At 41.8% G+C, this 223,456-nt stretch carries 213 protein-coding genes, 9 tRNA genes and 3 pseudogenes; 176 read left to right on the forward strand and 49 right to left on the reverse strand.

The window, feature by feature from the left end; all coding sequences use genetic code 11:
- Positions 1-51 precede the first annotated feature (51 nt).
- The 8 genes from ACVR1I_RS06710 (at position 52) to ACVR1I_RS06745 (ending at position 1,470) form a co-directional block, all read left to right on the forward strand.
- Positions 52-125: transfer RNA gene (locus ACVR1I_RS06710), tRNA-Met, on the forward strand.
- Between the two features lie 8 nt (positions 126-133).
- Positions 134-206 (forward strand) — tRNA-Phe (locus ACVR1I_RS06715).
- Positions 207-223: 17 nt separating this feature from the next.
- A tRNA-Tyr gene (locus tag ACVR1I_RS06720) sits at positions 224-304 on the forward strand.
- 7 nt (positions 305-311) lie between these two features.
- A tRNA-Trp gene (locus ACVR1I_RS06725) sits at positions 312-382 on the forward strand.
- 11 nt (positions 383-393) lie between these two features.
- Positions 394-466 (forward strand) — tRNA-His (locus ACVR1I_RS06730).
- Positions 467-477: 11 nt separating this feature from the next.
- A tRNA-Gln gene (locus ACVR1I_RS06735) sits at positions 478-549 on the forward strand.
- Between the two features lie 11 nt (positions 550-560).
- Positions 561-644, forward strand: a tRNA-Leu gene (locus ACVR1I_RS06740).
- A 199-nt stretch (positions 645-843) separates the two neighbouring features.
- The gene (locus tag ACVR1I_RS06745) at positions 844-1,470 is read left to right on the forward strand and encodes a hypothetical protein (protein WP_447443267.1); all 627 of its coding nucleotides are present in this window, start codon (positions 844-846) and stop codon (positions 1,468-1,470) included.
- Between the two features lie 40 nt (positions 1,471-1,510).
- Here ACVR1I_RS06745 and ACVR1I_RS06750 read toward each other — a convergent pair whose 3' ends face one another.
- The 10 genes from ACVR1I_RS06750 to ACVR1I_RS06795 form a co-directional block, all read right to left on the reverse strand.
- Positions 1,511-2,647: a site-specific integrase gene (locus tag ACVR1I_RS06750; RefSeq protein ID WP_447443268.1), complete on the reverse strand. Its 1,137-nt coding sequence runs from the start codon at positions 2,645-2,647 to the stop codon at positions 1,511-1,513.
- The gene (locus ACVR1I_RS06755; protein WP_024403297.1) at positions 2,634-2,852 is read right to left on the reverse strand and encodes a DUF3173 domain-containing protein; all 219 of its coding nucleotides are present in this window, start codon (positions 2,850-2,852) and stop codon (positions 2,634-2,636) included. The genes ACVR1I_RS06750 and ACVR1I_RS06755 overlap by 14 nt, the downstream gene beginning before the upstream one ends.
- Positions 2,853-2,857: 5 nt before the next feature.
- Positions 2,858-3,646 carry a rolling circle replication-associated protein gene (locus ACVR1I_RS06760; protein WP_336371117.1) on the reverse strand — a complete coding sequence of 263 codons (789 nt, stop codon included), beginning with the start codon at positions 3,644-3,646 and terminating at the stop codon, positions 2,858-2,860.
- 256 nt (positions 3,647-3,902) lie between these two features.
- The gene (locus ACVR1I_RS06765; RefSeq protein WP_447443269.1) at positions 3,903-4,664 is read right to left on the reverse strand and encodes a metallophosphoesterase; all 762 of its coding nucleotides are present in this window, start codon (positions 4,662-4,664) and stop codon (positions 3,903-3,905) included.
- Between the two features lie 9 nt (positions 4,665-4,673).
- Positions 4,674-5,453 carry a metallophosphoesterase family protein gene (locus ACVR1I_RS06770; protein WP_000854575.1) on the reverse strand — a complete coding sequence of 260 codons (780 nt, stop codon included), beginning with the start codon at positions 5,451-5,453 and terminating at the stop codon, positions 4,674-4,676.
- Positions 5,454-5,461: 8 nt separating this feature from the next.
- Entirely contained in the window at positions 5,462-5,851 is a 390-nt protein-coding gene (locus tag ACVR1I_RS06775) for a hypothetical protein (RefSeq protein WP_024403293.1), read from the reverse strand.
- Positions 5,852-5,891: 40 nt separating this feature from the next.
- A complete protein-coding gene (locus ACVR1I_RS06780) occupies positions 5,892-6,206 on the reverse strand; it encodes a hypothetical protein (RefSeq protein ID WP_447443270.1) in 315 nt (104 codons plus the stop codon).
- 89 nt (positions 6,207-6,295) lie between these two features.
- Positions 6,296-7,615, reverse strand: coding sequence for an FtsK/SpoIIIE domain-containing protein (locus ACVR1I_RS06785; protein WP_447443271.1), 1,320 nt, complete (start codon positions 7,613-7,615; stop codon positions 6,296-6,298).
- A gap of 20 nt (positions 7,616-7,635) precedes the next feature.
- A complete protein-coding gene (locus ACVR1I_RS06790) occupies positions 7,636-8,394 on the reverse strand; it encodes an endonuclease/exonuclease/phosphatase family protein (RefSeq protein WP_041790302.1) in 759 nt (252 codons plus the stop codon).
- A gap of 256 nt (positions 8,395-8,650) precedes the next feature.
- Positions 8,651-9,157, reverse strand: a complete 507-nt coding sequence (locus ACVR1I_RS06795; RefSeq protein WP_114866104.1) for a hypothetical protein — start codon at positions 9,155-9,157, stop codon at positions 8,651-8,653.
- A gap of 610 nt (positions 9,158-9,767) precedes the next feature.
- On the opposite strand from ACVR1I_RS06795, the gene ACVR1I_RS06800 reads away from it, so the two are divergent.
- The 6 genes from ACVR1I_RS06800 to ACVR1I_RS06825 all read left to right on the forward strand — a co-directional run bounded on the left by ACVR1I_RS06800 (position 9,768) and on the right by ACVR1I_RS06825 (position 15,086).
- Entirely contained in the window at positions 9,768-10,832 is a 1,065-nt protein-coding gene (locus ACVR1I_RS06800) for a beta-N-acetylhexosaminidase (RefSeq protein ID WP_447443272.1), read from the forward strand.
- Between the two features lie 260 nt (positions 10,833-11,092).
- A complete protein-coding gene (locus tag ACVR1I_RS06805; RefSeq protein ID WP_447443273.1) occupies positions 11,093-11,536 on the forward strand; it encodes a zinc-dependent MarR family transcriptional regulator in 444 nt (147 codons plus the stop codon).
- Position 11,537: 1 nt separating this feature from the next.
- Positions 11,538-12,242, forward strand: a complete 705-nt coding sequence (locus ACVR1I_RS06810) for a metal ABC transporter ATP-binding protein (RefSeq protein WP_447443274.1) — start codon at positions 11,538-11,540, stop codon at positions 12,240-12,242.
- Positions 12,235-13,047, forward strand: coding sequence for a metal ABC transporter permease (locus ACVR1I_RS06815; protein ID WP_447443275.1), 813 nt, complete (start codon positions 12,235-12,237; stop codon positions 13,045-13,047). Before ACVR1I_RS06810 ends, ACVR1I_RS06815 begins: the two co-directional genes overlap by 8 nt.
- Positions 13,048-13,056: 9 nt before the next feature.
- The gene (locus ACVR1I_RS06820; RefSeq protein ID WP_447443276.1) at positions 13,057-14,574 is read left to right on the forward strand and encodes a metal ABC transporter solute-binding protein, Zn/Mn family; all 1,518 of its coding nucleotides are present in this window, start codon (positions 13,057-13,059) and stop codon (positions 14,572-14,574) included.
- A gap of 89 nt (positions 14,575-14,663) precedes the next feature.
- Entirely contained in the window at positions 14,664-15,086 is a 423-nt protein-coding gene (locus tag ACVR1I_RS06825) for a BlaI/MecI/CopY family transcriptional regulator (protein ID WP_447443277.1), read from the forward strand.
- Positions 15,087-15,134: 48 nt separating this feature from the next.
- On the opposite strand, the gene ACVR1I_RS06830 is transcribed toward ACVR1I_RS06825, so the two are convergent.
- Positions 15,135-15,566: an HIT family protein gene (locus ACVR1I_RS06830; protein ID WP_447443465.1), complete on the reverse strand. Its 432-nt coding sequence runs from the start codon at positions 15,564-15,566 to the stop codon at positions 15,135-15,137.
- Between the two features lie 91 nt (positions 15,567-15,657).
- A complete protein-coding gene (gene tyrS / locus ACVR1I_RS06835) occupies positions 15,658-16,914 on the reverse strand; it encodes a tyrosine--tRNA ligase (protein ID WP_447443278.1) in 1,257 nt (418 codons plus the stop codon).
- A 103-nt stretch (positions 16,915-17,017) separates the two neighbouring features.
- Here tyrS and pbp1b point away from each other — a divergent pair, with 103 nt between their 5' ends.
- From pbp1b to ACVR1I_RS06855, 4 genes are all read left to right on the forward strand, one after another.
- The gene (gene pbp1b, locus ACVR1I_RS06840) at positions 17,018-19,405 is read left to right on the forward strand and encodes a penicillin-binding protein PBP1B (RefSeq protein ID WP_447443279.1); all 2,388 of its coding nucleotides are present in this window, start codon (positions 17,018-17,020) and stop codon (positions 19,403-19,405) included.
- A 351-nt stretch (positions 19,406-19,756) separates the two neighbouring features.
- Positions 19,757-23,317 carry a DNA-directed RNA polymerase subunit beta gene (gene rpoB / locus ACVR1I_RS06845; protein ID WP_447443280.1) on the forward strand — a complete coding sequence of 1,187 codons (3,561 nt, stop codon included), beginning with the start codon at positions 19,757-19,759 and terminating at the stop codon, positions 23,315-23,317.
- Between the two features lie 106 nt (positions 23,318-23,423).
- Complete coding sequence (gene rpoC / locus ACVR1I_RS06850; RefSeq protein ID WP_447443281.1) at positions 23,424-27,059, forward strand: DNA-directed RNA polymerase subunit beta'; 3,636 nt, start codon at positions 23,424-23,426, stop codon at positions 27,057-27,059.
- Positions 27,060-27,175: 116 nt separating this feature from the next.
- On the forward strand, positions 27,176-27,508 hold the full coding sequence (locus tag ACVR1I_RS06855; protein ID WP_447443282.1) for a DUF1033 family protein: 333 nt from the start codon (positions 27,176-27,178) through the stop codon (positions 27,506-27,508).
- Between the two features lie 33 nt (positions 27,509-27,541).
- Here ACVR1I_RS06855 and ACVR1I_RS06860 read toward each other — a convergent pair whose 3' ends face one another.
- Positions 27,542-28,495, reverse strand: coding sequence for a S66 family peptidase (locus tag ACVR1I_RS06860; RefSeq protein WP_447443283.1), 954 nt, complete (start codon positions 28,493-28,495; stop codon positions 27,542-27,544).
- Between the two features lie 87 nt (positions 28,496-28,582).
- On the opposite strand from ACVR1I_RS06860, the gene comGA reads away from it, so the two are divergent.
- Genes comGA through ACVR1I_RS06905 form a run of 9 tightly spaced genes read left to right on the forward strand, consistent with a single transcriptional unit; the run spans position 28,583 to position 34,463 of the window.
- A complete protein-coding gene (gene comGA / locus ACVR1I_RS06865; RefSeq protein WP_447443284.1) occupies positions 28,583-29,533 on the forward strand; it encodes a competence type IV pilus ATPase ComGA in 951 nt (316 codons plus the stop codon).
- Entirely contained in the window at positions 29,454-30,482 is a 1,029-nt protein-coding gene (comGB, locus tag ACVR1I_RS06870; protein ID WP_447443466.1) for a competence type IV pilus assembly protein ComGB, read from the forward strand. The genes comGA and comGB overlap by 80 nt, the downstream gene beginning before the upstream one ends.
- Before the next feature lies 1 nt (position 30,483).
- Positions 30,484-30,798 (forward strand): competence type IV pilus major pilin ComGC, encoded by a 315-nt coding sequence (gene comGC, locus ACVR1I_RS06875; RefSeq protein WP_447443285.1) that lies wholly within the window; start codon positions 30,484-30,486, stop codon positions 30,796-30,798.
- On the forward strand, positions 30,758-31,186 hold the full coding sequence (comGD, locus tag ACVR1I_RS06880; RefSeq protein ID WP_447443286.1) for a competence type IV pilus minor pilin ComGD: 429 nt from the start codon (positions 30,758-30,760) through the stop codon (positions 31,184-31,186). The genes comGC and comGD overlap by 41 nt, the downstream gene beginning before the upstream one ends.
- Positions 31,158-31,451, forward strand: a complete 294-nt coding sequence (comGE, locus tag ACVR1I_RS06885; RefSeq protein ID WP_447443287.1) for a competence type IV pilus minor pilin ComGE — start codon at positions 31,158-31,160, stop codon at positions 31,449-31,451. Before comGD ends, comGE begins: the two co-directional genes overlap by 29 nt.
- The gene (gene comGF / locus ACVR1I_RS06890; RefSeq protein WP_447443288.1) at positions 31,435-31,875 is read left to right on the forward strand and encodes a competence type IV pilus minor pilin ComGF; all 441 of its coding nucleotides are present in this window, start codon (positions 31,435-31,437) and stop codon (positions 31,873-31,875) included. Before comGE ends, comGF begins: the two co-directional genes overlap by 17 nt.
- On the forward strand, positions 31,853-32,251 hold the full coding sequence (gene comGG, locus ACVR1I_RS06895; RefSeq protein ID WP_447443289.1) for a competence type IV pilus minor pilin ComGG: 399 nt from the start codon (positions 31,853-31,855) through the stop codon (positions 32,249-32,251). Before comGF ends, comGG begins: the two co-directional genes overlap by 23 nt.
- Before the next feature lie 19 nt (positions 32,252-32,270).
- Positions 32,271-33,221, forward strand: coding sequence for a class I SAM-dependent methyltransferase (locus ACVR1I_RS06900; RefSeq protein WP_447443290.1), 951 nt, complete (start codon positions 32,271-32,273; stop codon positions 33,219-33,221).
- Positions 33,222-33,275: 54 nt separating this feature from the next.
- Positions 33,276-34,463, forward strand: coding sequence for an acetate kinase (locus ACVR1I_RS06905; protein ID WP_447443291.1), 1,188 nt, complete (start codon positions 33,276-33,278; stop codon positions 34,461-34,463).
- Positions 34,464-34,549: 86 nt separating this feature from the next.
- Here ACVR1I_RS06905 and pepA read toward each other — a convergent pair whose 3' ends face one another.
- Positions 34,550-35,623 carry a glutamyl aminopeptidase gene (pepA, locus tag ACVR1I_RS06910; RefSeq protein ID WP_447443292.1) on the reverse strand — a complete coding sequence of 358 codons (1,074 nt, stop codon included), beginning with the start codon at positions 35,621-35,623 and terminating at the stop codon, positions 34,550-34,552.
- Between the two features lie 54 nt (positions 35,624-35,677).
- Between pepA and ACVR1I_RS06915 the strand changes: the two genes are divergently transcribed.
- The 5 genes from ACVR1I_RS06915 (at position 35,678) to ACVR1I_RS06935 (ending at position 38,777) form a co-directional block, all read left to right on the forward strand.
- Positions 35,678-35,962, forward strand: coding sequence for a DUF4651 domain-containing protein (locus ACVR1I_RS06915; RefSeq protein WP_447443293.1), 285 nt, complete (start codon positions 35,678-35,680; stop codon positions 35,960-35,962).
- A complete protein-coding gene (locus ACVR1I_RS06920; RefSeq protein WP_447443294.1) occupies positions 35,959-36,285 on the forward strand; it encodes a thioredoxin family protein in 327 nt (108 codons plus the stop codon). The genes ACVR1I_RS06915 and ACVR1I_RS06920 overlap by 4 nt, the downstream gene beginning before the upstream one ends.
- Complete coding sequence (ytpR, locus tag ACVR1I_RS06925; RefSeq protein WP_447443295.1) at positions 36,286-36,909, forward strand: YtpR family tRNA-binding protein; 624 nt, start codon at positions 36,286-36,288, stop codon at positions 36,907-36,909. It abuts the gene before it with no gap.
- 89 nt (positions 36,910-36,998) lie between these two features.
- Entirely contained in the window at positions 36,999-37,301 is a 303-nt protein-coding gene (locus ACVR1I_RS06930; RefSeq protein WP_447443296.1) for an NUDIX domain-containing protein, read from the forward strand.
- A 48-nt stretch (positions 37,302-37,349) separates the two neighbouring features.
- Positions 37,350-38,777, forward strand: a complete 1,428-nt coding sequence (locus ACVR1I_RS06935) for an aminoacyl-histidine dipeptidase (RefSeq protein WP_447443297.1) — start codon at positions 37,350-37,352, stop codon at positions 38,775-38,777.
- Between the two features lie 226 nt (positions 38,778-39,003).
- On the opposite strand, the gene ACVR1I_RS06940 is transcribed toward ACVR1I_RS06935, so the two are convergent.
- Both ACVR1I_RS06940 and ACVR1I_RS06945 read right to left on the reverse strand, forming a co-directional pair.
- Complete coding sequence (locus ACVR1I_RS06940; protein WP_447443298.1) at positions 39,004-39,477, reverse strand: LURP-one-related/scramblase family protein; 474 nt, start codon at positions 39,475-39,477, stop codon at positions 39,004-39,006.
- A 91-nt stretch (positions 39,478-39,568) separates the two neighbouring features.
- On the reverse strand, positions 39,569-40,366 hold the full coding sequence (locus tag ACVR1I_RS06945) for a DUF2785 domain-containing protein (RefSeq protein ID WP_447443299.1): 798 nt from the start codon (positions 40,364-40,366) through the stop codon (positions 39,569-39,571).
- A gap of 173 nt (positions 40,367-40,539) precedes the next feature.
- Here ACVR1I_RS06945 and ACVR1I_RS06950 point away from each other — a divergent pair, with 173 nt between their 5' ends.
- The 6 genes from ACVR1I_RS06950 (at position 40,540) to fusA (ending at position 46,708) form a co-directional block, all read left to right on the forward strand.
- Positions 40,540-40,932 (forward strand): single-stranded DNA-binding protein, encoded by a 393-nt coding sequence (locus ACVR1I_RS06950; RefSeq protein WP_447443300.1) that lies wholly within the window; start codon positions 40,540-40,542, stop codon positions 40,930-40,932.
- Between the two features lie 211 nt (positions 40,933-41,143).
- The gene (gene groES, locus ACVR1I_RS06955; RefSeq protein ID WP_447443301.1) at positions 41,144-41,428 is read left to right on the forward strand and encodes a co-chaperone GroES; all 285 of its coding nucleotides are present in this window, start codon (positions 41,144-41,146) and stop codon (positions 41,426-41,428) included.
- A gap of 12 nt (positions 41,429-41,440) precedes the next feature.
- Positions 41,441-43,066: a chaperonin GroEL gene (gene groL, locus ACVR1I_RS06960; RefSeq protein WP_447443302.1), complete on the forward strand. Its 1,626-nt coding sequence runs from the start codon at positions 41,441-41,443 to the stop codon at positions 43,064-43,066.
- Positions 43,067-43,395: 329 nt separating this feature from the next.
- Positions 43,396-43,809, forward strand: coding sequence for a 30S ribosomal protein S12 (gene rpsL / locus ACVR1I_RS06965; RefSeq protein ID WP_018379166.1), 414 nt, complete (start codon positions 43,396-43,398; stop codon positions 43,807-43,809).
- Positions 43,810-43,827: 18 nt separating this feature from the next.
- Positions 43,828-44,298 carry a 30S ribosomal protein S7 gene (rpsG, locus tag ACVR1I_RS06970; protein ID WP_447443303.1) on the forward strand — a complete coding sequence of 157 codons (471 nt, stop codon included), beginning with the start codon at positions 43,828-43,830 and terminating at the stop codon, positions 44,296-44,298.
- Positions 44,299-44,626: 328 nt separating this feature from the next.
- The gene (gene fusA / locus ACVR1I_RS06975) at positions 44,627-46,708 is read left to right on the forward strand and encodes an elongation factor G (RefSeq protein ID WP_447443304.1); all 2,082 of its coding nucleotides are present in this window, start codon (positions 44,627-44,629) and stop codon (positions 46,706-46,708) included.
- Between the two features lie 103 nt (positions 46,709-46,811).
- On the opposite strand, the gene ACVR1I_RS06980 is transcribed toward fusA, so the two are convergent.
- Together ACVR1I_RS06980 and ACVR1I_RS06985 are read right to left on the reverse strand one after the other, a co-directional pair.
- Complete coding sequence (locus ACVR1I_RS06980; RefSeq protein ID WP_447443305.1) at positions 46,812-47,579, reverse strand: aspartate/glutamate racemase family protein; 768 nt, start codon at positions 47,577-47,579, stop codon at positions 46,812-46,814.
- Entirely contained in the window at positions 47,576-48,805 is a 1,230-nt protein-coding gene (locus ACVR1I_RS06985; protein WP_447443306.1) for an NAD/NADP octopine/nopaline dehydrogenase family protein, read from the reverse strand. Before ACVR1I_RS06985 ends, ACVR1I_RS06980 begins: the two co-directional genes overlap by 4 nt.
- Positions 48,806-49,068: 263 nt before the next feature.
- Here ACVR1I_RS06985 and gap point away from each other — a divergent pair, with 263 nt between their 5' ends.
- The 5 genes from gap to ACVR1I_RS07010 all read left to right on the forward strand — a co-directional run bounded on the left by gap (position 49,069) and on the right by ACVR1I_RS07010 (position 54,011).
- Positions 49,069-50,079, forward strand: coding sequence for a type I glyceraldehyde-3-phosphate dehydrogenase (gene gap, locus ACVR1I_RS06990; protein WP_447443307.1), 1,011 nt, complete (start codon positions 49,069-49,071; stop codon positions 50,077-50,079).
- Positions 50,080-50,250: 171 nt separating this feature from the next.
- The gene (locus tag ACVR1I_RS06995) at positions 50,251-50,943 is read left to right on the forward strand and encodes a GntR family transcriptional regulator (protein ID WP_447443308.1); all 693 of its coding nucleotides are present in this window, start codon (positions 50,251-50,253) and stop codon (positions 50,941-50,943) included.
- Positions 50,944-50,962: 19 nt separating this feature from the next.
- On the forward strand, positions 50,963-52,159 hold the full coding sequence (locus ACVR1I_RS07000; RefSeq protein ID WP_447443309.1) for an iron-containing alcohol dehydrogenase: 1,197 nt from the start codon (positions 50,963-50,965) through the stop codon (positions 52,157-52,159).
- 16 nt (positions 52,160-52,175) lie between these two features.
- Entirely contained in the window at positions 52,176-53,018 is an 843-nt protein-coding gene (locus ACVR1I_RS07005; protein WP_447443310.1) for an aldo/keto reductase, read from the forward strand.
- 9 nt (positions 53,019-53,027) lie between these two features.
- Entirely contained in the window at positions 53,028-54,011 is a 984-nt protein-coding gene (locus ACVR1I_RS07010) for an aldo/keto reductase (RefSeq protein WP_447443311.1), read from the forward strand.
- A 61-nt stretch (positions 54,012-54,072) separates the two neighbouring features.
- Here the strand turns inward: ACVR1I_RS07010 and ACVR1I_RS07015 are convergent, their stop codons facing one another.
- Complete coding sequence (locus ACVR1I_RS07015; protein ID WP_447443312.1) at positions 54,073-54,786, reverse strand: SDR family oxidoreductase; 714 nt, start codon at positions 54,784-54,786, stop codon at positions 54,073-54,075.
- Positions 54,787-54,999: 213 nt separating this feature from the next.
- Between ACVR1I_RS07015 and ACVR1I_RS07020 the strand changes: the two genes are divergently transcribed.
- From ACVR1I_RS07020 to ACVR1I_RS07065, 10 genes are all read left to right on the forward strand, one after another.
- Entirely contained in the window at positions 55,000-56,196 is a 1,197-nt protein-coding gene (locus tag ACVR1I_RS07020; RefSeq protein WP_447443313.1) for a phosphoglycerate kinase, read from the forward strand.
- A 302-nt stretch (positions 56,197-56,498) separates the two neighbouring features.
- Positions 56,499-58,148 carry a sensor histidine kinase gene (locus ACVR1I_RS07025; RefSeq protein WP_447443314.1) on the forward strand — a complete coding sequence of 550 codons (1,650 nt, stop codon included), beginning with the start codon at positions 56,499-56,501 and terminating at the stop codon, positions 58,146-58,148.
- Positions 58,141-58,932, forward strand: a complete 792-nt coding sequence (locus ACVR1I_RS07030) for a response regulator transcription factor (protein ID WP_447443315.1) — start codon at positions 58,141-58,143, stop codon at positions 58,930-58,932. The genes ACVR1I_RS07025 and ACVR1I_RS07030 overlap by 8 nt, the downstream gene beginning before the upstream one ends.
- Positions 58,933-59,027: 95 nt before the next feature.
- On the forward strand, positions 59,028-60,065 hold the full coding sequence (locus ACVR1I_RS07035) for an ABC transporter substrate-binding protein (RefSeq protein ID WP_447443316.1): 1,038 nt from the start codon (positions 59,028-59,030) through the stop codon (positions 60,063-60,065).
- 12 nt (positions 60,066-60,077) lie between these two features.
- Entirely contained in the window at positions 60,078-61,157 is a 1,080-nt protein-coding gene (locus ACVR1I_RS07040) for an ABC transporter ATP-binding protein (protein ID WP_447443317.1), read from the forward strand.
- A gap of 1 nt (position 61,158) precedes the next feature.
- Complete coding sequence (locus tag ACVR1I_RS07045; protein WP_447443318.1) at positions 61,159-62,817, forward strand: ABC transporter permease; 1,659 nt, start codon at positions 61,159-61,161, stop codon at positions 62,815-62,817.
- A gap of 101 nt (positions 62,818-62,918) precedes the next feature.
- Positions 62,919-63,617: a 2,3,4,5-tetrahydropyridine-2,6-dicarboxylate N-acetyltransferase gene (dapD, locus tag ACVR1I_RS07050; protein ID WP_447443319.1), complete on the forward strand. Its 699-nt coding sequence runs from the start codon at positions 62,919-62,921 to the stop codon at positions 63,615-63,617.
- A gap of 52 nt (positions 63,618-63,669) precedes the next feature.
- The gene (locus ACVR1I_RS07055; protein WP_447443320.1) at positions 63,670-64,797 is read left to right on the forward strand and encodes an N-acetyldiaminopimelate deacetylase; all 1,128 of its coding nucleotides are present in this window, start codon (positions 63,670-63,672) and stop codon (positions 64,795-64,797) included.
- Positions 64,798-64,899: 102 nt separating this feature from the next.
- Positions 64,900-65,424 carry a 5-formyltetrahydrofolate cyclo-ligase gene (locus tag ACVR1I_RS07060; RefSeq protein WP_447443321.1) on the forward strand — a complete coding sequence of 175 codons (525 nt, stop codon included), beginning with the start codon at positions 64,900-64,902 and terminating at the stop codon, positions 65,422-65,424.
- Positions 65,417-66,091 carry a rhomboid family intramembrane serine protease gene (locus ACVR1I_RS07065; protein WP_447443322.1) on the forward strand — a complete coding sequence of 225 codons (675 nt, stop codon included), beginning with the start codon at positions 65,417-65,419 and terminating at the stop codon, positions 66,089-66,091. Before ACVR1I_RS07060 ends, ACVR1I_RS07065 begins: the two co-directional genes overlap by 8 nt.
- Positions 66,092-66,125: 34 nt before the next feature.
- On the opposite strand, the gene galU is transcribed toward ACVR1I_RS07065, so the two are convergent.
- On the reverse strand, positions 66,126-67,034 hold the full coding sequence (gene galU / locus ACVR1I_RS07070; protein ID WP_447443323.1) for a UTP--glucose-1-phosphate uridylyltransferase GalU: 909 nt from the start codon (positions 67,032-67,034) through the stop codon (positions 66,126-66,128).
- 24 nt (positions 67,035-67,058) lie between these two features.
- On the reverse strand, positions 67,059-68,075 hold the full coding sequence (locus tag ACVR1I_RS07075) for an NAD(P)H-dependent glycerol-3-phosphate dehydrogenase (protein ID WP_447443324.1): 1,017 nt from the start codon (positions 68,073-68,075) through the stop codon (positions 67,059-67,061).
- 181 nt (positions 68,076-68,256) lie between these two features.
- Between ACVR1I_RS07075 and ACVR1I_RS07080 the strand changes: the two genes are divergently transcribed.
- The 9 genes from ACVR1I_RS07080 (at position 68,257) to ACVR1I_RS07120 (ending at position 77,060) form a co-directional block, all read left to right on the forward strand.
- On the forward strand, positions 68,257-68,706 hold the full coding sequence (locus ACVR1I_RS07080) for a MarR family winged helix-turn-helix transcriptional regulator (RefSeq protein WP_447443325.1): 450 nt from the start codon (positions 68,257-68,259) through the stop codon (positions 68,704-68,706).
- On the forward strand, positions 68,699-70,405 hold the full coding sequence (locus tag ACVR1I_RS07085) for an ABC transporter ATP-binding protein (RefSeq protein ID WP_447443326.1): 1,707 nt from the start codon (positions 68,699-68,701) through the stop codon (positions 70,403-70,405). The genes ACVR1I_RS07080 and ACVR1I_RS07085 overlap by 8 nt, the downstream gene beginning before the upstream one ends.
- A 1-nt stretch (position 70,406) precedes the next feature.
- Entirely contained in the window at positions 70,407-72,191 is a 1,785-nt protein-coding gene (locus ACVR1I_RS07090; RefSeq protein ID WP_447443327.1) for an ABC transporter ATP-binding protein, read from the forward strand.
- Between the two features lie 74 nt (positions 72,192-72,265).
- Entirely contained in the window at positions 72,266-73,288 is a 1,023-nt protein-coding gene (locus tag ACVR1I_RS07095) for a DNA glycosylase AlkZ-like family protein (RefSeq protein ID WP_447443328.1), read from the forward strand.
- Between the two features lie 56 nt (positions 73,289-73,344).
- Positions 73,345-73,788 (forward strand): dUTP diphosphatase, encoded by a 444-nt coding sequence (locus ACVR1I_RS07100; protein ID WP_447443329.1) that lies wholly within the window; start codon positions 73,345-73,347, stop codon positions 73,786-73,788.
- Positions 73,789-73,794: 6 nt separating this feature from the next.
- Positions 73,795-74,367, forward strand: a complete 573-nt coding sequence (locus ACVR1I_RS07105) for a histidine phosphatase family protein (RefSeq protein ID WP_447443330.1) — start codon at positions 73,795-73,797, stop codon at positions 74,365-74,367.
- Positions 74,360-75,721: a DNA repair protein RadA gene (radA, locus tag ACVR1I_RS07110; protein ID WP_447443467.1), complete on the forward strand. Its 1,362-nt coding sequence runs from the start codon at positions 74,360-74,362 to the stop codon at positions 75,719-75,721. The genes ACVR1I_RS07105 and radA overlap by 8 nt, the downstream gene beginning before the upstream one ends.
- 21 nt (positions 75,722-75,742) lie before the next feature.
- The gene (locus ACVR1I_RS07115) at positions 75,743-76,438 is read left to right on the forward strand and encodes a TMEM164-related integral membrane acyltransferase (protein WP_447443331.1); all 696 of its coding nucleotides are present in this window, start codon (positions 75,743-75,745) and stop codon (positions 76,436-76,438) included.
- A 142-nt stretch (positions 76,439-76,580) separates the two neighbouring features.
- Entirely contained in the window at positions 76,581-77,060 is a 480-nt protein-coding gene (locus ACVR1I_RS07120; RefSeq protein ID WP_447443332.1) for a hypothetical protein, read from the forward strand.
- A 38-nt stretch (positions 77,061-77,098) separates the two neighbouring features.
- Here ACVR1I_RS07120 and ACVR1I_RS07125 read toward each other — a convergent pair whose 3' ends face one another.
- A complete protein-coding gene (locus ACVR1I_RS07125; RefSeq protein WP_447443333.1) occupies positions 77,099-77,923 on the reverse strand; it encodes a formate/nitrite transporter family protein in 825 nt (274 codons plus the stop codon).
- Between the two features lie 225 nt (positions 77,924-78,148).
- Between ACVR1I_RS07125 and ACVR1I_RS07130 the strand changes: the two genes are divergently transcribed.
- The 17 genes from ACVR1I_RS07130 (at position 78,149) to ACVR1I_RS07210 (ending at position 91,408) form a co-directional block, all read left to right on the forward strand.
- Positions 78,149-78,655, forward strand: coding sequence for a beta-class carbonic anhydrase (locus tag ACVR1I_RS07130; protein ID WP_447443334.1), 507 nt, complete (start codon positions 78,149-78,151; stop codon positions 78,653-78,655).
- Between the two features lie 92 nt (positions 78,656-78,747).
- The gene (locus tag ACVR1I_RS07135) at positions 78,748-79,461 is read left to right on the forward strand and encodes a TIGR00266 family protein (RefSeq protein WP_447443335.1); all 714 of its coding nucleotides are present in this window, start codon (positions 78,748-78,750) and stop codon (positions 79,459-79,461) included.
- Between the two features lie 12 nt (positions 79,462-79,473).
- Positions 79,474-79,803 (forward strand): bacteriocin immunity protein, encoded by a 330-nt coding sequence (locus ACVR1I_RS07140; RefSeq protein WP_447443336.1) that lies wholly within the window; start codon positions 79,474-79,476, stop codon positions 79,801-79,803.
- Positions 79,804-79,925: 122 nt separating this feature from the next.
- On the forward strand, positions 79,926-81,380 hold the full coding sequence (gene gltX, locus ACVR1I_RS07145) for a glutamate--tRNA ligase (protein WP_447443337.1): 1,455 nt from the start codon (positions 79,926-79,928) through the stop codon (positions 81,378-81,380).
- Positions 81,381-81,507: 127 nt separating this feature from the next.
- Positions 81,508-82,704 (forward strand): argininosuccinate synthase, encoded by a 1,197-nt coding sequence (locus ACVR1I_RS07150; RefSeq protein WP_447443338.1) that lies wholly within the window; start codon positions 81,508-81,510, stop codon positions 82,702-82,704.
- 74 nt (positions 82,705-82,778) lie between these two features.
- Positions 82,779-84,185: an argininosuccinate lyase gene (gene argH / locus ACVR1I_RS07155; RefSeq protein ID WP_447443339.1), complete on the forward strand. Its 1,407-nt coding sequence runs from the start codon at positions 82,779-82,781 to the stop codon at positions 84,183-84,185.
- A 63-nt stretch (positions 84,186-84,248) separates the two neighbouring features.
- Positions 84,249-84,608, forward strand: coding sequence for a ribonuclease P protein component (gene rnpA, locus ACVR1I_RS07160; RefSeq protein WP_447443340.1), 360 nt, complete (start codon positions 84,249-84,251; stop codon positions 84,606-84,608).
- Complete coding sequence (locus ACVR1I_RS07165; RefSeq protein WP_447443341.1) at positions 84,592-85,404, forward strand: YidC/Oxa1 family membrane protein insertase; 813 nt, start codon at positions 84,592-84,594, stop codon at positions 85,402-85,404. Before rnpA ends, ACVR1I_RS07165 begins: the two co-directional genes overlap by 17 nt.
- Positions 85,405-85,415: 11 nt before the next feature.
- A complete protein-coding gene (gene jag, locus ACVR1I_RS07170) occupies positions 85,416-86,363 on the forward strand; it encodes an RNA-binding cell elongation regulator Jag/EloR (RefSeq protein WP_447443342.1) in 948 nt (315 codons plus the stop codon).
- Between the two features lie 196 nt (positions 86,364-86,559).
- A complete protein-coding gene (locus tag ACVR1I_RS07175) occupies positions 86,560-86,808 on the forward strand; it encodes a GlsB/YeaQ/YmgE family stress response membrane protein (protein ID WP_447443343.1) in 249 nt (82 codons plus the stop codon).
- 239 nt (positions 86,809-87,047) lie between these two features.
- Positions 87,048-87,380, forward strand: a complete 333-nt coding sequence (locus tag ACVR1I_RS07180; protein WP_447443344.1) for a hypothetical protein — start codon at positions 87,048-87,050, stop codon at positions 87,378-87,380.
- Between the two features lie 198 nt (positions 87,381-87,578).
- Positions 87,579-87,716 (forward strand): 50S ribosomal protein L34, encoded by a 138-nt coding sequence (rpmH, locus tag ACVR1I_RS07185; protein WP_018368178.1) that lies wholly within the window; start codon positions 87,579-87,581, stop codon positions 87,714-87,716.
- Between the two features lie 112 nt (positions 87,717-87,828).
- Complete coding sequence (locus ACVR1I_RS07190) at positions 87,829-88,599, forward strand: TatD family hydrolase (protein WP_447443468.1); 771 nt, start codon at positions 87,829-87,831, stop codon at positions 88,597-88,599.
- The gene (rnmV, locus tag ACVR1I_RS07195) at positions 88,571-89,161 is read left to right on the forward strand and encodes a ribonuclease M5 (RefSeq protein WP_447443345.1); all 591 of its coding nucleotides are present in this window, start codon (positions 88,571-88,573) and stop codon (positions 89,159-89,161) included. Before ACVR1I_RS07190 ends, rnmV begins: the two co-directional genes overlap by 29 nt.
- 384 nt (positions 89,162-89,545) lie before the next feature.
- Positions 89,546-89,932: a hypothetical protein gene (locus tag ACVR1I_RS07200; RefSeq protein WP_447443346.1), complete on the forward strand. Its 387-nt coding sequence runs from the start codon at positions 89,546-89,548 to the stop codon at positions 89,930-89,932.
- A 44-nt stretch (positions 89,933-89,976) separates the two neighbouring features.
- On the forward strand, positions 89,977-90,849 hold the full coding sequence (gene rsmA, locus ACVR1I_RS07205; RefSeq protein ID WP_447443347.1) for a 16S rRNA (adenine(1518)-N(6)/adenine(1519)-N(6))-dimethyltransferase RsmA: 873 nt from the start codon (positions 89,977-89,979) through the stop codon (positions 90,847-90,849).
- Position 90,850: 1 nt separating this feature from the next.
- Positions 90,851-91,408: a GNAT family N-acetyltransferase gene (locus ACVR1I_RS07210; RefSeq protein WP_447443348.1), complete on the forward strand. Its 558-nt coding sequence runs from the start codon at positions 90,851-90,853 to the stop codon at positions 91,406-91,408.
- 103 nt (positions 91,409-91,511) lie between these two features.
- On the opposite strand, the gene ACVR1I_RS07215 is transcribed toward ACVR1I_RS07210, so the two are convergent.
- On the reverse strand, positions 91,512-92,027 hold the full coding sequence (locus ACVR1I_RS07215; RefSeq protein WP_447443349.1) for a VIT1/CCC1 transporter family protein: 516 nt from the start codon (positions 92,025-92,027) through the stop codon (positions 91,512-91,514).
- Positions 92,028-92,161: 134 nt separating this feature from the next.
- Here ACVR1I_RS07215 and ACVR1I_RS07220 point away from each other — a divergent pair, with 134 nt between their 5' ends.
- Entirely contained in the window at positions 92,162-92,713 is a 552-nt protein-coding gene (locus tag ACVR1I_RS07220) for a TetR/AcrR family transcriptional regulator (protein ID WP_447443350.1), read from the forward strand.
- Positions 92,714-92,786: 73 nt separating this feature from the next.
- On the opposite strand, the gene ACVR1I_RS07225 is transcribed toward ACVR1I_RS07220, so the two are convergent.
- Positions 92,787-92,868, reverse strand: a tRNA-Leu gene (locus tag ACVR1I_RS07225).
- 177 nt (positions 92,869-93,045) lie between these two features.
- On the opposite strand from ACVR1I_RS07225, the gene rsgA reads away from it, so the two are divergent.
- The 8 genes from rsgA to ACVR1I_RS07265 all read left to right on the forward strand — a co-directional run bounded on the left by rsgA (position 93,046) and on the right by ACVR1I_RS07265 (position 100,160).
- On the forward strand, positions 93,046-93,921 hold the full coding sequence (gene rsgA, locus ACVR1I_RS07230; RefSeq protein WP_447443351.1) for a ribosome small subunit-dependent GTPase A: 876 nt from the start codon (positions 93,046-93,048) through the stop codon (positions 93,919-93,921).
- Between the two features lie 18 nt (positions 93,922-93,939).
- Entirely contained in the window at positions 93,940-94,599 is a 660-nt protein-coding gene (rpe, locus tag ACVR1I_RS07235; RefSeq protein ID WP_447443352.1) for a ribulose-phosphate 3-epimerase, read from the forward strand.
- Entirely contained in the window at positions 94,592-95,224 is a 633-nt protein-coding gene (locus ACVR1I_RS07240; RefSeq protein ID WP_447443353.1) for a thiamine diphosphokinase, read from the forward strand. The genes rpe and ACVR1I_RS07240 overlap by 8 nt, the downstream gene beginning before the upstream one ends.
- A gap of 1 nt (position 95,225) precedes the next feature.
- Entirely contained in the window at positions 95,226-96,473 is a 1,248-nt protein-coding gene (locus tag ACVR1I_RS07245; RefSeq protein WP_447443354.1) for a DNA recombination protein RmuC, read from the forward strand.
- On the forward strand, positions 96,463-97,407 hold the full coding sequence (locus ACVR1I_RS07250) for a 3'-5' exoribonuclease YhaM family protein (RefSeq protein WP_447443355.1): 945 nt from the start codon (positions 96,463-96,465) through the stop codon (positions 97,405-97,407). Before ACVR1I_RS07245 ends, ACVR1I_RS07250 begins: the two co-directional genes overlap by 11 nt.
- Before the next feature lie 88 nt (positions 97,408-97,495).
- Positions 97,496-98,311 carry a pur operon repressor gene (purR, locus tag ACVR1I_RS07255; protein ID WP_447443356.1) on the forward strand — a complete coding sequence of 272 codons (816 nt, stop codon included), beginning with the start codon at positions 97,496-97,498 and terminating at the stop codon, positions 98,309-98,311.
- Between the two features lie 58 nt (positions 98,312-98,369).
- On the forward strand, positions 98,370-98,639 hold the full coding sequence (locus ACVR1I_RS07260) for a chorismate mutase (protein ID WP_447443357.1): 270 nt from the start codon (positions 98,370-98,372) through the stop codon (positions 98,637-98,639).
- A 195-nt stretch (positions 98,640-98,834) separates the two neighbouring features.
- The gene (locus tag ACVR1I_RS07265; RefSeq protein ID WP_447443358.1) at positions 98,835-100,160 is read left to right on the forward strand and encodes a DUF2254 domain-containing protein; all 1,326 of its coding nucleotides are present in this window, start codon (positions 98,835-98,837) and stop codon (positions 100,158-100,160) included.
- 75 nt (positions 100,161-100,235) lie between these two features.
- Here ACVR1I_RS07265 and ACVR1I_RS07270 read toward each other — a convergent pair whose 3' ends face one another.
- On the reverse strand, positions 100,236-101,093 hold the full coding sequence (locus ACVR1I_RS07270; protein ID WP_447443359.1) for an RluA family pseudouridine synthase: 858 nt from the start codon (positions 101,091-101,093) through the stop codon (positions 100,236-100,238).
- 2 nt (positions 101,094-101,095) lie between these two features.
- Positions 101,096-102,067: an NAD(P)/FAD-dependent oxidoreductase gene (locus tag ACVR1I_RS07275; protein ID WP_447443360.1), complete on the reverse strand. Its 972-nt coding sequence runs from the start codon at positions 102,065-102,067 to the stop codon at positions 101,096-101,098.
- Positions 102,068-102,245: 178 nt separating this feature from the next.
- Here ACVR1I_RS07275 and pbp2a point away from each other — a divergent pair, with 178 nt between their 5' ends.
- The 4 genes from pbp2a (at position 102,246) to nusG (ending at position 105,439) form a co-directional block, all read left to right on the forward strand.
- Positions 102,246-104,426 carry a penicillin-binding protein PBP2A gene (gene pbp2a / locus ACVR1I_RS07280; RefSeq protein ID WP_447443361.1) on the forward strand — a complete coding sequence of 727 codons (2,181 nt, stop codon included), beginning with the start codon at positions 102,246-102,248 and terminating at the stop codon, positions 104,424-104,426.
- 47 nt (positions 104,427-104,473) lie between these two features.
- Positions 104,474-104,626, forward strand: coding sequence for a 50S ribosomal protein L33 (rpmG, locus tag ACVR1I_RS07285; protein WP_447443362.1), 153 nt, complete (start codon positions 104,474-104,476; stop codon positions 104,624-104,626).
- Positions 104,627-104,635: 9 nt separating this feature from the next.
- Positions 104,636-104,812 carry a preprotein translocase subunit SecE gene (secE, locus tag ACVR1I_RS07290; RefSeq protein WP_447443363.1) on the forward strand — a complete coding sequence of 59 codons (177 nt, stop codon included), beginning with the start codon at positions 104,636-104,638 and terminating at the stop codon, positions 104,810-104,812.
- An 87-nt stretch (positions 104,813-104,899) separates the two neighbouring features.
- A complete protein-coding gene (gene nusG / locus ACVR1I_RS07295; RefSeq protein WP_447443364.1) occupies positions 104,900-105,439 on the forward strand; it encodes a transcription termination/antitermination protein NusG in 540 nt (179 codons plus the stop codon).
- A 201-nt stretch (positions 105,440-105,640) separates the two neighbouring features.
- Here the strand turns inward: nusG and ACVR1I_RS07300 are convergent.
- A tRNA-Cys gene (locus ACVR1I_RS07300) sits at positions 105,641-105,711 on the reverse strand.
- 263 nt (positions 105,712-105,974) lie between these two features.
- Between ACVR1I_RS07300 and ACVR1I_RS07305 the strand changes: the two genes are divergently transcribed.
- From ACVR1I_RS07305 to ACVR1I_RS07330, 6 genes and pseudogenes are all read left to right on the forward strand, one after another.
- The gene (locus ACVR1I_RS07305; RefSeq protein WP_447443365.1) at positions 105,975-106,574 is read left to right on the forward strand and encodes a hypothetical protein; all 600 of its coding nucleotides are present in this window, start codon (positions 105,975-105,977) and stop codon (positions 106,572-106,574) included.
- Between the two features lie 193 nt (positions 106,575-106,767).
- Positions 106,768-107,496 carry a hypothetical protein gene (locus ACVR1I_RS07310; RefSeq protein WP_447443366.1) on the forward strand — a complete coding sequence of 243 codons (729 nt, stop codon included), beginning with the start codon at positions 106,768-106,770 and terminating at the stop codon, positions 107,494-107,496.
- Positions 107,497-107,761: 265 nt separating this feature from the next.
- Positions 107,762-107,923 (forward strand): annotated as a pseudogene (locus ACVR1I_RS07315) (YiaA/YiaB family inner membrane protein); the annotation flags it as partial.
- A 171-nt stretch (positions 107,924-108,094) separates the two neighbouring features.
- Complete coding sequence (gene rpsB, locus ACVR1I_RS07320; RefSeq protein ID WP_447443367.1) at positions 108,095-108,880, forward strand: 30S ribosomal protein S2; 786 nt, start codon at positions 108,095-108,097, stop codon at positions 108,878-108,880.
- Positions 108,881-108,952: 72 nt separating this feature from the next.
- The gene (gene tsf, locus ACVR1I_RS07325; RefSeq protein ID WP_447443368.1) at positions 108,953-109,993 is read left to right on the forward strand and encodes a translation elongation factor Ts; all 1,041 of its coding nucleotides are present in this window, start codon (positions 108,953-108,955) and stop codon (positions 109,991-109,993) included.
- A gap of 188 nt (positions 109,994-110,181) precedes the next feature.
- Positions 110,182-111,645, forward strand: a complete 1,464-nt coding sequence (locus ACVR1I_RS07330) for an FAD/NAD(P)-binding protein (RefSeq protein WP_447443369.1) — start codon at positions 110,182-110,184, stop codon at positions 111,643-111,645.
- An 88-nt stretch (positions 111,646-111,733) separates the two neighbouring features.
- Here ACVR1I_RS07330 and ACVR1I_RS07335 read toward each other — a convergent pair whose 3' ends face one another.
- Positions 111,734-112,087 (reverse strand): thioredoxin family protein, encoded by a 354-nt coding sequence (locus ACVR1I_RS07335; RefSeq protein ID WP_447443370.1) that lies wholly within the window; start codon positions 112,085-112,087, stop codon positions 111,734-111,736.
- Between the two features lie 166 nt (positions 112,088-112,253).
- Here ACVR1I_RS07335 and ACVR1I_RS07340 point away from each other — a divergent pair, with 166 nt between their 5' ends.
- The 3 genes from ACVR1I_RS07340 to ACVR1I_RS07350 are packed head-to-tail and all read left to right on the forward strand — an operon-like array spanning position 112,254 to position 116,222.
- Complete coding sequence (locus tag ACVR1I_RS07340) at positions 112,254-112,706, forward strand: CtsR family transcriptional regulator (RefSeq protein WP_447443371.1); 453 nt, start codon at positions 112,254-112,256, stop codon at positions 112,704-112,706.
- A gap of 1 nt (position 112,707) precedes the next feature.
- Positions 112,708-115,155 carry an ATP-dependent Clp protease ATP-binding subunit gene (locus ACVR1I_RS07345; protein ID WP_447443372.1) on the forward strand — a complete coding sequence of 816 codons (2,448 nt, stop codon included), beginning with the start codon at positions 112,708-112,710 and terminating at the stop codon, positions 115,153-115,155.
- A gap of 17 nt (positions 115,156-115,172) precedes the next feature.
- Complete coding sequence (locus ACVR1I_RS07350) at positions 115,173-116,222, forward strand: AAA family ATPase (protein WP_447443373.1); 1,050 nt, start codon at positions 115,173-115,175, stop codon at positions 116,220-116,222.
- Positions 116,223-116,244: 22 nt separating this feature from the next.
- Here ACVR1I_RS07350 and dusB read toward each other — a convergent pair whose 3' ends face one another.
- The 4 genes from dusB to gshAB all read right to left on the reverse strand — a co-directional run bounded on the left by dusB (position 116,245) and on the right by gshAB (position 121,386).
- Positions 116,245-117,231 carry a tRNA dihydrouridine synthase DusB gene (gene dusB, locus ACVR1I_RS07355; RefSeq protein WP_447443374.1) on the reverse strand — a complete coding sequence of 329 codons (987 nt, stop codon included), beginning with the start codon at positions 117,229-117,231 and terminating at the stop codon, positions 116,245-116,247.
- Positions 117,218-118,090 carry an Hsp33 family molecular chaperone HslO gene (gene hslO / locus ACVR1I_RS07360; protein ID WP_447443375.1) on the reverse strand — a complete coding sequence of 291 codons (873 nt, stop codon included), beginning with the start codon at positions 118,088-118,090 and terminating at the stop codon, positions 117,218-117,220. The genes dusB and hslO overlap by 14 nt, the downstream gene beginning before the upstream one ends.
- Positions 118,091-118,198: 108 nt before the next feature.
- On the reverse strand, positions 118,199-119,008 hold the full coding sequence (locus ACVR1I_RS07365; protein WP_447443376.1) for a hypothetical protein: 810 nt from the start codon (positions 119,006-119,008) through the stop codon (positions 118,199-118,201).
- 116 nt (positions 119,009-119,124) lie between these two features.
- Positions 119,125-121,386 carry a bifunctional glutamate--cysteine ligase GshA/glutathione synthetase GshB gene (gshAB, locus tag ACVR1I_RS07370; protein ID WP_447443377.1) on the reverse strand — a complete coding sequence of 754 codons (2,262 nt, stop codon included), beginning with the start codon at positions 121,384-121,386 and terminating at the stop codon, positions 119,125-119,127.
- A 280-nt stretch (positions 121,387-121,666) separates the two neighbouring features.
- Here gshAB and ACVR1I_RS07375 point away from each other — a divergent pair, with 280 nt between their 5' ends.
- The 14 genes from ACVR1I_RS07375 to ACVR1I_RS07440 all read left to right on the forward strand — a co-directional run bounded on the left by ACVR1I_RS07375 (position 121,667) and on the right by ACVR1I_RS07440 (position 139,934).
- Positions 121,667-122,959, forward strand: coding sequence for an adenylosuccinate synthase (locus tag ACVR1I_RS07375; RefSeq protein WP_447443378.1), 1,293 nt, complete (start codon positions 121,667-121,669; stop codon positions 122,957-122,959).
- A gap of 110 nt (positions 122,960-123,069) precedes the next feature.
- Positions 123,070-123,390, forward strand: coding sequence for a preprotein translocase subunit YajC (gene yajC / locus ACVR1I_RS07380; protein WP_447443379.1), 321 nt, complete (start codon positions 123,070-123,072; stop codon positions 123,388-123,390).
- Positions 123,391-123,423: 33 nt separating this feature from the next.
- A complete protein-coding gene (locus ACVR1I_RS07385; RefSeq protein ID WP_447443380.1) occupies positions 123,424-124,182 on the forward strand; it encodes a GNAT family N-acetyltransferase in 759 nt (252 codons plus the stop codon).
- 81 nt (positions 124,183-124,263) lie between these two features.
- A complete protein-coding gene (uppS, locus tag ACVR1I_RS07390) occupies positions 124,264-125,013 on the forward strand; it encodes an undecaprenyl pyrophosphate synthase (protein ID WP_447443381.1) in 750 nt (249 codons plus the stop codon).
- A 23-nt stretch (positions 125,014-125,036) separates the two neighbouring features.
- Positions 125,037-125,831, forward strand: coding sequence for a phosphatidate cytidylyltransferase (locus ACVR1I_RS07395; RefSeq protein WP_447443469.1), 795 nt, complete (start codon positions 125,037-125,039; stop codon positions 125,829-125,831).
- 9 nt (positions 125,832-125,840) lie between these two features.
- On the forward strand, positions 125,841-127,097 hold the full coding sequence (rseP, locus tag ACVR1I_RS07400) for an RIP metalloprotease RseP (protein ID WP_447443382.1): 1,257 nt from the start codon (positions 125,841-125,843) through the stop codon (positions 127,095-127,097).
- 120 nt (positions 127,098-127,217) lie between these two features.
- Positions 127,218-129,074, forward strand: coding sequence for a proline--tRNA ligase (locus tag ACVR1I_RS07405; protein WP_447443383.1), 1,857 nt, complete (start codon positions 127,218-127,220; stop codon positions 129,072-129,074).
- A gap of 118 nt (positions 129,075-129,192) precedes the next feature.
- A complete protein-coding gene (locus ACVR1I_RS07410) occupies positions 129,193-133,590 on the forward strand; it encodes a PolC-type DNA polymerase III (protein ID WP_447443384.1) in 4,398 nt (1,465 codons plus the stop codon).
- A gap of 163 nt (positions 133,591-133,753) precedes the next feature.
- The gene (locus tag ACVR1I_RS07415; protein ID WP_447443385.1) at positions 133,754-134,089 is read left to right on the forward strand and encodes a PadR family transcriptional regulator; all 336 of its coding nucleotides are present in this window, start codon (positions 133,754-133,756) and stop codon (positions 134,087-134,089) included.
- On the forward strand, positions 134,086-135,147 hold the full coding sequence (locus ACVR1I_RS07420) for a hypothetical protein (RefSeq protein ID WP_447443386.1): 1,062 nt from the start codon (positions 134,086-134,088) through the stop codon (positions 135,145-135,147). Before ACVR1I_RS07415 ends, ACVR1I_RS07420 begins: the two co-directional genes overlap by 4 nt.
- Positions 135,148-135,226: 79 nt before the next feature.
- Entirely contained in the window at positions 135,227-136,462 is a 1,236-nt protein-coding gene (locus tag ACVR1I_RS07425; RefSeq protein WP_447443387.1) for a DUF4767 domain-containing protein, read from the forward strand.
- Between the two features lie 98 nt (positions 136,463-136,560).
- Positions 136,561-137,802, forward strand: coding sequence for an aminopeptidase (locus tag ACVR1I_RS07430; protein WP_447443388.1), 1,242 nt, complete (start codon positions 136,561-136,563; stop codon positions 137,800-137,802).
- 161 nt (positions 137,803-137,963) lie between these two features.
- Positions 137,964-138,941, forward strand: coding sequence for a Gfo/Idh/MocA family protein (locus tag ACVR1I_RS07435; RefSeq protein ID WP_447443389.1), 978 nt, complete (start codon positions 137,964-137,966; stop codon positions 138,939-138,941).
- A gap of 240 nt (positions 138,942-139,181) precedes the next feature.
- Positions 139,182-139,934: a CPBP family intramembrane glutamic endopeptidase gene (locus ACVR1I_RS07440; protein ID WP_447443390.1), complete on the forward strand. Its 753-nt coding sequence runs from the start codon at positions 139,182-139,184 to the stop codon at positions 139,932-139,934.
- 77 nt (positions 139,935-140,011) lie between these two features.
- Here ACVR1I_RS07440 and def read toward each other — a convergent pair whose 3' ends face one another.
- The gene (gene def / locus ACVR1I_RS07445; RefSeq protein ID WP_447443391.1) at positions 140,012-140,626 is read right to left on the reverse strand and encodes a peptide deformylase; all 615 of its coding nucleotides are present in this window, start codon (positions 140,624-140,626) and stop codon (positions 140,012-140,014) included.
- 148 nt (positions 140,627-140,774) lie between these two features.
- Between def and ACVR1I_RS07450 the strand changes: the two genes are divergently transcribed.
- From ACVR1I_RS07450 to rpsO, 6 genes are all read left to right on the forward strand, one after another.
- Entirely contained in the window at positions 140,775-141,935 is a 1,161-nt protein-coding gene (locus ACVR1I_RS07450; protein WP_447443392.1) for an MFS transporter, read from the forward strand.
- A 71-nt stretch (positions 141,936-142,006) separates the two neighbouring features.
- A complete protein-coding gene (locus ACVR1I_RS07455; protein WP_447443393.1) occupies positions 142,007-142,729 on the forward strand; it encodes a pseudouridine synthase in 723 nt (240 codons plus the stop codon).
- 99 nt (positions 142,730-142,828) lie between these two features.
- Positions 142,829-143,479 carry a nitroreductase family protein gene (locus ACVR1I_RS07460; protein ID WP_447443394.1) on the forward strand — a complete coding sequence of 217 codons (651 nt, stop codon included), beginning with the start codon at positions 142,829-142,831 and terminating at the stop codon, positions 143,477-143,479.
- Between the two features lie 105 nt (positions 143,480-143,584).
- Positions 143,585-144,877 (forward strand): nucleobase:cation symporter-2 family protein, encoded by a 1,293-nt coding sequence (locus ACVR1I_RS07465; protein ID WP_447443395.1) that lies wholly within the window; start codon positions 143,585-143,587, stop codon positions 144,875-144,877.
- Between the two features lie 203 nt (positions 144,878-145,080).
- On the forward strand, positions 145,081-146,376 hold the full coding sequence (locus tag ACVR1I_RS07470; protein ID WP_447443396.1) for a uracil-xanthine permease family protein: 1,296 nt from the start codon (positions 145,081-145,083) through the stop codon (positions 146,374-146,376).
- Between the two features lie 171 nt (positions 146,377-146,547).
- Positions 146,548-146,817, forward strand: coding sequence for a 30S ribosomal protein S15 (gene rpsO / locus ACVR1I_RS07475; RefSeq protein WP_447443397.1), 270 nt, complete (start codon positions 146,548-146,550; stop codon positions 146,815-146,817).
- 553 nt (positions 146,818-147,370) lie between these two features.
- Here rpsO and ACVR1I_RS07480 read toward each other — a convergent pair.
- Positions 147,371-148,039 carry an MIP/aquaporin family protein gene (locus tag ACVR1I_RS07480; protein WP_447443398.1) on the reverse strand — a complete coding sequence of 223 codons (669 nt, stop codon included), beginning with the start codon at positions 148,037-148,039 and terminating at the stop codon, positions 147,371-147,373.
- Between the two features lie 99 nt (positions 148,040-148,138).
- Complete coding sequence (locus ACVR1I_RS07485) at positions 148,139-148,666, reverse strand: GNAT family N-acetyltransferase (RefSeq protein ID WP_447443399.1); 528 nt, start codon at positions 148,664-148,666, stop codon at positions 148,139-148,141.
- Positions 148,667-148,953: 287 nt separating this feature from the next.
- Between ACVR1I_RS07485 and pnp the strand changes: the two genes are divergently transcribed.
- From pnp to ACVR1I_RS07515, 6 genes are all read left to right on the forward strand, one after another.
- Positions 148,954-151,179, forward strand: a complete 2,226-nt coding sequence (gene pnp, locus ACVR1I_RS07490; protein WP_447443400.1) for a polyribonucleotide nucleotidyltransferase — start codon at positions 148,954-148,956, stop codon at positions 151,177-151,179.
- A gap of 216 nt (positions 151,180-151,395) precedes the next feature.
- On the forward strand, positions 151,396-152,019 hold the full coding sequence (gene cysE / locus ACVR1I_RS07495) for a serine O-acetyltransferase (RefSeq protein ID WP_447443401.1): 624 nt from the start codon (positions 151,396-151,398) through the stop codon (positions 152,017-152,019).
- Positions 152,020-152,030: 11 nt separating this feature from the next.
- Positions 152,031-152,792: a nucleoside phosphorylase gene (locus ACVR1I_RS07500; protein ID WP_447443402.1), complete on the forward strand. Its 762-nt coding sequence runs from the start codon at positions 152,031-152,033 to the stop codon at positions 152,790-152,792.
- Between the two features lies 1 nt (position 152,793).
- A complete protein-coding gene (locus ACVR1I_RS07505) occupies positions 152,794-152,982 on the forward strand; it encodes a hypothetical protein (RefSeq protein ID WP_447443403.1) in 189 nt (62 codons plus the stop codon).
- Complete coding sequence (gene cysS, locus ACVR1I_RS07510) at positions 152,979-154,322, forward strand: cysteine--tRNA ligase (RefSeq protein WP_447443404.1); 1,344 nt, start codon at positions 152,979-152,981, stop codon at positions 154,320-154,322. The genes ACVR1I_RS07505 and cysS overlap by 4 nt, the downstream gene beginning before the upstream one ends.
- The gene (locus ACVR1I_RS07515) at positions 154,315-154,722 is read left to right on the forward strand and encodes a Mini-ribonuclease 3 (RefSeq protein ID WP_447443405.1); all 408 of its coding nucleotides are present in this window, start codon (positions 154,315-154,317) and stop codon (positions 154,720-154,722) included. The genes cysS and ACVR1I_RS07515 overlap by 8 nt, the downstream gene beginning before the upstream one ends.
- A 96-nt stretch (positions 154,723-154,818) precedes the next feature.
- Here the strand turns inward: ACVR1I_RS07515 and ACVR1I_RS07520 are convergent, their stop codons facing one another.
- Positions 154,819-155,772 carry an aromatic acid exporter family protein gene (locus ACVR1I_RS07520; RefSeq protein ID WP_447443406.1) on the reverse strand — a complete coding sequence of 318 codons (954 nt, stop codon included), beginning with the start codon at positions 155,770-155,772 and terminating at the stop codon, positions 154,819-154,821.
- 72 nt (positions 155,773-155,844) lie between these two features.
- On the opposite strand from ACVR1I_RS07520, the gene rlmB reads away from it, so the two are divergent.
- The 3 genes from rlmB to ACVR1I_RS07535 are packed head-to-tail and all read left to right on the forward strand — an operon-like array spanning position 155,845 to position 157,974.
- Complete coding sequence (gene rlmB / locus ACVR1I_RS07525) at positions 155,845-156,573, forward strand: 23S rRNA (guanosine(2251)-2'-O)-methyltransferase RlmB (protein ID WP_447443407.1); 729 nt, start codon at positions 155,845-155,847, stop codon at positions 156,571-156,573.
- A 28-nt stretch (positions 156,574-156,601) separates the two neighbouring features.
- On the forward strand, positions 156,602-157,117 hold the full coding sequence (locus tag ACVR1I_RS07530; protein WP_447443408.1) for an NYN domain-containing protein: 516 nt from the start codon (positions 156,602-156,604) through the stop codon (positions 157,115-157,117).
- The gene (locus tag ACVR1I_RS07535; protein ID WP_447443409.1) at positions 157,114-157,974 is read left to right on the forward strand and encodes a DegV family protein; all 861 of its coding nucleotides are present in this window, start codon (positions 157,114-157,116) and stop codon (positions 157,972-157,974) included. Before ACVR1I_RS07530 ends, ACVR1I_RS07535 begins: the two co-directional genes overlap by 4 nt.
- Positions 157,975-157,987: 13 nt before the next feature.
- Here ACVR1I_RS07535 and ACVR1I_RS07540 read toward each other — a convergent pair whose 3' ends face one another.
- The gene (locus ACVR1I_RS07540; protein WP_447443410.1) at positions 157,988-158,635 is read right to left on the reverse strand and encodes an ATP-binding protein; all 648 of its coding nucleotides are present in this window, start codon (positions 158,633-158,635) and stop codon (positions 157,988-157,990) included.
- Here ACVR1I_RS07540 and ACVR1I_RS07545 point away from each other — a divergent pair.
- The 6 genes from ACVR1I_RS07545 to rpsI all read left to right on the forward strand — a co-directional run bounded on the left by ACVR1I_RS07545 (position 158,610) and on the right by rpsI (position 161,965).
- On the forward strand, positions 158,610-159,242 hold the full coding sequence (locus ACVR1I_RS07545; RefSeq protein WP_447443411.1) for a glycoside hydrolase family 3 N-terminal domain-containing protein: 633 nt from the start codon (positions 158,610-158,612) through the stop codon (positions 159,240-159,242). The two genes, ACVR1I_RS07540 and ACVR1I_RS07545, sit on opposite strands and share 26 nt — an antisense overlap.
- Before the next feature lie 143 nt (positions 159,243-159,385).
- Entirely contained in the window at positions 159,386-160,078 is a 693-nt protein-coding gene (locus ACVR1I_RS07550; protein WP_447443412.1) for a hypothetical protein, read from the forward strand.
- Positions 160,075-160,617, forward strand: coding sequence for a hypothetical protein (locus ACVR1I_RS07555; RefSeq protein WP_447443413.1), 543 nt, complete (start codon positions 160,075-160,077; stop codon positions 160,615-160,617). Before ACVR1I_RS07550 ends, ACVR1I_RS07555 begins: the two co-directional genes overlap by 4 nt.
- The gene (locus ACVR1I_RS07560; protein WP_447443414.1) at positions 160,614-160,808 is read left to right on the forward strand and encodes a helix-turn-helix transcriptional regulator; all 195 of its coding nucleotides are present in this window, start codon (positions 160,614-160,616) and stop codon (positions 160,806-160,808) included. Before ACVR1I_RS07555 ends, ACVR1I_RS07560 begins: the two co-directional genes overlap by 4 nt.
- Before the next feature lie 297 nt (positions 160,809-161,105).
- Positions 161,106-161,552, forward strand: coding sequence for a 50S ribosomal protein L13 (gene rplM / locus ACVR1I_RS07565; protein ID WP_307122738.1), 447 nt, complete (start codon positions 161,106-161,108; stop codon positions 161,550-161,552).
- 20 nt (positions 161,553-161,572) lie between these two features.
- Positions 161,573-161,965: a 30S ribosomal protein S9 gene (gene rpsI, locus ACVR1I_RS07570; RefSeq protein WP_447443415.1), complete on the forward strand. Its 393-nt coding sequence runs from the start codon at positions 161,573-161,575 to the stop codon at positions 161,963-161,965.
- A gap of 56 nt (positions 161,966-162,021) precedes the next feature.
- On the opposite strand, the gene ACVR1I_RS07575 is transcribed toward rpsI, so the two are convergent.
- Together ACVR1I_RS07575 and ACVR1I_RS07580 are read right to left on the reverse strand one after the other, a co-directional pair.
- The gene (locus ACVR1I_RS07575) at positions 162,022-163,068 is read right to left on the reverse strand and encodes a tyrosine-type recombinase/integrase (protein ID WP_447443416.1); all 1,047 of its coding nucleotides are present in this window, start codon (positions 163,066-163,068) and stop codon (positions 162,022-162,024) included.
- A 90-nt stretch (positions 163,069-163,158) separates the two neighbouring features.
- Entirely contained in the window at positions 163,159-163,338 is a 180-nt protein-coding gene (locus ACVR1I_RS07580; RefSeq protein ID WP_447443417.1) for a helix-turn-helix domain-containing protein, read from the reverse strand.
- Positions 163,339-163,818: 480 nt separating this feature from the next.
- Here ACVR1I_RS07580 and ACVR1I_RS07585 point away from each other — a divergent pair, with 480 nt between their 5' ends.
- The 15 genes from ACVR1I_RS07585 to ACVR1I_RS07655 all read left to right on the forward strand — a co-directional run bounded on the left by ACVR1I_RS07585 (position 163,819) and on the right by ACVR1I_RS07655 (position 185,420).
- Positions 163,819-164,517: a class B sortase gene (locus tag ACVR1I_RS07585; protein WP_447443418.1), complete on the forward strand. Its 699-nt coding sequence runs from the start codon at positions 163,819-163,821 to the stop codon at positions 164,515-164,517.
- Positions 164,514-165,143 (forward strand): hypothetical protein, encoded by a 630-nt coding sequence (locus ACVR1I_RS07590; protein ID WP_447443419.1) that lies wholly within the window; start codon positions 164,514-164,516, stop codon positions 165,141-165,143. The genes ACVR1I_RS07585 and ACVR1I_RS07590 overlap by 4 nt, the downstream gene beginning before the upstream one ends.
- The gene (locus ACVR1I_RS07595) at positions 165,127-174,561 is read left to right on the forward strand and encodes a DNRLRE domain-containing protein (protein WP_447443420.1); all 9,435 of its coding nucleotides are present in this window, start codon (positions 165,127-165,129) and stop codon (positions 174,559-174,561) included. Before ACVR1I_RS07590 ends, ACVR1I_RS07595 begins: the two co-directional genes overlap by 17 nt.
- Positions 174,562-174,573: 12 nt before the next feature.
- Positions 174,574-174,936, forward strand: a complete 363-nt coding sequence (locus ACVR1I_RS07600) for a hypothetical protein (protein ID WP_447443421.1) — start codon at positions 174,574-174,576, stop codon at positions 174,934-174,936.
- 164 nt (positions 174,937-175,100) lie between these two features.
- Positions 175,101-176,105 carry a hypothetical protein gene (locus ACVR1I_RS07605; RefSeq protein WP_447443422.1) on the forward strand — a complete coding sequence of 335 codons (1,005 nt, stop codon included), beginning with the start codon at positions 175,101-175,103 and terminating at the stop codon, positions 176,103-176,105.
- Between the two features lie 9 nt (positions 176,106-176,114).
- The gene (locus tag ACVR1I_RS07610) at positions 176,115-176,720 is read left to right on the forward strand and encodes an immunity 26/phosphotriesterase HocA family protein (RefSeq protein ID WP_447443423.1); all 606 of its coding nucleotides are present in this window, start codon (positions 176,115-176,117) and stop codon (positions 176,718-176,720) included.
- A 168-nt stretch (positions 176,721-176,888) separates the two neighbouring features.
- A complete protein-coding gene (locus ACVR1I_RS07615) occupies positions 176,889-177,224 on the forward strand; it encodes a hypothetical protein (protein WP_447443424.1) in 336 nt (111 codons plus the stop codon).
- Between the two features lie 13 nt (positions 177,225-177,237).
- Positions 177,238-177,942, forward strand: a complete 705-nt coding sequence (locus tag ACVR1I_RS07620; RefSeq protein WP_447443425.1) for a TipC family immunity protein — start codon at positions 177,238-177,240, stop codon at positions 177,940-177,942.
- Between the two features lie 317 nt (positions 177,943-178,259).
- On the forward strand, positions 178,260-180,059 hold the full coding sequence (locus ACVR1I_RS07625) for an RHS repeat-associated core domain-containing protein (RefSeq protein ID WP_447443426.1): 1,800 nt from the start codon (positions 178,260-178,262) through the stop codon (positions 180,057-180,059).
- Between the two features lie 12 nt (positions 180,060-180,071).
- A complete protein-coding gene (locus ACVR1I_RS07630; protein WP_447443427.1) occupies positions 180,072-180,554 on the forward strand; it encodes a hypothetical protein in 483 nt (160 codons plus the stop codon).
- A gap of 197 nt (positions 180,555-180,751) precedes the next feature.
- Positions 180,752-181,042, forward strand: coding sequence for a hypothetical protein (locus ACVR1I_RS07635; protein ID WP_447443428.1), 291 nt, complete (start codon positions 180,752-180,754; stop codon positions 181,040-181,042).
- 9 nt (positions 181,043-181,051) lie between these two features.
- Positions 181,052-181,432, forward strand: a complete 381-nt coding sequence (locus tag ACVR1I_RS07640) for a YxiG family protein (RefSeq protein WP_447443429.1) — start codon at positions 181,052-181,054, stop codon at positions 181,430-181,432.
- Positions 181,433-182,637: 1,205 nt separating this feature from the next.
- Positions 182,638-183,870: an AAA family ATPase gene (locus ACVR1I_RS07645; RefSeq protein ID WP_447443430.1), complete on the forward strand. Its 1,233-nt coding sequence runs from the start codon at positions 182,638-182,640 to the stop codon at positions 183,868-183,870.
- 2 nt (positions 183,871-183,872) lie between these two features.
- Positions 183,873-184,430 carry a hypothetical protein gene (locus ACVR1I_RS07650; RefSeq protein ID WP_447443431.1) on the forward strand — a complete coding sequence of 186 codons (558 nt, stop codon included), beginning with the start codon at positions 183,873-183,875 and terminating at the stop codon, positions 184,428-184,430.
- Between the two features lie 534 nt (positions 184,431-184,964).
- Complete coding sequence (locus tag ACVR1I_RS07655) at positions 184,965-185,420, forward strand: hypothetical protein (RefSeq protein ID WP_447443432.1); 456 nt, start codon at positions 184,965-184,967, stop codon at positions 185,418-185,420.
- A 63-nt stretch (positions 185,421-185,483) separates the two neighbouring features.
- Here the strand turns inward: ACVR1I_RS07655 and relB are convergent, their stop codons facing one another.
- Together relB and ACVR1I_RS07665 are read right to left on the reverse strand one after the other, a co-directional pair.
- Positions 185,484-185,759, reverse strand: coding sequence for a type II toxin-antitoxin system RelB family anti-toxin (relB, locus tag ACVR1I_RS07660; RefSeq protein WP_447443433.1), 276 nt, complete (start codon positions 185,757-185,759; stop codon positions 185,484-185,486).
- Positions 185,746-186,112 (reverse strand): annotated as a pseudogene (locus tag ACVR1I_RS07665) (type II toxin-antitoxin system RelE/ParE family toxin). Before ACVR1I_RS07665 ends, relB begins: the two are co-directional and overlap by 14 nt.
- 708 nt (positions 186,113-186,820) lie before the next feature.
- Here ACVR1I_RS07665 and ACVR1I_RS07670 point away from each other — a divergent pair.
- The 4 genes from ACVR1I_RS07670 to ACVR1I_RS07685 all read left to right on the forward strand — a co-directional run bounded on the left by ACVR1I_RS07670 (position 186,821) and on the right by ACVR1I_RS07685 (position 192,217).
- Positions 186,821-187,408 carry a TetR/AcrR family transcriptional regulator gene (locus ACVR1I_RS07670; RefSeq protein ID WP_447443434.1) on the forward strand — a complete coding sequence of 196 codons (588 nt, stop codon included), beginning with the start codon at positions 186,821-186,823 and terminating at the stop codon, positions 187,406-187,408.
- Positions 187,409-187,478: 70 nt separating this feature from the next.
- Positions 187,479-189,215 carry an ABC transporter ATP-binding protein gene (locus ACVR1I_RS07675; RefSeq protein WP_447443435.1) on the forward strand — a complete coding sequence of 579 codons (1,737 nt, stop codon included), beginning with the start codon at positions 187,479-187,481 and terminating at the stop codon, positions 189,213-189,215.
- A complete protein-coding gene (locus ACVR1I_RS07680) occupies positions 189,187-190,941 on the forward strand; it encodes an ABC transporter ATP-binding protein (protein ID WP_447443436.1) in 1,755 nt (584 codons plus the stop codon). Before ACVR1I_RS07675 ends, ACVR1I_RS07680 begins: the two co-directional genes overlap by 29 nt.
- Before the next feature lie 226 nt (positions 190,942-191,167).
- Complete coding sequence (locus ACVR1I_RS07685) at positions 191,168-192,217, forward strand: glycerate kinase family protein (protein ID WP_447443437.1); 1,050 nt, start codon at positions 191,168-191,170, stop codon at positions 192,215-192,217.
- Between the two features lie 24 nt (positions 192,218-192,241).
- On the opposite strand, the gene ACVR1I_RS07690 is transcribed toward ACVR1I_RS07685, so the two are convergent.
- Positions 192,242-192,970 carry a DUF554 domain-containing protein gene (locus ACVR1I_RS07690; RefSeq protein ID WP_447443438.1) on the reverse strand — a complete coding sequence of 243 codons (729 nt, stop codon included), beginning with the start codon at positions 192,968-192,970 and terminating at the stop codon, positions 192,242-192,244.
- A 132-nt stretch (positions 192,971-193,102) separates the two neighbouring features.
- Between ACVR1I_RS07690 and ACVR1I_RS07695 the strand changes: the two genes are divergently transcribed.
- Complete coding sequence (locus ACVR1I_RS07695) at positions 193,103-193,222, forward strand: putative metal homeostasis protein (protein WP_447443439.1); 120 nt, start codon at positions 193,103-193,105, stop codon at positions 193,220-193,222.
- A 122-nt stretch (positions 193,223-193,344) separates the two neighbouring features.
- Complete coding sequence (locus ACVR1I_RS07700; RefSeq protein ID WP_447443440.1) at positions 193,345-193,686, forward strand: metal-sulfur cluster assembly factor; 342 nt, start codon at positions 193,345-193,347, stop codon at positions 193,684-193,686.
- A 58-nt stretch (positions 193,687-193,744) separates the two neighbouring features.
- On the opposite strand, the gene ilvD is transcribed toward ACVR1I_RS07700, so the two are convergent.
- The 4 genes from ilvD to ACVR1I_RS07720 form a co-directional block, all read right to left on the reverse strand.
- Positions 193,745-195,463, reverse strand: coding sequence for a dihydroxy-acid dehydratase (gene ilvD / locus ACVR1I_RS07705; protein WP_447443441.1), 1,719 nt, complete (start codon positions 195,461-195,463; stop codon positions 193,745-193,747).
- A 143-nt stretch (positions 195,464-195,606) separates the two neighbouring features.
- Positions 195,607-196,014, reverse strand: coding sequence for a hypothetical protein (locus tag ACVR1I_RS07710; protein WP_447443442.1), 408 nt, complete (start codon positions 196,012-196,014; stop codon positions 195,607-195,609).
- Positions 195,995-196,921, reverse strand: coding sequence for a phosphodiester glycosidase family protein (locus tag ACVR1I_RS07715; RefSeq protein ID WP_447443443.1), 927 nt, complete (start codon positions 196,919-196,921; stop codon positions 195,995-195,997). The genes ACVR1I_RS07710 and ACVR1I_RS07715 overlap by 20 nt, the downstream gene beginning before the upstream one ends.
- The gene (locus ACVR1I_RS07720; RefSeq protein ID WP_447443444.1) at positions 196,905-197,960 is read right to left on the reverse strand and encodes a glycosyltransferase; all 1,056 of its coding nucleotides are present in this window, start codon (positions 197,958-197,960) and stop codon (positions 196,905-196,907) included. Before ACVR1I_RS07720 ends, ACVR1I_RS07715 begins: the two co-directional genes overlap by 17 nt.
- Before the next feature lie 231 nt (positions 197,961-198,191).
- On the opposite strand from ACVR1I_RS07720, the gene ACVR1I_RS07725 reads away from it, so the two are divergent.
- The 6 genes and pseudogenes from ACVR1I_RS07725 (at position 198,192) to ACVR1I_RS07750 (ending at position 204,166) form a co-directional block, all read left to right on the forward strand.
- Positions 198,192-199,895, forward strand: a complete 1,704-nt coding sequence (locus ACVR1I_RS07725; RefSeq protein WP_447443445.1) for an acetolactate synthase large subunit — start codon at positions 198,192-198,194, stop codon at positions 199,893-199,895.
- Complete coding sequence (gene ilvN / locus ACVR1I_RS07730; protein ID WP_447443446.1) at positions 199,888-200,364, forward strand: acetolactate synthase small subunit; 477 nt, start codon at positions 199,888-199,890, stop codon at positions 200,362-200,364. Before ACVR1I_RS07725 ends, ilvN begins: the two co-directional genes overlap by 8 nt.
- An 8-nt stretch (positions 200,365-200,372) precedes the next feature.
- Positions 200,373-201,416 (forward strand): annotated as a pseudogene (gene ilvC, locus ACVR1I_RS07735) (ketol-acid reductoisomerase); the annotation flags it as partial.
- A gap of 255 nt (positions 201,417-201,671) precedes the next feature.
- A complete protein-coding gene (gene ilvA, locus ACVR1I_RS07740) occupies positions 201,672-202,922 on the forward strand; it encodes a threonine ammonia-lyase IlvA (RefSeq protein WP_447443447.1) in 1,251 nt (416 codons plus the stop codon).
- Positions 202,923-202,949: 27 nt separating this feature from the next.
- Positions 202,950-203,837, forward strand: a complete 888-nt coding sequence (locus ACVR1I_RS07745; protein WP_447443448.1) for an SPFH domain-containing protein — start codon at positions 202,950-202,952, stop codon at positions 203,835-203,837.
- 119 nt (positions 203,838-203,956) lie between these two features.
- Positions 203,957-204,166, forward strand: a complete 210-nt coding sequence (locus ACVR1I_RS07750) for a capsule biosynthesis transcriptional regulator (RefSeq protein ID WP_018166113.1) — start codon at positions 203,957-203,959, stop codon at positions 204,164-204,166.
- A 363-nt stretch (positions 204,167-204,529) separates the two neighbouring features.
- Here the strand turns inward: ACVR1I_RS07750 and ACVR1I_RS07755 are convergent, their stop codons facing one another.
- Entirely contained in the window at positions 204,530-205,270 is a 741-nt protein-coding gene (locus ACVR1I_RS07755) for an amino acid ABC transporter ATP-binding protein (RefSeq protein WP_447443449.1), read from the reverse strand.
- Positions 205,263-206,834, reverse strand: a complete 1,572-nt coding sequence (locus tag ACVR1I_RS07760) for an ABC transporter substrate-binding protein/permease (RefSeq protein ID WP_447443450.1) — start codon at positions 206,832-206,834, stop codon at positions 205,263-205,265. Before ACVR1I_RS07760 ends, ACVR1I_RS07755 begins: the two co-directional genes overlap by 8 nt.
- A gap of 140 nt (positions 206,835-206,974) precedes the next feature.
- On the opposite strand from ACVR1I_RS07760, the gene ACVR1I_RS07765 reads away from it, so the two are divergent.
- The 8 genes from ACVR1I_RS07765 to sufB all read left to right on the forward strand — a co-directional run bounded on the left by ACVR1I_RS07765 (position 206,975) and on the right by sufB (position 215,070).
- Positions 206,975-207,814 (forward strand): undecaprenyl-diphosphate phosphatase, encoded by an 840-nt coding sequence (locus ACVR1I_RS07765; protein WP_447443451.1) that lies wholly within the window; start codon positions 206,975-206,977, stop codon positions 207,812-207,814.
- A gap of 81 nt (positions 207,815-207,895) precedes the next feature.
- Positions 207,896-208,627: an adaptor protein MecA gene (mecA, locus tag ACVR1I_RS07770; RefSeq protein ID WP_447443452.1), complete on the forward strand. Its 732-nt coding sequence runs from the start codon at positions 207,896-207,898 to the stop codon at positions 208,625-208,627.
- Positions 208,624-209,787, forward strand: coding sequence for a glycosyltransferase family 4 protein (locus tag ACVR1I_RS07775; RefSeq protein ID WP_447443453.1), 1,164 nt, complete (start codon positions 208,624-208,626; stop codon positions 209,785-209,787). Before mecA ends, ACVR1I_RS07775 begins: the two co-directional genes overlap by 4 nt.
- A gap of 74 nt (positions 209,788-209,861) precedes the next feature.
- A complete protein-coding gene (sufC, locus tag ACVR1I_RS07780) occupies positions 209,862-210,638 on the forward strand; it encodes a Fe-S cluster assembly ATPase SufC (protein ID WP_447443454.1) in 777 nt (258 codons plus the stop codon).
- A gap of 79 nt (positions 210,639-210,717) precedes the next feature.
- Positions 210,718-211,986, forward strand: a complete 1,269-nt coding sequence (sufD, locus tag ACVR1I_RS07785; protein ID WP_447443455.1) for a Fe-S cluster assembly protein SufD — start codon at positions 210,718-210,720, stop codon at positions 211,984-211,986.
- An 11-nt stretch (positions 211,987-211,997) separates the two neighbouring features.
- Complete coding sequence (locus ACVR1I_RS07790; protein ID WP_447443456.1) at positions 211,998-213,215, forward strand: cysteine desulfurase; 1,218 nt, start codon at positions 211,998-212,000, stop codon at positions 213,213-213,215.
- Positions 213,202-213,642, forward strand: a complete 441-nt coding sequence (sufU, locus tag ACVR1I_RS07795; RefSeq protein WP_447443457.1) for a Fe-S cluster assembly sulfur transfer protein SufU — start codon at positions 213,202-213,204, stop codon at positions 213,640-213,642. Before ACVR1I_RS07790 ends, sufU begins: the two co-directional genes overlap by 14 nt.
- Before the next feature lie 15 nt (positions 213,643-213,657).
- Positions 213,658-215,070 carry a Fe-S cluster assembly protein SufB gene (sufB, locus tag ACVR1I_RS07800; RefSeq protein ID WP_447443458.1) on the forward strand — a complete coding sequence of 471 codons (1,413 nt, stop codon included), beginning with the start codon at positions 213,658-213,660 and terminating at the stop codon, positions 215,068-215,070.
- A 325-nt stretch (positions 215,071-215,395) separates the two neighbouring features.
- Here the strand turns inward: sufB and pbp3 are convergent, their stop codons facing one another.
- Positions 215,396-216,646, reverse strand: a complete 1,251-nt coding sequence (gene pbp3, locus ACVR1I_RS07805; RefSeq protein WP_447443459.1) for a D-alanyl-D-alanine carboxypeptidase PBP3 — start codon at positions 216,644-216,646, stop codon at positions 215,396-215,398.
- Between the two features lie 199 nt (positions 216,647-216,845).
- On the opposite strand from pbp3, the gene ACVR1I_RS07810 reads away from it, so the two are divergent.
- From ACVR1I_RS07810 to ACVR1I_RS07830, 5 genes are all read left to right on the forward strand, one after another.
- Positions 216,846-218,813, forward strand: a complete 1,968-nt coding sequence (locus tag ACVR1I_RS07810) for a peptide ABC transporter substrate-binding protein (protein WP_447443460.1) — start codon at positions 216,846-216,848, stop codon at positions 218,811-218,813.
- 74 nt (positions 218,814-218,887) lie between these two features.
- Entirely contained in the window at positions 218,888-220,390 is a 1,503-nt protein-coding gene (locus tag ACVR1I_RS07815) for an ABC transporter permease (RefSeq protein ID WP_447443461.1), read from the forward strand.
- On the forward strand, positions 220,390-221,316 hold the full coding sequence (gene oppC / locus ACVR1I_RS07820) for an oligopeptide ABC transporter permease OppC (RefSeq protein ID WP_447443462.1): 927 nt from the start codon (positions 220,390-220,392) through the stop codon (positions 221,314-221,316). Before ACVR1I_RS07815 ends, oppC begins: the two co-directional genes overlap by 1 nt.
- 9 nt (positions 221,317-221,325) lie before the next feature.
- Positions 221,326-222,390 carry an ABC transporter ATP-binding protein gene (locus ACVR1I_RS07825; protein WP_447443463.1) on the forward strand — a complete coding sequence of 355 codons (1,065 nt, stop codon included), beginning with the start codon at positions 221,326-221,328 and terminating at the stop codon, positions 222,388-222,390.
- A gap of 9 nt (positions 222,391-222,399) precedes the next feature.
- Positions 222,400-223,320, forward strand: a complete 921-nt coding sequence (locus ACVR1I_RS07830) for an ATP-binding cassette domain-containing protein (protein WP_447443464.1) — start codon at positions 222,400-222,402, stop codon at positions 223,318-223,320.
- Positions 223,321-223,456: the final 136 nt, after the last annotated feature.

The following is a 223,456-nucleotide window of genomic DNA, read 5'->3' on the forward strand; positions in this document are numbered from 1 at the left end:
TGTAAAAGCGTGCGTGGGTTCGAATCCCACATCCTCCTTTCATATTGTTAACGCGGGATGGAGCAGCTAGGTAGCTCGTCGGGCTCATAACCCGAAGGTCGTAGGTTCAAATCCTGCTCCCGCAATATATTTTGGCTCGGTAGCTCAGTTGGTAGAGCAATGGATTGAAGCTCCATGTGTCGGCGGTTCGATTCCGTCTCGCGCCATTATAATTTAATAATCTGGAGAGATAGCGAAGAGGCTAAACGCGGCGGACTGTAAATCCGCTCCTTCGGGTTCGGGGGTTCGAATCCCTCTCTCTCCATACCTTTACGGGCATAGTTTAAAGGTAGAACTAAGGTCTCCAAAACCTTCAGTGTGGGTTCAATTCCTACTGCCCGTGTTTATATTATGGCGGGTGTGGTGAAGTGGTTAACACATCAGATTGTGGCTCTGACATTCGTGGGTTCGATTCCCATCACTCGCCTATTTTATTATTGGGGTATAGCCAAGCGGTAAGGCAAGGGACTTTGACTCCCTCATGCGTTGGTTCGAATCCAGCTACCCCAGTTATACATTGTGCCGGCGTGGCGGAATTGGCAGACGCGCTGGACTCAAAATCCAGTGTCCTCACGGACGTGCCGGTTCGACCCCGGCCGCCGGTATTGCATAATGTAGTTGAAAAGACAAGGTTTCTAAGCCTTGTCTTTTTGTTTTTTCTTTATTTGCTGTTTGTGTGAATTGCTAAAAATTACTAAATTCCTTGACATAAAATTTATTCCAGTGTATAATGTAAGTATATAGTCCATGGACATAAAAAGAAACATCACTCTAAAATATAGAGGACGTAGAAAGAGGTGTGCTATGCTAACAATAAATGCTAAGGAAATTTGTGACGCTGTTGTTCATGATTGGGTTTCTGATTTTAATGAATTGGATAACCAATTTAAGATTAATCTTTCTAGGAGAGATTTTTATCATAAAACTTATCCTATTTTAGGGAATAAAACATTTGATAATTACCTTAAGGATGCGGTTGAGGAATTAACTGGTCAATGTTCACGATATACATATCCAACTTTTAAAAGGAGAGCTGAGATACTAATTTATAATTGTAAGATTCCCAATCTATGTTTTAATAAACTTGACCATACTACAATTATAAATGCGTTGTCACAGATTAATAGTGATATCCAAAAGTCTGTAACTGATTTTATTGATAAAGATAATACATTCGATGGCATTGCTTGGGGGGATTACTTGCTAAGCAACGGTCAGGTTTTAGGAGCAATGGAGGCTGATGTGATTATGTTGTTTGCTTCTTTGTCATATTTGCGTAACATTATAAGTTTTTATGGAGTTCTTCCGTTTCTAATTGAACTATCACATGAGGATGATTGCATTTCCTTCCATTGTGTTGATTTCAATAATTGCTTGAGTATATACTTCGTGAACCTGACTAACCCTCTTGCCTCGCATTTTATTGAATAAGCATTTAATAATTAAAAAGGATACTTATGAGGTATCCTTTTTATATTAGTTCATCAAGTTTATCAGCTAAATCCTTTTGCTTACTAGGATATAAATGTGAATAGGTATCGATTGTAGTGGTTATAGAAGCGTGTCCTAGACGTTCTTTTACAACGAGGTAATCTTCTCCTTGGTTTATTAGTAACGAAGCATGTGAGTGCCTAAAATCGTGTATTCGTATCTTTTTAAGTGTCTCATCACGTTCAAGGATTTTCTTATAATGTTTTTCGATGGAATTCTTTGTGATTATAACAGGGCTGTTCTGAAACACTTGCAAGCTTTGTGTGTCATCGGTATATTCGGCTAATAATTCTGACTGTTGCCTTTGCCAAGTCGATAATTGATTGCTTAGTTTACGATTTATGATAATTCTTCTAGTACCTGCTTTGGTTTTTGTTGTACTGATATGACTAATCCCTTTGTTAACATAAATTGATTTTGTAACGTGAATTGTATTACAGGAAAAGTCTATATCTTTCCATGTCAATGCCAAGGCTTCGCCTAGTCGTAAGCCAGTAAAGAAAAGGACAGTAAACAGTAACTTGATGTTATATTCTTCGACTTCAAATAAAGTTAGAAAGTGTTGAAACTCTGTTACTGTCCAAAACTGCATTTTAGTTTTTTCAATTGGCAATTTTTTTAGTAACTTTACTGGATTTGTATTGTAATAACCTTTTCGCAAACCGACATCAAATATTTTTTTGAGCAATATTATTATTTTATTGATTGTATTTGTGCTTAATGCTTTATCTGAATTTTGTGCTACTTTTTGCCTAAGATGTTCTCTGAATTGGTATATATCCTCATAAGTCAATTTTCCTACATTATCGACGTTTAAAAAGTAATCTTTAATGTGTCGGTTGTAGTTATTCTCTTGCGTGTTGATATAACTAACTTTTCGATGATTTATTATATCTTCTTCTTTAAGTAACTCATAGAGAATAGAAACGCTTATTTTAGCCCCAAAGTAGCGTTCCTTTAGTTCTACACTACGTAGATAGTTTTCTGCCTCAGTTGCTTCTTTTTTGGTTTTATAGCCCTTTCTGATTATTCTACGTTGCTTTAACGTTATCGGGTCAAAACCGTTACTAATATCGACAATCCAACCACTACCGTTTTTATCTTTACGTATTGCCATTTTTACCCCCTAGTGGGCTATTTTGGACATCAAAGCCTAATAATTCAGTTGCCACCGTTGCTGGTATAGTTCCAATACGCTTGTTTTGGTAGACATTGAACCCTCTTGCTATTAAAAGCTCTTTTCCTTGTCGGATAATGCGTTTGGAAGTTCCCTCAGAGAAACCAAGGGCAACTAGGTCATTTTTATTTATAGTTGCTATCATGTGACTTACTCCTTTGTATCTAACCTTATCTTTTTGTAGGTAACGTGATTATCGAAATACTGACCGTCTTTATAGACCTTACTGGTGTATTCCGTTTCATATAGGACGGTTGAGTTATTATAATCAAAAGTTTCATAGGTATAGAACTTATCTTCATCAGGCTTTTTCAGATTACGTGATGATAGATAAGCTTGTTTACCAAAGTTTTCTAATAACTCCTGTCCGATACCTTTTTCAAAGTATTTGGTAACATATCGACCGCGGTTTTCTTTACTGTCGACATCAACTTTATTTATCCGTACTGCTCCATGCCCCCAGAGTTCCAAAAGTTGACGATGTGGGATATAGGGAACGCTGAAAAGTAGAATATGAGCGTGCCATGCTCCACGTTTCTGTTTTTCTAATACTGCAATGTATTTTAACTGGCTTTTCTTTGTTTGGAATATGTGATAATTAAAGCGTTTGATAAATGTTTTAAGTAAGTCTTTGAAATGATTTCTATCGCTGATATTTTCCTTAGTGGTCAATGTTAAAAAAGAAGTCCTATCATCAAAATTACAATCAACTAAACGGAGTAAATTCCACTTTGCTTCTAAGCGAGTTTTCTTCATGCGTTCAAGACGTTGTTCTTGTTCTTCAGGTGTGAGTTCATCAAAGGTTCTGCGTTTTAATTTTTCCTTACTCTCAGTATTAGCTTCTAAATTAGATTTTCCTTTTGAAAATATTGCCTTATCATATTCCCAAATTTCAATATAGGAAGAAGTGCGGACTATTTTTTTATTATACGAAGTCATAAAAAATAGTTCCTTTTAGATTGGCTTTCGCCAAAAGATTGTCTATATAATAAATAAACTAGGAGGAGCAAAGCTCCTCCCTACTTCTATCATGTGATCCTAAGCACCGCTCTGCTAAACACGCTTCCAGCTTGCCGACCTCCAGTCGGTAGTTTTGCCTAGGTACATGATTAGAAGTAGTTATGTATTATTGTTTAATGTTTCGGTTAAACTTATTGGACAAAAATCATTTACATCAACCCCTACGGTAACCCTTCTAGTAGTTATATGATTGAGTGATGGTATTATAACAAAGAACGGGTATGATATGACTTTTACCAACACAACCATCAATAAAATAATGACTTTTTTGGTCATGGTAGATTTTTCCAATATAGCTTGGGTCATTTGCGACCTCTGAAGAAGCAATATGTCCTGAAATAATATCCTTATAAAAATATCCGATACTTGCTGGAAATTTATTAGTAAAAATATCAGGATTAGAATACAATTTCCAATTTTCTCCTAACTCTTCATCAACTCCAGCATGGACAAATATTTGATTATCAGTCTCATAAAAACGTTCTGAATTATAATATTTATTTCTAAACCAATCTACTATTGCAGGATATTCAGAAGTAACACAGTCTCTTATTTTCTTGTTAATTTGAACTAGGCATTCTTCATCAGATATAGAAAAATCTGATACAACTGTATCAATGATATTTTTTTGCTTATTCTGACCAATGAAACTAATTATAGTATCATAGGAAGTGTATTTAGAATCTCCGTCTTCCTCAAAGAGCCACTCAGAAAAATATTCTTCATGATTTCCTAATAAGGTGATAACCTGGTCAGGAAACTTCTTTTCTAGTTCAATGATTTTTGAGATAACTTGAAAAGATTGTGAACCGCCATCTATATAATCGCCAAGCAATATAAGTCGATTGTCCGCATCAGATAAATCCACTTTTGATAGGCTTTCAATAAATTCATCATAATGTCCATGAATATCGGACATGGCATAAATTTTAGACATAAAAAATTCCTATTGAATTAACTTTTTTAATGTTTCGTATGTTTCTAAATTTCCCCAATTTGTCGAGATGACTGTTAATTCATTGTGTTTGTCATCATGGATAATCAAATCACCATTTCCGATAACTTGATATTCATGATGGTTATTAAGGTATAATGAAAATGTATCAATTCCAATAATATTATTAGAAGCATCAATATTTTTTTGGGGAGTATGACCTACAATCTGTTTGGGATGTTTCAAGTTTGTTTTTTCTTTTAGCTCGCTTAAATCTGCCCACAGAGGAGAACCAGTTTCAAATAGTCCTCCTCGTTTTGTTCCAATGCTATCAGCCAACTCTTCTAGTTTGTGAAGATGTCTTGAGGTGATTTTTTCAAAGTGCCAAGGTTCAGGGTTGAAAAGAGTGGTATATCCTGCGTGACTGATAAGAAAATCATTCAATTGATACGCTACTTGTAATCCTAGTTCTTTTAATTGTTCTTTAATAGCAAAAAACACTTCTATATTTTCAACAGAATACTGACTGACGAAATTTATAAGATAATCTGCATCGTGGTTACCGATGATATTGATAACCTCCAAACCATTGGCTTCCATATTCTTTTTCCAACTAAATAAAAATGTGAGGTCACGTGCATAGAGATTTATATTATTTGTTTGACCAGGAAAATCAACATAATCTCCGAGTAAAATAACTCTTTTGACATTATTATCCTTGATAACATTGTCAACTATTGGCAAAATTAGTTGAGATTTCAGATGTAAATCTCCGACTAGTAATGTTTTCATTTGAGCTCCTATCTTGCATTTACTGCGTAGACATAATTTAAGTAATTAGCAAAATCCCCCATTCGTTTTCTATCGTCATGAAACTTATCAAACCAAGAGGTATCATTTCCAATTTTTTCAGCGTATCGTTTAATAATTTTGAGTTGAATAATAATTGAATCATGAATCCGCGTCCTTGATTTATTAGCAGAATCCTTCTCGGCTAATGGTATAGTTAAGAACTTCCCACGTGCCTCGGCATATTGAGCACATAGCTCAATTAGTCTTTGCCAGTATTCAAGGAATTCTGAATCATGGATATTTACCGAGCTGATTAAATCTTCATAAATCTTTTCAGCTTGTTCAAAAGTAATTATTCCTTTGTCTTTTAGAAAATCGTTATAAGTAAAAACTTGCATTGTAAAACTCCTTTATATGTTTTGTTATATTTTAACATAACTATTTTGTTACAGGTAAGACATCAGAGCAAGCAAACCAAAGATTGCCATTGAATTGTCCAACGTTCAAATCTTTAAGCGCAACAGGACAAGTCTTGTTGTTTGCCATTTCTTGAACAGAAGCAGTAGGGGTTAAAGTGTTGACTTTGACTTGTATCATCTCCATAAAGAAATCTGAATTTTCGTCTTGAATTGATACGTTAAGTCGTAAAGCTACGGGTTTATTTGTTTCTCTGTCTAACACTTCTGTATAACCTTTTACAGCAAAGAAACGATTACCCAATAGTTCGGGTTTCAAAAAGTCATTTAATTTCATGTATACCTCATTTCTATCATCGCAGAGCGATGAGGAACAGATATTGTTGCTGAAAATCTAGCGAATTTAAGCAACAACATCCGTTGGAATTAGTTTGTTTCTGTTAAATAAAGTTGTAATTCTTTGATAAAGTCAAATTGAGTGGTATCAAGATAAGGACTTTCCCAGTATTGTGCTGTCTCCTTGCCTGAACCTTGCATATAAAGATAACCTGCACCTTTTTCTTCGATAGGTTTCAACTTATCAGGAGTAGCCGAACCAAAGACCATACGGTAGCCCTCAGTAGAATTAGCACCAAGAGCAATTCTCAACCCCAAGTTATCTCTAAGGTCGGTATTTAGGGTTTCGGCTCTCATTTGTTGAGCTGACACAAGGATAAATATGCCTGCTTGTCTTCCTAGTAGAATAATTTGTTTAATGCTATCCATAACTTCAACAATAATTTCTTTTGATTTTTTATCTGTTCCTGAAGCTTGAAATGCTCCCATTTCATCGAAGATAAGCCATATTGGTTTAAAATCATGGTTGGTAAAATTTGAGCCGTATTGAAAGTTATCCCGCATATATTGATATCGTTCTTGCATTTCTTCAACTACTAAACGGACAATACGAGCGATATTATTCGGAGTTGTTGCTACATACTTTTCTCCGAAATAATATGATAAGCTACCTAGGTCAGAATTTTTAGGGTCTGCTATATAGACAGTTGATTGTCGTTTGAGAAGTTCTAAAATCAAGAAAGATATGAAAACAGATTTTCCACTTCCAGTACCACCAGCAACTAGAATATGAGGGCACTTGACAGGATTATAATTTACACCATATCCTAACTCTATATTAAGGTTATCAATTTCTTGCTTCTGGTTGTGAGATTGAAGAACTAACCTATCAGGTTTTTTGTAATAGAAATGGTATTCCACAAAACTAGGACGGATAATTTTTTCTTCTAGTTCCAGTTCGAGTACTCCAGCAAGAATATCATCAAGTGATTGTACCTTTTTGCTAAATTCATCACCAGTAATCAGAGCTTTGATAAGAATATGCCCTTTTTGTTTGTCTAGCTCGTATTGTAAGATTACACTTCTAGAGATTCTTTCATATCCTGAGCTATCTTTATATGTTGTATAAAGGTGGTTTGTATGTAATACATACAATAAGCTTTCTCTGATAATCAGGTAATAATCTAAATGATATCTAAAATATTTTAATTGACGATGAAATTTGTATATGATAAATCCTGCTAGAATAAATAAAGGGATTTTAATAAGGTCAGGGGCTCTCATATTTGCAATAATAGTAAGCATAATGCAGATAGAAAGGCTTAATATTGACCAATGAGCTATCTTTAATTTGCTAGTTGAAATAATATAATTTCTTTTTAAGTCAGCGACTTGCTTTGGTTTGAACATAATCAGCACCTCATGGAGAATTATAAAGAAATAGTTGCTGATAAAATCGCATGGTCTGGGTAGCCTACTTGGCTTTTATAATCAGGATTTTTTAAGAATTCCCAAGAATAATTTTCATTTACTATAGGGATATTTGCAAAAATATGGTCTAACTTACAATACTTCCAAGAGTTTAAATCTGATGGAGTATATACAGTTAAGCCTGCCTTGCTCATTATCGACTTAAGTAATGGATAAGAGTAAAACTCTCTAGCTTTTCCTTGATAGGAATGAATATCATCATTCTGTTTGAAAAAACCATTATTAAAGTCACCTAGAATGATGGTATTTTCATGACTTGCAGGCAAATTTGAAATTAGATTATCTAGTTGTATTTTGCGCTCTTTAAAATCTTCAATGATATCTTTCCCACCAGTTTTTATACGAGTACCGACAATATTTAATTCCTTACCAAATATATTTACTGTAACTCGTAAAAAGTTTGGATTACTATCATCATTATCAATGGTAGTGAATTTACTATCAGAAATTAAGGAACTTTTGATAGCTACTAAGATTTCGTTTCCGAATTCAAGAGAACGGTCATCTTCAAAAACCTCATAGCCAATATCCTGCAATCTAGCACAGAATAAATTATGGGATTCTGTCTTGACATATTCTGTCAGACATATAATATCTGCGTTCAATTGTCTTAGTTCAGTTACAACCATATCAGGAATTTGTCTGCCAAGTCCTGAACGCTGATTGATATTCCAAGTAGAAACTGTAAGTTGTGTCATAAAACTGTCCTCCAAAAAATTTAGCAAGAGGAGGAATTCCTCCTGCTAGTCGTCTACTCCGTCAAAGATTTCTCCTTGTTCGTCCTCATCATAATAACTTTCCAATTCTTCATAGAAGTAATCTAAAGCTTCTTGGTCGGTAGTATTCATAGTATTCTCCTTTTTGTTTTTTGTCCGTATCGAAAATAGGACATATTAGTTATAACAAAGTTAAAAAGATTTGTCAACAAAAAATGTCCAAAATATTATTTGGACACTATTTTCTTATTGATTCGGTTTTTAGTTCCGTAAATAACTGAATGAACTGACTGTGATTTGCGGGAGCGATGTAATCTAAAATTTTTTGTTCATATATTTCAAAAATCTCTTCAATATTCTGAGAAGTAGAATTCAAAAAGTCAGGATTTTTCCTTAATAATATTACAGCTTTAAGTATAAATTTTAACGTAACACCCAACGTAATACTTCTTGTTCCAATAAATTGAGGAAGATATGATTTATAGTACTTTATCGTTTCTTCAAGTTGAGGTGTAATCTGTATTCTAAGTCGTAAATCTTTTTCTTCAAAATTGGTATTTTCGATTTTTATAGAATTATCAGAAATTATTTTTTCCCAACTATTTATACCAGATATTTCATCGATTGCTTTAGCGATGACAAATGCTTGAGTTATATAGTCAGAGGTTTCATCTTGATAAATCTTTTTCAAATAATTAAAATAATATGCTGTTTCTATAGATATTCTAGCTTGAAAATAGTTCATTAAGTTCTCCTACCCAATTTTTTTCTTGGTATCATTATAACATGGACATAAAAAAAATCAAATTAAGAATAATATTGATACTTATATATTGAAGAAAAGTAAATCCTAAAAAGTTACTAAAAATAAAAAAATCTACCATTTTTTTGATAGAAGTAGTTACTTATAATGCCGATTTTATCGGTTTTCATCCTATTAAAACTTCGAGTGCCAAACTCAAAATCCAGTGTCCTCACGGACGTGCCGGTTCGACCCCGGCCGCCGGTATTGCATAATGTAGTTGAAAAGATAAGGTTTCTCCACCTTGTCTTTTTTGTTTTTTATCAACTAAAGATAAATTTTTTATCATCCATGGTGTTAAAAATCTTCTGTTCAATTTGTTTGAAAATAGTGTTGAAATTTCGTATGTTTAACATTGATGTATTGACGGATGGTTTAGTCTATGTTATATTGTTGAAGATTGAAACTAGAGAGCTTATGAACTTTATTTTCCGAAATTTTAATATGCTTTTATTATTGGTATTTAGAAGTAACGTTTGATGGGTTCTTGGCTATAAGGTTTTAAGTCTCCAGTCTTTATTGGAGTACTAAGTCTTATCATAGGTGGTGGCTAATGGCAATTTTAAAAGTTTTCTCTTTGGATGCAGGTCGGAAATATTTCACTGTCGACCAGCTTAAAGAAATCATAGACCATGTGAGTAAGGAGGGGTATTCTGATTTTCACTTGCTATTAGGAAATGATGGCATGCGTTTCCTTTTAGATGACATGAGTTTGTCTGTCGATGGTATAGAGTATGAAAGTGAAGCTGTTAAAGAGGCTATAAAGGCTGGTAACAGAGCCTATTATGATGATCCTAATGGGAATGCTTTAACCGAATCTGAAATGGATGATCTCATCAATTACGCTAAGAGCAAATATATTAATATTATTCCTGCTGTAAATAGTCCGGGACATATGGATGCTATTTTAGATGCTATGGAAAGTTTGGGAATAGAGAATCCTCATTTTACTTATAATCATAAAAAATCTGACCGGACAATTGATCTGGATAACACATCAGCCGTTCACTTTACAAAAGCTTTCATTGGCAAATATGTCTCCTATTTTTCAGGGAAAGCTGATTATTTTAATATTGGTTTAGATGAATATGCTAATGATGCAACAGATGCCAAAGGTTGGGCTGTGCTTCAAACTACTGGGAAATATGGTAAATTTGTTCAATACGCCAATGATTTAACAGCTATTGTTAAAGCTGGTAAGTTAACACCGATTGCCTTTAATGATGGTGTTTACTATAACAATGTGGATGACGATGCTTTCGATAAGGAGCTCGTTATTTCTTATTGGACTGCAGGTTGGACTGGCTATGATGTTGCAAAAGCAAAATTTATTTCTGACAAAGGTCATGCTATCTTAAATACAAACGATGCTTGGTATTACGTTATTGGTCGAGAAAATAGCGCTTCGGGCCACTATCATGTAGAGCAAGGGAAAAGTGGTATAAAAAATGTGCCATTTAGTCAGGTTCCGGGTGCTAATCCTGATGAGATTCCGATTATGGGAAGTATGGTTGCAACATGGGCTGATGATCCATCAGGTCTATTTGTCATGGAAACTTATAAGAATTATTTGACCTTATTCTCAAATAAAAACAGAGATTATTTCTTTATTGATTAGTGAGCAGTATTCGGAGGTGTTTCATTTGTTCCTAAGAATGATAGCCAACGAATCAGCATAAGAACCACTTGATTTGCTAGAAGTCAGTTTTAATAGTCTGTTTAGCTACATAATCGGAAAGACTGAGCGCACCTGTTGGTTATCAACCGTAGTGGACAAGTAGATAGTCTACCCTTTGTTTTTTCATTTTTTGCTATCTTAAAGCTTGCTTCTCTAGCTTTATTGTGTTATAATTAACCGGTTAACAAAGGAGAACGTTCATGTCTAATTTAGCTAAATTAATCGATAAGAGTTTACATGAGATTGTCTTGTCTTCTGAAAATCAATTGGAAATTCTAGTTGGTCATTGTCAGAGTGATATCACATTAACGAATACACAAGAACATATTTTAATGTTGATTGAGAATAATGAGTTTACGAGTTCTGAAATTGCTAAGCAATTAAATGTTAGTCAGGCAGCTATTACAAAGGCTGTTAAATCTCTGATGGCAAAGGAAATGCTGATTGCGGTTAGGGATTCTCAAGATGCTCGTGTTGTTCGTTATACTTTAACTGAACTGGCAAAGCCTATTGCTGCGGAACATACCCACCACCATGCGCATACGCTTGAAGTTTATGAGGAATTAGCTTCGTCTTATTCTGAATCTGAACAAAAAGTAATTAGCCGGTTCTTAGAAGACTTAGTAGGAAAGATTAAAAAATAGAATGAGATACATTACAGTAGAGAATCTTTCTTTTTATTATGACAATGAGCCAGTTTTGGAGAATATCAATTACCATTTGGATAGTGGTGAATTTGTTACCTTAACAGGTGAGAATGGTGCTGCTAAAACTACGCTTATCAAGGCGACTTTAGGTATCTTGAAACCAAAAAAGGGGACAGTTCACATTTCTGAAATGAGTATCCGAGGAAAAAAACTTCGAATGGCTTATTTACCTCAACAAATTTCTTCTTTTAATGCCGGTTTTCCAAGTACGGTTTATGAATTTGTGACATCTGGTCGTTATCCAAGAAGGGGCTGGTTTCGTCGTTTGACGGATCATGACGAGGAGCACATTCGCATTAGTTTGGAATCTGTTGGAATGTGGGAACACCGTGATAAGCGATTGGGGTCTTTAAGTGGAGGCCAAAAACAACGTGCAGTTATTGCCCGTATGTTTGCTTCGGATCCGGATATTTTTATTTTGGATGAGCCGACTACTGGGATGGACAGTGGTACGAAGACAGCTTTTTATGAGTTGATGCACCATGCTGCTAAAAAACATGGGAAATCGGTTTTAATGATCACCCATGACCCAGATGAATTAACGGATTACGCAGATCGGAATATTTACTTGGTACGTAACCAAGACTCACCTTGGCGTTGTTTCAATGTTCATGAAGTAGACGAGGAGGTGCAGGATGTTTGATACTAGTCTGTTTCAGTATGAATTCATGCAGCGGGCCTTTCAGGCTGTCCTTGCTATGAGTTTGTTTTCGCCTGTTCTTGGAATTTTTTTGATACTACGCCGGCAGAGTTTGATGAGTGATACCTTGAGTCACGTTTCGTTAGCTGGTGTTGCCTTTGGTGTGGTATTAGGAATTTCTCCAACATTTTCAACAGTAGCGATTGTTATTGTAGCAGCTGTTTTTCTTGAATACTTACGAACAATCTATAAGCATTTTATGGAAATAGGAACAGCTATTTTGATGTCTACGGGGCTAGCGGTTTCTTTGGTCGTCATGAGTAAATCTGGTGGCCGCAGTAGTGTGAGCTTAGAGCAGTATTTATTTGGATCCATTGTTACGATTAGCAAAGAGCAGGTTATTGCTTTGTTTGTGATCGCAGCAATTGTACTTTTGCTGGCTGTTCTTTTCTTGCGGCCTATGTACATATTAACATTTGATGAAGATACGGCATACGTGGACGGACTTCCTGTTCGAGCGATGTCGATTGCCTTTAATATTGTGACAGGTGTTGCGATTGCTTTGATGATTCCGGCAGCTGGCGCTCTCTTGGTTTCAACCATTATGGTTTTACCAGCATCTATTGCCTTAAAGCTTGGAAAAAGTTTTAAAACGGTTATTGTGATTGGTATGCTTGTCGGATTTATTGGTATGATGTCTGGTTTGTTTGTCTCTTACCATATGGAAACGCCGGCTAGTGCCAGTATTACTTTAATTTTTATCAGTATTTTTTTACTGGTTAATCTTGTCTATAAAATAAAAAAATAGGAGGAACTTATGAAAAAGTTAGCGAAATTTGGTTTAGCCTTATCGATTTTGGCTTTGGCTGCGTGCTCCAATACAAACGGTGGCTCTTCAAAAGAGGATGAAATCGATATTGTTGCAACCTTTTATCCTGTCTATGAATTTACAAAACAGGTTGTTGGGGATGAAGCCAATGTTGATTTGTTGATTGAAGCTGGAACAGAGGTTCATGGGTTTGAGCCGTCTGCTAAAGACATTGCCATTATCCAAGAAGCAGATACATTTGTCTATGAAGATGAAAACATGGAAACATGGGTCCCAAAAGTATTGGAATCAGTGGATACAGAGAAGGTGGATGTCATCAAGGCAACAGAGGGAATGTTGTTGATGCCTGGTGGTGAGGAACACGATCACGATCATGCCCACGGAGAAGAGGGGCACCATCATGAGTTTGATCCGCATGTTTGGTTATCGCCAGAGCGTTCGATCACTTTGGTAGAAACCATTCGTGATCAGTTAGTGGAACAGTATCCAGATAAGAAAAAAGTATTTGAAAAAAATGCGGATGCCTATATTGAAAAATTGGAAGCCTTGCATGATAAATACTCAGATACATTATCTCAGGCTAAGCAAAAATACTTTGTGACCCAACATACAGCTTTTGCTTATTTGGCTTTGGACTATGGGTTGAAACAAGTATCGATTACGGGAGTATCTGCCGATGAGGATCCAACTCCAACCCGCTTGGCAGAATTGACAGAATATGTAAAAAATTATGGCATTAAATACATCTACTTTGAGGAAAATGCTTCTAAATCAGTCGCTGAAACATTAGCAAAAGAAGCAGGTGTCGAGTTGGAAGTATTGAACCCGCTTGAAAGTCTAACCAATGAAGCCATGGAAGCTGGTGAAGACTACATTTCTGTCATGGAAGATAACCTAGCTGCTTTGGAAAAAACAACCAGCCAAGAAGGAAAAGAGATTCTTCCTGAGGATGGAGCAGAAAATACAAAAACAGTCTACAATGGCTACTTTGAAGATAGCGCTGTTGCGGATCGTGCATTGTCTGACTACGAAGGAAACTGGCAATCGGTTTACCCATACTTATTAGATGGGACCTTTGATCAAGTTTGGGATTACAAAGCTAAGAAATCTGGTAGCATGACGGCTGAGGAATACAAAGAATACTATGATATTGGCTACAAGACTGATGTTGAACAAATCAATATTAAGGGTGATACCATGGAATTTGTCGTCGATGGTAAGGGTCAAAAATATACCTACAAGTATGTTGGTTATAAAATTTTGACCTACAAGAAAGGTAACCGTGGGGTTCGTTTCTTGTTTGAAGCAACAGATGCAGATGCTGGAAATTACAAATATGTTCAGTTTAGTGACCACAACATCGCTCCTGTTAAGACAGGTCACTTCCATATCTACTTCGGTGGTGAAAGCCAAGAAAAACTCTTAGAAGAAATGGAAAATTGGCCAACGTACTATCCAGTTGGTATGACAGCTATGGAAATTGCGCAGGAAATGTTAGCACACTAATTGCAAAGCGAAAAGCGTTGAGTCTTCAACGCTTTTTCTTGACAAGAAAGGATTACAACTGTAAACTTTATAGAAAAGGAGGTGCGGTCATGGATACTGCAATTTCAGGTGCAGAATGGCAAGTCATGCGGGTCTTGTGGGCCAATCCAGGTGCAACGTCAACAGATGTCGTTCAGGCATTAGAAGCTGGGTTTGATTGGCAACCGGTCACGATCAAAACGCTTTTAGGACGTTTGCGAAAAAAAGGCTATTTGAAAATGGAAAAAATCGAAAAGAAGTACCGTTATTGGCCTTGTGTTAATGAAGAGCATCATTTACATGCTCAATTAACAATTTTGTTGGAGAATTCCTGTTCGACTAAAAATGCTGACTTGGTATTTCAGTTATTAAAGCAGGGCAGCTTTTCAAGAAAAGACTTAGAGAAGATTGCTAGAGAGGTTGAAGTTTTGTTGCCGAAAGCACCAGAAACGATTCCCTGTCACTGCTTACCGGGTCAATGTACTTGTCATTAAAAAAGAGGCTGGGACAAATGTTCTAGCCTTCTAATCATTTATCATCAATCAAACAAGACGTAGTGGTTGAGTGGGATCTAATTCGCTGATTTCCTCAACTTTTACTATTTTTAGAAAAGTATCTAGGGAGAATTGCAATGGTGAAAGCTCAATTTGTTCCCAAAAACCATCCTCTTTTACCCGTGGTATTAGGTGGACGTGAAAGTGTGTTCCTGCATCAAGAAGATCTTTGTCGTTGCTTGCCATGGTGACGCCGTCGATAGGGAGTTCGGTTTCCAAAATCTGGATGAGTTTGACTTCCAGCTCGATCAGCTCTTGCAATTGTTCTGGAGGGAGCTGAGTGATACTAGTGACATGTTTGTTGCTGATAATGAGCAGATGTCCTGTTTGAATAGGATCAATGTCCAATACGACCTTAAAGGATGTAGTTTGGCATAAAATCTGTTCTGGTGAGATATGGTTGCAAAAGATACAGTTCATAGTCATGTTCTCCTATTTTTAATTGTAGACTAAAAAGGGAAAGAGAGTCAGAAATTTGCAGATAAGAGAAAAAACGAGCTCAGCTCGTTTTTTAATAGGTCAAGACAAAATATTTTTTCTTTCCACGGCGGATAACGGTGAGTTCACCATCAATCTTGTCGCTATCGGACAAGTTATAGTCGAGGTCTTGTACACGATCACCGTTGACATAGATGGCACCGTTTTGGACATCTTCACGGGCTTGGCGCTTGGAGTTGACAACGCCAGCTGTTACCAAGATTTCAACGATGTTTAAATCGTCCTCTGTTTGGACAGCGTAGTTGGGAACGTTGCTGAGACCTGCTTTGAGTTCGTCAGCTGAAAGCCCCTTGATGTTTCCTGCAAAGAGTTGCTCTGTGATGTTCAAGGCTTGCTGATATGCAGCTTCACCGTGAACAAGAGTTACAACTTCTTTAGCTAAGATTTTTTGGGCCAAGCGTTCGTGTGGTGCAGCTTCAAACTGAACACGGATGTCTTCGATTTCATCTAAGCTCAAGAAAGTAAAGATTTTTAAGAAACGAACGGCATCTGCGTCCATAACATTAAGCCAGAATTGGTACATTTCATAAGGACTGGTTTTGGAAGCGTCTAACCATACGGCGTTTCCTTCTGATTTTCCGAATTTTTTACCAGTTGAGTCGGTAATGAGTGGAACGGTAATCACGTGGCCGGTCTTGTCAGCCTTGCGGCGAAGCAATTCAGTACCTGCAGTCATATTACCCCATTGATCAGAGCCACCGATTTGGAGGGTAACGTTGTGTGTGCGGTTGAGTTCAAAGAAATCATAGCCTTGCATGATTTGGTAGGCAAACTCGGTGTAGGAAATACCTGTCTCAATCCGTTTTTTTACGGATTCCTTGCTCATCATGTAATTGACAGTGAAGTATTTGCCGACATCGCGTAAGAAGTCAATGAAGCTAACAGAAGCAAACCAGTCGTAGTTGTTGACCATTTCAGCCTTGTTCTCTCCGTTTTCAAAATCAAGGAAGCGAGAGAGTTGGCCTTGGATTTTTTCAACCCAGCCATCAACAGTTTCCTTGGTTTGAAGGCTACGTTCTGCGTCTTTAAAGGATGGGTCGCCGATCAGTCCAGTTGCTCCTCCGACAAGAGCAAACGGCTTATGGCCTGCTAATTGGAGACGGCGATTGGTTAAGATAGCTACCAAGTGTCCCAGGTGTAAACTATCTGCTGTTGGATCATAGCCTGTATAAAATGATACTTTTCCTTCTGTCAAAGCTTTTTCAAGCGCTTCTTCGTCAGTGGTTTGGAAGACCAAGCCACGAGCTTTTAATTCTTCAAAAATATTCATATTTCGACTCTTTTCTAGTTTCTTATCTTACTATTATATCAGATAGGATTTTTTCGTCAAATACAAGAAAATATGGTAAAATAGGGAAGATAAGGAGTTGTATATGACGACGAAACATGTGAAGAAAAAAGAATCTCAAAAATCAAAAGAAAGTCTAAGTCTACAAGATATTTTTGGGATTATTTTAAGTACCTTGCGTTATTTAACCAATTTTATTACACTACTGTTTTTGTTGTTGGGTTTATTTGGAGCAGGTGTAGGATTTGGGTATATTGCAAGTCTATTTGACCGTGTAGAAGTTCCAGAAAAAGAGTCTCTTGTAACGCAAGTAACGGACTTAACCCGTATTTCAAAAGTAGTTTATTCTGACAATAGCTTGATTTCAGAGGTAAACTCAGATTTACTTCGTATTCCAGTTGAAGGAGATGCCATATCAGAGACGGTTAAACAGGCTGTTATTGCAACTGAAGATGCAACTTTTGAAAATCATAATGGCGTTGTTCCAAAAGCGGTCATTCGTGCGGCTCTGGGTTCAGCAGGATTTGGGTCTTCAAGTGGTGGTTCAACTTTAACTCAGCAGTTAATTAAGCAACAAATTGTTGGAGATGCACCGACCTTTAGTCGAAAAGCAAATGAGATTATCTCAGCTCTTGCTCTTGAACGGGTAATGACCAAGGAGGATATCTTAACAACTTACTTAAATGTTTCGCCGTTTGGTCGAAATAACCAAGGAAAAAACATTGCTGGTGTTGAGGAAGCGGCGCGTGGTATTTTTGGAAAATCTGCGGCCGAGTTGACGGTTCCGCAAGCAGCCTTTATTGCAGGTTTGCCACAGAGTCCAATTGTGTATTCTCCTTATTCTTCGGACGGTGCTTTTAAATCAGAAGAGAACATGTCTTATGGCTTGAATCGTCAAAAAGATGTATTATACAACATGTACCGAGCAGGATATTTATCTAAGGCGGATTATGAGACATATTTAGCGTACGATATTAAAAAAGATTTTATCGCACCTAATCCTATCGTAGAAGATACCAAAGATTATCTCTATTATGCGGTTATGGACGAAGCCAAGGATGTAATGTATGATTATTTGATAAAACGCGATCAAGTTTCTGAAAATGATTTAAAAAATGACGAAACGATTCAATCCTATCGCGCTTTAGCGGAACAAGAATTGAGTCTGGGTGGCTATACAATCACGAGTACCGTCGATAAGAATATCTATGCGGCTATGCAGGATGTTGTGGCCAACTATGGTCATGTGTTAGACAGCGGTGGTGGTCTAGTTGAAACAGGAAGTGTGTTACTAGATAACCAAACTGGAGCAATTTTAGGATTTGTTGGTGGTCGGAATTACAAAACAAACCAAAATAATCACGCATTGGACACACAACGTTCGCCAGGCTCAACAGTAAAACCGTATTTGGTTTATGGAATTGCCATTGATCAGGGATTGATGGGATCAGCAAGTATTTTATCGAATTATCCAACAACATTTTCAGATGGTACTCGGATTATGCATGGTAGCAGCCGTGGAACAGGAATGACAAACTTACAAAACGCTATGAATGTTTCTTCTAACATTCCTGCTTTTTGGACCTATAAGTTGCTACAAGAAAAAGGTGTGGACGTCAAATCTTATATGGATAAAATGAATTACCATATTCCAATGTATGACATTGAAAGTCTTCCCTTAGCTGGTGGTATTGAAACAACTGTTGCAGAAAACACCAATGCTTATCAAACCTTAGCAAATGGTGGTGTCTACCATAAGAATTATATTGTTGAAAAGATTACTGCTCACGATGGCACGGTTGTCTATCAACATGAAAGCAAACCAGTCCAAGTTTATTCTCCTGCAGCAGCGAGTATTATGACTCACTTGATGAGAGGTGTGATTTCTTCTGGGGCGACAACTAGCTTCAAAGGTAGATTAGCAGCTATCAATCCAGCAGCAGCAAGTACTGATATTGTTGGTAAAACAGGAACAAGTAATGATACAGCAGATGTCTGGTTAATGCTATCAACACCTCGGGTAACCATTGGTACCTGGGCTGGTCATGATGACAATACTGGGATGCATTATTTAACAGGCTACAACAATAACTCTGCCTATGTTTCTTATTTGACAAATGCGATTTACAATACAAATCCGTCCTTATTTGAAGGCCGCTTTGAATTGGACCAAAGTGTGATAGCCTCAAGTGTATTGCGCACTACGGGACAGAGACCAGGAAGTACGCAGCATAACGGACGAACGTATAGTATTTCAGGAGCTCAAACGACGAGTTATTGGGCTAAAGACGGTGCACCAGTATCCAATTACTATTTTATGGTTGGTGGAACAGATAGCGATCGGGTGAGAGCGTGGAATAGCTTGTTTGGATCTCCGACAAAGAGTAGCTCATCGAGCAAAAAATCCTCTGCTTCTTCACGATCTTCGACACAACCATCAAGTAGCACAACAGCAGGCGCCAGTGAAGAGTAAAAACTCTTGCGAAGTACCGTAAAGTATGGTATAATTGTTTAAATTATTTGTCGTGTGTCTTGTTTGAAATATTGTCCAAACAAGACTTACAGCAGTTAAATCAAACTTATCAAAAGGAAGATTTAGCTGCTCTTTTTGTGCTTATTTTTAGAAAAAGATGACTTTGTTACATAAACTTAATCTTTCTCAAAATTCAGAAAAAGACGGCTGAGATTCTAGAAACACTCGTGTGGTTAAAGCCGCAGGTGTCTCTGAAAAATGTTTATTGAACCCGGGTTCTTGTGCTGTTCGCAACACTAGTGTTTTGAATGGACGAGAGAACCCTCGTATCTTTTTAAAAGGAGTTATCACTTGGCAGGACATGACGTTCAATACGGGAAACATCGTACCCGTCGTAGTTTTTCAAGAATCAAAGAAGTTCTTGATTTACCAAATTTGATTGAAATCCAAACAGACTCGTTCCAAGACTTTTTGGACCATGGATTAAAAGAAGTCTTTCAAGATGTATTACCTGTTTCCAATTTTACTGAAACAATGGAATTGGAATTTGTTGGTTATGAATTGAAAGAACCAAAGTATACGTTGGAAGAAGCGCGTGCGCATGATGCCAACTATTCAGCACCTATTTTTGTGACTTTCCGTTTGATCAACAAAGAAACTGGTGAAATCAAGACCCAGGAAGTTTTCTTTGGTGAATTCCCAATCATGACAGAAATGGGAACCTTTATCATCAATGGTGCAGAGCGGATTATCGTATCTCAGCTTGTACGCTCACCAGGTGTTTACTTCAATGACAAAGTGGACAAAAATGGTAAGGTTGGCTATGGCTCAACCGTTATCCCTAACCGTGGTGCATGGTTGGAGTTGGAAACAGACGCAAAAGATATTGCTTACACTCGGATTGACCGGACCCGTAAGATTCCATTTACAACCTTGGTACGTGCCCTTGGTTTCTCTGGAGATGATGAAATCTTTGACATCTTTGGTGATAGCGAATTGGTTCGCAATACCATTGAAAAAGATATCCACAAGAATCCAGCAGATTCACGGATTGACGAGGCTTTGAAAGAAATTTACGAACGCCTTCGTCCAGGTGAGCCAAAGACTGCTGAAAGCTCACGTAGTCTCTTGACAGCTCGTTTCTTTGACCCACGTCGTTATGACTTGGCTCCGGTAGGTCGTTACAAGATCAACAAGAAACTCAACTTGCGGACACGTCTCTTAAACCAAACCTTGGCAGAGCATGTCATCAACGGTGAAACTGGTGAAATCGTTTTGGAAGCTGGTACAGTCTTAACCCGCGACGTTTTGGAATCTGTTGAGGCACAATTCGATGAATTGAACTTGGTGGAATACAATCCAAATGATGCGGCTGTTATTGTTGAGCCAGTTCTCTTGCAGAAATTCAAGGTGGTTGCACCGACTGACCCAGACCGTGTTGTCACTGTTATTGGTAATGCCAATCCAGCTGAATCCATTCGCACCATTACACCAGCAGATATCTTGGCTGAAATGTCCTACTTCTTGAACTTGGCAGAAGGCCTTGGTAAGGTAGATGACATCGACCACTTAGGAAACCGTCGTATTCGTGCGGTTGGCGAACTTTTGGCCAACCAAGTCCGCATCGGTTTGACCCGTATGGAGCGGAACTTGCGCGAGCGGATGTCTGTTCAAGACAATGAAGTTCTTACACCACAACAAATTATCAATATCCGTCCTGTGACTGCTGCCATCAAAGAATTCTTTGGGTCTTCTCAGTTGTCTCAGTTCATGGACCAGCACAACCCGCTTTCTGAGTTGTCTCACAAACGCCGTTTGTCAGCCTTGGGACCTGGTGGTTTGACACGTGACCGTGCTGGATATGAAGTACGGGACGTACACTACACTCACTATGGCCGTATGTGTCCGATCGAGACTCCAGAAGGACCAAACATCGGTTTGATCAACAACTTGTCTTCTTATGGACATTTGAACAAGTATGGCTTTATCCAAACGCCATACCGTAAGATTGACCGCAGCACTGGTACGGTAACCAACGAAATCGTTTGGTTAACAGCAGATGAAGAAGATGCCTTTATCGTTGCCCAATCAACTTCTCCACTTGACGAGAACAATCGTTTTGTCGATGAGATTGTCATGGGGCGTCATCAAGGTAACAACCAAGAATTCCCAGCAGCTTCTGCGGACTTCATGGACGTTTCTCCAAAACAGGTAGTTGCTGTTGCGACAGCATGTATTCCGTTCTTGGAAAACGATGACTCCAACCGTGCCCTCATGGGTGCCAACATGCAACGTCAGGCTGTGCCATTGATTGATCCAAAAGCTCCTTATGTTGGTACTGGTATGGAATACCAAGCTGCCCACGATTCAGGTGCGGCCATCATCGCACAACACGATGGTAAAGTCACCTACTCTGATGCAGATAAGGTTGAAGTTCGTCGTGAAGATGGCTCACTCGATGTTTACCATGTTTCAAAATTCCGTCGTTCCAACTCAGGTACGGCCTACAACCAACGCACCCTTGTAAAAGTAGGTGACACGGTTGAAAAAGGCGACTTCATCGCAGATGGTCCGTCTATGGAAAACGGGGAAATGGCCCTTGGTCAAAACCCTATTGTTGCCTACATGACATGGGAAGGTTACAACTTTGAGGATGCGGTTATCATGAGTGAACGCCTGGTGAAAGATGATGTCTACACATCTGTTCACTTGGAAGAATACGAATCAGAAACCCGCGATACGAAGTTAGGCCCTGAAGAAATTACACGCGAAATTCCAAACGTTGGGGAAGAAGCCCTTCGCCAATTGGATGAAATGGGGATTATCCGAATTGGTGCGGAAGTAAAAGAAGGGGACATCTTGGTTGGTAAGGTTACTCCTAAGGGAGAAAAAGACCTTTCTGCTGAGGAACGCCTTCTCCATGCCATCTTTGGTGATAAGTCTCGTGAAGTGCGTGACACCTCTCTTCGTGTACCACACGGTGCCGATGGTGTTGTCCGTGATGTGAAAATCTTTACCCGTGCTAACGGAGATGAATTGCAATCTGGCGTGAACATGTTGGTGCGTGTCTACATCGCTCAAAAACGGAAAATCAAGGTCGGAGATAAAATGGCCGGTCGTCACGGAAACAAGGGTGTCGTATCCCGTATTGTTCCTGTTGAAGACATGCCATATCTTCCAGACGGAACACCAGTGGACATCATGTTGAACCCACTTGGGGTACCATCTCGTATGAATATCGGACAGGTTATGGAGCTCCACCTTGGTATGGCAGCCCGTAACTTGGGTATCCACATTGCAACTCCAGTCTTTGATGGTGCTTCTTCTGAAGACCTTTGGGAAACGGTTAAAGAAGCTGGAATGGACTCAGATGCCAAAACCATCTTGTATGATGGCCGTACCGGTGAACCATTTGACAACCGTGTATCAGTTGGTGTCATGTACATGATCAAACTTCACCACATGGTTGACGACAAGCTCCATGCGCGTTCTGTTGGGCCATACTCACTCGTTACCCAACAACCACTTGGAGGTAAAGCCCAGTTTGGTGGACAACGTTTTGGTGAGATGGAGGTTTGGGCCCTTGAAGCTTATGGTGCATCCAATGTTCTTCAAGAGATCTTGACCTACAAGTCAGATGATGTAACAGGACGTTTGAAAGCCTATGAAGCCATTACAAAAGGCAAACCAATTCCAAAACCAGGTGTTCCAGAATCCTTCCGCGTTCTTGTGAAAGAATTGCAATCATTGGGTCTTGACATGCGTGTCCTTGACGAAGATGACAATGAAGTAGAATTGCGTGATTTGGACGAAGGGGATGACGATGACATCATCCACGTAGATGATCTTGAAAAAGCACGTGCGAAAGTCGCAGCAGATGCCGCGGCAGCCTTTGCTCAATCTGAAGAATAAAACGAAAAAAGTACAGTGCTAGACAGATGGATAAGCCATCGGCTAGCAACCCCTGTGCTGGCCTGTTGTTCAGGTTGGCAAAACAAGAAGAAGAAAGGGAATATTAGTGGTTGACGTAAATCGATTTAAAAGTATGCAAATCACGTTAGCTTCACCCAACAAAGTCCGTTCATGGTCTTATGGTGAGGTTAAAAAACCTGAAACAATCAACTACCGTACACTCAAACCAGAGCGTGATGGACTCTTTGACGAAGTCATCTTTGGCCCAACAAAAGATTGGGAGTGTTCGTGTGGAAAATACAAACGAATCCGTTACAAAGGGATTGTTTGTGACCGATGTGGTGTAGAAGTTACCCGTGCAAAAGTTCGTCGTGAACGCATGGGACACATCGAATTAAAAGCCCCAATTTCGCACATCTGGTACTTTAAAGGGATCCCATCTCGTATGGGCTTGACCCTTGACATGAGTCCACGTGCATTGGAGGAAGTCATTTATTTTGCGGCCTACGTGGTGATTGATCCAAAAGAGACACCACTTGAGCACAAATCTATCATGACCGAACGCGAATACCGTGAGCGCTTGCGTGAATACGGACATGGTTCATTTGTTGCGAAGATGGGTGCTGAGGCGATTCAAGACCTCTTGAAACAAGTAGACCTTCCAGCAGAAATTGCTGCCTTAAAAGAAGAATTAAAAACAGCAACCGGGCAAAAACGCATTAAGGCTGTTCGCCGTTTGGATGTATTGGACGCTTTCCAAAAATCTGGAAACAAACCAGAATGGATGATTCTCAACATCTTGCCAGTTATTCCACCGGATTTGCGTCCGATGGTCCAATTGGATGGTGGTCGTTTTGCAGCTTCTGACTTGAACGAATTGTACCGTCGTGTGATTAACCGGAACAACCGTTTGGCCCGTCTCTTGGAATTAAACGCTCCAGGGATCATCGTACAAAACGAAAAACGGATGTTGCAAGAAGCGGTTGATGCCTTGATTGACAATGGCCGTCGTGGTCGTCCGATTACAGGACCTGGTAGCCGTCCGTTGAAATCATTGAGCCACATGCTTAAGGGTAAACAAGGTCGTTTCCGTCAAAACTTGCTTGGTAAACGGGTTGACTTCTCTGGGCGTTCGGTTATCGCAGTTGGTCCAACTCTTAAAATGTACCAATGTGGTGTGCCACGTGAAATGGCGATTGAGCTCTTCAAGCCATTTGTGATGCGCGAAATTGTTGCCCGTGAAATCGCAGGAAACGTAAAAGCTGCCAAACGCTTGATCGAGCGAGGAGATGACCGCATTTGGGATATCTTGGAAGAAGTAATCAAAGAACACCCAGTTCTATTGAACCGCGCACCGACCCTTCACCGTTTGGGTATCCAGGCTTTTGAACCAGTCTTGATCGATGGTAAAGCTCTTCGCTTGCACCCACTTGTTTGTGAAGCCTACAATGCCGACTTTGACGGTGACCAAATGGCGATTCACGTGCCCCTTTCAGAAGAGGCCCAAGCAGAAGCTCGTATCTTGATGCTTGCGGCAGAGCACATCTTGAATCCAAAAGATGGTAAACCAGTTGTAACCCCATCACAGGATATGGTCTTGGGGAACTACTACCTCACGATGGAAGAAGCAGGCCGTGAAGGCGAAGGTATGGTCTTCAAGGATGCTGATGAAGCTGTAATGGCTTACCGTAACGGTGTTGTGCATTTGCATACCCGTGTTGGTATTGCGACAGACAGCTTGGACAAACCATGGACTGATGCACAAAAACACAAGGTCATGATGACAACCGTTGGTAAGATTTTGTTTAATGCAATCATGCCTGCAGGTTTGCCATACTTGCAAGAACCAAACAACGCTAATCTAACAGATGGGACTCCAGATAAATACTTCTTGGAACCGGGTAGCGATATCAAGGCAGCTATTGAAGCCCTTGACATCAACCCACCATTCAAGAAGAAAAATCTTGGAAATATCATTGCAGAAATTTTCAAACGTTTCCGTACGACAGAAACATCTGCCCTCTTGGACCGTTTGAAAGACCTTGGTTACTACCATTCAACTCTTGCTGGTTTGACAGTGGGTATTGCCGATATTCCTGTTATTGACAACAAGGCTGAAATCATTGAAGCGTCCCACGAACGTGTTGAACAAATCAAGAAACAATTCCGTCGTGGTATGATTACCGAAGATGAGCGTTATGCAGCGGTTACCGATGAATGGCGTTCTGCTAAGGAAAAACTTGAGAAACGCTTGACAGAATCACAAGATCCGAAGAACCCAATCGTTATGATGATGGACTCTGGAGCCCGTGGTAACATCTCCAACTTCTCGCAGCTTGCGGGTATGCGTGGTTTGATGTCTGCACCGAATGGTCGTATCATGGAATTGCCGATCCTATCAAACTTCCGTGAAGGTCTCTCTGTACTTGAGATGTTCTTCTCCACTCACGGTGCCCGTAAAGGTATGACCGATACGGCCTTGAAGACAGCCGATTCTGGTTACTTGACCCGTCGTTTGGTTGACGTAGCTCAAGATGTTATTATCCGTGAAGATGACTGTGGAACAGACCGTGGCTTGGATATTACCTCTATCACAGATGGCAAAGAAATGATCGAGCCATTGGAAGAGCGTCTACAAGGACGTTATACCAAGAAAACTGTTAAACACCCTGAAACCGGTGAAGTGATTATTGGTCCAGATAAATTGATCACCGAAGACATTGCCCGTCAAATCGTGGACGCTGGTGTAGAGCAAGTTACGATTCGTTCTGTCTTTACATGTAACACTCGTCATGGTGTCTGCCGTCACTGTTATGGTATCAACTTGGCAACAGGTGATGCGGTTGAAGTCGGTGAAGCAGTTGGTACAATTGCTGCCCAATCTATCGGTGAGCCTGGTACTCAGTTGACCATGCGTACCTTCCATACGGGGGGTGTTGCCTCTAACAGCGATATCACACAAGGTCTTCCTCGTGTCCAAGAAATCTTTGAAGCCCGCAATCCGAAAGGGGAAGCAGTTATCACAGAGGTTAAGGGTGAAGTTACTGCTATTGAAGAAGACGCAGCAACCCGGACTAAGAAAGTCTTTGTGAAGGGACAAACTGGTGAAGGCGAATACGTGGTACCATTTACTGCTCGTATGAAAGTGGAAGTGGGTGACCAAGTAGCACGTGGTGCAGCCTTGACAGAAGGTTCCATCCAACCAAAACGTTTGTTGGAAGTACGTGACGTCTTGTCTGTTGAAACCTACCTCCTTGCGGAAGTACAAAAAGTATACCGCAGCCAAGGGGTAGAAATCGGAGACAAGCATATCGAGGTAATGGTTCGCCAAATGCTTCGTAAAGTGCGTGTTATGGATCCAGGTGACACTGATCTTCTCATGGGTACCCTCATGGACATTACAGACTTCACAGATGCCAATGCAGAAACAGTTATTTCGGGTGGCATTCCAGCAACTGCTCGTCCAGTTCTTATGGGGATTACCAAAGCGTCTCTTGAGACCAACTCATTCTTGTCAGCGGCTTCCTTCCAGGAAACAACGCGTGTCCTTACAGACGCAGCGATTCGTGGTAAACGTGACAACCTTCTCGGACTCAAAGAGAATGTTATCATCGGTAAGATCATCCCAGCAGGTACTGGTATGGCCCGTTACCGTAATTTGGAACCACAAGCTGTCAACGAAGTTGAAATCATTGACGAAGTACCACTTGAAGATATGGTTGAAGAACCAGTCGTTGAATAAAGCAATCAAAACCATCTCATTTGAGGTGGTTTTTTGTCGGAATTTTCACAAGCCAAACAGTGTCTTATTTTCTGAAAATTCGCTATAATATGTTCTAAGAAAAGGAAGTAAGAGTTATGTACCAAGTTGTAAGAATGTATGGCGATGCAGAACCCTGGTGGTTTTTAGAGGGCTGGGAAGAAGATATTGTAACAAGTAGAGAGTTTTCGACTTATCCAGAAGCCTATTTGTATTATAAAATGGAATGCATCCGTTTGGAGCTGGCTTATCCAAAACAAGAGATAAAAGCAGAATGTATGGCGGCTTTTTGGGATCCCACTGAGCAAGTTTGGTGTGAAGAATGTGAAGAATACTTGCAGCAGTTCCATTCTGTTATGATTATAAAATCATATGAAAATTTACGAACTGGAGCTAAGGGTGTGAGACGACCTCATTGCCAATTGAAATAAAAAGAAAAACGCCAGATGGTGTTTTTCTTTTTATTATTTTTCGATTTGAATGGTAAAATCCTGGGTGTTCAGAGTGGCTTTTGCGCCAATTGTAACGGTAAAGAGTGGCTGGGTGTGGGCAAAATCCAAGTCATAAAGGACTGGAATGGTTTTTAGAAGGGGATGTTTGTCCAAGATGGCCAACAGAATCTCTTCAGTCATTTCAGATTCTTTTGGAAAACGACCGATCACTAGTGCTTTACTATGGGGATAGACTTGTAGCAAGGCAGCCAATTGACGGGTAAAATCGATAAAATGACAAGACTCAGATGCTTCTAAAAAGAGGATTGGGTCCGCTACTTGAGGGGCGTAGGGTGTGCCACTAATCAGAGGGAAAGTGGAGACGTTTCCGCCAATAATCGTCCCGCTTGCTTGGCCATGCTGGTAAACTTTCCATTCAGTCGGCTTGAAATGGCGAGGGGAGCCAGGGATAAACCATTCGTCACTAGACCATTGCTTGCTAGGGGTTAGTTTATAGGTGTCTTGGCTGACGGCTTGAAGCCACATCTGAGTCTGGTAGTCTTGCCCCTCTTTCATTTTAAAACTCGAATAGGAAGGCCCCATATAGGTTTGCAGGCCAGTTTTCGCATAGATCGCGTTGAGAAAAGCTGTGGAATCCGAATAACCGCAGATGATCTTTGGGTGGCGAGCGATCAGGTCATAGTCTAGGTAGGGGAGGAGCTCGTTTGAATTGAAGCCACCAATCGTTGCTAGAATCGCATCCACGGAGTCATCTTGAAAGGCTTCGTGCAAGTCCGCAACTCGGCTCTCGATGGAGGCAGAATCAAAGATGTCGTGTTCCAGGTAGTTGCTGGAGAAGGAGACAGAAAATCCCAGTTCTTCTAACTTTTCTTTGGCAGAGAGGTTGGCGTCAAAGCCACCGATGTGTACAATAGAAGATGAGGGACTGACGACTCGGATATGGTCGCCTTTTTTTAATGCTTTCATCAGGTTCTCCTTTAAACTTTTTCTTATTGTAACAAAATTTTGAGCAAAAGCAAGGGCTTTTTCGAATAAGAGAGATAAGGAGGCTTTATGATTCAAGAATTAGCCAAAAAAATGATTGGAGAAGCAGTTGCCCGCTCTGCTAGTGATTTGTATCTGGTGCCCAGAAAAGACACCTATCACTTCTTCGAACGCTACAGTGATGAACGGGTTTTTATAGCCGAATACAATGAAGAAGACTGCAATGCCCTCATCAGCCATTTTAAGTTTATGGCAGGGATGAATGTGGGAGAAAAACGCCGCAGCCAACAAGGATCCTGTGATTATGATTATGGGGATGGGCTGGTTTCGATCCGCCTGTCAACAGTTGGTGATTACCGCCATAAGGAAAGTTTGGTTATTCGCCTCATGTATGAAGGGGTACACGACTTGTCCTATTGGTTTGAGGGAGCGCAGACCGTCTCTGAAGCTATCAAGGGGCGGGGGCTCTATCTTTTTTCGGGGCCGGTTGGTTCTGGCAAAACCACGCTCATGTACCACTTAGCCAAGCTGAAATTTCCAGACAAGCAGGTTTTAACGATTGAAGATCCTGTGGAGCTAAAGCAGGACAATATGCTGCAGTTGCAACTCAATGAAGCCATTGGGGCGACCTATGATAACTTGATCAAGCTGTCCTTGCGGCACCGCCCTGATTTGTTGATTATCGGGGAGATACGAGATACCGAAACGGCTCGGGCTGTGATTCGAGCCAGTTTAACTGGGGCAACGGTCTTTTCAACTGTTCATGCCAATAGTATTGCGGGTGTTTATGCCCGGCTCTTGGAACTGGGAGTGAGCGAGGAAGAATTAAAAAATGGGCTCAAGGGCATTGCCTACCAACGTCTGATAAATGGAAAGGGAATTGTAGATTATGCAGAACGAGATTTCACAAACCACCGACCGACGCAGTGGAATCAGCGCATTGATCAGCTTCTTGCAGCAGGACATCTCACTCCTCGGCAGGCGGAAACTGAAAAAATTACCGATTGCCCGGCAGCGTAAGGTCATCGAATTGTTCAACAATCTTTTCTCTAGTGGCTTTCACTTGGTCGAAATTGTTGACTTTTTAAAGCGGAGCCAGCTCTTAGCAGACTCCTATACTAGTCTTTTGCAGGAGGGACTGGAAGCAGGAAAATCCTTTTCCCAACTGTTGGGTGATTTGCAGTTTTCGGATGCGGTGGTGACCCAAGTCTCCTTGGCAGAAGTGCATGGCAATACCAGTTTGAGCCTGCAACACATTCAAGCTTATCTAACCAACTTGAGCCAGGTTCGTAAGAAATTAGCTGAGGTCGCCACTTATCCAATGGTGCTGGTGGGTTTTCTAGTTCTCATTATGTTGGGACTCAAAAATTACTTGATTCCACAACTAGAAGACGGAAATGTTGCGACTCGTCTCATCCAGGCCTTTCCTTTGATTTTCTTAGGATTTTTCCTTATGGGAATCCTAATGGTATTCTTGTTTGTTCTCTGGTACAAAAACACCCCTAAAATAACTGTGGCAAGAATCACCTCGAAGCTACCGATTGTCGGGGATTTTGTCCGAACTTATTTGACGGCTTATTATGCGAGAGAATGGGGAAATTTGATTGGGCAGGGCTTGGAGATGAACCAGATTGTTCAGTTGATGCAGCATCAAACATCCAATCTATTTCAGGAAATTGGCCGGGATTTGCAAACCAGTTTTGGGGCAGGAGAGGATTTTCACCAGCACATTCGACAATACCCCTTCTTTCGGAAAGAGTTAAGCTTGATGATTGAATACGGTCAGGCCAAGTCTAAATTAGGAACGGAGTTGTCACTGTATGCTAAGGAATGCTGGGACATGTTTTTCCGCAAGGTCAACCAGGCCATGCAATGGATTCAACCCTTGGTTTTTCTCTTTGTGGCCCTTGTCATCGTCTTGATTTATGCAGCCATGTTGCTGCCGATTTACCAAAATATGGAGATATAATATGAAAAAATTGTTACAACTAAAGGCACAAGCATTTACTTTAATTGAAATGTTAGTTGTCCTAGTCATCATCAGTATTTTACTCTTGCTTTTTGTGCCAAATTTGAGCAAGCAAAAGGATGCGATTCAGGACACGGGTAGCGCTGCGGTGGTCAAGGTAGTGGAAAGCCAGGCAGAGCTCTTTGAACTCAACAATGTTGGGGAAGTTAGTCTGAGTCGTTTGGTTGAATCCGGCAACATTACAACAGAACAGTCCCAATCATACAAGGAGTATTATGCTAAACACACAGACAAAACTCCTGCGGTTGCACCTTAAAGCCTTTACGCTTCTGGAAGCTCTCATTACGCTCAGTGTTTTGAGTTTTTTAACCTTGAGCCTCTCAGGTGGTGTGAAGACTGCCTTTCGCCAAGCAGAAGAAGCCATCTTTTTTATGAGTTTTGAGCAGGTCTATAAGGACAGCCAGCAACTGGCTGTGGCCTCGCATCAGCCGGTAACCCTGACCATTTCTGAACAAGCGGTGGACAATGGCTACCTGTCCATCGCTGTGCCCTCTTCTATTCTGGTTGAGACGCCTGTTCAGTTGCATTTTGCGGCCGATGGGGGCAATTCGTCCTTGGCCAAGTTGCGTTTTCAAACGGAGACCCAGGAGGTTTCCTATCAATTGTATTTGGGGAGTGGTCGTTATAAAAAAAGCAATCGTTAAAGCCTATATTTTACTAGAGAGTTTGGTCACACTCTCTATTTTTGCGCTCATTACTAGCCTCTTACTGAGCACGATTAACCAGGCTAGACAGGCAGAACAACAAAGTTTTCAAGAACAGGAGGTGCTGAATGTGGCCAAGATGGCGATCCAAACCAATCAAAACCAGCTTTCTTTAAATGGTGTCAGGGTAGAAGTCGTTTCTGAAGCCCAGCATATTCGTATTTTTCACGAGGGACAGGAGGTTTTGCATGTGGAAAAACAGTAAGCGGGTAGCCGCCTTTACACTGATAGAGTGCTTGGTGGCCTTGGTTGTTTTGTCGGGAGGGCTCTTGGTGTTTACTGGTTTGACAAAACTGATTTCTCAGGAAATCCACTACGAGGCTCAGCAGACAGAAACAGACTGGCTCTTGTTTTCAGAACAATTTCGACTGGAATTGGAAGAAACTCAGTTTGTCAAGGTGGAGCAGAACCGTCTCTATGTTGACAAAAAGGGACAGGCCTTAGCCTTTGGACAATCCAAGTCAGATGATTTTCGAAAAACCAATGACCAAGGCAGGGGCTACCAGCCTATGTTGTATCGTCTCAAGTCTACTAGGGTAACAGAGACAGCAGGCCTAGTCTCCATCACTTTCTCATTTCAAGATGGCTTAGAAAGGACATTTCTTTATGTTTTTGACCAAAACCGTTAAGGCAGGGACCTTACTCTATGCCCTCTTGATGCTAGCGATTTTTAGCCTCTTAGTGCAGTTCTACCTACAAACACAACTCGCAGTAGCCCATGGGAATTTAGCCCGTCAAGAAGAAGCCAAGGCTTACTTGATGGCTGACTGGGTTTATGATGAGTGGAAAAAAGAGCGCGCGAAGACTACCAAACCTCATCAATCTTCCGGTGATAAAAAGGAAGAAGCAAGTCCCGCAACAACTCCAACTTTATCAGGGACTGTCACTTTCACACAAGGGAAAGCTCGTTACCAAAAAACGGGAACTACCTTGTCGGTCCTCGTCCAATTGGATTCCGGAAAGGACTATTCTTATTCCTTCTCAATAGCTAGCGAAAACAAGTGAAATTTGATATGATAGGGATATGAATTTTGAAAAGATCGAACAGGTATATGACCTTTTATTAGAAAATATCCAAACCCTCCAAAATCAACTTGGTACCAATTTTTATGATGCCATGATTGAACAAAATGCCGCTTATTTGGGCGGGAGCGAAGATCCGCTTTTGGCTGCCAATAACCAAAAGGTAACCGACTTGGCTTTGACACCAGAAGAGTGGCGACGGGTTTTTCAGTTCTTGTTTATCAAGGGCAATCAGACAGAACCAATGCAATACAACCACCAGTTTACACCGGATAGTATCGGCTTGTTAATGACCTTTCTCTTGGATGAATTGGTGACAGAAGAGACTGTGACCGTTCTGGAAATCGGTTCAGGAACCGGGAATTTAGCCCAAACCATCTTAAACCATAGCCAAAAAAAATTGGACTACCTCGGTATCGAAGTGGATGACCTCTTGATTGATTTGTCGGCCAGCATCGCAGAAGTGGTGCAATCAGATATTAGTTTTGCCCAAGGTGATGCTGTTCGTCCACAGATTTTAAAAGAAAGTCAAGTGATTATCAGTGATTTGCCAATTGGCTTTTATCCTGACGATACCATCGCCAAACGCTACAAGGTAGTAAGTGCGGATGAGCATACCTATGCCCACCACCTCTTGATGGAACAATCCCTCAAATATTTGTCACAAGATGGGATTGCCCTTTTCTTGGCACCAAATGATTTGCTGACAAGCCCGCAAAGTCATTTGTTGAAGACCTGGTTAACCGCGCAGGCGAGTATCCTTGCCATGGTTTCCCTGCCAGAGTCTTTATTTGGAGCCAAGCACATGGCCAAATCGATTTTTGTCTTGCAAAAGCAGGCTGGAACCAAGCAGGAAGCCTTTGTTACCTTGTTACAAGACCTCCAAAATCCACAAGATATGCAGGAGTTTGTTACGGATTTTAAAAATTGGAAAGCAATCCATGCAATTTAACTAAAAGTTTGGTATACTAATATAGAAAACGCTTAATTTTAAAAGAGGTAAATTATGTCAAAAACAATTGCAATCAATGCAGGTAGTTCAAGCTTAAAATGGCAATTATATCAAATGCCAGAAGAGACTGTTTTAGCAAAAGGTGTCATCGAACGGATTGGTTTGGACGATGCCATTTCAACGGTTAAATTTGATGGCCGTGCTGAAACACAAACTTTGCCAATCAAAGACCACAGTGTGGCTGTAAAGATTTTATTAGACGATTTGAAACGCTTTGAAATCATTGCTGATTTCGCGGAAATCACTGGTGTCGGACACCGTGTTGTGGCTGGTGGTGAAATCTTCAAATCATCTGTTTTGATTGATGATGAAGCTTTGAAACAAATCGAAGAACTTTCTAGCCTTGCTCCACTTCACAATCCTGCTAATGCCGCAGGTATCAAGGCTTTCAAAGAAATCTTGCCAGATATTACTAGTGCAGCTATTTTTGATACAGCCTTCCATACTACGATGCCAGAAGTAGCGTACCGCTACCCATTGGCAGACAAGTACTATACAGATTACCAAGTTCGCAAGTACGGTGCTCATGGAACCAGTCATTACTATGTATCTCAACAAGCAGCTGATATTCTTGGTAAACCAATCGAAGAGTTGAAGTTGATTACTGCTCATATCGGTAATGGTGTTTCCTTGACAGCGATTGATGGTGGAAAATCAGTGGATACTTCAATGGGCTTCACACCGCTTGCTGGTCCAATGATGGGAACTCGTTCAGGTGATATCGATCCAGCTATCATTCCTTACTTGGTAGAACATGTACCAGGCTTGGAAGACGCGGCAGCTGTTGTTAACGTCTTGAACAAAGAGTCCGGTATTCTTGGCGTATCTGGTTTGACAAACGACATGCGTGATTTGGAAGCTGGTATGGCAGAAGGCAATGAGCAATGCAAATTGGCCTTTGACATGTTTGCGGATCGCTTGAAGAAATACATCGGTCAATACTTTGCTGTTTTGAATGGTGCAGATGCGCTTATCTTTACGGCTGGTATTGGTGAAAATGACACTCAATTACGTGCAAAAATCGTTGAAGGCTTGTCTTGGTTTGGTATGGACATCGACCCAGAGAAAAATGTTTTCGGTAACAGCGGTGTGATTTCAACAGATGCAGCGAAAGTGAAAGTCATTGTTGTTCCAACTGACGAAGAACTTGTGATTGCGCGTGAAGTCGAGCGTTTAAAATAACATAATACACAAAAAAACGAGCGGTTAGCTCGTTTTTTGTATGTTGTTTTAGATAAGAAAAGTCAGTCCATAGGGACTGACTTTTCTTAATAGTTCTTAATCAAATCAACAGTTGAGCGGTCCAACTTCTTCACAATGGCTTGAAGGAAGGCTTGGGCCTGAAGGAAATCGTCCATGCTGTAAAGTGTTTGGTGCGAATGGATGTAGCGGGCACATACACCGATAGTGGTAGATGGTGTACCGTGGTTTTTCAAGTGGGCAGCGCCAGCGTCTGTACCACCTTTGGCACAGTAGTATTGGAATTTCACACCGGCTTCTTCAGCAGTTGTGAGCAAGAAGTCCCGCATATTTGGCAATAGGATGTGGCCTGGATCGTAGAAACGCAAGAGGGTTCCGTCTCCGATCGCTCCTTGGTCACCGAAAATATCAGCGGCTGGGGAACAGTCAACAGCCAGGAAGATGTCTGGATTGAATTTGGTGGTGGCTCCGTGTGAGCCACGAAGACCGACTTCTTCTTGGACATTGGCCCCGGCAATCAATTGGTTACCCAGTTGCTGGCCAGAAAGACTTTCCACTAATTCAGAAACCATGAGGACACCAAAACGGTTGTCCCAAGCCTTGGAAATCACATTTTTTCCATTGGCTGTCAAGGTTGCTTCGTTTTTAGGGACAATCACATTTCCAGGACGGACACCAAATTCCCAGGCTTCCTCTTTTGAAGCAAAACCTGCATCAAAAATGACATCTCCGATCGATGGCAAACCTGAATTGCCATTGTTACCACGCGAAAGGTGTGGAGGCATGGATCCTGAAATCACGGGGATTTCTCGGCCATCATCTAAATGCAATTGGAAACGTTGGCTAGAGACCACTAGTGGGTTCCAACCACCCAACTCGACCACGCGGAAGGTTCCGTCGTTTTTGATGGAGCTGATCATGAAGCCGACTTCGTCCATATGGGCAGCAACCATCACACGTGGGGCATCCGTTTCTTGGCTATCTTTGATTCCAAAAATCCCACCGAGCCCATCTGTTTCAACACGGTCCACGTGTTGTGTCAATTTAGTGCGTAAGTAGTCACGGACAGGAGCTTCAAATCCAGGAACACCCTGTAATTCCGTCACTTCTTTGATTTTGTCAAATAAAATAGAATTTGTCATTGTTACTCTCCTTGTGACTACTATTTTACCATGTTTTGTGATAAAATGTTGGATATGAATAAGAAAAAGACAGCCTTGCTAGCAGGCTTGTTGGGGGCAGGAGTGCTCGCAGCTAGTGCTAAATTTTACCATGATAGTCTGGTGGCCACACAAAAAAGCCGTGCCCTAAAAGAGGTTCGTCAATTTTTTGCAGCCTATGGAGAGATTGCGACGGTTTTTGTGGATGAGAGCCAGTCTACTGCGACTCGCCTGATTGGCGGAGTGGTGATGGAAGCGGGCCCTGTCTATCTCTTTAAGTATGAAAACGGTGAAATCCAGTATGAGGAGGAAAAACAATGATTGTTCCAAATAGTTATGAAGAATTGGCAAATGCAATCGAAGAGCATGCACAACTAGTGCTATTTTTTACAGCAGACTGGTGCCCAGACTGTCAGTTTATCTACCCAGCCATGCCTGAAATTGAAGCAGCCCATGCAGACTATACCTTTGTGCGTGTCAATCGGGACGATTTTATGGAAGTGGCGCAAAAATGGGATATTTTCGGAATTCCAAGTTTTGTAGTCCTGAAAGACGGCCAAGAAATTGGACGTTTTGTGGACAAAAACCGCAAAACTAAAAGCGAAATCCATCAATTTTTAGAAAAAGTAACAAAGGGTGAGTAAATGATTTTTTCATATAATAAAGAACAAGTCGGTGATGTGCTTTTGGTCATCTTAGAAGATACCAAGAACACCAAACGCAATGTGGAGAGAAAGGGCAAGGTTGCCCGTGTTTTTGCAGAAGAGACAGGAGAGACACTTGCTTGGAACATTTTTGAAGCGTCTAGTCTCATTGAGCTGGATGGAAATGGGCAAGTCTTCTTGTCAGAGCAAGACGTGACCGTTTTAAATGCAGAGCTCGAAAAAGAAGGCTTTGAAGCTGTTTTAGAAGCCAGCAAGACACCGGTATTTGTAGTCGGTGAAATCGTGGAAATGGTGGCTCATCCAGATAGTGACCACCTCAACATCTGCCAAGTTAACCTTGGAGGTGAAACTGTTCAAATCGTTGCTGGCGCTCCAAATGCAGCAGTCGGTCTCAAGACCATTGTTGCCCTGCCAGGAGCTATGATGCCAAGTGGTAGCTTGATTTTTCCCGGAAAACTCCGTGGGGAAGAAAGTTTCGGTATGATGTGTGCCCCGCGTGAATTGGCCCTGCCCAACTCCCCTCAAAAACGCGGTATTATTGAATTAGATGACACCGCTATTGTCGGCGAAGCCTTTGACCCTGCAAAGCATTGGAAGGGGTAATGATGAGACTTGATTTTGGAATAAAAGCATTGATTTAGAATAACGATGGCCACTTTTTAGCGATGCATAAGGCGGGGTAAGTTTCTCCATTGTTGGAATTGCCAGGAGGCCGCATTCAATTTGGAGAAACAATAGAGGAAGCCCTTATTCGAGAAATCAAAGAGGAGACAAATTTGGAAGTCATTCCTCAGAAAGTTCTTTCTACATGGGATTATAGAAAGAAAACAGGAGATTTCCAAGTTGTTGGATTGGTCTTTGATGTATATGTTAAGGATTTGACTCAGTTAACCTTATCAGAAGAGCACGATGCATACCAATGGTTGTCGCTTGACCAAGTCGACCAATTGGTTCCACATTTTAAAAAATGTTTAGAACAGATAAATATAAAGTAAAAGACAAACATGCTTGGGACAGTCCAAGCTTTTTTGAAAGGAGGAGACATGTTTCCAATAGAAGCCAAAGACGTATTTGACTGGTTTGAGCGCTTGAACCAGATTCCTCGTGAATCCGGTAATGAGCGATCGGTTTCGGATTTTTTGGTGGCCTTTGCCAAAGAACGCCAACTCGAAGTAGAGCAAGACCAGGAGTGGAATGTCATTATTCGTAAGCCTGCAACAAGTGGTTATGAGGCTGCAGAACCAGTGATTGTACAAGGACACATGGATATGGTCTGTGTGAAGACAGAGCAATCCACCCACGATTTTACAAAAGACCCGATTGAGTTGGTCCTAGAGGGCAATATTTTGCGGGCCAACCAGACCAGCTTGGGAGCCGATGATGGGATTGCGGTAGCCATGCAGCTGGCTCTCTTGGATGGGGATTACCAGCATCCGGCTTTAGAAATCCTCATCACTACCAATGAAGAAACCACCATGGCAGGCGCAGCAGCCATTCAAGCAGGCCAACTTAAAGGAACCCGTCTCTTGAACATTGACGGAGAAGAAGAAGGGCTCTTTTTAACCAGCTGTGCAGGTGGAACCGTCATCACCAGTCGTTTTGGTTTTTCAAAAGAAAGTGTGCAGCAATCAGGATTGGAAATCACGGTAGAAGGATTAAAAGGCGGTCATTCTGGAATGGAGATTGACCAAGGTCGAGGCAATGCTAACCTCCTTCTCTTTCGTTTCTTGCGTGCAGCAGCCAAGGTTACTTCGGTTCGTTTGGCTACTGTTTCAGGCGGAAGCCGAGATAATGTGATTCCGAGCAAAGCTCGTGCCAGTTTTGCGGTAACTGATGCAGCAACCGCTAAAGCAGCCCTTATGGAAGAGCTGGTTGCAGTCAAAAAAGAGTTGGCGATTGCAGACCCTGATTTATCTCTATCCCTAAAAGAGGTTGAGATTGACCGAGCCTATTCGGAAGCTGAGACGATACAATTGCTTTCCTTCTTTGCAGTTTTACCAAATGCAGTGCAAGAGATGTCGCAAGCCATTCCTGGTTTGGTCCAAACCTCCCTAAATCAGGCGGTCCTCTACCAAGAAGAAGAGCAAATTGTGCTCCATACCTCGCTTCGATCTTCTGTGGCGACGCAATTAGAAAGCTTAGTCGAGAAATTGACGATTTTAGGACAGACATTCGGAGCTCATATTAGCCGCAACCATGACTACCCTAGTTGGGATTTCGAGCCAAATAGTCCTTTGCGAGACCAATGTTTAGCTGTTTACAAAGAAGTTTATGGGACAGAAGCGACCTATTCGGCTATCCATGCAGGTTTGGAATGTGGTTTTCTAAAAAAAGCCCTACCAAACTGCGATATGATTAGTTTTGGCCCAAATATCTATGATGTCCACTCCACCAATGAACACTTAGAAATAGATTCTGTGGCCCGCGTCTGGGAATTTACCAAGGCTTTGTTGGCGAGTTTGACAGCGTAAGAAAAAACCTCGTGTAAAACGAGGTTTTCAGAACGTAGACAAACCCTTTAAACGCTTGAAAATAGCAAATTCAAAGCCTCCGCCAACTTTTGACTAACTCTTTAAAATGCTAAATTATCAGCGTTTCTAAAGATTTTGATGTTTACTAACCAAAGAAAAAAAGATTGAAGAAAATGATCCAAAATGGACTTTTTCTTCAATCTGAAACCTCGTGTAAAACGAGGTTTTATTTTTGCATCAAAGCCGTGTCAATAGCTGTTAAAACCGCTAAGACAAGCAGGGGATCTGTTGTAGCCTCGGTAACTTCAAAAGCATAAGCTCCATCTTCCAAGAGACCTTGGCGGTTGATGGTTGCGATCACTTCTCTTTGCTTGTTGTAGAGGGTGTATTCACGTGACAGGAATTGCCCTTCAACAGACCAGTCAAGACCAGAAATGATAAATTTCGGTTTTAAAGAAGCGATTTTTTTGGTCACATTGGCTACTTGCTGACCACCGATTAAAACATTGTAAGAATAGTGGGTTAGGGAGAATTTTTGCTTGAGCAAGGCCGCTTCTTGGTCGTTTGTATCCGTGATACTCGTGTTGGCCAGCCACATCAAATTTTTCCCGCGGATACTGTAGAGCTTGTTGCCTGTCTCATCCTTTACTTCAAAAGCTTGTTGGAATAAATTCCCTGCATAATGAACAATATATCTCATAAAAATCTCCTTATGTATCTGTAATATACTTAGTATATCCTAGGAGATACAGGAATGCAATTGATTTGATTATCAAAGGAATCCCTTGCAATTAGGCCAAACCTGTCCAGCTCTCCTCAATGGCATGAGCTAATTCTGCCTGTAATTGCCCTTCTTTTTTCAAGAAAAAATAGAGAGAAGTCAAGAAATGATCCTTGTTTAATGCAGCGAAATAATCTTGGACAGACTGGTCGTTGCTTGGCCAGTTTGTGATGTGGTGAGCTGCCTCTTTCTGGCTAAGGCGACCGGATAGGATTTCTTGGGCAGCAACCAAGGCCAGGCGTTTTTCTTCGCCAGCCTGAAAAGCAGTCTCCTGTCTATTGATACAAGAGCTGAGAACTCCCCAAACTTTTTGATGAGTGCTAGCGGGAAAATCAGGGTGCATACTCGCATAGAGCAATAATTCGGCACCGTGAGCAATCGCATGTACCCAACCCACTGTTTCGTCCCAGCCCCGTGTATCTGTCTCTTTGTCCAGATAAAGCATGCTTCCTTCAAAGATCCTTTGGCGGGTGGTTGGCGACAAGAGTTGGAAATAGTCACTTTCCTTCCTTGCGTCAACGTCGAGGATAAGGGCCAAAAGCAGAGCGGTAAAAGAACGGACGAGAGTGGCCTTTCCTTGTTCTGGTAGCCTGTAAAATAAGTAGTCCTTGTCCACTAGGAAATGGGCTAGATAAAGAAAGTCATCCTGTGTGAGCCGATTTCCTAAGAGAGCATGGGCAAAGCTAGCGTAGACCAAGTCGTCTCGAATGCTAGCGGCCTCATCGCCAATATGGGGCAATAACCAATCCAACTCCTGACGAGAGTAGGGACTTGTTTCTTGTAATTTCTGTTGTAGTTTTTCTTTCATGATTTGTCCTTTCTATTTGCATGATGATTTAAGGACAAATATTTCTTAGCAACCTCTTTTGTGTATTTCTCATCAAAAACATGCCGTTCTCCTTTCTCCTTTCTCTCTAAAATGGTTCAGAGTTTTTTATATTTTACCATTTTTTATCGAATAAAGAGGTAGGAGGATAGAAAATGAACAAAACCTTATTGATTGGTCGCTTGGTAGCGACTCCAGAAGTGACACAAACTGCAACAGGAAAAGCTGTTTCCCGTGTGACAGTGGCTGTTAACCGCAAGTTTAAAAACAGCAATGGCGAACGAGAGGCTGATTTTATCAGTGTCGTTCTCTGGGGCAAATTGGCTGAAAGTTTGGCCTCTTATGCCGGCAAGGGCAGTCAGATTTCCATTGAAGGAGAATTGCGGACCCGTTCTTACGAAAAAGATGGCCATACCCATTATGTGACAGAAGTACTGGCTCAGAGCTTTGAACTGTTGGAAACCCGTGCCCAACGGGCCATGCGTGAAAACAATGTGACGGACGAATTGGCAGATGTCATTTTAGAAGCAGAAGAGTTGCCCTTTTAAGCAAAAGAAGATTGGAATTTTCCAGTCTTTTTTCTTATCCGTCTGTAGTCTGATTTTTTCCAAAAATGAACGACTTTTTCTTGACTATTTTTGACCAAGTGATAGAATAGAAGAGTAAAATTAGCACTCGCATATAAAGAGTGCTAAAAATAGAAAGGATTTCACTTAGAGAGGACATAGCCCTTATTCTGGATAGGGCTTGGTATATCATATGTTAAAACCATTAGGCGACCGTGTGGTCGTAAGATTTGAAGAAGTTGAAGAACAAACTGTAGGTGGTTTTGTTCTAGCAGGAGGCGCAAAAGAAGCCGCTAAAACAGCTATTGTTGTCGCAATTGGTGACGGCATCCGCACCTTGACAGGGGACTTGGTCGCGCCAAGTGTTACAGTGGGGGATACCGTTCTGGTCGAGCAAGGAGCAGGATTGGAAGTCAAAGATGGCGAAGAAAAGGTCACGCTTGTGCGTGAGAGTGACATCTTGGCAATCGTGAAATAGGAGGTTTATTAAATGAGTAAAGAAATCAAATTTTCAGCTGATGCGCGTGAAAGCATGGTTCGTGGCGTTGATATTTTGGCAGACACCGTTAAGGTCACGCTTGGACCTAAGGGACGCAATGTGGTTTTGGAAAAAGCCTACGGCTCACCTTTGATCACCAACGATGGTGTGACCATCGCCAAAGAAATCGAATTAGAAGACCATTTTGAAAACATGGGTGCTAAATTGGTGTCAGAAGTTGCTTCAAAAACCAATGACGTGGCAGGAGACGGAACGACAACCGCAACTGTTTTGACCCAAGCCATTGTTCGTGAAGGATTGAAGAACGTGACAGCAGGTGCCAATCCAATCGGTATTCGCCGCGGGATTGAAACAGCTGTTTCAACTGCTGTTCAAGAATTGCAAGCCATTGCCCAGCCTGTTGCTAACAAAGAGGCTATTGCGCAAGTTGCTGCCGTATCTTCTCGTTCTGAAAAAGTCGGTGAGTACATCTCTGAGGCCATGGAACGAGTTGGGAAAGACGGAGTGATCACCATTGAAGAGTCTCGTGGTATGGAAACAGAACTCGAAGTCGTAGAAGGCATGCAGTTTGACCGTGGCTATCTCTCTCAATACATGGTCACAGACAACGAGAAAATGGTGGCAGACTTAGAAAATCCATTTATCTTGATCACTGACAAGAAAGTGTCCAATATCCAAGATATCTTGCCTCTTTTAGAAGAAGTATTGAAAACTAGCCGTCCGCTCTTGATTATCGCAGACGATGTGGATGGCGAAGCCTTGCCAACGCTTGTTTTGAACAAGATCCGTGGGACCTTTAACGTCGTGGCTGTGAAAGCACCAGGGTTTGGAGATCGCCGCAAGGCCATGTTAGAAGACATTGCCATCTTGACTGGCGCAACAGTTATTACGGAAGATTTGGGACTTGACTTGAAAGATGCGACCATGGCTGCACTTGGTCAAGCCGCTAAAGTATCCGTTGACAAGGACAGCACCGTCATTGTAGAAGGTGCTGGTGCAGCAGATGCGATTGCCAACCGTGTGAACCTTATCAAGTCGCAATTGGAAACAACGACTTCTGAATTTGATCGTGAAAAATTGCAAGAACGCCTAGCGAAATTAGCTGGCGGGGTTGCGGTGATCAAGGTCGGTGCAGCAACAGAAACTGAATTAAAAGAAATGAAACTCCGCATTGAAGATGCTTTGAATGCTACTCGTGCGGCAGTAGAAGAAGGAATCGTTTCTGGTGGTGGAACTGCCCTTGTCAATGTGATTGAAAAAGTAGCCAGTCTTGATTTAGAAGGAGATGCTGCAACAGGACGCAACATTGTTCTTCGGGCCTTGGAAGAGCCTGTTCGCCAGATTGCCTATAATGCTGGCTATGAAGGTTCTGTTGTCATCGACAAATTGAAGAACAGCCCAGTTGGTACCGGCTTTAACGCTGCAACTGGAGAGTGGGTAGACATGATTGAAACAGGAATCATTGACCCTGTTAAGGTGACGCGTTCTGCCCTTCAAAATGCGTCAAGTGTAGCCAGCCTCATCTTGACAACAGAAGCAGTCGTTGCCAATAAACCAGAAGCAGCCGCTCCCGCAGCACCAGCCGGCATGGACCCAATGGGTGGCATGGGATACTAGACACAAACAAAGATAGCTTACGGGCTATCTTTTTTAGTTCCTATACAGTCACATATTTTATAAAATTGTTGAGAACAAATGCAGGAGATGTTATTTTCATAGTAATAGTCTCACAATGGTTCGATTATTAGGAAGAGTTACTAAAAAACAAAGGAATATTCATTGACAAGAGCACTGTTCTATGGTATGATGATAGACGGTACTTTTTACTTTTGGTCTCTCAAAAGTGTACAGAGACGTGCTGACAAATGTTGCAAAAGTACACCGGGATGGGGGTTGTCACCAAACGCTCCATCAACCAAAAATAAAAATTTTACAGGAGAATGTAGATGCCTACAATTAACCAATTGGTTCGCAAACCGCGTAAATCAAAAGTAGAAAAATCTAAATCACCAGCTTTGAACGTTGGTTACAACAGCCGTAAAAAAGTTCAAACAAACGTTTCATCACCACAAAAACGTGGGGTTGCAACTCGTGTTGGAACAATGACGCCTAAGAAACCTAACTCAGCCCTTCGTAAATTTGCTCGTGTACGTTTGAGCAACTTGATCGAGGTTACTGCTTATATCCCAGGTATCGGACACAACTTGCAAGAACACAGTGTGGTATTGCTTCGTGGTGGACGTGTAAAAGACCTTCCAGGGGTACGTTACCATATCGTTCGTGGTGCACTTGATACTGCGGGTGTAACAGACCGTAAACAAGGCCGTTCGAAATACGGTACAAAACGTCCAAAAGGATAAGAAGGGAGATTAGGATAAATGAGTCGTAAAAATCAAGCGCCTAAGCGCGAAGTATTACCAGATCCATTGTACAATTCAAAATTGGTAACTCGTTTGATCAACCGCCTTATGTTGGATGGTAAACGTGGTACTGCAGCAAGCATCGTTTATGGTGCATTTGACCAAATCAAAGAAGCAACTGGCAATGAGCCGCTTGAAGTCTTTGAAGCAGCAATGGAAAACATCATGCCTGTACTTGAAGTACGTGCACGTCGTGTCGGTGGTTCTAACTACCAAGTCCCAGTTGAAGTTCGTCCAGAACGTCGTACAACTTTAGGTCTTCGTTGGTTGGTAACAATCGCTCGTAACCGTGGTGAGCACACAATGGTTGATCGTCTTGCCAAAGAAATCTTGGATGCATCAAACAACACTGGTGCAGCTGTTAAGAAACGAGAAGATACTCACCGTATGGCTGAAGCCAACCGTGCATTCGCACACTTCCGTTGGTAAGATTAAGATGCTGAGGGTGTTAAAAACGCCAAGTGAAAATAGGGAAGTGACACAGTGTCTGAAAGACATAAGGAACTTCATCATTTTCACACAGCGTTTAGCCCGAGCTCAATTCTAAGATACGAGAGCGTTAAACAAGTCCTATGCAAAATAGGAAAAGCGACGACGAAGCTTAGGCTTCTAGGAGATTTTATCTTTTTGCCAGCGACTTGTAGCTCGAGTTCATTTTAAACCATAACCATTTGAGAACGGGTAGGTCCTGCCTATCCGTTCTTTCTAAAAATGGTATAATAGACTAGAAATAAAAAATAATAGGAGAAACAACCTCATGGCACGCGAATTTTCTTTAGAAAAAACTCGTAATATCGGTATCATGGCTCACGTCGATGCTGGTAAAACAACTACAACTGAGCGTATCCTTTACTACACAGGTAAAATCCATAAGATCGGTGAAACTCACGAAGGAGCTTCACAAATGGACTGGATGGAGCAAGAGCAAGAACGTGGTATCACCATCACATCTGCTGCTACAACAGCTCAATGGAAAGACACTCGTGTTAACATCATCGATACCCCAGGACACGTGGACTTCACAATCGAAGTACAACGTTCACTCCGTGTATTGGATGGTGCCGTAACCGTTCTTGACTCACAATCAGGTGTTGAACCTCAAACTGAAACAGTTTGGCGCCAAGCGACTGACTACCGTGTACCACGTATTGTATTTGCTAACAAAATGGACAAAATCGGTGCGGACTTCTTGTACTCAGTATCAACACTTCATGAGCGTCTTCAAGCAAATGCTCACCCAATTCAATTGCCAATCGGTTCAGAAGATGATTTCCGTGGAATCATTGACTTGATCAAGATGAAAGCTGAAATCTACACCAACGACCTTGGTACAGATATTCTTGAAGAAGATATCCCAGCTGAATACCTTGAGCAAGCAGAAGAATACCGTGAAAAATTGATCGAAGCAGTTGCTGAAACTGACGAAGATTTGATGATGAAATACCTTGAAGGTGAAGAAATCACAAACGAAGAATTGAAAGCGGGTATCCGTAAAGCAACGATCAACGTTGAATTCTTCCCAGTATTGTGTGGTTCAGCCTTCAAAAACAAGGGTGTTCAATTGATGTTGGATGCAGTCCTTGACTACCTTCCAAGCCCACTTGATATCCCTGCAATCAAAGGTATTAACCCAGATACAGACGCTGAAGAAACTCGTCCAGCATCTGATGAAGAGCCATTTGCAGCGCTTGCCTTCAAGATCATGACTGACCCATTCGTAGGTCGTTTGACTTTCTTCCGTGTGTACTCAGGTATCTTGAACTCAGGTTCATACGTATTGAACACTTCTAAAGGCAAACGTGAGCGTATCGGACGTATCCTCCAAATGCACGCGAACACTCGTAAAGAAATCGAAGTGGTTTATTCTGGTGATATCGCAGCTGCTGTTGGTTTGAAAGATACAACAACTGGTGACTCATTGACAGACGAGAAAGCAAAAGTTATTCTTGAGTCAATCGAAGTTCCAGAACCAGTTATCCAATTGATGGTTGAGCCTAAATCGAAAGCAGACCAAGACAAGATGGGTGTTGCCCTTTCTAAATTGGCTGAAGAAGATCCAACATTCCGCGTTGAAACAAACCCAGAAACTGGTGAAACAGTTATCTCTGGTATGGGTGAGTTGCACTTGGATGTCCTTGTTGACCGTATGCGTCGTGAATTCAAGGTTGAAGCAAACGTTGGTGCGCCTCAAGTATCTTACCGTGAAACATTCCGTGCTTCTACTCAAGCTCGTGGTTTCTTCAAACGCCAATCTGGTGGTAAAGGTCAGTTCGGTGATGTTTGGATTGAATTCACTCCAAATGAAGAAGGAAAAGGTTTCGAGTTCGAAAACGCAATCGTCGGTGGTGTGGTTCCTCGTGAATTTGTACCAGCCGTTGAAAAAGGTTTGGTTGAGTCTATGGCGAACGGTGTTCTTGCAGGATACCCAATCGTTGACGTAAAAGCAAAACTTTACGATGGTTCTTACCATGATGTCGATTCATCTGAGACAGCCTTTAAAGTTGCAGCATCTCTTGCCCTTAAAGAAGCTGCGAAAACAGCACAACCTGCTATCCTTGAGCCAATGATGCTTGTAACCATTACAGCACCAGAAGACAATCTTGGTGATGTTATGGGACACGTAACTGCTCGTCGTGGACGTGTTGACGGTATGGAAGCTCGTGGTAACACACAAATCGTTCGTGCTTATGTACCACTTGCAGAAATGTTCGGTTATGCAACAGTTCTACGTTCTGCTACACAAGGTCGCGGTACTTTCATGATGGTATTTGACCACTACGAAGATGTACCAAAATCTGTACAAGATGAAATTATCAAGAAAAATGGTGGACAAGCTTAATTGTCCTCAGACACCTACCAATGGTAGGTGTCTTTTTCTATTCTAAAATAAAGGTAAACAAAAAATCGTCAATAAGGGGATTGACGATATAGTAGGAACAATATTAAAGAAAACCGTAGTAAGGTCTTTGGACCAAGCTATGGTGAAGCCAGTTGATGAGCGTGATAAAGTCAAATACTGGCAAGCCAACTCGAGACTGAATCTGAGCGGCATAAGGCGGTAAATCACTACATTCTAGAAGAATAGCTCCAATGTCAGGATGGTCTTTGACTAAGCGTTCCGCAACATCAGCCAAGTCATTTCCTAGTTTTTCATGGTCTAGGTAGGTTTTGATGTAGCGAATCGGTGCAAAACTATCTAAGCTACCGATTTCCTCAACGATACAATCATCGATGGAAGCGTTAGCCTTGGCAAAGAAGGAGCGGTCAGCTCCTTTCCCATCAGCAACGAGAACAGCAATTTTTTGCTCTGCTTTTAGTCCCATCTTAATAATAGGAAGTTGAAGCACACTCGAGAGATAGACAGGAATAGTGACTGCGTTTTTTATTTCTTCTTGGAAATTGTTAAAATAGCCACATGCACCGACAATAGCACGAACTCCTTTTTTCTCAAGGTTTTGAGCAGCTTCAATAATCATAGGAAGAAGATCAGGATTGCCTTCGAATAAATCTTCGATTTCGAATTTGACGATTTCGTAGATGACAGGAAAGTTGAAGGTGCTTGCATTGGCAACATTACCAGGCATTTTAACATAATCAAAATCAATGGTAATAATCCCGATGGCTACTCCAGAGATGGGAGTTGAGCCAACTTGATGGTATTGATTGAGTTTGTTTTGGTTGTCCATATAGGTACGCCAGTGTTGTGTCATTGCTGGTCCTTTCTAAATTCACCCATTTCGAGGTAGGCTAAGATTTCGTCAGATGATAAATGAGCCAAATCCAAATCTGCTAGGGTTAAGCCTTTTTCATAGAAATTGTGGCCTGTCATGACAGAACCCAATGTAATCATACTATCGATAACCGGGGTTGCGACTCCGTATTTTTTTCCTAGCTCATGATATAGGTGGCAGCCGACTGGAATATCCTCAGTGATGTAACGGTCTTGGATACTAAATGGACCTGTTCCGTAGGCCATTGGGAATTGTTCCTCAAATGGCACGATGCAGTCATCGCCCATGTATTCAGGTCCTAAAATGCTCGTTCGTGATAGGAAATTCTTTTTAGGGTAGCGTTGCAAGTCGACTCCGATTTTCTCTGCCAACTCCACTTGTTCCAAGTAAAAGGCATACTGGACCTCTGCAACTGATTCACTATAAGCGTGTGAATAAATAGAATAAGAATATTTGTCGTTTCCACCAAAGATACGCCCCCAGTTTTCCATGACGCTAGCTCCTAAAATGGTTCCAGGTACATGAAGGACAGGATTGACATTGCTAAATCCGATATCAAGAACGGTTTTACCGCCGGTCGCACCTTGGCCTTGGGTGATGGCATCAAAAGCACCGATTGCTTTCGAACTTTCCAAAAACGCTTCTTGATCGGTAGAAGGTAGGCTGGCACCCCGAAGAGTGATGGCCCGGTATTTGAGTTCCAATTTTGGAGTAAGGACGCCGCCTTCTTTTATGATACGAGATCCATATGGAGCACTTGACCAGCCACCAACGATGACATCTTTGGTACAGTCTAACTCCCGCATCTTTTTACGAAGTTTGAGGCTGCCAAAATTATCTGGAATAATATGAACAATCATACCATCTTCTAAAACGGGCACTAATTGTTCAAAAAAAGTATCATGAGCGATAGATGGGACAGTGACTAAGATGAGTCTTGCCTCTTTTACAGCCTCTTTTATATCTGTTGTGACAAGATCCATGTAGGCTTTTCCACTGCGTTCAAAAGCAAAGAGATTGTTTTGTCCAGTGGCCGCGATGGTGATACCTGTTTTTTCGATTCCAGCAAGAGTGATATGGGAAAATTCAGGTATTTCAAAAAGGTGTACCTTATTTCCGGCTAAAACAGAATCAGCAGCTATGGCTTTACCAACAGCGCCTGCTCCCAAAACAGCAATTGGTTTTTCATTTAGCATTGACATCATAAAACTCCTCCATTTATGAATCTTTGTTCATATTTTAACATAATTTCATCGATCTCAAAATTTGTATTTTTTATCACAGATATAGTTTTTATCTATGTGTTGATTTTCAGAAAAAAGAAAATTGGTTGCAATTTTATGACAGAAAGTATATAATGGTAATGTTGAAATGTATCTTGCATATTTTCAAGTTACAAATTTCACAAATGGTTAAAAGGCTTGCCTTTTAAAATAAATACTCGATTTTCATAAGGAGGAAATCATTAATGGTAGTTAAAGTTGGTATTAACGGTTTCGGTCGTATCGGCCGTCTTGCATTCCGCCGTATCCAAAACGTAGAAGGTGTTGAAGTAACACGCATCAACGACCTTACAGATCCTAACATGCTTGCACACTTGTTGAAATACGACACAACTCAAGGTCGTTTCGACGGTACTGTTGAAGTAAAAGAAGGTGGATTCGAAGTTAACGGTAAATTCGTTAAAGTTTCTGCTGAGCGTGAGCCAGGAAACATTGACTGGGCAACTGATGGCGTTGACATCGTTCTTGAAGCAACAGGTTTCTTTGCTTCTAAAGAAAAAGCAGAGCAACACATCCACGCTAACGGTGCGAAAAAAGTTGTGATCACTGCACCTGGTGGAAATGACGTTAAAACAGTTGTATTTAACACAAACCATGATATCCTTGACGGTACTGAAACAGTTATCTCAGGTGCTTCATGTACTACAAACTGTTTGGCTCCAATGGCAAAAGCACTTCAAGACAACTTCGGTGTTGTTGAAGGATTGATGACAACTATCCACGGTTACACTGGTGACCAAATGGTTCTTGATGGACCACACCGTGGTGGAGACCTTCGTCGTGCACGTGCTGCTGCTGCAAATATCGTTCCTAACTCAACTGGTGCTGCTAAAGCGATTGGTTTGGTTATCCCAGAATTGAACGGTAAATTGGACGGTGCTGCACAACGTGTTCCAGTTCCAACAGGATCTGTAACTGAATTGGTTGCTGTATTGGACAAAAACGTTACTGTTGATGAAGTAAACGCAGCTATGAAAGCAGCTTCTAACGAGTCTTATGGTTACACTGAAGATCAAATCGTATCTTCTGATATCGTAGGTATCTCATACGGATCATTGTTCGACGCAACTCAAACAAAAGTTCTTGATGTTGACGGCAAACAATTGGTGAAAGTTGTTTCTTGGTATGACAACGAAATGTCTTATACTGCGCAATTGGTTCGTACACTTGAGTACTTTGCAAAAATTGCAAAATAATGACTGAATAAGAGAGAGGGAAACCTCTCTCTTTTTTTGCTAGAAATAAAAATAAATCTAGTTCTTTATTTTAAAAATCTAGACTTATTGTATTTTTAATGCTATACTATTGATAAATAATACATAAAAAAGGGAGGTGATGGTATCGGAAAGAAAGAACCCAAGTATCTGTTGATAGCTCGGGATCTCCGTCAAGAGATTGAAAAGGAGGTTTACCCTATCAATAGCAGACTTCCAGATGGGAAATCATTTTCAAAGCAATACGGGGTTAGTTTGATGACCATCAATCGTGCATTTGATTTGCTGGTTGCTGAAGGTTATATCATCCGTCGTAGGGGAGATGGGAGTTTTGTGCGGGATTGGAAAAATTGTGCTAGTCCCAATCCACATCTTTATTCATTAGAAGGAACGTCTCAAAAATACCCAGGGAAACTCCGTTCTAAGGTAATTATTTTTGATATCGTTCGGCCATCGCAGGAAGTGGCAGAGAAGTTATCCATTTCGACGGATGATTTTACCTACCATATTGTTCGCTTGAGAATTTTGGAAGAACGCCCTGTTATTATGGAGTACATCTATATGCCAGTTGATGCGGTTCCTGGCTTGAAGCGGGAGCATGTGGAGCAATCAATTTATTCCTATATCTCAGAAGGCTTGAAACGGAAAGTTCACAGTGCCTTTGTGAAAATAGGAGGAAAACGGCCTACAACTCTGGAATGTCAGGAGATGAGCCTGAAGCCGACTGATTTCTTAATGGAAATTGAGCAAGTGGGTTGTTTGGATAATTGTCGTGTGTTTGAATATTCTGTTTCGCATCATCTGCCAGAAGTATTTGATTTTGAAACAGTCATGTTTCATTCGTAAGCAACATAAAGGAGAAAAAATGGAAAACTTTCGTTTGCAAATTCCGACGGATATTCGGTTTGGGAAAGATCGCTTAGGGGAATTACCAGAGGCTTTAGCCCCGTTTGGAAAACGTGTCTTGTTGGCATATGGTGGTGGTTCGATCAAACAATCAGGATTGTATGATAAGGTCACTGCTCTGTTACAAGAGAATGGTTTCGAAGTTGTCGAATTGGCAGGTATTGAACCCAATCCTCGGATTGAATCTGTCCGTGAAGGAGTTCGCTTGATCCGTGACAATCAGCTAGAGGTCATCTTGGCTGTCGGTGGTGGATCGGTTGTGGATGCTTCTAAAGTTATTGCGGCAGGTGTCTACTACGATGGAGATGCTTGGGATCTGATTGAAGACCGTAGCCGTGTTGGTAAGGCAGTCCCAATTGTGGATATTTTGACCTTGGCGGCAACCGGAACAGAGATGAACCGCAATGCGGTTATTTCAAACCTTGCTATCAATGAGAAGCGTGGAACCAGCGGTTGGGAACTGATCCCAAGAGTATCTTTCCTAGATCCAACCCTGACGTATACGGTTTCCAAGTGGCAAACAGCAGCAGGAACAGCTGATATGATGAGCCACCTTTTTGAACAGTATTTTGATCGCTCTGAGGCAGTTGATGTTCAAGATACCATGGCAGAAGGACTCTTGAAAACAGCAATTAAGTATGGTCCTGTGGCTATTGCTGATCCTGAAAACTATGATGCCCGTTCTAATCTCTTATGGACATCTACGATGGCATTGAATGGTTTGGTTGGTGCTGGTCGGGTTGGCTTGTGGTCTTGTCATGCGATTGAACATGAATTGTCAGCCTATTATGATATCACACACGGGGTTGGCTTGGCAATTATCACCCCACGCTGGATGACTTTTTGTATGGACAAAGATCCAAGTACACACGCCAAGTTTGCGGCCTATGCTCGTAATGTATGGGGCTTGCAAGAAGGGACAGATGAAGAGTTAGGTCGTCAAGCTATTGAGAAGACGTATCAATTCTTTAAGGAAGACTTGGAAATCCCCATGACCCTACCAGAAGTCGGCATCGAGACACAAGATTTGGTTCGCGAAATGAGCGAAAAAGCGATCGAGCATGGGAAACTCACGTCCAATCGCTTTGTAGACCTTGATGTAGCAGATGTTGAGCAGATTTTGACAGCGTCTTTTGAAGAAATGACAAGATTTTAATTAAAAGGAGAAATAAATGGAAACTTATATTTTACATAACGGTGTTACGATTCCGAAAGTGGGCTTTGGTACGTGGCAAATTCCTGATGGGGAGGAAGCCTTTAACAGTGTGAAACATGCTTTGGAAGTTGGCTACCGTCATATCGATACCGCTCAAATCTACGGTAACGAAGTGAGTGTCGGAAAAGCAATTGCTGAGAGTGATGTAGCGCGGAAAGATATTTTCTTGACGACCAAGGTTTGGAATGACAAACACGACTATGATTTGGCAAAAGCATCAATCGATGAGTCACTTAAGAAATTAGGGGTTGACTATGTTGACTTGCTCTTAATCCATTGGCCAAACCCAGTAGCTCTTCGTGAAAATGATGCTTGGAAAGCTGGAAATGCTGGTGCATGGAAGGCTATGGAAGAAGCATACAATGAAGGAAAAGTTCGTGCCATCGGTGTGTCGAACTTTATGATTCACCACTTGGAAGCACTTTTGGAGACAGCTGAAATTGTACCACATGTCAACCAAGTTCTTTTGGCACCGGGTTGTCCTCAGGCAGAATTGGATGCTTTCTGCCAAAAACACAACATTTTGCTAGAAGCCTATAGTCCACTTGGTACAGGCTCTATCTTTAAGAACGAAGAAGTTGCTAAGTTAGCTGAAAAATACAACAAATCAGTTGCACAAGTCGCTCTTCGCTGGTCACTTGAAAAAGGCTTCTTGCCACTTCCAAAATCAGTAACACCTGCCAATATCACATCAAACTTAGATATCTTTGATTTCACTTTGGAAGCTCAAGATATCGAAATCTTGGACACAGTACAAGGTGTTAGCCAACAAAAAGACCCTGACCAAACCAATTTCTAAGGAGTGCCTATGAAATACAATCAACTGGGCAACACAGACATGGAGGTCAGCGAGGTGAGTTTTGGGACCTGGGCGATCGGTGGGGATTGGGGTGATGTCTCTACAGACGATGCGATTCAATCGCTTCACCATGCCATTGACCAAGGCGTTAATTTCTTTGATACCGCCGACGTTTATGGTGCGGGTCGCAGTGAAACTTTGATTGGACAGGTTCTCAAAGAGCGTTCGGAAGAGGTTTATGTGGCGACCAAGTTTGGGAGACGCGATAACTTTGCGGATCTTTCTAACTATACTTATGATAAGGTCAAGGCTTACTGTGAGCAAAGTCTTCGCAACTTGGGGACTGAGGCCATTGACCTCTATCAAATTCACTGTCCGAGCACCGAAGTCCTGACGGATCAAGGCGTCTTTGAAGTGCTTGACACCCTGAAACAAGAAGGTAAAATCCGTTACTACGGTGTCAGTGTAGAAACCGATGACCAAGGAAAGTTTGTGCTTGATAACACCAAGGCTAGTAGCCTCCAAGTGATTGTCAACCTGTTGCGTCAGAAACCGGTCAAGGAGATGATTGCACAAGCGGCCAAGCAAAATGTAGGGATTTTGGCGCGTGTACCCCTTGCCAGCGGTCTCTTGACGGGTAAATACACTAAGGATAGCCAGTTCCCTGAAAATGACCACCGCAATTATAACCGTGACGGCGCAGCCTTTAATGTCGGGGAAACCTTCGGTGGCCTTCCCTTTGAAAAGGCGATTGACTTAGTGGACCAACTCAAGTGGATTGCGGATGACAGAGGAAGCATGGCTGATGCGGCCCTTAAGTGGCTTCTCCAACAAGAAGGGGTGACGACCGTCATTCCTGGCTTTAAGTCCATTGCCCAGATTGATGCCAATCTCAAGGCGGCAGACACCAAGCCTTTCACTGAAAAAGAACTTGTGACCCTGTCAGAATTCTACTGGAGTCAGGTACACGAGCATATTCGTGGGGATTATTAGAATATAAAAAAGAAACCAGAATTCGACTTGAAATTCTGGTTTTTTCTGTGTGATAAAGCGGTTAGTCTTTATGGAAAGTCCACCCTTGGTCATCATGGTAAATCATAAGCTTGGTCATGCCACCATCAACGGTAATATTCTCACCAGTGATAAAGCCAGCCTGCTCAGAACTCAGAAAGAGGGCCAGGTTAGCGATATCCTCAGGTCGTCCAATGCGACCGGCAGGGTGCTGGATGTGGTCTGTCAGACTGTGCTCCTCCCCTGCTGTGTTGATCCAGCCGGGGGAGATACTATTGACCCGGGCTTTGCCAGCCAGGCTAACCGCCAAGGCATGGGTGAGGGCGGCAATCCCGCCTTTAGCAGCGGTATAGGTCTCGGTTTCAGGCTGGCTCATACGGTCACGGCTAGAAGAGAGCATGAGGACGCTGGCGCCGGGATTGAGATGGTCTTTTAAGAGTTTGGTTAGGTAAAAGGGGGCGGTCACACCAACTTGCATAGCATAGGTAAAATCCTCATAGCTAGCGCTTGAAATGCCCTTCATAAGAGGGGCAGCATTGTGGATGAGGACATCAATGCCAGGATGTTGTTTAAGGACAAAGTCAGCAAAGTCTTCGAGGTCTGCTTGCTTGGCCAAATCGCCAATAAAGTCTGCGGGAGCTGTCAAGTCCATAGTGTAGACCTGGGCTCCAGCCTCCCGAAAAGTAGCTGCCATCTGAGCACCGATACCTCTGGCCCCGCCAGTAATAAGGACAATTTTATCCTGAAATGCAGTCATGTCTACCTCCAAAAATAATCTTTTTTTCATTATAACAAAGAAGGAGAGAATTTTCTGAAATGAGCGAATGGGTTATAACATGAATAAACGAACATCAATTCTTTCTTACAAGAGTTTACTAGGAAAATTTTCTGAAATCCATCGCTTTTTAGAAAAATCTTAGAAAATGTGATATAATGAGCTTGTATTAAAAATTTTAAGGAGACAATCCAAATGGCAAAATTGACTGTTAAAGACGTTGATTTGAAAGGTAAAAAAGTTCTCGTTCGTGTGGACTTCAACGTGCCTTTGAAAGATGGCGTGATCACTAACGACAACCGTATTTCCGCGGCCCTTCCAACCATCAAGTACATCATCGAGCAAGGTGGTCGTGCGATTCTTTTCTCTCACCTTGGCCGTGTGAAAGAAGAAGCAGACAAAGAAGGCAAATCATTGGCACCAGTTGCCAAAGACTTGGCGGCTAAATTGGGTCAAGATGTTGTTTTCCCAGGTGCTACCCGTGGTGCTGAGTTGGAAGAAGCCATCAACGCTTTGGAAGATGGACAAGTTCTCTTGGTTGAAAACACACGTTTTGAAGATGTTGATGGCAAGAAAGAATCTAAAAACGATGCTGAACTTGGTCAATACTGGGCGTCACTTGGCGATGGTATCTTTGTAAACGATGCCTTTGGTACAGCTCACCGTGCCCATGCTTCAAACGTTGGTATCTCAGCGAACGTTGAAAAAGCAGTTGCAGGTTTCCTTTTGGAAAACGAAATTGCATACATCCAAGAAGCTGTTGAAACACCTGAACGCCCATTTGTAGCGATCCTTGGTGGTTCAAAAGTATCTGATAAGATTGGTGTTATCGAAAACTTGCTTGAAAAGGCTGATAAAGTCCTTATCGGTGGTGGGATGACTTATACTTTCTACAAAGCACAAGGTATCGAAATCGGGAACTCTTTGGTAGAAGAAGACAAGCTTGATGTTGCCAAAGCGCTTCTTGAAAAAGCAGAAGGTAAATTGATCTTGCCAGTTGACTCAAAAGAAGCGAATGCTTTTGCGGGTTATGACGTGGTTCGTGACACTGAAGGCGAAGCTGTTTCAGAAGGCTTCCTTGGTCTTGACATCGGTCCAAAATCAATCGCGAAATTTGAAGAAGCTCTTGAAGGTGCGAAAACAGTTGTTTGGAACGGTCCTATGGGTGTCTTTGAAAACCCTGACTTCCAAGCAGGTACAATCGGTGTGATGGACGCTATCGTGAAACAACCAGGCGTGAAATCAATCATCGGTGGTGGTGACTCAGCAGCCGCAGCCATCAACCTTGGCCGTGCAGACAAATTCTCATGGATCTCAACAGGTGGCGGTGCATCTATGGAGTTGTTGGAAGGTAAAGTACTTCCAGGTTTGGATGCATTAACTGAAAAGTAAAACTGATGATAAAAAGAGTTGCGAAAGTAACTCTTTTTCTGTGCATCTTGTAGAATTTCTACGAAATGATGCCAGTTAGAAAAACCTTTGATGTCCCGATAGAGGCGTAATATGTTAATGTAAAAAAAGGCTAGAAAAGGTTTCTAGAAGACATCTTTTTTGATTATGTAGATTTCTGTCAGTCTATCATCTTGCGTTTTCTAAATGCTTGGGTATAGAAAGATTCTTTTGATTCATTTTGGGCATATTTCAAAAATCTGTTATAATAAAGAATATCAAGCGTTTTCATAGGGGGGATTCTGATGAGAGGGTCGTTTCGACAGGCACTTCAAAAAGAAATTATTCGGAAAAGTAGTTTATCTGCAATTTATGTCACGATGATTTTATTGCTACTGCTTGTATTGTTCTCATTCTTTTTACAGTACTCTCAATTAATAAAAGATACCCAACAAATCGCAATACAGACGCAAGAGAGTGTTCAAGACAATAAACAATTGCTTACCACCTTAAACCAAAAGATGGCAAAAGAATTTTTATTAGGAAAACGGACAGATAGGGAAATGTTTCGTTATTTTTATGAAAAAAGAGCGGAGACAGATTTCGAATCAGATTTATTAATTTTTGATTCATTAGGAGAGATTCGTTTAACTACAAATACCTTTCTTGAAAAAAATTTGGTTTCCGATTTTTATTTTCATATTTTATTGGAAAAATCCTCTGTTGAGTTTGTAGAACCGAAGGTTCTTATTACTGCTAATCGAAGACATTATTTAATTTTTATTCAACCAATGATTGATGCGACAGAAAAAATTGGTTATAGCGCCCTTGTTGTAAGTGATACTGACTTTATTGCAAATGATGCGTCATTTTCTGCAAAATATATCTTGACCGATCAATTTGGAAATATTTTTGCTAAAAATTCCAGTTATTTTACGACATCTTCTTTAGAGAAATTAGACAATCGCCGTTTCGCAGAACAGAGTATCTTTAGTTTAAAAAATCCATTGATTACTTACTACATGCCAGTGGGGAGAAATCTTTCTATTTATACATTTCAGCCATTTGTTTCGATTGGTTTTTTAGCTATTTTTGCAGTCTCTGCCACAGTCATACTACTCTGTATCTATCTGTTTCAGATGCGTAGCTTGACTCGAAAAATTATTTCTTACAATATCGCTCCGATTGATTCTTTGGTAAGACAAATAAAGCAAATTTCTAGAAATGAAATCACCGAAGTTGCATTAAAAACGGGTGATGAATTTGAGTTTATGGCGGAGCAGATTAATTTAATGGTGAAAGAATTAGATGATCTGCATACTCAAAAATTGATTCTTGAAAGAGAGAGAGTATTTTTTGAAAGGAAGATGTTAGAAGCCCAATTCAATCCACATTTTTTATATAACACATTGGAAACGATTAAAATTACACATGAATTGGATGGTGCATTAACGAACCGGCTTATTCAAAACCTTACTTCGATACTTCGATACAGTATTTCTCAAGTTGAGGAAAGAACTTGTCTAGGGAAAGATTTGTCAATAGTTGAATCTTATTTGGAAATTCATGCTATCCGTTTTGATGGTTTGAGTTATCGCATTGAGTGTTCGGATGGTCTTATACAAGAAAGTATTCCTAAATTGTTTCTATTACCTTTAGTTGAAAACGCTATAAAGTATGGGGGGCAGTACCGAATTGATTTGCATATAGCAATAACGATTCGAAAGGAAAATGATATTCTCGTATTTACAGTCACAGATAATGCAGGAGCTTTAACGAAAGTCGCAAGGCAAAAAATCATATCTTCTTTGAATAGCCACCATACCCAACACGGGATTGTGAATAGCTATAGGCGTTTAAAAGAATATTTTGAATTAGTTGAGCTGGATTTAGGGGTCAGTCGATTAGGTGAAACTTGGCTGGAGTTCAAAGTATCAGGAGTAAAAGATGTATAAGTTAATAATTGTAGAAGATGAACATCTTATTCGAAAATGGCTTTCGATAGCAGTTGATTATTCTTTATTGGGAATAGAAGTTATTGCTCTTGCTAGTCATGGCCAAGAAGGGATGGCTCAAATACAACAGCACCAACCAGATATTGTATTGACAGATATTACCATGCCGATTATGGATGCTTTTATGATGTTTGAGGCAACTAAAGATGTAGTATATGAAAAAATTATTTTATCTGGATACAATGATTTTGACAACGCCAAAAGAGCAATGCAATATGGAGCTTGTGATTTTATTAGTAAACCGATTGATGCAGAAGAGTTGCGGGAATGTCTTTTAACAGTTGTTGAAAGATTAAAAATCAATTCTTTGAAGCAGAGTGTATCACAAAATACGTATCGAGAATTCTTTCACAATGTAATCTTGTCTGATATTCAAAATCCGATTGCTCAAGATTTGCTGGCATGGGTACATGCTCATTATCAAGAACATTTTACAATATCCGACATTGCGACTGAACTTAAGTATAGTGAAAGTTATCTATATAAGATTATTAAGGAACATTTACCGATTACTTTAAATGAGTATATTTTACAGTATCGTCTCAAACAAGCTATTGAGAAAATGTATCAATGTCCAAACTTGAAAATTTATGAAATTGCTCATCAGGTTGGATTTTCGGATTATAAGTATTTTGGGAAATTATTTAAACAACAATTTGGGGTGACACCAACAGAATTTAGGGATTCTAATGTTTTATGGATATCATATGGTATAGGGGAGTAGATAATATTCCCCTATTTATGATAGAATTGACTGTATTAAAAACGCTTACATTACATTATAATGAAAGCAGAAATGACAAGGAGGTGTCCATTGATATGACAAAATGGATGAAATTTTTAGCAGGAAGTTTGGTAGCAACTAGTGTAGTAGCTTTAGCAGCTTGTTCTACTGGAGAAACAAAAAAGAGTGGTGAAAGTGATACATTGGTTATTTATTCTCCCAACTCTGAAGGGTTGATTAATGCAACCATTCCAGCATTTGAAGAAAAATATGGTGTAAAGGTAGAATTGATTCAAGCTGGTACAGGTGAGCTGTTTAAGAAGCTGGAATCTGAAAAAGAGGCTCCAGTAGCGGATATTATATTTGGTGGCTCTTATACTCAATATGCTACAAACGGGGAGTTGTTTGAAGAGTACACAGCCAAAGAAAATGATCAAGTTATAGAAGAGTATCGGAATACAACTGGCTATTCAACTCCATATACACTAGATGGCAGTGTGTTGGTAGTAAATCCTGACTTGACAAAGGGAATGAAGATAGAGGGTTACGCAGATTTGCTGAATCCGGAGTTAAAAGGTAAAATTGCTACAGCTGATCCAGCAAATTCTTCGAGCGCATTCGCTCAGCTGACTAATATCCTAGCAGCTCAAGGAGGATATGAAGAAGAGGTAGCTTGGACCTATGTTAAGGATCTTTTCACTTTAATTGATGGTAAGATTGGTTCGAGTTCTTCTGGTGTATATAAAGCAGTTTCAGATGGAGAGATGGCAGTTGGTTTGTCTTATGAAGACCCAGCAGTAAAATTATTGAACGACGGTGCGAATATTAAAGTAATCTATCCAAAAGAAGGAACAGTCTTTTTGCCAGCGAGTGCAGCGATTGTAAAAAATGCACAAAATATGGATAATGCAAAAAAATTCATTGATTTCCTAGTGTCTCAAGAAGTTCAAGACACACTTGGGACAACTACTACAAATCGTCCTGTTCGTAAAGATGCAAAAACAAGCGAAAACATGAAGTCAATTGAAGATATTAATACCATTACAGAAGATTATGATTATGTCATAAAAAATAAAGAGACAATTGTTCAAAAATACAATGAGATTTTCACTGATATTCAATCAAAAAAATAATAGGGAGAAAAAATGAGTGAAATTAGGATTTTAAACGCAAAAAAAATCTACAATGATATACCAGTAATTGAGGATTTAAATGTGACCATTCCAAAGGGGAGCTTATTTACTCTCCTTGGTCCATCTGGTTGTGGAAAAACAACCTTATTAAGAATGATTGCTGGTTTTAATTCCATTGAAGGTGGAGAGTTTTATTTTGGGGATCAAAAAATCAATAATATGGAGCCTAGCAAGCGAAATATTGGTATGGTGTTCCAAAATTATGCTATTTTTCCTCACTTAACGGTTCGTGAAAATGTTGCTTTTGGTTTAAGACAAAAGAAGGTTTCAAAAGAAGAATTGGAGAAGGAGACAGATAAGTATCTTAAGTTAATGCAAATTGACCAGTATGCTGATCGTAAACCTGATAAATTGAGTGGAGGTCAACAACAACGTGTTGCATTAGCAAGAGCTTTGGCTGTTAATCCAAGTGTGCTATTAATGGATGAGCCGTTGAGTAACTTAGATGCGAAATTGCGATTAGATATGCGTCAAGCAATTCGTGAAATTCAACATGAGGTTGGAATTACGACTGTTTATGTAACGCATGATCAGGAAGAAGCGATGGCTATTTCAGATCGAATTGCGGTTATGAAAGATGGTGTCATCCAACAAATCGGGCGACCAAAAGAATTGTATCACCGACCAGCAAATGAATTTGTGGCAACCTTTATTGGGCGTACCAATATTATTGAAGCACGGTTAGAAAAACAAAATGGCTTAGCCTACATTACTTTTGCAGATTCGTATAGTATTCGGATTTCCGCTTTAGATGATGAGATGGAACAAACTGTCCGAGTTAGTATTCGTCCAGAAGAATTTCAACGTTGTATAGACGGAGAGATTGCTGGTGAAATTATTGACAGTGTCTATCTAGGATTAAATACAGAATACTTTATTCGCACAGGTTTTGCATCGAAAATTCAGGTCAGTGAAGAATCAACTTTTGAAGAAGATTTGAAACCTGGCGATCAGATTCGATTACAAATCAATGTTCAAAAACTGAATGTCTTTACTGCGGATGGATCTAGAAATTTAATGAGAGGTGAGTGATATGGAACGAAAAAAAGTCACGATTTGGACCAGTTCATCATTCTTGATTTTTATCACTTATTTAATCTTTTTGGTTTATCCCATTGTTACAGTCTTAAAACAAGCGGTAGAGACAGATGGTCGCTTTTCGTTTGAGCATTTTTCGACTTTCTTTGAAAAATCCTATTATTTAGATACTCTTATCAATAGTTTCAAAGTTTCCTTAACTGCAACTGTTACTTCTTTGATTGTTGGGACTGTGTTGGCTTACTTATTTTCGATGTACGAATTTAAGGGGAAAAAACTCTTGCAAATATTGGTCATCATTGCTTCTATGTCAGCTCCTTTTGTTGGTGCCTATTCTTGGATTCTCTTATTGGGAAGAAATGGGGTCATAACTAAATTTTTAACGTCTGTTTTGCATTTGCCACAAATCGATATTTATGGTTTTAAGGGAATTGTACTAGTCTTTACTTTGCAACTATTTCCGCTGGTTTTTCTGTATGTAGCTGGAACGATGAAAAGTATAGATAACTCTGTTTTAGAAGCAGCTGAGAGCATGGGAGCTGTTGGTCTAAGCCGTATTTTCAAAGTAGTTTTGCCTTTGCTAGTGCCAACTTTATTAGCTGCAGGATTGTTAGTGTTTATGCGAGCTTTCTCAGATTTTGGAACGCCTATGCTGATTGGTGAAGGCTATCGCACCTTTCCTGTCTTAATCTATACGGAATTTATCAGTGAAGTTGGTGGCAATGCGGCCTTTGCTTCTGCTCTTGCTATTATGGCTATTACGATTGCATTATCGATTTTCTTGATTCAAAAATATATTGCCAATCGTTTTAGTTTTAGTATGAATTCACTCCATCCTATTCAACCGAAGCAAGCTACTCCGATGAAAACGGCAGTAATTTGTACAGTTGTTTATAGTACTATTTTTCTAGCCATTCTTCCCCAACTCTATTTGATTTATACTTCATTTTTAAATACATCAGGTATGGTTTTTGTCAAAGGCTATTCATTAAATAGTTACAGAACAGCTTTTGATCGAATGGGTAGCGCTATTTTCAATACAATTCGAATTCCGTTGCTCGCATTGGTTTTAGTTGTTGTATTTGCAACCTTTATCTCCTATTTAGCAGTTCGGAAACGCAATATTTTTACTAATTTGATTGATAGTTTGAGTATGGTTCCTTACATTGTTCCTGGAACGGTAATGGGGATTGCGTTTATATCTTCTTTTAATACAGGTTTGTTTGGCTCTGGATTTCTCATGATTACTGGTACAGCGTTCATCATGATTATGTCATTGGCTGTTCGTCGCTTACCATATACCATTCGTTCATCTGTCGCTAGTTTGCAACAAATAGCGCCAAGTATCGAAGAGGCCGCAGAAAGTCTAGGCAGCAGTCGTTTCAATACGTTTGTTAAAATTACTACACCTATGATGTTGTCTGGGATTATATCTGGTGCTATCTTGTCATGGGTGACAATGATCTCGGAATTGTCAACTTCGATTTTATTGTATAATGTAAAAACGCGAACTATGACAGTAGCAATTTACACAGAGGTTCTCCGAGGAAATTACGGTGTAGCCGCCGCCTTGTCAACCATTTTAACAATTATAACGGTCCTTTCTCTTTTGACCTTTATGAAGATTTCTAAAAACAATAGTATTACATTGTAACTTAAAAACAGCTAATTACTTAGCTGTTTTTTAAATCCTAGCACTAGAACTTTCTGAAAATTCTGCTATAATAGTAAAAAAGGATTTGAATGGAGAGTAACATGACTGCACAAAAAATGTCAGCGCAAGAAATTATTGCTTTTATCGGCAATGCGGTAAAGAAAACCAATGTTAAAGTGACTTTTGAGGGAGAATTGGCTGGTGCTGTTCCTGCTGAAGTGACCAAATTAGGCAATGTCTTATTTGGTGATTGGAAAGACATCGAGCCCTTGCTTGCCAACCTAACAGAAAACAAGGACTATGTTGTCGAGCAAGACGGCCGCAATTCAGCTGTTCCTTTGTTGGACAAACGCCACCTCAATGCTCGGATTGAACCAGGAGCGATCATCCGTGATCAAGTGACCATTGAAGACAATGCGGTTGTCATGATGGGTGCTGTGATCAATATTGGTGCGGAAATCGGAAGTGGCACCATGATTGATATGGGAGCAATTTTAGGTGGCCGTGCAACGGTTGGTAAAAATAGCCATGTCGGAGCGGGTGCTGTTTTGGCAGGTGTGATTGAGCCAGCTAGTGCTGAGCCTGTACGGGTTGGCGACAATGTTTTGATTGGTGCCAATGCGGTGGTGATTGAAGGGGTGCAAATCGGGAATGGTTCTGTGGTAGCAGCTGGTGCCATCGTGACCCAAGATGTTCCTGAAAATGTAGTGGTTGCGGGTGTTCCAGCTCGCATCATCAAGGAAATCGATGCCCAAACCCAACAAAAAACAGCTCTTGAAGAAGCCCTTCGGAACTTATAAGACAAAAAGGTTGAGAATGCTCGACCTTTTCTTCTAAAAGAAAAGAGAAAACATGTTTGATAGTATTCAAATTCGCCGTGACCTGCACCAGATTCCTGAAATTGGATTAGAGGAGTACAAGACACAGGCTTACTTATTGGAAAAGATTGCGGAAATCACACTTGGAAAAGACTTTGTTCAGCAACGAATCTGGAAGACAGGGATTCTAGTTTTTGTGCAAGGAAGTCATCCAACCAAAACAATTGGTTGGCGGACTGATATAGATGGTCTGCCAATTGTGGAAGAAACTAGACTGGACTTTGTCAGCCAGCACGAGGGCCGGATGCACGCCTGCGGCCACGATTTTCATATGACCATTGCCTTGGGCCTTTTGGAAAAGTTAACTCTGGTCCAGCCAAAGGAAAACCTCTTGTTCTTGTTCCAGCCTGCCGAGGAAAATCTAGCAGGTGGCATGCTCATGTATGAGGACGGGGCTTTCGGAGATTGGAAGCCAGATGAATTCTATGCCCTACACGTCCGTCCAGATTTACCAGTTGGAGCGATTGCGACCAATACCAGTACCCTCTTTGCAGGGACCTGTGAAGTCTGGGTGACCTTTAAAGGCCAGGGTGGGCATGCTGCTTTTCCCCATGAGGCCAATGATGCCTTGGTAGCTGCTTCTTATTTTGTGACCCAGGTCCAGACCATCGTCAGCCGCAATGTGGATCCTATTCAAGGAGGGGTGGTGACTTTTGGGTCCCTGCATGCAGGGACCACCAATAATGTCATTGCTGATAAGGCTGTGCTTCATGGGACCATCCGTAGCTTGACTCAGGACATGAGCTTGCACATTCAAAAGCGGCTGCGAGAGATTGCAGAGGGTGTGGCAGCCAGCTTTGGAATGGAAGTAGAAGTCGTTCTCAATCAAGGCGGTTATTTGCCAGTTGAAAACCATCCTAAATTGGCACAAGACCTCATGGATTTTTTTAGAGATTGCCCTTCTGTCCAACTGATCGATTGCCTACCAGCTATGACGGGTGAAGATTTTGGCTACCTCTTGCAGCAGATTCCTGGTGTGATGTTTTGGCTGGGAGTGGATTCACCTTATGCGCTGCATCACCCGATGATGAATCCCAAGGAAGAAGCGCTGCCTTTTGCCATAGAAGAAATTAGCCATTTCTTGGTTCATAAAACCCACTAAAAATAGAAAACCAACAGCCTTTCTAGCGGTTGGTTTTTTCTTGTGAAAAGGCTGGGAACATGGTACAATATAGCAATTCAACTGAAGGAGACTAGTGAGTCGATGAAGAAAGAGCTGCGCAAGAAGATGCTGGTTTGCTTGAAAGAGCAAGATAGATGTGTCAAAAATGAAAAGGATCGCCTCTTGATGGAGCAACTGTTAGCTAGTGCTGCCTACCAAGAAGCCCAGACCATTGCGACCTATCTGTCCATGGGCATGGAAGTGGATACGAGCTTATTGCTGGAACAAGCACAGAAAGACGGCAAGCGATTGCTTGTGCCTAAGGTTCTTCCAGACCATCAGATGGCCTTTTATCTCTATGAAGAAGCTCAACTGCAAAAAAGTTCTTTTGGGATCTTGGAGCCAGTAGCAGGACGGGAAATCAAAAAAGAAACCATTGATCTCATCCATGTGCCTGGTCTTGCTTGGAACGAATCGGGTTACCGGATTGGTTTTGGCGGAGGATATTACGACCGTTATCTAGCTGATTACACAGGTCGGACCATCAGTACGATTTATGAGTTTCAACGGCAGGAGTTTGAAGCAGATGCTTTTGATATAGCGGTTGAGGAGGTATTGTATGTTTAAAAATGAAATGAAACGATTGCCAGTCACTTATGGCATACTGATTGTGACCGTCCTGTCTTTTCTTGTGATGCAAGTGCGGTATGTTGGGATGGCCACAACCAGTCAAGCGGTGTTTGATTTTGGTGGTCTGTTTGGGCGGGCTGTCCAAGTCGATTCCGGCCAACTCTGGCGCTTGGTAACCCCAATCTTTGTACATATTGGCTGGGACCATGCGGTTATGAATATTTTATCGATTTACATTGTGGGGCAATTTGCGGAGAATATTTGGGGGTCAAAACGCTTTCTTTTTCTTTATCTTTTATCTGGTGTCATGGGCAATATTTTTACCCTTTTTTTCACACCAGACGTTGTAGCAGCGGGTGCCTCAACGGCTTTGTTTGGTAGTTTTGCGGCCATTGTGATAGTTGGTAAAATGGGAAAGAATGTATTTTTAAAAGGTTTGGGGAGGTCCTATACGGCTTTGATTGTCGTGAATCTTATTTTTAATCTCTTTTCTCCAAATGTTAGTCTGGTCGGGCATATTGGTGGATTGGTTGGTGGATTTTTAACCGCTATTTTTGCACCAAACCTTGTAGAATCGGATCTTTTTAGCAAGAAACAGCGGTATTTGGCTCTTGTTTTCTATCTGCTGTTGGCATATGTGCTACTGTTTCTTTCTTTGTCATAAAAAAGCTAGAAATCACATGATTTCTAGCTTTTGTTTATTCTGCCTCTTTTTTTGTTTTTGTATCCAATTTTTTGCCTAGCTCAATGATGTATTTTTTCAAGTCTTCTTTGGTTTGAGAGTGGTTGAGGCCGTATTCAATAGAGGTCTTCATGTAGCCGAATTTATCCCCCACATCATAACGGTTACCCTTGAATTCCCGTGCAAAGACACGTTGGGTTTTGTTGAGGGTATCGATGGCGTCTGTTAATTGGATTTCATTTCCAGCACCTGGTTCTTGATTTTCTAGGATATCAAAGATTTCAGGTGTTAGTAGGTAACGCCCGATGATGGCTAAATCAGATGGAGCCTCTTCTGGTTTTGGTTTTTCAACGAAGGTTTCAACGCTGTATAAACCGTTCACACCTTCTCCTTGTGGGGCAATAACCCCATAAGCTGAAACTTCTTCATGTGGTACAGGCATGACCGCAATAGTGGATGCGTGTGTTTGTTCGTAGTCGTTAATGAGTTGCTGAGTCAACGGTAGGTCTGTGCCGTTGATATCCATTAAATCATCTCCAAGAAGGACAACAAAGGGCTCATTTCCAACGAAGGCTTTGGCTTGTAAAACAGCGTCTCCTAATCCACGTGGGTGACTTTGGCGAATGAAGTGAAGGTTGATACCTGTTGTTTCGTCAACCAGTTTTAATAAATCGTCTTTGCCTTTTTCTTTGAGGTTGTATTCTAATTCAAAGTTTGAATCAAAGTGGTCTTCGATGGATCGTTTGGATTTACCTGTGACAACCAAGATGTCTTCGATGCCAGATTTGAGTGCTTCTTCAACGATAAATTGAATGGTTGGTTTGTCTACAATTGGCAGCATTTCCTTAGCGAGTGCTTTGGTGGCAGGTAGGAAGCGAGTTCCGAGTCCTGCTGCAGGAATAACGGCTTTTCTTACTTTTTTCATTTTTAGATTCTCCTTAGTTAAATGTTAAATCCATTCATTTTCTTGACGGAATTCACCAGCCATGATGGACTTGATGGCATCGTCAATGCTGGCACCTTCATAAATAACACTGTAAATAGCTTTTGTAATCGGCATGTAAACACCTAGTTCTTGGGCTAGTTCGTAGGCCGCCTTGGTTGTTGAGATGCCTTCGATGACCATACCCATATTTTTTTCAATATCTTCTAGTTTTTCACCACGTCCAAGAGCATCACCTGCTCGCCAGTTGCGGGAGTGAACAGATGTTCCAGTTACAATTAAGTCACCAACACCAGATAGGCCGCTATAAGTTAGTGGATTGGCCCCCATTTTCACACCGAGTCGGGTGATTTCAGTCAAGCCTCGTGCAATAATAGCCGCTTTGGCATTGTCACCATATCCAAGACCATGAAGGGCGCCAGCACCAACGGCGATGATGTTTTTAAGTGCGCCTGCTGTTTCTACACCAATCACATCTGTATTGGTGTAGAGTCGGAAGTAGTGGTTGCTAAAGAGTTGTTGAACGTAGTTGGCAGTGTCCAAATCTTTTGAAGCGGCAGAAATCAAGGTAATGTCTCTAACGATGGTTTCTTCCGCGTGACTCGGTCCAGAGACGACCACGATTTCTGAGCGTAAGTCAGCTGGGATTTCTTCTTCCAAAATGGTGGACAGGCGCTCATGGGTATTTGGCTCTAATCCTTTTGAGGCATGCATGATTACGACTTTGTGTTTCAAGGTCTCTGCTACTTGTTTGGCTACTAGTCTCGTTACTTTTGTGGGGACCACAAAGAGAACGGCATCGACACCGTCTAGTGTCTTCGCTAAATCTTTGTATCCTTTGATTTTTTCGTCTAATACAATGTCTTTAAAATAGCGGGTATTGGTGTGTTTTTCGTTGATTTCATCGATCTGTTCTGAGATATTTCCCCAGATACGAACCTCGTGACCATTGTCGTTGAGGACTTGCGAAAGGGCAGTTCCCCAGGATCCAGGTCCCAATACGGCAATTTTTTGTTTTTCCATGTTGCCTCCTTATAAAGCTATTTTTTCTATTATAACATAAGAAGATTTTTTTTCCTATTGCCTTTCTATTTTGTTCTTGAAAGAAACAAGTATGAAAATTTCAAGAAAACAACTCTTTTTCTTGACAATGGTTCTCATAAGAACTAAAATAGTTCTCATGAAAACTAAATGGAGGTAACAAATGGGTCATCCTTTATCTGATATCCGTGCAGTATTAAACCAACTGGAGTTGATTTGTGAAGATATTGCCAAGAAAAATGATGTGCAGCATTTATCAGGGCCACAAGGTCATGTCTTGCTGTATCTCAGCAAGCACCGTGGGGAAGTAATCTTTGTCAAAGATATTGAAAAACAACTCAAAATTTCCAAATCAGTTGCCAGCAATTTGGTCAAGCGGATGGAAAAGAATGGCTTTATCCAGATTGTTTCTTCTGAGGCAGATCGTCGGTGCAAACAGCTTGTCCTGACCGATTTGGGGGAAGAAAAAATCACTCCATTAAAAGAATTTCATGAAGAAATGGTGGAACAAATTTTCCAAGGAATCTCATGGGAAGACATGGCTGTTGTCCAAGGAGTTGTGAGCCAGTTACAAGAAAATATTACCAACTATACAGGAGGAGAAGATGCTTAAACAAGCGATTTTACGCTACAAGTGGTATGCCTTGGGGTCAGTCCTTATGGTGTCCACTGTGGTGATTAGTAGTCTGTTGCAGCCCAGCTATCTACAAGATGTTTTGCAGGCTGTCATGATGAATGACCAAGAGACGATTTCAGAAGTTGGGGTTTGGCTCTTGGTGATTGCAGGAGTTGGTTTGGTAGCAGGGGCCATCAACACGGCTCTGGCGTCCAAGATTGCCCAAGGCGTATCGGCTGATATCAGGGAGAAAACCTTCCGAAAGATTCAGAGTTTTTCCTATGCCAATATCGAGCAATTTAATGCGGGGAACTTGGTTGTGCGCATGACCAATGACATCACCCAAATTCAAAACCTGGTCATGATGAGTTTTACCATTCTCATGCGGGTGCCCTTGCTCTTTATCGGGGCCTTCTTTATGGCCATTAAAACCCTGCCAGAATTGTGGTGGATAATTGTTTTGATGGTTGTCTTAATCGGTGGTGTCATGGCGGTTGTCATGAGCAAGATGGGGCCACGGTTTGGGAAATTCCAAATTCTGATGGACAAGATCAATAGCATCGCCAAGGAAAATTTGCGGGGCGTGCGGGTTGTTAAATCCTTTGTCCAAGAAAAAAACCAGTACAAGAAATTCAAGGAAGCCTCAAATGATTTCCTTGAACTCAATCTTTTTGTCGGCTACGGATTTTCCGTTATGCAGCCGCTCTTAATGTTCGTGTCTTACATGGCCGTCTTTGTATCCATCTACTTGGTGTCCACCATGGTTAAGTCCAATCCAGAAGCTATCGGTGGCATTGCCTCCTTTATGAGCTACCTGATGCAAATCATGTTTTCGATTGTCATGGTCAGCTTTATGGGGATGCAGGCCAGCCGGGCGGCTGTTTCTTTGAAACGGATTCAGGAGATTTTAGAGACGGAACCTGCCATGACCTTTGCGGATGTAGCTGACGAAGACTTAGAAGCTAGCATCGTCTTTGACAAGGTCAGTTTTACCTATCCCAATGACACGGAGCCAACCCTTAAGGACATCTCCTTTGAGATTACGCCTGGTCAAATGGTGGGTGTGGTCGGGGCGACTGGATCAGGGAAATCAACACTGGCCCAGCTGATTCCACGCCTCTTTGACCCACAAGAAGGAAGGGTTTCGATTGGTGGGCGTGACTTGAAAGCAGTTAGCCAAAAGACCCTTCGCCAGACAGTCTCCATCGTCCTTCAAAAAGCCATCCTCTTTTCTGGGACCATTGCGGATAATTTGCGTCAAGGGAAAGCGGATGCCAGTCTTGAAACCTTAGAGCGCGCCGCAGGTATTGCCCAAGCTAAGGAATTTATCGACCGGATGGACAAGACTTATGAGAGTGAAGTGGAAGAGCGGGGGAATAACTTCTCCGGTGGTCAAAAGCAGCGGATGTCCATTGCCCGTGGGGTTATTGGCAATCCCAAGGTCTTAGTCTTGGACGATTCGACATCGGCCCTAGACGCCAAGTCAGAGAAATTAGTCCAAGAAGCTCTCAACCGTGACCTCAAGGGAACCACCACAGTCATCATTGCTCAGAAGATTTCATCCGTCGTGAAGGCAGATAAAATTCTGGTTTTAGACGATGGTCGTTTGATTGGGGAAGGTACCCATGCCGAACTGGTCAAAACCAATGCCGTTTACCGTGAAATTTACGAAACCCAGAAAGGAAAGGAGGAGTAAGATGAAGACAGCACGATTCTTTTGGTTTTATTTTAAACGTTACAAGCTCTCCTTTGCCGTGATTTTTGTAGCGGTTATCGCCGCGACCTACTTGCAGGTCAAAACGCCTGTGCTCATCGGGCAATCCTTGACAGAGATGGGGAAAATCGGTCAGCAACTTATGGTGGCCAATCAAGCTGGGGAAACTGGATTTAAGCCAGACCTGGCAGATTTCAACGCGGTCATGTTGCGCTTGTTCTTGGCCTATCTCTGTACCGTGGTGGCCAACTTGATTTACAGCCTCCTCTTTACACGCATCGTGGCCCATTCGACCAACCGGATGCGCAAGGGTCTCTTTGGGAAATTGGAACGCTTGACGGTCCAATTCTTTGACCGCCATAAGGACGGAGATATCCTGTCTCGCTTTACCAGTGATTTGGACAATATTCAAAATGCCTTTAACCAATCCTTGACCCAGGTCGTTTCTAATATCGCCCTTTACGTTGGGATGATTTGGATGATGTTCCGTCAGGACACGCGTCTGGCATGGTTGACCATTGCTTCGACCCCTGTTGCTCTCATCTTCTTGGTGGTCATTGTGCGTTTAGCCCGTAAATACAGCAATCGCCAGCAGGCTGCTGTCGGGAAGCTCAATGCCTATATGGATGAAAAGATTTCAGGGCAAAAAGCTATTATCGTTCAAGGTATTCAAGAAGAGACTATCGATGGTTTCTTGGAGCTCAATGACGAAGTACGGGTCGCTACCTTCAAGGGCCGTCTCTTTGGTGGCCTGCTCTTTCCAGTTATGAATGGGATGAGCCTAGTCAATACGGCGATTGTCATCTTTGTCGGCTCCTCCATTCTCTTAAATGATAGCAGCATGTCAACAGCTGTTGCACTTGGTTTGGTCGTGACCTTTGTTCAGTATTCACAGCAGTATTACCAACCCTTGATGAATATTGCCTCCAGCTGGGCTGAATTGCAGTTGGCCTTTACAGGGGCTCACCGGATTCAGGAAATGTTTGATGAACCTGAGGAAGTGAGACCAACTGATGCACCGCTCTTTACCGAGTTAAGAGAAGGGGTTGAGATCGACAGCATTGACTTTGGCTACTTGCCGGGTCAAAAAGTGCTAGACAATGTCAGCATCTCAGCACCTAAGGGCAAAATGGTGGCAGTGGTTGGACCGACAGGTTCAGGAAAAACAACCATCATGAACCTGATCAACCGTTTCTATGATGTGGATGCAGGAGCGATTCGTTTTGATGGGCGAGACATCCGAGAGTATGACTTGGACAGCTTGCGCCAAGGTGTCGGGATTGTGCTCCAGGAGTCAGTGCTTTTTTCAGGAACCATCGCAGAAAACATTCGCTTTGGTCTTGAAAATGTCGACCAACACATGATTGAAACAGCAGCGCGTGCGACCCATATCCATGACTTTATCATGAGCTTGCCAGAAGGCTATGAGACCTATGTGACCGATGATGAAAATATCTTCTCAACTGGTCAAAAGCAGTTGATTTCAATTGCTCGGACACTACTGACAGACCCACAAGTGCTCATCCTAGATGAGGCGACGTCAAACGTAGACACGGTTACGGAAAGCAAGATTCAAAAAGCCATGGAAGCCGTTGTGGCTGGACGGACCAGCTTTGTCATTGCTCACCGCCTCAAGACCATTCTCAATGCGGACGAAATCATTGTCCTCAAAGATGGCAAGGTCTTGGAGCAGGGAGATCACCATGAGCTCCTCAGACAAAATGGCTTTTATGCCGAACTCTACCACAACCAATTTGTCTTTGAATAAGGACCACCTTCGGGTGGTTTTTTGTTTGCTTCGAATAAGACTCCTTGTCTCAAGGACTATGGTATAATGAAGGTATGATCAGTAAAGAACAACTCTTAGCCCAGCGATTTTGGAACCAGGGACTTATTGAACCTTATAGGGATATCAACCAACTTCTCAAGGATTCTTTGGGTATTCAGTCCCAATATGTGAATCATGGTCTCTTTAATATTTTGACACGGCTAATGGTTAAAAAGTCGGTAGGAGAGACTATGGAAGATACTATTTTAGCGTGGGGACAACGGCAGACCTACCATTTTTATGACCATGATATTTGGCTTACCATGACAGCTTATCTTGCGGACACTCCTCGGTGGCCAGATGCTTACTTTGCTGAGAAAGGAATTGATGGAGAGAAGGAAAGTAAGCGGTTATGCCAGCTGATTGCTGAAAATCCTTCACGTAACCAACTTCCAGATTCTTATGGGGATGCTTGGTCAGACTTATTTCGTTGGTCTGCACTTTTTATCTACAATTCCAAACGAGGGCGTCTCTACCAGAAGTGGTTGACAGATGACCGTCTCGTGATTTGGGAGGACAATGGTCTTCCTACCTCCCAATTGGTTTCTAGAGAGCTGGTAACGGCTTATTTTTCCTTCTATGGTCCTGCGACTTTGGCAGATGCTGCTCATTTCTTTGGGGTTAAACAGTCTAAAATTGCTGAAACTGATTTATCTCACCTGAACCAGCTAACTTTTGAAGGCCGTCGTTACTATTTTAAAACGTGGAAAGAAGAGCTTACCGTTCCTGACGTTTTGGTCTTAGGGAAATTTGATCCTCTATTGGTTTCCTATAAGTATAAGGATTTGTTGATTGACCCTGTAGACCAGTCTAGTGTCTGGAAGAAGGCTGGGCAGATTTCAGCACTGATTCTCATCAAAGGTTGCCTTAGAGCGACGTGGACGTTTCAAATGAGAGGAAACACTATTGCCTTTAAGGTCCAAGGCAAGCAAAAGATATCCCAGAAGCATCAAGCGACCATTAGGCGACGGTTTCGGGATTATGCCAAATGGATGGAAAAATCTATCTCATCAATCACATTTAGCTTCGATGATTAGCCGATATTTCCGAATAATATAGTATAATAGAACAAGAAAAATCAAGGAGTGCCATCATGAAAATCAGAGGATTTGAACTCGTATCGACCTATACCGACGAAAACCTTTTGCCAAAACGAGAGACTGCCCATGCTGCGGGGTACGATTTGAGCGCTGCAGAGACTACTGTTTTAGCGCCTGGAGAAATCAAGCTTGTACCAACAGGGGTCAAAGCCTACATGCAAGACCGCGAGGTGCTCTACCTTTTTGATCGCTCATCTAATCCTCGTAAAAAAGGCTTGGTGTTGATTAACTCAGTAGGCGTCATTGACGGGGATTACTATGGTAATGAAAACAACGAAGGCCATATCTTTGCCCAAATGAAAAACATTACAGATGAGACGGTGACGGTTGAGGCAGGCGAGCGCATTGTTCAAGGCGTCTTTATGCCCTTTTTAGTGGTTGATGGCGACGATGCGACTGGTGAGCGCACGGGTGGCTTTGGCAGTACCGGAGATTAACCCCGTATGGAGATTTTATTTATTCGCCACAGTGAGCCGGATTACAGCATGTTGGACAAGGCCACTCATCCAGAGGCCTACGCTGGTTTTGGCCGGGATTTAGCCCCCTTAACGGCACGAGGGCGGGACTTGGCCCAGCAGGTAGCCCAAAGCCCTTTGCTAGATGATGTTGATATCGTGATTTCGTCTTCCATCACGCGGGCCCTTGAGACAGCGACCTATCTGGTTCGTGACCGTCAGCTGGTGCTCTTGGTCGAGCCCTTCTTTCATGAATGGCGCCCAGACCTCGATGGCCTCAATTACACGGAGGTTGAGCTAGGGCTAGCCTATCGGCTGTTTATGGACAATGGCGGCGCTTTGATTGAAAATAGCCCTGTCCGATACGAGACAGGGCAGGAAATCAAGACACGTTTTCTAAAGGCCTTGCAAAAATACAAGGCCTATGACAAGGTCGCCATTGTGGCACACGGCATGTTGATTCGCCAGTTTGTCCCTATGGAAACCATCGACTATTGCCAAATAATCCCTTACACCATTGACCTAGAAACCATAGAAATCGAGGACGAGAACCATCGCTAAGAAAAAAACAACCTTTGTCTGTCAAAATTGCGACTACCATTCGCCCAAATATTTGGGACGCTGTCCCAACTGTGGGGCTTGGTCTTCCTTTGTCGAAGAAGTCGAAGTGGCAGAAGTCAAAAACGCCCGCGTCAGCCTAACAGGCGAGCAGGCCAAACCCGTCAAACTTAACGAAGTCCAATCCAGCTCTGTGGCAAGGACCCAGACTGATATGGACGAGTTCAACCGTGTGCTCGGTGGAGGTGTGGTGCCAGGTAGCCTGGTCCTCATCGGGGGAGACCCTGGGATTGGGAAGTCGACCTTACTCCTTCAGGTATCGACCCAGCTGGCCAATCTTGGCACAGTCCTTTATGTCAGCGGAGAGGAATCCGCCGAGCAGATCAAGCTGAGGGCAGAACGCCTGGGTGACATCAACAATGAATTTTACCTCTTTGCCGAGACCAATATGCAGCGGATTCGGGCAGAGATTGAAAAATTGCAACCCGATTTTCTGATTGTCGACTCAATCCAGACGGTGATGTCCCCAGACATCACCAGTGTCCAAGGCTCTGTCAGCCAGGTTCGCGAAGTAACGGGCGAGCTCATGCAGCTGGCTAAGACCAACAATATGGCCACCTTTATCGTTGGCCATGTGACCAAGGAAGGAACATTAGCTGGTCCTCGCATGTTGGAACACATGGTGGACACGGTTCTCTACTTTGAAGGGGAGCGCCAGCATACTTTTCGTATCTTGAGGGCGGTCAAAAACCGCTTTGGCTCGACCAATGAAATCGGGATTTTTGAAATGCAGTCCCAAGGACTAGTCGAAGTCCTCAACCCGAGTCAAGTCTTCTTGGAAGAACGCTTGGACGGGGCAACAGGCTCTGCCATTGTGGTGACCATGGAAGGGACCAGGCCAATTCTAGCAGAAGTGCAGGCCTTGGTGACACCGACCGTCTTTGGCAATGCCAAGCGGACCACAACTGGCCTTGATTTTAACCGAGCTAGTCTGATTATGGCAGTCTTGGAAAAACGGGCGGGCTTGCTCCTGCAAAACCAAGACGCCTACCTCAAGTCGGCAGGCGGGGTCAAGCTGGATGAGCCAGCCATTGATTTGGCTGTCGCGGTAGCCATTGCATCGAGCTACAAGGACAAGCCGACCAATCCGCAAGATTGTTTTGTCGGTGAAATCGGCCTGACCGGTGAAATCCGCCGGGTTAACCGCATCGAGCAACGGATCAATGAAGCTGCAAAACTAGGTTTCACCAAGATCTATGCCCCTAAAAACTCCCTAACTGGCCTCAACGTTCCAAAAGGCATTGAAGTTATCGGGGTCATGACCCTGGGGGAGGTCCTGAAAAAAGTATTTGGGTAAGCAGAATGGAAAGGAGCTCTCGTGTTTTTTAGTACAGAACAGACGGGTTACCCTGTCATACCCCTATGGTGGTATGTGACAAGTCTTTTGATCTTAGTCTTTCTTATTTTCTTAACGGAGAAGTATCGTGAGAATCGCTGGTACGGTCTCTTTTTTAAAGGCTTGCAACTGGTACAGGTTTTATTGATGTATGCTTGGTATGCCCATATAGGCTTTCCCCTTCATCAATCCTTGCCCTTTTATCACTGCCGAATGGCCATACTAATGGTCTTTGTAGCCTTACCACACTCTCCTATCAAACGATTTTTCATGTTATTAGGATTTGCAGGGGCTATTCTAGCAACGGTTTCACCTGATTTTGATCCGTATCCACTGACCCATGTCATCAATGCCCAGCTTTACATTGGGCATTATGCTCTTTTGGTGAATGCCATGATTTACCTTAGGAGTCAAACCTACAATGGGCAGTCGTATCTGTTTCAATATATAAGATATGTTGTCGTGCTGAATCTATTTTTGCTACTGGTCAATCTTTTGACGGGTGGCAATTACGGCTTCTTAATGAAGACGCCACTGATTGGTCTGGAAAATCCGGTGATTAACTTTGTACTGGTTAGTTTTGTCCTTGTTCTGGTGGTTGAAGTCGTGAATGTTATAATGGAGAAGTTGTGTTTGAAATCTGGAAAAAGCTCTGAAATGACTTCAATTTCGGTATAATGTAATAGCGTCACCTATAAAAGTGTGGCGTTTTTTGGTATTCAGAAACAACTACTTAGCTCTGTTTTTTAACCAGTTGCTGAAAAGCCTTTGTATCTTTGAAAAAGTCTGATGCAATAAATAACAAAGAAAGGAGGCGCTGATGACGGTTAAGATTGAACTAGACAGTCAATGCGATGACATCGAAATCGTGATACGGACACCCGAACTATCTGCTCAGGTAGAAGATATTCAAAAGGCGCTTTCACAAGTTACTAAGCCTCCATTGGTCTTCTACAAAGGAACGAGTGATTTTTTCTTAGATGTCGCAGTAAGCGATGAGTATGGCTATACAACGATTGATATAACGGATGCTGATGAGAAATATACTAGCGGGAAGTCAAAAGATACCAATACCGTTTTTGGAACATCGACACGATATGTTCATGATGCTGAGTTTGTATCCATTGATGGAGATGTAGCTTTTTCGAGGTTAAAATTATTTGTGCCGTCAGATTGGAAGGTAACTATCAATGGAGATCGGGTATTTAGTATTGTTCATAATTACCCTAAAAATAGTGAGAAAACATTGCTAGTAACCGGTGATTTAGCTTTTAGTATGATGGAAATTATTTATATCTAATAAAAAATCCTCTGAAAATTTTCAGAGGATTTTTTGGTTTAGTCGACGTAGACGTCAGATTTTTTATTGAGCCATGAGTAGAGCAATCCGATGATGAGTCCACCACCGACATAGTTTCCAAGTCCGGCAAAGAAGAAGTTGGATAAGACACTAAAGATTGTCATGTTTTCCACAGGGCCACCATTGACAAAGAAAGCAAGAGGGAAGGAGACGAAGTTAGCAATCACGTGTTCAAACCCTAGAAAGGCGAAAATATAGATGATGAAAATCATGGACCAAACTTTGGCAGCATCATCTTTCATTCGAAGAGTTGTAAAGACAGCTGTGTTGACAACGATGTTGGCGAAAATCCCCTCAATGAATTGGGTCATTGGTGTTTTGGCTAACTTAGTAGAAATAGCCTCAAATAGATAATGATCCGGTTCGAGATGGCTAAATGCATAGGTTTTTGAAATCAAAAATGAAAAGATAAGGGCTCCTACGAAGTTAAAGAAAATACAAGTTGCTAAAATTTTAATTGCTGTTAGTACCCGAAGTTTTCTATTGTAGACAGCACTGGTCATATACATCATGTTGGACGTTCCAAGTTCTGCATTCATATACACAATCATGATCAAAGACCAGCTGAACATAAAAGCGTAAAAGAATTTACCAGAATGAGGTACGATATCGTCAGCATAGCCTGAGATATAAAAAGCGACAGCCGTTCCTAAAGATAAAAAGAGAGTGGCAAGCATGGAACGAACAGCGTATTTGACAAAGCTGTGTCGGGAAAGATTATCTTTTTTCTCAATCGATTTTGCTAAATTACTGATGAGTTCCGAGTTGGTTTCGGAATGAGAGTGTGCATCTAAAGTTGGCATAATAACCTCCTATTGTTTTCAATTCATAGACGATTATAGCACAATTTGAAAAAATTACTAGACAAATCCTGTAAAACAAATGGGGAAAAACGCTTTATTGAAGAAGAAAACGTTTTAATTTAAATGAGCAGTAGTCTAACTGTTTCAGCCGAGCGGTCTCTGCTTGAAAAAAATACTGGAAACCTTTATACTATTTCTAATCAAGTGAAAAGTAAGGAGAGCTAGATGACACGATTTGATGAATTTATGGAATCCAATCACCAGTTTGCAGCTCATTTTCCAAATGGGCATATTCCAACTCCGCCAGGAAAAGAGGTTGCCATCGTTTCTTGTATGGATGCCCGCATTCACGTGGCGCAAATTTTTGGACTTTCGCTTGGAGATGCCCACATTATTCGAAATGCTGGTGGTCGAGTAACCGAGGACATTATCCGTTCTTTAGTGGTTTCAGAGCAATTATTGGGGACGAAAGAAGTGATTGTGATGCACCATACGGATTGTGGTCTTCACCAGAAGACCAATGAAGAACTCTCAGAACAATTGTGTCCAATCCTAGGGAAAAAGGTACAGGAAATGGATTTTTATCCCTTTAGAGATTTGGCAGAAAGTGTCCGAGACGATGTCAGACGATTGAAGGACAGTCCCTTGATACCAGAGGAGATTGTGATTCGGGGAGCGGTCTATGATGTGGACAATGGCCGAGTAACTGAAATTAGCTGTGATGAATTATAATCCTATTTCTTCTGAAATAGGATTTTTATTGACAAAAACGAAAAAATATTGTTTAATTGTATTAAACAAACAACACAAAAAGGAGTCCTCTTATGTCAGACAATCGAATGAAATACACTATTGATGCCAATATGCAGTTTCCTCTAGTTGAAATTGCCTTGGAGGCTGGCGAAATGGCCTATATCCAACAAGGGAGCATGGTTTACCATACACCAAGCGTCAGTCTCAATACCCGCCTAAATGGTAAAGGATCTGGACTAGGGAAGTTGGTAGGCGCTATCGGTCGTTCTCTGGTCTCTGGTGAATCCATGTTTATTACTCAAGCTGTTTCAAATGGAGATGATGGTGTTTTGGCGCTTGCGCCCAATACACCAGGAGAAGTGATTGCCTTGGAATTAGGCGAAAAGCAATACCGGCTCAATGATGGTGCTTTCTTAGCCCTTGATGGGTCAGCCCAATACAGCATGGAGCGTCAGTCTGTTGGCAGGGCCCTATTTGGCGGCCAAGGTGGTCTCTTTGTTATGACAACAGAAGGGCAAGGGACCTTGTTGGCCAATAGTTTTGGCTCCATTAAAAAGATTGAGTTGAACAATAGCACCATGACTATTGACAATGCCCATGTAGTCGCTTGGAGTAGAGATTTGGACTACGATATCCACTTGGAAAATGGTTTTATGCAGTCGATTGGGACAGGAGAAGGGATTGTGAATACCTTCCGTGGAACCGGTGAAATCTATGTGCAAAGTTTGAACATTGAAAGCTTTGCAGGTGTCTTAGGTCGCTATATTGTCACTAATAGTAATTAGTGTAGGTGGTTTATGCGTCACATTAGTAGAAAATCAAGAACAAAAGATGACCAAATCGCAAAAGAGCAACTATTCAATGCTCTGCTGGATCCGCAAGTAGCACAGGATGCTGACTTGTACAAAATGTGTTTGGCAGCAAAGAAAGAGTTGGAAAATGGAGATCCTGAGAATCTTGTCTATGCCAGGTTGAACAAGTCCTTGTCTTTTTATCTGCTCTCCCATGAATATACAGCGCCACAGTCAGTATTGGACTTGTTGCAGACAATCGGGAAATCAGAACAAGTTTATCGTAGCCAGGCTGGACTTGCCAACCTATTGGGAAATCTATTTAGGGGCCATTAAGAAAGAAAAACCTTGATTCAATCAAGGTTTTTCTATTGATTCTTGCTTCGGATTAGTCGCTAAAATGGTGTAAATATGGTATAATGAAACGATTGAATTTTGAACAAGAATGAGGAGAAACTATGTCACAACCGATTCGTGTGCGCTATGCACCAAGTCCAACTGGCCTCTTGCATATTGGAAATGCTCGTACAGCCCTTTTTAACTACCTCTATGCCCGTCACCATGGCGGCACTTTCTTAATCCGTATCGAGGATACTGACCGCAAGCGTCATGTGGAAGACGGCGAACGTAGCCAGCTTGAAAACTTGCGTTGGTTGGGAATTGATTGGGATGAAAGCCCAGAAACCCACGAAAACTACCGCCAATCTGAGCGTCTCGACTTGTACCAACAGGTCATTGACCAGCTTCTGGCTGAAGGTAAGGCCTATAAGTCTTACGTCACAGAAGAAGAATTGGCTGCAGAACGTGAACGCCAAGAAGCAGCAGGTGAGACACCGCGCTACATCAATGAGTTTCTTGGCATGTCTGAAGCTGAAAAAGCTGCTTATATCGCTGAACGAGAAGCTGCGGGCATCGTGCCAACGGTCCGTTTAGCGGTCAATGAAGCTGGTATCTACAAGTGGGATGATATGGTCAAGGGTGAAATCACCTTTGAAGGTGGCAATATCGGTGGTGACTGGGTTATCCAGAAAAAAGACGGATACCCAACTTATAACTTTGCCGTAGTAGTCGATGACCATGACATGCAAATTTCCCACGTTATTCGTGGGGATGACCACATTGCCAATACCCCAAAACAACTCATGGTCTATGAAGCTATGGGCTGGGAAGCGCCAGCCTTTGGTCACATGACCCTCATCATCAACTCTGAAACAGGGAAAAAATTGTCCAAGCGCGATACCAATACCCTGCAATTTATCGAAGATTACCGTAAAAAAGGCTATTTGCCAGAAGCGGTCTTCAACTTTATTGCCCTCTTGGGTTGGAATCCTGGTGGTGAAGAAGAAATCTTCTCACGTGAGCAGTTGATTGCACTCTTTGACGAAAATCGCCTCAGCAAGTCGCCAGCTGCTTTTGACCAGAAGAAATTGGACTGGATGAGCAACGACTACATCAAGAATGCTGATTTGGAAACGGTCTTTGCTCTTTGCAAACCTTATCTTGAAGAAGCAGGGCGTTTGAACGATAAGGCTGAAAAATTGGTGGAGCTCTATAAACCACAAATGACTTCTGCTGATGAAATCATTGGCTTAACCGATTTGTTCTTCTCTGATTTCCCAGAACTGGGTGACGCCGAAAAAGAAGTCATGTCTGCTGAAACTGTTCCAACAGTCCTGACAGCCTTCAAAGCCAATTTGGAAGCTATGGCAGATGCCGATTTCTTGCCTGAGAATATTTCTCCTCAAATCAAGGCTGTCCAAAAAGAAACAGGCATCAAAGGAAAAAACCTCTTTATGCCAATCCGAATTGCCGTATCAGGTGAAATGCATGGCCCAGAATTACCAAATACCATTTACCTGCTTGGCAAGGAAAAATCCATTGCCCACATTGAACAAACGCTTTCTCGTATTTAAACAACAGGTCGGACGTCCGACCTGTTTTATTTTTGAAATATTTATACAAAAAATCTTGACTTATGAATAAATATGCAATATAATACTGTTTACATTCTGAAAATGAATAGTTGTAGGAGAGAGAAAAATGAGCAAAGAAAAAATTATTTTGGCCTATTCTGGCGGTTTAGATACATCGGTTGCTATTGCTTGGCTGAAAAAAGACTATGATGTGATTGCAGTGTGTATGGATGTTGGAGAAGGGAAAGATTTAGAATTTATACATGATAAAGCACTTAGTATCGGAGCGATTGAGTCACATGTTTTGGATGTGAAAGATGAATTTGCTGAAGAATACGTATTACCCGCTCTACAAGCCCATGCCTTTTACGAACAAAAATATCCCTTGGTATCTGCTTTGAGTCGTCCTTTGATTTCCAAAAAATTAGTTGAGATGGCGCACAAGGCTGGAGCGACAGCGATTGCGCACGGTTGTACGGGAAAAGGAAATGATCAAGTTCGGTTTGAGGTCGCTGTTGCAGCCTTGGATCCATCCTTGAAAGTCGTAGCACCTGTCCGTGAGTGGAAATGGTCAAGGGAAGAAGAGATTCTGTTTGCCAAGGAAAATGGGGTCCCTGTTCCTGCAGATTTAGATAGTCCTTATTCTATTGACCAAAACCTATGGGGGCGTGCCAATGAGTGTGGTGTGCTAGAAAATCCATGGAATGAAGCGCCAGAAGATGCCTTTGGCATTACCTCTTCTGTTGAAGAAGCTCCAGATACTCCTGAGTTTGTGGAGATTACCTTTGAAGCAGGAAAACCAACCGCTCTCGACGGCAATCCGATGAAGTTGGCAGACTTGATTCAGGCCTTAAATGTGTTAGCTGGTAAGCATGGCGTAGGGCGGATTGACCATGTTGAAAATCGCTTGGTCGGTATCAAGTCCAGAGAAATATATGAATGCCCAGGAGCGGTGACCTTACTAGCTGCGCACAAAGAGATTGAAGATATTACACTGGTACGGGAAGTCTCTCATTTCAAACCAATTCTAGAAAATGAATTTGCTAACCTGGTCTACAATGCTATGTGGTTTAACCCAGCTACAAAAGCCTTACAAGCTTATATTGCTGAAACCCAAAAAGTGGTCAACGGAGTAGCCAAGGTGAAATTGTTCAAAGGTGTCGCAAAGGTAGTAGCTAGAAAATCACCAAATTCCTTATATGATGAAAACCTAGCAACCTACACTTCGGCAGATAGTTTTGACCAAGATGCAGCTATCGGATTTATTAAATTGTGGGGATTACCAACAACTGTCAATGCGCAGGTGCATCAATTAAAAGATTAGAAAAAAAGAAGGTGTCAGATAAAAGCTTACAGGGAGAAGCATCTGGCATTCTTTTGTATAGAAAAGAGAGAAAAATGGCAAAAGACAATCAAAAACTATGGGGTGGTCGTTTCGAAGCCAGCCTTGAGAAGTGGGTTGAGGAGTTTGGTGCTTCCATTTTATTTGATCAAAAAATGGCAGAACAGGATATCCAGGGTTCTCTTGCTCATGTGACCATGTTGGGACAAACAGGGATTTTGTCAAAGGAAGAAGCGAACACGATTCAAGCAGGTTTAGAGGAATTATTGGCGGAATTTCAGGCCGGTCTCCTCGAGTTTTCGGTAGACAATGAAGACATTCATATGAACATCGAGCAGTTGTTGACAGAAAAGATAGGTCCAGTAGCTGGCAAATTGCATACGGCCCGCTCCAGAAATGACCAAGTGGCAACGGATATGCACCTCTACTTGAAAGCCAAATTGCAGGAAATCGATGCCAAACTCAGTCACCTGAGACAGGTTTTAGTGGGAAAAGCGGAAGAACATGTCGAAACCATCATGCCTGGCTATACCCATCTCCAGCATGCCCAACCAGTATCTTTTGGGCACCATCTGATGGCCTATTACCAAATGTTTTCAAGAGACAGCCAGCGTTTTCAGTGGAACCAATGCCATACAGATATCTCGCCACTTGGAGCAGCAGCCCTGGCTGGGACGACCTTCCCAATTGACCGACAGTTGACTGCTGGCTTACTCGGCTTTTCAAAGCCCTATGCCAATTCTTTAGACGCTGTGAGTGACCGTGATTTTATCCTTGAATTTTTGTCCAACGCTAGCATTCTCATGATGCATATGAGCCGTTTGTGCGAGGAAATCATCAATTGGTGTTCATATGAGTATCAATTTGTTACCTTATCGGATACATTTTCAACAGGATCTTCCATCATGCCACAAAAGAAAAATCCGGATATGGCTGAGCTAATCCGTGGAAAAACCGGTCGAGTGTATGGGAATTTAATCGGTTTGTTAACCGTGATGAAATCACTACCTTTGGCCTATAACAAGGACCTTCAAGAAGACAAGGAAGGCCTGTTTGATACGGTCGAAACTGTAACAGTTTCGCTAGATATTCTGGCAGGCATGTTGTCTAGTATGACAGTCCATAAAGAACAGATGTTGAAATCAACAGAAAAAGATTTTTCAAATGCAACAGAACTAGCAGATTATCTAGCCACTAAAGGACTTCCGTTTAGAGAAGCTCATGAGATTGTTGGGAAGTTGGTTTTGGAGTGCAGTAAGGCTGGAATCTATTTACAAGATGTCTCCCTTACTCATTACCAAAAACTGTCTCCTCTAATAGAAGACGATATTTATTTCGCGCTCTCTTCTAAGACAGCAGTAGAGCGGAGAAATTCAGTTGGCGGAACAGGATTTGAACAAGTCAAAAAACAAATTCAAGAAGCCAAAGAGCAATTACGAACAGGAAAAGCCGATAAACTCTGAGTTTATTGGCTTTTTTGAAATTTATGGTATAATATAGTTAATTTTGAAAGTTGGAGTAACATTTTGAAGAAAACCTATCGCGTCAAGCGTGAGAAGGATTTTGATCAGATTTTTTCACAGGGGAAAAATGTGGCCAATCGGAAGTTCGTGGTCTACCATATACCAAATGGCCAAGAACATTTTCGGGTTGGTTTATCTGTGAGTAAGAAGCTGGGCAATGCCGTCACACGAAACACTATCAAACGAAAATTACGGCACATCATACAGGAGTGTCGTCCTTATTTAAACTCGGAAGATTTGGTAGTGATTGCACGCAAGGGAGTAGAGGAATTAGACTACCACGAGTTAAAGAAAAACTTACTCCATGTTTTAAAATTAGCAAATATTTACCAGGAAGGTGCCTCTCTTGAAAAAGAAACGTAAATGGGCAGGGTTACTAACTTTATCCTTACTTGTTCTAACCGCTTGTGGAACAAGTCCAGTCACAAGCCAATCAACGGACCTATGGGAACAGATTATTTTTGGTTTTGCGAAAATCATTCAGTTCCTTTCGATCAATGGTCATATCGGAATCGGGATTATTCTCTTTACCATTGTCATTCGGACAGTCTTATTGCCTCTCTTTCAAATTCAGATGAAATCAACACGGAAAATGCAAGAATTGCAGCCGCAGTTGAAAGAATTACAGGAACGCTACGCGGGATCTGATTTGGAAAGCCAACAACAATTAACAGAAGCGACTCGGCAACTCTACAAAGAAAATGGTGTTAGTATGTCAGCTTCTATGTGGCCGGTTTTTATCCAGTTACCAATCTTGATGGCCTTGTTCCAAGCCCTGACACGGGTTGAATTTTTGAAGGTTGGTCAATTTTTATGGATGAATTTAGGACAACCGGATCCTCACTACGTACTGCCAGTTTTGGCGGCAGGTTTTACCTTCTTTAGTATGTGGCTCAGCAACAAGGCTGCACTGGAGAAGAATGTGATGATGACAATAATGTCCTATCTTATGACAGCTATGATTTTCTGGTTTGCCTTAACCTCTGCCAGTGGGGTAGCGCTGTATTGGACGGTCTCCAACGCCTACCAAGTATTCCAAACCTTGTTATTCAACAATCCCTTTAAAATTGTAGCGGAACGCCAAGCAAAGATAGTTGCTGAAAAAGAATTACAATCAAAAATTCGCAAGGCTCAGAAAAAAGCTCGCAAGAAAAAATAGGAGAAGAAAACATGAAATTTACAGGATCAACCGTAGAAGAAGCCATTCAAAATGGTTTAAACGAACTCAATATCCCTCGCAAAAAAGCGCATATTACAGTTTTATCTCGTGAGAAAAAAGGCTTTCTTGGATTTGGTAAAAAGCCAGCTCAAGTAGACATTGATGTCATCAATGAGACAACTGTGGTCAAGGCTAATCAAAAAGCTGTTCGTGGCGTACCAAGTGAAGTAAATGAAAAAAATGAGCGTGTTAAAAGCGTTTCAGAAGCGACCATTGACCTTGGGAAAGTCGTTGCGGCTGTAAAAGAATTTGAAAAATCAGGCCAAGTACTTGATGATGAAATCAAGGCAGAAATCCTAAAAAATGACAAAGAAGCCGCGACTATTTTAGAACAAACTGGTCGTATTGAAATCATCAAACCAGAAGAAGTCTCAGAAGAAAAGTCAGCAACTGATGAATTTTCTGACTTGGATATTAAGGTTGAGCCAAGTTACGATATTGAAGCGGTTGTTGCAGAAGTTTCGGCCTATGTACAAGAAATTTTGGATGACATGGATGTAGAAGCGCGTATCGAAAGTTCGCACAACAGACGTACCATCAATATTCAAGTGGATACAAATGAGCCCGGACGTGTGATTGGTTACCACGGGAAGGTCTTGAAAGCCTTGCAATTATTGGCGCAAAACTTCTTGTATAATCGGTACGAACGCAATTTCTACATCACCATCAATGTGAATGATTATGTTGAGCACCGTGCAGAAGTACTCCAAGGCTATGCACAAAAATTAGCAGAACGTGTTTTAGAAGACCAAGAAGCTTACCATACAGATCCAATGTCGAGCAGCGAACGCAAGATTATTCACCGAATTATTTCCAAAATGGATGGCTTAACCAGCTATTCCGAAGGAAATGAGCCAAATCGCTACGTTGTTGTGGATATCGAAGGAAATAGAGATTAATAAAAAGAGGCAGGGGCCTCTTTTTTTTTGAAAAAATGAAAGCATTTTACTTGCTATTTTTCAAAAAATAACATAAAATGACAATATAGAAATAAAATATTGTTGTCACGTGGTGTAGGTCATGGACACAATTCACTGTCTCTATCATTATTATAGAAAGACGGTGCAAGTCGCCGTAAAGTAAGAGGTACTCGTTATGGGTTGGTTATGGACATTGATTGTCGGTGGATTTATTGGTTTGGTAGCAGGGGCTATCACGAAAAAAGGAAGTTCAATGGGCTGGATTGCCAATATTATCGCAGGTTTAGTTGGTTCATCAGTTGGACAAAGCTTGTTTGGTCACCGGGGACCATCACTTGCAGGTATGGCCTTGGTTCCATCTATCATTGGTGCTGTTTTAGTTGTAGCAGTTGTTTCTTTCTTCTTGTCGCGTAACAAGGCTTAAGAAAACTAATTTTTAAAGTAGGTAGTGAATCTTGCGATTGCCCTACTTTTTCAAAAAACAAAAATGAAAACGCTTCAAAAAATAAGGAGGATTTCAATGAGCAAACGAAAATCAAAATGGATGAATATCGTGAAATTAGTGGGATTGGCTATTCCGGTCATTCAGCTCTTGCGTGAAATGACCAAAAAAGAAGAAGAGCCAACTCAAAAATAGGATTTGAGATTAGAAAGAAGAAAACCATGGCAAAACAAAAACATCGTAAAACATTATTTGGGTTAGGATTGGTGGCATTGGCAGCCTCATTAGCCTATACACGTCTCTCTCCAGAACAAAAGAAAAAGCTTGGTCAAACCAAGGATGAATTGTTGGAAAAAGCAACTTCGCAAATGAATTCAGCTTCTGGAAAATTAAAAGATGTGACTGATTCGATTGTAGAAGATAGTGTGCAGCCATCAGAAACCGTAAAAGAAAAGATTGAGAAAAAAACAGGAACTTCTCAAGTAGCAGTTGATGACATTTTAAAAACAATTGAACAGAAATTGGAAGATGTAAAAAAATACCTACAAAAATAAATATGATCTTCCGCAAAAGACAGAACTTGTGAAAGCACTGTCTTTTCTGTTTTGACTGTCTCAGTGCTTTTAAACGGTATTTTTTAGCCAGTTAGCTTGACAAACCGCTTGGAATCAGATAGAATAGTTTAGTATGTTTAGTAACTGATCAAACTAGCCGGCTAAACGAATACGAAAATTCTAGAGGAGGTATTCATTGTGAAACGTACTTTTCAACCAAGTAAAATCCGTCGTGCACGTAAACACGGTTTCCGTAACCGTATGTCTACTAAAAATGGACGTCGTGTATTAGCAGCTCGTCGCCGTAAAGGCCGTAAAGTGCTTGCTGTAGCATAAGAAAACAAGGAAAATCAACAGAAACTCGAGTCTGTTGATTTTTTGTTTGTCAAAATGGACAGGGATTTCCCTCGCTTTGTGCTATAATGGAAGCATGACACAAGAAGAAAATATAACGATTTTTGACACCCACACCCACTTAAATGTTCAAACTTTTGAGGGGCGTGAAGAAGAAGAACTAGCCTTGGCGCAGGAAATGGGCGTTAGCCTTCACAATGTGGTTGGTTTTGACCAGGCAACCATTGAAAAGGCGCTTGAATTAGCAGAGCGGTTCCCTAAAGTTTATGCGACGATCGGCTGGCACCCGACAGAGGCTGGCAGTTACACGGAGGAGACGGAGGCCTACCTGCGGGAAAAACTCCAGCACGACAAGGTCATTGCCCTTGGAGAAATCGGGCTAGACTATTACTGGATGGAGGACCCTAAGGACGTCCAGGAAACCGTCTTTCGCCGTCAAATCCAGCTGTCCAAAGAGTTGGACGTACCCTTTGTGGTCCACACAAGAGATGCCTTGGACGACACCTATGCCGTGATTGCCAGTGAAGGCGTTGGGCCCCGTGGTGGGATTATGCACTCTTACTCGGGCTCTTGGGAAATGGCAGAGCGGTTTATGGAATTAGGCATGCTGATTTCCTTGTCTGGTGTGGTGACGTTTAAGAAGTCTGAAGACCTACATGAAGTCGCAACAAAAATTTCCCTAGATAAACTCTTGGTGGAGACTGACGCTCCTTACTTAGCTCCTGTACCCAAACGGGGCAAGGAAAACAAGACGGCCTATACCCGCTATGTGGTGGAGAAGATTGCAGAGCTAAAAGGTTTGTCGGTAGAAGAGGTTGCCCAAACCACAACAGAGAATGCAAAGAGGTTTTTTAAACTTGACTGAGAAAAAAATCATCCAAGAAATCATTGTGGTCGAAGGAAAAGATGACACGGCCAACTTAAAACGATTCTATGATGTCGATACCTATGAAACCAGAGGGTCTGCCATTACAGAGGAAGATTTGGAACGGATTGACCGTCTCAATAGCCTGCGGGGGGTCATTGTTTTTACCGATCCGGATTACAATGGGGAGCGGATTCGTAAACTCATTATGCAGGCTGTTCCAACTGCCAAGCATGCCTTTTTAAACCGAGGGGAAGCAGCTCCTAAGTCCAAGACCAAGGGCCGTTCCCTAGGAATTGAGCACGCTAGTTTTGAAGACCTAGAAACAGCTTTGGCTGGTGTTTTAGGTTCCTATGACGATGACAATAACTTTGATATTACTAAATCAGACTTGATGCGATTAGGACTCCTCATGGGGAGCGACAGCCGCAAACGTCGGGAATTCCTCGGAGAACAGCTCCGCATAGGCTACACCAATGGCAAGCAACTCCTCAAACGCTTGGAACTCTTTGGCATAACCTTGGAAGAGGTTGAGGAAGTGATGGGGGAGTATGAGGGATAAAGAGCAGAAGTGGTGCTCTCAGTCACTTCACAGAGTAGTCCTTACCAATTTTATTGTTTTTTGTTCAGTCTGGCTATTTGTTTTCTATCTAGGAGCAGATAAGTCCTTGCCAACGGGCTTTTTCTGGCTAGTCTGTCTGATAGTCGTCTTTGCTGCCCTCCAACGTCTTTTTCTGATTTTCTGGCATGACAAAGGACAGAGCTTGATGGTTTCCCTTATCTGTTTTTGTACAGGTGCCATGCTTGTTCAGTTGGTATGGTCTAGATACCTATCTATCTGGACAGTCTTGGTCGGACTGGTAGACCTAATGTACAGATTTTTCTGTTATGGATTGATTGAACAGATGGAAGGTTGTTTTTGTGCTCTAAGAGGAAGGTGAATAAGATGCCAGATAAAGCTTTATATGCGGTAAAATGTTTTCTACAAAATCAATTTGAACCACCTTATCCAGATGGCTATTCCAGTTTTGATGTGGTGACGGTATTGGTTGAGTTGCTGTCGGAAATCGAAACGGATTTAGTGCATCCTAAAGAGGAACTGGTTGCTTATTTGGCTCCCTATTTGGAAATGTCCTATGAAAATGCAGATAATAGGTTGTTAAAGAGTACGCTTTTTACAATTGGCAGTATCCAAGAATGCTATACAAATGAGGTGGCAGTACAGCAACCAGTTGTAGAGATTTTCCGTGATTTTTATAGTTTTGAGAGCCAGGTCACGACAGAAGAGTTTTTACAAAAATATTACTTTGATGACTTGGGAGTGATGGAATAACACTTTCGAGCAGAAATAGACGATTGAGAAGAGAAAGAACACATATGAGAATTGCAGATTACAGTGTGACCAAAGCGGTTTTGGACCGTCATGGTTTCACCTTTAAGAAATCCTTCGGTCAAAATTTTTTGACCGATACCAATATTTTACAAAAAATCGTGGATACGGCTGAGATTGACAAGTCGGTCAACGTCATTGAGATTGGCCCTGGAATAGGGGCTTTAACGGAATTTTTGGCGGAGAATGCAGCAGAGGTTATGGCCTTTGAGATTGATGAGCGTTTGATTCCGATTTTGGCAGATACCTTGCGCGATTTTGAAAATGTCCAAGTGGTCAACCAAGATATTTTGAAGGCGGAATTGCAGACCCAAATCAAGGCTTTTAAGAATCCAGACTTGCCGATCAAGGTGGTGGCTAACCTGCCCTACTACATCACAACACCGATTCTGATGCATTTGATTGAGAGCAAGATTCCTTTTTCAGAATTTGTGGTCATGATGCAAAAAGAGGTGGCAGACCGGATTTCAGCTGAGCCAAACACCAAGGCCTATGGTTCCTTGTCCATCGCAGTTCAATATTACATGACGGCCAAGGTGGCCTTTATCGTACCAAGAACGGTCTTTGTCCCTGCTCCAAATGTGGACTCAGCTATTTTGAAGATGGTTCGTCGGGAGCAACCCTTGGTGGAGGTCAAAGACGAGGATTTCTTGTTCCGCGTGTCCAAGGCCAGTTTTGTCCATCGTAGAAAGACCCTGTGGAATAATTTGACCAGCCATTTTGGTAAGTCCGAGCCTGTCAAGGTCCAGCTGACGCAGGCCTTGGCAATGGCAGAGCTGGCACCCAATGTCCGCGGAGAAGCTCTGACCCTGGCTGATTTTGCCAGACTGGCGGACAGTTTGCAAGAAGTGGGGTTGTAAGATGACAGAGACCATTCCATTTTTAACAGCAAGCACCGAGCGACTGGTCATTCGACCGCTCCAATCAGAGGATTATGAAGCTTGGTATCAGGGTTTTGCCCAGAGAAAACCAGCTCAGACAGCTTTTGATGATGGCTACTTAGACATGACGCCTTGCGATCAGACTTGGTTTGATGACTTGGTTGCCCACCACCACCAGCTCTGGGAGTCGGACCAGCAGTACATTTTTGCTATCTTTACACATGATGGCCAGCATGTGGGCATGCTCAATCTAGCCACTCTGGCCCGTGCCAATATGGACTGGGCAGATTTTGGCTATTCCATCCACAACTACCTCTGGCGACAGGGCTATGCCTTTGAAGCCTTACAGGCCTTTCTTGAGCTGGCTAAAACTCAGCTAAAGTTTCATCGTTTGGAAGCCCATGTGGATGAAGACAATCTTCCTTCTCAAGCCCTCCTAACCAAGCTGGGTTTTGAGTGCGAAGGCGTTCGTAAGGCCTTTCACTACCAAGACGACCGTTGGGTGAATCAGGTCATCTACGCTAAAAATTTGTGCTAGTTGGCCCTGTCTCAGGCTGATTTTGCCAGACTGGTCGATAGCTTGCAAGAAGTAGGTTTATAAAAGCAATCCCCGAGTGTCAACACTCGGGGGTTTTACTTTCTTAAATCAGCTGGCCCAGTACCTGACCAATACCATAGGCCACGAGGGCTGCTGTGAGACCGACCAACAGGGTGCGTAAGATTTCTGTGTTTTTACTCTGTCCTGTAATGGTTCCTTTAACCCAACCCAGAGCAGCCAAGGCCAGTGAAATGACCCCGCTAGCCAAGAGGAGGGTGACCTGCTCAGAAAACTGCGCCCCGTGGGCCAGAAGCAAGTAGGCAAGGAGGGGCACTAAGCCAAAGAAGTTAAAGGAGAGAAAGGTAGCTAGGGCATTTTTCAGGGCCTGTTTAGGTGTGCTATCTTCCTCAGTGGTGGAGCTCAGGTAGTCGCCGGCAGCCATGGAAAAACCATCGGCCAGTAGATTGGAGAAGCCCAGAACGACGATAGCAGGTGTTCCCAATTGCCCCCCGATGGCGCCCGCCACCACGGCAAAGGTGGTGATGATGCCGTCTAGCCCTCCATAGGTGATGGATTTGGCATAGTAGCTCAGATTGAATCGGTTATAGTTCGTTTTCATCGTCAGTCCCTCCTTGCCAAAATAAATTTTCTTTTCTACAATAATAGTATAAGACTTTTTTAAAAAGAAAAATACAAACAGAAAGGTCAGTTTGTCCGTTATTGAACAGTCTGTGCAAACTGTCTAGGAATGCCGTGGATATCCGTAGCCAAAAGACGAGAGAAGCCATTTTCGAAGCCTTTTTTGACTTGTTGAATCAAGCAAATTTTCGCCAAATTAGTGTGGCCCAGATTATTGAGAGGGCTCGTATTGGCCGCAGCACCTTTTATAGTCATTTTACCAGCAAAGATGACCTGCTTTTTGCAGTGACGGACCATCTGTTTCAACATGTTTTTGAAACGTCGTCTTATCATGAGCATGTTCATCAAGAATCAGGGCTAACAGAGGATTCCTTATTGGACCTGTTGACTCATCTTTTCCAGCATTTTAAGGACAACGAGGGAAAGGTTGCGACCCTGTTTAAACTGGATGATGATTACTTTAAGCGTAGCTTTGTTAGCCATCTGAAAACGCATTTGGTCCCTTTGGTACGGGAAGATTACTTCAAGACCAGTAAGTTACCAGATAGTTTGATCCAAGAACAAATCACAGGCATTTTTTTAACCTGTTTGCGTTGGTGGTTGGATCAGAAAGAAGAAATTTCTGCCAGGGCCATTAGCTTTTATTACCTTGGCTTGTTGGCCTAGGGAAACAAAAATTATTTTTATCAAATGTTCAAAAAAGAGACTGGAATTTCTTCCAGTCTCTTTTGCTCTTTTATGCGGAGAAAGGGATTTGAACCCTCACACCCTAGGGGCACATGCGCCTGAAGCATGCGTGTCTGCCGTTCCACCACCTCCGCCAAATGGTAAGATTATGATACACAAAATTGATGAAAAAAACAAGTTTTGAGTTGAAAAATGCTGTTTTTAAAGAGGAGGCCAACATTTTGAGCTCAAAGACAGTGATTTTCTGCTATAATAGGGGTAGTGAAATGGGCCTAGTTCGTCTAGGAACTCATGGAAGAAAGGGAGTTTAGTTGCGAGGTAGAATCATCAAATCCTTGGCTGGATTTTATTATGTCGAGTCAGAAGGTCAGGTATATCAAACACGGGCGCGTGGGAATTTTCGAAAGAAGGGGCAGACCCCCTATGTCGGAGACTTGGTCGAGTTCTCAGCTGAAGAACAATCCGAAGGCTATATTTTGAGCATTGAGGAGCGAAAAAACAGTCTAGTCCGACCACCGATTGTCAATATTGACCAGGCCGTGGTCATCATGTCCGCTAAAGAACCAGACTTCAATGCCAATTTATTGGACCGATTCTTGGTGTTGTTGGAGCAAAAAACCATCCGCCCCATTGTCTATATTACCAAATTGGATTTGCTCGAGGACCGGACAGAACTGGATGTCTACCAAGCAATCTATGAAAAAATTGGCTATCCCTTCTTGTATGACTTAGAAGCCTTGTTGCCTTATTTGACAGACCAATTAACGGTGTTCATGGGGCAGACGGGTGTTGGCAAATCCACTCTTCTCAACAAAATTGCTCCCGAATTAGCCTTGGAAACAGGGCACATTTCGGATAGTTTAGGCCGTGGTCGGCATACGACACGGGCGGTTAGTTTCTACAATGTTCATGGTGGAAAAATCGCTGACACTCCAGGTTTCTCCTCTCTTGATTACGAGGTCAAGGAGAGTGAGTTGCTCAATGATTGTTTCCCTGAATTGGCAGAAGTGTCTCAGGACTGTAAGTTCCGGACCTGCACCCATACGCACGAACCAGGCTGTGCGGTCAAACCGGCAGTGGAAGCTGGAAAAGTAGCCCAAAGTCGTTATGATAATTACCTGCAATTCTTAAGCGAAGTACAACAGGTTCGAGAAACCTATAAAAAAGTTAGTAAAAAAGGAAAATAAATAGAAAGTTGGTCTCTTATGTCACATTACAAAATTGCTCCATCGATTTTAGCAGCAGATTATGCAAATTTTGAATCTGAATTGAAACGTATGGAAGCAACAGGTGTTGAGTATGTTCATATTGATGTGATGGACGGTCACTTTGTTCCCAATATTACCTTTGGAGCAGATGTAGTGGCCAGTATGCGTCCTCATACCAAATTGGTTTTTGATTGCCACTTGATGGTATCCAATCCGGAAAATCACATTGAGTCTTTTGCGCGTGCTGGTGCTGACATTTTGACCATTCATGCAGAAGCAACACAACACATTCATGGTGCCTTACAAAAAATTCGTGCAGCGGGCATGAAGGCAGGAGTCGTGATCAATCCAGGAACGCCTTTATCTGCCATTGAACATGTCTTGGCTTTGGTCGATCAGGTGCTCTTGATGACAGTCAATCCAGGTTTCGGTGGCCAAGCCTATATTCCTGAAGTAGCGGAAAAAATCGCTGCTTTAGCAAGCATGAGAGAAGCCAAAGGCTTGGACTTTGACATTGAAGTGGATGGCGGTATCGATGACAAGACTATTCATTCTGCCAAAGAAGCTGGCGCTAATGTTTTTGTAGCGGGATCCTATCTTTACCGTGGAGACTTGGCTGCAAATGTGCAAACTCTGAGAGCGGCTTTAGATGACTAGGATCGCTATCTTTGCCGGTGGAGACCTGGACCTGCTCCAGACAGACTTTGATGTCTTTGTCGGAGTGGATGCAGGCTCCCTTTTTGTACTAGAGCACCAGTTGCCACTGGATTTGGCTATTGGAGATTTTGACTCGGTGAGCGAGCACCAATTGCGAGTGATTCGCCAGCAAGCCAAAGAAGTGCTCCAGGCACCTGCTGAAAAAAATGATACCGATTTGGAATTGGCCCTAAAGACAGTCTTTTCCCGCTACCCAAAAGCTACAGTGACCGTTTTTGGAGCTCTGGGAGGCCGTCTGGACCACTATTTATCCAACCTGTTTTTGGCCAGTGAGCCGGATCTATCTCCTTTTATGGAGCAAATTGAATTAGCAGGAAATATCAACTGGGTTACCTATCGACCAGCAGGGAAACATGCGATTGCTCCCAAAGAAGGTATGGATTATATTTCCTTTATGCCATCAGATGGTAGTCAATTAACCATCCGAAATGCGAAATATCTATTGAACGAGGAAAATTTCTTTTTCAAAAAATGTTACAGCAGCAATGAGTTTGTCCAAGGGGATATTGAGATTGACTTGGATACTGGATATGTTGTGATTGTTTATAGTAGAGACGAGAGGTAAGATGGATATCATCATTATTGTAATCATGCTGGCAATCTTATTAGGAATTGTCTTGCTAGTGTTTCGAATGCAGGATTTGAGCCGTCAGTTGTCACGGGAATCGGAGGCGACAGCGGACCAGCTATCGGATCAGCTGACCTACCAATTGGACAATGGGCAGCACAAGCAATTTCTCCAGCAACAAGCACTGCAACAAGAGCTGACGGAAGTGAGACGGGAGTTGTACCAGCAATTAACGGACCTTCGAAAAGATTTAAACCAGAGTCTCTTGCAAAATCGTGACGCAACAGACCAACGGCTGGAGGCTCTTCAAACCTCTAATGAAAAACGCTTGGAGGAAATGCGGCTGACGGTGGAGGAAAAGTTGGAGAAAACGCTCCAAACCCGCCTTCAAGCCTCCTTTGAAACTGTGTCAAAACAATTGGAGTCAGTCAATCGTGGTCTAGGTGAAATGCAGACAGTAGCCCGAGATGTGGGAACGCTCAATAAGGTCCTCTCCAATACCAAAACACGCGGGATCATGGGGGAGTTGCAACTGGGGCAGATTATTGAAGATATCTTGGTACCGAGCCAATACGAACGGGAATTTGCGACGGTTTCAGGCTCCAGTGAACGGGTTGAATACGCAGTAAAAATGCCGGGTCAATCTGGGCAAGAAGCTGTCTATTTGCCGATCGATTCCAAGTTTCCTTTGGCTGATTATTACCGCTTGGAAGATGCCTATGAGGAAGGTGACAAGGATCAGATTGAGTTTTACAGAAAGAGTCTTCTGGCCTCTGTTAAACGCTTCGCTAAGGACATTGAAAGCAAGTACCTCAATCCACCAGAAACGACCAATTTTGCCATTCTCTTTTTGCCGACAGAAGGTCTGTATTCTGAGATTGTCCGCAATCCAGCCTTCTTTGATGATTTGCGCCGCAATGAGCACATCGTAGTGGCAGGGCCATCGACCTTATCCGCCCTTTTGAACTCCTTGTCGGTTGGCTTTAAGACCCTCAACATTCAAAAGTCAGCCCATGATATTAGTAAGGTTTTGGGCAATGTCAAGACGGAGTTCGGTAAATTTGGCGATATTATTGTCAAAGCTCAAAAACACCTCAACAATGCTAGCAGTAACTTGGATGAATTGTTAACCCGAAGAACCAATGCCATTGAGCGGACCTTGCGTACCATCGAACTCTACGAAGATGACCAGACCCGCAGTCTCCTACAACTATCAGAAATCAGTGAGGAAGAAGATGAAAATTAACCAGATGCGCAAGGATGAATTCTTTGAAGGATTCTACTTGATTAAAACAGCGGATGTGCGCCAGACTAGAGCTGGAAAAGATTACTTGGCCTTGACTTTTCAAGATGATACGGGTGAAATTGAAGGCAAACTATGGGATGCTCAGCCCGGAAAAATCAAGGATTTTGTAGCTGGAACAGTTGTCCATATGGAAGGCCGACGTGAAGTCTACAACAACACGCCTCAGGTCAACCAGATTAGCCTGCGTTTGCCACGGTTTGATGAGCCAAATGATCCAGCAGACTTCAAGGAAAAACCACCAGTGGATGTCAAGGATACCAGAGACTACCTCAGCCAGATTGTGTTTCGGATTGAGAACGCGACTTGGCAACGGATTGTCCGTGCCTTGTACAGCAAGTACGACAAGGAGTTTTATTCTTATCCAGCGGCCAAAACCAATCACCATGCCTTTTATTCAGGATTGTCCTTCCACACAGCGACCATGGTCCGCTTGGCGGATAAGATTGGGGATGTCTATCCTCAGTTAAACAAGAGTCTGTTGTTTGCGGGCATTATGCTGCATGACTTGGCCAAGGTCATTGAATTGACAGGACCAGACAATACTGGCTACACGGTTCGTGGCAACCTCATTGGCCACATTTCCCTGATCAACGAAGAAATCACCAAAACTATTTTGGAGTTGGGAATTGATGATGACAAGGAAGATGTGACAGTTCTACGCCACGTGGTTTTGAGTCACCATGGCCTTTTAGAATACGGTAGTCCGGTACGGCCTCAAATCATGGAAGCAGAGATTTTGCATATGATCGACAACATCGATGCGGAGATGATGATGATGCTCACTGCCTTGGACAAGGTTGGCGAGGGTGAAATGACCAATCGGATTTTTGCCATGGATAATCGTGCCTTCTACAAACCGAACATTGACAAATAAAAGACGGAAAAACGAACTTATTTTTATAGAAAAAGTTCGTTTTTTCGTTTATTTATGCTATAATAGAAAAAAACAAGAGGAGTGCAATATGAAACTGAGACGAAGTGAACGAATGGTTGTTATTTCCAACTATCTCATCAACCATCCCTACGAATTGACGAGTTTAAATACTTTTGCAGAAAAATATGAATCGGCTAAATCGTCCATCTCAGAAGACATTGCCATCATCAAAAAAGCCTTTGAGGAAAGCTCTATCGGCCATATTGAGACCATCACTGGAGCCAGTGGAGGAGTTGTTTTCACTCCTGCTATCTCACAGGAAGAATCATTGGCCATTGCAGAGGACTTGCGGGTCCGTATTGCGGAAAGTAGCCGTATTTTGCCGGGGGGCTATATTTATTCCTCCGATTTGCTGTCGACACCACACATCTTAAAAAATGTCGGTCGGATTATTGCAGATCATTTTCGCCATGAAAATATTGATGCCGTGATGACAGTCGCCACCAAAGGGGTGCCCTTGGCCAATGCTGTTGCCAATGTCTTAAATGTTCCCTTTGTTATTGTTCGCCGGGACTTGAAAATTACAGAAGGCTCAACTGTATCTGTCAATTATGTATCAGGGTCAAGCGATCGGATTGAGAAGATGTTCTTGTCTAAACGCAGTTTACCGGCTGGTAGTCGGGTCTTGATTGTGGATGACTTTTTGAAAAATGGTGGAACCATCAATGGTATGATCAGCCTATTATCTGAGTTTGACAGTACCTTAGCGGGTGTGGCAGTTTTTGCGGAGAACCAAAAAGGTGCTCGAAGCGTAGCCAACTACAAGTCGATTCTTGCTGTTACAGACATCAATGTGAAAGAAGGTCGTGTTCAGGTAGAATTGGGAAATATGTTTGACAAATAAGATTAGGCTGAGATGATTGTCTCAGCCTTTCTAATCATGTTGAGATGGAGAAAAGAAAATGTTAGAAAAAGAACGCAAGGAAATTGACCGCATTGACCGCGAGATTGTGGCCCTGTTTGAAGAACGGACACGAGTTGTTGAAGATGTGGCGCGTGTGAAATTAACAAATGGCATGGAAGTTTTAGATGCCAGCCGAGAACAGCAAGTGATTGAAAAAGTTCAAGGCTATTTGAAAGATGCGTCTTTAAAAGCAGAGCTAGCTGACTTGTATACTGAGCTAATGCGGATTTCCCGTAGCCACCAAAAAGAATGGATGGAAAAACAATAACTGATAAACAATCCGTCTTGCTAGGCGGTTGTTTATCTAGTTGATTTTTTGGGTACATCGAATTCCAGTTTTTTGTATGGGAAAAGGTGTAGGAAATAGCTTTTGTTGACTGTATTTATGATATGATAATACAGACACCGATTTATAAGGAAAATGATTTTTCTTACATCAAACTATAAGAAAGTGAATGGAGCTATGTTGCAACAAATTCGTTTGGGGTATTTTAACAATAAAAACTTTATCCGTATTCTCAGTTATAGCCTCTTATCTGTTCTGTTATTGATCGTGACTTGGTTGGTTGATTACCAACACCCCATGTTAAAAGAGGCCATTCCACCAGTTCTTTTGCTATCAACCAAGGTTTCAACTTCTTTCTTATCCAATCTCTCAGGGGTGTTTTTGACGGTTTCGACCTTTACACTGACCACGATTTTAACCATACTCAACTATTATTCCAACTCTTTTACACCACGTATTGTACAGGATTTTATTGACAAACCACATGTACTGAGCCTATTTGGAATCTTCATTGGCGGTTTCTTTTACAGTGTAACGGCCCTATTTTTCCTGCAAAATCTATCAGAAGATGTCATGGTGATTTCAGGGACGATTGCGGTCTTTTATGCCATCGTATCTATGTTTGCTTTTGTTTTATTTGTCAGAAGAGTGTTGCGGGATATAAAGTTTGAAAATGTCATCCACAATGTTTACCAACAGGCCAACAAACTGATTGTGAAAGAAGCAGAGCAGCGTAAAAATTCAGAACGCTATGATTCCAATCAGATTACAACTGGAATCAATATTTTCGGAAATAGCACAGGTTACCTCTATGATATCAATCGGTCTGCCTTGTTAACGCTATTAAAAGATTTTCCGTCTGAGTTGGTCATCACCAAGAAAATTGGTGAATATGTACCAAAAGGGGTCTATATGGCAACGCTCTATCTTTCAGAAGAAGATGCCTTGGATAAAGGAAAAGAAACCGATTTGCTGCAAGCTATTTCTAACGCCTTGATTATCAATACTGTTAAAAATGAGAGCCAAGACTACCATTTTGAGTTGACTAATTTGATTGAAATTGCCCTTAAGGCGCTAAGCCCAGGTGTCAATGATCCCAATACTGCTATCAGTTGTATCAAAAAATTAGCCCTGCTTTTGGGACAATTGTTTTCGACCGAAAACAACTTTATTGTCCTAGCTGAAGACGAACAAAGTAAGATTGTCTACCAGTCCTATTCGGTGGAAGAGGAGATGTACCTCACTTTTAACCAAATCCTTTTTTATGGGAAGTCTGATCCCTTAGTCGCCAATGCGATTTTGGAGAGTGTCTCTATGATTTATATGATTTCAGCCGATGTGGCTAAGAAAGAAGTTCGAGCGTTCTTTGACTTTGTTTATGAAGTCTGTGACCAGGCCTTGACCACTTCTTTGGATAAGAAGATGTTGGCCCGTATCAAGGAAAATTTTGAGACCAACCGTGACAATCTTTCGGATAAAAAGGCTGTTCGAGAAGCAGACTAAACCTGTAAAAGCTGAAGTCATAAGGTTTTATCTACTGACAAATAAAAAACAGGACCCTGTCCTGTTTTTTTAATTTTAGAGATTTTTTTCAAAGCTTGTAGAAGCTGCCTCAACACGAATGGTTTCTAGTGTAAAAGGATGAACCAAAGTCAGTTCTTGGGCATGTAACATTAGCCGAGTAGATGGTTGAGTGCCGTAGAGGGGGTCTCCGATAATGGCATGGCCGTGATGGGCTAAATGAACCCGGATTTGATGGGTTCGTCCCGTCTCTAATTGACAGGAAACGAGACTGGTCCGTCCAAATCTTTGCAGTAGCTCTACATGGGTGCAGGCTGTTTGGCCGGCTCGAGGGTCCACCACACGCTTACGGCGGTCATGGCGGTGCCGTCCGATTTTATCATTGAAAACCTGCTTTCCTTCTGGGAAGGTGCCCTGACAGAGAGCAAAGTATCGCCGTTGAATCTGCTTGTCTTCCAAAAGTCGGTTTAGGATGGGGAGGACAAAGGGATTTTTAGCAAAGACGATGGCTCCGCTGGTTTCCATATCCAGACGGTGCACGACATAGCAGGTCTGACCGACATAGGCTGACACATGGTTGAGGAGTGCTATTTCGGTCGGTTCATTGCCGTGGGTTTTCATGGATTCAGGCTTATTGACAATGATCAGGTGTTCGTCTTGGTAGAGCTCCTCAACGACACTGGCATTGCCCAAGGGAATGATTTTCTCAGGATAATCTTCTTTATCGAAAGTCAACTCGACCACATCTCCTGCTTGCACTGTCTCTTGCCAATGCAAAGCTTGTCCATTGATGCGTAGGTGCTTCTTGGTTCGTAGGAAATGGCGAATTTTCCGTGGGATAAGGAATTGTTCTTCCAAGAGCTCTTTGACTGTCATACTCGGTAGGGTTTCAGGAATGGTAATAGTATATTTCATGCTTAGAGACTTGTAGAGTGTTTGGGTTGGACTTTTTCAGTTGGATTGATAAAGTGCATGGCATTGTTGACAGCGGTTGGTGCTTCACCGAAACCTGTCGCAATCAAATCGACCTTTCCGTCATAGAAGCAACAGTCACCAGCAGCATAGACACCTGGTAAGGATGTTTCTTGCTTGCTATTGACCAAAATACGATGGCGGTGTAGGTCCAATCCCCACTCTTTCAAGGTGCCGACAGAGGATTTGAAACCATAGTTGACAAAGAGGTGGTCAAAGGAAAAAGTTTTGGTGTCGTCGCTCTTGGCTTTTTTGACCGTCAACTCGCGGGCGCTATTTTCTTCACCGGATAGGCTAATTGGTAAATAAGGGGTTTGGATCGAAATAGTTGATTCTTCTAAATCCTTGACACTGTGTTCTAAGGCACGGAAGGCTTCTCTGCGGTGAACGATGGTGGTAGACTTGGCAATTTTTTCAAAGGCCAAAGACCAGTCAACGGCAGAATCACCACCGCCCAAGACCAGAACATCTTGATCCGCATACTGCTGGATATTGGAAACATGGTAGTGGATATTGTCAAATGCATCAGCCCCTTCAATTTCCAATGGACGTGGCTTGAAAGCTCCTCCCCCCATGGCGACAATAATGGCTTTTGTTTGGTGGGTGGTTTTGCTGGTTTTGATTTCAAGGTGGTCTTCTTGTGAAGTGATGCCTAGCACGGTTTCATTGAGGCAAATGCTGGTATCAAATCCCTCTAATTGGGAGATCAGGTTGTCGGTTAATTCTTGTCCTGTCAATGATTTGTATGCTGGAATATCTAAGATCGTTTTTTCAGGATACAAGATAGCTGGTTGACCGCCAAGTTGTGGCAAAGAGTCGATGATTTTCACTTTAGCCTGGCGAAGATGGGCATAAAAAGCAGTGAAGAGGCCAACTGGTCCGCCTCCGATGATGGTAATGTCATAGATGTCAGTCATAGTTAATCCTTTTTAGTCAGAGTAGCTTTATTTTATCATAAAAAAGATCGTTTTTTCCGTCTAACGACTGATTTTTCAGTGTGTAAGCGGATAGAAGTTGCTTTTTAGCTGAAAAAATGCTGGCAATTCGATAAAATAGTAAAATAGGAAGAAATCTCCTAGTCAGAAAGGAAATCGTATGGACGAGTATAGAGAACAGGAAGAGTATTCTCGTGTAGCTTCGCGTTCAAGAAGTAGACGTGAGCATTCGGAAACTCCTGATACCAAACCCAAAAAACAATCTCGGATTCCCGAGCCTATCCGACGTTTCTGGCGTCGCTATCAATTGACAAAGATTTTGTTGATTGTGATTGGCTTAGTTGTCTTAGTGGTCGGAGGTTATTTATTTTACCTAGCCAAGACGGCAAACGTTGAAGACTTGCAGGCAGCCCTCAAAACGACTACGGTTATTTATGACAAAGATGAAATAGAGGCTGGGACGTTGTCCGGCCAAAAAGGAACCTATGTCGAATTAGATGCCATTAGTGACCATTTAGAAAATGCTGTTATTGCGACAGAAGACCGAACTTTCTATAAAAATTCAGGGATTAATTACAAGCGGACATTGTTAGCGGTGGTCACACTAGGACGAAGTGGTGGGGGATCGACTCTGACCCAACAATTGGCTAAAAATGCCTTCTTGACCCAAGAACAAACCATTACCCGTAAGGCAAAAGAATTTTTCTTGGCCCTTGAGATCAACAAGGAATATAAAAAAGAAGAAATCTTGGCCATGTACCTCAACCATGCTTATTTTGGAAATGGAGTATGGGGTGTGGAAGATGCGGCACAGAAATATTTTGGGACCAGTGCTGCCCATTTAAACTTAGAACAAGCTGCCACGATTGCAGGAATGCTTAAAGGACCCGAAATTTACAATCCTTACTATTCCTTGGAGTACGCGACCAACCGTCGCAATACGGTCTTGCAATCCATGGTCGATGCTAAGTACATTGACCAAGCGACTGCCGATGCTGGCTTCCAAGTGGATATGGCTGGACAATTAGTAGATACCTATGCAGGAAAACAAGGTAATTATAGCTATCCATCCTATTTTGATGCAGTGATTGCCGAAGCGATTGATCGTTACGGGTTGACAGAGAGTGACATCATCAACAACGGATACCGTATTTATACAGAGATGGACCAGCAGTCACAAGCGAGTATGCAGATTGTGTACAATGAAGAGTACCGTTTTCCGACTTCTATCTATGATGGCAGCTCTGCGCAATCCGCTAGTGTTGCGCTTGATCCACAGACAGGGGGTGTACGGGCCTTGGTCGGACGTGTCAATAGTTCGGAAGGTGCGGATTTTCGTAGTTTTAACTTTGCCACCCAATCAAAACGGAGTCCAGGCTCCGCCATTAAACCACTGGTCGCTTATGCACCTGCTATTGCAGCTGGATGGACCATGGATCAGGAGTTGGACAATCATACGGAGACTTACGGCACCTATACGCTTCATAATTATGATCGAACAACATCCGAAAGTGTTCCGATGTACCAAGCCTTGGCCCAATCATTGAATTTACCTGCTGCAGCTACCGTCAATACACTAGGCATTAACAAAGCCTTTGAATACGGGAAAAAATTTGGCCTGAAGATGGACGGTGTTGACATGGTTCTGGGGGTCTCTATTGGTAGCGGTGTTTCGACCAATCCGTTCGAAATGGCACAAGCCTATGCAACATTTGCAAATGGTGGCTTGATGCCAGATGCTCATCTGATTACCCGTATTGAAACCGCAAACGGTAAAACAGTAGCCCAACATAAGGGAAAAAATACCCGGGTATTGAGCAAGGCGGCAGCAGATAAAATGACCTCTATGATGTTGGGGACTTTTACAAACGGTACAGGCTATAATGCCGATGTTTATGGTTACAATATAGCGGGTAAGACCGGTACGACAGAAACGGGATTTGATGGAAGTTTGATCAATGACCAATGGATTATTGGCTATACACCTGATTTGGTGATTAGCCAGTGGGTTGGTTTTGAAAAGACTGACGAAACCCATTATATCGATAGCAGTAATTCATGGATGGCGCCTCTGGTGTTTCAAACGGTCGCAGCCTCTCTTCTTCCTTATACAGAAGCCACGCCTTTTACTGTTGAAAACGCCTATGTCAAGAATGGCATTGATACCCCTCTGGTTGACGAAGTCACTGCTTCACAGACCCAAGAAATTCAATCCAATCTTGATGAATTGGCCTCAAAAACACAGAATCTATTAGAGGACACCAAAAACAATATCCGAGATGCGAAATTGCCAGAAAGAGCCAAAACCTTATGGGATCAAATTCAAGGCTGGTTTGACTAGTTGTCAAAACCAAAAAAACGTGATACAATAAGAAAAATGGAGGGCTTATGGCATTAAAAAAAGCAAGCCTAGCGTGTACGATATGTGGTTCTAGAAATTACTCGATTAAACTCTCTAGTACCCCAAAACCCACACGTTTAGAAGTAAATAAATATTGCAAACATTGTGGACAATATACGAGCCACAAAGAAACCAGATAGGAGAACATCGTGAATTTTTTTAAAGAAACGATTCAAATTTTAAGAGATACCACATGGCCTACGAAAAAGCAAGCTTGGACAGACTTTGTTTCTGTTATTCAGTATAGTGCTTTCTTTATTGTATTGGTCTACCTATTCGATTTGATTGTGTCAAAAGGGATCTTGTCCCTTCTGAATATTTTTTAGTAAATACTTGCGTGGGCTCAGGCGCCGTGCTATAATGAACACAACAGCAAAAGCCTTCGGGCTTTTTTCTTATGAAAGGATAAAAGGATGTTAGATAGTTTTGATAAGGGTTGGTTTGTCTTGCAGACCTATTCAGGTTACGAAAACAAGGTCAAAGAAAACCTCTTGCAACGGGCTCACACCTATAACATGTTGGAAAATATCTTGCGCGTGGAAATTCCAACACAAACCGTTCAAGTTGAAAAAAATGGTGAGAAAAAAGAAATTGAAGAAAACCGCTTCCCAGGTTATGTCTTGGTTGAGATGGTTATGACAGATGAAGCATGGTTTGTGGTGCGGAATACGCCAAACGTTACTGGTTTCGTCGGCTCACACGGGAACCGTTCAAAGCCAACGCCACTTTTGGAAGAAGAAATTCGCCAAATCCTGATTTCGATGGGGCAAACCGTTCAAGAGTTTGATGTCCATGTACAGGTTGGTGATACTGTTCGCATCATTGATGGGGCCTTTTCTGGTTACGAAGGAAAAGTATCTGAGATTGATAACAACAAGGTCAAAATGATCATCTCTATGTTCGGTAACGATACAGTTGCCGAAGTCAATTTGAGTCAAATCGCTGAATTATAAAAAATAAGTTCCAAATGTTGGAACTTATTTTTTGCTTGTAAGATTGTTGTTATAGGGGGTGATAGTAATCAGCCATCAGTCATCTTTGGATATGCCCACTAACTTTGCCATAGTTGCCATGGTTTAACCTAATACAAAAACAAAAAAGCCCGTTTTTACGAGCTTTTCATTCGGTTGTTTCCTGCTAAATCAGGTACTAAAAGGCGGTAGACGGATTTGAACCGACGATCAAGCTTTTGCAGAGCCGTGCCTTACCACTTGGCTATACCGCCATAACAGAGACTATTTTATCGTAAAATACCTTTCTCGTCAAGTTCTGAGTTAGCAATTCCCTAATATATTATCAGTGCGAAGGGGGAAGGATTGATGTGGCAACTGTCCAATTCTTTGTATGACTAGGGCTATGGTAGGATCGATCAGATGATTGTTGGACAGAGTTCGGAAAAAGAAACAATCCCTTTTTTAATTTGAAAAAGCTTTGTGGTCGGGGTATAATAGAAATCATATAGTATGATTGGACAAGGAGAATTCTTCCATGAAAAAAGTTGTTGCTTACGTGTTAGTGTCGTTGGTCTGTTTTGTGCTTGTTGCCTGTGGTAGTAAAAATTTAGATGATATCGGATATAGCCGCAAGGAGTCTCGTCAAACCAGCACTTCTTCTACTGAATCGGATAATCAATCTGAGGAAACTGTTCCTCCATCCTCGTCTTCCGCACCTGCTACTTTTTCTGAAGAAACTCCAACAAGTACTAGTGAGGATGAGGGAATTTTCCCGCCCAAGCTTCTGGGTACCTGGAGAGGGTATTCCGACAATATAGGCTATGTGACCATGGTATTTTCGGAAAACGGCATAGTTGAAACTTTTATGGAAGCCAATAGGTTTCAATCGACTGCTCAAGTCCAAGGACTAGAGGAAGTGATTCCCAATACCTACCGATATCTGTTGCAGGATACTTCTCAAATATACGCTCTGATTCCAGGTTATCAATTAGGAGGAAAAGGCATCAAATACGAATACGGACTGCTACTTGAGGGAGACCAATTAAAGGTATTGGTTTGGTCAGTACCTGTTGAAGAAGAATTTGATTATGCTAGCCCAATCCCTCAGATGTCTCCTCTCTTAATCAAACAATGATCAACAAAAAACTTTAGAAATCCATTTTGAGCTTGGAATGATCTGTTCCGAGCTTATTTTGTGTATCTGATTAAAGTCGTTCTTGCCAATGCATTCTGTAATCTAGAAAAGATGATCTATTTCTAAAAACACATATCCTTTTAAGTAAAATATGCTGTACTGTTATCAGGATTATATAGATAAGGAGATCGTTATGCACTATTTTCGCCAATTGCTCTGTATCGGGGTGCTAGCTTCATTCTTGGTAGCTTGTGTGGCAGTTCCACAGCAAGGCAAAGCACCAGCATCATCAACGACAACATCACAGTCTTCTAGTGAAGAAAAGGCAGTTGTGGAAGAGACACCAAAAAAGCAAACACAGGAAGAAGCCATCCAAGTCTATACTTCGATATTTGATGATTATGGGAAAATCCTTTCCTATGCTCACTCCGACTATACACCGGAGGATGTAGAGGTCTATGCCCGATTGCTTCAATCCTTAACCACGAAAATCAATTCCTGGGTTGTGGAGCCAACCGTTCGTTACCCTGAAAACCTTCGCTATGCCTTTTACGATATTGACAAAGATGGGCAGTTAGAAATGCTGACCGGTTCAGCCCAAAGTGAGGGAACTTATTTTGTGACAGGTCTTTATCACATTGAAAAGGGATCTGTTTGTTTGGTTGCTGAAGGTTTTGTAGCTGGGGTAGGTGGAGCGAGGACGGCGGTTCAGCTCTACACGGATAATAGCTTTTTAACCATTTACTGGAGCTCTGGCACAGGTGAGGCGACAGGAGTCCTTTATGAACTCGACGGAGAAGACCTCATTGAAGTCATGCAAGAGGATTTTCAGCTACCGTCAGAATCAATAGAGGCAAATTTTGGAAAAGAAGCTTCGGATATTCTAGATGTAAATACCCTTGATTGGAAAACTTTTCCATAACCAGCGACCGGTACGGTAGAGCGGAATCAGACTGTTTCAGAGTCCGAAAAGGTTGATGTTGCTGCGATTGTTTCAGATAATCTATCGGCTATAGAAGGGACTTGGAAAAGTGTTAGAGGGTAAAAAGGTTTAGAATTAAAGGGTATAAGATGACATTTCTATCAAGCGATGAAGAGTTTCCTTATACGATTGCAAATCTCCATGAAGCTGCAGGGCGGCAGAATGAATATTAGAAGAGATTAAGGCAAGTCCACCCCAATATGCTTTGTACGCGCCAGGCGAGCCTCTCATGGTAAAAGGATACTATTTGATGGCTTCTGTTGGCTTGATTTCATCGTCTTTCACAGTCGCTAAAGTGGTTCGTGATAACCAAGAAGACGAGAACGACTTTGCGGATTGGAAAGAAAGTAATACACAGTCAGAATAGAAAATAGAAAAGGTGGTATTTTGCTTGCAAAATGCTACTTTTTTTGATATGATAAATAAGTTGCAAAAAGCAACAAATACTCATCTGAAATGAATCGTGGAGCTGTTGCCCTAGTGGTGGTTGTGCGAGCTGAAATTTCAGAGAGGAAAAAACAAAAAAGGAGAAATACTCATGGCAGTAATTTCAATGAAACAACTCTTGGAGGCTGGTGTACACTTTGGTCACCAAACTCGTCGCTGGAACCCTAAGATGGCGAAATACATCTTCACTGAGCGTAACGGAATTCACGTTATCGACTTGCAACAAACTGTAAAATTGGCTGATCAAGCATACGACTTTATCCGTGATGCCGCAGCAAACGATGCAGTTATTTTGTTCGTTGGTACGAAAAAACAAGCAGCTGAAGCTGTAAAAGACGAAGCAATCCGTTCAGGTCAATACTTCATCAACCACCGTTGGTTGGGTGGAACTCTTACAAACTGGGGTACTATTCAAAAACGTATCGCTCGTTTGAAAGAAATCAACCGCATGGAAGAAGAAGGAACTTTCGAAGTTCTTCCTAAGAAAGAAGTTGCATTGTTGAACAAACAACGTGCACGTCTTGAAAAATTCTTGGGTGGTATCGCAGATATGCCTCGCATTCCAGACGTTATGTTCGTAGTTGACCCACATAAAGAGCAAATTGCTGTTAAAGAAGCGAAGAAATTAGGTATCCCAGTTGTAGCGATGGTGGACACAAACACTGATCCAGACGATATCGATGTGATTATCCCAGCTAACGACGATGCAATCCGTGCTGTTAAATTGATCACAGCGAAAATGGCTGATGCAATCATCGAAGGAAACCAAGGTGAAGATAGCGTAGCAGCAGTTGAAGCTGAATTGGCTGCAGAACCTGCATCTACTGAATCAATCGAAGAATTGGTTGAAGTAGTTGAAGGCGACAACGCTGAATAATTTGTAAATCAAAAAACCTAAGGGGGCGGGGCGGAGCCCTGTCCCCTTGTTTTATAGTAAAAGGAGAAAACAATGGCAGAAATTACAGCTAAGCTTGTAAAAGAATTGCGTGAAAAATCTGGTGCTGGTGTCATGGACGCGAAAAAAGCATTGGTTGAAACTGATGGTGACATCGATAAAGCGGTAGAATTGCTCCGTGAAAAAGGAATGGCAAAAGCAGCTAAGAAAGCTGACCGTGTAGCAGCGGAAGGTTTGACTGGTGTTTATGTTGACGGTAACGTTGCAGCAGTTGTGGAAGTAAACTCTGAAACAGACTTCGTTGCGAAAAACGATCAATTCGTAGCGCTTGTTAAAGAAGCAGCTGAAGTGATTGCTAAAGGCAAACCAGCTAACAACGAAGAAGCTCTTGCTTTGACAACTGCATCAGGTGAAACCTTGGAAGCAGCATTCGTATCAGCAACAGCAACTATCGGTGAGAAAATCTCATTCCGTCGTTTTGGTTTGATCGAAAAAACTGACGCTCAAGCCTTTGGTGCTTACCAACATAACGGTGGCCGTATCGGAGTTATCTCTGTAATCGAAGGTGGCGACGAAGCTCTTGCAAAACAAGTGTCAATGCACATCGCTGCGATGAAACCAACAGTTCTTTCTTACACTGAATTGGATGAGCAATTTGTCAAAGACGAGTTGGCACAATTGAACCACAAGATTGAACAAGACAACGAAAGCCGTGCAATGGTTGACAAACCAGCATTGCCATTGTTGAAATATGGTTCAAAAGCTCAATTGACAGACGCTGTGATTGCAGAAGCCGAAGAAGCGATCAAAGCTGAATTGGCTGCTGAAGGCAAACCAGAACAAATCTGGGACAAAATCATTCCAGGTAAAATGGACCGCTTCTTGCTTGACAACACTCAAGTTGACCAAGCATACACACTTCTTGCACAAGTTTACATCATGGATGACAGCAAGACAGTTGAAGCTTACCTTGATTCAGTGGGTGCTAAAGTAGTTGACTTCAAACGTTTTGAAGTTGGTGACGGTATTGAAAAAGCTTCAAATGACTTTGAAGCAGAAGTTGCAGCAACAATGGCCGCAGCTTTGAACAACTAATCAATAAATGAAGACTAGGAAGGTTCCTAGTCTTTTTTTGTCCTTGCTTTGTATTGAAAATCAATTTGTTTTAATAGGATTACACTGATAGTGAGTAAAATGTAGATTGGTATTCTCAACATCTTTTCAAGTCTTTTTCAGACAAGGGGTGTATCTTGTGATATGATAGGATCAAGGAGAATTTAGACATGACAAAGACGATTGGAATTATTGGAATGGGAGTCAGCGGTTTTGCGGTACTGTTGGCCTTTTCTCAATTGCCTAAAGATGAACAAGAAACACTAACGATTGTTTGTTTTGATGATTCGGATCATTTTGGACGGGGGATTCCTTTTCAAGAAGACGTGGAGATGGCTTTGATCAATTCGCCGATTGATGACATTTCCTTCGATTATCGGAATATGAATGACTTTACGGATTGGATGAGAGAAAATGGCTATGATACTGGTCATCCCTATGTTAGTCGGAGCCTGTATGGGCAGTACATGAAGGACCGAGGGGAGTCCCTTATGGCACAGATACAGGCAAGGCTAGTTCGAAAACGAGTGGAGCAGATCCACTACCTTTCTGAAAGTCAACAATGGCAAGTAGAAGTCGAAGGCGAGAGAGTGCCTTGGGTTTTTGATGAGATTCATTTAGCTTGTGGTGAGTTGCCAACCATCGATCCTTATAAGTTGGAGGGGAATCCTTGCTATATTGCCAATCCTTATCCCATTTATTCGTTGGAAGAGATAATCAAGAAGAATAGAACAGTCGCTGTGGTTGGAATGGGATTAGCAGCTGTTGATGTCCTGAAATGGTTGCTCCATCAGACGAAAATCAAAGTAGTTGTATTTTCACGATCAAATTATTTCCCAACGGTTCGCATTATGGGGGGGCAGCAGCCCAGTTGGACAGTCATGATAGATGCCAAATTTGAAGAATTACGCCAGAAGAAAGACTTCTCTTTTACACAATTTGAGACCTTGTTTCAGAGTGAATTAGCAGCTCTTGGTTTTGAAAACTGGAACCAGGCCTGTTCGACCTATTTAAAACCAGGAATCGAAGGTCTTCGTCTAGCGGATAGCTATCCGAAACAACTATATTTATTGCAACACTTGGCTTCACGTGTGGCCGATTGGTTTACGGATCTTTGGCCTTTGTTGTCAGATTCAGATCGAGAAGCCTATAAGAGGGTTTATCAAAAGCATATTGTGAATCTCCGTAATCCAATGCCAGAAGACTCAGCGCGTGATCTCATAGCAGCGGAAGAGGATGGTCGACTCACTATTTTGAAAGAAGTGGTGGACATTGAATCCTTGGAACAAGGGTTTGCGATCGGAATCAAAAATCAGCAAGAGACACGTGTGGTCGACTTTGTGGTTAATGCGACAGGGTACCATCTCAAGCCTGACAATCAGGAAAATGCCACTCCGCTTTTGAAACAAATGTTGGATGATGGCTTTATTCAAATTGACGCTCAAGGTGGGATTAGTGTGCTTGTTGACTCTGCTAAAGTTATTTCGCCACGTTTTGGAACCGTTTCTAATCTCTATGCTCATGGAGAATTGATCAATGGCCTTATCTACCAAAATAATTCTACAATTAAAATTCAAAAAATGGCAGATAGAGCAGTTCAGGCTAGTCAAAGAAAAAAATTCGATAGAGATTGATTTTTGAGAGAGAAGCCCCCTATTTGTTTTTTGACCAATTAAAAAGTACAGAGATTTAGGCCTCTGTACTTTTTATTCTCTTGTCCAATTATGCTTGGATAAAATCGATGATTTCTTCTACAGACAGAGAGCTATCGCAACGTACTTCTACGCCATTTGCTTTGGCATGGAGTAGTCCTGGTACTGTTGGAACATTGTATTCATTGCGAAGGTCCGCAATTTCTTGTGCAGAGTAAGCAGGACTTTGTGTGTGCAAGAAATAAACGGTCCAGTTTTCAGCTTTTGCTGCAGTAGCTAATTTTGGAATAAAGCGGATGCAGTATGGGCAGGTATGGCGTCCCAAAAAGAGAATAGCGCCATCTTTTGCTTCTAACAGCTTGCGGGCTTCACTTGGTGATACCGCTTGAAAATCTTGGGCAATGGTCATAAAATCTGTTGACATTTTTGTTCTCCAATCGTTTTTTGCATTACTCTGTAAGTATAATGAAAAGCTAATGATATTGCAAAAATTTGCTACGCTTCTATCTTGTGGTAAAAAGGCAATTTCTTGATAAAAAGAGTTGTGAATGCTATAATAGTCAATAATAGTCAGTAAGAGAGGGGTTTGTATGAAAAACACATCGGATTACATTGAAGAGCACATCAAATCGATTTTAGAGCGTGTCAATGTGGCTGAATTAAAACGAAGTGAATTGGCGAGTCGATTCGAAGTGGTGCCGAGCCAGATTAACTATGTGATTAAGACACGATTTACGGCCAGTAGAGGCTACATTGTAGAAAGTAAGCGTGGTGGTGGTGGCTATATTCGGATTGGGCGCATCACGTTTTCTGACAAGCATGAATTGGTCCATGACCTGCTTGAAAATTTGGGAGAGAGTCTGTCTTGGGCGGTCTATTCAGATATCTTGCAGTTGTTATTTGATGAGAAATTGATGACCGAGCGCGAGGGAAATATTTTGTTAGCAACTGGAGCAGAAGACGTATTAGGACTGGAAGCGAGTCAGATTCGTGCACGTATGATGCGGCAAATTTTGCGGCGTTTGGATAGGAAAGAGGAGTAGAATGGAATTTTCAATGGGATTGCAACGTGTGTATGCGGATGCTCAACTAATTGCACAACGGTATTCTTGCCAGTACTTAGAGACCTGGCATTTATTATTGGCCTTTGTGGTTAATCATGATACCATTGCAGGTGCTGCCTTGGCGGATTTTCATCAGGATATTGATGAGTTTGAACAGGCGACGTTTGCAGTAACGGAGCGTAGTTATGATGAAGCGATGGGAGCCAGTACAGTGTTACCAGTTTCTAAGCGATTGGAAGAAGTAGAAGAGGCGGCAAAGAAGATTGCCTCTGCTGTAAAAGCACAGCGATTAGGAACAGAACATGTTTTCTATGCGATCTTACTAGACCGTAGATCAACTGCTGCCCAAATTTTAGACAAGGTTGGGTTTACTTTTGAGGGTAAGGAAGACTCCTTTAAATATGCCGATCTTCGTAAAAATCTAGAATTAAAAGCTGGTTTTTCAAAAGAGGACATCAAGGCCATTCGTGTAGCTTTAAAAGGCAATGGAGGGCAAAAGCCGTCCATGGCCAGTATGATGGGAGGGATGCCTCAGCCACAAAGCGGTGGTTTGGAGGACTATACCCGTGATTTAACAGCACTTGCAAAAGCGGGAATTTTAGAACCAGTCATCGGACGTGAGGAGGAAATCTCACGAATGATTCAAATTTTGTCCCGAAAAACCAAAAATAACCCTGTTTTAGTTGGTGATTCAGGTGTCGGAAAAACGGCGTTGGCCCTTGGTTTGGCTCAGAAAGTAGCTGCCGACGCTGTTCCTGTCAGTCTAAAAGGAATGCGTGTTTTGGAATTGGATTTGATGAATGTGATTGCAGGAACCCGTTTTCGTGGGGATTTCGAAGAGCGCATGAACAACATCATCAACGATATTGAAGAAGATGGCAAGGTCATCTTGTTTATCGATGAATTGCACACCATCATGGGATCTGGTTCAGGAATTGATTCGACCTTAGATGCTGCCAATATTTTAAAACCGGCCCTAGCTCGTGGAACGCTTCGGACAATTGGTGCAACAACACAAGAAGAATACCAAAAGCACATTGAAAAAGATGCAGCCTTGGTGCGTCGGTTTGCCAAAGTCACGATTGAAGAGCCAAGCGTGGAAACCAGCATTGCTATTTTACAGGGTTTGAAAGCATCTTATGAACAACATCACCGCGTTCGAATTTCAGATGAAGCCGTTGAAACAGCTGTTCGTTACGCAAAACGCTATTTAACCAGTAAAAATCTGCCAGATTCAGCCATTGATCTGTTGGATGAAGCCAGCGCAACTGTCCAAAATGCGTTTAAGCAACCGGCTCAAGAGCCTGATTTTTCAGACCTAGAAGCAGCTTTCTTATCCAAGAAATACAAAAAAGTGAGCCAATTATTGGCAGTTCAGAAAGAAGCAGTGCCAGCAACTAGCGGCTTGACCGTAACGGTGGATCATATTTTGGAAACCTTGAGTCGTCTGTCGGGGATTCCTGTAACCAAGCTCACCAAGACAGATGCCAAAAAATACCTACAATTAGAAGCTGAATTACACAAGCGAGTGGTCGGTCAAGAAGTAGCCATTTCTGCTGTCAGCCGGGCGATTCGCCGCAATCAGTCAGGCATTCGAACAGGCAACCGGCCGATTGGATCCTTCCTTTTCTTGGGGCCAACAGGGGTTGGTAAAACAGAATTGGCCAAGGCGTTAGCAGAAGTTCTTTTTGATGATGAATCGGCCTTGATTCGTTTTGACATGTCTGAATACATGGAAAAATTTGCGGCTAGTCGTTTAAACGGTGCCCCTCCAGGCTATGTAGGTTATGAAGAAGGTGGCGAATTGACCGAAAAAGTTCGCAACAAACCTTATTCAGTCCTCTTGTTTGATGAAGTTGAAAAAGCTCACCCAGACATCTTTAATGTCCTCTTGCAGGTCTTAGATGACGGTCAGTTAACGGATAGTAAGGGACGAAAGGTTGACTTCTCAAATACCATCATTATCATGACCTCAAACCTTGGTGCGACAGCGCTCCGAGATGATAAGACTGTTGGTTTTGGAGCTGTTGATTTGTCTCAGAGTCAAGAACATGTCGAAAAACGCATTTTTGAAGAGTTGAAAAAGACTTACAGACCTGAATTTATCAATCGGATTGATGAAAAAGTCGTCTTCCATCGCTTATCTGACAAAGAAATGCAAGAAGTTGTTACGATCATGGTCAAGCCACTGGTTTCTGTTACAGAAGAAAAAGGGATTGGCTTGAAACTGTCACCAGCTGCTTTGAAATGGTTGGCAAAAGAAGGCTACGATCCTGAAATGGGAGCAAGGCCGCTTCGCCGTATTATTCAGACAAAAGTTGAAGATTGTTTGGCAGAAATGCTTTTGAAAGAAGAATTGCGAGCAGGCGACACCTTGAAAATCGGTGTGTCAGCTGGACAATTAAAATTTGAGGTCGTAAGACCCTAAGATAGAGTAGAGAGAAAATGAAAAAAACAGTTGCTGTAATTTTTGGGACCTTCGCACCCATGCACAAGGGACACATCGATCTGATTCAACGGGCGAAACGGGCCTGCGATCGAGCAGTTGTGATTGTATCGGGTTATGAAAATGACCGTGGCGATAAGATTGGTCTGGCTTTGAACAAACGGTTTCGCTATATTCGTGAGACTTTCTTTGATGACTCTCTGGTTTCTGTTTTGAAACTAGATGAAACAGGGATTCCACCCTATCCAGAAGGGTGGGAGCCGTGGTTAGAACTGTTGCAATCTATGCTGAAATTGGCAGAGGACGAGGAGTTGGTGTTTTATGTCTCGGAGAAAGAGTATGCGGCTGAATTGGAATCACGTGGTTTTCGTGCTTCTTTTACGGAACGAAACTTTGGGATCTCAGCGACCTTGATTCGGCAATATCCGATAAAATATTGGAATTTCATTGCCCGCCCGTTCCGCCGTCATTTTTCAAAAAATGTCCTGGTAGTCGGCTCTGCTTCAAACGGTAAGACAACCCTGGTCAGGGATTTGGGGCGGTACTATTCGAGTCCAATTTCGCTAGAATACTCTCGTTACTACCAAACCAAGTATAATGTTCGAGATGATGAGTTGACAGGAAAAGATTACAACTATTTGTTAACAGGCCAATACCGCCAGACCTCTGATGTGATTGACTCCGATAGCAATCGTGGTCTGGTGATTGCAGATACCAATGCAACTGTTACGCAGGCATACTATGATTACTACATTGGAAGAACCTCTAGTTCCTTCCATTCGCTTTGTGCCGATACCGTAAAGAATGAAAAGTGGGCCTTAATCCTCTTTGTACTTCCAACTGGAGACTATGTGGACGATGGCTACCGGGATATGAGTATGAGCAACCAGAAAATTCGGGAAGAATTTACAGAACAGCTTAAGCAATTGGTCTTTGCTAACCATCCAGATACTCCAATTGAGTTTATCGGTGGCTCTTATTCAGAGAATTATCAATCAGCAATTGAATTGATTGATCAGGTTTACCAAGATCCTGAAGAACAACAATAAAAAAAGACCGTATGGTCTTTTTTTATTTGCCTTGAATGGCTTGATTAAAGAGGGCTTCCACTTCGGAAATAGTTTCTGCCTTGGAAACAGCGCCCCGAATTTTGGCAGCACCAGCTGTTCCTCTTAGGTAGTGAGGGGCCAAGCCACGGAATTCACGGACAGCAACGACTTCTCCTTTGAGATTGGCAAGACGGGTCAAATGGTCGTGAGCGACCTTGAGTTTATCTGCAAAGGTCAAATCAGGAAGGACTTCTCCGGTTTCAAGGTAGTGGTTGATTTGGTTGAAGATATAAGGATTTCCCATAGCCGTACGACCGACCATGACAGCGTCAGCACCGACTTCTTCAATGCGTTGGCGGGCTTCTTGGACACTGCGGATATCGCCATTAGCGATAAATGGAATCTTGGTTAGGCTCTTAGCAACATTGCTGAGGGTTTCCAGATCTGCGACACCGGTGTACATTTGTTCCCGTGTGCGGCCGTGCATGGCAAGAGCGGAAACACCAGCTGATTCAGCAGCTAGGGCATTTTCAATAGCCAAGTCCGCATTGGACCAGCCTGTCCGCATCTTGACGGTCAATGGAATATCCAAGACAGAAGTGACTTCTTTGACGATGTGGTAGATTTTTTCAGGGTCTTTGAGCCATTTGGCTCCTGCTTCATTTTTGATGACCTTGTTAACGGGGCAACCCATATTGATGTCTACGATATTGGCCTTGGTATTTTGCTGGATGAAATCTGCTGCTCGTTTCAAGCCTTCTGCATCACCCCCAAAGAGTTGAATGGACATAGGAGCCTCATTTTCTTCGATGTGGAGCATGTGCAGGGTTTTTTCGTTATTGTAAAGGAGTCCTTTTTCAGAGATCATCTCCATGACTACTAGTCCAGCTCCCATTTCTTTGGCGATAGTCCGAAAGGCTGAATTGGTCACACCAGCCATGGGTGCAAGGACCGTTCGATTGGGGATTTCTACATTTCCAATCATAAAAGGGGTATTAAGATTTGTCACGAATGAGTTCCTCCAGGTTTTCTTGGGTGAAGTGGTAGTGTTTTTGACAGAATTGACAGGTAATGTCGCAACCTTGGTCTTGGTCAATCATTTCTTGTAGGTCGCTATTTGGCAGACTAGCCAGTGCATCTAAGAAACGTTCTTCTGAGCAATCACAGCTAAAGGAAACCGATTCTTCAGAGAGAATTTTATAAGCATCCTCGCCGTAGATGGCTGTTAATAGGGCTTCTGTATGGCTATCAGAGGCTAATAAGGTCGAAATAGCGGGCATGTTTTGCAGTTGTTTTTCAAACTGATGGATTTCGGCTTCTGTTGCACCAGGTAAGACCTGGACCATGAACCCACCTGCGACTTTGACCTTGTCTTCTTCATCTAAGAGGACGTTAAGACCAACAGCAGAATTGGTTTGCTGACTTTCGGTCAAAAAGTAGGCAAAGTCTTCTCCAATTTCACCTGAAATAAGAGGGGTCATAGAGTGGTAGGGATGGCCCATACCATAGTCTGTGATGACTAAAAATTGACCTTGCCCAACCAGTGGGCCGACAATGACTTCACCAGTCGCGGTTTTTTTGTAGTCCAAATCCGGATTGTGAATGTAGCCTTTGACTTGTCCTTGGGTATTGGCCACGCTAATGATGGCACCAGTCGCTCCTTCGGCCAATACTTTCAAGGTCATCTTTGTTTGTCCCTTTTCATTGGCTGCTAGAAGGAGATTGGCCATCAGGCTTCTTCCAAGGGCAACGGTTGAAGAAGCCATGCTATCGTGTTTTTCTTGTGCTGTTCGTACGGTTTCAGTTGCATCTAGGACAAAGGCGCGGAAATGCCCGTTGCTAGATAGAGTTTTGATTAATTTATCCATAGCTGTTATTTTACCATAAAATAAGAGACTTGAGCAGAGAATTGCTTTATGAAAAGAAGTAAAAACAGATGAATAACTAGTTTCATCTGTTGTAGGGCTCTCTAAGTCTTATTGTGATTTTTGAGACATCAATCGTAAACTAATTTCGAATTGAGTCATTTCATTTTCATTTAATTGACGTAGATTTTCATCTAGGTCTGCATCAAACTGTTGAATGGCCAACTTTGCTTTCTCCAGTCTCTCTTGGGCCATATAAAAATCTTTTGGGGATTCTTTGATTCGCAGATAGGTCTCAATAATATCTTCAAATCGTTCCATGGCACTTCTATGCATGACCTCTAATTCGGCTGCATTTGGAGCGTTTTTGATTTTCTTAATGATGGCAGCGTGGTCTTTTTGGATATTTTGATAAAATTCCAGGATTTCTGGTGCCATCTGCACAATCATCTCTTCCTTGTTTTGAGGTTGAACAGGAGCTTCAGATGGGGTTGGCGCATCGATAGCTTTCAGCATGTTGATTTGTTTTTGAATCGTTTGTGATGTCTGGATGAATTCTTCAGTAGGGATGTGTTTTTGGAGATGTTGAAGGTTAAAGGAAATATGCTGCAATTCCTTCAAAATATGCTGGGTTCCATATTGTGCTTCAGATTTTTTATCCTGTTTTAACAATTCCTGTACCCGGAAATAATCATTTTCTGCTTTTCTTAAATCGTCCTTTAAAAGGTTCAGTTGTGAGGATGCCAAATGTTGCTGCTTGGTTTTCTCCTTCTTAATGGCATAATAAATCCCGTATCCAATTCCACTGAAAATGAGAATGGGAATCAGATTTTCTAGAATAAAGATAACTGCTACAATTCCTGCAATAATGAGGAAAAAAAGGAAAAAATTATTGGTTGAACGTTTAGGGTACTGTGCCATGTTTTCTTCTTTCTTAATTCAAATGTATCGATACAATTGTACTCCAAATTGCTAGTAAATTCAACAGCTACAAGAAATGTTTTAGCAAAAACAGCCGATCGCAATCGGCTGTTTGTTTAGGAAATGGTTGGGACTTCAGGGAAGAGTTTCATGAGAATTTTTTTGGTGATGATTTGCCCTGGCCCCTCATGGCAATAGGTATGCATGTACATAGACGGATTGAAATTTAGTTCAATACAGGTACAGTTCGGGTCGGTTTTTGTAGCATTAGCCTGCGTATCTGGGATAATCAAGTCCACTCCACAAACCCAAGCTCCAATGGCTTCAGCCATCTCAGCAGCCAACTGTTTGAAGGATGGATCCATACTATCTGTCACATCGATGGAATCCCCACCTGTTGAAATGTTGGAGTTACCACGCAATTCAGCTTTCACCCCTTTTGGCAAAATGGTATCAACAGTATAGCCTTGTTGGGCCAACATGAGCTGTTCAATCTTGCCTAATTCAATAATCTCTAAAGGAGAACGGTGGTCTCTGCCTCGCAGGGGATTTTGATTTTTTTGGGCCACCAATTCGCTGATGGTGTGGTTGCCGTCTCCGACGACATTGGCCGCAACCCGAAGCAAAACGGCTTCGCATGTTCCATCTAGAACAAAGAAACGGTATTCGGTTCCTGGGATAAATTCTTCGACCAAAACATCGGTGTCTTCAGCAAACGCGATATCCAAGGCTTTTTCATAGTCTTCAAACGTAGCAGGCTCCTGGAAAATGGAAATGCCAAGGCCAAAATTGGTTGATTTTGGCTTGACAACGATGGCTTTTCCGGCAAATTGTCCATAAGCCTGTAAGGCCTCTTTTTTAGAGCTGAACTCATCTCCTGCTGGTACTGGGTAGCCAGCTTCCCTTAGGATTTTTTTGGTCACGGTTTTGTTAGCCATGGCCAAGGGGACAACGTAGGTGTCTTTGGAAGTCATGTTGCCATTTTTGACATATTCAACATGGTCTTTGTGCCAGAGTTTTAAGAATTGGTCGTTCTCATCTAAGATATCCACGTGAATTCCCATCTGGATGGCATCAAATAGGACCATTTGCGTTGACAATTCCATGTTTTCATAGCCCTTTAAGGCATAAGGCGCTGTCCAGAAATAATCATGGAAGGCGCGACCTTGCTTGCTACCAAAGTTTTCGATAGACTGGTTATTGGTTTCATTGACCAGGCGACCGCTGATGGTTAAGGCTGGATTGGAGATGGCTTCTTTAACAGTATTGAGTAGTTCTTGGTGGTAATCCCCTAATTCAAAATGATTCACGACTTCCTGCATCGCAGACAAGATGGTAGTGACTGGAGCCTCATCTGGTAAAGCTTGTAAGGGATGGGCCAGGGCAATGGCGTTGTTTAAGGCATTGGCTCTGGCTAAATATGCATCAACTTCCGCCATAGGAGGTAACCACAATAGGGATAGGGCAAATAGATGCACCGTATCCAGTGTTTCTTGGTTAATGCCAAGGGCTTCAAAAGGATTCAAATCAAAGCAACGGAACTCTAAGTATTGGATACCTTTACTTAAATAGTCTCTGCTTTTTTTACTGCCTCTTAGGCGAACCGCAGAATAAAATTCTTTTTCTGCGGACAATTGGCCATTAGCGACGGCTTTTTCGATATTTTCCACATAAGTTTCCAAGCTTGAAAAGGAAATCTGTACTTCATCAGCATTGACATAGCCGTGGTGGCTGTTTCGAAGGGAACGAACCAAGTCACTAGGACCATTTTCTAAAAAGCCGTCTTCAGCCAAAGGAGTAGCGCCGTACAAGTAAGTTAATAGCCATCGGTAGTGTAAAAACTGTTGGCTCAAGTGGAGATACAAATCATTTTTAAAGGCAACGAAATCTGTATAGCCGCTTGCAGCAAATAGCGCTTGTGTTAGGTTTTTACCAAGCTCAAAGTTATAGTGAATCCCACTCATGGATTGCAAGAGTTTGCCGTACCGTTCCCCAAGCCCCACTCGGTATTGGTATTCCACCTTGCTATCTAAAGTGGCAATCTGAATTTCTTCGGATTTTACTTTTGGTGGCATGGATAAGGGCCAGAGGTATTCGTCTTGGCTCATTGACCGAGCAGCAACATCTGTGATAGCTCCTAACAGGCGCAAGGCCTCTTTGGTAGAATGTGCCACTGGTGTAATCAGTTCCAGCTGGGACTCGCTGTAATCAGTCTGGATATAAGGGTGGAAGGAACGATTGCCTAAGATCGTTGGATGACTTGTTTGGGCAATTCGATTTTCTTGGTTGATGCGCATCGATTCTCGTTCGATACCAAATGTTGCTTCTAAGATAGGCCAATTTTTTGGTGCTTGTTTGAGTAGATTGGATACATTCATGAATTTTTCAGACTCCTAAATAATACTTCTATTTTATACCCTTTCAATATGAAAAACAAATTTTTGCTACGTTTGTGTAAATGGGAATAGAAGTGACTAAAAAGCTTGATTTGCGACCGAAAATCAGCTGGAATATTCGCTTTTTCTATTTTTCGAGTCTTATCTTGAAAAAATGTTCGTTTTTTTTTATAATAAAGTGTAAGACAAACTCGCAGGTGAGATTCCTGCCACTTGTTTTAAGGAAAGGTATGGGCTTCAGGTCCATAAAGAAACATAAAAAATGACATCAGTAGTAGTTGTTGGTACCCAGTGGGGAGATGAAGGAAAAGGGAAAATCACGGATTTTCTTAGTCAAGATGCAGAAGTGATTGCACGTTACCAAGGCGGTGACAATGCAGGACATACCATCGTCATCGATGGAAAAAAATTCAAATTGCACTTGATTCCGTCTGGTATTTTCTTCCCAGAAAAGATTTCGGTCATTGGAAACGGTGTTGTGGTCAATCCGAAATCCTTGGTAAAAGAATTGGCCTACTTACATGGAGAAGGTGTATCAACGGAAAGCCTACGTATTTCAGATCGTGCCCATGTCATCTTGCCTTACCATATCAAATTGGACCAGTTGCAAGAAGAAGCAAAGGGTGACAATAAAATTGGAACAACTAACAAAGGAATCGGTCCAGCCTATATGGACAAGGCTGCCCGTGTCGGTATTCGGATTGCGGATTTGTTGGACAAAGACATCTTTGCGGAACGTTTGCGCATCAATCTAGAAGAGAAAAACCGTCAATTCACCAAGCTCTATGATTCTACGCCACTCAATTTTGAAGAAATCTTTGAAGAGTATTATGAGTATGGCCAACAAATCAAGCAGTATGTGACCGATACCTCCGTTATCTTGAACGATGCCTTGGATGCAGGAAAACGCGTGCTCTTTGAAGGAGCGCAAGGGGTTATGTTGGATATTGACCAAGGAACCTACCCATATGTTACCTCATCAAATCCAGTTGCCGGTGGTGTGACCATTGGTTCAGGAGTTGGCCCAAGTAAAATCAACAAGGTTGTTGGGGTGTGTAAAGCCTATACTAGCCGTGTAGGTGATGGGCCATTCCCAACAGAACTCTTTGATGCAACAGGCGACCGCATTCGTGAAGTCGGAAAAGAATACGGAACAACGACCGGGCGTCCACGCCGTGTTGGTTGGTTTGACTCTGTTGTCATGCGCCATAGCCGTCGTGTTTCAGGGATTACCAACCTATCCTTGAACTCCATCGATGTCTTGTCTGGCTTGGATACCGTCAAAATCTGTGTAGCCTATGACTTGGATGGTGAGCGCATTGACCATTATCCAGCTAGCTTGGAACAGTTGAAACGCTGCAAACCGATTTATGAAGAATTGCCAGGCTGGCAAGAAGATATTACAGGTGTCCGCAGTTTGGATGAGTTGCCAGAAAATGCCCGCAACTATGTTCGCCGTATTGGTGAATTGGTAGGGGTACGGATTTCGACCTTCTCTGTCGGTCCAGGTCGTGAACAGACCAACATTTTAGAGTCAGTTTGGGCCAATATCTAAGAAAGATTGAAAGGACAAGTCAACGTTCTTATCCTTTTCTAGTTTTAAGTGGCATTTTGTCTCAGAATAACGTATAATCATTAGTATTAGTAAAAAGAAGAGGTGAACAAATGGAACAATTGTTATTTCCCGTTTTGATGTTGGCAATGGTTGGGTTTATGTTTTATTCGCAACGCAAACAACAAAAAAACCGGATGGAAACATTGAATCAAATCAAAAAAGGTGACGAGATTGTCACAATCGGTGGCTTGTACGGCATTGTAGATGAGTTGACAGAAGACAAGGTTGTCTTAGATGTTGACGGCGTCTACTTGACCTTTGACCGTTCTGCCATCCGTAACCGGGTCACTGCAGCTACTGCTCCAGTTGTGGATGCGGCTGAAACACCTGAGACACCAGAAACAAAAACTGAAAGTGCGATTGAAGAATAACTCCTGTTATTCTTTTTTCATTAAGGAGACAGCATGAACTACAAGGATTTAATGGAATCAGGAGAAACCACCTACTTGGAAACAGACCGTTTCAAGCATTTTAAAGATGCCCAGATGTCGGAACGCTATTTTTCCAATTACATCAGCTACAAAACCAATCCAAGCCTCCTAAATTTCCAGCAAGACATGGCCTATTTGGCTACGGAGCAGGCAGGTTATGCCAGCGATTATTCCTTTGTCTTTTTTGCGGAAAAAGCAGAGCTGACAACTGAACTCAAAGCCCATCTGGAGGAGGCAGGATTTGAGACCTTAAAACACCTAATTTTTACTAATCAGGTTACCAACCTTCGTCTCTCAGATAAAAGTTTACCAGACGTCAGTATTGTTCCTCTAGGCGATTTGTATCGGGAGGCTTATTTTGCCAAAAAATACCAAGATTACCTCGCCTATGGCACTACCTATGCAGACCAAATGCAGCTGTCTAACCAAGCAGGCTTGCCAAAGCCGGGCTCCCAGATTTTCTTGGCAATCAAAGAGGAAGAGATTATTGGAGACGTTACGGCCTGGTACTTTGGTGAATTTGTGGAAGTCGATGACTTCCGTGTGGACGATGCCTTTCAAGGTCAAGGCATTGGGTCAGCCCTTCAAAAAGCAGCCATTGCGGATTATGAACAGGTAATCTTGATTGCAGAAGAAGAGAATCGGGACATGTACCAGCATCAAGGTTACCAAGAAGCTTCCTGGTATTGGACGGCTTTAAGAAGCCCGCGTTCTTATACAAACAAAGAATAGGGTGTAGGGCAAGTGGTAAGCTTGTTTTCATGGTTTGAAATATGGTATAATAGACTGATTTATAGTAAAGAGAGAAATGCCATGTTTAGCTTTAGAAAAAAGAAATCAGAAGACCTTGTTTTAAAAATCCCACAGCATGTTGGGATTATTATGGATGGCAATGGTCGCTGGGCGAAAAAACGGATGCAACCACGTGTCATGGGGCACAAGGCTGGGATGGACGCCCTTCAAAAGGTGACCAAGGTGGCTTCTGATATGGGTGTTAAGGTCTTAACAGTCTACGCTTTTTCAACAGAAAATTGGTCTCGACCAGAATCTGAGGTCAAGTTTATCATGAACTTACCAGTTGAATTTTATGACAAATACGTACCGGAACTGCATGCCAATAATGTACGCATCCAAATGATTGGTGAGCACTCTCGTTTGCCCCAAGCGACACTTGATGCCTTGCGAAAAGCAGAAGAAAAGACCAAACAAAATACAGGTTTGATCTTGAATTTTGCCTTGAACTATGGCGGTCGTGACGAATTGGTCCAAGCGGTGCGAGGGATTGTACAAGATGTCTTGGATACCAAGTTTAATCCAGGCGATATTGATGAAAATTTAATTTCTGATTATCTGTTTACGGGGAAGTTACCAAAGAAATTACGAGATCCTGATTTGGTGATTCGTACCAGCGGTGAAGTGCGATTGAGCAATTTTTTACCTTGGCAAACGGCATACAGTGAACTGTATTTTACAGATGTAGCCTGGCCAGATTTTAAGGAATCAGAGTTCAAGAAAGCCATTGCTGAATTTACCCGTCGACAAAGACGTTTTGGTGGGATTTAAAGGAGAAAGAAATGAATAAGGATTTGCAGAAACGGGTAGTATTTGGAGGAATTGCACTAGCGATTTTTCTACCTTTTCTTATTGTAGGCGGTGTTGCCTTTCAGTTGTTATGCGGTTTTTTAGCCATGATTGCAACGGCAGAATTATTAAAAATGCACCGTTTATCACCGAGTTCTGTGGAAGGTATTTTAGCCATGCTAGCGGCCTTGGTCTTAACACTTCCCTTACAAAACTACATTTCATTTTTGCCGACTGATGGCAATCTGACGGCCTATGCAATCGTCGTCTTTCTGATTTTGGGATCCATGGTCTTTCATATTGGACACTATGATTATTCAGAAGCCGTCTTTCCGATTACGTCTAGTTTTTATGTTGGCATTGGTTTTCATTACCTGGTCTTGGCTAGAATGGATAGTTTAACCAAGGTGCTGTTTGCCCTCTTGATTGTTTGGGCCACAGATATTGGTGCCTACATGATTGGTCGTCAAATCGGTCGTCATCCTTTGATGCCCAAGGTTTCTCCCAATAAAACAATCGAAGGCTTTATTGGAGGGATTGTCTCAGCGATCCTTGTTGCAACTGTTTTTTTGCTCATAAAAAAAGAAGTAGCAGTGAGCTATTCGTTGCCAACGATGCTTGGTTTGGTTGCGATTTTCTCGGTGTTTGCTCAATTTGGAGATTTGGTGGAAAGTGCCATCAAGCGCCACTTTGGGGTTAAGGATTCTGGAAAAATTATTCCAGGTCACGGTGGGATTTTAGACCGTTTTGATAGTCTCATTTTTGTCTTTCCGATTATGCATTTCTTTGGTCTGTTTTAAGGAGTTTCTATGCAGGGAATTATTGCCTTTATTTTTATATTTGGTGTGATCGTTGTTGTCCATGAATTTGGGCATTTCTATTTTGCAAAAAAATCAGGCATTCTTGTTCGGGAATTTGCCATTGGAATGGGGCCGAAGATTTTTGCCCATACTGGAAAAGATGGTACGGCCTATACGATTCGTATGTTGCCTTTGGGAGGCTATGTTCGCATGGCTGGCTGGGGGGAAGACCAGACAGAGCTTAAGACGGGGACACCTGTTTCTCTGCTTTTCAATGAAGCGGGCCTTGTCACTCGCATCAATCTCTCCAGTAAGGTGTTGGAAAATGCCTTGCCGATGAATGTTACAAGTCATGATTTGGAAGACAAATTGACCATTACAGGACTTGTGTTAGAAGAGAGTAAGACGTTTTCGGTTGATCATGATGCAACCATTATCGAAGAAGACGGGACTGAAATTCGGATTGCACCGCTTGATGTGCAGTACCAGAATGCGTCGATTTGGGGCCGCTTGATCACGAATTTTGCGGGTCCAATGAACAATTTTATTCTTGGTATTGTAGCATTCATCCTCTTTTTCTTCTTACAGGGGGGCGTTCCCGATTATACAACCAATCAGGTGACGGTAACAGATGGCGGAGCGCTGCATGCGACAGGTCTGGAGACAGGTGTTCGGATTCTCGAGATCAATGGCCAATCGGTGAACACTTATCAAGAAATTGCTTCTGAGATTGCAACTTCAACTAAGGAATCCAAATCAGCATCTGCTCTGGATTTGGTGGTTGAAGAAGCTGGTCATAGAAAAGAGTTGACTGTTAAAACAGCAAAAGTGGAAGGAAGTTACCGTCTCGGTGTTTCACCCTATCTAAAAACAGGTTTTATGGACAAGATTGTTGGTGGTTTTCAACAAGCTGGACGGACGGCTCTTTTAATTGTCGATGCCTTGAAAAATATCATCGCTCGTTTTGATATCAAGCAATTAGGTGGCCCAGTTGCCATCTACAATATTAGCTCGCAAGCGGCACAAGATGGTATTTTGTCCATTGTTAGCTTGCTGGCTATGCTATCCATCAATTTAGGTATTTTTAATTTGATTCCCATTCCAGCCCTTGATGGTGGAAAGATTGTCATCAACTTAATTGAGCTTGTTCGCAGAAAACCGTTGAAACAAGAAACAGAAACCTATATTACTTTAGCAGGTGTTGCAGTGATGGTTGTCTTAATGTTGGCAGTCACCTGGAATGATATTATGCGAGTCTTTTTCTAAAAATGGCTCTCCATTACTTTAATCAAAGAATGAAAGGAAAGGTGCTTCTTCGGTAGCTGTATCGAAGAAAAGGGAGATTATTTTCTAATCTCTCGAGCCTTTGAAAACAAATAAAAATTTATGAAACAATCAAAAATGATCATCCCAACCCTTCGGGAAATGCCATCAGATGCCCAGGTAATCAGCCATGCCTTGATGGTGCGGGCTGGATATGTCCGTCAGGTATCTGCAGGGATTTATAGCTATTTGCCGTTGGCCAACCGTGTGATTGAAAAAGCTAAAACCATCATGCGTCAAGAATTTGAAAAAATTGGGGCTGTAGAATTTTTAGCACCTGCTCTCTTATCAGCCGATATTTGGCGGGAATCCGGCCGCTACGATACCTACGGTGAAGATCTTTACAAATTAAAAAACCGAGAAGGTTCTGATTTCATTTTAGGGCCGACCCATGAGGAAACGGTCACCCTTTTGGCACGTGACGCGGTTAAATCCTATAAGCAATTACCACTAAATATCTACCAAATTCAAGCCAAATACCGTGATGAAAAACGTCCTCGGAATGGCCTCTTGCGTGGACGGGAATTCATCATGAAAGATGGCTATTCTTTCCATGCCAATTACGATAGTCTAGATGAAACCTACGACGATTACAAGTCTGCTTATGAAGCGATTTTTACCCGTAGTGGCTTGGAATTCAAGGCCATTATTGGAGATGGTGGGGCCATGGGTGGTAAGGATAGCCAGGAATTTATGGCTATTACACCAGACCGTACGGATCTCAATCGGTGGTTGGTCTTGGACAAGTCTGTTGGATCTTTAGAGGACATTCCAGAAGAGGTCTTGTCAGACATCAAGGCTGAATTGGGTGCCTGGATGGTATCTGGGGAAGATACCATTGCCTATTCAAGTGAATCAGATTATGCTGCTAACCTGGAAATGGCAACTGATGCCTACACACCAGACAAGAAGGTCCTTGCAGAAGTGGCTTTGGAAAAAGTAGCGACACCAGACTGCAAATCCATTGATGACGTTGCTGGATTTTTGAATGTCGCAAGGGATGAAACCATCAAAACCATGGTCTTTAAGGCAGATGAGGAATTGGTGGTAGCTCTTCTGGTCGGAAATGACCAAGTCAATGAGGTCAAATTGAAAAATCACTTGGCTGCTGATTTCTTTGATGTGGCAGGTGAAGAAGAAGTACGGACCCATTTTGGTGCTGGTTTTGGCTCGCTAGGCCCAGTTGGATTGCCAGAAGGAACCCGCATTGTCGCAGACCGCAAGGTTCAGGACGTGAAAAATGCCGTTGTTGGGGCCAATGAAGATGGTTTCCATTACAAGGGAGCCAATGCTGGTCGTGATTTCCAAGTGACAGAATATGTCGATATCCGTGAAGTTAAAGAAGGCGAAATCTCTCCAGACGGAAAAGGTGTCTTGCAATTTGCACGCGGAATTGAAATCGGCCATATCTTCAAACTAGGAACCCGTTATTCTGAAAGCATGAATGCCAACGTTTTGGATGAAAATGGCCGCAATGTACCTATCATCATGGGTTGTTACGGGATTGGGGTTAGCCGTCTCTTGTCAGCTGTCTTAGAACAACATGCCCGCCTCTTTGTTAATAAAACACCAAAAGGCGAATTCCGCTTTGCATGGGGGATCAATTTCCCTAAAGAGTTGGCACCTTTTGATGTGCATTTGATTCCAGTCAATGTAAAAGATGAGGAAGCCATGGCCTTGACCCAATCCATCGAAAACAATTTGATGGCAGCTGGCTATGAAGTCTTGACGGATGACCGCAATGAGCGTGTCGGTGTTAAATTCTCAGATAGTGACTTGATTGGTCTGCCAATCCGTATCACAGTCGGTAAAAAAGCAGCCGAAGGCGTTGTCGAAGTGAAAATCAAGGGAACGGGAGATACCCTTGAGGTCCATGTCGATCAATTGCTGGAGACACTTTCCATTTTAAATCAAGAATAAGAAACACAAAGATCCAGTTTAAGGACTGGGTCTTTTTTTGCTGTCAAAGAGAAGAGAAACTTTTTCCTTTCCCCTTGATTTATGATAAAATAGACATATTACAAAACAGGAGACAGCTATGTCAGACAAATTGCAACTCTTATTTGAACAGATTGGAATGCCGCTTGAATGGAGAGAATCAAGCGATTTTTCTGGTGGAAAATTGGAGAAGGTTCTTGTCCACAAACTGAGCAAACTGTGGGAGTTTGTCTTTCGTTTTGACAAGCCCCTGGCCATTGAACACTACCAATTGCTAAAGGTTCGTCTCCAAAATGAGTTCGCAAAAACTGGCAATAGGGCTGTTTTTGAAATTGTGACCAACTCACAAGAGGTCGGTCAAGACGTCTTCCAGGCCTACTACAAGGAGGCTTTCACAGAAGACTTGTGCCAGAGTGCAGGTTTTAAGTCCCTCTTTCAGGACTTGGAAGTGGTTTTTTCTGATGGAATTTTATGGATAAAAGGCCCACAAACCATTGACAGTATTCATTTTAGAAAGAACCACCTGCCGAATTTGGTTCAACAATTTGCCCGTTTTGGTTTTTCTGACCTCAAAATTGACATTGAAGTATCCCAAGATATGACGGCTCAATTGGAAGAAAATTTCCATGCCCAAAATGAGGAAATCTATCAGAAAGCCAATCTGGAAAACTTAGAAGCCATGGAGCAGTTGGCCCAGATGGTACCGCCTCCTGCCGTAGAAGCACCACAAAACAATTTCCAAGAATTTAAGAAAAGCAAGCCAACCCGCGTTTCCCTTGAAAAAGAAATCATTACCCCTATGATTGAGGTCGAAACCGAGGAAAACCGCCTGGTCTTTGAAGGCTTGGTCTTTGAAGCAGAGAAGAAAACAACTCGGACAGGACGGGTTATTATCAACTTTAAGATGACGGACTATACCTCTTCCTTTAAGTTGCAAAAATGGGCCAAGGACGAAGAAGATGCCCAAAAATACGACATGATTAAAAAGGGCAGCTGGCTCCGTGTTCGAGGAAATGTGGAAACCAATACCTTTACAAGGGACTTGACCATGAATGTCCAAGATATTCAAGAAGTCAAGCACGAGATTCGCAAGGACTTGATGCCAGAAGGGGAGAAGCGAATTGAGTTTCATGCCCACACCAATATGTCGACCATGGATGCCCTCCCTACGGTAGAAGATTTGATTGCCCGTGCAGCCAAATGGGGGCACAAGGCGGTTGCCATTACAGACCATGGCAATGTTCAATCTTTCCCACATGGTTACCATGCTGCCAAAAAGGCCGGAATCAAAGCCATCTTTGGTTTGGAAGCCAATATTGTAGAAGATAGTGTTCCCATTGTTTACAATGAAGCTGATTTGGAATTGTCTGAGCAGACCTACGTGGTCTTTGACGTGGAGACGACAGGTCTTTCTGCGGTATACAATGATTTGATTCAGATTGCGGCATCCAAGATGCACAAGGGCAATATTGTTGCTGAATTTGATGAATTTATTGATCCAGGTCATCCGCTCAGTCAATTTACGACGGATTTGACGGGGATTACCGATGAGCATGTTCGGGGCTCCAAACCGCTTCAGATGGTCTTGGAAGAATTTCAAGCCTTTTGTGAAGGCAGTGTCCTAGTGGCCCACAATGCCAGTTTTGACGTGGGCTTTATGAACGTGAACTATGAGCGAGCAGGTCTCCCTCAAATCACCCAGCCCGTCATTGATACACTGGAATTTGCCCGCAATTTGTATCCTGAATACAAGCGGCATGGTTTGGGTCCTTTGACCAAGCGGCTTGGGGTTGCTCTTGAGCACCACCATATGGCCAATTACGATGCCGAAGCAACCGGTCGTTTACTCTTTATTTTCTTAAAAGAAGCGTTGGAAAAACATGGCATTCAGCACATGACCCAGCTCAATACAGAGCTGATTGCAGCAGATTCCTATAAAAAAGCCCGGGTCAAACATGCCACCATTTATGTGGCCAATCAAACTGGTCTCAAGAATATGTTCAAGCTGGTCTCCCTTTCCAATACCCAGTATTTTGAAGGTGTGCCACGGATTCCACGAACGGTCCTAAATGAGCATCGCGAAGGTTTGCTCCTGGGGACGGCCTGTGAAGACGGCGAAATCTTTGATGTCTTGGTCTCAAAAGGGATGGATGATGCGGTCAAAGCCGCGGCTTATTATGATTTTATCGAAGTGATGCCACCAGCCCTCTACGAGCCTCTGATTGCCCGAGAACAGTTTAAAAACATAGAAGAAATCCATACCTTGATCCGCAATCTCATCGAGGTAGGAAACAAGGCAGGATTGCCTGTTTTGGCGACAGGAAATGTTCACTATTTGGATCCAGAAGAAGAGATTTACCGTGAGATTATTGTGCGTTCCTTGGGACAAGGTGCCATGATTAACCGACCAATTGGACATGGTGAAAATGCCCAACCGGCTCCACTGCCAAAAGCCCATTTCCGCACGACCAACGAAATGCTGGATGAATTTAGCTTTTTGGGAGAGGACTTGGCCCGTAAGATTGTCATCGTCCAACCCAATCAGTTCTTGGAGCGCTTTGAGGAAGTGGAAGTGGTCAAAAAAGACCTCTATACCCCTTATATTGAAAAAGCAGAGGAAACGGTTGCGGAGTTGACTTATGAGAAGGCTTTTGAGATTTACGGCAATCCACTGCCAGATATTATCGACCTACGGATTGAAAAAGAGTTGTCTTCGATCTTGGGGAATGGCTTTGCCGTGATTTATTTGGCTTCGCAAATGCTGGTGCAACGCTCCAACGACCGGGGGTACTTGGTGGGCTCACGTGGATCGGTGGGATCCAGCTTTGTCGCAACCATGATTGGGATTACCGAGGTCAATCCCATGCCGCCTCACTATGTTTGTCCAAATTGCCAGCATTCGGAATTTGTGACGGATGGGACCTACGGATCTGGTTTTGATATGCCGGATAAAAACTGTCCAGAATGTGGCACGGCTTATAAAAAAGACGGCCAAGATATTCCCTTTGAAACCTTCCTTGGTTTTGATGGGGACAAGGTACCCGATATCGATTTGAACTTCTCAGGGGATGACCAACCTCTTGCCCATTTGGACGTTCGCGAAATCTTCGGGGAAAAATATGCCTTTCGGGCGGGTACCGTTGGTACGGTTGCTGCCAAAACAGCTTATGGTTTCGTCCGTGGCTATGAGCGGGATTATGGGAAATTTTACCGCGATGTTGAAGTCGAACGCCTAGCAGCTGGAGCTGCTGGTGTTAAACGGACAACAGGACAGCACCCGGGAGGGATTGTCGTTGTGCCAGACTATATGGATGTCTATGATTTTACCCCTGTCCAGTATCCGGCAGATGATGTCACGGCCGAGTGGCAAACCACTCACTTTAACTTCCATGATATTGATGAAAACGTCTTAAAACTAGATGTGCTGGGTCATGATGACCCGACCATGGTACGCAAACTACAGCAGCTATCAGATATTGATCCCAACAGCATTCCTTTTGACGACCAAGGCGTGATGGCCCTCTTTTCTGGAACCGAAATTTTGGGCGTTACTCCTGAACAAATCGGAACACCGACGGGTATGTTGGGAATTCCAGAGTTCGGAACCAACTTTGTACGGGGCATGGTGGAAGAAACCCACCCAACTACCTTCTCGGAGTTGCTTCAGCTATCTGGTCTGTCCCACGGGACTGACGTTTGGCTTGGAAATGCCCAAGATTTGATTAAAAATGGGATTGCGGACTTGTCAACCGTTATCGGTTGTCGGGACGACATCATGGTTTACCTCATGCATGCAGGGTTAGAGCCCAAGATGGCCTTTAATATTATGGAGAGGGTGCGGAAAGGCTTGTGGCTCAAGATTTCAGAAGAAGAGCGAAATGGCTATATTCAAGCCATGAAGGACAACAATGTCCCGGATTGGTACATTGAATCTTGTGGAAAAATCAAGTACATGTTCCCCAAAGCCCATGCGGCAGCCTACGTGATGATGGCCCTTCGTGTGGCCTACTTCAAAGTCCACCACCCACTCTATTACTACTGTGCCTATTTCTCTATTCGGGCCAAAGCCTTTGATTTGGCAACCATGTCAGGTGGCCTAGATAAGGTCAAGGCCAAAATGGCTGAAATTGCAGAAAAACGCAAGAATAACGAAGCGTCGAATGTGGAAATCGACCTCTACACAACCCTTGAAATTGTTAACGAAATGCTGGAACGTGGATTTGAGTTTGGGAAACTAGACCTCTATGAGAGCCATGCGACCGATTTCTTGATCAAGGGCAACACCCTGATTCCACCGTTTGTAGCCATGGATGGTCTGGGAGAGAACGTTGCCAAACAAGTAGTCGCGGCCCGTGATGATGGGGAGTTCCTCTCTAAAACAGAGCTCCGGAAGCGCGGCGGCCTCTCGTCTACCTTGGTTGAAAAGATGGACGATATGGGCATCCTAGGCAAAATGCCAGAAGACAACCAACTCAGCCTCTTTGACGATATTTTTTAAAAAATAAAACGAGCTGGATCAAGCTCGTTTTTTGCGGCTAAAACTGTTAAAAAATGTTGAAAAAACACAAAGCTATTTGACATAAACAAGTAGTAGATGTAAAATAAAAGAAAAAGACTACTTGGCATAAACTAGTAGCTAATAAGGTAGAAAGGAGAGAGTCATGCCACTTGATGCCCAACTTTTAAAAGGGGTTTTGGAATCCTGTGTTTTAGGGATTATTGCTAGGGGTGAAACCTATGGATATGAGATTTTGACCACATTAGAAGAGACGGGGCTGGGGAGTATCGGAGAGGGCAGTCTCTATCCCATTTTAACCCGTATGGACAAGAATGGTTGGATTTCTTGTCGGCGAGCCAAGTCCCCACTTGGGCCCATTCGCAAGTATTACCAGATAACGGAGCAAGGTCAAGAAAAACTCCGCTCCTTTCAAAAGGATTTTGAACAGATTGCAGCCAGTGTGTCGCAGATTTTACAGAACAAGGAGAAGAAATCATGAGTTATGCTTATTTATCCCAACAATTACGCCCACCTTACCAGGCCGTTTTTGAGCAGGCAGAGCTCTATGCAAACCTGACCGAACAACCAGAACAGGAGATTCAGGACGCCCTTCTGAATTTATTTGATGTGCTCTATACGGCTCAAGAAGAAGGGAAATCCCTTGAACAGATTGTTGGCACAGATATAGATCAATTTTGTAAAGAATACTTTGGCAAAGAACGCTTCGGTGGCTTGATCCGGTCGATTCCAGAACGACTCTATCGACTGGGCAAATTGATCTTTTTTGTAGAAGTTTTCTACTTTGTAGGAGACTGGCTCTTCTTTGAAATACAGCCGCAAATGGCTATCTTTCTTTATCTTTATGGTATCGGAGCGGGTTTCTTGCTGATTCCGGTTGCCCATCTCCTATACCGTCTCTTATCTTGGAAAAAGGAAATCAAACTCGTCCATGTCTATGGGACGATGTTGGTTTTGACTGGTCTTCTTCTTTGGCTAGGGCTGTATTTGAATCAAAAAATCGACCTTCAAGCACCACGTTTTTGGCTCATGTTGGTCATTGGAACCTATCTTCTGGGGTATAAAGGATTTGAAATTTACCGCAATCAAAACCGTTTCGGATCATGGAAGAATCCGGAAGAAGAAGCACTAAAATCAACCTTAAAAGCAGAAAAAAAGAATTTTCAAGCCTTGTTAACCAAGCAAGAAATTGAAAAAGCCTACGCTAAAGAATTCCGTCGCAAGGCCAAAAAAGGCATGACGTCTCAGGTTTTTTATCAAAAAGTCGAAAAATCCATCCAAAAAGAAGAACGGCTCATCAAATGGAAATGGGCCTATGTAGTGGGATTTAGCTTTCTTTTTGCCCTACCAAGCTATTTTCAAGACCCCTTAACAGATGCCCTCATCTTTACAGTCTTTGAATTGCTAGTCTGTGGCTTGGTCATGTCTGGGTTTGTCAAATTGCTTCAGCATGGCTTGGTTGCCAGAAAACAATTTGTCCAAGAAGCAGCACCCTCTCAGGAAGACCTAGAGTCTTATTTTCACCAACTCGGTATCTGAAAGATACCGTTTTGTTTTTATTTTTTGCCTGTAAACTTCAAAAATATGCTATACTATTATAGAAAAAAAGGAGATCAAGATGAAAAAGAGATGGTATTATGTATTGCTTGCCCTAAGCCTATTTATTTTATCAGCTTGTGGTAGTCGCTTAAAAGATGGTGTCTACGAAGATACAAAAAATGGGTACCAACTGATTGTTGACGGTGAGAATGTGGCCCTAAAAGCCCTCATTGCCACTGGAGAGGGAACAATAAAAGGCAATACCTTTGAGATTGAAACCAGTCTACTTGGTTTGACTTCTAAAACCCAAAAGCTGACTTATCGAGTCAAAGGGGATACGGTTGAGGTCAAGGATGAAGAAGGCAATCTAATGGTATTTAAAAGAACAGATCAAAAGGTAACCACGGATTCTTGGAAAACCTTATTTGAGGATGTCGAAGTAGTGAATGAAGAGGAAGAGGTAGGAGAGGATAGTCCAACTAGTGACTCTTCTAAGAAAACAAATGAGTCAGACGTTTCTGTTCCGACTAGTCTTCATGTAGCAGATTTGTCTGGAACTTGGCAAAATGCTGTTGGCGACCGTTGGGAAATTACCAATGAAGGACAAATTCGCTCAGATAGTCAGATCTATCGTTTCAAAGGTTTGAACCTTGATGAAAACGGGACGGAGTATGCAGGTCCCTACTCCCAAGAGCTCCTCAATGCAGATGGTAGTGTCGTAGCGCCAAACGGCATGGGATTTCTCTTTTTACCAGCTGGCTTGGCAGCAAAAGGTGTAGAAGATCAAACAGATATAGGACGAGATCGCTTTTATATCGCCAACAATGGTGGACAGACTTGGTTCCAAGAAAAACCAGAATGGATTTTTTATAGGGTTGCAAGCGATCAGACAGTCACCACAGGTAAGGAACGTTGGAATCAGAATAAATCGCAGCAATTGGCTGCCTTCATGGTAGATTGGGGAAATAGCATGGGGCAACCTGGTTACAAAAAGGTAACAGACCAAGGGGATCTCTTTTGGCAAGGGAGTGATTGGCAAAATCGTATGGATGTCACTTACAGTGAGACAGGTGTGAGTGACTCGGAGTTTACTATTGTGGCTACTTATGTTTACCAAAGGGATATCAATTTGGTGCATCGTTACCATTTTGCCCTTCGTCAAGATGGCAGCCCCGTTGTCTTTTATTCTGAAAATAACCGAATGCAACCTCCACAAGGAGCTCCTGCTGAGGTTAAGTGGGCAAACTTTTTTGTCAGTAAAGAGACGGCTAACGAAGATTTGAAAAATGGTTTTGCTACAATTGTTCGTCAGTAAGAACGGCATTGAATAGGCCCGTTATTGGGTTGCTCTTTCAATGCTCATTTTTTGAGTTTATGATATAATAATAGGGTATTTCATTTAAAGGAGTTTTTATGGTTTTACCAAATTTTAAAGAAAACCTTGCAAAATATGCTCACCTCTTGGTGAAGCAAGGAATCAATGTCCAACCTGGGCATACTGTTGTTTTGACAGTTGCAGTTGACCAAGCTGAATTGGCACGTTTGATTGTCAAAGAAGCCTATGACTTGGGAGCAGCTGAAGTCATGGTGACTTGGACGGATGACTTTGTGACCCGTCAACGTTTCCTCAATGTTCCAGAAGAGCGCTTGGAAAATGTTCCAGCCTACCGTGTTGAAGAAATGAACTATGTCTTGGATAAAAAAGCTAGCCGTCTGGTAATTTTGTCCGATGCACCTGACGCTTTAGATGGTGTTGATCCAGAGAAGTTATCAAAAGCAACACGTGCAACCAGCATTGCCTTGAAACCTCTTCGTTTGGCGAGTCAAGCCAACAAAATCAGTTGGACACTTGGTGCAGCTTCTAGTCCTGCTTGGGCCAAACAAGTTTTCCCTGATGCAGCCACCGAAGAAGAAGCCGTTGACCTCTTGTGGGATCAAATCTTTAAAACCTGCCGTATCTACGAAGAAGATCCAGTACAAGCTTGGGTAGAACACGAAGCCCGTTTAGATGAAAAAGCTGCTGTTTTGAACAAAGAGCAGTTTGTTAAATTGCACTACCGTGCCCCAGGAACAGACTTGGTATTGGGAATGCCTAAGAACCATATCTGGGAATCGGCTGGCTCTATCAATGCCCAAGGCGAACACTTTGTGGCCAACATGCCAACAGAAGAAGTCTTCACAGCGCCTGATTTCCGCGTGGCAGATGGCTATGTGACCTCAACCAAACCTCTCAGCTACAACGGCAATATCATTGAAGGCATTAAAGTAACCTTCGAAAACGGTCAAATTACTGAAGTAACGGCTGAAAAAGGTGAAGAAGTCATGCAGAAATTGGTCTTTGACAACCGCGGTGCACGCGCCCTTGGTGAAGTAGCCTTGGTACCAGATAAGAGCCCAATTTCTCAATCAAATATCACCTTCTTTACAACCCTCTTTGATGAAAATGCGTCCAACCACTTGGCGATTGGTGCAGCCTATGCCTTCTCGCTCGAGGGTGGAACGGAAATGTCTGAAGAAGAATTGGAAGCAGCTGGTATGAACCGTTCGGATGTTCATGTGGACTTCATGATTGGATCAGACAAGATGGACATTGACGGTATTCGTGAAGATGGAACAGTTGTCCCAATCTTCCGTGCTGGCGACTGGGCCATTTAAGACCTTTGATAGGGAGTGGGACAGAAATTGGTCACCGAATCGGTTCGGTTTTGTCATCTCCCCCCCATTCAACTACTGCGTCTTGTTAAACTCAAGATAAATGATAAGAAGGCTAGGATCTTTATCCCAGCCTCTTTTTAAAAAATGGATAAGGAGAAAATATGGGCATTCAATACAAATGGGCAACGTTAGGAACGGGTGTCATTGCCAATGAGTTGGCACAAGCCTTGGAAAGCCTTGGAGGCAAACTTTATTCGGTTGCCAACCGGACTTATGAAAAAGGTTTGGCTTTTGCTGAAAAATATGGGATTGAAAAGGTCTATGCTGAGATAGATGCTGTTTTTGAAGATCCAGAGGTCGATATTATCTACATTTCGACCCCTCACAATACCCATATTGATTTTTTACGAAAGGCCCTTGTGGCTGGCAAACATGTTCTCTGTGAAAAATCTATCACCCTCAATAGTGAGGAATTGAAAGAAGCGATTGAACTAGCTGAAAAACACCATGTTATTCTAGCCGAAGCGATGACCATTTTCCATATGCCTCTCTACCGCAAACTAAAAGACATTGTAGACAGTGGCAAGCTCGGTCCTTTGAAAATGATCCAAATGAATTTTGGATCCTACAAAGAATACGATATGACCAACCGCTTCTTTAGTCGGGAATTGGCTGGTGGCGCCCTCCTTGATATTGGTGTTTATGCCCTGTCCTTTATTCGTTGGTTTATGACTTCTAGTCCGAATCAAATCTGCTCACAAGTCAAACTTGCACCGACAGGAGTTGATGAACAGGTTGGGATTTTATTGACCAATAAAGAAGGGGAGATGGCAACAGCTACCCTCAGCTTACATGCCAAACAACCCAAACGAGGCCTTCTAGCCTATGATAAGGGCTATATTGAAATTTATGAGTACCCAAGAGGGCAAGAAGCTATCATCACCTACACAGAAGATGGCAGCACAGAAGTGATCCAAGAAGGAGACACAGCCAATGCCCTGCGCTATGAAGTGCTGGATATGGAGGCGACGGTTTCTGGCCAATCAGATTATAGCTACCTAACTTATAGCCAAGATGTGATGCGTATCATGACCCAATTGCGAAGAGAATGGGGTATGACCTATCCTGAGGAAGAATAGAACGTAAAAACCAATTCTGATAGAGGAATTGGTTTTTAGTTGATAAGTTAGTGTCTGAAAAGTGTCTTTTTTGCTGAGTCAGCAGAGTCCTCAGCCTGTTTGGAAAGTCGGTTTGGTTTCGTGTTTCTACATACAAAAAACAGGTGTCAAAATTGCAAAGATATGGTAGAATACAGTTTATGAACAATTGATGATTTGGGAGCAAAACAGCAGGATTGTTTTTAGAATGGGAGAGTAAGGATGGAAAAAATATTGAACAATAAATGGGCTAGAATGTTTGGGTTATGGAGTTTCTTTCAACTAATCTTATTGACGTATAAAGTGATTCCCCTTTCTTTTTACCCAGCGATTATCTTTCAGGGAGTTCTCTTTGTTGGACTGTTTTACTGGCTGGATAAGCGGTATTTAGGCATTTTTCCAAAGCTGTATGACCAGTCACTGCCCTTTGGTAAACAGTTATTGGCAGCCTTAGGTTTGATGTTATTTATGGGATTTGTTCATGTGGGGAATATCGGTAGTGTCCAATCCAAAAACCTTTTGGTGGCGACAGTGGTGAGCCTTGAAGCAGGAATTATGGAAGAATATATTTTCCGAGGAATCTTGCTGGGAGAATTATTGAAAGACGGAAAAGCGACATTAGGAACGGTTCTACTGGGGACTATTGCGACCAGTCTTTTATTTGGTTTGAGTCACATGAGCAATATCTTTTATCAACCACTAGACTACACCTTGTTTCAAGTTTGTATGACGGCCCTTTTAGGAACCTTATTTGCTGCGACTTACTTACGGACAAGATCACTGATTTGGGTTATGTTTTTCCACTTTTTACAAGATTTCATTGTCATTGGTATCAATGGCATGGCAACACCCGACATTCCAGAAGCCGTTTGGATTGGGGTGATTGTCTTGTCTGTCATCATCTTGCCGATTGTGTTTGTTCTCTTGCGGCCTAAGAAAATCCAGGACATTGCAACTGGTTTTGAGAGAGCTTGATAAGTCACACAATAATAATAAAAAAACGAACACTATTTTTGGTTTTTGACCAAAAAATCTGTGTTCGTTTTTTGTGTTTATTCGATAATTAGCATACCGTCCTTGATAGCCAATGGGTGTTCGGGGTCAATGCGATCATAGAACATAACCCCGTTGAGGTGGTCGATTTCATGTTGAACGACAATGGCATTAAAACCTTTTAGCTTGATTTTATGTTTTTGATTTAGTTTGTCGGTGTATTCGACTGTGATACGGGCATAACGTACGACATAACCAGGTACTTCACGGTCAACTGACAGACAACCTTCTCCGCCTTCGATGGCGGCTTCTTGTACAGAATGCGAAACAATGCGGGGATTGTACATGATTTCTTGGAGGGCGTAGGCTTCTTTTGGTGGATTGCCATCTTCATCTTCTGGATTTGGGACTAGGACAGCAAGGATGCGTTTTGAAATATCTAACTGGGGAGCAGCCAAGCCAACGCCGCCTCGTAAGCCCATTTTTTCCGCTATAACTGGATCCTGGGAATGCTTGAGGAATTGCATCATCTTTTCGCCTAGGATAATGTCCTGATCTGAAAGAGGTTCCGTTACCTCTGTTGCAACTTGGCGAAGGGTTGGATGGCCTTCACGGATAATGTCATTCATATCAATTAAATGTGCGGGTTTGGTAATGTTTTCTTGTGCAGACATGTGATTCTCCTTTTTACTTTCTAGTAGTATACCATGAAAAGTCGATTATGGGAAAGGGGATAGGGCACTTGGATAAAAAAGGGTTTCTTTTTCGTTTCATATCCTTTATACTAGATTATAGAATATAAATAGAAGAATCGAGAGAATTATGAGAAAAACGATGGAACACATCAGTATCTTATCCCTTTCCTTGATGTTGGTGTCGACGTTTGCAGTTTCACCTGCGATTCCGCAAATGATTGCTCATTTTGGGCAACAAGGGATCGCTGTTACACAAGTGGAAGGATTAATTACAGCAACTTCTTTTGCTATTATGGTGACGCTGTTATTAAATCCGATTATTGTCCGCTTTTTTTCAGAGCGGACCATTATGGTCATGGGGCTCATTTTAATGGCAACGGGTGGCTCTTTGCCAGCCTTAGTCTCCTCTTATCCCGTTGTCTTGTTTTGTAGAATTTTGCTAGGATTGGGTCTTGGTTTGATTAATGCGCGTGCGATCAATATTGTTGGGGCTCATTATAGTGGAAAAGAGCGAATCCGTATGATGGGGCTACGTGGCTCTATGGAAGTGTTAGGGAGTGCCTCTTTAACCATTTTAGCGGGCTGGCTAGCTGGTTTTGGTTGGCAACGAGCTTTCCTTGTTTACGTAATGGCCTTGGTACTCCTCTTTTTATTTGTGACCTTCGTTCCGGAACAAAAAGAAGTAGCTGAGGTTGAAACGGGCACTGCTACTATGACAAAAGAACTTTGGCTAACAGCTTTGGCGCTGGCTTTCTTTGCTTTTTTTGTTATCAATGTCAATACCTTCATCACGATTCGGATTCCCATTATTTTGACGACAAAAGAAATTGGAACAGCTTTGGAAGCTGGCTTTGTGACCGGTTTGATGCAATTGATGGGGATTGTTTCTGGTGCCTTTTTTGCCAGCATGGTCGGACGATTAAAACACTTGCTCTTGCCCTTTGCCTATGCGATTTTTGGACTATCTGTCCTCATTATCGCCTTTTCGACCAATTTGATTGTTCTTGGTTTAGGAGCCATGATTTCAGGTTTCTTTTACAGTGTTGTTTTAAATATTGTCTTTAGTCAAGCGACCGAACGCGCACCTCTTGCCCTTCGGACAACCGTCATGACCATTGTTTTAATGGGCTGTAATATTGGTGGTGCGACTGCTTCGATTTTCCCAACATTTTTGGAACAGCTCAATCCGACCAAAACAGGAGCTTTTGGGATTTATGCAGTTGGTTCTTTTGTTTTGAGTGCTCTCTTATTTGTTGGTGTTCATGTTTTGGCCAAGCAAAAGAAATAATAAAAAATCGATCGATTGAATAGAGTATCTCCCTGTCTTTGTAGACAGGGATTTTTTGGTATAATAACAACATGCGATTAGATAAATTTTTAGTGGACTGTGGTATTGGTTCACGGACAGAAGTGAAAAAAATCTTAAAACAAAAACGAGTCTTGGTCAATGGAGAAGTAGAAACGTCTCCCAAGTGGCAGCTAAATCAGGAAACAGACCAGGTTAGTCTTGATGGGCAATTATTACAGCATGAGGTTTTTGTTTATTATCTCTTGAACAAGCCAAAAGGTGTTATTTCCGCGACAGAAGATGACAAGCACCGGACTGTTCTTGATTTGTTGGATCAAAAGGCACGTCAAAAAGGAGTATTTCCAGTCGGTCGATTGGACAAGGATACCCACGGTTTGCTCTTGTTGACCAATAATGGAGACTTGGCCCATGCCATGCTGTCTCCTAAAAAACACGTGGACAAATGTTACCAAGCACGGGTGGAAGGCATTTTGACGACAGACGACCAGCTGGCCTTTGAAAAAGGGATCGAACTAAAGGATTTTACTTGCCAACCGGCTCAATTAGAGATACTCAAAACGAATCACACAGGCAATACCTGTCTTGTTCGGATAACCATTCGAGAAGGTAAATTTCATCAAATTAAGCGCATGGTTCGAGCTTGTGGCAAAGAAGTAGTTGATTTGCAACGCTTGTCCCTGGGGTCCTTGACACTTGATAAAGGTTTAGAGCTTGGTCAATGGCGACACCTGACTGAGCAAGAGATAAAAGAGTTAGAGAACTTGATGCAATGATAAGTGATTAAGGATTTTGAATTATGATTGCGTTTTCAAGGAAGAAATGATAAACTATTTGTGAAAAAAATAACTTGCATTGTGCAAAAGGAGGCACCTATGGTTTCATTTCCAAATAATGATTTTACAGACATTCTATTGAATCGTCATTCAGTGCGACGATTTGACCCTACTGTAAAAATTGAACGTTCAGAAATTCAAGAAATGATTTCTGAGTCTATTTCGGCACCATCTGCTTGTAATTTGCAGCCATGGCGATTTGTGGTTATTGATTCCGAAGAAGGGAAAGAAAAATTACGCTCTTTCTTTATGAAATTCAATCTTCCGCAATTGGAAACAGCCGCTGCCATCGTATTTGTCTTTGGAGATACTGAAGCTTATAAATCCTATCGTGATCTGTGGAATCAAGCTTGTGAAGATGGTCGGATTACACCAGAAAAGAGAGACGAAGTATTTCGAACCTTTTTACCGCTTTATGAAGCAGCTTCCTATGAGGGACTTGTTCATGATGCAAAAACAAATAGTTCTCTAGCAGCAATGCAGCTCATGTTAGTTGCGCGGGCCCATGGTTATGAAACAAATGCAATACAAGGCTATAATTCCAAAGTAGCTGCAGAGACACTTGGTTTAGATCCAAAACGATTTGTTCCTAATATGGCGATTGCAATCGGAAAACCAGATATTGATCAGTTGCAAGCAGAAGTGAAATCAATTCGCTATCCAGTAGAATCAGTTCTTGATTTTACATAAAAACCGAACGTTTTTATAAAAAAGAAACAAAATATTCGCAAATCGTTGCGGATATTTTCTTTTTTTGGTAGAATCAATCTATCCAAAAAGAAAAAAGGAGATAAAATGGAAAATAAGGATACATTGCTCTATCGCTTGGAAGAAAAACCACCTCTTGGAACCAGTGTGATTTTGGCCCTACAACATATTTTAGCCGCTTTTGCAGGGATTATTGCTGTGCCCCTAGTTGTGGCAGGTGCCATTGGATTGAGTGTTGAAGATACCGGAGTGATGGTATCAGCTACGATTTTTGCAGCTGGTCTAGCGACTCTCTTGCAGTCAAAAGGAATCGGCCCAATTGGATCACGTGTTCCTGGTATGATGGGGACAGACTTTACCTTTGCTAGTCCTGCCATTAGCGTTGGTGCAAAGTTTGGCATTGCAGGAATTGTTGGTGCAACCATTGCAGGTTCTTTTGTAGAGATTATTTTGAGCCGTTTCATCAAACCCTTGATGGGATATTTTCCACCGTTAATTACAGGAACAGTGGTGGCTTTGATTGGGATCACGCTTCTTCCAGTGAGCATGGATTGGGCAGCTGGTGGCGCAGGTGCAACAGACTATGGTTCGGTTGAAAATATTGCCATTGCCTTTGTTGTCATGGTTTTCACCTTGGTACTCAATCACTATGGAAAAGGGATGTGGTCAACAGCTTCTGTCTTTATCGGTATGATTTTTGGTTATCTGATTTGTCTGGCTTTGGGCAAGGTTGATTTGTCAGCAGTAGCCAATGCCAGCTGGATTGCCTTTCCAAGTATCCTACGTTATGGCGTAACCTTTGATGCGTCTTCCATCTTATCTTTTGTGCCAGCTTATGTGGTATCCTTGATTGGAACAGTAGGCATTATGATGGCCATTGGAGAAGCCTCTCATACACAAATGACCAGCGAACGAGCAGCAAATGGGGTTTTGGCTGATGGTGTCGGTTCTCTCCTAGCGGGCTTATTTGGTGCAGGTCCCAATACTGCCTTCTCACAAAACGTTGGCTTGGTTTCTTTGACCAAGGTAGCAAGTACTCATGTTATGGTTATTGCAGGTCTGTTATTGACAGGTCTCGGTATCTTCCCTAAAGTCAGTGCCTTGATTTCAGTTATGCCACAGCCTGTTTTGGGTGGTGTTGGTGTCATCATGTTTGGCTTGGTAGCTGCACAAGGGATTAAAACACTGTCTCAAATCAAGATTGGAGATCGTGAACTCCTGATTATTTCGGTAGCTTTTGCCTTGGGAATTGGGGTAACGGTTCGCCCAGAACTGTTGGCAAATATGCCTACACCAATTCAGATGGTCTTGTCTTCAGGTATTTCAACAGGGACCTTGGCTGCGATTGTCTTGAACATTGTCTTAAAAGAACGAAAATAAGCTCACACAGTAAAGCCTCCAAAATTGGAGGCGTTTTTTTAAAAAGAAATAGTTGGCATTTTGAAAAAAATGTGATAGAATACAACAAGCGTAGGTTTTTAAACTCATCCCGTGAGGTGAGAAAGACATCAAGAAAAAATTGAGGGCCTATGACTATCTAAATAGAATTGGGCCCTTTTTGTATGCCCAAAATAGGAGAACATATGGAAAACAAAACAGTAGCGACTGAGCAACCGAGTGTGGATTTGCTCTTAGATGTGAATGACAAGCCAGAATTTGGCAAGGGCTTGTTGCTTAGTTTCCAACACGTATTTGCTATGTTTGGGGCAACGATCTTAGTACCGCTTATTTTAGGAATGCCAGTGTCTGTTGCCTTGTTTGCTTCTGGTATCGGAACACTCATTTACCAAGTTGCGACGCAGTTCAAAGTGCCGGTTTATTTGGGCTCATCTTTTGCCTATATTTCTGCTATGGCTGTTGCAATTAAGGCTTTGGATGGGAATGTCTCGGCCGCACAGACAGGTATTCTTTTTGTCGGACTCATCTATGTGGTCATCTCTGCCTTGATTAAGGTCATTGGGACCAAATGGATTGATACCCTCTTGCCTCCAATTGTCATTGGACCAATGATCATTATTATCGGTCTTGGTTTGGCCAATTCAGCTGTTACTAGCGCAGGCTTTGTGGCAGATGGCAACTGGAAAAACATGGTTGTTGCAGTTGTGACCTTCCTCATTGCAGCCTTTATCAATACGAATGGAAAAGGCTTTATCAAAATCATTCCCTTCCTATTTGCTATTATTGGCGGCTATATCTTGTCTATCTTCCTTGGTTTAGTAGACTTTACTCCAGTTGTAGAAGCGGCTTGGTTTGAATTGCCAGGATTTATCTTGCCATTTAAAACAGGTGTCTTCAAGAGTTATGAGCTCTACTTTGGACCAGAAATGTTGGCGATTTTGCCGATTGCCATTGTAACGGTAGCCGAGCATATCGGTGACCACACGGTTTTGAGCCAAATTTGTGGTCGCCCCTTCTTGAAAAATCCAGGTCTGAACCGAACCTTGATTGGAGATGGTGTTGCAACTGCTGTCTCTGCCTTGATTGGTGGACCAGCTAATACAACTTACGGGGAGAACACAGGTGTAATCGGAATGACCCGCATCGCGTCTGTTTCCGTGATCCGAAATGCGGCCTTGATCGCCATTGCCTTTTCGTTCTTCGGTAAATTTACAGCCTTGATTTCAACCATTCCAAGTGCGGTTTTAGGTGGAATGTCTATTCTATTGTACGGCGTTATTGCTAGCAACGGTTTGAAAGTCTTGATTGAAAGCCGAGTGGATTTTGGTCAAGTCCGTAACCTCATTATCGCCAGCTCCATGTTGGTGCTTGGATTGGGTGGGGCCGTCTTAGAAGTAGGTGCTTTGACCCTTTCTGGAACAGCTCTCAGTGCTATTGTCGGTGTCATCATGAACTTGATTTTGCCAAAAGCAGAAAAATAAACTACAATTCAGCCAGCTTTTGAGCTGGCTTTTTTAGAGTATAAGTGTTTGACAAATGGGCAAAAGATTGGTAGACTAATAGAAGTCCATTGGACAATCTAGCTTTTTCTTGGTTGAGGGCATGCCAACCTGAAACTCGGATTAGGCTCAAAGAAAAAGGAGAATATACTCATGGCAATCTCAAAAGAGAAAAAAAATGAAATCATTGCTCAATATGCCCGTCACGAAGGTGACACTGGTTCAGTAGAAGTACAAGTTGCTGTCCTTACTTGGGAAATCAACCACTTGAACAACCACATCAAAGAGCACAAACACGACTACGCTACATACCGTGGTTTGTTGAAAAAGATCGGTCGCCGTCGTAACTTGTTGGCTTACTTGCGTAAGAACGATGTTAACCGTTACCGTGAATTGATCAACTCACTCGGACTTCGTCGTTAATTTTAAGATTAAAAAGCCTTGATGCTTCGTCAGTTTGCCTTGCCTTGATGGACAGCAGTCCAATCTACGGCTTCACTTTCTAGACTCAAAGCTTTTTATTCCTTAAAATACTATTAAGAAAACTCTCTGGATTTAGAGAGTTTTTTTGATTTTTAAGATAAAGCAACAATTCTTTGCTTATTGTTAGACCACTTTGCTAACCTCAAGCTTTATCATCGGCACTCTGCCTCGAATATAGCCACTTAACTTGAAAAATATAGGGGTATTAAGAGGTCATAGCTTGGCAAAGACCTTAGCCCGAGTTCAATTAGGCCTCCTTGATGTAAGGGTGTCTTTTTGTATGTCTGATTTTGATGCGTTGTCAGCTTGCCTTGATGGACACTAGTCCAATCTACGGCTTTGCTTCCTAACTTAAAGGCTTTGTCTTCGTTTTTTTACAGTCCTAAATTTATATTAGGTAAGAACTCAGAAACGGTTTACTCAACTGAGATGGATTAATCATTGCAGAACTGGGAAATCAAAACAGTAGCAGATTTTTCTGCTACTGTTTTGATTATGCTTCTTCAGTTTCAAGAAGGTATTTTCCGACAAGAGCTGCCAAAATACCACCTGCAATTGGGGCTAGGATAAACACCCAAACTTGACTTAAGGCAGTTCCGCCGACAAACAAGGCTGGTGCCAAGCTACGGGCTGGGTTTACAGAAAGACCTGTAACGTTCAAACCAAGCAAGATCAGAACGACAAGGGTAATGGCAATAACGAAACCAGCGATTTTGCTGTTTCCTTTTGATGCAGAAGTCACTGTTACAATGACCAAGACGAAGATAAAGGATACAATCAACTCAAACAAGAAAGCGCCAAAAGCATTAACTGCTGCAAAGCCATTTTCTCCTAAGCTAACCACTTCAACACCAGCGTTTAGCAAGAAGAAGTAGAGGGTCGCAGATGCAAGAACTGCACCAAAAACTTGTGCCACGATGTAGGTTGCAAGGTCTTTTGCGTCCATGCGTTTATTGACAAACATGGCAACGGATACAGCTGGATTCAAGTGAGCACCTGAGATGGTTCCGATTGAGTAAGCTGCAGCGACGATGGTCAAACCAAAGGCCAAAGCAATGCCAAGGTGGCCAACACCTTGTGTTCCGTTACCAAAAACAACTGTACCTGTCCCGATGAAGACAAGCATAAATGTACCGATTAACTCGGCTAAAAATTTTTTCATTTTCATTTCCTCCTTGCTAAATTCTATGAAAATTTCATGAAAATAACAAGGGATTTGTTTTCAAGAGATGAATTGCCAGATCAGAAAGCTGCGATTTTTTTATGAATTGACAATCCAATATCGGAACATCATCTCTTGGTCGCTGTCATCAAAACGGCTGTCTTCGTAAATCCCGCCGTTGGCTAGAATGGTTTTCTGGGAGGCGATGTTCCATTCAGCGGCCGTTACCAGCACACGGTTAATGCCTAGTTTTTGTGCTTCTAAGAGAGTCAGTCGTAGTTGTTCGGTTGCGTAACCTTTTTTGCGTTGGCTAGGTTTGATGGAATAGCCGATGTGGCCTGCAATGTTGATGAGGAAATCCTGGTTGAGGTCATGGCGGATGTTGCAGATGCCGACCATTTTTTGGTCACACTCTCGGATGCAAAGAAAAGTGGAAGATGGAGAACGCCCCTCTTGGCAGGTCTCATAGGAAGAAGAGGCTTCGATGTGTTCTAACCAGTCCGAGATGGAATTCATTTTGTCCAGATGGTTGCCTCCGTGGAGGCGCTCGTCTTGAAAGGCGTGTCTGTAATCCAGTAACTGGTCTTGCCAATCCATACTGGGCTTGGCTAAATAGAGTTTTTCCATGTTGGGACCTCCTGAAATGTTTTAAGTAGTATAGCAGAGTGGAAAAATCTTGTCAATTTGATTTTCCTTGCTTTCTTTCTGCTTGAAATATGGTAAAATAGTTAGCAGTACGTGGTTTTGTGCAAAGTTGAGTTTGGCTAGGAGCTGAATTGAATTTTGTGGAAAACACGTCAGAAAACATTCAATTTAAAAAAGAGAGGAATAGACCGATCTAGAAGCGCATGCGCATTTTCCATATTTCCGTTTGGAAGGATGGGGAAATTCTAGATGGTGTCGGTATCTACAAGATGACAAAACAAGTTTTTGAAACATTTTTTGCAGGCAAGAAGTTGGTGGTGGAAACAGGCCAAGTTGCTAAGCAAGCCAATGGTGCAGTCGTTGTTCGCTATGGGGACTCAACCATTCTAACTGCAGCCGTGATGTCTAAAAAAATGGCAACAGGAGACTTTTTCCCACTCCAAGTTAACTATGAGGAAAAAATGTACGCAGCAGGGAAATTCCCTGGTGGCTGGATGAAACGCGAAGGCCGTCCGTCAACGGACGCGACCTTGACAGCCCGTTTGATTGACCGTCCGATCCGTCCGATGTTCGCAGAAGGCTTCCGCAATGAAGTTCAAGTGATTAACACGGTTCTTTCCTATGATGAAAATGCTAGCGCGCCAATGGCGGCCATGTTTGGTTCTTCCCTTGCCCTTGCTATTTCAGACATTCCGTTTAACGGACCGATTGCTGGTGTGCAAGTGGGTTACGTGGATGACCAATTGGTCATCAACCCAGACAAGGCGCAGCAAGAAGAATCGCTTCTTGATTTGATTGTTGCGGGTAACAAGGATGCCATCAACATGGTAGAATCTGGGGCAAAAGAATTGTCTGAAGACATCATGTTGGAAGCTCTCTTGTTGGGACATGCTGAAATCCAAAAACTCTTGGACTTCCAAAATGAGATTGTAGCAGCAGTCGGCAAAGAAAAAGCAGACGTTGAATTGCTCCAAGTGGATGCAGACCTGCAAGCAGAAATCGTAGCAGCCTACAATGATGATTTGAAAAAGGCTGTTCAAGTAGAAGAAAAACTAGCGCGTGAAGATGCAACAAATGCCGTTCGTGAAGCCGTTATTGCAGCCTATGACGAACGCTATGCGGACCACGAAGACCATGATCGTATCATGCGGGATGTCCATGAAATCTTGGAGTTGATGGAACATGCAGAAGTGCGTCGTCTCATCACCGAAGACAAGGTTCGCCCAGACGGCCGTCGTGTCGATGAAATCCGTCCCTTGGATGCCGAAGTGGACTTCTTGCCACAAGTTCATGGCTCAGGTCTCTTTACCCGTGGTCAAACTCAAGCCCTTTCTGTCTTGACCTTGGCACCGATGGGGGAAACCCAAATCATTGACGGTTTAGGAGATGAGTACAAAAAACGCTTCTTGCACCACTACAATTTCCCACAATACTCAGTGGGTTCAACTGGTCGTTATGGTGCCCCTGGTCGTCGTGAAATTGGACACGGTGCTCTTGGGGAACGTGCCCTTGAGCAAGTCTTGCCGAGTTTAGAGGACTTCCCTTATGCCATTCGTTTGGTTGCAGAAGTCTTGGAATCAAACGGTTCTTCTTCACAGGCTTCCATCACAGCAGGCACGCTTGCCCTTATGGCAGGTGGTGTGCCAATCAAGGCCCCTGTTGCAGGGATTGCCATGGGACTTATTTCTGATGGAACTAACTACACTGTCTTGACCGATATCCAAGGTTTGGAAGACCACTTTGGCGACATGGACTTCAAGGTAGCAGGTACCCGTGACGGGATTACAGCCCTTCAAATGGATATCAAGATTGACGGGATTACCCCACAAATCTTGGAAGAAGCCCTTGCCCAAGCGAAGAAAGCCCGCTTTGAAATCTTGGATGTGATCGAAGCAACCATTCCTGAAGTGCGTCCAGAATTGGCACCAACTGCACCGAAAATTGACACCATCAAGATTGATGTTGACAAGATTAAGGTGGTTATCGGTAAAGGTGGGGAAACCATTGACAAGATTATCGCAGAAACTGGCGTGAAAATTGACATTGATGAAGAAGGAAATGTGTCCATCTACTCATCAGACCAGGATGCCATTAACCGTGCAAAAGACATCATTGCCAGCTTAGTGCGTGAAGCAAAAGTTGGGGAAGTCTACAAGGCCAAGGTTGTCCGCATTGAGAAATTCGGTGCCTTTGTCAACCTCTTTGAAAAGACCGATGCCTTGGTGCACATCTCTGAAATGGCTTGGACCCGTACCAACCGTGTCGAAGACTTGGTTGAAATCGGTGATGAGGTTGATGTGAAAATCATGAAGATTGACGAAAAAGGCCGTGTGGATGCGTCCATGAAAGTTCTCTTACCAAAACCAGAAGGTGTGGAAGAAGACAAGAAAGAGCGCAAAGACCGACCAGAACGTTCTGAGCGTCCTCGTCGTCCAAGAGAGCAAAAAGACAACGCTGGATTTGGCGAGTTCAAATTCCACAAGGTTGAAAAATAATCGTCTAACCTGTAAACGCTTGTGTAAGCTGTTGTTCAAACAGCAATATCACTCTTCGATATTGTAAGACAGATATACAGACAAGGATAGACAAATAGGTAGAAAGCATCTAGGATTTTGTATCCCAGATGTTTTCTCATAAAGCAAGAAATGAATGAGCTAGCGTGGATTGGTTTTTGTAGAACCAGGGCTAGCCCATCACATAAAGGAGTCAGTATGGGTTGGTGGAGAAAAACCATTGATATTGTCAAAGAGTTGGATCCCGCAGCTCGGACAAGTTTAGAGGTCTTGTTGACCTACCCCGGTGTCAAGGCCTTGGCCGCACACCGCTTATCCCATTTTTTATGGAAACACAATTTTAAATTATTGGCCCGGATGCACAGCCAATTCTGGCGTTTCTTAACCCAGATTGAAATCCATCCAGGGGCCCAGATTGCTAGCGGTGTCTTTATTGACCACGGAGCAGGTCTGGTGATTGGTGAAACAGCCATCGTGGAAGAAGGCGTCATGCTCTACCACGGAGTGACCTTGGGTGGGACAGGTAAAGACTGTGGAAAACGTCACCCGACCATTCGAAAAGGGGCCTTAATTTCAGCCCATGCCCAAGTAATTGGGCCCATTGAAATTGGAGCCTATTCTAAGGTTGGAGCGTCTGCGGTGGTCGTTTCAGATGTGCCTGCCGAAGTGACCGTGGTCGGTATTCCTGCTAAGGTTGTCCGTGTTCACGGCAAAAAAGACGAGCTGGTGATTGACCAAATTGAAGCCGAACGCGAGAGTCTCTATTACAGTTCCAAACTAGAAGCCATGCGGGATGCCAGCCACCACTCGTCCAATTTGTAGGGAGAATCTGAATGCTACTAGAAGAATTTGAAAATGGCCCTGCGGTCATCGAACCAACAAATAAGAGTTTGAGCCACCGGATGGACGAGGTCTGTCCGACCTTGATTTATTCTTTCAATGGGGAAATTGTGCAGCGCGTAAGCCAGATGCCAGGCGTCAAGCAGATTGGATTTGTGAACAGCATTAACGGCCACAATCCGGTCTATCTCTATGAAAAAGATGGGCTCAAGGTGGCGGTCATGATGGCGGTGGTTGGCGCTGCCATGGCGGTTGGCCAACTGGAAGAACTTAAGGCCTTTGGTTTTGAGAATTTCATCGTTTTGGGCTCTTGTGGGGTTCTGGACAAGTCCATCGGAGCTGATAAGATAATTCTGCCAGCGTCAGCCCTACGGGACGAGGGGACCAGCTATCACTATGCGCCAGCTAGCGATGAGATTTCTTATGAGGAAGCCCTGCTTTTAACCATGGAAAAAGCCCTTGATAAACACGGGATTGAGCATGTCCGTGCCAAGGCATGGACGACCGATGCCTTTTACCGAGAGACGGCTGATAAGGTCAAACGCCGCTTGGCGGCTGGGGCAACCGTAGTGGATATGGAGGCGTCTGCTATCATGGCCTGGACCCAGTTTCGCTCAGCCAAGGTCTACCAGTTCTTCTACACGGCGGACTACGTGGATCACACGACCAACCAGTGGGACAAACGCCAAGAAGAACGGACAGCTGATGTCATGACCTTCTTTGAGATAGCCCTGAAGATTGCAGGAGAGGTATAAAATGCTATTTGATTTTTACGATGCCAATCGCTTGGTCTGTTTGGTGACCTTGTTTATCGGATTGGTGGCGATAGCAGAATTTTTTCAAGGAGAGTTTCGTATTGCCTTCATAACAGGTGGGGTAACCGTGGTGCTACTAGCTTACCTTTACAAGTCTTACCAAACATTTAAAAAGGAAAAACAAGAATGATAAAGATTTACAATACCTTGACGCGGCAGCTAGAAGAATTTGTTCCCTTGGAAGAGGGAAAGGTCAAGATGTATGTTTGTGGTCCAACGGTTTACAACTACATCCATATCGGAAATGCCAGAAGTGTCGTTTCCTTTGATACCATTCGCCGGTATTTTGAGTACCGGGGTTATGACGTGGCCTATATTTCAAACTTTACCGATGTAGATGACAAGATTATCAAGGGTGCGGCTGAGGCTGGCATGGATACCAAGAGTTTTTCGGATAAGTTCATTGCGGCCTTCAAGGAAGATGTGGCCCAGCTTGGGGTCAAGCCGGCCACTAAAAATCCCCGTGTCATCGATTACATGGATGAAATCATTGAGTTTGTTTCTGTCTTGATGGATAAGGGCTTCGCTTACGAGGCGGCTGGGGATGTCTATTTCCGTGTGGCCAAATCGCACAATTATGCCAAATTAGCCAATAAAACCTTGGAAGATTTGGAGGCAGGTGCCAGTGGTCGTGTCGAAGGCGAAGGGGACATCAAGGAACACCCATTTGATTTTGCTCTTTGGAAATCGGCCAAGCCTGGTGAGGTCTCTTGGGATAGCCCTTGGGGGCAAGGTCGTCCTGGCTGGCACATCGAGTGTTCGGTCATGGCAACAGAGATTTTGGGGGATACCATTGATATTCATGGTGGGGGAGCCGATTTAGAGTTTCCACACCATACCAATGAAATTGCCCAATCTGAAGCCAAGACAGGCCATCCCTTTGCCAATTATTGGATGCACAATGCCATGCTCAACATCAATGATGAGAAAATGTCCAAGTCCTTAGGGAACTATGTAACCGCTCATGATTTGTTGCAAAAAATCGATGGGCAAATCTTGCGCTTCTTCCTAGCGACTCAGCACTACCGCAGACCCTTGAATTACACCGAAAAAGCCATTCAGGATGCGGAGACCAATCTCAAATATTTGAAAAACACCTACACCCAACCCTTTACAGAAAAGGGAACAGCTAGTGATTTGCAAGCTTGGATAGACCGCTTTACCCAAGCCATGGATGATGATTTTAATACCGCAAACGGGATTACGGTCATCTTTGATATGGCCAAATGGATCAATTCGGGTCATTACAATTCCGCTATCAAAGAGGCTTTTGCCCAACTCTTAAACGTCTTTGGGATTGTTTTTGTCGAAGAAGTATTGGATGATGAGATTGAAGCCTTGATTGCTCAGAGACAGGAAGCTCGGTCCAATCGCGATTTTGCGACCGCGGACCGGATTCGAGATGAATTGGCAGCCCAAGGTATCCAACTCTTGGATACCAAAGATGGTGTGAGGTGGTTGCGTGACTAAACTTGATGTCAATCTCATCAATGGGATCGCCCTGGCCTTTGAAGGGGATGCGGTCTACTCCATGTATATTCGCCGTCACTTGATTTTTTCGGGGCAAACCAAGCCCAACCAACTGCACCGTTTGGCAACCCAGTATGTCTCTGCCAAGGCACAAGCCATGTTGGCGACGCAGCTCTTGGAAGAAGGCTTGCTGACGGAAAAGGAAGAAGAAATCTACAAACGTGGCCGCAACGCCAGTACCCATACCAAGGCTAAAAACACGGACATTATTACCTATAAAATGTCCACTGGTTTTGAAGCTATTCTTGGTTATCTGCACATGACCGACCAAATCGACCGCATGGAAGAAGTGATTGACTGGTGCATTGCAAGGATTGAAGAAACAAAAAAAACACCCTAAGGTGTTTGAAAGAACAGACAAGCTTCTTTGGAGGTTTGTCTTTTTTGTCGGTCCAACCAAAATTGAAAAAACAGAAGAAATCTAGCAGAGCTTCTTCTATTTCGCATACTCTTCGTAAAAATCCACTTTTAATTGAATAAAGTCAGCCAATTCCTGTAAGAGTTGAAAGAGGGTGGCCCTAGTTTCAAATTCATCACGGGTTTGGGGCAGGGGGCGTTCGCGGAAGGTCTGGTGGAAAAGTTCAATGTCCTGCCGGAGTTCGAGGCCGGGATTTTGCCGGCTGAGCTGGTCGGCACATCTGGCAAAGAGACTAGCTAAGATGATACTTTCCTTGGCCTCAAGTTGGCACTTGTTGATGTGTTTGGCCATGTTTCGCAGGATTTTATTTTGTTGGGCCCGCATTTCAAAATAATGTACTTGGTAGTTGGTCTGGTGAAAGACCTGATTGTGGCGGTCTAGATAGACAACTTCAAGGGCTTGGTCTAGCGTTTGGTCCAATTGATTGATGAGCTCTGCTTCATTTCGCCCATCTCCTGTTAACAAAAAAGATTCAAATTTCAACAGGATTTGCTTGAGGAGGTCTTCTACTTCTTGGTGGTAACTTTCGATTTGCTTTTCTTGTGACGGCATGTAGAGGTTGATCAAGAGGGCAAATCCAGCCCCAATCAAAAACAGCGCCAGCTCATTTCCCAAAAAAGCCAAATCGATCCGTTGTTCCAGGAGAAGGTGGGTCACAAGGACGGTACAAGGAGCAATGCCGGCCTGCCAGTTGAGGAGGTAGGCGGTAGGGACATAAAGGGCTAGGTAAATCGCCAAGGTCCACATCTCAAAGCCAAAAAGCCAGAAGGTAAGTGCGGCCAGTGTCAGCGCTAAAAGGCTAGACCAGAGGCGGTCCAAAGCCATCTTTAAGGAGGATTTACGGGTGTCAAGGACGCTCAAGATAGCGATGATACCAGCAGAAGTGGCGTATGCTAGCCTCAAGGTTTCTGCGGTGTAGATGGCGAGGACAGTGGCCAAAACAAGTTTGATGGTGCGTTGGATAATGGACATAGGGTCTTCCTTTCTTGACATATTGTATCATATTTTTGAAGTAGCGAGCAGGGGATGTGGTATAATATGTCTATGGAAAAAAATGATATTGTATACGGAGTACATGCTGTGGTGGAAAGCTTGGAGGCCAATGTTGCCAACAAGCTCTACATTCAGGATGACCTGCGTGGAAAAAATGTAGAAAAAATCAAGGCACTGGCTGCTGACAAAAAGGTGTCGATTTCGTGGACACCCAAAAAAACCTTGACAGAGATGACAGAAGGAGCAGTTCACCAGGGCTTTGTTCTGCGGGTTTCAGAGTTTGCCTATGCCGAGTTGGTGACTATTTTGGAAAAAGCAGAGCAGGAAGACAATCCCTTGCTTCTGATCTTGGATGGATTGACAGACCCACATAATTTTGGGTCTATCTTGCGGACGGCTGACGCTACTAATGTCTGCGGGGTTATTATTCCCAAGCACCGGGCTGTTGGGGTCACGCCTGTCGTCTCCAAAACCTCAACAGGAGCAGTGGCCCATGTGCCGATTGCCCGTGTGACCAATCTTAGCCAGACCCTGGACCAGCTAAAAGAGGCGGGTTTCTGGATTTTTGGAACGGATATGAACGGGACACCCTCCCACAAATGGAACACAGCCGGCAAGTTGGCCTTGATCATTGGCAATGAAGGAAAAGGAATCAGCCCCAATATCAAAAAACAGGTAGATGAGATGATCACCATTCCCATGCAGGGCCACGTCCAAAGCCTCAATGCCAGTGTGGCCGCGGCTGTCTTGATGTACGAGGTTTTCCGAAACAAATTATAACTAAAAAATGGAGAAGGTAGAAGGCAAGATGAAAGAAAAAATCTTAATTGTAGACGGCTACAACATGATTGCCTTCTGGCAATCCACCAAGCAGGCCTTTCGTCAGGGCAATCTAGATGAAGCCAGAAACACCCTGCTCAATAAATTATCCAATTACGCTTCTTTTGAACAGATCGAGGTTATATGCGTGTTTGATGCCCAGCACGTTCCGGGTTTGCGTCAGCGCTATGATGCCTACAATGTGACCGTTATTTTTACCGAAGAAGAAGAGACCGCGGATTCCTACATCGAGCGAATGACCGCTGAACTCAATACTTCCCGCTTAACGGTCTCGGTTGCCACCAGCGATTTGAATGAACAGTGGGTGGTCTTTTCCCAAGGTGCCTTGCGGGTATCTGCCCGTGAGTTGGAGCAACGCGTTTCCAGCGTCAAAAAAGAAGTCAATCAGTTTGTCGATCAGGTCGAACTCTACACACCGAGGCTCAATCCCTGGTCAGACGGCAATTACCAAACCTTAAAAACTTTACTAGAGGAGATGAAATGACATTTAGGATTGTGACCGATTCAACAGCAGATTTACCAAAAGAGTGGATAACGGACCACCAGATTACGGTCTTGGGACTCACTATTCAATTAGACGGTGTTACCTATGAAACAACTGGAGAGGAAGCCTTGACCAGTGGGGTTCTACTGGAGAAAATGGCACAGGGTGGCCAGCCAACAACCAGTCAAGTCAATGTTGGTCAATTTGAAGCAGTTTTTGAAGAAGCTGCTAAAAATGGAGAAGACGTTTTTTATATCGCATTCTCGTCTGCCCTATCAGGAACCTACCAAAGTGGCGTGATTGCGCGTGATATGGTCTTGGAAAAATACCCAGATGCTAAGATTGCCATTGTCGATACCAAGGCCGCAACTATTGGAGAAGGCTACTTGGTCTTAGCCGCTGCCAAAGCCCGTCAAGCAGGCAAAGATTTGGATGAGGCCGTGGCCATCGTGGAAGAAATGGCACCACGCTTGCGGACCTACCTGCTTGTGGATGACCTCAATCACCTGGTACGAGGGGGCCGCCTATCTAAAGCCGCTGCCATGATTGGTGGCTTGGTCAACATTAAACCCTTGATTGCGATTAACAGAGAGGGACGTTTGGATTCGATTGCCAAAATCCGTGGCCGCAAAAAAGGTATCCGGGAGATGATTTCCCTTACGCTAGATGATTTGGCAGAAGAGACAGTGATGGTTGCCTATACAGGTGATGCTTCAACCGCTGAAGAAGTCCGCCAAACCCTCTTGCAAGAAGATACTGTTACAGACGTTATTATGGAACCCCTGGGACCCGTGATTGCCGCTCATGTCGGTCATGATGTGTTGGCCCTCTTGTCTTTTGGAAAAATAGCCAAATAAAAGAAACGCTCGCTTATTGCGGCGTTTCTTTTTGATGTGTGCTGGGAATCATCATGGTCAGTAAAAAGGTCTGGTTTTCAGTGTGAATCGAGAGCCAGCCATTGTATTTTTCAAGGGTGGTTTGAATGCTTTTTAAGCCAAAACCATGGTAATGATGGTCGTTTTTTGTGCTTTTTGGCAGCTGACTTTCTGGATCCAGTTCAATGGTATCCAAAAATCGATTGAGTACTTCCATGACTACAAATTGTTTGTGCTGCTTGATATGGAGGCTGATTTGCCGATCTGCCGGATCTTCGTAATCCTGTACGCAGTCAATGGCGTTGTCCAGAGCGTTTCCTAAAATCGTATAAACATCCAGCAAAGACAGAAAATGCAGAGCCTCCCCATCAATCATATGGGTCAGTTGAATGCCTTTTAATTGGCATTGGTGGTGTTTTTGGGTCAGCAGGGTATTGAGGGATTCGTTTTCTAAATTGAACACTTGGTCGTAATGGGAAATACTATGAAGGATGTCTTGGTAGTACTCTCCTTTTTTAGATTCTTCCATATTTTGCAGGGCTAGGACCTGGTTTTTCAAGTCGTGGACCTTATGGTTGATGTGCTGAACCGCATCTTTTTCCATCTGGTACTGTTTTTTGCGCTCTTTTAATAAATGCTCCATTACAAAAGGACTTATCGCCTTCATCAAACACTTTGCCCTCAACGATCAAGAAACCAACCGTCCGTCCCTCTTGACCTTTGCCAATGAGCAATCCATCCGTGAAATCTACTTGTCACCATTTGAAGAAAGTGTGACAGAAGGAGGAGCCCTTGGTATGATGGCAGCCATGAACCGTGTTGGTGCAACATGGGCTGGTAACCACAAAGGCTTGATGACCGATGTTGTTCGTGATGAGTGGGACTTCCAAGGAATTATTGTCACAGACCAAGCTTCCTTCCCACAAGCCTTTCCATTTATGGCCATTCGTGGTGGTTTAGAAGCTGGTACGGACCTCTACCTCAATACTGGTACAGACAACTGGACCATTGAAGACTACGCGAAGAATCCGACTGTGATGACACAATTGCGGACAGCTTCAAAACGCATTCTCTTTGCAGTATCACGTAGTTTAGCCATGAACGGCATCTCTTCTACTGCGAAAGTTAAAACCATTGTGCCATTGTGGCAAAAATGGCTCTATGCAGCAGATGCTGTGATTGCAGCTCTTGTCTTATTCGGTGGCTATGCCCTTATCCGTAAGACAAAATGGAAAAAAGAAGAAAACTAAGACTTCCTTTTCAACCAACAACCATTCATTTGAATGGTTGTTTTTTTACAAAAATACAAAACATTTTGTAAAGTATATTTGACAAAATGTAAGGTGAAAGATATAATAAAGTCAAATCAAACAGAAAAATTGGAGGAAAGAATATGTTTTCTAAACAACAGTCGATCGTGAAACAGCAATGGTTGGTCATTGCCCTGGTTGCAGTCATGGATCTTGTAGCCCTCCTGGTGGCTAATAGTGCATCAGATTCCTTTCTACGAAATCTTTTCTGGGCTTTTGTCGTCTTGTTAAGCCTCTTGTTGATTGCTCTGCTCCTTGGTTTGCGTTCAGCCAAAAAGTTGCAGGACAAGATAGAAATTGGAGATCCAGAAAGTATCCAAAAAGTTCAGCAAACAACCGTCTACGATGAACGGCAGAAAGGTTTTCTCCTACAAAGTTATACACTCGGTTTTTGGTACAGCATCTTCATCTTCTGGCTTTCCATCTTTATCAGCCGGTTTTGGAGTCAGGTTATTTCCCTTGATTTTATGCTGGTTCTGGGTCTCTGGGGAGGATTAGGCTTGACCACCTCAACCGCCAACCTTAAAGGCGCCTCCCCCTTTGTCGATCCACGCTTTAGCACAAGAGGATCTATAATGGGGGCACTTGCCAGCTTATTTGGTCTGGGAATAGTTGGGTTCAGTATCTTGGAGACAATGGCAGGGCAGGAAAGTCTCTCTCAGTTTTTTGGCAGAGGGGGCAGTGGTAGCATGATTGTCCTAGGGCTTACGCTTCTTAGCATGGGACTCAGTATCCTTTACCGTCTCTACCAGAATAAAAAAGAGGAGGAAGAATGATGCTCATCAAACAAATAGTGGTTGTCGCCTTCTTATTGCTAGGCCTTCTTTTATCAATCTATATGGTTTCAAAAGAAAAAATAGTAAACAACGAAACATTTGACGAACGCCAAATCTTATATCGAAACAAGGGATACAAATGGGGTTTTTCGACTATGGTCGTAACCTTAGTGGTCTGTCAATTTTCAGCCAGCTTCCTCGAGAACTATCTTTCTTTGGATTCGGTCCTTGTCCTTGTCTTAGGTTCGGGATTTACGGTGGCATTAACCTATTGGATTTGGAACGATGCTTATTACAAACCCAAAGAATACCGATCGTTTATCTGGCCCGGTTTGTTTTCCTTAGCCATGGCCGCTTTAGGCATGAAAGGTGCACATTCGGACTACCAAGTTTGGCTGGCATCTGAACAGGGACTGGAAAGCTGGAAAATCTTTTTAGACGAAGTGGCTTACAAGGGCACATTTTTTCTGACTGAGCTGAGTCTTGGATTGGCCCTTTTGACCAAGTTTGTTCTTGAAAAAAGGAGGGATGAAGAATGAAAAACCTCCGATTAAAGGCTGCAAGGGCTGGAAAAGATTTGTCCCAGCAGAATCTAGCTGATCTTGTTGGCGTCTCGCGACAAACCATTGCAGCAGTGGAAAAAGGCGATTACAACCCCACCATCAATCTCTGTCTGGCCATCTGCAAGGCGCTGGACAAAACCCTCGACGAACTCTTCTGGGAAGAATAAGAACAATTGACGAAACAAACGTGAAGAGTCACAGGATATCCCGTTTGTTGTTCGTGAACTGTCGTTTATTATGTTAAATCCAGTCTCCTACAAGAGAGGTGGAAAAAGGATTTCGTTTTCATAAAAAAAAGAAGAAAAAACAGGCTCAAATCGCTTGACGGTGGGCTTGTTTTTTTGGTATGATAGTAGACGGTATTGTTTACCCCATTTGAAAGGCCCCGGAACCTTCCAAATACCTTTGCGTGGGACGGAACACCCACCACCCGTAAACAAAAACGAATTCGTATAGGAGAAATCATGAACAAAACAACTTTTATGGCTAAACCAGGCCAAGTTGAACGCAAATGGTACGTTGTTGACGCAACTGATGTACCTCTTGGACGTCTTTCTGCAGTAGTTGCTAGCGTACTTCGCGGAAAAAACAAACCAACTTTCACACCACACACTGATACAGGTGACTTCGTTATCGTTATCAATGCTGAGAAAGTGAAATTGACTGGTAAAAAAGCAACAGACAAGATCTACTACACTCACTCAATGCACCCAGGTGGATTGAAATCAATCTCTGCTGGTGAGTTGCGTTCTAAAAACGCTGTTCGCTTGATTGAAAAATCAGTTAAAGGCATGCTTCCACACAACACTCTTGGACGTGCACAAGGCATGAAATTGAAAGTCTTTGTTGGAGCTGAGCACACTCACGCTGCACAACAACCAGAAGTACTTGATATCTCAGGTCTTATCTAAGAGAAAGGAGCACATAAAACATGGCACAAGCACAATATGCAGGTACTGGCCGTCGTAAAAACGCAGTTGCACGCGTTCGTTTGACTCCAGGTACTGGTAAAATCACTGTTAACAAAAAAGATGTAGAAGAGTACATCCCACACGCTGACCTTCGTTTGGTCATCAACCAACCTTTCGCAGTTACTTCAACTGAAGGTTCATACGACGTTTTCGTTAACGTTGTAGGTGGTGGTTACGCTGGTCAATCAGGTGCGATCCGTCACGGTATCGCGCGTGCGCTCTTGCAAGTAGACCCAGACTTCCGCGATTCATTGAAACGCGCTGGCCTTCTTACACGTGACGCTCGTATGGTTGAACGTAAAAAACCAGGTCTTAAGAAAGCTCGTAAAGCTTCACAATTCTCAAAACGTTAATCAAAACCTTATTATACCAACGTTTACAGACACTTTTTGGTGTCAGTTGGTGTTAATTATAGTGATAAGTCGTTTAAGAGACTTAAAGCATCAGCATCTTGCTGGTGCTTTTTTTCTGGCATCAGTTCAAGATAATATTGTTGAGTTGTGAGAATTGAGTTATGACCTAGACGGCGAGAAATGTAATCTAAACTTATATCTTTAGAAAATAGAAATGAAGCGTGTGTATCACGCAATCCGTGAAATGTTGTTTTTGTCAACTCCAATTGCTTGAGTAATTTTTGAAGCTGACTTGCTTGTCGAAATCCATTCCAATCAAAAACATAATCAGTCTTTTTATTGGCGAGCGACACTAAAGCTTGGTAAACATCTTTATTAATAGAGATTTCTCTCTTAGAATGTTTTGTTTTGAGTTTAGTATCATCATTTGTCGGACTGATTGAGCGAAGAATTTTGACACCGTATTCAAAAATATCTTCTTTCTTAATTCCAAGTAGTTCTCCTCGACGAGCACCCGTTTCTAGAGCAAGAGCTACAAGAATATTAAATTCATCCTCTGTATGACTTAGGCAATATTGCCTGAGTTTTTTGAACTCCGTAATGGATAGTGGAATGTTCCGTTTTGGAGGCTCTTGTCCTTTTGCTTTGAGTAGGTGACCAAAATCATTTGTAATAAGTCCACGAGCATAAGCATATTTCAACGAACCACGGATTTTTAGCACAAGTTCTTTTACCGTCTTCTTAGAGTGAGTTTCAGCATATTGATCAATCTTTTTTTGCATGATGAGGTCATCAAGATGTTTAATCTGAATTCCATCAAAGAGATTATCAACCACTACAAGAGTTCGTTTATAATTTATAAAAGTAGCTTTACGAACATCATTTTTCTTAACCGTATGAACCCAGTTTCGGTAAAAATCAGTAAATAGGGTAGAGCGTTCAGCGATATTCTTGCCACGCCCTTTTTCAAGTTCCATTTCTAGCGTCCAGAGTTCGGCATTTTTTTTATTGTTAAATGTCTTGGTTTCTCGTTTGTATTCTCCTTTCTTATAGAGTGATACAGTTGCACGGAAAGAATTTCCACGTTTTGTGATTGTTGCCATTTTATCAGCCTTTCTAGTAAAAATGATTGATAAAATAGACTAGTCACATATAGGATATATGAAAAATCTGATTTTATCAATCATTGATTGCTACACACAGTGATTTTCAACAAATGTGACTAGAAAACTTTTCAAGTATCGTTCTTGCTTTCCAACCATGAAGCATTGAAAATCAGGATGGCTTCTAATGTACTTGTCGAATGATTTTGGATCAATACCTAGAAAATCAGAAGCTTGCTGACGTGTGAGCAACAAAGGTGCGTTATCCATAAAAGACCTCTTTCTATGTTCGTTTTCATTATGCCAGAAAATGAATCAAGAATCGCCATTTTTGAAATTTTGTATGTCATATATAAAAATACTCCCGTCTTAGTCTAGCAAGCTAGAAACGGGAGTATTTTCTAATGATTGTCCATTGAGTCAATTAAAAGATTATATTATACACTTGAGTTCTGAGTATACTTTGGAGTTAAATGGTTAGTAAAGTTTTATTCTAGACTAGGTTTGAATCAACTTGTAAGCGTAAGATTCTGGGAATTCTTCTTCCCTATTATGTCCTAACGCTTTTGTTACAATTTTACACGCGACACGATCTAATCTGATTCCAGCCAATTTTTTTGGTAAAGAAAATAGTGAAGGAATAAAAAGTATAAAGATGTATCTTTTGTTTTGTAGTATCTATCATTCACTGTTAATGCTTATTTACAATAATAGTAAAGTTTTGCTATAATTGTGACATAGGAGAATACTATGAAGCAATTGTTCAAATGCTTAGGGGTGGTAGTTGTAGTAGCTATATGTCTATCTGGTTTTTACTATCTATCACGTTTAGAAGAGGATGTGGGTGAGAGGGCTTATCACAATAAGAAGATGGAGCTGTTTCATCAAAATCCAGATGTCTATGCTTGGTTAAGAGTTGATGGGACCAAAATTGATTATCCTGTCGCCCAACACCCAGCAGATGATCGTTACTATTTATCTCATGATTTAGATGGAAATGAGACCTACTATGGTGCGATTTTTACAGAGTTGGTGAATACTAAAACCTTCGATGATCCTGTAACCATTATTTATGGTCACGCCATGGCGGATGATTCCATGTTTGGTTCTTTGGATTACTTGGCGGACCAGCAGTTTTTTAAGGACGATACCCTGATAAGGATTGATACTCTGACTCATCACTATGAATATGAAATAATGGCAGCTCATCCTTACACAGATGATCATCTCTATCATACCTTTCAACTGGATAGTAAGGAAGGGATGATCCAGTATGTATCCACTCTCAAGGAGAGAGCGACAACCTATGGTGGTTTGTATCGACCTGTAGAAACCAATATAGATAAGGATCGATTCCTAATCTTATCAACCTGCGATGCTGTAAATGATGCTTATCGGTATGTGGTGACTGCACGGTTGAAGACTGTCACAGAAAGGACAGACACATGAAACTAACAGAGAAAAAAACCAGATTTTGGAGATTAGCGATAGGGCTTTTGTTATTAGGAGTGGGACAGAGGTTGTTGCTGACAGGAGGTGTGACTTCTTGGGCAACGGATATCGGATGGTCTCCTATTTTGATACTCTTGAGTTTCATTTTATTGATAGTAGGGATACTGTTAATTGCTCCAATAGGGATGTGGTTTTACAGAGCCAATTGTTCAGATCCACGATTAAAGAAGCTAGTTTTATTCTATTTGCTCACTACTGTGATGATAGGTTTAGTAGTTGGAGGTATTGGTCAGCTCTTATATGACTATACAACTTTTACCTATACAGATGTTAAGATGGGGATTTGGTTGGTTTCGACCATGTTACAGATGTTACTAAAAATAGCCCTTTGTTATTGTTTGGTAAGTCTACATAGACAGTTATCTATCCGTGGACGAAGAAGTATACTTTGGTTACCTAGTATACTATCTATCTTTTTCCTATCTATCACAATGGGATTGACTATTTGGATTCCAAGTGTAGGTAATGTACTAGTGTCCGTAGTAGATTCGTTTATATTAATAGCAATACTTTATTATTTCATCTATCTCACAAAGGAGAAATCTCATGAAAAGACTCCATAAATGCCTCAATTGGTTTATGTTATTCAGTATCATACTGGGGAATAGCCCGCTTATCTATGCGGAGGAAATTACTCAAGCTATTGAGCAGAGTCAAGCCCAACAAGACTATCAAAATGCTGTAACAGATGCGAGTAGCCAAGTAGTTGGATCTGATAATGCGAATGATGGTGAAGCAACAAGTACTTCTGGACAAACGACACCTTCTTCCAAAGAAGAAGGAGATGCCATCCGACAGCCTAAAGTGGTGGTAGAAGAAAGCGATGCGGAAGCTGAGTTAAAAGCCCAATATGGAGAGCCAGTAGCTGTTAGTGGACAAGAACAGCTTTTTCGTGTTGATGAGACACATTTTGTGACGCATATTGGTAGTGAGATTAAGACCTACATTGACCAAGATGGGGTTGAAGTTCCAGTTGACTTGTCTCTTTATTCCTATCATGCCAATGGGCAACATTATTATTTACCTAAGGAATCTCCAGTGGGTGTAGTACTTCCTAGCGAAGTTAAAGAAGATACTCCAATTGATATCATTCATAAGGATGAAAAGATCTCCCTCTATCCTATTGAGAAGTCATATGACCAGCCTACAGTGGAGTCTAATGCTATTCTCTATAACAACGTTGATGGAAAAACCGATGTCCAATACACAGTTCAGTCTAATGGTGTGAAAGAAGAAATTGTTCTGGCAGAGTGGGGAGGTAAAAATTCCTTTACCTACGGATTAGATGCTGGAACTTACGATGTTTCTCTTGAAGACAATCAGATACTCGTTCGAGAAAAAGGGAAGTCCAACATCTTATTTGTTCTGACAGCACCTATGATGGTTGATAATGCAGGTGAAACGAGTACTGCTTTGACCTTGGGTTTAAAAGAGGCAGGTAAATCTTATGAAGTGACGGTGACAGCTAGTAAAGATTGGCTTACCGCACCAGAACGCCGATATCCAGTCCGAATTGACCCAACAGTTACTATTCCTCGTGAAAAATTGCTAGATGTAGTCACTAGCTCTGTTCGTGGAACTTTCCAAGGTAATGCATATGGCTTTGTAGGTTATATTGATTCTGCGAATATGGGCATGCCTGGAGTAAGAGACATTGGCCGTTCACGAATGTATTTTAAAGTCAATTATGATTTTAATAATATACCTAAAGAAGCCAAGATAGATAGTGCTAGTCTAAACTTATATCAGTATTCTAATGGTATGGGGACTGCAAATGCAACATTTGGAGTGTATTATCTTAAACAAGATTTTAATATTAATACAATTGATTGGCTTAGCTCATCCCAATTAGAGGATGAAATTGCAGGTCAAAATGCATTCAGTCCTCAGAGAAATGGTTTTCATAAATTTGATATACGAGAGACGGTGAATAACTGGGTTCAAGGCTTAATGCCAAACTATGGTCTGGTTGTTAAAGCTACTCGTGAGGATGACTATGGTGCAGGCTTCTATACTACAGAAGCTAATGTTAATAATGTGGCACAAGGAGGATTTACGCCAGATAAGGCTCCAAGTCTGACGATCAACTGGTCTGTACCAGATCCTGTAGATGTGAACTATCCAATTGGGAATACCACTATTAACCTTCGAGCCATGGTGAAGACCGATAAAAAAGGAAAGCTCCAATTCCAAGGTGTTTTTGCGGATGGTTTGACAACCCCAGGAGCGCAAGTGAGCTATAAGCTAAGTGAAGCTTCCAAGAATTACAAGGGCGAGAGTCCTGCTAGTTTCTCGTATAAGTATCCAGATAGTGGTCCTTTTGATACAGCTTTTGAAAAAGGGACAACAAAATATAAGGATAAGCTGTCTAACTGGCAAACCCAAGTGCCATTTACAGAACCTGAACTGAATAAGGTCTATACGATTGATGCACTCAGTCAAAAAGATGGGCAAAGTAGCGGTGAGAAAAAGAGTGATACTTTCCTGATTTATAAGGTTACTCAGTATGATACACTTCCTAAGATTGCGTCCTACTATGGTGTTCCACTAAAACAAATTGCCTTTGATAACCGCATTCAGGATATGCTGGTTGTTAAAAATAATACCCTCTTTATCCGCAATCCTAAAAAGAATGCCAATAAACCCTATAATCCACCTACCCTTAATAATAAGACTAAGTCCGATGTGGATATGCTTTTAATGGGGCGTGGTCTCCACTGTGAGTTTGGTTTTGAACCGATCAATCTCAATACAGGAAATTTCTATCTCGATCGTACGGATGTAACGATTCCTGATCTTGAAGGAGATTTTGAGATTACTCGTTTCTATAATTCAAAAGCAGCGGGAGTCAATAGTCTGTTTGGTCGTGGCTGGTCTTTTGCTTTTAATGAACAACTGTCTAGCGATGAAGATCAAAATCTGTACTATACTCGTACAGATGGCTCTATTCTCAAATTTACCAAAGATGGAGATAAGTATCTAGCTCCTGCTGGTTATGACTTAAATCTTGAGGTTAAGACCGTTGAAACCAAAGATGGTGATTTCGGCGGTGATGAGAAAGAAAAATATGATGTCAAAGAGTATCGCATTACCGACACAGATAACCAAGAAAAAGTCTTTAACTTCCACGGACTATTAATTAGTCAAACGGATGAAAAAGGCAATAAAACAACTTTTGATTATAACGAGAACTTCCAGCTAACCAAGATTACATCTCCTACAGGTTTAGTATTTGGTCTTACTTATAACGAAGACGGCTACATTGGCTCTATTCAGGTGCCAAATGGCTCAACTCTTAAGTATGAGTACGATGATAATGGGCACCTCATTACTTATACAGATGCTACGGGAGTTCCAACCCGTTATGAGTATGATGATAAGGGGCTCATGACAGCTTGGTATGATGGTAATGGAACAAAAATCATCCAAAACGAGTATGATGATGAAGGTCGTGTTACCAAGCAGACAGATGGTACAGGTGCAGTTTCAACCCTAGCCTATAGCAAAGGGCAAACGGTAACCACAGATGCCAATGGTAACAAGACGACTTATACTTATGATGATCTTTATCGAACAACAGGTATTTCCTATCCAGATGGTACCAGCATCACTAAGACCTACGATGCGGAGAATCGTCTAGCGAGTGAAACCAATGAATTGGGTCAAACGACCAGTTATAGTTATGATAAAAACGGGAATGTCTTAACAGAGACTCGTTTTGATGGTGCCGTTAAAACGTTCACTTATGATGATAAGAATCATCTTTTATCTGTGAGAGACTTTGGTGGAGAAGAGACCAAGCATCGTTATGATGGAAAAGGAAATCTCATTGAGACAACTCTTCCAGATGGCTCTAGCATCTCTTATACAGTTGACAAACAGGGGCGTATTACCTCTACAACTGATGCACTAGGGGCTAAGACGACGTTTGCCTATGAAGGCGCAAAACTTGTTAAAATCACCAATCCTTTAGGTGGAGTTTCAACTCTATCTTATAATGCCCATAATCAGGTGACAGGAGTCACCAATCCTCGTGGTGGAACGACAACCTTTACTTACGATGCAGAAGGTCGTCAGTTGAGTGAGAAGGATGCGGATGGCGTTGGGACGGTCCAAACTTTTGACAAAGCAGGCCAAGTCATTAGCGTAACAGAAGGAAACGGCAACACTACAACCTTTAGTTATGATGCTTTTGGTCGTAAGATTGGTGCTTCTAATGGTGAGGGAGGCAACTACAGCTATACCTATGACGGTGTCGGTAATCAGCTTTTCATAACAGATGCGGAAGGTCATAAAACAACTTATACCTATGATAGCCGTGGTCGTCTCTTGATAGAGACCGATGCTTTAGGTCAAACTATTACGTATAAGCGTGATGCCTTAGGGCGTATCTTGAGTCGGACAAATGAAGCAGGTAATACAAATCATCTGACCTATGACGACCGAAATCAAGCTGTCAAGACGATTACAGATGCTCTTGGTCAAGTAACAGAGAATACCTATGATAAATCGGGTCAATTGACTGCTGTAGCTTATCCAAGTGGTACCAATACGAAAACCACCTACGATATCATGGGGCGTGTCCTATCATACACGGATGAAGCTGGAGAAACAATTTCTTATACCTATGACAATGTCGGAAATACACTGACTGAAAACAAAGGAGATAAAACAACTAGCTATACTTATGACGTGGCTGGTAATGTAACAAGTATCACCTATCCAGATGGTACAAAAGTAACCTATGAACTGGATGCGATGGGCAATATTTTGTCTATGACAGATGCTTTAGGCAAAAAGACAACCTATGACTATAGCCCTGCAGGTCGTCTCGTTGCGACGACTAATGCTTTAGGTCATAAGACAAGCATGACCTATGATGCCAATGGAAATCAAAATAGCGTGACAGATGCCGCAGGCTACACAGCCTCCAGCACCTTCACAGGACAAAACCAAGTCGCGAGTGTCACAGATGGGTTGGGAAATAAAACAACCTTTGCATACAACCAAATGGAGCAATTACTAGAAGAAGTGGATGCTCTTGGTGGGAAGACTAAATATACTTATGATGCCTTAGGTCATCCTATTGCAGTGGTCGATGCAAATGGTCATACGACCAAGATGAGTTATACCCCAACAGCTCAACTAAAAGAAGTCCTCCTTCCAGATGGTTCAAGTGTAACCCAAGAATATGATGCTCTCGACCGTCTCGTCAAACAAAGCCATTCAAGTGGTCTAATCACAGAATATACTTATGATGCAGCTGACCGTGTTCTTACGAAGAAGGACAATCAAGATCTAAATGAGTCGTATACATACGATAAAGTAGGTAACCGTCTCACATTAACGGATAGCCTCGGTCAAGTGACTAAGTATAGCTATGACAGTGACAATCAACTCACCAAGGTAGAGTATGCGGATGGCACAAGTGAAACCTTTACCTATGATGTCATGGGCAATGTCGCAACCTCTACCGACCAAGAAGGTAAGACCAAGACCTATCACTACGATGATAATGGCAATCTGACTAAAACAGTTGACCACCTCAAGCGTGAGACAAAATACAAGTATGATGCCTTAAACCGTGTTGTGACGGAAACAGATCCTGAGGGAAACAAACTCACCTATGAGTATGATGTTTTGGGCAATCTTTCTAAGGTGACTGATGCCAACGATCACTCTAGCTCTTATGGCTATGATGCCAACCAGCAGTTAGTCCTTTATACTGATTCGAATGGTCAAGCGACAGCCTTTAAATATGACCCACTCGGACGAGTGATTGAAACACTCGCACCAACGGGTGCTAAGCAAACCTTTACCTATGATGCAGTAGGAAATCGCTTGAGTGAAACAACAGGTGAAGGTCATACCACGATCTATACTTATGACGTCCTCAATCGTGTGGCGAGCATGAAGCGTCCAACAGGTGGTGAAACGGTTTATAGCTACGATGGCACAGGTAGTCTTTCTGAAGAGAAAGATGCCAACGGCCATATTACCACCTACACCAACGACCTGTATGGCCGGACAACCAAACGGACACTTCCAAATGAGGCAGAGTTTACCTATAGCTATGATGCATTGGGTCGTTTGTCCAAGCAAACGGGTCCTCAAGGCCTCGCCAAGACCTATACCTATGATGTGGCTGGTAACCTAACCAAGGAAACCGACCAATCCGATAGAAGCAACAGCTATACCTATGACAAGGTAGGTCGTCTCTTAACCGCTAAGAACGCTCTTGATCTTGAGACCAAGTATAGCTATGATGAGGCAGGTAACCTTGAGAAGCTGATTCAGCCTTCAGGAGCGACTACGACCTTCGACTACACAACCCTTGACCAACTCAAGACAGTTAAAACTCCAACAGGACGTGAAATTACCTCAATTTATGACCCAGTCGGTCAACTCACGAAGCAAACCATTAATGGTAAACGGGAAACGAGCTACACCTATGATCCAAATGGCAATCTCTTAGAAGAGAAAAATCCGCTCGGTCAGGTGACCAAACGGACCTATGATAGCTTGAATCGCTTGACCAGTGAGAGTGACACAGCGGGTCAATTGACCATGTATACCTATGACCACGACAACAATGTCACCAAGGTATCAGATGAAGCAGGCGGTCAAGCCACTATGACCTATGATGGTAATGGCAACTTGACTTCTGTCACATCAGGAAGCAAGCGTGTCAAAACCTACACCTATGACCTTAAAGACCAGCTAGTGAAAGCTACTCAAGGGTCAGGTGAGAAGGCTTCAACCTCTAGCTACACCTATGATGGTGTGGGCAATGTCACCTCTGTCACCAACGGCAATGGTAAGGTCACAACTTACAAGTATGACCAACTCTCCAATGTCGTTGAACGGATGACGAGTCTTGGTACTAAAGAAACCTTTACTTATAATGTTAATAACCAGTTAGAAAAAGTTACCAAGGCAGATGGGAAGACCATTACCTATGACTACAACAAGCTAGACCAACTGCTCAAGGTAGATTACTCTGAAAAGCAGGATGGTCAAGTTCTCTATGCCTATGATGCGGATGGACGCCGTGTGTCCATGAGTGACCTGACAGGCACGACCAACTACGAGACCAATCAAGAAGGTGAAGTTACCGGTGTCCGTCAAGGAGATGGTAGCCTTATTCAGTATGAGTATGATGATTTTGGGAATATCAGCCAAATGACCTACCCAGACGGAAGCAAGGTGTCCTACACCTATGACGATCTGGACCGATTGACCTCTGTGACGGATGTTAAAGGTAAGAAAACGACCTACACCTACAACGAAGCAGGGGACATGACTGCCATCAAACGTGGGGATGGGACCAAGAGTTTCTTGACCTACGACAAGGCCCACCGTGTGACGGAGATCCGCCATGTGGATAAGAAGGACAAGCTGATTTCCAGCTATGCCTATGAGTATGACGATGGGGGCTACATCACTAAGGAAACCATCAAGCAGGACGGCGAAACCCTTGTTCAAGCCTACACCTACGATACCCTAGGTCAAGTAGAGACCATGACGGTGTCTGATAAGGCAGGTAAGGAACTGACCAAACTCTCCTACACTTATGACCTGGCTGGAAACAAGCTGACCAGTATAGAAGAAGTAGCGGGTAAGACAGAGCAGACAACCTTTACCTACGATGATAATAACCGTCTAGTCAAACTTGAGAATAAGGAAGGTACCACGGCCTACACCTACGATAAGAATGGGAACCGAATTTCTTCTAAGAAGAAGGACGAGAAGCTAGACTACATCTACGATACGGAGAACCGTCTCCTTGCGGTCAAGGACAAGGATGGTCTTCTCATGGCAGCCCTCTATGACGGAGATGACAACCGAGTATTTACCGCCAGCCGTAAGGAAGGCAAGCATACCTACCAACTCTTCAAGCGTCAGAGCAAGAGGAAATCTCCTTATACCTCGCCAAATGGAGAAGAGCACTCTCTCTTCTGGTATGGCTTTAGCCAGAATGTCCTTCAATCCCTGTCTGCCTTGCCACAGACAGTCGGAAGTATCTGGCACGACATCTTCGATGATGTGTCTACCGCCTATCATAAGAAGGTGGCTAAGGACAGGGCTAACGACGAAGGGCTAGTGGTCAACCCACCAAGCCTGGGTAACCTGCCAGGTGAGGGGGAAGTGACCTACGCTTCACAGGTCAAGGATGTCCTCATCCCTTACACCACGAGAGAAGACACTTTCCACTACTACGAAGAGCGAAACTACGTCAACGATGTCAATCGGGAACACACCGAGGTCCTTCAGACCTATGACCGTGAGCTGAAAGCTAAGGACACCTACACCTATGGAGATGGCAGAAGTTCTTATCTTGACAATCAGACAGATAAGAGTTATGATTACCTGACCAACCAAGCAGGTTCTGTCACAGGATTGGTTCAGGATGGTCAATCAGTCGCTTCAAGCTCTTACAACCTCTACGGTTCAACCAAGGAAAGCACAGACACTACAGGCAACCCATTTGCCTACAATGGTGAAGCCCGTGATGTCACAGGACTTGACTATTTACGTGCTCGTTACTATGATAGTGAGGCTGGAACTTTCCTCACCGAGGATTCCTACCAAGGTGAGTTAACCGATCCGCTCAGTCAGAATCGCTACAGCTATGTCCACAATAACCCAGTCAACTACACCGACCCAAGCGGACACTTCTGGAAGAGTATTAAGAAGGCAGCAAGCAAAGCTTGGAATGGAGTGAAGAAAGCAGCAAGCAACACTTGGAATACAGTGAAGCGAGTTGCGACAAATACGTGGAATACGGTGAAGAGTGCAGTATCCCATGCCGTGAACTGGGTAGGCACCAAGGTCAGTCAGGCTGTTAACTGGGTTGGCACTCAAGTTAACCATGTCAAGAACTGGGCAGTTCAGCAGTGGAATAACTATCACCCTGCACCAAGTTACCACGCCTCATCAGGCGGTTATGGCGGAGGATACCACTCTCCAAGTAGCAGTCATGCTTATGCTCAACAACAACAGGCTCAAGCTAGAGCCCAAGCCGAGCAACGCCGTCAGCAACATATTCGAGACGAATACCGCCAAGCAACAGGTCTCAAGACCACACCGAAGACCCGGGAAGGCAAGAACTTGTTCCGTAACTGGGGTAAAGCCTTAGCTGAGACATTGAAGCATGTGTGCAATCCGAAGACTGCTAAGGCTAAGGATAAAGCTACCACTAAACCCACAGTGAGCGAATCCTTTAAGAAGGAAGTCAACAAACTGGATTATGAGGAGTTGACGAAGAAATACAAAGGTCTCATTAGTGCTCAACATAGCTATCAAGGTACTGGCTATGGCTATATTGTCCGGAGTCCAAAACAGTTGCTTGAAGACCAGTTTGTCATGAAGCGTTACCGTGAGCTGAAGGCAAAAGAGGATGCGAAACAAGCTGCCCACATTGCGGAATTGAACAAGTACCATTATCTCAATATCTACGACTCGATCAGAAAAACAGGTCGTCGACCGGATGGAACACCAGCAACGAACCTTGAGAAAAAGATAGCACCGTTTGTAGTGTCAGCAGGCAATCTATTTGAAGCCGGTAAGAGTTTTGCAGTGGCCTACTCTGCTTATGTTGGCTATCAAAATTATTATGGGAAACCGATATATGGCGTTGATACGAATTGGTTAGGGCAACCAAGCATCCCTAAAGTTAGAACATTTAAATCTGGTGAGCTATATAACCATTATAACAAACACAGACAGCAAGTTGCGAATGCACACAAAAAGTCAAGTTATTCTATTCAGCAATATTTGGACGATGCAAATAATGTTATCCAGAATGGTACTTATATTCCAGAGATGAACGGTTATGTTAAGAAGATTGGTGGGACTGGAAAATCTACGAAATATGAATTCGTTGGTTTGGATAGAACTACTGGTAATATAACAACGTATCATATAAAGTATGCAAAGCAGATTTTGAAAAAATCTCCGAATTTTGAAGTAAGTCCATAGGAGGATAGATAAATGTTGACTATAAAAGAAATCACTTGGATAAATGAAGAAATTAGAGAAGCTGATGTTGTTGTGACAGATGGGACTTATGAAATTGTATGTTTTTCACATCCTTTTTTTCAGAGAAAAGGAGAAGAAGTAAGTGGAACACTTTCCGTATTTGAGCCTTATAGTTTAATACGAAGCAATATAACAAGATATGTAGCCAAACATTTAGGCAATGGTAAATATTTCTTTATTGCTTGTCTTCTTGACAAAAAAGAAGGTACTGTGCAAATAGGTAAAATACAGATTCATGATATTGAAGGAATACCCGAAGAAATTAAAGATGGAGAATATATTCAGTTTGTTGCCCCGAGAGTTGACTTATGGTGAGGTTAACTGTCAATCAAAAGTTGGAGAGATAATTTAACTGGAAGAAGGTAGCTATTGTAGTAGTGGCTACCGCCTGGTTGATTGCAATTACTATTGCGACTGAAGGGATTTCAGCTTAATCAGCTAAAGGCTCTAAGGTAGAATCAACAGCAGTAAACTAAAGGTTGAGATGTGTCCACAAGGAAACCTCCATTGGTGTTGGTATTGTCCTCACCTTAGCCACCGGTGGTCTAGGTGCTCCAGTCGCAATGGCGATTGGTGGTGCGGCTTCTGGAGCCATTATGTCTGGCTATGATGCTTATAGCTCAGGGCAACGTGGTTGGGGCTTGGTTGGCTCTATTGCCAAAGGAGCTGGACTAGGAGCTATTACAGGTTTTGTAGGTGGACAATTTATTGGAGCTGGTGCCAATGTGGCAGCCAATGTGACCCAAAACATTACCAACCAGACCGTTCGTCATGTCGTTAGTGCAGGTGTTGAAGCTGGTTTTGAGACAGCTATAGATACGGGAATCTCCCTTGCGACAGGGAATCCAATTTCTCTTAAGAATGTCGTAACAGACTATGGTCTCAATCTCATTACCAATGGCTCGGGTAGTGTTTCAAGTAAGAAATCTGCCAAAGCGGATGTTCATACTAGTAAGCCTAATAAGTCTAGAATTCCTGTAGAAGCTGTAGATGGTAATGGAAATAAGGTATATGGTGAGATTCTTGAACCTGGTTACATACATACGAGACCAGTTAAAGATATCACATCGACTACTTCTACAGCTCAAAAACGAATTTCAGGTCCAGATCCTAATGCATCAAGACTTGAGGCTCCTAAGAGTAGTTCGTCAACAAATCAAAATAATGATTTCAATAATTGGTTAAATAAAGGAGATGCTAATAACACAGTATATTTAGGAATTAAAAATGGTGAACCTGTTTACACAGGAATAACAAAACAACCTTCAAATTCACGATTAGGCCAACATATTCGGTCAGGTAAAGACATAGATTACTTAGAACCTATTTATGAAGGCGTGACTAGAAATCAAGCTAGAGCTTATGAACAGAATTTATTAGAAAATCCAATTGGAAATTCTAATAAATTAAATAAAATTAATAGTATTAGTCCTAAAAATAAATATCATGATGATGCTGTTAATTGGGCACAAAAGAATAGGTAGGGTAATCAAATGATATATGTTAATTTGTTTAAACAGCGTCGTGATAAAAAGGTGAGTAGTCTCTCAAAAGAAATTCAAGAAAGATTAAATAAGTTTGAGGATAAGAGTGCGGATGAATATCAACTTCAGGTAATAGGCAGTTGTAATACAAAACCAATGAATGGGGATGTCTTTGTATTTGCTCCGGTACAAGGAATTTACTTTTTTGGTAGAGTCTTAGAAGCTGATATAAAGTCTAAGATAAGTCAATTCTATAATCATAAGAATGTTATTATTCTCTTTAGCCAGACAACTAAAGAGTTAAATTTAGAAGAATATAATATTGATTACCAGACTGTACTTGGAAACCCAATGATAGTAGATGACTCTTATTGGAAAAAAGGGTATTTTTATACTATTGGTAATATTCCGATTACTCAGGAGGAGAAACTGTTAGATTACGGTTTTTATAAAATTCATCCCAGGGGAGATTTCTTTTGCACTTCTTCTGGAGAATTATTGGATGTTGAACCTCAATTGTTAGGTCTCTATGCTGTTGCTACTATTACTGGTGTTGCAGCAGAAGTTAATCGCGAATTAATTATGGATCCCACATTACTATTAACAACTAAGTAATTACATAGCGGAGGATACCACTCTCCAAGTAGCAGTCATGCCTATGTTCAGCAAAAACAGGCTCAAGCTAGAGCACAAGCCGAGCAACGCCGCCAGCAGCATATTCGAGACGAGTATAGCCAGTCAACAGGAATCAAGACGACACCTAAGACACGAGAAGCTAAGAGCATGTTCCGTAACTGGGGTAAAGCCCTTAAGGAAATGTACACGCATGTGTGTAAAACAGCTAAACGTGTTAAGAAACAAGTTGCCAACTATGTTAAGAAGATTGACTGGAAGAAGGTTGTGAAAACATCAGCTTATATAGCTGGAGTATTTTTCTCTGTTAATGATATTTATCGCGTTATTATTGGAGGGCTATCCAACATCAAAAAAATAATCTATGATGAAGTTGGTATATCTGAACCTACAGATAGAGCGGCTATGAACGCTTTGAAGAAGAAAAATCCTGTAGCTTATAACTTTATCCTTAATCTTCAAAGTAGGAATGGTGAATATAAGTAGGAAGGAGTTGTTCATGATAAAGGTTTTTAGAAAAATTGTTTATATTGTTATGTTGATGGCTGCTTTTTATTTTACTTATTTTGCTTGGTCCTACCGCTCAATAACTAATGTATTTTTAGAAATGAATCATGCTGCCACTCACTATGAATACAATATTCTCAGATTGCCTAATTTAAGTGATGTTTTACAGTCTGAACGCAGATACAAAGATACTTATAGAGTCATTTCATTACCAATAAAAACAGACTTATCACAAGATGAAGGACTTGCGGTTCTGGTTGGGCGCTATCAGTCGTTTGGCTTAGAATTTCGAAAAGAATTAGAAGAAAATATTTTTCTATATATTACATTTACCTATAAAAATGGTAAGTTAGTAGAGGAATTAGAAATTTCTAATTCGGATACCTCTTTATCAGAAGCTCTCCAAAGCTACTATGTTGATAAAAAAGAGGACGGTGAATCAAATAAATCAGCGGTCTTGCAAACAGCCTACTGGTTCAGTTCTTCTAAGGGGCTTCCAAGTCTACAGCTGACAGATACAAAGAATGTTTTAGAGTATCTTAAACCTTATGAAATTGATGAAGAGTGGCTTCATAAAAAAGCAGACTATATGTTGTACAATATTGTCCTCAAACGCTGGTTTGAAGCTGGTAGTCAACGCTATTCTTTTGATAATCTTGGTGAGGTAGAAATTGTCCCATTAAATTTTGAAGACTAGTTTGAAGACCTAGTTGATAGACGATTGCACATTATCACTAAAAGAAAAGGAGGAAGAAGCAAGAGAGGATAGAAATATGTCCTCTCTTGTTTGATATGGAAGCTCTGCTATTTCCCAAAATATGATATAATCAAAGGGACTTCACCTACGATGACAACAACCGCCTGACTAAGCTGGAAAACAAGGAAGGCACCACGACCTATACCTACGATAAGAACGGCAACCGTACTTCGTCTAAAAAGAATGACGAGAAGTTAGACTACATCTACGACACGGAGAACCGTCTCCTTGCAATCAAGGACAAGGATGGTCTTCTCATGGCAGCCCTCTATGATGGCGATGACAACCGAGTGTTTACCGCCAGCCGCAAGGAAGGCAAGCACACTTACCAGCTCTTCCAGAAACAGAAGAAATCACCATATACCGCACCAGGCGGAGAAGAGCATAGCCTCTTCTGGTATGGCTTTAGTCAGAATGTCCTTCAATCCCTGTCAGCCTTGCCACAGACGGTAGGTACCATTTGGCACGACATCTTCGATGATGTGTCGACTGCTTACCACAAGAAGGTAGCCAAGGATAGAGCCAATGATGAAGGATTAGTGGTCAACCCACCAAGCCTGGGCAATCTTCCAGGAGAAGGGGAAGTGACCTACGCCAGTCAAGTCAAAGATGTCCTCATCCCTTACACCACACGGGAAGACAGCTTCCACTACTATGAAGAACGCAACTATGTCAATGATGTCAACAGAGAGCACACTGAGGTCCTTCAGACCTATGACCGTGAGCTCGAGGCTAAGGAAACCTATACTTATGGCGATGATAGAGTGTCTTATCTGGACAATGCGGCCGATAAGCATTATCACTACCTGACCGACCAAGCAGGCTCTGTGATAGGTTTGACGCAAGATGGCAACTCTGTTGCTTCAAGTAGCTATAGCTTATATGGTTCAACAGCTGAAACCACAGACACCACAGGTAACCCATTCGCCTACAATGGTGAAGCTCGTGATATCACAGGATTGGACTACCTGCGGGCTCGTTACTATGATAGCAGTGCTGGCACCTTCCTCACCGAGGATAGCTACCCAGGAACATCAGAAGAACCACTCAGCCAGAACCAGTACAGCTATGTCCACAACAACCCAGTTAACTACACCGACCCAAGCGGGCATATCTGGAAGAGCATTAAGAAAGCAGCAAGTAGAGCTTGGAACGGAGTGAAGAAAGCTACAACAAAAACTTGGAATACCGTCAAGCGAGTAGCGAATAATACTGCAAGGGCAGTCGTTAATGGTGCTAAGAAAGCATACAATATCGGTCGAAATATCGTCAACACAGTTGTTAACACAGCTAAAGGAGTTGTTAACTGGGTGGGTACTCAAGTAAACCGTGTGACAAATTGGGTTGGTCAGCAGTGGAATAATATCTACCATGCTGGCCAGCAAGCCTATCAAAGTGCAAGTGATTATGCCCAAGCTAAGTATCAGCAAGTACAGGCTCAAATCCAAGCTCAGCGCCAGCAAGCTGTTCGGGATGAGTTTACTCAGGCAACAGGTTTGAAAGACGCTCCTAAGGGTCGAGAAGGTAAGAACCTTCTACGCAACTGGGGTTCAGCATTAGCTAAGACCTTGAAGCATGTATGTACGACAGCGAAACGTGTTGGTAAGCAGATTGTCAAAGCTGCCAAGAAGATTGACTGGAAGAAAGTTGCAGTAACCGCAGGTGCCATTGGTGTTGGTATTGCTCTCACCGTAGCAACTGGAGGTCTGGGTGTCCCAGTAGCGATGGCTATTGGTGGTGCGGCTTCAAGAGTCAGTCCTAGCAAAAATGCTGGTTTTAATCATGTTATTGCACGGCACTTTAATCCGACAAAAAACGCTGGGCAATTTACTATTTCTCAGGCAGAATTAAAGCAAATACTACAGCAACAGTTTGTTATAAAATCGCCTGTCTCATATAATCCGTATTCAGGTAGCTATACTAGAACAATTGATGTTGGTTACAAAATTGGTACTATTAAGAGAAGTTTGTCTAATGTTGGAGGATTGCCTACAAGTAAAATAATAATCCATACAGATAAGTTAGGAAATTTAATTACAGTTTATCCTATCCCTTAGAAAGGAGCAATTATGCCAGAATCTTTAGTACAAATATTAAAAACATTTAATGGAAATGATGAAACTTTGGTCAGTAGATTAATTGCTTTTTTGAAAGAAAATCATCGTTTATCAAAGAAATATATCACTGAAACTGCTTTAGATATGTTGTATCATCTTGATGTAAAAGAATATATTTTCGATACATCAGATCAAGATTATATATTGGTCATAGATTATTTAATACATAATGAACTGACTGATGAAGAATGTTTTAAAGAGGTTGCTATGCTCATCTGGGATATGATTACTTTTATGACAAATGAAGAATGCCCTAGTTGTAACCAAACCAATTTAAGACTATATACAGATCAAAAACAGCGGAATCTATATGAAGTTTGTATAGAATGTTTAGCCCGCAGAAAAAATGGAGAATGGGAATACTCAAGGAGAGAGATATATCCAGCTAAGAAAGAATTAGTAGACTTATATTTAAGAAATAAACAGGGAAATTAGTTCACATCAAAAAATAGAAAATTTTAAATACTATTTTTTAATCGGAAAGGTAGACGAAAATCCCCTTCTAAGAGTTATCCTATCTTCCCATCAGGGGCTCCAATAGAGCAACGCCTGCCGATCGTCCATAATCCACATGCTTCCAAAGCCATCTATGGGAAAATGACAACTGACTATTTCTACCAACATAAAGTAGTATGGCTGATGAAATTGGAAAATTGTATGGAGGTAGTGTTTCTCAAGCACGGACTGGAAAAGGGTATACAGTAACTATACCTTATAAAGGAAACCAAAAAATTACTGTACGTTTTATGGGAGAAGGGAGTGGTGGAAGAACTTCTCCGTATTATCGAGTTTCAATAGGGAATAAAGGTTCAGTCGATATAACAGGGGCGTTCTCGAGTGATAGAGGAAGCACTCATATTAATATTTCACCTAGCTCAGTAAATGAGATAAAACAGATTATCAATCAATATATAAAACCATAAGGAGGAAGTATGGTTCACAACTTAGAGGAAAATTTAAATCATTTATGGGGGTCTACTATTTTAGGATACAATATGGACTTATTCAGGAATACTCTAAACATGCAATTAAGATTACTTGATGGAGGAAATGAGAGTTTTCACACTCTAAACTTTAAAAATATTTCCACTGCTTATTTTTTAAATGATGTAGATGACTTTAAGTATGTTTTTACTGATATGGAGTATTTAGAATTGACTGCCATTGAACTATTGGATGAAGAGTCTCCACTTATATTCCAAGGCAATGCTCAAAACAATTCCAAAGTTAACGTGATTATGGAAATATGGAATCAGGTATTATTTTTGGAAACACGTATTGTAGAAATAGATGGAATTGAGTTTAAATTGTAATTAAACAGATTATATTTTCATAGAAGAAGTCATCTAGAAAAAATTTTCTAGATGGCTTCATATTTATATGATAAAATAAAATTATTTCAGGCATAGCTGATAATTTTAAATTTAATACATAATGAACTGACATAGGATTACTACCCTGCCACAGACGGTGGGCACCATCTGGTATGGCATCTTCGATGATATGTCGTGAATCTATAAAAAGCTCTTGAAGATTTCTTCAAGAGCTTTTTAACTATTGACATAAAATCCAAAATGGTAATCTATAGATTTTATACTGAAGCAGTGTTGTATATTGTAAAATCAGTTTCGTTTGCAGCTGTTTTTTATTTTTTAAAAAAGGTGGCATACTATAGTTAGTATGATTGATGCACTAGAGCGATTAGAAGGAGGGAACAGGAAGCTTTGATAAAAACATTTCATCATGCAACTATAAAATTGGTAAAAATAAAGTTAATAGTAAGCGGAAATGGTATATATCATACAAAAAATCGTAAAAATAACTTTGTGAAATAAACAGTAAATAAAAAATAGATCGTAAATTAAAGTAGAGTTTAGTTGATATTTTTAACAAAGTAAGAGATGAGAAAGAAAAAAGACTAGTTAGCCCTAGTAGCAATTTTAGAGGATAAGATATAATAATCTTGAGGGTCACCTCAGCGATATGGTCGGTGGTGATATCGGCCTCCTAGATGGGCGAATGGAAACAGGAGTCAAGAAGGGCATAGTTTTACTTTGTCGGGTGTCCGGACTGCCTTCTGCCTTGAGCAGTAAAATCCGGGAATTAGAAATTGAAAAGACCGTTTAAGGTCTTTTTGTTTTATTAGTTAGATTGCGCAATATATGATACAAGTTCCTAATAGTTTCAACTCCATAAAAAAAGCTTAATCGACAGTAATTCAATTTCTTAATTTTATAAGCTTCGAAAACTGATTTTTTTGGTACCGTCTTGATTTAAATATTTCTGTATAAGTTAATAAAATTAGAATTTTAAGTACTAAGAAAGCTAATTTAAAGCTTATTTATGTAAATGATAGAGTACTGAGGAGAAAACGAACCGATTTAGCTCCTAAAACTATTTACGTTAGTTAGTTAAAAAACGAAATCAACAAATAAATACAAATTCTCGTATTTATCTGTTGTATTGTTTGATAAATTAAGATAAAATAGATATATAAAAACGATGAAGGAGCAATAAAATGAAATTATTAAGAATAATATTTGAAAATATTCCCTTATTTGATGAAAAAATTGAAATTGATTTTTTCTCAGAAGCACGAGTTAGCACAGATGAGAAACATGAATTAATCCATTTATTTAAAAACTTCTATGCTAATAGAACTCTTACTTTTACGGGTTTAAATGCTTCTGGAAAAACTCAATTATTAAATGTATTAGTAGTTGCACTTAATATTATTCAGGCTAAATCTATAAACTATCGCCCTAGAATGATTTTTCGATCTTCTGGAGCCGATAATATTTTACATATAGAGACTGGCAAAAAAGTAAAATTCACAATATTCTTTTATGATGAAACTGATGGTGATCAAACAATTAATATGTTAGAGTCAATCATTTCTAGAAGTTTTGATGAAGATGAAGGTGAATTTAAATACTTTTTTGAAGATGAAACTTTTTCAACAAAAAAGGCAAAATCAGTACGCTCAAAAAAAGAAATATTTGATTTTACATCTATAAAAGAAGTGAACAAAATAACCAGAAATGATAATGCAAAAAAACATCTAGGGTTGAGTTCTGATGTAAGTATAATGAATATTTTCTTTAATTTAAACCAGATTGAAAAATTATATTATAAAGATACTTTAAGTTATACAAATTTTAATATTCTAAGTGGTTTTGGTAATATACCACATGAATTAATTACCTATTTAGATCCAAGTATAGAGAAAATAGAATTCATAAAAAATGAAGAAAATAAAACTGTTAAAGTTAGTCTTAAATTTGTAGATCAGAATAATCCAATTGAGCTAGATTCCATTTCTGAGCTACACAACATCCTTTCGTCGGGTACAGTTAAAGGGATTGGATTATTCATGGATGCATTTTTTACATTACGATCAGGTGGTGTAATAATAGTTGATGAATTAGAAAACCATTTTAATAGAGAAATTGTTTCTACTTTTATTAATCTTTTTTTGGATAGAAAAATGAATCCATATGGAGCTGTTCTGATTTATTCTACTCATTATTCGGAACTATTGGATATAATTCCGAGAAATGATTCGATCTATGTTGTAAGCAAAAAGAGACAAATAACTATTGAAAAATTTTCAAATATTATTAAGAGAAATGATATAAGTAAAAGTGATATATTTATTAAAGGAATGATTGATAATTCTACTCCAGATTATTCGTCGGAAAATTCATTAAGATATACTATTAAAGAAAGATTTTTAAAAAGTAGGTCTTAAATATGAAAAAAAATTATAGTGCAATAATTTGCGAAGGAGCTGCTGAGGAAGCAATTGTTGAAATATTATTGGAGAATAATTGTATTGTTATTGAAAATGATGAATATCTGATAGGTAATGGTCCAATAAGAATTCGAGGTGCAAAAAAATTTTGTGATACATACATGGGTAAAAATTATGGTTCTAAGATTGACTTGTTCAGGATAATAGATTCAAAAAATGAAAATTTTAATTTTGGAAGTACTAGATATAGAAAAATCTTTGAAGAAAAGATTGAAGTTATAAATGTAATCACACCTCCAGAAATAGAGTTACTAATAATTGTTAGTGAAAATAGATTTGAAAAATTTTCTAATTCACACCATTCAAAGCCTAGTGATTATTGTATGCAAGAATTAAAAATTAATAACGTGAAGTCATTTAAATTTGTAAAAGAATACTTTTCTGATGTTAATAAACTTCTAGATGCTATAAAAGAAGTACATAGGATTAAACAATCATCAATTCCAAAGCATTTCCGAACACTTTATGATTTATTAAAAGATGAATTTAAGCAATAGTTAATATTTCTTTATTTTATAAGCTCCGAAAACTGATTTTTTGATACCTTTTTGTTGATACCGTCTGGGTTTAAATATTTCTGTATAAGTTGATAAAATTAGAACTTTAAGCACTAAGAAAGCTAATTTAAAGCTTATTTATGTACATAATATAGTGCTGACGAAAAACCAGGTCTTAAGAAAGCTCGTAAAGCGAGTCAATTTAGTAAACGTTAATCTGCTGGTCAGATTATCGTCTATCTCAAACACTCCTCAGATTTGGGGAGTGTTTTTGTGTCTAAATTGACGGCACAATTGACGCAGCTGTTGCGGCTTTAGGCGCATACAGATGCGGCTGCAGAGCTTATCAGAGCCTGCCTCAAAACGTTAATTACCGCGATATATCAACGTTTCAAGACATTCAAGAGTTATCTCTTGGGTGTCTTTTTTTAGATTACGATTGGCAGTCTCTTCAACCGTATCAGTACCAAGAAGCTACCTTACAAGGCAAAGGATTTACCAACTGAAAAAACAGATAGTTATGAACTTCCATGTTTGACTTCTAGTTTTAGAAATCAAGGTCTTAACTACTATGTACCAAGAGCTGGGGCAACCATCTTGAAAAATGTCATTTCTATCCCATCAAATAGCGATGTTTATAGAGCCTACTTCCAATCACGAGAGTTTACTGTTTTGTCAGATGCTTATGCTATTCAATGGATTGACGAAGATAGGGAATTATCTAATTATCAGTATCTTTTTATAGTCAGAGCTATCAACAAAGTAACTGACCTACCGATATATTCTTATAAGATGAAGTTGGGCGGTTGGAATGTTGTTAAAGACAAGACGATTTTGTTGCCAGTAGTTAACGATGAAATTGCCTTTGATTTCATGAGTGATTATACTAGAGCTATTTCAAAATTAGTCATTAAGGATGTAGTTCAGTACACAGACAAACGGATTGAAGCGACTAAAACAGTTGTGGCAGGTCGTCAGAAAAATCATTAAAAAACAAATAGCGCCCCTGAAATCAAATTAGGAGTGCTGTTTTTATACCATGGGGAAATCAGCTTATCCAATACTGATAGTCAATTCTTGATTAAGAGCAAAGGCGATTTTACTCATAGTTTCGATACTTGTATTGTTACCACGCTCAATGCGTGCGATAGTAGATTGTGGGTCATGGGAAAGTTCAGCAAGTTCCCGTTGACTGAGTCCAGCTTTTTGGCGAGCATTGTAGACAGCGAGGGCGCTCTCTAGGATAGCTTTTTCAGCCAGAAAGTCAGCTTTGAAGTTATCGTTTTTCAACTCTTCTTGCAAAAAATGATCAAATTTAATGGTTGCCATTGTTGTTCTCCTCAAATTCTTTTTTCAATGTTTTAGCGTGTTTGATTTCAGCAGTAGGTGTCTTCTGTGTTTTCTTAGTAAATCCATGCGTGATGATAAAACGATCATCAACGACGTGAAAATAAAGGGCACGTTGAATATTGCTCGATACCTTAGAGCGGATTTCAAAGATGTCACTGTCTAGCTTCTTAAACCCATTCCATGCGTTGAGCGACCAGTAAACACTGTTCTTGAATTGTGCTGATAGTCGCTAGGAGCTTCTGCTTGTCTGTTGTTGGCAAGCTTTGTAAACATTCAAGAAATTCAGTCCGTCCATTTGGACGAGTGTAAAATTCAAATTGTGGGTGGTTCATTGTACCTTCATGACAGCATATATTGTTCATTTGTGCAATTCTCAATGGTGTGAACTTTTCGGTATAGATTAGCTCAATTCAGTAATTTTTAGAGTGGAATTCACATCATTAAGATGAAATTGGTTGAAACTTGATGAAACAATGAGTTTTGAAAACTTGTGAAAACGTTAATTCGAAAGAATTATTTCATTTACTTGGAACACTCGAAAGGGTGTTCTTGTTTATTGGTTGACTACATTGTGTCGCAATTGACATAGTCGTTGTGACCTTAGTCTCTTACGAATATGGTTGCAGAGGAAACGCAGTCTTCTTGTCTCAAAACGTTAAGATCAGCGATGTGTCAACGTTTCAAAGTACTTCATGGTTCACACCAAGGGGATGTTTTTTGATGATTTCATTGATTACAAGATTATTCCTTTACAGTTTGGAAATTAAACTTTAAAGGAATAGTCAGATGTTGCTTATTTTTTAGTTTGTAGGGAGTCATTGTTAGTATTTGGAATAGATTGTTTTGAATAATAGTTTTATTGTGAATAAATAGTTAACTAGAAAATAAAATATTTTTAAAAAATAGTTGCAAATCCAACAAAAAAGAGATACAATACCACTATCGACGGTATCGTCGATAGTGGTATTTCGTTTATTCGGTATTACCTGATAAAAAAAGACGGATCAAAGTCTGTTATGACATAGGGAGGAAGATGAGCTATGTGTGCTAGTAAAAGATTAAGTGCAGCAGAAAGAAAGCAAGAAATTATGGAATCTGCTGCAAAACGAATTATAGAAAAGGGTTTCTCCAATACAACAATGGAGGATATTATTGATGGAACGTCCATGTCAAAAGGGGGGGTCTATCATTATTATAAAAATACACTTGATATTTTCAAAGATATAATGTTAGCAGGTGTTTGTTATCGGAATTCTATCATTGTTGATCATCTTGGAGAGTACCAAAAAGGTGAAGAAATAGAATTTTTTGTCAAACAGATGGTTGACAAGGTATTGGATGATAATCCTTATATGCCTTTGTATGTTGAATTTTTAATAGAACAAAAACGAAATCCGGAATTAAATAGTATTTTAGAGGAATTAAAGCAGGTTTCATTAGATGATTTAAAAGAGCGTATGGATGGGGTGTCTTGTAGTATGATTGAACGCTCCTACGATTTGATTACAGATGTATTAAATGGATTAGTTTTTGCTGCTAATATTCTTGGGGCACGTGAAAACTTTTTTGCCAATCGTACTGTTTTGGAACAGTTGTTTATTTTATTGCTTCAACAAGACAAATACTAATCTGAAAAAGCAGAGACTGCATCAAATGACTAAAAATGATATTTAACGTCAAAGAAAGGAGAAAAGAAAAATGATAAGAAATTACATAGAAAAGATAGCCCTTTCCGTTTTATGTGCTATTCTTGGAGTTGGTTTAGGAGTGTTACCATATGTTTATATGTCTCGGATTGTGGCACAGATTATTGAAAAAAATGTCCAAATCGCTGATTATGCCTCCTATCTGTTAATCATAGCTTTCAGTTTAGTTGGAAGTTTATTGTTTCATGGTTTATCTACGATCTTGTCGCATGAAATGGCCTACCGTATCATTGAAGACAAGAGAAAATTAATTACTGATAAATTAAGCCGTATATCAATGGGAGAAATAGAAAAGAGGAGTAGTGGACAGTGGGCCCAATTCATGGTGGAAACACTTGATAAAATAGAAAAACCAATTGCACATGTGATTCCAGAAGTCATTGCGAATCTCTTTATTCCGATTGTATTGCTTATTATTATTTTTATACTAGATTGGAGAATTGGATTAGCCAATCTGTTGACAATTCCATTTGGATTGCTATTCTCAGTATTCATGATGAATGGCTATGAAGAAAAATCCAAAAGATATCAAGCGGCTTCTAGAGCGATGAATACTACCATGGTGGAATATGTTAATGGTATTAAGGTCATGAAGGCTTTTAACCAGACTGCATCATCGTTTGGAAAATTTAAGGAGACTGTAACTGAAAATTGTAAAGCGATGCTAGATTGGTATTTGAGTGTTTGTTTTTCAATGACCGCTACTATGGAAATTCTTCCTGCGACAATGGTATTTGTTTTACCGACATCTTTATACTTCTTTATGAAAGGTAGTCTAAGTGTTGAGATTTTAGTCATGTGTGTTTTACTATCCTATGCATCTTATAAACCGCTGATTAAAGCAATGAGTCATTTGGATACAATGGCTAATATTAAGGTGGTACTTGAAGATATCGAGAAAGTAATGCAGATTCCTGATTTGCAAAGAGGGGTAAAGAGACAAATTATTGACACTTACGATGTAACTTTTCACAATGTTGGATTTTCGTACGATGGCTCAACTGAAGTATTAAGTGGAATTTCTTTTAAAGCAAAGGAGCATACGTTAACGGCAATTGTAGGGCATTCAGGTAGTGGAAAATCTACGATTGCTAAGTTGCTTGCTGGCTTTTGGAATGTGAGTGATGGGGCGATTATGATAGGAGAGAAAAATATAAATGACATGCCCTTGAAGCAGAATATGGAACTTGTCACTTACGTATCCCAAGAAAATTTTCTTTTTAATAAATCGATTCTAGAAAATTTACGTTTGTCTAAGGAGAATGCTAGTTTGGAAGAGATTTATTCAGCTTGTCAAAAAGCCAGTTGTCATGATGTTATTCTGAGTCTTCCTAACGGATACGATACGATTGTAGGAGAAGGTGGTGCGAATCTTTCGGGTGGAGAAAAACAGCGTATTTCGATTGCTAGAAGCTTCTTAAAAAACAGTCCGATTGTATTGTTGGATGAGGCAACAGCTTATGCAGACCCAGATAATGAGGCTGTTATTCAAGAATCTATTCATCAGCTCATTCAACACAAAACAGTTATTATGATTGCCCATCGTCTTTCTACGATTGTTCATGCAGATCAGATTCTTGTTCTAGATAAGGGTGAACTAGTCGAGCGCGGTAATCATAAAGAGTTACTTGCATTAAATGGAAGATACAAAAAAATGTGGGATGTTTATACGGAATCTAAGGAAATTGAGGTGATAGGACATGAAAGAGTTAATCAAGACATTATTTGAGGTTGCGGGTTCTTATGCTGGTCAGATAAAGAAAATGCTCTTGTTTGATGTACTTAAAGCAGTTTTTGAGGGATTTTCTCTTAGCGCAGTCTTGTTTTGCCTCATGAAAGTGTGTCAGAGTATTTTTAATGGACATGAGATTGTTATGAGAGACATCTACCTTGTATTTTTGATTGCCCTCATGAGTACAGTTGGCAAAGTTTTCTTTGGTTATCTAGCGGATAAAAATAAATATATGGCTTCTTATTCTTTGGGAGCTGAAAATAGGTTGTATATTGGAGATCGTCTGAAGCACATCAATATGGGATATTTCGGCGAGGAATCGCTAGGAAAGCTTGCAGGAGGGCTGACCACGGTTATAGGGGAACTTGAGACAGTGGGAGTAATGATGATTGAACAGATTCTTGTTGGAGCAATTCAAACATTCATCATGGTGATTTTTGTTTTGCCTTATGATATAGTAACTGCCATTATTGTCCTAATAACATTGGGAAGTGGTATGCTAGTCAGTTTATTTACCCAGCGAAAGACGGATCAATTGACAGAAACATTGTTGGATTTAAAATTAGATTTGAATACAAAAACGCTGGAATATGTAAAAGGTATTGGGATTACCAAATCATTTTCTAAAGAAAAGGAGACTGCAAAAGAGTTGAATCACTGTATTTCAAAAATGCGAGATGGTTTTCTAGCGGTCGAAAAAGCATTAGTTCCAACACAGTTTTGTTTTTTATTGGTGTTTAAAATGGGAATTTGTGCGATTATAATTAGTTCGATTATGAGATATGTTTCAGGAGATATAGATGGGACGAAATCTATTTTATTAATTGTCAGTAGTTTTGTTGTGTTTTCTGGGTTTGAATTGGCAGGAAGTATGCAAAGTATTAGAGGAGTAGCTGTTCAGAATTTAAATCAAACCATGCAATTAAGAACATTACCAATGATGGAACAAGGGGACATCACACAAATAGAAGAAGAAAAAATTTCTCTAGTCAATGTTTCATTTTCTTATGATAAAATCAATGTCTTAGAAAATATCAATCTAGAAATTCCATCAGGAACAACAACGGCAGTGGTTGGATTTTCAGGAAGCGGAAAAACAACGTTGTGTCATTTAATAGCGCGTTTTTGGGATGTTAATACAGGAGAAATCAAAATAGGCAATCAGAACATTCAGGAATATCAATGTGATGCTTTGCTATCAAATTTTAGTTTTGTTTTTCAAGATGTCTATCTTTTTGACGATACTGTTCGTAATAATATAAAATTTGGAAAACCATCTGCTACTGATGAAGAGATGATAGAGATTGCTAAAAAAGCACAGTGCCACGATTTTATCATGGCATTACCAAACGGCTACGATACAGTATTGCTAGAGGGAGGTTCAAATATTTCTGGTGGAGAACGGCAACGTCTATCTATTGCAAGAGCTATGTTAAAACCAAGTAAATTTGTGATATTGGACGAAGCAACTTCTAGTGTTGATCCAGAAAACGAGAAAGAATTATTGTTAGCATTAAAGCAATTATTAAAAAATAAAACGACGATTGTCATTGCTCATAAGTTATCAACGATTAAAAATGCAGATTATATCATTGTTTTAAATGATGGCAAGATGGAACAAGTAGGGACCCACCAAGATCTGGTAGAAAAAACGGGAACATACAAAAACTTTTTTGAAAACAGAAAAAAATCTGAAGATTGGGGGATCGAATTGCTGCATTAGGTCAAAGCCTTTTTATACGAATGTTTAGAAATGTAAATTAGTTTTGGTATAAAAGTCATTGAGAGAAATACAAGAGCTAGCAAACCGCTATGGCCAGCGCGGATTTTTTCACCTGAAATATTTTGATTAGGAGTATTGAAGGAGAGGGGTTCATTCAAGGTTAGTGGCTGATTTTTCAAATTTTCTGCTATACTAGTGATAGAAAGACTGAGAAAAGGAGGCGCTTATGAAAGTTGTTGTTGCCATTGATTCTTTTAAGGGTTCGGCTTCTTCTTGCGAGCTCAATCAGGCGGCCAAGTTGGGAGTCTTAGAGGCTTATCCGAGTGCAATTGTGGACTGCTTTGCCATTGCAGACGGTGGAGAAGGTACTTTGGACGCCCTCAGTCAAGCCTTAGATGGTGAGTTTGTACAGGTTGAGACGGTTGATTTATTGGATCGTCCGATGGAAGCGACTTATTTTTTAGCGGATCAGACGGCCTACATTGAGGTGGCCCAGGTTCTTGGGATTGATCGGATTGAACCCTCTCCTGATACGGTAGAAAAGGCCAGCAGCGCTGGTTTAGCTCCAGTGATTCAGGATGCCCTTTCACGTTCTTGTCAGACCATCGTGGTCACCTTAGGGGGGACAGGGACATCAGATGGTGGGTTCGGTTTGCTAGAGAATTTGGATACAAGAGCCAAGCAAGAATTAGAAAAAGTGACATTGGTCGGCTTAACGGATGTTGAAAATCCATATGCTGGACCGAATGGTTATGCGGCGATTTTTGGGCCACAAAAGGGTGCGACCAGTCAGCAAGTGTCTCAGATGGATCAGAAAGCCCTAGCTTTTGTGAAAGAGATAAAGTGCGAAAAAGGCATTAACTTACAGGCCATTTCTGGTACTGGGGCAGCAGGCGGTCTGGGCGGGGCTTTAGTGATATTGGGTGGCCAATTGAAATCCGGTTTTTCCGTTATAGCCCAAGAGATTGGTCTTGAAAAAGCGATTCGTGAGGCGGATCTGGTCTTGACAGGCGAGGGCCGTATGGATGGGCAAAGTTTGAAAGGAAAGGTCCCAATCGGAGTAGCTCGTCTGGCCAAGAAGTACCAGATTCCGGTATTTGCGTTTTGTGGGAGTCTGGATACGATGAGTGAGGAGTTGGCCAATCATTTTCAAGCGCTCTTTTCCATACAGACAGGGCCTGCTTCCTTGAAAGAAGCCATGGAAACGGATCGGACACTGGCTAATCTTCGCTTTGTAGTTCGTCAATTCGTGCGCAGTCTTATTTGGAGACAGTAAAAAAGAGCCTTTGGCTCTTTTTGTTTAGAATAAGGGAGTAATCCATTGGTTCCAAATCCAGGAAAAGGGCATGACCAAGATCATGGTTGGAATCATGTCTGCAATAGGGAAATCCTTGAGTTTGGCCATGCGAAATCCAGTTGCCAACATAATGAAGCCACCGCAGGCCTTGAAATCAGCAATCATCTCTGGGCTGGTCAGAGGAAGAATAAAACGTGCCATATAAAAGAGGATTGTAAAAATAATAAATTGAGGAATGGCGACGAGGGAAACAATGGTTCCCAAGTTACAAGCAAAGAGCAAGGCGGTGAAGAAATCGAGGATGGATTTGGAGAGGAGAATGGAAGAATCCCCTGTCATACCGGCATCAAGACTGCCATAAATACCAGTCCCACTCGCACAAAAAAGAACAATGACGATTAGAAAACTAGATGAAAATTCTTGTTCTGAAAGGCTGTTTTTTTGTCTGGGAAAAAAATTGGAAAGAAGCTCCTGCATCATCAATCCCAGTTTGTTGATGTGTTGGCCCAAATGCAGGGCAAAACCGATCAGGCTTCCTACTATCAAGGCAAAGATGACTGCTGGCATAGCCTGCATGAACTGAATGGAAACAACCCCCATTCCCATGGAGCAAACAGCGAAAATGAGATTTAGTTGACTCTTCCATTCGTCAGTCACCTTGTTGCCTAGGAAAGCCCCTGCGATACCGCCCAAAAGAATAGAGATAGAATTGATAAGGACACCGATTGGCATAAGCGTTTCTCCTAATTGTTGTTCATTCTATTGTATCATGAAATAAAAAAAGTCCAAAATCCAAAAATACTTGACCAGTTAATTAAATAGTGGTACACTAGACACTAGATCAATAAAAAAAAGGAGATAACCATGGCAGAAAGATTAGATTTGTCCAGTGCTTACCGTAAGTTAAAAAGCCCTAACATTAAAACACGTAAACGGGCTTTGGCAGTTATTCACGCACACAAACGACAAAATAAGGCAAAATAAGAAGCTTCGGCTTTTTATTTTTTTTGAAATCATGTCCGAATTTTCTGAAAAAAACTCTTTTCATGCTTGAAAATGAATCAAAAATATGAGAAAATAAGAAAACTATTTTTGAGAGGGACAGCATGAGAGAAGATATTGTGATCAATGAACGGGCTGTGGCCTTAGAGACGGAATTGGTTCAGACCCTAGAATCCATCTACGACCCAGAAATTGAATTAGATGTTTACAACCTAGGGCTAATTTATGAAATTCATCTAGATGAGGCTGGTCTTTGCACGGTAATCATGACCTTTACAGACATGGGCTGTGGGTGTGCAGAAACCTTGCCCATTGATTTAGTGGACGCCCTGAAAAAAATTGAGGGGATTGAAGATGCCAAGGTTGAAGTGGTTTGGTCACCTGTCTGGAAAATGACCCGCATCAGCCGTATTGGCCGTATCACATTAGGCATTAGCCCGCGTTAATGGCTGGTCAATTTTACAGCATAAAAAGAGCTTGGACTTTTTGTCCAAGCTTTTTGCGTTATTTCTTTTTACCGCTTCGGTCCATGTTCCAGAAGTCTGTGACAGCTCCGGTTGAAGCAGAAGAAACTGTATGGGCATATTTACCCAGTACACCACGAGAGTAGAGTGGTGGAAGGGTGGTGCTGGCCTTGCGGCGCTCAATCTCTTCGTCTGAAACGTGCATGGTAATTTCTTTGGTATCTTGGTCAACGGTCACCATGTCTCCTGTATGGAGATAGGCGATTGGTCCACCGTCTTGAGCCTCAGGAGCAATGTGTCCGACAACTAAGCCGTAGGTCCCACCAGAGAAACGCCCATCTGTTAGAAGAGCTACCTTATCACCCTGTCCTTTTCCGACAATCATAGACGATAGGGAGAGCATTTCCGGCATACCAGGGCCACCTTTTGGTCCGACAAATCGAACGACAACCACATCACCATCCACAATTTCGTCTGTCAAGACAGCTTCGATAGCTTCTTCTTCTGAGTCAAAGACCTTAGCTGGTCCAGTGTGGTTGCGGACTTTCACGCCAGAAACTTTCGCAACAGCTCCATCCGGAGCCAAATTCCCTTTCAGGATAATCAATGGGCCGTCAGCTCGTTTTGGATTTTCCAGTGGCATGATGACTTGTTGGCCTGGTGTCAAATCGGCAAAATCAGCCAAGTTTTCAGCGATTGTTTTACCGGTACAAGTGATGCGGTCTCCGTGAAGGAAACCATTGGCCAAGAGGTATTTCATGACTGCAGGAACGCCACCAACTTCAAACAAGTCTTGGAATACATACTGTCCTGATGGTTTTAGGTCTGCCAAATGCGGAACTTTTTCTTGGAAATCATTGAAGTCTTCCAGGGTCAAGTCAACGTTGGCTGCATGGGCGATGGCCAAGAGGTGAAGGGTTGCATTGGTTGAACCACCAAGTGCCATGGTCACAGTAATGGCATCCTCAAAGGCTTCTCTTGTTAGGATATCAGATGGTTTGATGCCCATCTCCAACATACGGACAACGGCACGACCAGCTTCTTCGATGTCAGCCCGTTTTTCAGGCGATTCAGCAGGGTGAGAAGAAGATCCAGGCAAACTCATACCTAAGACTTCGATTGCAGTAGCCATGGTATTAGCTGTGTACATACCGCCACAACCACCAGGTCCGGGACAAGCGTTGCACTCGATTTCGCGGACTTCTTCTTCGGTTAAATCACCGTTGTTCCATTTACCGATTCCCTCAAAAACAGAAACCAGGTCGATGTTTTTACCGTTCAAATTTCCTGGAGCAATGGTACCACCATAGGCAAAGATGGCAGGAATGTCCATATTGGCAATAGCCATCATAGAGCCAGGCATGTTCTTGTCACAACCACCAATAGCCACAAAGGCATCCACATTGTGGCCACCCATTGCTGCTTCAATCGAATCAGCGATAATATCACGAGAGGTAAGAGAGAAACGCATACCTGGTGTTCCCATAGCGATACCATCAGCTACCGTAATAGTACCGTACTGAACTGGCCAAGCACCGGCGTCTTTTACCCCTTCTTTTACGATTTTTCCGAAATCATGAAGGTGCATATTACAAGGCGTATTTTCCGCCCAAGTTGAGATAACCCCAACAATTGGTTTTTCAAAGCTATCATCGGTCATCCCCGTTGCACGAAGCATAGCCCGGTTGGGAGATTTGACCATACTATCATAGATAGCAGAACGATGGCGTAGGTTTTTTAAATTCTCTTTATCTGACATATAGATTCTTCCTTTCTTTCGGAAACTTGTTTCATTATTATAGCATAAATTTCAGGATTTGGTGCTGAGATGATTAAATAATTAGTAATTTCTGAAGATTCTGCATAAAAATTCCCCCCAATCAAAGATTGAGGGAAACCTATTTAAGCTTTTTTGGGAACAGGATTGGTTTTTGAAAGAAACAAGCTCACACAAGTCAGTATCAAAAAGCATCCGCCTACATACCAGTATGGAGTGTCTAAAGTCGTCGAGCGTCCAGATAAATTCACAATACCCCTAAAGAGAAAGCCAGTAGTGATGATAGCAACTCCTGAATTCCATAGGTTAAATGTTGCTCGTGATAGATTAGGTAGGAGCAAAAGTCCGAGGTAGAGAAGACCTCCTCCAATAAGGGGGACGACAAAGAGATAATGCATAAAGAAGGATACTTCTCCGTAGCTTAGGGTTTCATAAATACGAGAAAAGAGAAATAAGAAGATGGTCATGCAGATATAAAAAGTCACTGTTTTGACCAGACGTGTTGCATTTTTTTTAGTAACCGATGTAGACAATATCGCTCACCGCCCTTTCTGAAATGTTTCGACCGTTTGTGGTCGGTTTATTGATAATTTGACCGTTGAAATAAAGGGTAGAAGATCCGCCACCATCTAAATTGTAAGCAGTTGTTGCACCGTAAGATTGGAGGACTTCTGCTAATTGATAAAGGGTTAGGCCTTCGCTTTCATCCGTTCGACCGTCTGATACTACGATAATATAATGAAGGGAACCGTCCTCTTCTTCAATGATTCCGATAGCTGAACGAGGATTGGATGACATGGCTTGTCCGACCTCCGTGTTAGTATCTACTACGATTTCTCCATTTTCTACTAAGGTTGGTCCAAAGGCCAAAAGATTCACAACACCGGCATCGACCAACTCTTGAGCAGAGACTTCATTTTCGTAAATGACTTCAAAACTTCCATCTGCATAGATGGCCAAATCCCCGTTTTCAGCATCATCACGGACCGTATCGCGGTAGAGGACACCGTTTTTAATCACGTATCCTGTTGAATTGGCCCCGTAGTAGTCGCCATTGACAGCTAAAATAGCATTGTTGGCAGCAGCAGTTTCCGATGTTTTGGCAGTAACGTTGGTGCCGTAGGTATTTTGAGCCAAGGCAGTTTTCAAGTATTCAGCAGAAGAAACCTGGATGTCTGCCACATAGACCGTTGTATTGTTAGTAGTAATCGTCTCAAGATTGACCTGGATATTTTCATCGCTATAAGAATTTTCACTGGTTGTTGCAGTGGATGCAGCAGTCAATTCCGCTTGGGTAACTTCGCTTGAGCTAGTAGTAGCTACAACAGTGGTAATGGCTTCAGATAAGACAAAGGTTTTTAACATCGAATAGGTAAAGCCACCTGTTAACAGCAGTCCAAAGGTACTGGCATAAAGATAGGGTTTATAAAGAAATTTCATGGGACAATGTTTTCCTTTCCTTGAAGATAAATTGTTTTTGGACAAACCAAGAAACAAAGAATAGGAGAATGCCGACTGCAATTTTAACCCAGTATAAGTTAAGGCCGAGCATTTTATGAAAGACATATAGAAGAGTGGTGTCACAGATAAAGAGTGCCACTACAAGGGCAAAATAAGCTGGACCGGTGATACTATTGCTGTCTTTGTTTTTAAAGACCAACAACTTATTTAGATTGTAATTGCAGACGGAACTGGTCACGCGCGACAGGCTATTGGCCAAGAAAAGACGGACGATAGTAGGTGCTCCAGCGAGTGTTAGGAGCGTGACCGCATAGACCAAGTAGTCGATTAAAAAACCACTAAAGGATGACAGGGCAAATTGAAACAAGTTTTTATAGATTAGTAGACTATCGCGTATGGGACGAAAATGAGAGCTTTCATTGTCATCAATATAAATCGTTTGAATGGGAATTTCGGTGATAGTGTAACGTTGGCTAGCGCTGGTCAACATATTCATCTCGTATTCATAGCGATTTCCAGAAATACCCAGCATGAAAGGAATCATGGATGATTGAAAGGCACGAAGACCAGTTTGCGTATCACTCACAGCAACTCCAGTCTGCAATTTGAAGAGGAGACGGGTCAGCTTATTGCCAACTTGGCTGCGAAGAGGAATGTCGTTTGAAAATTGACGGACACCAAGGATGAGCTGGTTAGGTAGGTGTTTGGCCGCCTGAGCGACCCGATCAATATCTGCTACGGCATGTTGCCCGTCTGCATCTGCAGTGACAATAACTGTATCTTGGTTTCGATCGTGAATATACTGAAAGGCTGTTCTTAGAGCTTGCCCTTTCCCAAGATTTCGTTTGTGATGGATAATGGTTCCGTATCTCTCTGCTTGCTCAAAGATAGCTTTTGCTTGGTGCGAGCTTCCGTCATTGATGATGAGCACATGGCAGTCTAGGTGTTTATAAACGTCCTCTAATAGGGCCAACAGTTTGTTGTCGGGCTCATAGGCAGGGATAACAAGATAATACATAGGGCTACCTCTTTCTTTTTGATGATACTAAGACTTTACAGGTCTTCCCTAAAAGAAAACTGAAAATTGCTAACAGCTTTTCTCAACTTTAGTTTTCTTTAAGAAATAAGAGAAGAATGATAAGTTGCAAATTTTCAGAATATTTAATTGACTTTGCGATTTAATAGTGATATTATAGTAGAAATCACTTGAAATGATTTGATGTTAAAGGCAAAGGAAAGGAGGAAGCGATTGGAAAAAATAATGCTAGAAACGGCTCGTTCAGGTTCTTACTTGATTTTAGATACGCTTCATCAATTGGGAGTTGATACGATTTTTGGTTATCCAGGAGGAGCAGTTCTACCCTTGTATGACGCGATTTACCAGTATGATCAGATTCTCCATGTTTTAGCTCGTCATGAACAAGGAGCTGTGCATGAGGCAGAAGGTTATGCCAAGTCCACAGGGAAGCTAGGTGTCTCTATCGTCACCAGTGGACCAGGGGCAACCAATGCCATAACAGGAATTGCGGATGCGATGGGTGATAGTGTTCCAATGTTGGTGTTTACAGGTCAAGTAGCGACTCCAGGTATCGGAAAAGACGCATTTCAAGAGGCGGATATTATCGGGATCACGACTCCTATTACCAAATACAACTACCAGATTCGGGACACCTCGGACATTCCACGTATTATTACAGAAGCCGTACACATTGCAACGACTGGTCGACCAGGCCCTGTCGTGATTGATATTCCAAAAGATGTACAAGAACGGGTAGTGGATTTCTATCATGATACAACCATTCATCTGCCAAGTTACCAACCAACTGTTGAGCCAAACGGATTACAGGTTAAGAAGATTTTACAGTACTTACAGAAAGCCCAAAAACCAGTCTTACTAGCTGGAGGCGGTGTGAACTATGCAGATGCCCAGTCAGAATTGATTGCTTTTGCAGAACGGTATCAACTTCCAGTTGTGTCTACCTTGCTAGGACTAGGTGCTATGCCTATCAATCATGAATTGGCCTTGGGCATGGGTGGAATGCATGGCTCTTATGCGGCCAATATGGCCTTGACAGAGGCTGATTTTATCCTGAATATTGGTTCTCGATTTGATGATCGTTTAACCGGTAAGGTGGTAGGTTTTGCACCAAATGCAACGATTGCCCATGTGGATATTGATCCAGCTGAGATTGGAAAGGTCTTAGAGACAGCGATTCCAGTTGTTGGGGACGCCAAAAAGACATTAGAGGCCTTGCTAGCCCATGAATCAGTTGCGTTTCATTACCAAGATTGGACAAAGAGTGTCTTAGCAGACAAAGCTCGCGCACCGTTTTGGTACGACTATGATGAAGCAACAATCAAACCGCAGGAAGTTATCGAGGTCATTGGAGAGTTGACAAATGGCGATGCCATTATTGTAACGGACGTCGGGCAACACCAGATGTGGGCGGCACAGTTTTATCCATACAAACACAATCGCCAGTTGGTGACATCAGGTGGTATGGGCACCATGGGATTTGGGATTCCAGCAGCCATCGGAGCCAAGCTCGCTAATCCTGACAAGGAAGTTATTCTCTTTGTTGGAGACGGTGGTTTTCAGATGACCAACCAAGAGTTGGCGATTCTAAATGGTTACGGTATTCCGATCAAGGTCGTTTTGATCAACAACCATTCGCTAGGGATGGTGCGGCAATGGCAAGAATCCTTCTATGAAGAAAGACGAAGTCATTCTGTCTTTGACCTAGAGCCGAATTTCCAATTATTGGCAGCGGCTTATGGCGTGGATTACCATTATCTAGATCAACCGGTAAACCTGAAAGAGCAATTATCTGTAATTTTAGAAAATAGACCCAAGGTGATAGAGGTTTCTATTTCCAATAAAGAACACGTCCTTCCAATGGTACCAGCAGGAAAATCCAATCATGAAATGTTGGGGGTGAAGTTCAATGCGTAGAATGTTAACCGCAAAATTACGAAATGCCTCAGGTGTTTTAAATCGATTTACAGGTGTCTTGTCGAGACGCCAGGTCAATATTGAATCCATCTCTGTTGGGCCAACCGAAGTCGCTGATATATCACGGGTCACTGTGATTATAGATGTTGAAACACTCGCTGAAGTCGAACAAATTACGAAGCAGTTGAATCGTCAGGTTGATGTTGTTCGGGTGCGAGATATCACCGATATCCCTCATTTAGAGAGGGAAGTATTGCTGGTAAAAATCGCCTCGCCAGCTCATAAAAGAGCAGAAATCTTAGCGATTATCCAACCGTTTCGAGCCAGTGTAGTCGATGTTGCACCGCACTCCATTACCATTCAAATGACAGGCGATGCCAATAAAATAGAAGCGCTTCTTCGGGTTATCCAACCCTATGGCATTAAAAATTTAGCCCGAACAGGAGCGACCGGTTTTAGTCGCGACTAAGAAGAAATAAAAATAGAAAAGAGAAACAGATGACAGTTGAAATGCAATACGAAGCAGATGTAACAGTAGCAGCCCTTGATGGCAAACGCATTGCCGTGATTGGTTATGGTTCGCAAGGCCATGCTCATGCTCAAAACTTACGCGATACAGGCCATGATGTTATCATCGGTGTACGTCCAGGGAAGTCATTTGATAAGGCAAAAGAAGATGGATTTGATACGTTTGAAGTAGCAGAAGCTGCCAAACAAGCAGATGTTATCATGATTTTGGCACCAGATGAAATCCAAGCAGATTTGTACAATGACGAAATTGCCCCAAATTTGGAAGCAGGCAATGCACTTGGTTTTGCCCATGGTTTCAATGTTCACTTTGAATTTATCAAGGTACCAACAGATGTTGATGTCTTCATGTGCGCACCAAAAGGACCAGGTCACTTGGTTCGCCGTACCTTTGAAGAAGGATTTGGTGTTCCTGCACTTTATGCCGTTTACCAAGATGCGACAGGAAACGCCAAACACATTGCGATGGACTGGGCAAAAGGTGTTGGTTCAGCGCGTGTCGGTCTTTTGGAAACAACCTTTAAAGAAGAGACAGAAGAAGATTTGTTTGGAGAGCAAGCGGTGCTTTGCGGTGGATTGACTGCCCTCATGGAAGCTGGTTTTGAAGTCTTAACAGAAGCAGGCTACGCACCAGAATTGGCTTATTTTGAAGTCTTGCATGAAATGAAATTAATTGTGGACCTTGTTTATGAAGGTGGTTTCAAGAAAATGCGTCAATCCATTTCCAATACTGCTGAATACGGTGACTATGTATCTGGACCACGCGTGATCACAGATCAAGTCAAAGAAAATATGAAAGCTGTTTTGGCTGATATTCAGTCTGGTAAATTTGCCAATGACTTTGTAAATGATTACAAGGCAGGTCGTCCAAAAATGCAAGCCTACCGGGATGCAGCAGCGGACCTTGAAATTGAAAAAGTTGGTGCAGAACTTCGGAAAGCCATGCCATTTGTCGGTCGAAACGACGACGATTCCTTCAAGATTTATAACTAAAATAGTCTGGGGGACTATTTTAGCCTGAACCTAGAAACAAAAGAGTTCAGTAAGTCCGGTGGACTATTTTAGCCTGAACCCAGAAACGAAAGAGTTCAGTTACTCTGAAAGAAAAATAACGGCCCTATGGTCGAGATATAAAGATATAAATAGAAAGAAAACGGGGCTTCCCGTTTTTTCTAAATCCATCTTTGCAAATAGCTAACTACCTAAATATGGTATAATAAATAGAAAATACAGGAGAGGAGTTGAGAGATGCTAAAAGTACAAGATATTGAAAAAGCCTATGCCGTTTTACGGAATATTGTAGTCAAAACCTCTCTTCATTATGATCGCTACCTATCTGAAAAATACCAGGCGACCATTTATACCAAGCGGGAAAATGAGCAAAAAGTACGTTCCTTTAAAATCAGAGGAGCTTATTATGCCGTTTCGCAGTTATCGGATCAAGAAAAAGAAAGAGGCGTGGTATGTGCCTCAGCTGGAAATCATGCCCAAGGGGTTGCCTATACTTGTAATGAAATGAATATCCCAGCAACGATTTTTATGCCGATTACCACTCCCCAGCAAAAAATTGGGCAAGTTCGATTCTTTGGTGGTGATAATGTAGATATTCAATTGGTGGGGGATACCTTTGATGAGTCTGCTCGTGCAGCATTATCCTATACCAAAGAACAAAAGAAAACCTTTATCGATCCATTTGATGATGTACATGTCCAAGCAGGTCAGGGAACAGTTGCCTTGGAATTGTTGGAGCAAGCTCGAGAAGAAGGAATTGCTTTTGACCAAGTTTTAGTTCCTGTTGGTGGAGGAGGTTTGATTGCAGGAGTATCTGCCTATCTGAAAGAGCAAGCACCTGATACAAGGATAATTGGTGTAGAAGCCAGTGGCGCTCGTTCGATGAAAGCGGCTTTTGAAAAAGGCCGACCCGTCCGCTTGGAGCAGATTGACAAGTTTGCAGATGGGATTGCTGTTCAAAAAGTGGGGATAACGACCTACGAAGTTGCACGAAAATATGTCGACAAACTAGTTGGTGTAGATGAGGGCTGGATTTCAGAAACGATTTTGGATCTCTATTCCAAACAAGGGATTGTGGCGGAGCCTGCTGGAGCAGCTACTATTGCAGCTTTGGAAGTTGTCAAAGAGTCAATCAAAGGAAAAACGATTTGTTGCATTATTTCAGGGGGAAATAACGATATTAATCGTATGCCTGAAATGGAAGAGCGTGCCTTAATTTATGCGGGCGTGAAACACTATTTTGTGGTGAATTTCCCCCAAAGACCAGGTGCTTTAAGGGAATTTGTGAATGACATTTTGGGGGAACAAGATGATATTACCCGCTTTGAATACATCAAACGAGCCAATAAAGGAACAGGTCCAGTTCTGATCGGTATTGCACTTGGAAACAAGGAAGACTTTTCTCAGTTCATCTCTCGATTAGAAGAGTTTGATCCAAATTATATCAATTTGCACGAAAATGACTCGCTCTACCAAATGCTAGTATAAAATATAGATTTATCAAGGAGGTTTATCATGGGCTATATTATTTTTTTACTGATTTTATTGTTTGTTGTTGTTGCAATTATCGCCAGCACACTTTATGTTGTTCGCCAACAGACCATTGTCATTATTGAGCGATTTGGGAAATACCAGAAAACAGCTGGAAGTGGTATCCATGTACGTATGCCATTTGGTATTGATACTATTGCGGCCCGAATCCAATTACGGATGTTGCAAAGTGAGTTGATTGTTGAGACAAAAACCAATGACAACGTCTTTGTAACCTTAAATGTCGCGACTCAGTACCGTGTTAATGAGCAAAATGTCATGGATGCTTACTATAAATTGATGCGTCCAGAAGAACAAATCAAATCTTATATTGAAGATGCTCTTCGTTCATCTGTACCAAAATTAACATTAGACGAATTGTTTGAGAAAAAAGATGAGATTGCCCTTGAAGTACAAAAACAAGTGGCAGAAGAAATGTCAACTTACGGCTATATCATCGTCAAAACCTTGATTACAAAAGTAGAGCCAGATGCAGAAGTTAAGCAGTCCATGAACGAAATCAATGCGGCTCAACGCAAACGGGTCGCAGCTCAAGAATTGGCCAATGCAGATAAAATCAAGATTGTGACCGCTGCCGAAGCAGAAGCAGAAAAAGATCGCCTACACGGTGTCGGTATCGCACAACAGCGAAAGGCTATTGTGGATGGACTGGCGGACTCTATTGCAGAATTAAAAGAAGCCAATGTGGGCATGTCTGAAGAGCAAATTATGTCTATCCTACTGACAAACCAATATTTAGACACCCTAAATACCTTTGCTTCGAAAGGCAATCAGACAATCTTCTTACCCAATACGCCAAATGGTATTGATGATATTCGGACTCAAGTCTTATCTGCTTTGAAGGCAAAATAAAACAAAAGCACCACAAAATGTCCAATTTTTTTCAAAAATACAGATATAAATCTTGACTTCTTATGTAAACTATACTATAATTACTGACAGTAGGAAGTATAGACAGAAAGGGGTTTCTCATGACTAGCTATGAAAAAGTCGCTGCAGTAGTGGGATGGGTACGTGATAAAAAAATCACAGGGTACCGCATAAGCAAGGAGACGAATGCACGTGAGATGTCAGTGATTGCATTGGCACAAGGACGAGCAAAAATCGACAATATCTCATTTGCAACAGCATTGGGATTGATTGATTTTTATGATAAAAATCATAAAAAATATGAAGGTTAATTTCTCGTATTTGTATAAAATAGTACATAAAAAAGCAGCTCATTTTGAGTTGCTTTTTTCGTGTGGTGCAGATGAAGTGAGGAAACAAAAAAAGTAGCATGGAGAGATGAATGCTACTTTATCGGTCAACCTATAATAAAATTGAATAATGTGTCTGAAAAATAATTGCTTGAAATGCACCAAATCAATTGGTCAAATCCTATTATACGGTTTAACAGTAATTAGTTTATCACAAAATAATTAACTAGTAAAGTATTTTGTTGGCATTTTTATAATTTTTTTTAATACAGTTTCTTTTTAAAGAAATTTTATAAATTAAAAAGTTAATCCAGTTTTAAACTGAATTAACTTTTTGGTCTTTCCTTATTTCAAAAAGCGTTGCAAGAATTCCTTGGTCCGTTCTTGGGTTGGGTTTTCAAAGATTTGTTGGGGAGTGCCTTCTTCAGCGATAACACCCTTGTCCATGAAGATGACGCGGTCTGAGACATCACGAGCAAACTCCATTTCATGGGTCACGATGATCATGGTCAGTCCCGATTGGGCCAAGTCTTGCATGGTTTTTAACACTTCGCCGACCATTTCAGGGTCAAGGGCCGACGTCGGTTCGTCAAAGAGCATAGCTTCTGGGTTGACAGAAAGGGCTCTGGCGATGGCAACTCGTTGCTTCTGACCGCCGGAGAGTTGGCTAGGTTTGGCCTGCCAATACTGTTGACCGAGGCCGACTTTTTCTAAGTTTTCTTTGGCGATGGTTTCTGCCTCGGCACGGTCTCGCTTGAGGACGGTTGTCTGTGCAACGACAGTATTTTCAAGGACGTTGAGGTTGTTAAAGAGGTTGAAGGACTGGAAGACCATGCCCATTTTTTCTCGGTAGCGGGTCAAATCGTAGCTTTTTTCCAGGACATTTTCCCCGTGGAAAAGAATATCGCCAGATGTTGGTGTCTCCAAGAGGTTGATAGAGCGCAGGAAGGTGGATTTCCCTGATCCTGAGGAACCAATAATGGAGATGACTTCGCCCTTGTGGACAGTCATGGAGATGTCTTTTAAGACTTCGTTTTGCCCGAAGGATTTTTTCAAGTGCTTGATTTCTAAGATTGGATTAGACATGAGGCACCTCCTCGATTTGCATTTGGTTGGCACCCGTCGTGTAGGTATCGACATCCATGCGTTTTTCAACATAACGTAGGATACGGGTCACGGTAAAGGTGAGCACAAAGTAGATAATGGCAATGACACTAAAGGTCTGGAAGTACTGGTAGGTCTGTGTTGCTACCGTATTTCCTGAGAAATAGAGTTCAACGACAGAGATAACATTCAAGACAGAAGTATCCTTGATGTTGATGACAAATTCATTTCCTGTTGCCGGAAGGATATTGCGGATGACCTGTGGCAAGACAATCTTGCGCATGGTCTGGCCATGGGTGAATCCAAGAGCGGTTGCTGCTTCAAATTGGCCCTTGTCAACGGCGAAGATACCACCGCGAACAATTTCGCTCATATAGGCCCCTGTGTTGATGGAAACGATAAAGATTGCTGCTAGAGTACGGTCAATGTTGAGGCCAAATGCTTGGGCAGTTCCGTAGTAAATAACCATGGATTGGACAATCATCGGTGTACCACGAAAAACCTCAATGTAGACATTTAGTAACCAGCCCAAGAGGGTTTGACCCCAAGCAAGGAGTTTGTTGGCTGCTTTTGGAGCAGTCCGGAAGACACCGATTAAGAGCCCGATGCTGGTCCCGATAAGGGTACCAAGGATCGAGATCAAAAGGGTCATGCCTGTACCGCGGAGGAGCTGTTGCCAGTTTTTGGTAAAAATGCTCACCATCTGAGCAAGGAAGGATGGCGTCTCTTCGCTGTCGTCTGCTTCTAGTGGCTGTTTGGTAATCATGTCATCCATCAGAGCGACTTGCTCATCGGCTGTCATTTTGGTAATGGTTTCGTTGACCTGGACGATGCGGACATCATCCTTGCGCATGCCGACAGCGATAGCTGCATCTGACTCTGCGACTTCAAAGCCGTGGTCTAGCGTCAGCATTTTAAACTTGCTGTTGGCAGCTTCAGCAGTCATGGCTTCAGGGCGTTCGGAAATGTAAGCGTCGATAACACCTGCTAAGAGGGCTTGGCGCATTTGCGAAAAGTCTCCCATAGGGGTTTGCATATTGGCATCTGTCAGCTGGGTTAAGAGATTGACATGCCAGACCCCCTGCTGGGCAGTGACCTTGGCATTTGCGAAATCATCAATGGAAGTTGCTCCGGCATAATCACCGTCTGTCGAGACGACAAGGACAGGTTCGCTGGTGTAGTAGCTCTCTGAGAATGCGATTTCTAGTTTTCGCTCCTCGGTTGGGCTCATCCCCGCGACAATCATGTCGATTTTGCCAGAGGTTAAGGCTGGAATGAGGCCGGTCCAAGAGGTCTTGACCACCAAAAGCTCCTTGCCCATATCGGATGCGATTTTCTTAGCAATCTGGACATCATAACCGTTGGCGTATTGATTGGTGCCTTCGATGGGAACAGCTCCATTTGCGTCATCATCCTGTGTCCAGTTAAAGGGGGCGTAGGCAGCTTCCATCCCAACACGGAGATAATTCTCATCTGCCTGAACAATACTGGTCAAACTAAAAAAAGATGCTAGTAAAAATAGCAGAGTTAACCATACTTTTTTCATAAATTCTCCTTTTGAATTGTATGTAATATATTGTATATAAAATTCTGAAAAATTTCCATTTTCAGATATTAAAAACTGAATTTTTTTCTAAAATGAAGAGGATATGTGTTATAATGGTAGAAAAACTAGAGGAGAGTTTCATGTTTGTAGAGATTTTAAAAGCCATCTTATTTGGTATTGTTGAAGGGATCACAGAGTGGTTACCCATTTCCAGTACGGGGCATTTAATTCTGGTACAAGAATTTGTCCAATTCTCAACAGTTGGCGACGATTTTCTTTCCGTTTTTAATGTGGTGATACAGTTAGGGGCTATTTTGGCTGTCATGGTCTTGTATTTTGAGCGACTCAACCCTTTTAAATCTGGTAAAACAAAACGGGAAATTCAATTGACTTGGCAATTATGGGCCAAGGTAGTGATAGCAGCGTTACCCGCAGCGGTCTTGGGTTTGTTATTGGATGATTGGCTAGATGCCCACTTGCATCATTTTGTGCCGGTTGCTCTCATGTTGATTCTATATGGAGTTGCCTTTATCTATGTTGAAAAACGAAATAAAGATATTGCTCCCGAAGTGACAGATTTGGCACGTTTACCTTATAAAACCGCTTTTGTAATTGGACTCTTCCAAGTTCTGTCTCTTGTTCCTGGGACCAGTCGTTCAGGTGCCACCATTTTAGGAGGGATTTTGTCAGGCACTAGCCGGCAGGTAGCAACAGAATTCACCTTCTTTTTGGGAATCCCAATCATGTTTGGGGCGAGTTTAGTAAAAATCATCAAATTATTAGGAAAAGGTGTTGCTGTTACAGGTAGTCAGTGGTTATTGCTTATCATTTCGATGGTTGTGGCATTTGGTGTCTCGGTGATTGTCATTCGTTTCTTGACAGATTATGTGAAGAAACATGATTTTACCTTGTTTGGAAAATACCGTATTGGATTAGGGACCTTGTTATTGCTTTATTACCTTGTTACCTTAGTATTCTAGAAGCTGGCTTGTCCAGCTTTTCTTTTGTCAAAGAGCCTCTTTTCTTGTATAATAAAAGGACGTAAATAATGAGGTACACAAATGAAGATGAAACAAATCAGTGAATCAACACTGAAAATTACCATTAAAATGGAAGATTTAGAAGAAAGAGGTATGGAGTTAGCTGATTTCTTGATTCCACAAGAAAAAACAGAGGAATTTTTCTATACGGTTTTGGATGAGTTAGACCTTCCTATGAATTTCCGAGAAAGTGGCATGCTCAGTTTTCGAGTGACACCAAAACCGGATAAAATTGATATCTTTGTCACCAAGTCGGAGATAGATCAAGAGTTGGATTTTGAGGAATTGGCTAATTTTGCAGATATGGACGATATTGCGCACATGACGCCAGATGAGTTTTTGAAAACCTTAGAGAAAAATGTTCGTGAAAAGAGCCTTGCTGCCGGAGACGCAACAGCTGTGAAGCACTTGGAGAGTGTTGAAGATGCAGAAGCTGACGAAGAATTTGATGGTCATCAGCCATATATCTACTACATTTTAGATTTCCATGATTTGGCTCAAGCGGTGCGGTTTGCCCATACGGTGGATTTTGATGTGGACACATCGGAACTTTATAAGATGAACAATCGTTATTATATGACGGTTCTAATAAATGTCGAGAATCGCTCCAAACAATACCCGACTCATGTATTGTCTCGTATGTTAGAACACGCAGATGATGCAGAGATGAGCCGACCGGTTCTGCAAGAACATGGGCAATTGATGTTGCCGGTGGAGGCATTAGAAGAGCTTAGAAAGGTTCGCTTGGTATGATTCCTTTTGCTCTTCAGTACATTATGGTGGTAATCGGAACCGTAGTTGTTTCAGCTATTGCGACGCCTTTGGTTCGGTTCTTAGCTTTCCGTATTGGTGCAGTTGATAATCCAAATGCTAGACGCGTCAATAAGACCCCCATGCCTACCGCTGGTGGGCTAGCTGTTTTTATTGCTTTTGCGGTTGGAGTGGTTATTTTTTTACCTGGGATCGTAAAACACTTGGACTATGGCGGGACATATCTAGAATATGTTTTTCCTTTGATTGTATCGGCTGGAATTATTGTGCTAACCGGCTTGGTCGATGATATTAGAGAGTTAAAGCCACTACCAAAAATGACAGGAATGCTCCTTGCAGCAGCTATTATCTGGATTTTTACCGATTTTCGTTTCAATCATTTCAAGCTGCCGTTTGGTGGGCCGATGTTGTCATTTCCGGCATGGCTTTCCTTTTTCCTAACAGTCTTATGGATTGTGGCCATCACCAATGCTGTAAACTTAATTGATGGGTTAGATGGTTTGGTATCAGGGGTTTCCATTATTTCCTTGACAACCATGGGATTGGTATCCTATTTCTTTTTGCATGATAGTGATATTTTTTTGCCCTTAACGATTTTTGTTTTGGTTGCGGCTATTATGGGCTTTCTTCCCTATAATTACCATCCAGCGATTATTTACTTGGGGGATACCGGAGCACTCTTTATCGGCTTTATGATTGGCGTGCTATCTTTACAAGGTTTAAAAAATTCAACTGCAGTTGCTGTGGTTACTCCCATGATTATTTTGGGCGTTCCAATTACAGATACAGTTGTGGCCATCATCCGCCGCACTTTATCTGGACAAAAATTTTATGAGGCAGACCGGATGCACCTACATCACCGCTTGTTGTCTATGGGCTTGACACATCGGGGGACTGTCTTGGTGATTTATGCCATTTCTTTTATTTTTTCACTGACTTCCCTTCTTTTGAACATTTCCAGTCGCTTGGGCGGTGTGATGTTGATGATTGCCTTGGTTTTAGGCGTTCTGATTCTTAGTGAAATGATTGGGATTTTTGGAGAAAATCGTACTCCATTATTAAATACCCTTCGTTTTATTGGCAATAGTGATTACAGACAAAGTCAACTTGAAAAATGGAAGAAAAAGAAATCGAAGCACTAAACAAAGAAAGAGCGAAATCCGCTCTTTTTTGCTATAATTGAATATTAGAATAATACTAAATAAAGGAGATAGACATGTCAGTATTAGAAATCAAGGATCTTCATGTAGAGATTGAAGGAAAAGAGATTTTAAAAGGTGTGAATCTTGTCTTGAAAACAGGAGAAGTAGCAGCCATCATGGGGCCCAACGGAACAGGGAAATCCACCTTGTCAGCAGCCATCATGGGAAATCCAAACTATGAAGTGACAAAAGGTGAAGTGCTTTTTGACGGCGTCAATATTTTGGAGTTGGAAGTTGATGAACGTGCCCGTATGGGACTCTTTTTGGCCATGCAATACCCATCTGAAATTCCAGGGATTACCAATGCAGAATTCTTGCGTGCAGCCATGAATGCTGGAAAAGAAGACGATGAAAAAATCAACGTTCGTGATTTTATTACGAAACTAGATGAGAAAATGGCTCTCCTCAATATGAAGGAAGAAATGGCTGAACGTTACCTCAACGAAGGCTTTTCTGGTGGTGAGAAAAAACGCAATGAAATTCTTCAATTATTGATGATCGAACCAACATTTGCCATCTTAGACGAGATTGACTCTGGTCTGGATATTGACGCCTTGAAGGTTGTATCCAAAGGGGTCAATGAAATGCGTGGCGAAGGTTTTGGTGCCATGATTATTACCCATTACCAACGCCTTTTGAACTACATCACACCAGACGTGGTTCATGTCATGATGGAAGGACGTGTTGTCTTGTCAGGTGGTCCAGAATTGGCACAACGCCTTGAAAAAGAAGGATATGTGCAAATCGCTGCGGAGTTGGGCTTAGACTACACCGAGCAAGACGAAGACTAATGTTGTATAGTCTGCGCTAGCTTTTTAAGTCAGGCAGACAATCCTCGAGCTAAGATTGATTAAAGGAGAAAGACATTAGATGACCAAAGAACAACTACAAAACTACTCTCAAGCACATGCCGAGCCCCAATGGTTGGCTGACCGCCGCCAAGCGGCTTTTGATCTGATTGATCAATTGGCGCTCCCTGTGATTGAGCGTGTGAAATTTCACCGTTGGAATTTAGGAGATGGAACGATTGCTGAAAATGAAGCTCTAGGCCATGTTCCGGATTTCACGGCTCTAGGAGACAATCCAAAACTAGTACAAGTTGGTACGCAGACAGTTTTAGAACAATTGCCAGCAGAACTTGTGGAGCAAGGTGTGATCTTTACTGATTTTGCAAGTGCCATGGCAGTCATTCCAGAAGTGTTAGAAAACCATTTCGGAACTGCTTTGGCATACGATACTGACAAATTAGCAGCCTACAACACAGCCTACTTTAATGCAACAGCTGTCTTGTATGTACCAGACAATGTTGAAATAAAACAACCCATTGAAGGGCTTTACTACCAAGATTCAACCAGTGATGTCCCTTTTAACAAACGGGTTCTGATTGTTGCAGGAAAAAACAGTCAATTTACTTACTTAGAGCGCTTTGAAAGTCTAGGAGATGGAGAGGTTCCTGCCTCTGCCAATATTGCTGTTGAGGTTCTTGCCTTGGCAGGTAGCCAAATCAAGTTTTCGTCTATTGACCGTTTAGGGAAACACGTGACCGCCTTTATGAGCCGTCGTGGTCGTCTCTCAAATGATGCCAGCATTGACTGGGCCTTAGGCGTGATGAACGAAGGAAATATTGTAGCCGACTTTGACAGTGATCTGATTGGAAATGGTAGCCATGCCAACCTTAAAGTTGTGGCCCTCTCCAGCGGTCGACAAGTTCAAGGGATTGATAGCCGTGTGACCAACCATGGGCGAAATTCGATTGGCCATATCTTGCAACACGGAGTTATCCTGGAGCGTGGAACCTTAACCTTCAATGGAATTGGCCATATTCTTCGTGGCGCAAAAGGTGCAGACGCTCAACAAGAGAGCCGTGTCTTGATGTTATCAGATAAGGCGCGTTCAGATGCCAATCCCATTCTATTGATTGATGAAAATGAAGTCACTGCAGGACACGCAGCTTCCATCGGGCAAGTTGACCCTGAAGATATGTATTACCTCATGAGCCGTGGTTTGGACCAAGCGACGGCTGAACGCCTCGTTATCCGCGGCTTCCTCGGAACTGTCTTTGTCGAAATTCCAGTCAAAGAAGTCCGTGATGAGATGATCCAAGTGTTAGAAGACAAGTTAACAAAGAGAACAATGTAAAGGCAAGAAATATGGAGCAGCTGAGAAAAGACTTTCCCATACTCAATCAAATCGTCCACGATGAACCCCTAGTTTATTTGGACAATGCAGCCACAACCCAGAAGCCTCTCTCTGTTTTGGCTGCTTTGGAGCAGTATTATAAAGAAGACAATGCCAATGTCCATCGAGGTGTGCATACACTAGCCGAAAGAGCGACAGCTTCCTATGAGGCCGTTCGACAGCAAGTTGCAGACTTTATTGGTGCCCGCTCAACCAAAGAAGTCTTGTTCACACGAGGAACGACAACAGGACTGAATTGGGTGGCCAAGTTTGCCGAAGAAATCCTGCAGGAGGGAGATGAAGTCATCATTTCCATCATGGAACACCATTCCAATATCATTCCTTGGCAACAAGCCTGCCAAAAAACAGGGGCAACCCTTCACTATGTTCATCTAAAAGATGGAGAGTTGGATATGGTAGAGTTTCAGTCTCTCCTTTCTTCCAAAACGCGTTTCGTCTCAATCGCCCACGTCTCCAATGTCCTGGGTGTTGTCAATCCTGTTAAAAAAATGGCAGAGCTGGCCCATCAAGTTGGAGCCTATATAGTAGTAGACGGAGCACAGTCGACACCGCATATGGCGATTGATGTGCAGGACTTGGATGCTGACTTCTTTGCCTTTTCTGCTCACAAGATGCTGGGACCTACCGGGGTCGGTGTCTTGTATGGAAAAGAAGAACTCTTAGAACAGATGTCTCCTGTGGAATTCGGCGGGGAAATGATTGAATTTGTCCGTGAACAATCCGCTACCTGGAAAGAGTTGCCTTGGAAGTTTGAAGCGGGGACCCCCAATATAGCTGGGGTCATCGGTCTAGGTGCCGCTATTTCCTACTTAAAGGAAGTCGGCATGGACAAGATTGCCCAACACGAACAAGAGTTGGTGGAATATGTCTTTCCAAAATTACAGGCCATTCCGGGCTTGACCATTTATGGTAGTCAAGACTTGGCCAAACGGACAGGCGTTCTCTCCTTTAATCTAGACGATTTACACCCCCATGATGTAGCGACAGCCTTGGATTATGAGGGGGTAGCGGTTCGGGCAGGTCACCACTGTGCCCAGCCCTTGATTGCTTACTTGCAAACAACTGCAACTGCTAGAGCCAGCTTTTACCTCTACAATACCAAAGAAGATTGCGACAAATTGGTAGAGGCTCTCTTAAAAACAAAGGAGTTTTTCAATGGCACTTTCTAAATTAGATGCGCTCTATATGGCCGTTGTCTCTGATCATTCCAAGCACCCGCACAATCATGGCCAGTTGCCAGATGTGGAAGTGTTGGAAATGCACAATCCAACCTGTGGAGATGTGATTGAACTCTCGGTTCGTATTGAAAAAGATACTATTCAGGAAATCGCCTTTGCGGGAGCAGGTTGTACCATTTCCACCGCCTCTGCCTCCATGATGACGGATGCGGTCAAGGGGAAAACAGTTGATGATGCCCTGCTCTATGCGGAGATTTTTTCCCAAATGGTGCAAGGTCAAGAAGACGAACGGCAAAACCAGCTGGGAGACGCGTCCTTGTTAGCTGGTGTGACCAAATTCCCGCAACGGATTAAATGTGCTACCCTCTCCTGGAATGCGCTCAAAAAAGCCATTGCCAGACATCAAGAAGTAAAATAACAAGAAAGGACAAGCATGTCAGAAGAAATTGTAACACCAGAACCCATTGATTTGGGAGAATACCAATTTGGATTCCACGATGATGTGGAGCCTATTTATTCAACAGGAAAAGGCTTGAGCGAAGAGGTTATCCGTGAGCTCTCTGCTGCCAAGGGCGAGCCTGAATGGATGCTGGATTTCCGCTTGAAATCCTATGAAGCCTTTAACAAAATGCCCATGCAAACCTGGGGAGCTGATTTATCTGGATTGGATTTTGATGATATTATTTATTACCAAAAAGCCTCTGACAAACCAGCTAGAAGCTGGGATGATGTACCCGATAAAATCAAAGAAACCTTTGAACGTATCGGTATTCCAGAAGCCGAACGAGCGTATTTGGCCGGTGCTGCCGCTCAGTATGAATCGGAAGTTGTTTACCACAATATGAAAGAAGAGTACGATAAGCTCGGTATTATCTTTACCGATACCGATTCAGCTCTTCGTGAATACCCAGACCTCTTTAAAAAATATTTTGCCAAGTTAGTGCCACCAACCGATAACAAGTTGGCTGCTCTTAATGCAGCAGTATGGTCTGGTGGAACCTTTATCTACGTTCCAAAAGGGGTCAAATGTGAAATTCCGCTTCAAACCTATTTCCGTATCAACAATGAAGGAACTGGACAGTTTGAGAGAACCCTTATCATTGTAGACGAAGGCGCTAGTGTTCACTATGTAGAGGGCTGTACCGCCCCGACCTATTCAACAGCTAGTCTCCATGCGGCAGTTGTTGAGATTATCGCCCATGAAGGGGCTTATATGCGCTATACCACTATTCAAAACTGGTCAGATAACGTTTATAACTTGGTAACCAAGCGGGCACGTGCTGAAAAAAATGCAACGGTTGAATGGATCGATGGAAACCTAGGGGCCCACACAACCATGAAATACCCAGCAGTTTATCTCGAAGGAGAAGGGGCGCGTGGAACCATGTTGTCGATTGCTTTTGCCAATAAAGGACAGCACCAAGATACAGGTGCCAAGATGATCCATAATGCACCACATACTAGCTCATCTATCGTTTCCAAATCCATTGCCAAAAGTGGTGGTGAGGTTAACTACCGTGGACAGGTAACCTTTAATAAGAACTCCAAGAAATCCATCAGCCACATCGAATGTGACACTATTATCATGGATGATATTTCACGATCTGATACCATTCCGTTCAATGAAATCCACAACTCACAAGTGGCTTTGGAACACGAAGCCAAAGTTTCCAAGATTTCAGAAGAGCAACTCTACTACCTCATGAGCCGTGGTCTTTCCGAACAAGAAGCGACAGAAATGATCGTTATGGGATTTGTTGAACCATTTACCAAAGAACTCCCAATGGAATATGCCGTCGAACTCAACCGCCTCATCGCCTATGAAATGGAGGGTTCCGTCGGTTAATACAATTAGCAATCCAATCGTTATGATACGATTGGATGCAATTGTATTCCGACGGAAGTTGGAGATACAGAAAAACCACTAACAAGTGGTTTTTTTCTATTGTTTAGAATTTGAAGTCTAGCAATCCAATCGTTATGATACGATTGGATGCAATTGTATTCCGACGGAAGTTGGAAATACAGAAAACTCGCTGAAGGGCGAGTTTTTATCTTTCGTAAGGTAATTGCCTTATTCAACAGCTATAAATCTGTTGAGAGCTGTCATTCTACCAACTGAAGTTGGATATAAGAAAAGATCCTGCACAATGGATACAGGATCTTGTAGATTACAATTTCTCATTCACATAGCGTACAAAGTGATTCCACCAAGATACAGGCCAAACGGCCTCGTCTATTTGTTGTTGTGCCACCATCTCGATTTGAGGTTGTTGCTCGAGATAGCCTGAGGAAATTAGATTTTTATCTTCTACTTGCACAAGTCCAAGTGTTTGGTCTTTGTTAATAGGTGCGTCTACCTGTTCTGATTTTGCAACAAATTGAGCGGAAATAACATTTTCGTTTCCGTATTCAACAACTGCAGTCAAATCGTTTTTGGCTACTACTTTAGCAGAGTTTACTTGACCATTAAATAGAGGAACGGAAGATTTATGATAACTTTTGCCTTTTTCAACGATGGTAATCGGGTAAAATTGATTGATAGCATAATCCATTAGGGCATTTGTTGCTAGAAAACGATTGTCGGGATAGAGTTCGCCGTCGTTAGCATTTAGAACAACCGTAATAATGCGCATTTTTTTCCCTTTTAAAGTCGAGACTAATGACGCTCCTGATGAGTCTGTTGTTCCTGTCTTTAACCCGTCCACCCCAGGTCGGTAGTAGGTGCCACCTTTTAACATCTGGTTTGTGGAAAAATAAGTGTTTCCATGGAATGAGTAAGAAAATTGAGAGGTAATATCCAAAACTTGTGGATAATCCAATAGCAATCTTCTTGTGACAGTAGCGATTGCCTTTGCAGACATTTGATTTTCGTCCTCTATATCAGAACCGGGATAAATGTTTTCTTCTCCTATTAGAGAATTGTTCAACCCAGTTGCATTGACGATTTTTGCGTCTGTGATACCCCACTCATGCAGTTTCTCTTTCATTAAATCAACAAAAGCTGGTTCGCTTCCTGCAACTTTTTCAGCTAGGGCAATAGCGGCGCTGTTTGCGGAGGAAATTAAAGACGCTTCTAAAAGTTCTTTGACGCTATAATTTCTGGCATCCAAATTAACATTACTGACAAGAGAGGCAGTTAGAGCATAAGGATAATCACTGATTTCAACATTGGATTCGAGTGTCAGTTGTCCTTGCTCAACAGCCTCATAAACCAAATAAGCAGTCAGAAGTTTAGTAATGGAAGCTGTACTTGCATTTGTATCGGCTTCTTGAGCATATAAAATCTTTCCAGTTTCAACTTCGACTGCAATGGCATGCTTTGCAGGAACTGAAAATTCGTCCTTTTCTTCTGCAAAAAGCAGACGATTTCCAAAAAAGACTATCGCCAATAGACTAATGATTACTAAAAATTTTTTCATAATGTTCCTTCTTTGAAAAGATTCTTTCTATATTATAACATAAAAGAAAACAAAAGCTGAATTATGAAAATATCTGAAAATTCATAAAAGAGTAAAATTATTTTGACAATTTTAGGATTCGATGATATAATCAAACTTGTACTATTTAAGAATTGTTTAAGAAAATAATTCGCATCAACATAATAGAGGAGAACCTTTTATGCAAAAGAGAAAACTTGTAGCACTTGCAGGTGTAACCTTGCTCTCAGCTGCCTTTTTAGTAGCCTGTGGTGGCTCATCATCTAAAAAGTCAGAAACTTCGTCGACATACTCATATGTTTATACAGAAGATCCAGCTTCTTTGGACTATGTTCACTACAATCGTAATCAAGTGTCATCTATCACAACGAATGCTGTCGATGGTTTGTTGGAGTATGATAAATATGGGAACTTGATTCCATCACTTGCTGAAGACTGGAAAGTTTCAAAAGATGGTTTGACATACACCTACACATTGCGCGAAGGTGTGAAATGGTATACATCTGATGGCGAAGAATACGCAGATGTTACTGCAGAAGACTTTGTAACAGGTATCAAACATGCTGCAGACAGTGAGTCAGAAGGTCTTTATATTATTCAAGACTCTATTGCAGGCTTGGCAGATTATGTAGCTGGTAAATCAAAAGATTTCTCTACTGTTGGTGTAAAAGCCCTTGATGAACGTACGGTTCAATATACATTGGAACGTCCTGAAACTTATTGGAACTCTAAAGTAACAATGGCAACATTGATGCCGATTAATGCAGAGTTCTTGGCTTCAAAAGGTGAAGACTTCGGTAAAGTTTCTCCAGATGGAATTCTTTATAACGGTGCATACTTTATCAGTGCAATGACATCGAAATCATCTATTGAACTATCTAAAAATGAAAACTACTGGGATGCTGACAAGGTTAAAGTTGACAACATCAAGTTGACTTACTATGATGGACAAGATCCAGAATCCTTGATTAAAGGCTTCACAGACGGCAACTATTCAAATGCTCGTGTGTTCCCTAACTCTTCAACATACGCATCTGTTAAAAAACAATACAAAGACAATATCTATTACAGCATGCAAGATGCAACGACTTACTTCACCATCTTGAATGTAAATCGTACATCTTACAACCATACAGCTAAGACAACTGATGCAGAGAAAACTTCAGCAACAAAAGCTTTGCAAAATAAAGATTTCCGTCAAGCTCTAGGCTTTGCCTTTAACCGTGAAGATTATTTAGCACAATCGGTTGGTAAAGATGCAGCGAAAAATGCTTTGCGTAACATCTATGTTCCACCAACATTTGTAAGTGCAGGTGAAAAAACATTTGGTGACTTAGTTGAAGAAAAATTAGTTTCTTACGGTGATGAATGGTCAAATGTTGATTTATCAGATGCTCAAGATGGTTTGTATAATGTAGACAAAGCAAAAGCTGAGTTTGCAAAAGCAAAAGAAGCATTGGCAGCTGAAGGAGTAACCTTCCCAATTCGTTTGGATATGCCAGTAAACAAATCAAGTGACGTTGGTGTCCAACAAGCATCATCGATGAAACAATCAATCGAAGCTGCTCTTGGAACAGAAAACGTTGTGATTGATATTCTTCAATTAGATAAAGAAGTTTTCACAAGTGTTTACTATATTGATTCAGCTGACCAAGCGGATTACGATATTTCATACGCAGGTTGGGGACCAGATTATCTTGACCCATCAACTTACCTTGATACAATTGAAACGAATGCTGGTGCATACGCTGTGAAATATGGTATTAATAAAGACAAAGACGATGCTATTATTAAATCTGTAGGTCTTGACCAATACAATGCGCTTCTTGCTGAAGCAGCTGCTGAGACCACTGATGTTGCAAAACGTTATGAAAAATATGCAGCAGCACAGGCTTGGTTGACAGATAGCGGATTAGCACTTCCACAACAATCACTTGGTGGAACTCCTAACGTTTCAAAAGTTGTTCCTACTTCAGGTGCATTCTCATGGGTCGGTATCAAAGGTGGCGACATGTACAAAGGAATGGAAGTTGGTACTGAAATCAACACTGCAGACTCTATCTACAAAAACCGTGAAAAATGGTTAGAAGAAAAAGCTAAATCTAATGCCAAAGCAGAAGAAGAACTTGCTAAGCATGTAGAAGAATAAAGAACTTTTCCAAGAGAACTTTCTCTACTGTATTTTAGAGAAAGTTCTTTTGAGATTGAGAGGAAAAAACGAGAATGAAGAAATATATTTTCACCCGTATCCTGCGATCATTACTCTCTCTTTTCTTGGTTACAACATTGATATATACAATTATCTATACAATGGTTCCAAGAAAGAAGATTTTTGAAAATGATCCAGTATACACGAAAATGACCAAGACGCCGGATAAGAAAGCCGACTATATCAACACGGTTTATAAGCGCATGGGATACATTGATTATATGAACAGCAAAACCTTATTAACGAAGGCTGAGCAAGTTGATAGTAGTGTAACAGTAAAGGGCACAAAAGAAAACGAAAAAATCTACAAAAAATACCTTTCTGAATTAGGCGGGGATTGGAAGTTGCATCAATTTGAAGATAGCAAACAATTTTATGCAACAAGAGAAATCCCTATCATCCAACGTGTTTTTGATTTTTATGGCAACATGATCCAAGTAGATCATAAAAATAAGATTCAAGACAAAAATAATCCTGATTTAGAACGCTATATCCGTATTGAAAATGATCCTGCTATTGGCTGGTCAGTAGTTGGTTCAGGGACAAAGCATAAATACCTTCTTTATGTAAATGGTCAATTTCCATTTGTTCACCAAAATTTCCTCACGCTTGATCTAGGTATATCTTATCCAACTTATGCAGACATTCCAGTTTTAGAGGTATTGACAAAAGGCCAAGGGAAAGCTTTGGTAGAAGATGTTACCTTCCCTACTGGTGCGACTAAAAAATCATCTGTTGATATCTATAGTCGGACCTATAAATCACCAAGTAAAGCAGATCAAAAGGATATTGCGAACTTCGGTGAAGGAGATGCCTATACTGCAACAAAAAGCCGCTATCAAGATCCATCTATGCTTGCAAATTCTTCTATCATCGGTATTATTGGTGTCGCAATCTCATACGCCTTAGCGTTGCCACTTGGTATTGCTATGTCTCGCTATAAGGGTAAACTATTTGATACTGTAATGACTGGTAGTCTTAGTTTCCTAATGGCTTTACCAAGCATTGCATTTGTCTATATTTTCAGACTATTATTTGGGAAAATGTTTAGTCTTCCAGACACGTTCCCAGTATTAGGGGCTCAGGATCCTCGTTCTTACATCCTTCCGGCAGTACTGTTGGGCTTGTTAGGGACGCCTGGGCTAGCTGTTTGGGTTCGTCGTTACTTTATCGACTTACAAACGAGCGACTTTGTTCGTTTTGCACGTGCTAAAGGTATGTCTGAAGCGGAGATTTCAAAACGACATATTTTCCGTAATGCTATGGTTCCATTTGTAGTATCGATTCCAGGTTCAATCTTAGGGGTCATTGTTGGAGCGACATTTACAGAATCTGTCTTTGCATTTCCTGGTATGGGTAAGATGTTAATTGATTCTATTAATGCCTCAAATAACTCAATGGTCGTTGCCCTAAGCTTTATTTTTGCTGCAATGTCAATCTTTGCACTCTTATTGGGTGATCTCTTAATGACAATTGTAGATCCACGGATTAAATTGGATGTGAAAGGAGGGAAATAATGTCTAGTATTGATAAAAATAAGTTTCAGTTTGTGAAGCGTGATGATTTTGCCTCCGAGGTAATTGACGCACCAGCTTATTCTTACTGGAAATCTGTTATGCGGCAATTTCTTAGAAAACGTTCGACGATTATTATGTTATTCATATTGATGGTAATCGTTGCGATGAGTTTTATTTATCCGATATTTTCAAATTATGATTTTAACGATGTAAGTAAAATTAACGACTTTAGCGTTCGTTATCTCTGGCCGAATGGTGAATACTGGTTCGGTACAGATGCCAATGGACAATCTCTTTTTGATGGGGTGTGGTACGGCGCTAGAAATTCAATTTTGATTTCCTTGATTGCAACGGCTATCAATTTAACAATCGGCATTATTGTCGGCGGAATTTGGGGAGTTTCTAAGTCTTTTGATAAGATTATGATGGAAGTTTATAACGTTATTTCTAATATTCCATACTTGTTAGTCATTATTGTTATGACCTATGCCCTAGGTTCTGGTTTCTGGAATCTAATCCTTGCTTTCTGTATTACCGGTTGGATTGGAGTAGCTTTCTCAATCCGTGTTCAAATCATGCGTTACCGTGACTTGGAATACAATTTAGCGAGTCGTACATTGGGAACTCCAATGACAAAATTAGTTGTTCGTAATCTCTTGCCACAATTGGTTTCTGTTATTGTAACTCAAGCTTCGCAGAGTTTACCAGCATACATTTCGTCTGAGGCCTTCTTATCTTATTTCGGGATTGGTTTGCCGGTGACAACACCAAGCTTGGGACGTTTGATTGCAAAGTACTCACAGAATGTAACTACAAATGCTTATCTTTTCTGGATTCCTTTGACAGCTTTGGTTCTTGTTTCATTATCGCTTTTTGTTGTTGGTCAAAATTTATCTGACGCAAGTGATCCACGTACCCACAGATAAGGAGTAAATATGACAAAAGAAAAAAATGTAATATTATCTGCTAGAGATGTGGTTGTGGAATTTGATGTTCGTGACCGTGTTTTAACGGCGATTCGCGGAGTTTCCTTGGATTTTGTTGAAGGGGAAGTTCTGGCAATTGTTGGAGAATCAGGATCAGGGAAATCTGTTTTAACTAAGACGTTCACAGGAATGTTAGAAGAAAACGGTCGGATTGCTTCTGGCTCAATCAAATACAGAGGACAAGAGCTGACTGATTTAAAGGAAAATAAGGATTGGGAGAAAATCCGCGGCGCAAAAATTGCAACTATTTTCCAAGACCCGATGACAAGTTTAAACCCTTTGGTGACTATCGGAAATCAAATATCTGAAGTTATTGTCAAACATCAAGGCATTTCGAAATCGGAAGCTAAAAAATTAGCTATTGACTATATGAATAAAGTAGGTATTCCAGATGCTAAAAAGCGTTTCAACGAATATCCTTTCCAATATTCTGGAGGAATGCGTCAACGGATTGTAATAGCGATTGCTCTGGCTTGCCGACCGGATGTTCTAATTTGTGATGAGCCGACAACAGCATTAGATGTAACTATTCAAGCTCAAATTCTTGATTTATTAAAGAATTTACAAAAAGAATACCATTTTACGACAATTTTCATTACACATGATTTAGGTGTAGTAGCAAGTATTGCTGATAAAGTTGCTGTAATGTACGCTGGTGAAGTAGTAGAATATGGAACAGCAGAAGATATCTTCTATGACCCACGTCATCCATATACATGGAGCTTATTATCGAGTCTTCCCCAGTTGGCAGATGCAAGTGGGCAACTGTTCTCTATTCCAGGAACGCCACCTTCGTTATACACTCCAGTAGTAGGTGATGCGTTTGCGCCACGTTCTGAATTCGCAATGCAAATTGACTTTGAAGCGCACCCGCCAGTGTTCAATGTATCGAGTACTCACTGGGCAAAAACATGGTTGCTTCATCCAGAAGCACCAAAAGCAGAAAAGCCCGAAGTTATTCAAGATTTGCATGAAAAAATCAAAGCTAAAATGTCGGTAGAAGAAATTAAATAGGAGGAAGAAATGACTGAAAAATTAGTTGAAATAAAAGATTTAGAAATTTCTTTCGGTGAAGGCAAGAAAAAATTCGTTGCCGTTAAAAATGCTAATTTCTTTATTAACAAAGGAGAAACATTCTCTTTAGTCGGAGAATCAGGTTCAGGTAAAACAACTATCGGACGTGCAATCATTGGGTTAAATGATACTAGTGGTGGAGATATTCTCTATCAAGGTGAAAAAATCAACAAAAAACTCTCTGGTCAAAAACAAAAAGAACTGATCCGAAAGATTCAAATGATTTTTCAAGACCCAGCTGCAAGTTTGAATGAACGTGCAACCGTTGATTATATTATTTCTGAAGGACTTCATAATTTTAAGTTATATGAAAATGAAGAGGATCGTAAAAATAAAGTAAAACAAATCATTAATGAAGTTGGTTTGTTAGCAGAACACTTGACTCGTTATCCACATGAATTTTCAGGTGGTCAACGCCAACGAATTGGTATTGCTCGAGCATTAGTTATGCAACCCGAATTAGTAATTGCAGACGAACCAATTTCAGCATTGGATGTTTCTGTTCGAGCGCAAGTCTTGAATTTATTGAAGCAATTCCAAGAAGAACTTGGGTTGACATACTTGTTTATTGCTCATGACTTATCGGTTGTACGATTTGTTTCTGATCGAATTGCGGTAATCCACAAGGGAATTATTGTTGAGGTTGCTGAAACAGAAGAATTGTTTACCAATCCAATTCACCCATATACTCGCTCACTGCTTTCTGCGGTACCGATTCCTGATCCAATTTTGGAACGCCAAAAAGAATTAGTAGTGTATGACCCGGATATGCACGATTATAGTACAGATACGCCCTCAATGCATGAGGTACGCCCAGGTCATTTTGTATGGTGTAATAGTTCTGAATTAGCAGTGTATAAAACAGAATAGAACAAGAAACCCAAAGCTTTTGCTTTGGGTTTTTTAAATCATAGATGTCAAAAATGTCCTGTAAGAAATTTTTTAAAGGTACTATACTTTATTTATTCAAGAAAGGAGTATAGGGATGGAATTTTTAGATGTTTAT

It is taken from the genome of Streptococcus cameli, assembly GCF_053207365.1.

What these genes read in the sequence shown, in the direction of transcription:
- pbp3 (WP_447443459.1), bottom strand. Translation starts at nt 216,646, where the DNA reads ATGAAAAAATTTTTAGTAATCATTAGTCTATTGGCGATAGTCTTTTTT.
- ACVR1I_RS07435 (WP_447443389.1), top strand. Translation starts at nt 137,964, where the DNA reads ATGGGCATTCAATACAAATGGGCAACGTTAGGAACGGGTGTCATTGCC.
- ACVR1I_RS07150 (WP_447443338.1), top strand. Translation starts at nt 81,508, where the DNA reads ATGAGCAAAGAAAAAATTATTTTGGCCTATTCTGGCGGTTTAGATACA.
- gshAB (WP_447443377.1), bottom strand. Translation starts at nt 121,386, where the DNA reads ATGAATGTATCCAATCTACTCAAACAAGCACCAAAAAATTGGCCTATC.
- ACVR1I_RS07650 (WP_447443431.1), top strand. Translation starts at nt 183,873, where the DNA reads ATGAAAAAAAATTATAGTGCAATAATTTGCGAAGGAGCTGCTGAGGAA.
- ACVR1I_RS07055 (WP_447443320.1), top strand. Translation starts at nt 63,670, where the DNA reads ATGTTTGATAGTATTCAAATTCGCCGTGACCTGCACCAGATTCCTGAA.
- ACVR1I_RS07015 (WP_447443312.1), bottom strand. Translation starts at nt 54,786, where the DNA reads ATGACTGCATTTCAGGATAAAATTGTCCTTATTACTGGCGGGGCCAGA.
- ACVR1I_RS07095 (WP_447443328.1), top strand. Translation starts at nt 72,266, where the DNA reads ATGATCAGTAAAGAACAACTCTTAGCCCAGCGATTTTGGAACCAGGGA.
- ACVR1I_RS07140 (WP_447443336.1), top strand. Translation starts at nt 79,474, where the DNA reads ATGCGTCACATTAGTAGAAAATCAAGAACAAAAGATGACCAAATCGCA.
- ACVR1I_RS07620 (WP_447443425.1), top strand. Translation starts at nt 177,238, where the DNA reads ATGATAAAGGTTTTTAGAAAAATTGTTTATATTGTTATGTTGATGGCT.
- ACVR1I_RS07135 (WP_447443335.1), top strand. Translation starts at nt 78,748, where the DNA reads ATGTCAGACAATCGAATGAAATACACTATTGATGCCAATATGCAGTTT.
- ACVR1I_RS07265 (WP_447443358.1), top strand. Translation starts at nt 98,835, where the DNA reads ATGTTGCAACAAATTCGTTTGGGGTATTTTAACAATAAAAACTTTATC.
- ACVR1I_RS07625 (WP_447443426.1), top strand. Translation starts at nt 178,260, where the DNA reads ATGGCAGCCCTCTATGATGGCGATGACAACCGAGTGTTTACCGCCAGC.
- ACVR1I_RS07810 (WP_447443460.1), top strand. Translation starts at nt 216,846, where the DNA reads ATGCAAAAGAGAAAACTTGTAGCACTTGCAGGTGTAACCTTGCTCTCA.
- ACVR1I_RS06755 (WP_024403297.1), bottom strand. Translation starts at nt 2,852, where the DNA reads ATGATAGCAACTATAAATAAAAATGACCTAGTTGCCCTTGGTTTCTCT.
- ACVR1I_RS07040 (WP_447443317.1), top strand. Translation starts at nt 60,078, where the DNA reads ATGAGTGAAATTAGGATTTTAAACGCAAAAAAAATCTACAATGATATA.
- ACVR1I_RS07500 (WP_447443402.1), top strand. Translation starts at nt 152,031, where the DNA reads ATGCTACTAGAAGAATTTGAAAATGGCCCTGCGGTCATCGAACCAACA.
- ACVR1I_RS07465 (WP_447443395.1), top strand. Translation starts at nt 143,585, where the DNA reads ATGGAAAATAAGGATACATTGCTCTATCGCTTGGAAGAAAAACCACCT.
- ACVR1I_RS07175 (WP_447443343.1), top strand. Translation starts at nt 86,560, where the DNA reads ATGGGTTGGTTATGGACATTGATTGTCGGTGGATTTATTGGTTTGGTA.
- galU (WP_447443323.1), bottom strand. Translation starts at nt 67,034, where the DNA reads ATGAAAAAAGTAAGAAAAGCCGTTATTCCTGCAGCAGGACTCGGAACT.
- ACVR1I_RS07430 (WP_447443388.1), top strand. Translation starts at nt 136,561, where the DNA reads ATGGTTTTACCAAATTTTAAAGAAAACCTTGCAAAATATGCTCACCTC.
- ACVR1I_RS06815 (WP_447443275.1), top strand. Translation starts at nt 12,235, where the DNA reads ATGTTTGATACTAGTCTGTTTCAGTATGAATTCATGCAGCGGGCCTTT.
- ACVR1I_RS07640 (WP_447443429.1), top strand. Translation starts at nt 181,052, where the DNA reads ATGGTTCACAACTTAGAGGAAAATTTAAATCATTTATGGGGGTCTACT.
- pnp (WP_447443400.1), top strand. Translation starts at nt 148,954, where the DNA reads ATGACAAAACAAGTTTTTGAAACATTTTTTGCAGGCAAGAAGTTGGTG.
- ACVR1I_RS07000 (WP_447443309.1), top strand. Translation starts at nt 50,963, where the DNA reads ATGGAAAACTTTCGTTTGCAAATTCCGACGGATATTCGGTTTGGGAAA.
- ACVR1I_RS07260 (WP_447443357.1), top strand. Translation starts at nt 98,370, where the DNA reads ATGTTAGAAAAAGAACGCAAGGAAATTGACCGCATTGACCGCGAGATT.
- rpsO (WP_447443397.1), top strand. Translation starts at nt 146,548, where the DNA reads ATGGCAATCTCAAAAGAGAAAAAAAATGAAATCATTGCTCAATATGCC.
- argH (WP_447443339.1), top strand. Translation starts at nt 82,779, where the DNA reads ATGGCAAAAGACAATCAAAAACTATGGGGTGGTCGTTTCGAAGCCAGC.
- ACVR1I_RS06945 (WP_447443299.1), bottom strand. Translation starts at nt 40,366, where the DNA reads ATGAAAGAAAAACTACAACAGAAATTACAAGAAACAAGTCCCTACTCT.
- ACVR1I_RS06800 (WP_447443272.1), top strand. Translation starts at nt 9,768, where the DNA reads ATGGCAATTTTAAAAGTTTTCTCTTTGGATGCAGGTCGGAAATATTTC.
- ACVR1I_RS07365 (WP_447443376.1), bottom strand. Translation starts at nt 119,008, where the DNA reads ATGGCACAGTACCCTAAACGTTCAACCAATAATTTTTTCCTTTTTTTC.
- ACVR1I_RS07130 (WP_447443334.1), top strand. Translation starts at nt 78,149, where the DNA reads ATGACACGATTTGATGAATTTATGGAATCCAATCACCAGTTTGCAGCT.
- ACVR1I_RS07645 (WP_447443430.1), top strand. Translation starts at nt 182,638, where the DNA reads ATGAAATTATTAAGAATAATATTTGAAAATATTCCCTTATTTGATGAA.
- ACVR1I_RS07180 (WP_447443344.1), top strand. Translation starts at nt 87,048, where the DNA reads ATGGCAAAACAAAAACATCGTAAAACATTATTTGGGTTAGGATTGGTG.
- rlmB (WP_447443407.1), top strand. Translation starts at nt 155,845, where the DNA reads ATGGAAAAAAATGATATTGTATACGGAGTACATGCTGTGGTGGAAAGC.
- ACVR1I_RS07670 (WP_447443434.1), top strand. Translation starts at nt 186,821, where the DNA reads ATGTGTGCTAGTAAAAGATTAAGTGCAGCAGAAAGAAAGCAAGAAATT.
- ACVR1I_RS07090 (WP_447443327.1), top strand. Translation starts at nt 70,407, where the DNA reads ATGAAGACAGCACGATTCTTTTGGTTTTATTTTAAACGTTACAAGCTC.
- ACVR1I_RS07245 (WP_447443354.1), top strand. Translation starts at nt 95,226, where the DNA reads ATGGATATCATCATTATTGTAATCATGCTGGCAATCTTATTAGGAATT.
- ACVR1I_RS07305 (WP_447443365.1), top strand. Translation starts at nt 105,975, where the DNA reads ATGAAAAAAGTTGTTGCTTACGTGTTAGTGTCGTTGGTCTGTTTTGTG.
- ACVR1I_RS07560 (WP_447443414.1), top strand. Translation starts at nt 160,614, where the DNA reads ATGAAAAACCTCCGATTAAAGGCTGCAAGGGCTGGAAAAGATTTGTCC.
- ACVR1I_RS06780 (WP_447443270.1), bottom strand. Translation starts at nt 6,206, where the DNA reads ATGAAATTAAATGACTTTTTGAAACCCGAACTATTGGGTAATCGTTTC.
- ACVR1I_RS06745 (WP_447443267.1), top strand. Translation starts at nt 844, where the DNA reads ATGCTAACAATAAATGCTAAGGAAATTTGTGACGCTGTTGTTCATGAT.
- tyrS (WP_447443278.1), bottom strand. Translation starts at nt 16,914, where the DNA reads ATGAATATTTTTGAAGAATTAAAAGCTCGTGGCTTGGTCTTCCAAACC.
- ACVR1I_RS07075 (WP_447443324.1), bottom strand. Translation starts at nt 68,075, where the DNA reads ATGGAAAAACAAAAAATTGCCGTATTGGGACCTGGATCCTGGGGAACT.
- ACVR1I_RS06980 (WP_447443305.1), bottom strand. Translation starts at nt 47,579, where the DNA reads ATGACACAACACTGGCGTACCTATATGGACAACCAAAACAAACTCAAT.
- ACVR1I_RS06765 (WP_447443269.1), bottom strand. Translation starts at nt 4,664, where the DNA reads ATGTCTAAAATTTATGCCATGTCCGATATTCATGGACATTATGATGAA.
- ACVR1I_RS06790 (WP_041790302.1), bottom strand. Translation starts at nt 8,394, where the DNA reads ATGACACAACTTACAGTTTCTACTTGGAATATCAATCAGCGTTCAGGA.
- rplM (WP_307122738.1), top strand. Translation starts at nt 161,106, where the DNA reads ATGAACAAAACAACTTTTATGGCTAAACCAGGCCAAGTTGAACGCAAA.
- ACVR1I_RS07700 (WP_447443440.1), top strand. Translation starts at nt 193,345, where the DNA reads ATGAGAGAAGATATTGTGATCAATGAACGGGCTGTGGCCTTAGAGACG.
- ACVR1I_RS07485 (WP_447443399.1), bottom strand. Translation starts at nt 148,666, where the DNA reads ATGGAAAAACTCTATTTAGCCAAGCCCAGTATGGATTGGCAAGACCAG.
- ACVR1I_RS06820 (WP_447443276.1), top strand. Translation starts at nt 13,057, where the DNA reads ATGAAAAAGTTAGCGAAATTTGGTTTAGCCTTATCGATTTTGGCTTTG.
- ACVR1I_RS07675 (WP_447443435.1), top strand. Translation starts at nt 187,479, where the DNA reads ATGATAAGAAATTACATAGAAAAGATAGCCCTTTCCGTTTTATGTGCT.
- groL (WP_447443302.1), top strand. Translation starts at nt 41,441, where the DNA reads ATGAGTAAAGAAATCAAATTTTCAGCTGATGCGCGTGAAAGCATGGTT.
- ACVR1I_RS07585 (WP_447443418.1), top strand. Translation starts at nt 163,819, where the DNA reads ATGAAGCAATTGTTCAAATGCTTAGGGGTGGTAGTTGTAGTAGCTATA.
- ACVR1I_RS07350 (WP_447443373.1), top strand. Translation starts at nt 115,173, where the DNA reads ATGAAAAAAACAGTTGCTGTAATTTTTGGGACCTTCGCACCCATGCAC.
- ACVR1I_RS07275 (WP_447443360.1), bottom strand. Translation starts at nt 102,067, where the DNA reads ATGACTGACATCTATGACATTACCATCATCGGAGGCGGACCAGTTGGC.
- ACVR1I_RS07750 (WP_018166113.1), top strand. Translation starts at nt 203,957, where the DNA reads ATGACTAGCTATGAAAAAGTCGCTGCAGTAGTGGGATGGGTACGTGAT.
- gltX (WP_447443337.1), top strand. Translation starts at nt 79,926, where the DNA reads ATGTCACAACCGATTCGTGTGCGCTATGCACCAAGTCCAACTGGCCTC.
- cysS (WP_447443404.1), top strand. Translation starts at nt 152,979, where the DNA reads ATGATAAAGATTTACAATACCTTGACGCGGCAGCTAGAAGAATTTGTT.
- ACVR1I_RS07420 (WP_447443386.1), top strand. Translation starts at nt 134,086, where the DNA reads ATGAGTTATGCTTATTTATCCCAACAATTACGCCCACCTTACCAGGCC.
- mecA (WP_447443452.1), top strand. Translation starts at nt 207,896, where the DNA reads ATGAAGATGAAACAAATCAGTGAATCAACACTGAAAATTACCATTAAA.
- ACVR1I_RS07330 (WP_447443369.1), top strand. Translation starts at nt 110,182, where the DNA reads ATGACAAAGACGATTGGAATTATTGGAATGGGAGTCAGCGGTTTTGCG.
- ACVR1I_RS07685 (WP_447443437.1), top strand. Translation starts at nt 191,168, where the DNA reads ATGAAAGTTGTTGTTGCCATTGATTCTTTTAAGGGTTCGGCTTCTTCT.
- ACVR1I_RS07600 (WP_447443421.1), top strand. Translation starts at nt 174,574, where the DNA reads ATGTTGACTATAAAAGAAATCACTTGGATAAATGAAGAAATTAGAGAA.
- ilvA (WP_447443447.1), top strand. Translation starts at nt 201,672, where the DNA reads ATGCTAAAAGTACAAGATATTGAAAAAGCCTATGCCGTTTTACGGAAT.
- ACVR1I_RS07825 (WP_447443463.1), top strand. Translation starts at nt 221,326, where the DNA reads ATGACAAAAGAAAAAAATGTAATATTATCTGCTAGAGATGTGGTTGTG.
- ACVR1I_RS07555 (WP_447443413.1), top strand. Translation starts at nt 160,075, where the DNA reads ATGATGCTCATCAAACAAATAGTGGTTGTCGCCTTCTTATTGCTAGGC.
- comGC (WP_447443285.1), top strand. Translation starts at nt 30,484, where the DNA reads ATGAAAAAATTGTTACAACTAAAGGCACAAGCATTTACTTTAATTGAA.
- ACVR1I_RS07385 (WP_447443380.1), top strand. Translation starts at nt 123,424, where the DNA reads ATGAACTACAAGGATTTAATGGAATCAGGAGAAACCACCTACTTGGAA.
- rnmV (WP_447443345.1), top strand. Translation starts at nt 88,571, where the DNA reads ATGCAAAGAGGTTTTTTAAACTTGACTGAGAAAAAAATCATCCAAGAA.
- ACVR1I_RS07505 (WP_447443403.1), top strand. Translation starts at nt 152,794, where the DNA reads ATGCTATTTGATTTTTACGATGCCAATCGCTTGGTCTGTTTGGTGACC.
- ACVR1I_RS07745 (WP_447443448.1), top strand. Translation starts at nt 202,950, where the DNA reads ATGGGCTATATTATTTTTTTACTGATTTTATTGTTTGTTGTTGTTGCA.
- ACVR1I_RS07020 (WP_447443313.1), top strand. Translation starts at nt 55,000, where the DNA reads ATGGCAAAATTGACTGTTAAAGACGTTGATTTGAAAGGTAAAAAAGTT.
- nusG (WP_447443364.1), top strand. Translation starts at nt 104,900, where the DNA reads ATGTTAGATAGTTTTGATAAGGGTTGGTTTGTCTTGCAGACCTATTCA.
- ACVR1I_RS06750 (WP_447443268.1), bottom strand. Translation starts at nt 2,647, where the DNA reads ATGGCAATACGTAAAGATAAAAACGGTAGTGGTTGGATTGTCGATATT.
- rsmA (WP_447443347.1), top strand. Translation starts at nt 89,977, where the DNA reads ATGAGAATTGCAGATTACAGTGTGACCAAAGCGGTTTTGGACCGTCAT.
- rpe (WP_447443352.1), top strand. Translation starts at nt 93,940, where the DNA reads ATGTCACATTACAAAATTGCTCCATCGATTTTAGCAGCAGATTATGCA.
- gap (WP_447443307.1), top strand. Translation starts at nt 49,069, where the DNA reads ATGGTAGTTAAAGTTGGTATTAACGGTTTCGGTCGTATCGGCCGTCTT.
- ACVR1I_RS07635 (WP_447443428.1), top strand. Translation starts at nt 180,752, where the DNA reads ATGGCTGATGAAATTGGAAAATTGTATGGAGGTAGTGTTTCTCAAGCA.
- ACVR1I_RS06795 (WP_114866104.1), bottom strand. Translation starts at nt 9,157, where the DNA reads ATGAACTATTTTCAAGCTAGAATATCTATAGAAACAGCATATTATTTT.
- ACVR1I_RS07405 (WP_447443383.1), top strand. Translation starts at nt 127,218, where the DNA reads ATGAAACAATCAAAAATGATCATCCCAACCCTTCGGGAAATGCCATCA.
- rpsI (WP_447443415.1), top strand. Translation starts at nt 161,573, where the DNA reads ATGGCACAAGCACAATATGCAGGTACTGGCCGTCGTAAAAACGCAGTT.
- ACVR1I_RS07580 (WP_447443417.1), bottom strand. Translation starts at nt 163,338, where the DNA reads ATGGATAACGCACCTTTGTTGCTCACACGTCAGCAAGCTTCTGATTTT.
- rpsB (WP_447443367.1), top strand. Translation starts at nt 108,095, where the DNA reads ATGGCAGTAATTTCAATGAAACAACTCTTGGAGGCTGGTGTACACTTT.
- uppS (WP_447443381.1), top strand. Translation starts at nt 124,264, where the DNA reads ATGTTTAGCTTTAGAAAAAAGAAATCAGAAGACCTTGTTTTAAAAATC.
- rpsG (WP_447443303.1), top strand. Translation starts at nt 43,828, where the DNA reads ATGAGTCGTAAAAATCAAGCGCCTAAGCGCGAAGTATTACCAGATCCA.
- ACVR1I_RS06940 (WP_447443298.1), bottom strand. Translation starts at nt 39,477, where the DNA reads ATGAGATATATTGTTCATTATGCAGGGAATTTATTCCAACAAGCTTTT.
- ACVR1I_RS06830 (WP_447443465.1), bottom strand. Translation starts at nt 15,566, where the DNA reads ATGAACTGTATCTTTTGCAACCATATCTCACCAGAACAGATTTTATGC.
- ACVR1I_RS07215 (WP_447443349.1), bottom strand. Translation starts at nt 92,027, where the DNA reads ATGAAAACGAACTATAACCGATTCAATCTGAGCTACTATGCCAAATCC.
- ACVR1I_RS07105 (WP_447443330.1), top strand. Translation starts at nt 73,795, where the DNA reads ATGGAGATTTTATTTATTCGCCACAGTGAGCCGGATTACAGCATGTTG.
- ACVR1I_RS06935 (WP_447443297.1), top strand. Translation starts at nt 37,350, where the DNA reads ATGTTTCCAATAGAAGCCAAAGACGTATTTGACTGGTTTGAGCGCTTG.
- purR (WP_447443356.1), top strand. Translation starts at nt 97,496, where the DNA reads ATGAAACTGAGACGAAGTGAACGAATGGTTGTTATTTCCAACTATCTC.
- sufU (WP_447443457.1), top strand. Translation starts at nt 213,202, where the DNA reads ATGGCACTTTCTAAATTAGATGCGCTCTATATGGCCGTTGTCTCTGAT.
- ACVR1I_RS07765 (WP_447443451.1), top strand. Translation starts at nt 206,975, where the DNA reads ATGTTTGTAGAGATTTTAAAAGCCATCTTATTTGGTATTGTTGAAGGG.
- ACVR1I_RS07125 (WP_447443333.1), bottom strand. Translation starts at nt 77,923, where the DNA reads ATGCCAACTTTAGATGCACACTCTCATTCCGAAACCAACTCGGAACTC.
- comGG (WP_447443289.1), top strand. Translation starts at nt 31,853, where the DNA reads ATGTTTTTGACCAAAACCGTTAAGGCAGGGACCTTACTCTATGCCCTC.
- ACVR1I_RS07310 (WP_447443366.1), top strand. Translation starts at nt 106,768, where the DNA reads ATGCACTATTTTCGCCAATTGCTCTGTATCGGGGTGCTAGCTTCATTC.
- ACVR1I_RS07595 (WP_447443420.1), top strand. Translation starts at nt 165,127, where the DNA reads ATGAAAAGACTCCATAAATGCCTCAATTGGTTTATGTTATTCAGTATC.
- ACVR1I_RS07575 (WP_447443416.1), bottom strand. Translation starts at nt 163,068, where the DNA reads ATGGCAACAATCACAAAACGTGGAAATTCTTTCCGTGCAACTGTATCA.
- yajC (WP_447443379.1), top strand. Translation starts at nt 123,070, where the DNA reads ATGGAACAATTGTTATTTCCCGTTTTGATGTTGGCAATGGTTGGGTTT.
- sufD (WP_447443455.1), top strand. Translation starts at nt 210,718, where the DNA reads ATGACCAAAGAACAACTACAAAACTACTCTCAAGCACATGCCGAGCCC.
- ACVR1I_RS07680 (WP_447443436.1), top strand. Translation starts at nt 189,187, where the DNA reads ATGAAAGAGTTAATCAAGACATTATTTGAGGTTGCGGGTTCTTATGCT.
- ACVR1I_RS07790 (WP_447443456.1), top strand. Translation starts at nt 211,998, where the DNA reads ATGGAGCAGCTGAGAAAAGACTTTCCCATACTCAATCAAATCGTCCAC.
- ACVR1I_RS07025 (WP_447443314.1), top strand. Translation starts at nt 56,499, where the DNA reads ATGAGAGGGTCGTTTCGACAGGCACTTCAAAAAGAAATTATTCGGAAA.
- fusA (WP_447443304.1), top strand. Translation starts at nt 44,627, where the DNA reads ATGGCACGCGAATTTTCTTTAGAAAAAACTCGTAATATCGGTATCATG.
- pbp1b (WP_447443279.1), top strand. Translation starts at nt 17,018, where the DNA reads ATGACGACGAAACATGTGAAGAAAAAAGAATCTCAAAAATCAAAAGAA.
- ACVR1I_RS07035 (WP_447443316.1), top strand. Translation starts at nt 59,028, where the DNA reads ATGACAAAATGGATGAAATTTTTAGCAGGAAGTTTGGTAGCAACTAGT.
- ACVR1I_RS07345 (WP_447443372.1), top strand. Translation starts at nt 112,708, where the DNA reads ATGGAATTTTCAATGGGATTGCAACGTGTGTATGCGGATGCTCAACTA.
- ACVR1I_RS07240 (WP_447443353.1), top strand. Translation starts at nt 94,592, where the DNA reads ATGACTAGGATCGCTATCTTTGCCGGTGGAGACCTGGACCTGCTCCAG.
- ACVR1I_RS07200 (WP_447443346.1), top strand. Translation starts at nt 89,546, where the DNA reads ATGCCAGATAAAGCTTTATATGCGGTAAAATGTTTTCTACAAAATCAA.
- ACVR1I_RS07480 (WP_447443398.1), bottom strand. Translation starts at nt 148,039, where the DNA reads ATGAAAAAATTTTTAGCCGAGTTAATCGGTACATTTATGCTTGTCTTC.
- ACVR1I_RS06770 (WP_000854575.1), bottom strand. Translation starts at nt 5,453, where the DNA reads ATGAAAACATTACTAGTCGGAGATTTACATCTGAAATCTCAACTAATT.
- ACVR1I_RS06985 (WP_447443306.1), bottom strand. Translation starts at nt 48,805, where the DNA reads ATGATGTCAATGCTAAATGAAAAACCAATTGCTGTTTTGGGAGCAGGC.
- ACVR1I_RS06775 (WP_024403293.1), bottom strand. Translation starts at nt 5,851, where the DNA reads ATGCAAGTTTTTACTTATAACGATTTTCTAAAAGACAAAGGAATAATT.
- ACVR1I_RS07755 (WP_447443449.1), bottom strand. Translation starts at nt 205,270, where the DNA reads ATGTCTAATCCAATCTTAGAAATCAAGCACTTGAAAAAATCCTTCGGG.
- rpmG (WP_447443362.1), top strand. Translation starts at nt 104,474, where the DNA reads ATGGCATTAAAAAAAGCAAGCCTAGCGTGTACGATATGTGGTTCTAGA.
- ACVR1I_RS06915 (WP_447443293.1), top strand. Translation starts at nt 35,678, where the DNA reads ATGAATAAGAAAAAGACAGCCTTGCTAGCAGGCTTGTTGGGGGCAGGA.
- cysE (WP_447443401.1), top strand. Translation starts at nt 151,396, where the DNA reads ATGGGTTGGTGGAGAAAAACCATTGATATTGTCAAAGAGTTGGATCCC.
- ACVR1I_RS07065 (WP_447443322.1), top strand. Translation starts at nt 65,417, where the DNA reads ATGTTTAAAAATGAAATGAAACGATTGCCAGTCACTTATGGCATACTG.
- rseP (WP_447443382.1), top strand. Translation starts at nt 125,841, where the DNA reads ATGCAGGGAATTATTGCCTTTATTTTTATATTTGGTGTGATCGTTGTT.
- ACVR1I_RS07610 (WP_447443423.1), top strand. Translation starts at nt 176,115, where the DNA reads ATGATATATGTTAATTTGTTTAAACAGCGTCGTGATAAAAAGGTGAGT.
- ACVR1I_RS07520 (WP_447443406.1), bottom strand. Translation starts at nt 155,772, where the DNA reads ATGTCCATTATCCAACGCACCATCAAACTTGTTTTGGCCACTGTCCTC.
- ACVR1I_RS07470 (WP_447443396.1), top strand. Translation starts at nt 145,081, where the DNA reads ATGGAAAACAAAACAGTAGCGACTGAGCAACCGAGTGTGGATTTGCTC.
- ACVR1I_RS07010 (WP_447443311.1), top strand. Translation starts at nt 53,028, where the DNA reads ATGAAATACAATCAACTGGGCAACACAGACATGGAGGTCAGCGAGGTG.
- ACVR1I_RS06905 (WP_447443291.1), top strand. Translation starts at nt 33,276, where the DNA reads ATGTCAAAAACAATTGCAATCAATGCAGGTAGTTCAAGCTTAAAATGG.
- ACVR1I_RS07060 (WP_447443321.1), top strand. Translation starts at nt 64,900, where the DNA reads ATGAAGAAAGAGCTGCGCAAGAAGATGCTGGTTTGCTTGAAAGAGCAA.
- ACVR1I_RS06825 (WP_447443277.1), top strand. Translation starts at nt 14,664, where the DNA reads ATGGATACTGCAATTTCAGGTGCAGAATGGCAAGTCATGCGGGTCTTG.
- ACVR1I_RS07045 (WP_447443318.1), top strand. Translation starts at nt 61,159, where the DNA reads ATGGAACGAAAAAAAGTCACGATTTGGACCAGTTCATCATTCTTGATT.
- ACVR1I_RS07100 (WP_447443329.1), top strand. Translation starts at nt 73,345, where the DNA reads ATGAAAATCAGAGGATTTGAACTCGTATCGACCTATACCGACGAAAAC.
- ACVR1I_RS07460 (WP_447443394.1), top strand. Translation starts at nt 142,829, where the DNA reads ATGGTTTCATTTCCAAATAATGATTTTACAGACATTCTATTGAATCGT.
- groES (WP_447443301.1), top strand. Translation starts at nt 41,144, where the DNA reads ATGTTAAAACCATTAGGCGACCGTGTGGTCGTAAGATTTGAAGAAGTT.
- ACVR1I_RS07830 (WP_447443464.1), top strand. Translation starts at nt 222,400, where the DNA reads ATGACTGAAAAATTAGTTGAAATAAAAGATTTAGAAATTTCTTTCGGT.
- ilvN (WP_447443446.1), top strand. Translation starts at nt 199,888, where the DNA reads ATGCGTAGAATGTTAACCGCAAAATTACGAAATGCCTCAGGTGTTTTA.
- comGD (WP_447443286.1), top strand. Translation starts at nt 30,758, where the DNA reads ATGCTAAACACACAGACAAAACTCCTGCGGTTGCACCTTAAAGCCTTT.
- ACVR1I_RS07615 (WP_447443424.1), top strand. Translation starts at nt 176,889, where the DNA reads ATGTTCCGTAACTGGGGTAAAGCCCTTAAGGAAATGTACACGCATGTG.
- comGA (WP_447443284.1), top strand. Translation starts at nt 28,583, where the DNA reads ATGATTCAAGAATTAGCCAAAAAAATGATTGGAGAAGCAGTTGCCCGC.
- def (WP_447443391.1), bottom strand. Translation starts at nt 140,626, where the DNA reads ATGTCTGCACAAGAAAACATTACCAAACCCGCACATTTAATTGATATG.
- ytpR (WP_447443295.1), top strand. Translation starts at nt 36,286, where the DNA reads ATGATTTTTTCATATAATAAAGAACAAGTCGGTGATGTGCTTTTGGTC.
- ACVR1I_RS07550 (WP_447443412.1), top strand. Translation starts at nt 159,386, where the DNA reads ATGTTTTCTAAACAACAGTCGATCGTGAAACAGCAATGGTTGGTCATT.
- relB (WP_447443433.1), bottom strand. Translation starts at nt 185,759, where the DNA reads ATGGCAACCATTAAATTTGATCATTTTTTGCAAGAAGAGTTGAAAAAC.
- ACVR1I_RS06920 (WP_447443294.1), top strand. Translation starts at nt 35,959, where the DNA reads ATGATTGTTCCAAATAGTTATGAAGAATTGGCAAATGCAATCGAAGAG.
- jag (WP_447443342.1), top strand. Translation starts at nt 85,416, where the DNA reads ATGAAATTTACAGGATCAACCGTAGAAGAAGCCATTCAAAATGGTTTA.
- comGF (WP_447443288.1), top strand. Translation starts at nt 31,435, where the DNA reads ATGTGGAAAAACAGTAAGCGGGTAGCCGCCTTTACACTGATAGAGTGC.
- tsf (WP_447443368.1), top strand. Translation starts at nt 108,953, where the DNA reads ATGGCAGAAATTACAGCTAAGCTTGTAAAAGAATTGCGTGAAAAATCT.
- ACVR1I_RS06805 (WP_447443273.1), top strand. Translation starts at nt 11,093, where the DNA reads ATGTCTAATTTAGCTAAATTAATCGATAAGAGTTTACATGAGATTGTC.
- ACVR1I_RS07450 (WP_447443392.1), top strand. Translation starts at nt 140,775, where the DNA reads ATGAGAAAAACGATGGAACACATCAGTATCTTATCCCTTTCCTTGATG.
- ACVR1I_RS07695 (WP_447443439.1), top strand. Translation starts at nt 193,103, where the DNA reads ATGGCAGAAAGATTAGATTTGTCCAGTGCTTACCGTAAGTTAAAAAGC.
- ACVR1I_RS07410 (WP_447443384.1), top strand. Translation starts at nt 129,193, where the DNA reads ATGTCAGACAAATTGCAACTCTTATTTGAACAGATTGGAATGCCGCTT.
- ACVR1I_RS06860 (WP_447443283.1), bottom strand. Translation starts at nt 28,495, where the DNA reads ATGAAAGCATTAAAAAAAGGCGACCATATCCGAGTCGTCAGTCCCTCA.
- ACVR1I_RS07530 (WP_447443408.1), top strand. Translation starts at nt 156,602, where the DNA reads ATGAAAGAAAAAATCTTAATTGTAGACGGCTACAACATGATTGCCTTC.
- ACVR1I_RS07270 (WP_447443359.1), bottom strand. Translation starts at nt 101,093, where the DNA reads ATGAAATATACTATTACCATTCCTGAAACCCTACCGAGTATGACAGTC.
- ACVR1I_RS07690 (WP_447443438.1), bottom strand. Translation starts at nt 192,970, where the DNA reads ATGCCAATCGGTGTCCTTATCAATTCTATCTCTATTCTTTTGGGCGGT.
- ACVR1I_RS07080 (WP_447443325.1), top strand. Translation starts at nt 68,257, where the DNA reads ATGGGTCATCCTTTATCTGATATCCGTGCAGTATTAAACCAACTGGAG.
- ACVR1I_RS07440 (WP_447443390.1), top strand. Translation starts at nt 139,182, where the DNA reads ATGGAAAAAATATTGAACAATAAATGGGCTAGAATGTTTGGGTTATGG.
- dapD (WP_447443319.1), top strand. Translation starts at nt 62,919, where the DNA reads ATGACTGCACAAAAAATGTCAGCGCAAGAAATTATTGCTTTTATCGGC.
- ACVR1I_RS07085 (WP_447443326.1), top strand. Translation starts at nt 68,699, where the DNA reads ATGCTTAAACAAGCGATTTTACGCTACAAGTGGTATGCCTTGGGGTCA.
- ACVR1I_RS07425 (WP_447443387.1), top strand. Translation starts at nt 135,227, where the DNA reads ATGAAAAAGAGATGGTATTATGTATTGCTTGCCCTAAGCCTATTTATT.
- ACVR1I_RS07005 (WP_447443310.1), top strand. Translation starts at nt 52,176, where the DNA reads ATGGAAACTTATATTTTACATAACGGTGTTACGATTCCGAAAGTGGGC.
- pepA (WP_447443292.1), bottom strand. Translation starts at nt 35,623, where the DNA reads ATGACAAATTCTATTTTATTTGACAAAATCAAAGAAGTGACGGAATTA.
- ACVR1I_RS07335 (WP_447443370.1), bottom strand. Translation starts at nt 112,087, where the DNA reads ATGTCAACAGATTTTATGACCATTGCCCAAGATTTTCAAGCGGTATCA.
- hslO (WP_447443375.1), bottom strand. Translation starts at nt 118,090, where the DNA reads ATGGATAAATTAATCAAAACTCTATCTAGCAACGGGCATTTCCGCGCC.
- ACVR1I_RS07775 (WP_447443453.1), top strand. Translation starts at nt 208,624, where the DNA reads ATGATTCCTTTTGCTCTTCAGTACATTATGGTGGTAATCGGAACCGTA.
- sufB (WP_447443458.1), top strand. Translation starts at nt 213,658, where the DNA reads ATGTCAGAAGAAATTGTAACACCAGAACCCATTGATTTGGGAGAATAC.
- ACVR1I_RS07590 (WP_447443419.1), top strand. Translation starts at nt 164,514, where the DNA reads ATGAAACTAACAGAGAAAAAAACCAGATTTTGGAGATTAGCGATAGGG.
- ACVR1I_RS07415 (WP_447443385.1), top strand. Translation starts at nt 133,754, where the DNA reads ATGCCACTTGATGCCCAACTTTTAAAAGGGGTTTTGGAATCCTGTGTT.
- sufC (WP_447443454.1), top strand. Translation starts at nt 209,862, where the DNA reads ATGTCAGTATTAGAAATCAAGGATCTTCATGTAGAGATTGAAGGAAAA.
- ACVR1I_RS07340 (WP_447443371.1), top strand. Translation starts at nt 112,254, where the DNA reads ATGAAAAACACATCGGATTACATTGAAGAGCACATCAAATCGATTTTA.
- ACVR1I_RS07375 (WP_447443378.1), top strand. Translation starts at nt 121,667, where the DNA reads ATGACATCAGTAGTAGTTGTTGGTACCCAGTGGGGAGATGAAGGAAAA.
- oppC (WP_447443462.1), top strand. Translation starts at nt 220,390, where the DNA reads ATGTCTAGTATTGATAAAAATAAGTTTCAGTTTGTGAAGCGTGATGAT.
- ACVR1I_RS07540 (WP_447443410.1), bottom strand. Translation starts at nt 158,635, where the DNA reads ATGGAGCATTTATTAAAAGAGCGCAAAAAACAGTACCAGATGGAAAAA.
- ACVR1I_RS07720 (WP_447443444.1), bottom strand. Translation starts at nt 197,960, where the DNA reads ATGTATTATCTTGTTATCCCTGCCTATGAGCCCGACAACAAACTGTTG.
- ACVR1I_RS07630 (WP_447443427.1), top strand. Translation starts at nt 180,072, where the DNA reads ATGCCAGAATCTTTAGTACAAATATTAAAAACATTTAATGGAAATGAT.
- ACVR1I_RS07210 (WP_447443348.1), top strand. Translation starts at nt 90,851, where the DNA reads ATGACAGAGACCATTCCATTTTTAACAGCAAGCACCGAGCGACTGGTC.
- ACVR1I_RS07535 (WP_447443409.1), top strand. Translation starts at nt 157,114, where the DNA reads ATGACATTTAGGATTGTGACCGATTCAACAGCAGATTTACCAAAAGAG.
- ACVR1I_RS06855 (WP_447443282.1), top strand. Translation starts at nt 27,176, where the DNA reads ATGTACCAAGTTGTAAGAATGTATGGCGATGCAGAACCCTGGTGGTTT.
- ACVR1I_RS07030 (WP_447443315.1), top strand. Translation starts at nt 58,141, where the DNA reads ATGTATAAGTTAATAATTGTAGAAGATGAACATCTTATTCGAAAATGG.
- ilvD (WP_447443441.1), bottom strand. Translation starts at nt 195,463, where the DNA reads ATGTCAGATAAAGAGAATTTAAAAAACCTACGCCATCGTTCTGCTATC.
- ACVR1I_RS06950 (WP_447443300.1), top strand. Translation starts at nt 40,540, where the DNA reads ATGAACAAAACCTTATTGATTGGTCGCTTGGTAGCGACTCCAGAAGTG.
- ACVR1I_RS07455 (WP_447443393.1), top strand. Translation starts at nt 142,007, where the DNA reads ATGCGATTAGATAAATTTTTAGTGGACTGTGGTATTGGTTCACGGACA.
- pbp2a (WP_447443361.1), top strand. Translation starts at nt 102,246, where the DNA reads ATGGACGAGTATAGAGAACAGGAAGAGTATTCTCGTGTAGCTTCGCGT.
- ACVR1I_RS06810 (WP_447443274.1), top strand. Translation starts at nt 11,538, where the DNA reads ATGAGATACATTACAGTAGAGAATCTTTCTTTTTATTATGACAATGAG.
- ACVR1I_RS07120 (WP_447443332.1), top strand. Translation starts at nt 76,581, where the DNA reads ATGACGGTTAAGATTGAACTAGACAGTCAATGCGATGACATCGAAATC.
- ACVR1I_RS07715 (WP_447443443.1), bottom strand. Translation starts at nt 196,921, where the DNA reads ATGAAATTTCTTTATAAACCCTATCTTTATGCCAGTACCTTTGGACTG.
- ACVR1I_RS06760 (WP_336371117.1), bottom strand. Translation starts at nt 3,646, where the DNA reads ATGACTTCGTATAATAAAAAAATAGTCCGCACTTCTTCCTATATTGAA.
- rpsL (WP_018379166.1), top strand. Translation starts at nt 43,396, where the DNA reads ATGCCTACAATTAACCAATTGGTTCGCAAACCGCGTAAATCAAAAGTA.
- ACVR1I_RS06785 (WP_447443271.1), bottom strand. Translation starts at nt 7,615, where the DNA reads ATGTTCAAACCAAAGCAAGTCGCTGACTTAAAAAGAAATTATATTATT.
- ACVR1I_RS06900 (WP_447443290.1), top strand. Translation starts at nt 32,271, where the DNA reads ATGAATTTTGAAAAGATCGAACAGGTATATGACCTTTTATTAGAAAAT.
- ACVR1I_RS07250 (WP_447443355.1), top strand. Translation starts at nt 96,463, where the DNA reads ATGAAAATTAACCAGATGCGCAAGGATGAATTCTTTGAAGGATTCTAC.
- ACVR1I_RS07815 (WP_447443461.1), top strand. Translation starts at nt 218,888, where the DNA reads ATGAAGAAATATATTTTCACCCGTATCCTGCGATCATTACTCTCTCTT.
- ACVR1I_RS07760 (WP_447443450.1), bottom strand. Translation starts at nt 206,834, where the DNA reads ATGAAAAAAGTATGGTTAACTCTGCTATTTTTACTAGCATCTTTTTTT.